Source organism: Burkholderia sp. AU18528 (assembly GCF_002223215.2).
Classification (GTDB): Bacteria; Pseudomonadota; Gammaproteobacteria; order Burkholderiales; family Burkholderiaceae; genus Burkholderia; species Burkholderia semiarida.
The window spans coordinates 561,107-789,031 of the sequence record NZ_NKFC02000005.1 but is presented as its reverse complement, the minus strand read 5'-3'; the positions used below and the strand labels follow the sequence as shown (position 1 = coordinate 789,031).

Here is a 227,925-nt window from a genome sequence, read left to right as displayed (position 1 = left end):
CGGTCGATATCGGATTCGGTGTTGCCGGCGTCAGGCGGCGCGCTGTGCGTCGCCTGCGCCGTCGTCGAGGCCCGTCGCGCCGAAGCGCGCAGGGTAGCGCACGCTAAAGCGCAGGGCCGCATCGTACGGATAAAAATCGGGCAATTCGCCCTGCATCAGCTTGTCCTTGCTCGCCTGCCACAGCGCCGGATCGAAAAAGTCCGCGTGATGCTTCATGAAGACGCTGCGCACGCGCGGGTCGCCGAGCAGGAACGGCCCGTAGGTCTCCGGAAAGATGTCGTGCGGGCCGACGGTATACCACGGTTCGCCGGACAGCTCGTCTTCCTCGTTGCGCGGCGGCGGCACGCGCCGCACGTTGCAGTCGGTCAGGTACTCGATCTCGTCGTAGTCGTAGAACACGACGCGGCCGTGGCGCGTGACGCCGAAGTTCTTGTACAGCATGTCGCCGGGGAAGATGTTCGCCTTCATCAGCTCCTTCACCGCGTTGCCGTATTCCTTCACGCCATGCTCGACGTCCGCGTCGCTGCCGTTCTGCAGGTACAGGTTCAGCGGCGTCATCCGGCGCTCGATGTACAGGTGCTTGATCACGAGCTTGTCGTCCTCGTACTCGAGCAGCGACGGCACTTCCTTCTCGAGTTCACGCACGAGCGCATGATCGAGCCGCGCGAGCGGCAGCGCGACGCTCGAATACTCGAGCGTGTCGGCCATTCGCCCGAGGCGGTCGTGGCGCTTCACGAGCTGGTACTTCTCCATGATCTGCGCGCGCGTCGTTTCCTTCGGCGGCGGGAATTGATCCTTGATGATCTTGAACACGTACGGGAACGACGGCAGCGTGAACACGAGCATCACGAGGCCCTTGATCCCGGGCGCGATGATGAAGCGGTCGCTCGAATGCGACAGATGGTGCAGCAGGTCGCGGTAGAACAGGTTCTTGCCCTGCTTCTGCAGCCCGACCGACGTGTAGATCTCGGCCTTCGGCTTGCCCGGCATGATCGTGCAGAGGAACTCCACGTACGCGGACGGCACGCCCATGTCGACGAGGAAGTACGAATGCGAGAAGCTGAAGATGATCTGCAGCTGCTCGCGGCGCAGCAGCACGGTATCGAGCGCGAGCACGCCCGGGCGCACGTGGCGGATCGGCACCGCGAACGGCAGCACGCGGTCGGCGTTGATGATGCGGCCGACGATGTACGCGCTCTTGTTGCGGAAGAACAGCGACGACAGCACGTGGATCTGGAAATTCGGCGCTTCGTCGAAGTGGCCGAATTCATCGTCGATCGCCTGCATCACGCAGCCGATGTCGCGCGTGAGATCCTCGAACGCCGGCTCGAGCTGGAAATTCGTGACGATGCGCTCGAGCGTGACCGCGAGCCCGTCGGTGCCCGGATAGTACGCGCGGTACGTCGGTTTCGCGGCCGGCTCGTCGTTCTCCAGATACTCGGTCGAGATCGCCGGGCGCACGAAGATGAAATCGTTGCTGAAATACGAGCGGTGCAGGATCTTGCAGCACACCGAATTGAAGAAGGTTTCCGCGCACTCGGGCTGGCGGTGCGACGTGAGCAGGCCGATGTAGTGCAGCTTGATCTGCTGCCAGACTTCGTCGTCGATGTTCTCCGCGTCGTATTCGTCTTCCAGCACCTCGACGCATTCCTTCACGCGATCGTCGTACGACGTGATCCGCTCGCGCGCGAGCCGCTGCAGCCCGTGCCAGTCGCCGCGCTCGAACAGCGTCTTCGCATCGACCGCCGCTTCGCGGAAGATCCGGTAATGGCGATCGAAGTATTCGAGCATCGTCTGCGCGACGTCGAAACCGATCTGCGACGACAGCAGTTTGGGGAAGTGATTCATCGCGTGCAGGCTCGTTCAAGGGGCTGTAAGCACTCGCCATTTTAGCGCCCAAGTCGGCGTTTCAATGATTTTCGCGGTGATGCGCGAATGGTCGTCAATCGGTGTGTTGATCGCCGTTGGGCGCCGTTCGACGCATCTTCGCGTAAAGATACGGGTACGGAACCGATTCTGACACGAACTTTTTTCGGCGCGCCGCCGGGGGCCGGGCACGTGTTTCGCGCGACGGCGATAGAATCGACGCACCGCCCGCCGCACCCTGCCGCCGGCGCGCCTTCGCACCGATAACGACGAGACGCCCCACCGATGAATGCCCTGGAACACCAACTCGACTACCCCTTCGCCGATACGCTGCCCGCCGCGGGCGACACGTTCGAGGTCGCGCCCGGCGTGCGCTGGCTGCGCATGCCGCTGCCGTTCTCGCTCGATCACATCAATCTCTGGCTGCTGCGCGACGAGATCGACGGGCAGGCCGGCTGGACGGTCGTCGATTGCGGGATCGCGTCGGACGCGATCCGCACGCACTGGGAGCAGATCTTCGACACGCAGCTCGACGGCCTGCCCGTGCTGCGCGTGCTCGTCACGCACTGCCACCCCGATCACTTCGGCCTCGCGAACTGGCTGTGCGAAGGCGGCGACAAGGGCCGCTGGAACGTGCGGCTGTGGATGACGCTCGGCGAATACCTGTTCGGCTGCCTGATGGCAGCCGGCAACGGGTCGAACGCGGGCGGCGCGGCCGCCGCCGATCACTTCGCGCGCCACGGGCTGACCGATCCGGCCGCGCTCGACAAGCTGCGCAACCGCCGCAGCTACTACTCGGATCTGGTGCCGGCCGTGCCGCCGCGCTACCGGCGCCTGCGCGAAGGCGACGCGGTGACGATCGGCTCGCGCACGTGGCGCGTCGTCACCGGCTTCGGCCATTCGCCCGAACATTGCGCGCTTCACAGCGAAGCCGACGGCGTGCTGATTTCCGGCGACATGGTGCTGCCGCGCATTTCGACGAACGTGTCGGTGTTCGACCTCGAGCCCGAAGCGAACCCGCTCGCGCTGTACCTGGAATCGCTCGGCCGCTACGAGACGATGTCGCCCGATACGCTCGTGCTGCCGTCGCACGGCAAGCCGTTCCGCGGCGTGCGCACGCGCATCGCGCAACTGCGCGAACACCACGATGCGCGCCTGGCCGAAGTGCGCGTCGCGTGCGCGGAAAAGCCGATGAGCGCGGCCGACATCGTGCCGATCATGTTCCGCCGCCGCGAGCTCGACATCCACCAGATGACGTTCGCGCTCGGCGAGGCGCTCGCGCACCTGAACCTGCTGTGGCTCGCGGGCGAACTCGTGCGCGAGCAGGGTGACGACGGCGTGCTGCGGTTTCGCGCCGCCAGCTGAGCGCGCTTCGTCATCGTTACGCGACGGGTTCGTAACGCCATCCGTCGCGATGCCACTGCATCGTGTGCGTCGGTTCGAGCGCCGCGAGAAACGCGGCGTCGTGCGACGCGACCACGAGCGCGCCCGGGAAACCGGCCAGCGCGGCTTCGATCGCACGCACCGATTCGAGATCGAGGTGATTGGTCGGCTCGTCGAGCAGCAGCAGTTGCGCGGGCGTGCCGCGCCACAACGCGCACGCGAGCGCGGCCTTCAACCGTTCGCCGCCGCTCAGTTGCCGCGCCGGTTGCGTCGCACGTGTCGCGTCGAGCTGCAGCAGCGCGAGACGGCTGCGCAGGTCGCCTTCGGCGAGCGGCGTATCGAGCAGCCCGAGTTGCTCGACGATCGAGCGCTCCGGGTCGAGCAGTGCGAGCCGCTGGTCGAGATACGCGGCGCTCACGTGCGTCGTGCAAGTGCCTGAGCGCGGCGCCAGCTCGCCCGCGAGCATCCTCAGCAACGTCGACTTGCCGCAGCCGTTCGGGCCCGTCAGCGCGATGCGCACGGCGCCGCTGGCCGACCACGTGATCGCGTCGGTGTCGCCCGCGACGCGCCACGGCAGTTGCGCGCGTTCGAGCGTGAACAGCTGGCGGCGCGCGCTGACCTCCGTGCCCGGCAGCGACACCAGTACGGGCGCGTCGGTTTCGACGCGCGCTGCCGCTTCCTGCACGCGCGTGTCGAGCGTCGCCTTGAAGTCGCTCTGATGACGCCGGACCGTCCCCATGATGGCGCGCGCGGCGCCCTTGCGGCGCTGGCGCGCCATCGACGACAGGTTGGCCGCCTTCGCGTCGCGCAGCGACGCGGCCGCATGGCGCTGGATCGTGTCGTGTTCCTGTTCGAGCCTGCGCCGCACGCGCTCGCGCTCGGTGCGCACATGGTCGAGCGCCGCGTGCGCGGCTTCCTGTTGCGCGTCGCGCTGCGCACGGTAGAGCGCGTAGTTGCCGCCGTACGAGCGCGCGCCGTGCGGCGTCAGCTCGACGATGCGCTGCACGCCGGCGAGCAGCGCACGGTCGTGGCTCACGATGACCACGCCGCCGCGCCAGCCGTCGAGCGCCGTGCGCAGCCACGCGCGGCCCGGTGCGTCGAGATGATTGGTCGGTTCGTCGAGCACGAGCAGGCCGGCGCCGGACAGCAGCGCGCCGATCAGCGCGACGCGCGCGAGCTGGCCGCCGCTCAACGTGTGCGCGGGCGTGTCGGCGCGGACATCGTGCAGGCCGGCCGCGTCGAGCGCCGCGCGCAGCCGCTCCGCGAGATCCCAGCGATCGCCGATCAGGTCGAAGTCGTGCGGCCCCGCGTGGCCGTCCGCGAGACGCGCGAGCGCGCCGAGCGGCGCATCGAGCGCGGCGATCTGCGCGACGGATCGCGGGGCGGCCGTGGCGTCGTGGTCGTGCTGCTGCGCGACGTAGACGACCTGCGCATGTCGCTCGACCGTCCCCGCACTCGGCGCGCGGCGGCCCGCGATCAGTTGCGCGAGCACGCTCTTGCCGACGCCGTTGCGGCCGACGATGCCGGTCGGCGTGCGATCGATGGACAGGTCGAGCGAATCGAACAGCGTGACGCCGTCGTCGAAGCGGAAGGAAACGTGATGAAGCGCGACGAGCGCGCCGGTGGGCGTGGCTGCAGCCATAAGCACCTCCAAAAATGCGTGAAGACCTTCGCGCGCGGCGTGCGTGGCACGGGCGGCGAAAACATTTCGGGAAGGCTTAGTTGTTCACTTTGGCTGGCGTCCGGTATGAGGAATGAGCGCGCAGTGTAGCAAGCGCGGCGCGCGGGCCGCAAGCGAGCGGCATGTGCGCCGTCGCTTGCGCGCCACGCGAGGTTACTGCACCGCGACCGTCGCGAAGTTCTGCCGTCCGAACGGACTCACGTGATAGCCGCTCACGTTCGTGCGCGTCAGCGCGGCCGCGGTCGGGTAGCCGAGCGGAATCCACAGCGCCTGGTCGTGGATGATCTTCTGCGCGCTTTCGTACAGCTTCGCGCGCTTGGCCTGGTCGGCGGTCGCCTTGCCGTCGGCGATCAGCTTGTCGAGCTGCGCATCGCAGAAGCGCGCGAAGTTGATGCCCGACTTCACCGCGTTGCAGCTGAACAGCGGCGACAGGTAGTTGTCCGGATCGCCGTTGTCGCCGGCCCAGCCCATGAACAGCATGTCATGCTGGCCGAGCTTCGCCTGCTTGATCAGTTCGCCCCATTCGATCACTTTCACTTCCGCTTTCACGCCGATCTTCGCGAGGTCGGCCTGCAGCAGTTCGGCGCCGGCTTTCGGATTCGGGTTCAGCACGCTGCCGGTCGGGCGCGTCCAGATCGTCGTCGAGAAGCCGTTCGGGAAGCCGGCCTGCGCGAGCAGCTGCTTCGCCTTCGCGGGATCGTACGCATACGGCGCGATGTCCTTCGCGTAGCTCCACGTGTTCGGCGGATACGGATTGTTCGCGGCCGTCGCGGTGTTGTCGAACACGACCTTCAGGTAGGTCGCGCGGTCGAACGCGAGATTCAGCGCCTCGCGCACCTTGTCGTTGTCGAGCGGCTTCTTCTGCGTGTTCAGCGCGACGAACGCGGTCATGAACGCAGGCGTCTGCACGACCTTCAGCGCGCTGTCGCCCTTCGCGGCGAGCACGTCTTGCGGCTTCGGCGACAGCGCGATCTGGCATTCGCCGGCCTTCACCTTCTGCATGCGCACCGATGCATCGGGCGTGATCGCGTAGATCAATCGATCGACCTTCGGCTTCGCGCCCCAGTAGGTCGGGTTCACGTCGTAGCGGATCAGTGCGTCCTTCGTATAGCTCTTCAGCACGAACGGGCCGGTGCCGACCGGCTTCGCGTTCAGGTCGGCCTGCTTGCCGGCCTTGAGCAACTGGTCCGCGTACTCGGCCGAGTAGATCGACGCGAAGCCCATCGTCAGGATCGGCACGAACGTCGCGTTCGGCTCGTTCAGCACGAACTTCACCGTGCTGTCGTCGACCTTCGTCACCGATTTCACGAGCTTCACGAGGCCCATCGACTGCGCATGCGGGAAGCCGCTCGCGCCGGCCACCTTGTGCCACGGATTCGCATCGTCGAGCATCCGCGTGAACGTGAACACGACGTCGTCGGCGTTCAGCGGGCGGCCCGGCTTGAAGTAGTCGGTGGTCTGGAACGCGACGTTCGGGCGCAGGTGGAACGTGTACGTGAGGCCGTCGGCGCTTGCTTCCCATTTGTCCGCGAGCGCGGGCACGACCTTCTTCGCGGCTTCGTCGTAGGACACGAGCGTGTTGAAGATCACGTCGGCCGACGCGTTGGTCGTGACGAGCGAGTTGTACTGCACGACGTCGAAGCCGTCCGGGCTCGATTCCGTGCAGACGGTGAGCGGCTTGGCGGCGGCGAGGCCGGGAGCGGCAAGGGCCGCGGCCACGGCGGCCGCGGCGAATAGCTTGACGTGCATAGGATCTCCCACGTTGCTTGTGTTTTTCGCTGGATGACGGAGGCGGGCGCGGCCCGGCAGCGGGCAGGGCCGGCGCGGCTGGCGAATAGGATACCGTCAAAGCGCGCGACGCGTGGAAAAAGGCGCCGGAACGCGACGAATTGACCGAAAAACGGCTGCGATGGCGACGGAACGGGTGTTGATGCGGCCGTGCGGAGAGGGCGAGCGCGGCGCGGAAGGCGAGGGGCGAGGCGGGCGGCTGCGAATGCGAATGCGAATGCGAATGCGAATGCGAATGCGCGGCGCGAGCGACGGAACGGACAGGATCGCGGCAGCGGTGCGCGGTATGTGGCGCGACACGAAGGTAGAGGCCCGCGCGGATTCGCGCGGTATGGCGAGGCAGACCGGGCCAAGGCCCGACAGCGACCCGGCGAGGCGCTCGCCGGATCCACGGCGCACTTAGTGCGCGCCGGCCTTCGGCTTGCGCGGCGCCTTCTCGAACAGGCGGTCGTACAGCCAGCGCGGCAGCACGTGCAGCACCTTCGCGACGACGCCCATCTGCCACGGAATCACGCGGAACGCGTGCTGCCGGGCGATCGCCCGCGCCGCGCGCGCGGCGAAGCGGTCGGCGTCCATCAGGAACGGCATCCGGTACGGGTTGTGCGCGGTCATCGGCGTGCGAATGTAGCCGGGCGCGATCGTCACGACGCCGACGCCGGCCGGGCGCAACTCGACGCGCAGCGATTCGAGATACTTGATCGCGGCCGATTTCGACGCGCTGTACGCGCCGGAGCCGGGCAGCCCGCGCACGCCGGCGACGCTCGCGACGCCGACCAGCGTGCCGTGGCGCGCGGCCGTCATCGGGCCGACGAACGGCTCGAACGTCGCGACCATCCCGTAGTAGTTGATGTCCATCACGTCGCGGAACGTCGCGAGGTCGCCCTGGCCCGTGACGGCGCCCTGGCTGATGCCCGCGTTCGCGATCACGACGTCGGGGCAGCCGTGCGCGGCGATGAACGACGCGGCGGCGGTGGCCAGCGCATCGGCGTCGCGCACGTCGGCGGAATAGACGGAGATGGACAGCTTCGGGAACCGCCGCGCGAACGCATCGAGTGCATCGGTGCGGCGCGCGACGAGCGCGAGCGTGGCGCCCTGGCGGGCGTATTCCTCGGCCATCGCGAGGCCGAGGCCGCTCGACGCGCCGGTGATGAAGACCTTCAGCGGAGTAGTCATGCCGGCGCGCGGGCGGGGATCAGAGCTTCTTGTCCTGAACCTGCTTCACGAGGAAGTCGAGCACCTGGGCGGTACCCGGGATGCTGTTCGTGTAAGCGGGGCCCGTCTTGTACTTGCCCTGGACGACGACCGTCGGCACGCCGTCGATCGCGTAGTCCTTCAGCAGCTTGGCCGACTGGTTCACCTCGCCCTGCACGCTGAACGAGTTGTACGCGTCCATGAACTTCTTCTTGTCGACGCCCTGCGTGGCCAGGAAGTCGGCCTGCGCCTGCGGCGTCAGCAGGTAGTTCTTCTGCTTGTGGATCGCGTTGAAGATCGCCGGCGTGACCTTCTCGGAAATGCCGAGCGCGGACACCGCGTAGAACAGCTTCGAGTGCGGGAGGAAATCGTCACGGAAGGCGACCGGCACGCGCTTGAAGTCGATGTTGTTGCCCTGCTTCTTCACCCAGGCCTCGATCGTCGGCTCGAATTCGTAGCAGTGCGGGCAGCCGTACCAGAAGAACTCGATCACCTCGACCTTGCCGGCCGGCGCCGACACCGGCTGCGGCGACTTCATCACCTCGAAGTCCTTGCCGGCGGCCGGCGCGGCGGGCGAAGCCTGGGCGAGGCCGGCGGCCAGGCCCAGGGACAGAAGGAGCGTGCTAAGCAGTTTTTTCATGTTGTGAACGTCGAATCGGTTGCTCGGGTTACGGAACGTAACGGGTTCTGCGTGGGCGCGGCCGGGTGGCTTACTGCTTCGTGAAGCGGATCACCGCCGTGTCGACACCTGCATCGGACAGGCGCTGACGGGCCGAGTTCATATCCTCGAACTTCGAGAACGGGCCGACGCGCACGCGGAAATAGGTCACGCCGCTGACGTCGCGCTTCGACACCTTCGACTCGAAGCCCTGGAAGCCGAGGCGCGCACGCTGCTGTTCGGCATCGCCTTCCGTCTTGTACGCGCCGACCTGCAGGAAGTAGCCGGTGTTCGCGTCGTTCGCGGTCGGCGGCTTCGCCGCTGCCGCCGCGGCGGCGGCCGACGACGTCGGCTTCGGCGTGTTCGCGGCCTGCTGCTGTTGCTGCTGCTTTTGCGCGGCGGCCTGCTGCGCCTGCTTCTGCGCGGCGAAGCGCGCGAGGTCGTCCTCGCCGCCTTGCTGCTGTTGTTGCTGCGCCTGTTGCGTCTTCTTCGGCGGCGGCGTGGTGTCGGCCGGCTTCGGTGCGACGGCGACGCCGTTGCCCGACGACGGATTGTTCGACGCGGTGGCGTTGCTCGAGCCGGTGGCGCCGTTCGCGTTGCCCGACGGCGGCACTTCGACGATCTGCGGCTCGGGCAGCAGGCCGCCGCCCTGAGTCTGGTTCGCGGCCTGGCCGGGCGCGGTGTTCGGCGGTGCGGATTGCGCGGCCTGCGGCACCGGCTGGCCGGGCGTCTTGCCCTGCAGCGCGCGGTTCGGGTCGAACTGCTGCGGCTGGCTCGCGCCGTTGTCGGCCTGCGGCGGCGCGACCTTCGACACGAACGGCGACGGCGAACGCGTGATGTAGAGCGCCACCACCACGGCGATCGCGAGGCCGACGATCAGGCCCAGTACGATTCCAAGAAATGTCCCTCCGGCTTGTTTCGATTGCTTCGAAGTTCGGCGTGGTTGTGCCATTGCTTGAGTCACCTGCAAAAAGAATCGTGAGAGGGCTGCGACGGGCGCCCGACGGCGGGCAATCCGACGGCGGGCGTTGCCGCAGCCAGTCGCGGCCCGGTTCGGGCCGCGCGGACATCCTTACATCTTGGCGGGGGCGGACACGCCGAGCACCGTCAGGCCGTTCTCGAGCACCTGCCGGGTCGCGGCGAGCAGCGCGGCGCGCGCATTGCGCGGCGCTTCGTCGTCGACCAGCACGCGCTCCGCATTGTAGAACGAGTGGAATTCGCCAGCGAGATCGCGCAGGTAGAACGCGACCGCGTGCGGCGCCAGCTCGTTCGCCGCGTGCGTGAGCATGTCCGGATACTCGGCCAGCTTCTGCATCAGCGATGCCGCCTGTGCGCTCGTCAACTGCGACAGGTCGGCGCCCGGCAGTTGCGCGACGTCGACGTTGTAGCGCGACTTCAGTTCGTTGAGCACCGAGCAGATCCGCGCATGCGCGTACTGGACGTAATAGACCGGGTTTTCGTCGTTCTGTTTCAGCGCGAGATCGATGTCGAACACGAACTCGGTATCGGCCTTGCGCGAGATCAGGAAGAAGCGCACCGCGTCGCGGCCGCGCGTGATGGTCGCCTCGTCGATCAGGTCGGGGGCCGCTTCCTGGCCCGCCGCCGCGCCGCCCGACCATTCGATCAGGTCGCGCACCGTCACGTAGCTGCCCGCGCGCTTCGAGATCTTCACTTCCTGCCCGTCGCGCATCACGGTGACCATCTTGTGCAGCACATAGTCGGGATAGCCCTTCGGGATCCCGATGTGCAGGCCCTGCAGGCCGGCGCGCACGCGCGCGATCGTGCCGTGGTGGTCCGAACCCTGGATGTTGATCACCTTCGTGAAGCCGCGTTCCCACTTCGTCACGTGGTATGCGACGTCCGGCACGAAGTACGTGTACGTGCCGTCCGACTTGCGCATCACGCGATCCTTGTCGTCGCCTTCGTCGGTCGTGCGCAGCCACAGCGCGCCGTCCTGCTCGTAGGTCATGCCGGCCTTGACCAGCGCGTCGACCGTCTTCTCGACGCGGCCCTCGCTGTACAGCGACGACTCGAGGTAGTACTGGTCGAACTTCACGCCGAACGCCTGCAGGTCCATGTCCTGCTCGCGACGCAGGTACGTGACCGCGAACTTGCGGATCGCGTCGAGATCCTCGACGTCGCCCGCGCCCTTGACCGGCTCGCCGTCCGATGCGGCGACCGTTTCGCCGTTCAGGTAGTCGCGCGCGATGTCGGCGATGTACTCGCCGTTGTACGCGGCTTCCGGCCAGCCCGCGTCGCCCGGCTTCAGGCCGCGGGCGCGCGCCTGCGTCGAGATCGCGAGGTTGCCGATCTGCACGCCGGCGTCGTTGTAGTAGAACTCGCGGTGCACCGCGTAGCCCTGGCTCGCGATCACGTTGGCGAGCACGTCGCCGAGCGCGGCCTGGCGGCCGTGGCCGACGTGCAGCGGGCCGGTCGGGTTGGCCGATACGAATTCGAGCAGCACCCGCTTGCCTTTCTCGCGATCCGACGTGCCGAACGCGCGGCCCTGCTCGAACACGGCGGCGATCACCGCCTGCTTCGCGGCCGCCGACAGGCGCAGGTTGATGAAGCCGGGGCCGGCGATCTCGGCGGCTTCGACGAGGCCTTGCGCGGCCGGCTGCGCGGTGAGCGCGGCGACGATCCGTTCGGCGAGCTGGCGCGGGTTCGTGCCCAGCGGCTTCGCGAGCTGCATCGCGACGTTGCACGCGACGTCGCCGTGCGCGGCGACCTTCGGGCGCTCCAGCGTGATGGTCGGGGCGACGAATGCTGCGTCGGCGCCTTTCAGCGCGTGTGCGACCTGCTTGACGCTATCCGCGAGCAGGGCTTCGAGGGTCTGTTTGTGTGCTGGCAGCATGCTGGTAGAAGGCTTCGTTGGTGGGGGCCGGAAACGCCGGCCCGCCGGCGCGCTTTTTAAGCGCGCGTTTCAGGGATCGCAGAATTTTAACAGGTGCTAATATGCCGCTCAGGCGGCCCGCGTCCGCGAGGCCGGACGCCGGTCTGCCGGCGTTCCCCAACCTCGCCGCGCAGGCACAACAAGATGAAAAGGGAATTGTCATGATTACGTTCAAGAGCAAGGCGGCACAGGATCTCGACGTGCTGAAGGATTTCGCCGTGTATGTGCTGGGTCTCGTCGGCAAGCAGCTGGGCGAGCGCGGTGTCATTACGCACGACGAACTGGACCACGCGATCGCCAAGCTGGAAGGCGCGGTCGCGCAGGCGAAGCAGGAGCGCGCCGAGCACGCCGGCCATTTCCACGAGGACGAAGCCGACCACGCGCACCACGAAGTGCCGCCGAGCCTGGCGCAGCGCGTCGCGCCGTTCCTGACGATGCTGCGCGAAGCGAAGGCTGGCCAAGCCGACGTGCACTGGGGCTTCTGAGCTTCCTTCTTCCTTGCCCGGCGGATCGAACGGTCGGCCAGACAGGAAAAGCCCGCTTTCGAGCGGGCTTTTTATTTTGTCTGATGAAATGGCGACAGGGCAGAAGGCGGGCGCGACGAAATGGGGCGGCAGTGCGGGCCTGCCTTGACCGATAGGTGAAATTCCTTATAATTCAATGCAAGACTATGTGAAAGCGGGTGCGAAAACATAGCGCCGCCCGGGCAACCGGGTCCCACCTGGAGTGGGTATTTCGTCGAAAGACGGAAAGAGAATCCCGCATGCGACGGCTGCCGAAAGGCGGCCGTTGGTTTTTCTACGCCCGGATCTTGCGGCCTTCCAGGCTTGCGCGCAGCAACGTGCGCAACGCGACTTTCCGGGCTTCCCGCTGGCGTCGGGTGAGTCCGCCATCCAGCACGTAGGCCGACTGCACGCGCAGGATGAGCCGGCGTTTCCTGATCCGGTCCTTCGCCACCTCGAAGAACACGGCATACACGCGCTGCGTGCCGTCTGACGCGACCTCTTCCACCGTCACGAAATTGGGCTGCCGTTCATCCGCGACAACGATCCGCCGCGTCGCCAGCCCGACGATCACGCCGCGCAACAGCTGCCGTGACGCGCGATACCGGTCCGCGCAGAGCACACGTGTCTCGCGGCCGTCGTCGTAGATCTCGTCGTCTGGAATGGTGTCGCGGGTCCGCCCGTCTCATTTGAGGCTGCGTGTGAAGCAGTGACAGGAGAACAGGACCAGAACCGTCACGTCGAAGCCGGTTTCCAGATCGCAGGTGAACGTCAACGGGCGCAAGTGGCTCAGGTCCCAGCTTTCGCCGCGATAGCGGGTGGGCGGGAACGGGGTGGCGGCGTCGAGCGGTGTTTCGGTGATCCTGATCTCGAAGGAAGGCATGGCTGGGCGAGTGTCGGGTCGAGAGATTGCAGCGTTGATCGACGAATATTGAGATTAGTTATCCTGAATAAGTGGTGGGGTAGACAACGCGCCCCGAGATCGGGGCGCGTGACGGTAAGTCGCGGCTGCGCGCCGCGGCTCGATTACAACTGCGGCGCGAGCGCGCGGCGTGCGTCGTCGAGCGACAGCGCCATGCGCCGTGCATAGTCCTCGAGCTGATCCTGCCCGATTTTACCGACCGAGAAGTAACGGCTGTCCGGATGCGCGAGGTAGAAGCCCGACACGCTCGCCGCCGGCAGCATCGCCAGCGAGTCGGTCACGCTCATGCCGATCTCGTCCGCGTGCAGCACGTCGAACATGTCGCGCTTCACGAGGTGGTCGGGGCAGGCCGGGTAGCCGGGCGCCGGGCGGATGCCCGCGTATTTCTCGGCGATCAGCGCGTCGTTGTCGAGCGTCTCGCCGCTCGCATAGCCCCACAGCTCGCGCCGCACGCGCGCGTGCATCGCTTCGGCGAACGCTTCCGCGAAGCGGTCGGCGAGCGCCTTGAGCATGATCGCGCTGTAGTCGTCGTGATCGGCTTCGAACTGCTTTTCCTTCACGTCGACGCCGAGGCCGGCCGTCACCGCGAACATCCCGATGTAGTCGGCGACGCCCGATTCCTTCGGCGCGATGAAGTCGGCGAGCGAGCGGTTCGGCCGCATCACGCCGTCGACCACCGGGCGCACGCTCTGCTGGCGCAGGTTGCGCCACGTGAGCAGCACCTCGGAGCGCGACTCGTCGCTGTAGATCTCGATGTCGTCGTCGTTGACGGTGTTCGCCGGCAGCAGCGCGATCACGCCGTTCGCGGTCAGCCAGCGCCCCTGGATCAGGCGCGCGAGCATCGACTTCGCGTCGGAGAACACACGCCGCGCCGATTCGCCGACGATCTCGTCGTTCAGGATCGCCGGGTACGGGCCGGCGAGATCCCAGGTCTGAAAGAACGGGCCCCAGTCGATGTAGTTCGCGAGCTCGTTCAGGTCGTAGTTCCTGAACACGCGGCGGCCGGTGAACTTCGGCTTCACCGGCTGGTAGCCGGCCCAGTCCACCTTGGTCTTGTTCGCGCGCGCCTCGGCGAGCGTGACCATCGGCTGCGCCTTGCGGTTCGCGTGCTGGTCGCGAATGCGTTCGTAGTCGGACTTCAGCTCGTCGAGATACTTCGCCGCGCCTTCGTCGGACAGCAGGTTCGACGCGACCGACACCGAGCGCGACGCATCGGGCACGTAGACGACCGGGCCTTCGTAGTGCGGCGCGATCTTCACGGCCGTGTGCACGCGCGACGTCGTCGCGCCGCCGATCAGCAGCGGAATCTTCTTCACGCGGAAGTAGTCGTCGCGCTGCATTTCGGACGCGACGTACGCCATTTCCTCGAGGCTCGGCGTGATGAGGCCAGACAGCCCGATGATGTCCGCGCCTTCGACCTTCGCCTTCGCGAGGATCTCGTTGCACGGGACCATCACGCCCATGTTGACCACTTCGAAGTTGTTGCACTGGAGCACGACCGACACGATGTTCTTGCCGATGTCGTGCACGTCGCCCTTCACGGTCGCGATCACGATCTTGCCCTTCGCGCGCACGTCGCCGCCCGCTTCCGCGAGCAGGCGCTTTTCTTCCTCGATGAACGGGATCAGGTGCGCGACCGCCTGCTTCATCACGCGCGCCGATTTCACCACCTGCGGCAGGAACATCTTGCCCTGGCCGAACAGGTCGCCGACGACGTTCATCCCGTCCATCAGCGGCCCTTCGATCACGTTGATCGGACGGCCGCCGGCCGCGGCGATCTTCGCGCGCGCTTCTTCGGTGTCCTCGACGATGAAGGTCGTGATGCCGTGCACGAGCGCGTGCGCGAGGCGCTTCTCGACCGGCTGGTTGCGCCATTCGAGGTTCTCTTCCTTCTTCGCGGCGCCGGTCTTGAACTTGTCGGCGATCTCGAGCAGGCGATCGGTGGAATCCGCGCGGCGGTTCAGGATCACGTCCTCGACACGCTCGCGCAGCTCCGCGTCGAGATCGGCGTACACGCCGAGCTGGCCCGCGTTCACGATGCCCATGTCCATCCCGGCCTGGATCGCGTGATACAGGAACACGGTGTGGATCGCCTCGCGCACCGGGTCGTTGCCGCGGAACGAGAACGACACGTTCGACACGCCGCCGCTCACCTTCGCGTACGGCAGGTTCTGCTTGATCCAGCGCGTCGCCTCGATGAAGTCGACCGCGTAGTTGTTGTGCTCCTCGATGCCCGTCGCGACCGCGAAGATGTTCGGGTCGAAGATGATGTCCTCCGGCGGGAAGCCGACTTCGTTCACGAGGAAGTCGTACGAGCGCTTGCAGATCTCGGTCTTGCGCTCGTACGTATCGGCCTGGCCGGTCTCGTCGAACGCCATCACGACCGCGGCCGCGCCGTAGCGGCGGATCAGGTTCGCGTGGTGGCGGAACGCGTCCTCGCCTTCCTTCAGCGAGATCGAGTTCACGATCGCCTTGCCCTGCACGCACTTGAGGCCGGCTTCGATCACGTCCCACTTCGACGAGTCGATCATGATCGGCACGCGCGCGATGTCCGGCTCGGATGCGATCAGATTCAGGAAGCGCACCATCGCCGCCTTCGAATCGAGCATCGCCTCGTCCATGTTGACGTCGATCACCTGCGCGCCGTTCTCGACCTGCTGGCGCGCGACGGCGAGCGCCTCGTCGAACTGGCCGTTGAGGATCATCCGTGCGAACGCCTTCGAGCCGGTGACGTTGGTGCGTTCGCCGACGTTGATGAAGAGCGTCCCGGGCGTGACGTTGAACGGCTCGAGGCCGGCAAGGCGCATCATGTGATCGGTCATGGCGGTGCGAATTTGGTGATGAAGGACGTGGGGCAGGCGGGTCAGGCGTTGTCGCTGTACTGGTTCGGCCAGCGGCGCGGCTTCACGTCGGCGAGCGCCTTCGCGATCTCGGCGATGTGCTCGGGCGTCGTGCCGCAGCAGCCGCCCGCGAGGTTCACGAGCCCGGCCTGCGCGAATTCCTTCAGCAGGCCCGACGTGACGTCGGGCGTTTCGTCGAAACCGGTGTCGCTCATCGGGTTCGGCAGGCCCGCGTTCGGGTAGCACGACACGTAGGTGTCGCACAGCTTCGCGAGCTCGGCGATGTACGGACGCATCAGCGCCGCGCCGAGCGCGCAGTTCAGGCCGAACGTGAGCGGCTTCGCGTGACGCAGCGAATTCCAGAACGCCTCGACGGTCTGGCCCGACAGGATCCGGCCCGACGCATCGGTGACGGTGCCCGAGATCATGATCGGCAGGCGCTCGCCGGTGTCCTCGAACAGCTCGTCGAGCGCGAACAGGGCGGCCTTCGCGTTCAGCGTGTCGAAGATCGTCTCGACGAGGAACAGGTCGACGCCGCCGTCGAGCAGCGCCTTCGCCTGCTGGTAGTACGACGTGCGCAGCTCGTCGAACGTGACGTTGCGGGCGCCCGGATCGTTGACGTCCGGCGAGATGCTGGCCGTCTTCGGCGTCGGCCCGATCGCGCCCGCGACGAAGCGCGGCTTGTCCGGCGTCGCGTATTTCGCGGCCGATTCGCGTGCGAGCTTCGCCGATTCGACGTTCATCTCGACGACGAGATCTTCCATCCCGTAGTCGGCCTGCGCGACGGTCGTCGCGCCGAACGTGTTGGTTTCGACGATGTCGGCGCCGGCCGCGAAGTACTGGTCGTGGATCTCGCGGATGATCTGCGGCTGCGTGAGCGACAGCAGCTCGTTGTTGCCCTTGATGTCGCGCGGGAAATCCTTGAAGCGCTCGCCGCGATACGCGGCCTCGTCGAGCTTGTAGCGCTGGATCATCGTGCCCATCGCGCCGTCGAGGATCAGGATGCGCGATTTGAGCAGCGCGGGCAGGGCGGCGCCGCGCGTGTAGCGCGCGTCGAGCGGGACGGAAGCGGCGAGAGGAGTCGCAGACATGGGCGGAAGACCGGCGAAGACGGAAAACCGTCATTGTAGCCGGTGCGTCAAGCGGTCGCCGCCCTGGCCGCGCCGGCCGGGCGGCCGCCAAATGAAAGCCCCCGCCGGCGAGCCGGACGGGGGCAGGATCGGAGTGCACGCGGCGCCGCGTCGATGCGCGGCGAATGGCCCGGCCGCGTGGCGCGCCGGGCCGCGAGTCGTCAGTGCAGCACGACGGGCATCATCATCAGGCTGTCGAATTGTCCGAGGAATTCGTCGACCTCGTCGAGCGACGGTTCATCCTCGATCAACTGCTTCACGTGCGCGCGGAATCGTTCGGCAAGTTCGCCGTCGATGAAGATCTCGCGCTGCGCGTTCTTGTCGACGATTTCATATCCGCCGGCATTCATCAGGTGATGGCCGGCCTGCGGCGCAAATTCGACGACGCAGTAGTTGGGGCTGTTGTAGATCATTTGCATGGCGGCACTCCTCTTCGCAGTGGCATCTGGCCTTGTTGTCCCCTAGGTGGGGCAAGCCTTGCCGGTTTCAAGGGGCTTGCGCTGCACACCCCGTTCCTCCCGTTCGCGTGGGGTGTATCGGTTAGAAGCCGATGTCTATCAAACGTTTCTCATTGTGAGCCGGTGGACTGAAATAGTTGTTAAAGAGTGTCATCGGCCATTTCCGGGAAAACTGTAATCGGTCGAAATTGCCGATTCGTGCATGTTTTTTACTGTGTGACAACCGAGGAGGCCGGTGGTTGCACGGTTGCAGCGGGCGTGGACGGCGCCGCTTGCGCGGGCGGCGCGGCCGGCACATCGGGCGCCGGTGCGGCGTCGGGCGCGCTCGTTGCGCCGCCGGGCGGTGCTGCATCCGCAGGCACGTCCGGTGCGGCGAGGCGGCCGTGCCACAGCAGCTCGATCTGCGCGCCGTTCGGCTCGGTCTGCACGAGCCGCGCGGGCAGCCAGCCGAGCGACGGCGCGAGCCACATGTCGATGCGGCGCGTGTCGCCGTCGCGGCGCGGCAGGCGCATGAAGTGCCGTGCGGCGATGACGCCGGCCTGCGTCTGCACCTGCTCGTCGCCGATCACGGTGATCGGCCAGGTCTCGCCGCTGTTGTTGTCGATCACGAAGAACTGCTGCGTGACGCCCGGCTTGTAGGCGGAAGGATTGCCGCGCACGAGCCCCGACAACTGCATCAGCATGCTGAAGCGGTCCTGCACGCCATCGGGCAGCGGCGCGTTGTTCGGCGTGCGCGTGAACACGACCTGCCGGATCTCGCGGTTGAAGATCGCGATGTCCTCCGGCCGCTTGCCCCGCTTCTCGACGTAACGGTCGGGCGCGACGCCGAATGCATCGATGCGGCCTTCGCTGCGATAGGCGAACGGGCCGACGAACGGCACGGGCATCGACACCGACAGGTCGTAGGTGTGCCCGTCGGTGCGCCAGCGGATCGTGCCGATCATGTTCTGCATGCCGTTGTAGAACGTGTCGTACTGCAGGTCGCCGGACGGCGGCGCGGCGAACTTCACGCCGCTCGCGGCAGGCCCCGGCGTCGCGGCGCTGGCGCCGGCGGCCGGCGCGGCGTGCGCGCCCGACGCGCCCGGTACGCCGCTCGCGGCGGACGCGGCGGCAGCGGGCGGTTCGCCGTGCTCGGCCGTCTGCGTCGACGTGAGGACCGGTTCGTCCGGCGGCGCGGGTTTCGGCGGGGCCGCCTTCGGCGCGGCGGGTGCGGCCGGACGTTCGACCGGCTTCGACTCTGGCGGCGCAGGCTGGCGTTCGATCGGCCGCGGTTTCAGCAGTTCGATCTGCACGGGGATGTCGGCGGGCGGCGGCGGCGTGAACGATTCGCGGTTGCGCATCAGCCAGAACCCCGCGAGCGCGTGCAGCACCAGCACGGCGACGAGCGCGACGCCCACGCGCAGCCAGCGGCGGGGCGGGGCGTAACTCGGGCGAAGGTCGGCAGGCTGCATGGGCATCGGAACGGGGTCGGGGCGCGTGCGTGACGTCGGGCGCGCGGCGCGCGCCACAGGAATCGGACCGCCGGATGCGCCGCGCGTTCGCGACGCGTGACGTGGGGTGAGCCGGAGGCGTCAGGCGTCGCGTGCGTCGGGACTATAGCCGAGTTCGTAAGACAGTTTCCGCGCGCACGCGCGCAGCGCCGTGTCGATCTCGCCGCCCCACGCGATGTCGAACGAGCCTTCCTGGCCGAGCGCGACGATCGCGAGCGCGAGTTCGCCGACCGCGTCGAACACCGGCATGCAGAACGCGTGGATCGTCGGCAGCAGCATCCCCTCGACGCGCGCGGCCTCGTGCCGGCGCACGTCGGCGAGCACGGCGTCGACTTCGTCGAGCGTGCGCGGGCCGCCGTGGTGCGGCGAGCGGCGCGTATCGGCGAGTTCGCGCTCGAGCATCGCGGCGGTCTTGCTGCGCGGCAGGTACGCGGCGAACAGCAGGCCCGTCGCGGAGCCGAGCAGCGGCATCACGTCGCCGAGCTTCAGCGACGCCTTCGCCGGATGGCTCGATTCCATCCAGTGCACGATCGTCGGCCCCTGGTTGCCCCATACCGCGATGCCGACCGTCTGGTCGAGGCGGTCGCGGAATTCGGTCAGCGCGATCCGCGCGAGCTTCACGCCGTCGACGCGCGCGAGCCGCGCGAGGCCCATCTGCAGCGCGAAGCCGCCGAGCTCGTAGCGGCCCGAGACGGGATCCTGCGACACGACGCCGAGCCGCGAGAAGCTGACCAGGTAGCGGTGCGCCTTCGCCGGGCTCATGCCCGCGCGCTGCGCGAGATCGCGCAGCATCATCGCGCGCGGCTCGCTCGTCAGCACGTCGAGCAGGCGGAAGCCGACCTCGATCGACTGGATGCCGGAACGGACCTTCTCGCCGTGTTCGCCGGACGCGGTGTCGTCGGTATCGGAGTCGGTGAGATCGTCGTCGGGAAGCGGGCTGGCGGGCATGGGCAACGGGTGCGCGAAAATGCGGCAGGAAACGGGGTGAAAACGGCGCGCGCGATCGGGGCGCGCCGCATGGATTCACCATCGTAAAATAGATTCCCTCCATCGTCACTACAACGGCAGATCCTCCCTATGAAACTTGCTTCGCTGAAGGACGGCACGCGCGACGGCCAGCTGATCGTCGTGTCGCGCGACCTGCACACCGCGGCGATCGCCGATGCGGTCGCGCCGACGTTGCAGCGCGTCCTCGACGACTGGGCGTTCTACGCGCCGCAACTGCGCGACCTGTACGACGCACTGAACCACGGCCGCGCGCGCAACGCGTTCGCGTTCGATCCGGCCAACTGCATGGCGCCGCTGCCGCGCGCGTTCCAGTGGGCCGACGGCTCCGCGTACGTGAACCACGTCGAGCTCGTGCGCCGCGCGCGCGGCGCGGAGATGCCGCCCGAGTTCTGGACCGATCCGCTGATGTATCAGGGCGGCAGCGACGATTTCCTGGGGCCGCGCGACGACGTCGTGTGCCCGTCCGAGGAATGGGGCATCGATTTCGAGGCCGAAGTCGCGGTGATCACCGGCGACGTGCCGATGAGCGCGTCGCCCGACGCCGCGCTGAAGGCCGTGCGGCTCGTCACGCTCGCGAACGACGTGTCGCTGCGCAACCTGATTCCGGCCGAACTCGCGAAGGGCTTCGGCTTCTTCCAGAGCAAGCCCGCCACCGCGTTCGCGCCGGTCGCCGTCACGCCGGACGAGCTCGGCGACGAATGGCGCGAGGGCCGCGTGCACCGCCCGATGATCGTCCACTGGAACGGCAAGAAGGTGGGGCAGCCCGATGCGGGCACCGACATGGTGTTCCACTTCGGCCAGCTGATCGCGCACGCGGCGAAGACGCGCAACCTGCGTGCCGGCTCGATCGTCGGCTCCGGTACGGTATCGAACAAGGATGCGAAGCGCGGCTACTGCTGCATCGCCGAGAAGCGCTGCCTCGAGACGATCGAGCACGGCGCGCCGCAGACCGAATTCATGCGTTACGGCGATACCGTGCGCATCGAGATGTTCGATGCGGCCGGCAAGTCGATCTTCGGCGCGATCGAGCAGTCGGTTTCCCCACCCGACGGCGCGGCATAGGCAACGCGGCGGCGGCACCCGGCCTCGGCCCGCGCGCCGGGTTTCGCCCGATGTTTGACCGCGCGGGCTTGGCTACACTCGATTCAAGCGTTCGAGCGCCTCGAACAAGGAGCAGCAGATGGCCGATCTCGCCGCGTACGGCGGTTACGAAGCACTGAAGGTGACGCGCCGCGATCATGGCGTGCTCGATATCGTGATGAGCGGCGAGGGGGCGAACCGCAGCGGCCTCGCGACCGCGAACGCGCGCATGCATCGCGAGCTCGCCGACATCTGGCGCGATGTCGATCGCGATCCCGACACGCGCGTCGCGGTGATCCGCGGCGAAGGCAAGGGCTTTTCGGCGGGCGGCGATCTCGCGCTCGTCGAGGACATGGCGAACGATTTCGACGTGCGCGCCCGCGTGTGGCGCGAGGCGCGCGACCTCGTCTACAACGTGATCAATTGCAGCAAGCCGATCGTGTCGGCGATGCATGGCCCGGCCGTCGGCGCGGGGCTCGTCGCCGGGCTGCTCGCCGACATCTCGATCGCCGCGAAGGATGCGCGCATCATCGACGGCCACACGCGGCTCGGCGTCGCGGCCGGCGACCACGCGGCGATCGTGTGGCCGCTGCTGTGCGGGATGGCGAAGGCGAAGTACTACCTGATGCTGTGCGAGCCCGTGAGCGGCGAGGAGGCCGAACGGATCGGGCTGGTCTCGCTCGCGGTCGAGCCCGCCGACCTGCTGCCGAAGGCGTACGACGTGGCCGAACGGCTCGCGCGCGGTTCGCAGTCGGCGATCCGCTGGACCAAGTACGCGCTGAACAACTGGCTGCGCACGGCCGGGCCGACCTTCGATACGTCGCTCGCGCTCGAATTCGTGGGCTTTTCGGGGCCCGACGTGCAGGAAGGCATCCGCTCGCTGCGCGAGCGGCGCCCGCCCGCGTTTCCCGGCGACGCGCCGTTCTGACGCGCGCGCTATGATCGAATCATGGGCGGCCGCGCGACGCACGGCCGCCTCGCTCCCCCCAGTCAACCAGGATGCCCGTATGACGACCGATGCCTCCGGCGCCAACCCTTTCGCCGGCTTTGCCGGGTTCCAGCCCGCCGACATGATGGACCGGATGTGGGACATGATCCGGATGTCGCCGTTCGGCGGGATGGCGCCCTTTCCGGGCGCCGCGCACGGGCTGCCGCCGTCGCTGTCGAGCATGTCCGACATGATGTCGCCGCTCACGAGCGTCGAGGAGCTCGACAAGCGGATCACCGATCTGCGCGCGGTCGAGCAGTGGCTGAAGCTCAATCTCGGGATGCTGCAGTCCGCGATCCAGGCGCTCGAGGTGCAGCGCGCGACGCTCGCGACGCTGCGCGCGTTCGGCGCGTTCGCGCAGAGCTCGATGTCGGCGGCCGAGGACGCGGCGGTCGCAGCCGCGCAGGCCGCGAAAACCTCGGCGGGCGAGGCCGCGCCCGCACCGGATGCGCCGGAAGGCGACCCCGCGCAGCAGCCGTTCGATCCGGCCGGCTGGTGGAACCTGCTGCAGACGCAATTCAACCAGCTCGCGAGCCTCGCGATGGCGCAGCCGGGCATGCAGCCTGCGGCGCCGGGCGCCGCGTCGCCCGAGCCCGCCGCCGCGCCGGAACCCGCCGCGAAGCCCGCCGCGGCCGCGCCGCGCAAGCCCGCGGCCAAGCGCGCCGCGAAGCCGTCCGGTTCGGCCGCGGCGCGCGCGGCGGCCGCTTCGTCGCCCGAAACGCGTCCGCCGAAGCGCTCGACGTGATGCGGCGCAGGTAGCAGGTCGATCATGCGACTCGCGCTCGTTCTGATGGGAGGCGGCGCGCGCGCCGCATACCAGGTCGGCGTGCTGAAGGCGCTGGCCGAGATCGCGCGCGAGGCCGATCCGCAGCGGCACACGGTGCCGTTCACGGTCGTGTGCGGTTCGTCGGCCGGCGCGATCAACGCGACGTCGATCGCGAGCCACGCGGACGACTTTTCCCATGGCGTGCGGCGCCTGCTCGAATTCTGGGAGCCGTTGCGCGCCGATTACGTGTATCGCACCGACTGGCTCGGCATCGCGGGCGCCGGCGCGCGCTGGCTCGCGACGATGACGTTCGGCTGGGCGGCCCGCCGCTCGCCGCGCGGGCTGCTCGACAACACGCCGCTCGCGCACCTGCTGCAGCGCGAGCTGAGCTTCCACCGGATCGAGCAGATGCTCGAGGCGCGCCTGCTGCACGCGCTCGCGGTCACCGCGCTCAGCTATTCGAGTGGCCGGCACCTCACGTTCTACCAGGCAGCCGAGCCGATCCAGGCGTGGCGGCGCGCGCAGCGCACCGCGCGGCTCGTCGATCTGTCGGCGTCGCACCTGCTCGCGTCGTCGGCCATTCCGTTCGTGTTTCCCGCCGTGCCGCTCGTGCTCGACGGACAGGTCGAGTACTTCGGCGACGGCTCGATCCGGCAGATCGCGCCGCTGTCGCCGGCGATCCACTTCGGCGCGGACCGGATCGTCGTCGTGGGCGCTGCCGACCCGCGGCCCGAGATTCCGGCCGCGAACGGCGCGGGCCGGGCGCGTGGCTACCCGACGCCCGCGCAGATCGGCCAGCAGGTGCTCGCGAGCGTGTTCCTCGACTCGATCGGCTCGGACATCGAACGGATCGAGCACATCAACCGGATGATCGAGCACTTGCCGCACCAGGTCGAGATCGACAGCGGCTGGCGGCACGTCGACGTGCTCGCGATCGCGCCGTCCGAGCGCATCGAGCTGATTGCCGCGAAGCACCTGAAGCAGATGCCGGCGACGATGCGCGGGCTGCTCGGCGCGATCGGCGGCAGCCAGCCGGCCGGCGCGTCGTTCGCCAGCTACCTGCTGTTCGAGGAAGCCTTCACGCGCGAGCTGATCGAGCTCGGCTACCGCGACGGCCGCGCGCAGCGCGAGACGCTCGCCGGCTGGATCGCGCAGGCGGACGGCAGCAGCGCGCCGGCGGCCGGCACGCCGCCCGAAGACGGCCTCGCGACCGACGAAATACGGGTCTGACACGCGCAGGCGCAATGCAAGGTTGCGTTTTCGCGACGGCCGGCCGCGACCGATCGCCGCATCCCGGTTGGCGGCGCGCGACCGGGCCGGCGTCTCGGAAGCGTCATGCACGCGTGCTATCATGGCCGCCGCCGTATACACCATATCGAGCAGCCCGCCGATCCGGCATCCGCACGGGACCTTTCGGGGAACCCGCCTGGGGCAGGGGACGGGCGCGCCAACGAGCCGGCCAGCGCCGGCCCCCCACTCAGGCAAGCGCGGCCGGCTCCGTCCGAACGGAGCGGGTTGCGGCATGCCCAACGGCGGCGACGCGGCCGCCCGGCAGCCGGACGAGGAATCAGCGTCCGGCGGGCCGGTTTCCCGCGTAAAATTAGAGTCTTGGCTGCAAAAAGCGCGCGTGGCGCGCTTGCGCGGCAACAGTCACGTTTAGAGAAGTCGCATTGCGCAGAACAGGGGTGGGACCATCATGAACACCATGCTTTATCCGGAACTTTACAGGTCGCTCGAAGCTGTCCGCTGGGACATGGAGAAGGACATTCCGTGGGACAAGTTCGACGCTTCGCTGCTCACCGACGAGCAGGCGAAGACGATCAAGATGAACGCGATCACCGAATGGTCGGCGCTGCCCGCGACGGAAATGTTCCTGCGCGACAACCAGCACGACAGCGACTTTTCCGCGTTCATGAGCGTGTGGTTCTTCGAGGAGCAGAAGCATTCGCTCGTGCTGATGGAATACCTGCGCCGCTTCAAGCCGGAGCTGGTGCCGATGGAGGAGGAACTGCACGCGGTGCGTTTCCAGTTCGATCCTGCGCCGCCGCTCGAGACGCTGATGCTGCACTTCTGCGGCGAGATCCGTTTGAACCACTGGTACCGCTGCGCGGCCGACTGGCACACCGAGCCCGTCATCAAGCAGATCTACGAAACGATTTCGCGCGACGAGGCGCGTCATGGCGGCGCGTATCTGCGCTACATGAAGAAGGCGCTGAACAACAGCGGCGACGTCGCACGTGCGGCCTTCGCGAAGATCGGCGTGCTGATGGCGTCGGCGCGCCGCACCGAGAAGCCGCTGCACCCGACCAACCTGCACGTGAACCAGGCGCTGTTCCCGCGCGACACCGTGCAATCGCGCCTGCCGGATCCGGAATGGCTCGAGCGCTGGCTCGACGAGCAGATCCGCTTCGACGGCGAGTGGGAGAAGAAGGTGGTCGAGCGGATCCTGCACAACCTGTCGATCCTGTTCGAGCGCACGTTCGCGACCGCGCAGGAGCTGAACCGCTACCGCAAGGAAGTCACCAGCCGCCTGCAGGCCGAAAGCGGCCCGTCGTCGGCCGCGCAGCCGGCCTGAGGCCGGCAGGTGCCGGCGCCGGCGCGCGTCGTGCCCGATTCGCGCCCGGCTCGCGGCCGGTGTCGCGTGTGTTGCGTGAAGCCCGCCCGGCCGGTCCGGCGGGCTTTTTATCTGGCGCTGCCGTCGCGCGCGCCGTGGTTCATTCCGTCCGATCTCCATCATGTCCGCCACCTTCGAACGCAAGCTGATCACCCGTGACGCCCTCGTCGCGCTGCGTGCGTCGCTGCCGTCGCCCGTCGTGTTCACCAACGGCGTGTTCGACATCCTGCATCGCGGTCACGTCACGTATCTCGCCGATGCGAAAGCGCTCGGCGCGTGCCTGATCGTCGGCGTGAACAGCGATGCGTCGGTGCGCATGCTCGGCAAGGGCGACGACCGGCCGATCAACCGCGAAGAGGATCGCGCGGCATTGCTCGCGGCGCTGGAAAGCGTCGACTGGGTCGTGACGTTCGGGGAAAAGACGCCCGTGTCGCTGATCGAGGCCGTCCGTCCGGACATCCTCGTGAAGGGCGGCGATTACGACATGGACGCGCTGCCGGAATCGGCGCTCGTGCGCGGCTGGGGCGGCCGGGCGCTGGCGATTCCGTTCGAGCACGATCGCTCGACCACCGCGTTGCTGAAGAAGGTGCGCGCGCAACAGTCCTGAGCGCGGCGCGGCGCCGTCACGGGGCCGATGCCGCGAGCGGCGCGGTCGTGACGGCCGGCGCCGCGATCGGGCCGCCGACCACGGGCTGGTCGGTCGCGCGCATGAGCGGTGTCACGCGCAATGCGTCGGGCCGCACCTGCCGCGACAGCACGCCGGGTTCGCGCGGGCCGGCCGCCGGCAGCGGCCCGAACACGCCGCGCGCCACCACGAACGCGAGCATGTTGGCGAGAAAGAGAACAGCGATCAGCCAGCGCAGCATCGTCGAAACTCCTTGTCGTCATTGACGTGGTTCACGTCGTTCAGTCGAGCCGGCCGAAGGGCCGGCTTTTTTCATGGTTTCCGTTGACCTGACCGTTCGTGCGGGCCGCAGGCGCGGCACCGCGCGTATTGCATCGTCGGCGTGACGCGGGCCCGCCTGGGCTTGCATCGGCCCGCGCCGCCGCGCGCCGGCACGCGCGCGTCAATCCGGCGCCGTTGCCGGGTCGCCCGCATCGGCTGCGATCAGCGCGAGCCCGGACAGGATCAGCGCGTCATGCCGCGTATGCGCGACCGTCAATGCACGTGCGACGTCGTCTGCCGCACCGCCTGCCAGCACGAGCCGGACGGGCGCCTGCCAGGCATCGGCGAGATCGCGCCATGCGCGTTCGATGAGGCCGGCCTGCGCGTACAGGCAGCCGGCCGACAGCGAGCGCGGCGTATCGACCTGGAACGGCTCGGCCTGCGCGCCCGCGAGCAGGCCGCTTGCGATATCGGTGGTCAGCGTCGGCAACTGCGCGGTGTGCGTGCCGAGCGCGCGCATCATCAGCGCCCAGCCCGGCGCGATCAGCCCGCCCGTGAACCGGCCGTCCGCGCGCAGTGCCTCGAGCGTCGTCGCGGTGCCGAACGTCGCGATCAGCAGATGCTCGCCCGGAAACGCCGCGTGCGCGCCGATCAGGCCGGCCCAGCGGTCGCTGCCGAGCTGTTCGGGCGTCGTATAGCCGTTCGTCACGCCGCATTGCGCGGGCCGCGAGCGGATCGTCGTGCGCGGCAGGCCCGGCCAGCGTGCGTCGAGCAGCGCGTCGATCCGTGCGGCCACGTCGGCGCCCGCGACGTTCGAGATCCAGGCGCCGCGCGGCCTCGGCACGCGCGACCAGTCGGGATCGGCGCCGCCGTCGCGCGTGTGGCCGAACGCGCCCGTGTCGACGAGCGTGCGCCGCGCGTCGGCGAGCGCCCATTTGATCCGGCTGTTGCCGGCGTCGATCAGCAGGTACGGTTCGCTCATTGCGCTTCGCGCAGCGACACGTCGCCGGCCGCGATCGTCTGTACGCCGTTCGGCGTGTCGAGCAGCAACTGGCCGGTCGCGTCGATGCCCGTCGCGATGCCGCGTGCGCGTTCGACGCCCTGTTCGAGCAGCACGACTTCGCGGCCCGCGTATGCGTGCAGCGCGTGCCAGCGCGGCAGGAACGGCGCGAGGCCGTCGGCGCCGAATTGCGCGAGCGCGGGCGTGAGCGCGTTCAGCGACGCGGCGAGCGTATCGGTGAGGTTCGCCGACGCGCACGCGATCGACAGCGCGGCGGGCGGCAGCCCGCTTGCGAGCGTCGCTTCGCGCGCGCGCAGCGCGTCGACCTGCGCGGCCACGGCTTGCGCGCCGCGCACGTTGATGCCGAAGCCGATCACGACGGCGGTGGCGTCGGCGGTGGTCCAGACGGTTTCGATCAGGATCCCGGCGAGCTTGCCGACGATTCGCGGCGCGCCGTCGTCGGCGGCCGTCAGCAGCAGGTCGTTCGGCCATTTGAGCGCGACGCGCATGCGGGCGTCGAGCGGCAGCGTGGCCAGCCCTTCGGCGAGCGCGACGCCGATCGCGATGCTGAGGCCGCCGAGCGCATCGACGGCGCGCGGCACGATGCAGCCGACCGAGCACAGCAGCGCATTGCCGGGCTGCGCGAACCACGGGCGGCCCTGCCGGCCGCGGCCGGCCGTCTGCTCGAACGCGACGCGCACGAGCGGCGCGGGCAACGCGTTCGGGCCGCGCGGCAGCGCCTTGAGCCGGGCCGCGACGTCGGCGTTGGTCGAGCCGGTGGCAGCGACGATGTCGAGCGGCCACGCGCGCGGCGCGGCGTCCAGGTGCGCTTCGAGCCGGTTGCGCGCGATGTGCGCGTCGCCGGATTCGGGCGTGTCGGAGGAGGTGGGGGCGTTCATGGCGCCTATTGTAGCGACAGGGGGCGGTGGGAGTTGGCAAGTGGGCAGGCGTGTGTCGAGGCGCTTGTCCGGATCGTCGCGACAGGTCCGCTCGAATTGCGTCGCCGCCAGGCGAAGGTATCGCGTTCTCACGCGGAAGGGCATCGTCACGATAGGTGAAGTCGCCCGGCTCTTGTTCGTGTTGAAAACATATAGTCGACCCACATTAATTGATTGCGATTTCGAATACGTCTGATTGATTGCCTCGTGCGGATTGGGCATTTTTGATTCCAGCCATTGACGACGAGGAATCCAGATGAGCAACGGGCAAGCGTCACCAGCATTTTCTTTCATGGTTATTTGCCGGCTTGCCGCGCAGAGTGGTCGGCTTGTCGTGGACGGCAAGAAGGCAGTCATCGCGTCGGCAGCGGTTCATTCCGCTACGGACGAGAAGCGTTCGGGCCGGACGTTCCGTGGCTGGCCGGCATGATTCGCTATTTCCTTGCCAAGGGCGACCGGGGCGGTAACGCCGTGATTACGGAAGGGCTGGAGTTCGTCACGTGTTCCAGTCCACCCCCACGTGTACAGATCGCCACGCTTTACATGAAAACCTACTGCGCGGCTTGCAAACAGGAAGGGTTCATCGCGCCGGAAGGTCCGCGTTTGCCGGGTACGGGGCCCAATGGTCGGCAGTGGGCATTGAGTGGCGATGTCAACGTATGCGGATGTAGTCCGCCCCCCGTCTTCTATGCCGAGCGTGGCATGAAGATGATTCTGACGTCACGAGATGCAGCCGGCGCCGAGAAGAAACTGCGAATGGGGGAGATCGACGAAAGAGAAGATACCGCACCACGATCTCGCATTGCTCCCATCTATGACGAACAGGTGCGCGCCTGCATCGGCACTACGCTATCTCAGAATTATCCGTATTTGATAGAAATGGCCGATGGGCGGACGATCGCGGGCCGCGTCGATACCAACGGTCGGTTGCCGCGCATTCATACCGAGATCTCCGGAAGTTACCAAGTATATTGGGGTGAGGATGCGCTTGCCCACGAGGACTGGCCGCCATGCCAAACAGACCGACAACCGTAACAACGAACACGACGCCTGATTCGATCAAGGGTGTGCAACTCAGGGCAGTAACATTCAAGGAACTGTGGGCCGCGTATCCGTCGGGCAATCCTTATAAGAATCCCGCTTATACCAATCAATGCGCCATTCGGTTGAGCGTCGCGCTTCACCGGGTCGGCATAGAAATGAAGTCCTTTTCGTCGAAACTGGTCAAGCCGCTTGGCGGTCAGTCGAGCATCGGGCGTATCCTGTTGAACGGGCGAGCAACTGCCACGCGCGCCAACGAGCTCGGCGAGTGGTTGAGGCTGCAACCATTTGCAGGGCTGGGGAAGGCGGAAAACGTCACCGGCACCAATTGGAGGGATAGGGTCGAAGGACGAACAGGCATCATCATGTTTGACGGCTACTGGACTCGCGAGGGCGAGGCAGATGCAAATGCAAGCGGTGGGCACATTGATCTATGGAATGGCGAAAAACTCACGGGATTCGGTACTGGAATTCGAATCCGCTGGAATATCGTGATTCCTGGATTTTGGTCCGATTTTCGTGTTTCGAAAAGAATCCTGTTTTTTCCGATCAAATGAAACTATTGGGATTTACCATCGGTGCAATTGCCGGCTCCGCCGTGACCACACTCGTTTGTTGGGGTGGGTTGTATTTGTTCGGCGTTTTGATTCTTCACGGAAGGGGCAGTCTGTTCGATACGCACCCGAGAGTCGCCAACCTGTTTTTTTTCGGCTGGTTGGTATCCGTGGCTGTGGTCTCGGTAATCGGCGGCTGGTGTGGTTGCGTCTGGGGGAGAAACCGGGAAGGAAAAATGCGGGAAAGGGATTGAGGTGCGCTCGCCCATGCCCCGCAACCGATTCCGCGTGACGGCGATCGATGAGCGGGGCGTTAGATCATGCGGATGACTCGCGCCACGGCAAGCGCGAGCCGAAGGACTATCGCGTCACGGCAAGCGCGAGCCGAAGGACTATCGCGTCACGGCGCGACGACCGGATGCTTCAGCGCATGCGCGGTCTCGATCCACTGCGCGTGGAATTCGTCCGCGTCGGGCCGAAGCCCGAGTTCGCCGTTGCGATAGGCCATCGCGAGCGTCTGCACGGCTTCCGGTAGCTCGTGCTCGGCGGCCCGGCGATACAGCGCGAGTGCGCGCGCGTCGTCGCGCGGCACGCCGCTGCCGTCGCGGTACGCGTTCGCGAGCATGAAGTCGGCAGCCGGAATGTCCGCGCGCGACGCGACGTCGAACCAGTGCGCGGCCTGCGCCGGGTCGGCCGCGATGCCGTAGCCGCTGCGGTAGATCAGCCCGAGGTAATACGCGGCGGCCGGGTCGCCCTGTTCGGCCGCCGCGCCGAGCAGCGCGCGGGCGCGTGCATAGTCTTTCGGGAAGTCGCCGCTGCCGAGCAGCAATGCCTTGCCGAGCGCGAGCCGCGCGCGCCGCGCAGCCGGCGCGTCGGCCCGGCCGTCGGCCGCCGCCGCCGTTTCCAGCCAGGCGCGCCCCTCGTCGCGCAGCCCCGGTTCGTGCGCATCGACGAGCGCGATGCCGAGCGCCGCCTGCGCGGCGCCCGAGCCGCGGCGCGCGAGCGTGCGCAATTGGGCCAGCGCATGCGGCTCGGCCGCCTGCGTGACCATCGCCTGCCATTCGTCGAGCTGCGCGGCGCTCGGCGCGGGGCCGGCGCCGCGCAGGCCGGCGGCCGCGACGACGGCCGCGACGGTCACGGCCGCCGCCGCGAGCAGCGCGGCCGGCGGGAGTTTCGCGCGCAGCACGCGCCGCGCGGCGGCAGCGAGGCCGGTTTCGGCGGGCCGCATCGTCCGGATCGGTTGCATCGCGTGTCTCATTGCGTGAGGTCGATTTCGTAGGTCGCGAGGTTCTTGCCCGAGCCGTCGTCGGCCGCGACCTGCGTGATGCCGGTCAGGCCGGCCGCCGCCGCGTCGCCGAGGCGGTTCGGCGCGGACGCGAACCGCACGTGCGCGACCGAGCTCGCGAGCTTCGTGAAGCGCCAGCTGCGCTGCGCGCCGTCGGCCGCGCGCGTGATCGCGCCGCGCTTCTTGATGAACGCAATCAGCACGTCGCGGTTCGCGTCGGGCGACGCGAAGATCGTCTTGCTGCCGTCGAGGCCCGGGAAGTTGCCGCCGCCGCTCGCGCGGTAGTTGTTGGTCGCGACGATGAACTGCGCGTTCGGATCGATCGCCGCGCCCTTGTACGTCAGGTTCCTGATCCGGCTGCCGACCGGCTGCGTGACGTCGATTTCATACGCGAGATCGGCCGACGTGAACATGTCGAAGTTGTAGCCGGGGAAGGTGCTGACGAGCGGCTGCACGGTCGCCTGCGTCGGGTCGATCCGGTTGAAGCGCTTCGCGGCCGTCTCGAGCCAGTTCTTCACGTCGGCGCCGCTCACCTTCACCGCGTACACGGTGTTCGGATACAGGTACAGATCGGCCGCGTTGTTGATCGCGAGCGCGCCCGGCGCGACGTCGGTGTAGTCGGTGCCGCCGCCGAAGCCGCTCTTGAACGGCGCGCTGACCGACAGCACCGGCAGCGACGCGTACTGCGGCAGGTTCGCCTGCACGTAGGTCTTCACGTAGTCGGCCTGCGCCTCGTTGACGATCTGGATCGCGCCCGGATCGCCGACGTCCGCGAAGTACGTGTTCATCCGGTAGTCGGTCGAGCCGATCGGCGTCTTCACGTAGTCGATCGTCGCCTGGTGCTCGGCCGCGATCGCGGCCGAGACCGACGGGTCGGCCGCGACGTAGCTCTTGTCGGCGTTCTGGATCGGCCGCGCCTCGACGGTCGTCTGCGACTGGTCGACGGCCCACGTCTTGCCATCGAACTTCAGGCCGAGCTTGATCACGCCGAGGTGCTTGCCCCAGTAGTTGGCCATCACGGTCGGCACGCCGTTGACGGTGCCCTTGACCTTGTCGACGCCCGGCAGGTTGAACTGCGACACGGTGCTGTTCGGGTCCGGGAACACCTGGTGCGAGTGGCCGATCAGCATCGCGTCGATGCCCGGTACCTTCGACAGCCACCAGCTGCCGTTTTCCATCGTCGGCGAGTACGCGGAATTGTCGAGGCCGCCGTGCGAGATCGCGACGACGAGATCGGCGCCCTTCGCGCGCATTTCCGGAATGTACTTCTCGGCCGCTTCCTTCAGCCCGGTCGTGTAGACCTTGCCGTCGAGCCAGCGCTTGTCCCAGTTCATGATCGCGGGCGGCGTGAAGCCGATGATGCCGATCTTCACGGGCGCGCTGACCGTCTTGCCGTCCGGCGTCGTGGCCGTCACCGTGCGCGTCAGGATCGTGTACGGCGCGAACAGCGGCGCGTTGGTCTTCGCGCTGATCACGTTCGCGAGCACCTGCGGGAAATTCGGGCCCGCGCACTTCTTCTGCTGGGCCGGCGCCGGCAGGCCGTCGATCTCGAACGTGTTGCCGGTCACCTGCGACAGGTACGGCAGCCCGTAGTTGAACTCGTGGTTGCCGATCCCGCCGCCGTCGAATTTCGCGGCGTTCATCACCTTGTAGATCGCGAGCGTCTGGTCGCAGCCGACCGGCTTCACGAGCGCCTGGTAGTCCGACAGCGCGGTGCCCTGGATCGTGTCGCCATTGTCGAGCAGCAGCGTGTTCGGGTACTGCTTGCGCGCCTGCGCGATCAGCGTCGCCACGCGCTCGAAGCCGAGCGAATTGTCGGCGGCGAGTTTGAAATAGTCGTACGACAGCACGTTGGTGTGCAGGTCGGTCGTCTCGAGCAGCGCAAGCGTGGCCGTCGTGCCGACGGGCGCCTGGGCCTCGGCCTGCGACGGCGGCGTGGCGGTGACGTCGTCGCCGCCGCAGCCGGCGAGGACGAAGGCGAGGCTGGCGAGCGCGGCGGCGGCCGGCGCGTGGCGGCGGGAAAGCGGGGGGAGACGCATCGGATGTCCTGTTCGGTGTTCTGTTTTATCAAACGCGAGGTACGCACGAATGGCGGCGCGGCGCGCCGACGGCCTGACGTGCGGCGCGTGAGAGTATCGAAAGGAAACGTGACGGAACAATGAAAGGTCGCGATACCGGCCACGGGCCCACGCCCGTTATCGGCATGAACAGGCCCCGCGACGCTCGGCGGCGTCGGGGCAAGACCCGGCCGGCCCCCGCCCCGGCTCCGGCCCGGCGCCCCGGCCGCGCCCCGAGCCCGGTGCCCCGCCCACATCCTCACGTCGCGGCGCCGGGCGGTTCGCTACAATGGCCGCTGTCATCCTTTTGCAAACAACCTGCCCTTGGACTTCGAGACCCCTCCCGGCCTGTCGGTCGACGCCGGCGGCCAGGGCCAGACGGTGCGCCTGACCGGCCAGTGGACCGCGCTCTCGCTCGCGCGCAACCGCGGCGCCGTGGCGCGCCGCATCGCGAGCATCGCCGCCGGGCGCGTCATCGAATGGGATCTGTCCGGCATCGAGCGGCTCGACCACGTCGGCGGCCAGGCGCTGTGGCGCGTGTGGGGCCGCAAGCTGCCGGCGGGCGTCGCGCTGAGCGGCACGCAGCGCACGATCTTCGAGCGCATCGAGCGGCTCGACAGCGCGCGCGAGGCGCCCGAGCGCGTGGTGCGCGTCGATCCCGTCACGCGGCTCGGCCAGGCGATCTTCGCGTTCGGCGAACACCTGCAGGGCGGCATCGCGATGTTCGGCCTCGTGATCCTCGACGCGCTGTCGGTGCTGCGCCGCCCGAAGACGATGCCGTGGAAGGAAACCTCGGCGAACATCTACAGCGCCGGCGCGCAGGCGCTGCCGATCACCGCGCTCGTCGCGTTCCTGATCGGCATCGTGCTCAGCTACCTGTCCGCGCAGCAGCTGCAGATGTTCGGTGCGAACCGCTACATCGTGAACATCCTCGGGCTGTCGGTGATCCGCGAGCTCGGCCCGGTGCTGTCGGCGATCCTCGTCGCGGGCCGCTCGGGCTCCGCGATCACCGCGCAGATCGGCGTGATGCGCGTGACCGAGGAGCTCGACGCGATGCGCGTGATGGGCATCCCGCACGGGCTGCGGCTGATCCTGCCGCGCGTGCTCGCGCTCGGCGTCGCGATGCCGCTGCTCGTGATGTGGACCAACATCATCGCGCTGACGGGCGGCGCGCTCGCCGCGAAGATCGTGCTCGGCATCGACATCAACTATTTCGTGCGTTCGCTGCCGGGCGTCGTGCCGATCGCGAACCTGTACATCGGCGTCGGCAAGGGCGTCGTGTTCGGCATGCTGATCGCGCTGGTCGCGTGCCATTTCGGCTTCCGGATCAAGGCGAACTCGCAGAGCCTCGGCGAAGGCACGACCACGTCGGTCGTGTCGTCGATCACGGTCGTGATCCTCGCCGACGCGGTGTTCGCGATCCTGTTCCAGAACGTGGGGCTCGGATGAACGCATCGAACGAAACGACCGCGCATGCCGCGGCCATCGGCGCCGGTTCGGTCGGCCCCCGGCCGGGCGCAGCCGTCGATGCCGGCGATCTCGTGATCGAGGTGCGCAACCTGACCAAGCGCTACGGGCGCAACATCATTCACCAGAAGCTCGACTTCGACGTGCGGCGCGGCGAGATCGTGTCGATCGTCGGCGGCTCGGGCTCCGGCAAGACGACGCTCGTGCGCCAGATCCTCGGCCTCGAACGGCCGACGTCGGGCACGATCAAGGTGTTCGGCGAGGATACGGCGACGATCGACGACGCAAGCGCGCGGATGATGCGCACGCGCTCGGGGATGCTGTTCCAGCAGGGCGCGCTGTTCTCGTCGATGACGGTGTTCGACAACGTCGCGCAGCCGCTGCGCGAGCTCGGCCGCGTGCCGCCGGATCTGCTGCACGACATCGTGATGCTGAAGCTCGAGATGGTCGGGCTGCCGTGCAAGCACGCGTCGAAGATGCCGGCCGCGCTGTCGGGCGGGATGGTGAAGCGCGTCGGCATCGCGCGCGCGATCGCGCTGGAGCCCGAGCTGCTGTTCCTCGACGAGCCGACGGCCGGCCTCGATCCGCAGGCGTCGGACGAATTCGTCGAGCTGATCGCGACGCTGCACCGCACGCTCGGGCTGACCGTCGTGATGGTGACGCACGACCTCGACACGATGGTCGCGCTGTCGACGCGCGTCGCGGTGCTGGCCGACCGCAAGGTGCTGGTCGCGGCGCCCGTCGAGGAGGCCGCGAACGTCGATCATCCGTTCATCCACGAATATTTCCTGGGGCTGCGCGGGCGCCGCGCATTGCAGGCGCTGCCGCCCGAGCGGCGCGCGAAGCTGCCGAAGGCGGCCCTCGAACCGGCGCTGTCGAGCGTCGAGCTGTAGAAGCAAGGAACCCGCGAATGGAAAACAAATCACATGCGTTCTGGGCCGGCCTGTTCACGATCGCGCTGACGCTCGCGATCGCGGGCACCGTGTTCTGGTTCAACGTCGACCGCACCGTGCGCGTGCCGTACGACCTGCTCGCGCGCACCAACGTGACGGGGCTCTTTCCGGACGCGGCCGTGCGCTTTCGCGGCCTCGACGTCGGCAAGGTGCAGTCGATCGGCTTCGATCGCACGCATCCGGGCCAGATTCGGATCCGCATTCTCGTCGATCACGACGCGCCGATCACGCAGTCGACCTACGGCAGCCTCGGCTTCCAGGGCGTGACCGGCATCGCGTTCGTGCAGTTGGAGGATACGGGGCGCGATCTGTCGCCGCTGCCGTCGTCGCCGAAGGCGATCGCGCAGATCCCGATGCGGCCGAGCCTGTTCGACCAGATCCAGGAACGCGGCGACGTGCTGCTGCGGCAGCTCGAACTGGCCGCGAAGAGCGCGAACGCGCTGATGTCGCCCGAGATGCGCGAGCAGCTGCGTGCGACCGCCGAAAGCCTGCAGCACGCGGCCGACGGCGCCGCGACGCTGACGAAGCAGCTCGGCCCGGCCGTCACCGCGCTGCCGGAGACGATGCACGAGGTGAACCGCGCGATGGCGTCGGCGAACACGCTGCTGCAGCCGAACGGGCCGCTCGTGTCGAACCTGAACAAGGCCGGCACGGCCGCCGAGCAGGTCGGCGTCGCGCTGAACGGCCTCAACGCGCGCGTGCAGTACGACACGCTGCCGCGCTTCAATGCGCTGGCCGACAGCGTCGGCGACGCGTCGCGGCAATTGAAGGACGTCGCCGGTGAACTCGGCCGCAACCCGCGCAGTCTGTTGTTCGGATCGCCCGGCGCGGCGCCCGGGCCGGGCGAAGCGGGCTTCGTCTGGCCGGGTGCGACGGCCGGGCACTGACGCCCATCGAAACCGGAAACCTTACGCAGGAATACGCCATGCCACGAATCCTTGACCGCGCGCTGCGCCCGGCAGCGGCCGCGCTTGCCGCACTGACGCTCGCGGCGGCGGCCGGCTGCGCCGGCAACAGCGCGGTGCTGTCGAACATCCGCTACGACCTGGGGCCTGCGTCGTCGGTGGCGACCACCGGTTCGGGCCCCGCGCTGAAGGTGCTCGACGTCGCCGCGCCCGACGCGCTCGATTCCGACAAGTTCGCGTACCGCCTCGCCTATGCCGATGCGCAGCACGTGGCCGTCTATCGCGACAGCCGCTGGACCGCGCCGCCCGCGCAACTGCTCACGCAGCGCCTGCGCGGCGCGCTGTCGTCGCGCGGCACGGTGCTCGAAGGCGTCGACGGCGTGCGCGCGCCGACCCTCAAGGTCGACCTGAGCGAATTCGAGCAGGTCTTCGACGGGCAGTCGCAAAGCCACGGCGCGGTGACCGCGCGCGCGACGCTCACGCTCGACGGCAAGGTGCTCGGCCAGCGCACGTTCGTCGCGCGCGCGCCGTCGAGCACGCCCGACGCGGCCGGCGGCGCCCGTGCGCTCGCCGCGGCCAGCGACGAACTCGTGTCGCAGATCGCCGCGTGGGTCGGCGTGCAGGCGTACGCGGGCACGCCGTGACGCCCGACGCGCAGCCGCGATTGCATCCGCGATTGCATCCGCAATTGCATCCGCGATGAACGTGCCGGGCACGCATCGCGCGTCGCCGCTCGCGCGGCAGGCGTTTGCCGCTTACGCGGCGCTGATCGTCTATGCGTCGCTGTATCCGTTCGATGGCTGGGTGTCGCTCGGCATCGGTCCGTTCGATTACCTGCTCGCGCCGATGCAGCGCTACGTGACGGCGTTCGACGTGGTCACGAACGTGCTCGGCTATCTGCCGTTCGGCGCGCTCGGCGTGCTGGCGCTGCACCCGCGCTGGCGGGGCGTGGCCGCGACGCTGATCGCGGGCGCGCTCGGCGTGCTGCTGTCTGGCGCGTTGGAAGCGCTGCAGACCTACCTGCCGACGCGCGTCGCATCGAATCTCGATCTCGGCGCCAACGCGCTCGGCGCGCTGCTGGGCGCGGCGCTCGCCGCGCCGGCCACCGGCGCGCTGCTCGACCGCGGCGTGCTGCGCCGGCTGCGCTTCGCGTGGCTCGAGGCCGACGGTTCGACGCCGCTGCTGCTCGCCGCGCTGTGGCCGTTCGCGATCGTGTTTCCGTCGCCGTTCCTGTTCGGCATCGGCGACTGGCCGGCCGCGCTGTGGGAGCGCGCCGACGCGTCGATGCAGGACGCGCTGCTCGCGTGGCTGCCGGCCGCGTGGCACGTCAGCGAATGGCCCGAGCGGGTCGACGGCTGGCTGTCCGATTCCGCGTGGGAAGCCGTGCTCGGCGGGCTGATGCTGTTCGCGGCGCTGGCGATCGCGTCGCTCGCGATGCGCCCGCGCGCGCCGCGCATCCGGCTGCTCGTCGCGCTGGTGGTCGCCACGCTCGTGCTGAAGGCGGCCGCGACGTTCATGCAGTCGGCCACCGGCCTCGTCGTCGTGTGGGCGACGCCCGGCGCGCGGCTCGGCATCGAGCTCGGTTTCGCGGCGGCGCTCGTCGCCTTGCGCGTGCCGGCAACGTGGCGCGCGATGCTCGCGGCGCTCGCGCTCTTGGCCGGCGTCGCGCTCGTGAACCTGCTGCCGGTCAACCCGTTCTTCGACTTCACGCTGTCGGGCTGGCGGCAGGGCCGCTACGTGCACTTCAACAGCCTCGCGCGCTGGCTCGCGTGGATCTGGCCCTACGCGGCGCTGATCTGGCTCGGCCAGCGCGTCGAGCACGCGTGGCTGCCGGCCGCGCTGCGCCGCTGACGCGGCAGCCGGCGGCGGCCGCGCCGCGGGCAGCCGCGTGCGCCGGTCGCTATAATCGTCCGCATCCTCCGTTGCCGCGTCGCGCAACGGCAATTCATCGCCCCTCTTTGCGCACGGCCTCGCGCCGGGCCGCTCGTCATCACCATGGATTCCTACTACCAGCACCACGTCTTCTTCTGCCTGAACCAGCGCGATCCGGGCGCCGAGCGTCCGAGCTGCGCGCAATGCAATGCGCAGACCATGCAGGAATACGCGAAAAAGCGCGTGAAGGAGCTCGGTCTCGCGGGGCCCGGCAAGGTCCGCATCAACAAGGCCGGCTGCCTCGACCGCTGCGAGGAAGGGCCGGTGATGGTCGTGTATCCGGAAGGCACGTGGTACACGTACGTCGACCAGGCCGACATCGACGAGATCGTCGAGTCGCACCTGCGCGACGGCAACGTCGTCGACCGCCTGAAGATCTGAGCGGGCCGGCGCAATGAACGTTCATACGCAGAAATCGCTGATCGCGGGCCCGGTCGGCCAGATCGAAATCGCGGTCGACCTGCCCGACGCCGTGCGCGAGGGCGGCGCCGCGCCGCGCGGCATCGCGCTCGTCGCGCATCCGCATCCGCTGTTCGGCGGCACGATGGACAACAAGGTCGCGCAAACACTGGCGCGCACGCTCGTGCAGCTGAATTACGTCGTCTACCGGTCGAACTTCCGCGGCGTCGGCGCGACCGAAGGCGTGCACGACAACGGCACGGGCGAGGCCGACGACCTGCTCGCGGTGCTCGCGCACATGCGCGCGCAGCCCGCGTATGCGGATCTGCCGCTCGTGCTCGCGGGTTTCTCGTTCGGCACCTTCGTGCTGTCGCACGTCGCGAAGCGCCTGCGCGACGCGGGCGAGACGATCGAGCGGATGGTGTTCGTCGGCACGGCCGCGAGCCGCTGGCAGGTGGCCGACGTGCCCGAGAACACGCTCGTGATCCACGGCGAGACCGACGACACGGTGCCGATCGCGTCGGTGTACGACTGGGCGCGGCCGCAGGAGCTGCCGGTCGTCGTGATTCCCGGCGCCGAGCATTTCCTTCATCGCAAGCTGCACGTGCTGAAGCGCATCATCGTCGACGCGTGGCGCTAGCCCGCATGCGGGCGCCGGCCTGAGCCCGGTGCGTATCACGTACCGGCGCATCCGGTCGGTGCGCACTCCTTGCCGCGCGCAACCTCGCGCGACATCGCGCCGCACCGCGCACTGCCGGCTCAGGGGCGGCGCAACGCGACTTGCACGCCGCCTGCACCCGCCTTTCGCGCGGCTTCGCGCATGCCTGCCCGCTGCATTCCCGTGTCATGCTCTCGCAGCCGATAGCCGGGCGCCTGCCGCCAGGTTCGCGAAAACGCCGTTCGCGGCCACGTATAATGGCCGCTTCCGCGTTGCCCGCGGCCCGGCTGGGCCCATGCGGCGCTCGTTTCGCCGCCTGTCCGCCCGCTCGCGACGGCCGCGAACCGAACGCGCCCGCACGAGTCCAACCGGCGCGTTTCGCGTCGCCCGACGGTGTCGGGCGAGCGCCCGACACGCCCGCCGCCTTGCCGTTCAACCCTGCGCGTTTCGCACCGCACTTTCTGCCATCAGCCTGAATCGATCATGCGTCTGTCTTCCCAAGGCCTCAAGTCCCTCGCTTCCTCCATCGCCTTCGGCACCGCCGCGCGCAACGTCGCGCTCGGCGTGATGCTGCCCGTCGCGCTCGCCTCGACGATCGTCGTCGCCGAGGCGAAGCCGGCCGCCAAGGCCAAGGCCGCGCATGCGGCGCCGGCCGCCGAGCAGTTCACCGGCGCGCCCGCGACCTACATGCCGGGCGCGGTGCCGCCGCCGGGCGTGAACGCGCGCTCGTGGGTGCTCGTCGACGCGACGAGCAACACGGTGCTCGCATCGGGCAATGCGGACGAACGCGTCGAGCCGGCGTCGCTGACGAAGCTGATGACGGCGTACCTCGTGTTCGAGGCGCTCGACAAGAAGAAGATCTCGATGGAGCAGATCGTCACGCCGAGCGAGGCCGTGCGCCGCGTCGGCCGCGACGAGTCGCGCATGTTCATCGAGGCGAACAAGCCGGTGTCCGTGCACGACCTCGTGTACGGGATGATCATCCAGTCGGGCAACGATGCCGCGATCGCGCTGGCCGAACTCGTCGGCGGCAGCGAAGGGCAGTTCGTCACGCTGATGAACGACGAGGCGCAGCGCCTCGGCATGAAGGGCACGCACTTCGCCGACGTGAACGGCATGCCCGACCCGAACCACTACACGACGGCCGGCGACCTCGCGAAGCTGTCCGCCCACCTGATCCGCGATTTTCCGCAGTACTACGGCATCTTCTCGGAGAAGGAATTCAAGTACAACAACATCCGCCAGGGCAACCGCAACCGGCTGCTGTGGCTCGACCCGACGGTCGACGGCCTGAAGACGGGCCACACGCAGGCGGCCGGCTACTGCCTGATCGCATCGGCCAAGCGCGCGATTCCGGGCGTCGACGGCCAGCGCCGCCTCGTGTCGGTGATGATGGGCGAGCAGAAGGAAAGCGACCGCACGCAGGACAGCATGAAGATGCTGAACTACGGCTACAGCGCGTTCGATTCGGTGCGCCTGTTCAAGGGCGGCCAGGCGATCTCGACGCCGCGCATCTACAAGGGCAAGGACAATACCGTGCAGGTCGGCGTGAAGAGCGACCAGTGGGCGACCGTGCCGCGCGGCCTCGGCGACAAGGTCAAGACCGAAGTGGACGTCAACGCGCCGCTGATCGCGCCGCTCGCGCAAGGCCAGCAGGTCGGCACCGTGAAGATCGTCGCCGACGGCAAGACGCTGTCCGAATTCCCGGTCGTCGCGCTGCAGGCCGTGCCGGAAGCGGGTATCTTCGGTCGTATCTGGGACTCGATCCTGCTGATGTTCAGCAAGAAGAAGTAAGCGCGACGGGCCTTTGTTTTCACGACTTCATCCCCATCTGACATAGCCATGAGCCAAGCCGAATTCGAACCGATCGTCTACCTCAGCGTCTCGTCGCAGGAGGAACTGGTGCCGCTGTCCGAAGCCCGTGTGCCGGTGCTCGACCGCGGATTCATCTTCGGCGACGGCGTGTATGAAGTCGTCCCCGTTTATGCGCACGACGGCGCGCACGTGCCGTTCCGGATCGAGCAGCATCTGGACCGGCTCGCGCGCAGCCTGAAGAAGATCGGCATCGACAACCCGCACGACGCGGCGGGCTGGCGCGCGCTGATCGAGCGGCTGGTCGCGGCGAACGCCGAAGGCCTCGGCGACGGCAACGCGCTCGTCTACCTGCAGGTCACGCGCGGCGTCGCGAAGCGCGGCCACGCGTTCCCGGCGAACGCGGTGCCGACCGTGTTCGCGATGACGAGCCCGCTGCGGCTGCCGTCGGAAGAGGAGCGTGCGAGGGGCGTGCGCTGCGTGACGGCCGAGGATCGCCGCTGGCTGCATTGCGACATCAAGTCGATCTCGCTGCTCGGCAACGTATTGATGGCGCAGCATGCGGCCGAACGCGATGCGTTCGAGACGATCCAGCTGCGCGACGACAACGTGACCGAAGGGTCGTCGTCGAACGTGTGGATCGTGAAGAACGGCGAACTGTTCGCGCCGCCGCGCAGCAACAGGATCCTCGAAGGGATCCGCTACGCGCTCGTCGAGCAGTTGGCCGAGGAATGCGGGATCCGGTTCGTCGCGCGCGAGATCAGCGAGGTCGAGCTGCGCTCGGCGGACGAAATCATGATCACGTCGGCCACGAAGGAAATCCTGCCTGTCACGTCGCTCGACGATCTGCCCGTGCAGGGCGGCAAGCCGGGGCCCGTGTTCGCGGCGTTGTACGACGCGTACCAGCGTGCGAAGGCACGCGAGTTTGAACAGTTTGACCTAACCCGGAGAAAGTGATGAGCGAACCGACCAAAACCGTCGAGGTGACCGGCGCGATCGAGACCCGGAAGGAGTCGCTGCTGGAGTTTCCGTGCGATTTCCCGATCAAGATCATGGGCAAGGCGCACCCCGAGTTCAAGGACACGATCTTCAAGGTCGTCGCCGTTCACGACAACGAGATCGACGTGGAGAAGATCGAGGAGCGCGCATCGAGCGGCGGCAATTACACGGGCCTCACGATCACCGTGCGCGCGACGAGCCAGGAACAGCTCGACAACATCTACCGCGCGCTGACCGGCCATCCGATGGTCAAGGTCGTCCTTTAAGCGTCCGTTCCGGCGTGCGGGATCAGCGCAAACGGCCGCTGATCCCTTTCCATCCTCCCTCCAGCGCGCACTCGGCGGGGCATTTCCCCGCCGCGCGCCGCGCGTCCAGCTCGTCGCACAGCCGCTTGAATTCGGCCACTTCCTCGAACAGCCAGGTCCGGAACGCCTGCACGCGCGGCGTGTTCAGCAGCGGCGGCGGACACACGAAAAAATAGTGCCACGGGCTCGGCCCGTCGATGTCGAACAGGCGCACGATGCGCCCGTCGAGCAGGTCGTGCACCGCGAGCGAGCGGCGCACCAGCGCGATGCCCTGGCCCTCGATCGCGGCCAGCAGCAGGTTCGACGAATCCTGGTACAGGATCCCGCGTTTCGGCTCGGTCAACGTATCGAGCCCGGCCGCGTCGAACCACGGCCGCCACAGTTCGTCGTCCGAGCGCAGCAGCGGGTAGTGCACGAGATCGGCGGGCGTCTGCGGCAGCTTGCCGCCGTTCAGCGTCGGCGCGCACGCCGGAAAGAACACCTCCTCGAACAGCGGCTCCACGTGGAGCCCCGGATAGCTGCCGAAGCCGAAGCGGATCGCGAGATCGACGTCGTCGCGCGCGAAATCGGTGAGCGAGTTGGTCGACTGCAGCTCGACGTCGATTTCCGGATGCCGTTCGATGAACGTGCCGATGCGCGGCGTGATGAAGCGCGCGGCGAACGACGACAGCATCGACACCACCAGCCGCCGGTCGCGGTCGCTCGCGCGCACGTCGCGCGTCGCGTCGGCGATCACCATCAGCGCGGTGCGGACCTGCTGCGCGTAGCGCATGCCGGCGTCGGTCAGGCACAGCCGCTTGCCGTTGCGGGTGAAGAGCTGCACGCCGAGCTCCTCCTCGAGCGCGCGCACCTGGTGGCTGACCGCGCCGTGCGTGACGAACAGCTCGTCGGCGGCGCGCGAGAAGTTCTCGTGGCGGGCGGCGGCCTCGAACGCGCGAATCGCGTTCAGCGCCGGGAGCTGGCGGAGGTCCATTTGCTAATTTTCCTCACATCGTCGTGAAAATTGGTCGTTTGGTCGGACGCCTTTGAATGACTACGATTGTAGCCATCGAAGCACTTATTGGCGGAGTCGATCATGCAAGAAATCTCTTCAAGCATCACGTTCGAAATTCCCCCGGGCGAAACCGTGCCGATGAAGGTGCAACGCAGCACGCGGCTGACCGTCCAGTGCGGGCCGGTCTGGGCGACGCGCAGCAACGACGTCGACGACTACTTCCTGGCCGACGGCGAGACGCTCAAGCTGCGCCGCGGCGAACGGCTGTGGCTCAGCGCGGAAGGCCGCCAGGGCGCGTGCGTCGCGTTCTCGGTGTCGCGGCCGCCGCGGGAGGTCGCGCTCGGCGGGCTGACCCGGCTGCGCGAACGCGTGAGCGCGCTGTTCCACGACGGCTGGCGCACCGTCTGACCCTCGTTTCATCCGACGGATACCGGCGATCCGTCCCCCTGCCCAGGCCGGCGAGACCCACGGGTTTTCGGTAAACTACCGCCCATGTCCGTTTCGCCGGTTTCCATCGTGTCCACGCCTGTCGCCGTTTCCGCATCGCCCGCCGGAGCCCCGGATCAGCCGGCCCAGCCGGTCACCGTGCGGTGGCGGGGCCGCGAGGCGTACGAAGCGAGCTTCGACGCGATGCGCGCGTTCACCGACACGCGCACGGCCGACACCGGCGACGAGATCTGGGTGGTCGAGCATCCGCCCGTCTACACGCTCGGCCAGGCCGGCGACCCCGCGCACCTGCTGGTGGCCGACAGCGGTGTGCCGCTCGTGAAGGTCGACCGCGGCGGGCAAATCACCTACCACGGCCCCGGCCAGATCGTCGTCTACCTGCTGCTGGACTTGCGCCGGCGCAAGCTGATGGTGCGCACGCTCGTGACGAAGATCGAGGAGGCCGTGATCGAAACCCTCGCGGCGTATAATCTCGCTTCGGTCCGCAAGGCGGGCGCGCCGGGTATCTACGTGGCATCCGGCGTGCACGAGGGCGCGAAAATCGCCGCGCTCGGCCTGAAGATCCGCAACGGCTGCAGCTATCACGGGCTGAGCCTGAACGTGAAGATGGATCTGCGCCCGTTTCTTGCGATCAATCCGTGCGGCTATGCCGGACTGGAAACCGTCGACATGGCGAGCCTCGAGGTTGCCGCCGACTGGAACGACGTCGCCCACACGCTGGTGGGGCGTCTGATCGCCAACCTCGACGGCGCACCCGCGGCCGCCGACAAGCCGCACGCACTGGAACAATCGAATGACTGACGTTACCGCTTCTCCCGCACCGGCCGATTCGGCCGCGACCCCGGCCTACGATCCGACCGCCAAGCAGAAGGCGCAGGCGAAGACGGCGCGCATTCCGATCAAGGTCATTCCGATCGAGAAGCTGAAGAAGCCCGAGTGGATCCGCGTGAAGGCGGCCACCGGCAGTTCGCGCTTCAACGAGATCAAGACGATCCTGCGCGAGCACAACCTGCACACCGTGTGCGAGGAAGCGAGCTGCCCGAACATCGGCGAATGCTTCGGCAAGGGCACCGCGACGTTCATGATCATGGGCGACAAGTGCACGCGCCGCTGCCCGTTCTGCGACGTCGGCCACGGCCGTCCCGATCCGCTCGACGCGGACGAACCGAAGAACCTCGCGCGCACGATCGCCGCGCTGAAGCTCAAGTACGTGGTGATCACGAGCGTCGACCGCGACGACCTGCGCGACGGCGGCGCCGCCCACTTCGTCGAATGCATCCGCGAAGTGCGCGAGCAGTCGCCCGACACGCGCATCGAGATCCTGACGCCGGATTTCCGCGGCCGTCTCGACCGCGCGATCTCGATCCTGAACGCCGCGCCGCCCGACGTGATGAACCACAACCTCGAAACGGTGCCGCGCCTGTACAAGGAAGCGCGCCCGGGTTCGGACTACGCGCACTCGCTGAAGCTGCTGAAGGACTTCAAGGCGCTGCATCCGGACGTCGCGACGAAGTCGGGCCTGATGGTCGGCCTCGGCGAGACCGAAGAGGAAATCCTGCAGGTGATGCGCGACCTGCGCGCGCACGACGTCGACATGCTGACGATCGGCCAGTACCTGCAGCCGTCCGAGCACCACCTGCCGGTGCGGGCTTACGTGCATCCCGATACGTTCAAGATGTACGAGGAAGAGGCGTACAAGATGGGCTTCACGCACGCGGCCGTCGGCGCGATGGTGCGCTCGAGCTATCACGCCGATCTGCAGGCGCATGGGGCGGGGGTGGTCTGAGCGCCGCGTTCGCGTCCGTCGGCAGAAGTCCCGCAATTCACAAAGCCCGCAGCGATGCGGGCTTTTTCGTTGGCGCGGCGGTTATCCGTGCCTGCGCACGGCAATCGTTACCCGACCGGACGCGCAATCCGGTCGAGCATGAAAAGCAAAGCTGAAACGGCATCGATAGCTTCGCAGGATAAGTTCGCTCCCGCCGCGCGCAAAGCCCGTAAAGTCGGCTCTCCCGCAGCAATGCCCGTATTCCGAAGGAGAGCCGCATGTCCCGTTTCAGCTTCATCCGCCGCGCCGTCGTCGCGCTGACCGCCTTTGCCGCGCTCGGCGCGGCGCACGCCGAATCGCGCGAGGTCGTGATCGCGTACCAGGACATGGTCGTGCCGTGGCGCTACGCGCAGGCGAGCGGTGAAGTCGAAAAGGCGACCGGCTACAAGGTCACGTTCCGCAAGCTCGACAGCGGCGCCGACGTGATCCGCGCGCTCGCGTCGGGCTCCGTGCAGCTCGGCGAAGCCGGGTCGAGCCCGATCGCGGCCGGCCTGTCGCAGGGGCTCGACATCTCGCTGTTCTGGGTGCTCGACAACATCAACGACGCCGAGGCGCTCGTCGCGCGCAACGGCTCGGGCGTCACGAGCATCGCGGCGCTGAAGGGCAAGAAGATCGGAGTGCCGTTCGTGTCGACGTCGCATTTCCATACGCTCGTCGCGCTGCAGGCCGCGGGCGTCAATCCGAACGACGTGAAGATCGTCAATCTGCGCCCGCCCGAAGTCGCGGCCGCATGGACGCGCGGCGACATCGACGCGACCTATATCTGGGATCCGGTGCTCGCGAAGGTCAAGCAGTCGGGCACCGTGCTGACGACGTCCGGCCAGGTGGCGAAAGAAAGTGGCAAGGCGACCTTCGACGGCTTCGTCGTGAGCCGCAAGTTCGCGCGCGAGAACCCCGAGTTCGTCACGCGTTTCGTGAAGGTGCTCGCGGCGGCGGACGCCGACTACCGCGCGCATGCGGCGGCGTGGAAGGTCGGCTCGCCGCAGGTCGCGGCGGTCGCGAAGGTGTCCGGCGCGAACGCGCAGGACGTGCCGGCCAGCCTCGCGCTCTACGCGTTCCCGACGGCGGCCGAGCAGGCATCGCCGACGTGGCTCGGCGGCGGCGCGCAATCGGGCGCCGCGAAGTCGCTCGCGGCCACGGCCACGTTCCTCAAATCGCAAGGCACGATCCAGACGGTGCTCGCCGACTATTCGGTGGGCGTCGATCCGCAGTTCGTGCAGAAGGCCGCGCGCTGAGCGCGGCCGTTCAGCCCACTCGTCGCGGAGCCCTTCGATCATGAGCACGCTGGAAGTCCGTCAGGTATCGGTCGCCTACCCGGGCGAGCGCGGCAGGCCGACGACGCAGGCGCTCGCGCGCGTCGACCTGCGCATCGATGCCGGTGAATTCGTCGTCGCGCTCGGTGCATCCGGGTGCGGAAAGACGACGCTGCTCAACTGCATGGCCGGTTTCGTCGCGCCGACGACGGGCGACGTGCGCGTCGACGGCGTGCCGGTCACGGGCCCCGGCGCCGATCGCGGCGTCGTGTTCCAGAAATACGCGCTGCTGCCGTGGCTCGACGTGCTCGACAACGTCGCGCTCGGGCTGCGCTTCGCGCGCGTGCCGAAGGCCGAGCGCGAAGCGCGGGCGCGCGAGATGCTCGCGCTCGTCGGCCTCGAGCGTCATGCGCATGCTCGCGTGTACGAGCTGTCGGGCGGGATGCAGCAGCGCGTCGGCATCGCGCGTGCGCTCGCGAGCGACCCGCGCGTGCTGCTGATGGACGAGCCGATGGGCGCGCTCGACGCGATGACGCGCGGGACGATGCAGGCGCTCGTGCTCGACGTGTGGGCGCGCACCGGCAAGACGGTGTTCTTCATCACGCACGACGTGGAGGAGGCGTTGTTTCTCGCGACGCGTCTCGTCGTGATGACGCCAGGCCCCGGCCGCATCGCAGAAACCTTCGCGCTGCCGTTCGCTCGGCGTTACGTCGAATCGCGCGATGCGCGCGCGGTGAAGTCGTCGCCGGAATTCATCGGCTGGCGCGAGCGGCTGATCGCGTATCTGCATCGCGACGACGCAGTCGCGGAGCCCGCGTGATGAGCGAGCTCGCGCGACACGGCGTGGCCGTCGGGCGCGGCCGGAACAGCACTTTGCACAGGCAGGACGACATGAGCACGCAGGATTCCTGGGCGGCCGATCGCGCGCCCGCCGATTTCGAAGAACGGGATGCGCGCGCGGCGCAGCGGCGCCACGCGGCGCGTCCTGCACGCCCATCGCACCGCTACCGGTTGCCGGGGCAAGGGAAAACGGCCGCGCTCAGCACGGCGACGATCGCGGCGCTGGCCGTGCTGTGGTGGGTCGCGACGCATCTGCAGTGGCTGCCGCCGCTGTTCCTGCCCGCGCCCGAAGCGGTGTGGACCGCGTTCGTCGACGCGTGGCACGGCCGTATCCAGGGCGGCCTGCCGCTGTCCGACCATCTGTTGTGGAGTGCCGCGCGCGTGTTCGGCGCGTTCGTGCTCGCAACCGCGATCGGCGTGCCGGCCGGCATCCTGATGGGCGTGAGCCGCATCGCGCGCGGCGTGCTCGATCCGCTGCTGGAGTTCTATCGGCCGCTGCCGCCGCTCGCCTATCTGCCGCTCGTCGTGATCTGGTTCGGCATCGACGAGACGGCGAAGCTCGTCGTGATCTTCCTCGCGTGCTTCGCGCCGATCGCGATGGCCGCGCGCGCCGGCGTGCGCGCGGCGACGGTCGAGCAGATCAACGCCGCGTATTCGCTCGGCGGCAGCTTCGCGCAGATCGTGCGCCACGTGGTGCTGCCCGCCGCGCTGCCGGAAATCCTCACCGGGCTGCGGATCGCGATCGGGTTCGGCTGGACGACGCTCGTCGCGGCCGAGATGGTCGCCGCGACGGCCGGGCTCGGGCAGATGGTGCTCAACGCATCGAGCTTCCTGCGCACCGACATCGTCGTGATGGGCATCCTGATCATCGGCGCGATCGCGTGGCTGTTCGATCTCGCGATGCGCTGGGTCGAGCGGCGAGTGGTGCCGTGGAAGGGAAGGGGTTGACGTCATGCAGGCAGCGGCGGCGCACGCGCGTCGCCGCTGCCTGTCGCACTCATTCCCCCATCGCGACCCCTTCCCGCCGAGGATCGGCCCCGCCGAACCACACCGTCTGCCCCTGCACGTTCAACCGCTGGATCCCCTGAATCCCCGAGTTCATCTCGACGACCTTCACGTCGTGCCCGCGGCCCTTCAGCCCGTCGGCGAGCGCGTCCGACACGCGGCCGCGTTCGAGCTGCGTCGGCCCGTTCATCGACCCGAAGTTCGGCAGCGCGATCGCCTGCTGCATCGTCATGCCCCAGTCGAGCACGCCGACCAGCGTCTTCGCGACGTGATTGATGATCGCGGGGCCGCCGGCCGAGCCGACGATCATCGTCACCTGCTTCGTCTTCTTGTCGAACACGAGTTCCGGCGACATCGCCGAGCGCGGCCGCTTGCCGGGCTGCACGCGGTTGGCGACCGGCCGGCCGTTGTCGTTCGATGCGAACGAGAAATCGGTCAACTGGTTGTTCAGCATGAAGCCGCGCACCATCAGCCGCGAGCCGAACGCATCCTCGATGCTGGTCGTCATCGACAGCGCCTGCCCGTAGCGGTCGACGATCGCGATGTCGGACGTCGACGGCAATTCGGGGCTGCGGTCGTCGGCCAGCGCGAGCGTCGCGCCCTGCGGCGTGCCGGCCTGCGCGACGCCCATGCTGGTGTCGCCGATCAGCCGCGCACGCTGCGCGAGATAGGCCTTGTCGGTGAGGCTCGCCCAGTTGCCGCCCGGCAGCGGCACGAAATCGGGATCGGCGACGTAGCGCGCGCGGTCCGCATACGCGAGGCGCCCGGCCTCGCTGAACAGATGCGCGGCGAACGGCGTCGGCTCGTAGCCGACTTCGTTGCGCACCGGCTTCTGCGCGCCGATCTGCTGCCAGTCGGGCATCGCCTCGAGCATGCCGAGCATCTGCGCGATCGCGAGGCCGCCCGACGACGGCGGCGGCATTCCGCACACGACCGAGCGCCGGTAGTCGGCGCACAGCGGCGCACGCACCTTCGCCTGGTAGCGCGCGAGATCCTGCAGCGACAGCAGCCCCGGGTTGCTCGGGTGCTTGCGTACCTTCGCGACGATGTCGCGCGCGATCGCGCCGTTGTAGAACGCGTTCGCGCCGCGGTCGGCGACCTGACGCAGCACGGTCGCGAGCGCCGGGTTCTTCAGCACCGTGCCGGCGGCCTTCGGCGTGCCGTCGGCGTTGTAGAAATAGGCGCGGGCCGCCGGATCGTTCTTCAGGTACCTGTCGTTCGCGATCAGCATCGCCAGGCGCGGGCTGATCGTGAAGCCGCGCTCGGCGAGCCGGATGGCCGGCTGGAACAGCCGCCGCCACGGCAGCTTGCCGTGCGCGCGGTGCGCGGCGTCGAGCATGCGCAGCACGCCCGGCGTGCCGACCGAGCGTCCGCCGACGACGCCTTCGTAGAAACTCATCGGCTGGCCGGTCGGCCCGTAGAAGAGGCGCTCGGTCGCGGCGGCCGGCGCGGTTTCGCGGCCGTCGTACGCCTGCGTCGCCTTGCCGTCGAAGTACAGCATGAACGCGCCGCCGCCGATGCCCGACGATTGCGGCTCGACGAGCGCGAGCACCATCTGCGTCGCGATCGCCGCGTCGATCGCGGTGCCGCCCGCCTTCAGCATGTCGTAGCCGGCCTGCGTCGCGAGCGGGTTCGCGGCCGCGATCATGAAGTGCTGCGAGGTCCAGCCCGGCTTGTCGGTCCAGCCGGACGACAGCTCGGGCGCGTGGAAGCCGGGCAGCGGCACGGCCGCGCCCGATGCGGCGGCGACGGGCACCACCGCGCTGGACGACGGCGCGGACGGGGACGTGCAGCCGGCGCCGAACGTGACGAGCGCGACGGCGGCAGCGAGCGTCCAGGGACGCGAATGCGGACGAATCCGGTCGAACATTGAACCCTCGGCGGCAGTGAATTCGAACGAGACGGCGGCGTTGATGTTGACGTTGAGGTCGGCGCGGGCGCAACGGCGCTGCCCGCCCCGGCGCGCTATTGTCGCCGTGCGCCCGGCGGCTTGTCATCCGACAGGAAACCCTGACGCATCGCGCCGGGCCCGCCCCGGCCGGTCTTTCCGGCCTGTTCGAGGATGAACTCTATGAACGTGGCGGTGGCGCGCGTGTGGTGGCGGTTCGGCATGTACAGCATGTACATGTGCGTGCCGAAGATACTGAGCCGGTATGCGTCGAGCGACGTGACGACGGTGCCGTGCCGCAGGTCGTCCTGCATCACGTAGTCGGGCACGATGCCGACGCCGATCCCCGCGAGGATCGCCTGGCGCAGGAAGAGGAAGTTCTCCGAAATCAGCGTCGGTTCGAGCAGCACCTCGTGGCGCTCGTCGCCGAGATACGCGGCGATCCGCAACTGCCGGCCGAGCACCGTCGCGGTGACGACCGGCGCGGCGGCCAGCGCGCCGAGCGTCGCGGGCATCCCGTGCGCGGCCGCGAACGCGGGCGACGCGCACGCGACGTAGCGCACCGCGCCCATGTCGCGCGCGACGAGGTTCTGCGGCGGCTCCGACATCACGCGGATCGCGATGTCGACTTCGTCGCGCATCAGGTCTTCCACGCGATTCTCGAACACCACGTCGAGCACGATGCCCGGATGCAGCCGCTTGAACGCGAGCAGCCACTCGGACATCACCATCTGCCCATAGCCGCTCGGCACCGACAGCCGCACGCGGCCCTGCAGGTCCTGCCCGAGCGTCGTCACCGATTCCTGCGCGGCCAGCAATTCGTTGCGGATGCGCCGGCCATGCTCGTACAGCTTGAGCCCGATCTCGGTCGGTTCGATGCGCCGCGTCGTGCGCCGCACGAGCTGCTGGCCGATCGAGCGTTCGAGCTGGTTCAGCCGGTAGCTGACGTTCGCCCGGCTCATCTTGAGCCGCTGCGCGGCCTTGCTGAGATTGCCCGCGTCGAGGATCTCGACGAGCAGCGTCAGCGCGTTCAGGTCCATCCGGGGGTCTCCTGATCCGTCCCGCTTAAAGGGCCGAAACAACGGGCCGAAACGGTTCGAAAGCATTCAATGTCAAGTCGGACTTGACAGCTTGTAAAGGCGCGCGGGAATTGTCAATGAATCTCGATCAATCGAGAATCGAGTCATGCCCGGCAACCACGCCGGACCGTTTCCCGCCGCGCGGGACCCCGCTCGCGAACCGGCGTCGCCCGCCGACCCGGCGGCCGGTCCCGCCCGCCCGGCGCACCGCACCCGGAGACACGATGAATTCACCCGCTTCCCCCGAAACATCCGCCACCGCCACCGGCACCGTCACGCGCGAACGGCGCGACAAGGTGCTCGTCGTCACGATCGATCACCCGCCCGTCAACGCGTTGTCCGCCGACGTGCGGCGCGGCCTCGCCGACGCGATCGACGCCGCGCAGGCCGACGACGCGATCCGCGCGGTGCTGATCGTCGGCGCCGGCCGCAACTTCATCGCGGGCGCCGACATCCGCGAATTCGGCAAGCCGCCCGTGCCGCCGTCGCTGCCCGACGTGTGCGAGCGGATCGAATCGGGCGCGAAGCCGGTCGTGGTCGCGCTGCACGGCGCGACGCTCGGCGGCGGCCTCGAGGTCGCGCTGGCCGCGCATTACCGGCTCGCGGTGCCCGGTGCGAAGCTCGGGCTGCCCGAAGTGACGCTCGGCCTGCTGCCCGGCGCGGGCGGCACGCAGCGCGCGCCGCGCCTGATCGGCGCGAAGGCCGCGCTCGACCTGATGCTGACGGGCCGCCATGCGAGCGCCGAGGAAGCGCTCGCGCTCGGCCTCGTCGATCGCATCGCGCACAGCGACGACACGCTCGCCGAAGGGCTCGCCTATGCGCAGGAACTCGTGTCGCTCGGCGCGCCGGTGCGCCGCACGCGCGACGCGCAGGGCCTCGCCGACCGCGCGGCCGCGCAGGCCGCGATCGATGCGGCGCGCGCGGAATTGCCGAAGAAGTCGCGTGGCCTTTTCTCGCCGGCGAAGATCGTCGACGCGGTCGAGGCCGCGCTCACGCAGTCGTTCGACGCGGGGATGAAGCTCGAACGCGGCCTGTTCCTGCAGTGCGTCGACAGCCCGCAGCGCGCGGGCCTCGTTCATGCGTTCTTCGCGGAACGCGAGGCGGCGAAGGCGCCCGAGGCGCGGCACGCGAGCGCACGGCCGGTCGAGCGGATCGGCGTGGTCGGCGGCGGCACGATGGGCGCGGGCATCGCGGTCGCGGCGCTCGACGCCGGGCTGCCGGTGACGATGATCGAGCGCGACGAAGCGTCGCTCGCGCGCGGCCGGGCGCACGTCGAGAAGGTGTACGACGGCCTCGTCGCGAAAGGGCGGATGACGCCGGCCGCGCACGCGGCGCGCCTCGCGCGCTTCAAGGGCAGCACGTCGTACGACGCGCTCGCGCAGGCCGACGTCGTGATCGAGGCCGTATTCGAGGACATGGCCGTGAAGCAGGCGGTGTTCGCCGAACTCGCCCGCGTGTGCAAGCCGGGCGCGGTGCTCGCGACCAACACGTCGTATCTCGACATCGACGCGCTCGCCGCGAGCATCGACCGGCCGGCCGACGTGATCGGCCTGCATTTCTTCTCGCCGGCCAACGTGATGAAGCTGCTCGAGATCGTCGTGCCGGCGCGCGTGAGCGCGGACGTCGTCGCGACCGCGTTCGCGCTGGCCAAGCAACTGAAGAAGACGCCGGTGCGCGCGGGCGTGTGCGACGGCTTCATCGGCAACCGGATCCTCGCCGTCTACCGGACGGCGGCCGACTATCTGATGGAAGACGGCGCGTCGCCGTACCAGATCGATCGCGCGGTGCGCGGGTTCGGCTTCCCGATGGGTCCGTTCCAGGTCGTCGACCTCGCGGGCGGCGACATCGGCTGGGCGACCCGCAAGCGCCGCGCGGCGACGCGCGATCCGAACGCGCGCTACGTGGAGATTTCCGACCGGCTGTGCGAGCGCGGCTGGTTCGGGCAGAAGACCGGCCGCGGCTACTACCTGTATCCGGACGGCGCGCGTGTCGGCACGCCCGACCCGGAAGTCGAGGCGATCGTCGCGGAAGAGCGCGCGAAGAAGGGCGTCACGCCGCGCACGTTCACCGATGAAGCAATCCTGCGCCGCTACCTCGCCGCGATGATCAACGAAGGCGCGAACGTCGTGCACGAGAAGATCGCGCTGCGCCCGCTCGACGTCGACGCGGTGTTCCTGTACGGCTACGGTTTTCCGCGTTACCGCGGCGGCCCGATGCACTACGCGGACACGGTCGGCCTCGCGAACGTGCTTGCCGATATCCGCGCGTTCGCGAAGGAAGATCCGCTGTTCTGGAAGCCGTCGCCGCTGCTCGTCGATCTCGTCGCGCGCGGCGCGGATTTCGCGAGCCTGAACCGCATCGACTGAACGCCCACCGCATCCGCAACGGACCTACGATGAACCTCGATTTCACTCCCGAAGAGGAAGCGTTCCGCACCGAAGTGCAGCGCTTCCTGCAAGCCGAACTGCCCGAGCGCATCGCGCGCAAGGTGAAGGGCGGCCTGCACTTGACGCGCGACGACATGCGCGAATGGCACGCCATCCTCAACGCGCGCGGCTGGCTCGCGAGCCACTGGCCGCGCGAATACGGCGGCCCCGGCTGGAGCGTCGCGCAGAAGTTCCTGTTCGACAACGAATGCGCGCTCGCCGGCGCGCCGCGCATCGTGCCGTTCGGCGTGAACATGCTCGGCCCCGTGCTGATCAAGTACGGCAGCGACGCGCAGAAGCGTCACTGGCTGCCGCGCATTCTCGACGGCACCGACTGGTGGTGCCAGGGCTACTCGGAGCCGGGCGCCGGGTCCGATCTCGCGTCGGTGAAGACCACCGCGGTACGCCACGGCGATCACTACGTCGTGAACGGCCAGAAGACATGGACCACGCTCGGCCACTACGCGAACATGATCTTCTGCCTCGTGCGCACCGCGACCGACGTGCGCAAGCAGGAAGGCATCAGCTTCCTGCTGATCGACATGAACACGCCGGGCGTCGAGGTCCGCCCGATCATCACGCTCGACGGCGAGCACGAGGTGAACGAGGTGTTCTTCACCGACGTGCGCGTGCCGGTGGAGAACCTGGTCGGCGAGGAGAATCGCGGCTGGACCTACGCGAAATACCTGCTCACGTACGAGCGCACCAACATCGCGGGGATCGGCTTCTCGACGGCCGCGCTCGACCGGCTGCGCGCGGTGGCCGCGAAGGTCATGAAGAACGGTCGGCCGCTCGCCGACGATCCGTTCTTCGCGGCGCGCGTCGCACGCGTCGAGATCGAGCTGGAAAACATGCGCACGACCAATCTGCGCGTGCTGGCCGCGGTCGCGGGCGGCGGCGTGCCGGGCGCGGAAAGCTCGATGCTGAAGATTCGCGGCACGCAGATCCGCCAGGAGATCACCGCGCTGATGCGGCGAGCGATGGGGCCGTACGCGCAGCCGTTCGTCGATGAAGCGCTCGATGCCGATTACGACGGCGAACCGGTCGGCCCGGAAGAAGCCGCGAGCGCCGCGCAGCAGTATTTCAACAACCGGAAGCTGTCGATCTTCGGCGGCTCGAACGAGATCCAGAAGAACATCATCGCGAAGATGATGCTCGGGCTGTGACGAGGGACGCGACGATGGATTTCCAGCACACAGAAGACCGCCGGATGCTGGCGGACACGTTGAACCGCTTCATCGCCGAACAGTACGCGTTCCCGGTGCGCGACCGCATCGCGCAGTCGGCCGAAGGCTTCGACCGCGCGATGTGGCGGCGCTTCGCCGAACTCGGTACGGTCGGCGCGCTGTTCGCCGAAGCCGACGGCGGCTTCGGCGGCGCGGGCTTCGACATCGCCGTGGTGTTCGAATGCCTCGGGCGCGGGCTCGTCGTCGAGCCGTTCCTCGGCGCGCTGCTCGCAGGCCGTGCGCTCGCGCTCGCCGGCGGCGATGCGCATCGCGAGCGGCTCGCCGCGCTGATCGACGGCAGCGCGAGCGCCGCGTTCGCGCACGACGAACCGGGCTCGCATTACGAGCTGACGACCGTGCGCACGCGCGCCGAACGTGCGGGCGACGGCTGGGTGCTGACGGGCGCGAAGGGCGTCGTCGACCAGGCCGCGCAGGCGGCGTTCTTCGTCGTCAGCGCGCGCGTGTCGGGGCGCGACGACGATGCGGCCGGCATCGGCCTGTTCGTCGTGCCGGCCGATGCGCCGGGCGTGTCGCTGCGCGATTACAAGAAGATCGACGGCGGCCGCGCGGCCGAAGTGCGCTTCGAGCGCGTCGCGCTGCCGGCCGATGCCGCGCTCGGCGCGCCGGATGCGCTCGGCGGCGAAGCGGGCGCCGAGTTGCTCGAGCGCGTGCTCGGCTACGGGCTGCTCGCGCTGTCGGCGGAAGCGCTCGGCGCGATGGACGTCGCGAAGGCGCACACGCTCGACTACCTGCGCACGCGCAAGCAGTTCGGGATGCCGATCGGCAGCTTCCAGGCGCTGCAGCACCGGATGGCCGATCTGCTACTCGAAGTCGAGCAGGCGCGCTCGGCCGTGATCAACGCGGCCGCGCAGCTCGATGCGCCGCGCGTGGTGCGCGAGCGCGCGCTCGCCGCGGCGAAATACAGCATCGGCCGGATCGGCACGCTCGTCGCGGAGGAAAGCATCCAGCTGCACGGCGGGATCGGGATGACGTGGGAGCTGCCGCTGTCGCATTACGCGAAGCGTCTCGTGATGATCGATCACCAGCTCGGCGACGAGGATCACCACCTCGCGCGCTACATCGCGCTGTCGAAACAATAAGCGGCGAAACGCGAATGGAGGAGACAAGGATGACGAACGACACGCGCGCGCTGCCGCTGGCCGGCGTGAAGGTGCTCGATTTCTCGCGCGTGCTCGCGGGTCCGTGGTGCGCGATGGTGCTCGCCGATTTCGGCGCGGAGGTGATCAAGGTCGAGCATCCGGCGCGCGGCGACGATACGCGCGACTGGGGGCTGCGGATCGGCGACACCGAAACCACCTATTTCAACAGCGTGAACCGCAGCAAGCGGTCGATCTGCGTCGACCTGCAGACGGAAGCCGGCCGGCGCATCGCGCGCGAGCTGGCCGCGCAGGCCGACGTGGTGATCCACAACTTCAAGTGCGGCGGCGCGGAGAAGCTCGGGCTCGGCTACGACGCGTTGGCCGAACTGAATCCGCGGCTCGTGCATTGCGCGATCTCCGGCTACGACCGCTCCGGCCCGGAGGCCGCGCGGCCCGGCTACGACCTCGTCGTGCAGGGCGAGGCCGGGCTGATGGCGCTGAACGGCGAGGCCGGCCAGCCGCCGCTGAAGTTCGGCGTCGCGGCGGTCGACCTGTTCACCGGCATGTATTCGGCGCAGGCGATCCTCGCCGCGTTGTACGAACGCCATGCGACCGGACGCGGGCGGCGCATCGAGATGGCGCTGTTCGACTGCGGGCTGATGATCACCGCGTACTACGGGCTCGACGCGCTGCTGATGGGCGCGGACCCGCCGCGCTACGGCAACGCGCATCCGTCGATCGTGCCGTACGGCGTGTTCGACGCGGCCGACGGCCCGCTCGTGATCACGGTCGGCAACAACACGCAGTTCGCACGCTTTTGCGATGCGATCGAGCGGCCCGATCTCGCGGCGGACGAACGCTACAGGACCAACCTCGGCCGCTCGGAGAATCGCGCCGACCTGCTGCCCGAGATTCGTGGCGAACTCGCGCGCCGGTCGCGCGCGACGCTGCTGGCGGCGCTCGCCGAGGCGGGCATTCCGTGCGGCGAAGTGCTCGGATTGCACGAAGCGCTGACGTCCGAACGCGCGACCCGCGCCGGGCTCGTCACGCGGCAGCCGCATCCGGTCGCGGGCGGCGTCGACGTGCTCGCGCCGCCGTACCGCTTCGACGGCGCGCGGCTGCCGGTGCGCGGCGCGCCGCCGGTGCTCGGCGCGGATACGGAGGCGGTGCTCGGCGGCTGGCTCGGGATGTCGGCGGAGGACGTCGCGCGGCTGCGGGCGGATCGCGTCGTGTAACGCATTGATGTGCCGCCACGGCGCGGGCGGATGCCGATCACGCGCCGATCATCCACAAGACAGCTCTCGCGACGACGAGGCGACTTGCCCTGCGGGGACCTGAGTAGGCGCTGAAGCGCCAACTCAGTTCGTCCGCGAAGCATGGGACCAGAGTAAGTGCTAAAGCACTAACTCTGGTCGACACCGGAGACAACATGGAGCTTTCCGTCATCGAATCGGTCACGGCGCGCCGCGACTACCAGCAACTCGTGCGCGCACGGCGCCGCTTCAGCTTCACGCTCACCGCGCTGATGATCGCCACGTACTACGGCTTCATCCTGCTCGTCGCGCTCGCGCCGCACGTGCTCGCCGCGCCGCTGTACCGCGGCGCGACGACGACGGTCGGGATCGCCGCGGGCGTCGCGATCATCCTGATCGCGATCGGCCTGACCGCGTGCTACGTGCTGCGCGCGAACCGTGCGTTCGACCGCCGCGTCGACGCGATCCTGCAACGTCCGTGACGGAGGCCGACATGCGATTCATTTCGAGCGCGCCCGTCGCGCTGGCCGTTCTCGTTGCCTCCACCGCCCATGCGACCGGCGTCGCCGGCCCGATGCCCGACAAAGTCGAGCTGAACCCGGTCGCGATCGCGATGTTCTTCGCGTTCGTGTTCGCGACGCTCGCGCTCACGCGCTGGGCCGCGCGCCGCACGCGCTCGACGCGCGATTTCTACACCGCCGGCGGCGGCATCACCGGGCTGCAGAACGGGCTCGCGATCGCGGGCGACTACATGTCGGCCGCGTCGTTCCTCGGGCTGTCGGGGATGGTGTTCATGTTCGGCTTCGACGGGCTGATCTACTCGATCGGCTTCCTGGTCGGCTGGCCGTTCGTGATGTTCCTGATCGCCGAGCCGCTGCGCAACCTCGGCAAGTTCACGTTCGTCGACGTCGTCGCGTATCGCTTCGCGCAGCGGCCGATCCGGCTGCTGACGTCCGCGAACGCGCTGACGATCGTCGTGCTGTACCTCGTCGTGCAGATGGTCGGCGCGGGCAAGCTGATCCAGTTGCTGTTCGGGCTGTCGTACGGCACGGCCGAGCTGATCGTCGGCGTGCTGATGGTCGTCTACGTATTCTTCGGCGGAATGACCGCGACCACCTGGGTGCAGGTGATCAAGGCCGTGCTGCTGCTCGCCGGCGCGACGCTGCTCGCGTGGCTCGCGCTCGGCGAATTCGGCTTCAGCATCGACGCGATGTTCCGCCGCGCGGTGGCCGTGCATCCGGGCGCGCTGTCGATCATGGGGCCCGGCAAGCTGATCCGCGATCCGGCCAACGCGCTGTCGCTCGGCATCGCGCTGATGTTCGGCACGGCCGGCTTCCCGCACATCCTGATGCGCTTCTTCACGGTGCCGAACGCGAAGGAGGCGCGCAAGTCGGTGCTGTACGCGACCGGCTTCATCGGCTACTTCTACCTGCTCACCTTCGTGATCGGCTTCTCGGCGATCGTGCTGCTCGCGCAGCATCCGGAGTTCTTCAAGCTCGGCGCGAACGGCACGTTCAACCTGACGCACGACCTGCTCGGCGGCTCGAACATGGTCGCGGTGAAGCTCGCGCAGGCGGTGGGCGGCAACTGGTTCTACGGGTTCATCGCGGCTGTCACGTTCGCGACGATCCTCGCGGTGGTCGCCGGGCTGACGCTCGCCGGTGCGACCACGATCTCGCACGATCTCTATGCGCAGATGTGGGCGCGCGGCAAGCCCGACGAGCGGCTGGAGATGCGCATTTCGCGCGCGGCGACGATCGGGCTGTCGGCCGTCGCGATCGCGCTGTCGATCCTGTTCGAGCACGTGAACGTCGCGTTCATGGTCGGGCTCGTCGCGGCGGTGGCCGCGAGCGCCAATTTCCCGGTGCTCGCGATGTCGATCTTCTGGCGCGGGATGACGACGCGCGGCGCGGTGCTCGGCGGCGGCCTCGGCCTCGTGTCGGCGGTCGCGCTCACGGTGCTGTCGAAGTCGGTGTGGGTCGACGTGCTGCACCACGCGCATGCGGCGGTGTTCCTCGACAATCCGGCGCTCGTGTCGGTGCCGCTCGCGTTCGTCGGGATCGTCGTCGGCTCGCTCGCGGATCGCGGCGAGCGCGCGCGCCGCGAGCGCGACGCGTTCGCGCGGCAGGAGTTCTACGCGCAGACGGGCGTGCTCGCGAGCCGGGCCGTGCAGCACTGATTCGTCCGATGAAACGATGGATCCGTCCGGATCGCCGGACGGATATTTTCCGGAAATCCGGAATACCGGATTTCCTTGCCTGCCGCATTATGAGAAATACAATGAAAACAACGGTTTGAGGGGTTCCGGAAACCTGGCATCGACCTTGCGATATAAAACGCACGGCCATCCCCCGGCCGAACTACTACAGCAAGCAAGGAGACAACCGATGACCAATGCCTTCCTCCCCCTCCGGATGTCCTGAGGCATCGCTTGTTGCGGCACGGCAGCCGCGCGGGCGAATGCCTTCGGGGGGGATTGCCCCCCGTTCTCATTCATCCCTGCGCGCGTGACGCCGTTTCCACCGGCTCATCTACTTCAGCAGGAACCATCGTGAAGAAGAAACCCTTCTACAAAGTGCTCTATGTGCAGGTGATCTTCGCCATCATCGTCGGCGTGATCCTCGGCCACTACTACCCGTCGATCGCCACCGACATGAAACCGCTCGGCGACGGCTTCATCAAGCTGATCAAGATGGTGATCGGCCCGATCATCTTCTGTACGGTCGTCACCGGCATCGCCGGCATGGAGGACATGAAGAAGGTCGGCCGCGTCGGCGGCAAGGCGCTGCTGTACTTCGAGATCGTGTCGACCTTCGCGCTGCTGCTCGGCCTCGCGGCCACGCACCTGCTGCGTCCGGGCGTCGGCTTCAACATCGATCCGGCGACGCTCGACGGCAAGGCCGTCGCGTCGTATGCGGCGAAGGCGCACGGGCAGTCGACGGTCGACTTCCTGATGCACATCATCCCGAACACGATGGTCGATGCGTTCGCGCAGGGTGAAATCCTGCAGATCCTGCTGATCGCGCTGCTGTTCGGCAGCGTGCTCGCGCACCTCGGCGAGCGCGGCAAGGTCGTGACCGACTTCATCGACGGCCTGACGCGCGTGCTGTTCGGCATCGTGCACATCGTCACGAAACTGGCGCCGATCGGCGCGTTCGGCGCGATGGCGTTCACGATCGGCAAGTACGGCGTCGGCTCGCTGGTGCCGCTGCTCAAGCTGATCGGCACGTTCTACCTGACGTCGCTCGTGTTCGTGCTCGTCGTGCTCGGCGCGATCGCGCGCTTCACCGGCTTCTCGATCATCCGCTTCGTGTCGTACATCAAGGAAGAGCTGCTGATCGTGCTCGGCACGAGCTCGTCGGAAGCCGCGCTGCCGCAGCTGATGGAAAAGCTCGAGAAGGCCGGCTGCTCGCGTTCGGTCGTCGGCCTCGTCGTGCCGACCGGCTATTCGTTCAACCTCGACGGCACCAACATCTACATGACGATGGCCGTGCTGTTCATCGCGCAGGCGACCAACATCGAGCTGACGTGGATGCAGCAGCTCACGCTGCTGGCCGTCGCGATGCTCACGTCGAAGGGCGCGAGCGGCGTGACCGGCGCGGGCTTCATCACGCTCGCCGCGACGCTGGCCGTCGTGCCGACGATCCCGCTGTCGGGCATGGTGCTGATCCTCGGCATCGACCGCTTCATGAGCGAATGCCGCGCGCTGACCAACATCGTCGGCAACGGCGTGGCGACCGTCGTCGTGTCGGCATGGGAGAAGGAGCTCGACCGCAACAAGCTGCGCCAGGCGCTGAAGGGCGGCGGCGAAGTCGCGCCGACCGAGACGACGGCCGGCGTCTGACGCGATGAGCGAGCAGGCGGCGGTGCCGCCCGCGGGCGGCGCGCCGCGCGGCGGCCCGGGCATCGATGCGGAGCCCTATGACACAATAGGCGATCCGCATCGTCAGGAAGCCTCGACCGTGACGCGCCGCCTGCTCATCCTCGTCGTGCTCGCCGCCGCGCTCGCCGCGGCGTGCGCGCTGACGTGGACGATCACCTGGCAGCGCGGCGTCGCCGAGCTGCAGCGCAATGCCGCGGTGCGCGTCGATCGCACCACCAACGCGCTCAAGAGCACGCTCGACCGCTACGAATCGCTGCCTTATCTGCTCGGCAGCCATCCGTACGTGCAGGATCTGCTCGCCGAGCCGAAGCGCGGCGACTACACCGCGCGCGTCAACCGCTATCTCGAAGATCTGAACGAGCACGCGCACGCGACCGTCACCTACGTGATCGGCGCGGACGGCCTGTGCGTCGCCGCCAGCAACTGGCGCGCGCCCGACAGCTTCGTCGGGATCGAATACCGTTTCCGCCCGTATTTCGTCGATGCGATGAACGGCCGGGTCGGCCGCTTCTTCGGGATCGGCACGATCTCGCGCGACCCCGGCTACTACATCTCGCAGCCGGTGTGGCGCGACGGCAGGATCGCGGGCGTCGTCGTCGTGAAGCTCAATCTCGAATGGTTCCAGGGCGCCGATGCGTCGGAGCCGCTCGTCGTCGCGGACGATCACGGCGTCGTGTTCCTGTCGTCGGTGCCCGCATGGAAGTACCACACGCTGCGCCCGCTCACGGGGCCCGTCGCCGCGTCGATCTACGAAACGCGCCAGTACGCGCAGCAACCGGTCACGCCGCTGCCGCTGCGCGTCGAGCAGACGCTCGGCGCCGATGCGGAAATCGTGCGCCTCGGCGCCGGCCGGCGCGCGCCGCGCTTTCTCGCCAGCAAGCGCCGGATCGGCGAGCCCGACTGGCTGCTCGTCACGCTCGCGCCGATCGCGCCGATCGATGCCGACGCGCGCAACGCGACGATCGTCACCGGCTTCGGCTTCGTGTCGGTCGCGCTGCTCGCGTTCTACTGGCGGATGCGCCGCGCCCGCGTGCGCGAGATGATCCGTGGCCGCGCGCTGCTGCAGCAGGCGTACGCGGAGCTGAACCGGCGCGTCGAGGAGCGTACGGCCGATTTGTCTGAAGCGAACGAGCAGTTGCAGAAGGAAGTCGGCGACCGGATCCGCGCGGAGCAGGAGCTGCGCGCCGCGCACGACGAACTGATCCAGGCGAGCAAGCTCGCCGCGCTCGGCCAGATGGCGGCCGGCATCACGCATGAACTGAACCAGCCGCTCGCGGCGCTGCGCAGCTTCTCGGACAACACGCGCGTGCTGCTCGATCGCGGCGAGCAGGCCGCCGCGCGCGAGAATCTCGAGGCGATCGCCGCGCTCACCGAGCGGATGGGCAAGATCACCAACCAGTTGAAACTGTTCGTCGGCCGCGCGAAGCCGCGCAACGAGCAGGCGCTCGTCGTGCGTGCGCTGCGCAGCGTGCTGTCGTTGCTCGACGAGCGCCTGCGCGGCGTCGCGCTCACGCTGACGCTGCAGGATGCCACCGTGTCGCCCGCGCGGGATGCGCCGCTCGATCTGGCGCGCGACTATCCCGAACTCGTCGCGCGCTGCGAGGACCTGCGCCTCGAACAGGTGCTGATCAATCTGCTCGGCAACGCGCTCGACGCGGTGGCCGGCGTCGCGGCGCCGGCCATCGAGGTGACGATCGCGGTGTCGGCCGCGACGCTCGCGGTCGAGGTGTGCGACAACGGCTCCGGCATTGCGCCCGATTTGCTGCCGCGCCTGTTCGAGCCGTTCTTCACGACCAAGGAAATGGGGCGCGGGCTCGGGCTCGGCCTCGCGATCTCGTCGTCGATCGCCAGCGACGCGGGCGGCGCGCTGACCGCCCGCAATGCCCCGTCGGGCGGCGCGCTGTTCGTCTTGACGCTGCGGCGCGCCCGCACGCATCATCCGGACTCCGTGTCCGAGCCGGCGGGCTCGCATTAGCCTGGACGGGCGGCAGGATGCAGGCCCGGTCGGCGACGACCGGCATCAACGAGAGCCGCGCGGGCGCCGCGCGGCCTGTCAGGAGCAAGTGACCAAGATGGCCAACCGGCTGCAAGTGATCTATATCGAAGACGATGCGCTCGTGCGCCGGGCGAGCGTGCAGAGCCTTCAACTGGCGGGCTTCGACGTCGCCGGCTTCGAGTCGGCCGAGGCGGCCGAGAAGGCGATCGTCGCGGATACCGCCGGCGCGATCGTGAGCGACATCCGGCTGCCGGGTGCCAGCGGGCTCGACGTGCTCGCGCAGTGCCGCGAGCGCGTGCCCGACGTGCCGGTGATCCTCGTCACCGGGCACGGCGACATCTCGATGGCCGTGCAGGCGATGCGCGACGGCGCGTACGACTTCATCGAGAAGCCGTTCGCGGCCGAGCGCCTGATCGAGACGGTACGCCGCGCGCTCGAGCGCCGCGAGCTCGTGCTCGAGAACCACGCGCTGCGGCGCGAGCTGGCCGGGCAGAACGTCGTCGCGCCGCGCATCATCGGCCGCAGCCCGGCGATCGAGCAGGTGCGCAAGCTGATCGCGAACATCGCGCCGACCGACGCGTCGGTGCTGATCAACGGCGACACGGGCGCCGGCAAGGAGCTGATCGCGCGCAGCCTGCACGAGCTGTCGCCGCGCCGCGACAAGCCGTTCATCGCGGTCAATTGCGGCGCGCTGCCCGAGCCGATGTTCGAGTCGGAGATGTTCGGCTACGAGCCCGGCGCGTTCACCGGCGCGGCGAAGCGGCGCGTCGGCAAGCTCGAATACGCGTCCGGCGGCACGCTGTTCCTCGACGAAATCGAAAGCATGCCGCTCGCGCTGCAGGTGAAGCTCTTGCGCGTGCTGCAGGACGGCGTGCTGGAGCGGCTCGGCTCGAACCAGCCGATCCGCGTGAACTGCCGCGTGGTCGCGGCCGCGAAGGGCGACATGAGCGAGCTCGTCGCGGCCGGCACGTTCCGGCGCGACCTGCTGTACCGGCTCAACGTCGTGACGATCGCGCTGCCGCCGCTCGCCGAGCGCCGCGAGGACATCGTGCCGCTGTTCGAGCACTTCATGCTCGACGCGGCCGTGCGCTACGGGCGGCCCGCGCCGGTGCTGACCGACCGGCAGCGCGCGAGCCTGATGCAGCGCGACTGGCCGGGCAACGTGCGCGAGCTGCGCAACGCGGCCGACCGGTTCGTGCTCGGCGTGGCCGACATGCCGCAGGAAACGGGCGCGGGCGACGCGGCCGACAACGACCAGACGCTGAAGGAGCGCATCGAGCAGTTCGAGCGCGCGGTGATCGCCGAGGCGCTGAACCAGACGGGCGGCGCGGTCGCGGCGACGGCCGACCGGCTGCATGTCGGCAAGGCGACGCTGTACGAGAAGATGAAGCGCTACGGGCTGTCGGCGAAAGGCGAAACCGAGCGCTGAAATGCAAACGGACCGCGGTGCGGTCCGTTTTGCGGAGCAGGGCGCGGTGTGCGGCCCTGCAAGTCCTGCCGTGCGGTGTGCGGCGCTCAGGCCGCGTTGCCGTCGAGCGCCTTCTTGAGCAGCGCGTCGAGTTCCGCGAATTGCGGCGCGCCGACGTAGCGCTTCAGGATCTTGCCGTCCTTGTCGACGACGAAGGTCGTCGGCGTGAGCTGCACGTTGCCGAACTGCTTCGCGACGCTGCCGTCGTCGAGCGCGACCTTGAACGGCAACTGGCGCGTCTGCGCGTAGTTCGCGACGTACATCGGCGGATCGTAGTTCATCGCGACCGCGACGAATTCCAGCCCCTGACCCTTGAAGCGATTGTAGGTATCGACCATCTGCGGCATTTCCTGCATGCAGGTCGCGCAGCTTGTCGCCCAGAAGTTCACGAGATAGACCTTGCCCTTCAGGTCGCCGGCGGTCGAGACCTTCTGGCCCGACAGCAGCGTGAAGGTCGCGTCCGGCACGCTGGACTTGCCGTTGAACGCGAAGAAGCCGGCGACGGCGATCGCCGCGACGACGGCGGCCGCGACGAGGTAGCGCACGGGGCCGGCACTGCGGCGGGTGGAAGGCGTGGTGTTCATCTGGTGCTCTCGGAGTCGATGACGCGGATCGATGCAAACGACGTCGACGAAAAGGACGTCGAAATTCGGCGCTCATTTTAGCGCGAATGCGGCGCGCGCACCGGCGGCGGCCCCGCGTCCCGGTTTTCGGGTTCGGCGGATAATGGCCGTTTTGCCTGCCGCGATCCACGCCATGCCGAAGGAAGTCATCGATTCGTTGCGCCCCCGTTTTCGTCCACTGCGACACTTCGCCGCGCTGGCCTGCCTGAGCGCCGCCCTGGCCGCGTGCTCGCCTTCGTACGACTGGCGCACGCTGCACAACGATGCGGGCTACACGATCGACCTGCCGGCGAAGCCGACCGTCGAGGAGCAGCCGGTGGTGCTCGGCGGCACGTCGATGCCGATGCGGATGCAGGCCGCGCACGTCGACGGCGCGGTATTCGCGGTCGGCACGTTGACGCTGCCCGACGATCGCGACGACACGCGCCGCGCGGCGCTCGAATTTCTGCGCGCCGGGCTGTCGCGCAACCTCGACGGCGCGCCGCGGACGGCGGCGGTGCCGGTGCCGCTCGCGGCCGGCGGCGCGGTGAACGGGGTCGAGCTACGCATCGCCGGCGCAGCCGCCGCCGGAGGCGATCGCGCCCGCAAGACGATCGTCGCGCGGCTCGCCGCGCGCGGCCGGCACGCGTATCAGGCCGTCGTGATCGCCGACGGGCCGCTCGCGCAGGAGCAGCTCGACCAGTTTTTCGGCTCGTTCAAACTCGATTGACGACGGCCGGCGAGGGCGCTCAGACACGCTGCGACAACTGAAAGTTCATTCGCAGCTTTCGACGCTAATCGCCGGATTTTGCGAGGGTTTTTCGACTATCCACAGCGCATGTGGATAACTTTGTTGAAAAGTCGCGCGTATCTCCCGCAAAGCCGCGCCGGACGGCCTTCCGACTCGTTTGGTCGCCCGCTCGCCGTTTGAGAAAAATCAATTAAAACAACGGGATACGAATTCCCTTCGGTAAAGGCCGCGGCGAGCCGCGATCCGGGGCCGGATTCGCGAAATTGTGCATAAGTCAAGTCTTGACAGCCTGATTTTGTCCTCCTCGCGCGCTCACAGCGCCGTCAACGCGCGCCGGTAGCGGATCGCCTCGGCGATCTGCGCGGCCGTCGGCAGCGGGTCGCCGGCCAGGTCGGCGATCGTCCGCGCGACTTTCAGCACGCGGAAATACGCGCGCGCCGACCAGCCGAAGCGCTCGCCGGCCTCGCGCAGCAACCGCTCGCCTTCGTCGGTCGGCCGGCACAGGTCGTCGGTTTCGCGGCCGCTCAGCATGTGATTCGTCTTGCCCTGCCGCTCGAGCTGCAGCGCACGCGCCTGCGCGACGCGGGCGGCCACCGCCGCGCTCGGCTCGCCGGGCGCCGTCGCGCGCGTCGCGAGCTCGGCCGGCGACAGCGCGGGCAGGTCGATCTGGATGTCGATGCGATCGAGCAGCGGCCCCGACAGCTTGCGCAGATAGCGGGCGGCGACGTCCGGCGAGCAGCGGCAGCGCCCGGACGGATCGCCGTGCCAGCCGCACGGGCACGGGTTCATCGCGGCGATCAACTGGCACGCGGCGGGGAAGTCGGCCTGCTGGGCCGCGCGCGAGATCGTGATGCGGCCGGCTTCCAGCGGCTCGCGCAGCATTTCCAGCACGTGCCGGTCGAATTCCGGCAGCTCGTCGAGAAACAGCACGCCGAGGTGCGCGAGCGTGATCTCGCCCGGCTGCGGCGGATTGCGGCCGCCCACCAGCGCGGCGGCGCTCGACGAGTGGTGCGGCGCGCGGAATGGCCGGCGGCGCCACTGCGCGGGCGAGAAGCCAAGCCGGCTCGCGGACAGCAGCGCGGCCGAGGTCAGCGCCTCGTCGTCGGTGAGCGGCGGCAGCAGCCCCGCGAGGCGCGCGGCCAGCATCGACTTGCCGGCCCCGGGCGGCCCGACCATCAGCATGTGATGGCCGCCCGCGGCCGCGACTTCGAGCGCGCGCCGGGCGCCCCGCTGCCCGACGACGTCCGCGAGGTCGGGGGCGGCCGGCGCCGCGAGGCCGTCGAGGCAGGGCGCCGCGACCGGCGCGAGCCGCCCGTCCGGCGCATCGGCGAGGTGCGCGCATAGTGCGGGCAGGTCGCGTGCACCGAATACGGTCACGCCCGGCACGAGCGCGGCCTCGGCGGCGCTGTCGAGCGGCAGATACAGCTCGGGCGGCCGCGATGTTGCGGTGCAATCGCGCGGGCCGGGGAAATCGAGGCCCGGGCCGCCGGCGCTGCCAGCGCCGGATTGTGCCGCGCGCCAGTCCCGCGCGGCGCCGCAGGCCATCGCGAACGCGCCGCGCATCGGCCGCAGCGCGCCCGTCAGCGACAGCTCGCCCGCGAATTCGCGGCCGGCCAGCGCGTCGGCCGGGATCTGGCCGTTCGCGGCAAGGATGCCGAGCGCGATCGGCAGGTCGAAACGGCCCGATTCCTTCGGCAGATCGGCCGGCGCGAGATTGACGGTGATGCGGCGCACCGGGAATTCGAATCCGCAGTTCTGCAGCGCGGCGCGCACGCGCTCGCGGCTTTCGCGGACTTCGAGATCGGGCAGCCCGACGATCGAGAACGACGGCAATCCGTTGGCGAGATGGACTTCGACGGTGACGTCCGGCGCGCGGCCGGAGGCGGGCGCGCGACTGCGCACCACGGCGAGCGACATGGCGAGGCTCCTGCATGACGGGCGGACGACGGCCGTTCGGGGCCGCACGCCGCGGGAATCGGAGAAATCGGTGCGCGCTTGCCGGCGTGGCGCGGGGAAAGAACGAGGTGTTGCGAACGACGAACTGCGAAGAGCGATGGACTGCGAAGAGCGGAGGATGCTGCGAAGAACGATGAACGGCGAAAAGCGGAGGGTACGGCGAAGAACGACGGGGGAGGAAGGTGCGGGCGCAGGCCGCACGTGGCGGCCCGCGCCCGGCCCTCGCGCCGGGTGGGGCGTCAGGCCTGCGGGGCGGCGAGCTTCTGCTCGAGTTCCGCGACGCGCTTTTCGAGTTCCTCGAGGCGCACGCGGGTGCGGGCGAGCACCTGTGCCTGGGTGTCGAATTCCTCGCGCGTGACGAGATCGAGCTTCGAGAAGCCTTGCGACAGCATGGCCTTCACGTTGCGCTCGACGTCCTTGGCCGGCGAGTTTTTCAGCAAATCGCTGACGCGCGATTGCAGGTCGTTGAAAACGTCGCTGGGTTGCTTCATGGTGATTCCCCTTCCTTGCACAAAAAATGTGCATCTTCAGTTGCGTACGTGCCCATGATGCACGCATGACCGGAAATGGTGCGCGCGGGGCGCGAATTCCGGGCATGGCGCCCGCATGGGTGAATGGCCCGGCGTTCCGGGACGTGCGTGCACTCTAGCAACGATCCTTTCGCCGCGCCAGCAAAGCGGCCCATGTTGGCCATTCGGCCGGGCTTCCGCGCCTTACACCACGCGATGTGACCCCGTTCCGAAGCCGTTCGAGACGGTGTTCGGGCCGACATGGCATGCGAGTTGCTGAGAAGAGTCCGTTACAACATTCCAACCAATTCGACGGGACAACCCAGCGAGAGGACTTCATGAAACTCATTACCGCAATCATCAAGCCGTTCAAGCTCGATGAGACGCGCGAGGCGCTGTCGGCGCTTGGCGTCTCGGGCATCACGGTGACGGAGGTGAAAGGGTTCGGGCGCCAGAAGGGGCACACCGAGCTGTACCGCGGCGCCGAATACGTGGTCGATTTCCTGCCGAAGATGAAGATCGAGGCGGCCGTCTCCGACGATCTCGTCGACCAGGCGGTGGAAGCGATCGAGCGGGCGGCGCGCACGGGCAAGATCGGCGACGGCAAGATCTTCGTCACGCCGATCGAACAGGTGATCCGGATTCGCACCGGGGAGACGGGCGCCGACGCGCTGTAACAGAACAGACAAGACAAGCGACAAGAGGAAACCCAAGATGCGCAAACTTCTGATGTCCCTGCTGATGGCAGGCTCGCTGATCGCGGCCGGCGTCGGCTCCGCGCTCGCGGACGACGCGGCGTCCGCCGCGGCTGGTTCCACCGCGGCTGCTTCCGCGCCCGCCGCCACCGCTTCCGACGCATCGGGCGCGGCCGCGCCGGCGGCTTCCGCACCGGCCGCCGACGCATCCGCCGCCGCACCGGCTTCGGGCGCGGCCGACGCATCGGCTGCCGCCGCCGCGTCCGCGCCGGCCGCCCCGGCCGCACCGACGGCCCCGTTCTCGGTCGATTCGTCGAAGATCAGCGCGGGCGACACCGCGTGGATGCTGACGTCCACCGCGCTCGTGCTGTTCATGACGATCCCCGGCCTCGCGCTGTTCTACGCGGGCATGGTCCGCAAGAAGAACGTGCTCGCGACCGTGATGCAGAGCTTCGCGATCACCGCGCTGATCACGGTGCTGTGGACGGTGGTCGGCTACAGCCTCGCGTTCACGCCGGGCAACGGCTTCATCGGCGGCCTGTCGCGCGTGTTCCTGCACGGCATGGCCTACGTGAAGGGCGACAAGGCGACGACGCTGACGGTCAGCCACCTCGCGTCGACGATTCCGGAATCGGTCTACTTCGTCTACCAGATGACGTTCGCGATCATCACGCCGGCGCTGATCTGCGGCGCGTTCGCCGACCGGATGAAGTTCTCGGCGATGCTCGTGTTCATGACGCTCTGGTCGCTGATCGTCTATGTGCCGATCGCGCACATGGTGTGGGAGCCGACCGGCTGGCTGTCGGCCGACGGCGTGCTCGACTTCGCGGGCGGCACGGTGGTGCACATCAACGCCGGTATCGCGGGCCTCGTGTCGTGCCTGGTGCTCGGCAAGCGCGTCGGCTACGGTCGTGAATCGATGGCGCCGCACAACCTGGTGCTGACGATGATCGGCGGCTCGATGCTGTGGGTCGGCTGGTTCGGCTTCAACGCGGGTTCGGCGGTCGCGGCCGACGGCCGTGCCGGCTTCGCGATGCTGACCACGCAAGTCGCGACCGCCTGCGCGGCGCTCGGCTGGATGTTTGCCGAGTGGATCGCGAAGGGCAAGCCGTCGGTGCTCGGCATCGTGTCGGGCGCGGTCGCGGGTCTCGTGGCGATCACGCCGGCAGCCGGCTTCGTCGGCGTGGCGGGCGCGCTCGTGATCGGCATCGCGGCGGGCGTGATCTGCTTCTGGTCGGCCACCTGGCTCAAGTCGAAGCTCGGCTACGACGATTCGCTCGATGCGTTCGGCGTGCACGGCATCGGCGGGATTCTCGGTGCGCTGCTGACCGGGGTATTCGCGGTCAAGGACATCGGCGGTTTCGACGGCAGCCTGCTGCTGCAGGCGAAGGGCGTGCTGATCACGCTGGTCTACAGCGGCGTGCTGAGCTTCGTGCTGCTGAAGCTGATCGACCTGACCATCGGCCTGCGCGTGACCGAAGAGGAAGAGCGCGAAGGTCTCGACGTGATCCTGCACGGCGAGCACGTGGAATAAGTCACACGAATCAACGGCGGGCCGCCGCGACGACGGCGCCCGCTCCGAATGAGCGCAGCGACTTCGGCCCGCCTCACCGGCGGGCTTTTTTTCTCCTGTCACGCGCTGCCGTAGCGGATAACCCTTCACTCTATCGGGTCAATAGCCGAAAACTGCCTCCATAATCCTTGTGAAGCCGGGAACAATCCCCAAATGGGCAGGGCAATTGCTCTACAATCTTCATTCTCCCGCTCGCGAGTGATTCATGGTTCCCCACCTCGTTACCGCGTTGAACGGTCCGCTGCTCGAACTCGAGCAGAAGATCCTCGACGCGACGCCTGCGATCGAACGCTGGTTCAGGCTCGAATGGCAGGAACACACCCCGCCGTTCTATTGTTCGGTGGACCTGCGCAATGCCGGCTTCAAGCTGGCGCCCGTCGATGCGAACCTGTTTCCCGGCGCATTCAACAATCTGCCGTCCGAAGTGCTGCCGCTCGCCGTGCAGGCCGCGATGGCCGCGATCGAGAAGATCTGCCCGGACGCGAAGAATCTGCTCGTGATTCCCGAGTTGCCGACCCGCAACGCGTTCTATCTGGAAAACGTCGCGCGTCTCGCGACGATCATGCGCCAGGCCGGCCTGAACGTGCGCTTCGGCTCGCTCGACCCCGGCATCACCGACATGACGCCGATCACGCTGGCCGACGGCCAGAAGATCGTGCTCGAACCGCTCGAGCGTTCGCAGCGCCGCCTCGGCCTGAAGAATTTCGATCCGTGCTCGATCCTGCTGAACAACGACCTGTCGGCCGGCATCCCGGCCGTGCTGGAAAACCTGCACGAGCAATACCTGCTGCCGCCGCTGCACGCGGGCTGGGCCGTGCGCCGCAAGTCGACGCACTTCGCGTGCTACGACGACGTCGCGAAGAAGTTCGCGAAGATGGTCGGCGTCGATCCGTGGATGGTGAATCCGTATTTCGCGCACGTGGAAGGCGTCGACTGGCAGGCGCATGAAGGCGAGCAGGCGCTCGCCGACGCGATCGACGGCGTGCTGAAGAAGATCGCGCGCAAGTATCGCGAATACGGGATCAGCGAGAAGCCGTACGTCGTCGTGAAGGCCGACGCGGGCACCGCGGGCCGTGGCGTGATGACCGTGCACGACGCGGCCGAGATCGGCCGCATGACGAAGGCCGAGCGCGCGCAGATGGCCGAATCGAAGGCCGGCCTCGCGGTGCGCGACGTGATCGTGCAGGAAGGCGTCTACACGTTCGAGCGCGTCGGCGACGAAGTGGCCGAGCCGGTCGTGTACATGATCGACCGCTACGTGGTCGGCGGCTTCTACCGCACGCACGGCGGCCGCGAGCGCGACCAGAACCTGAACGCGCCCGGCATGCACTACGTGCCGCTCGGCTTCGAGCACACCGCGCTGCCGGATGCAGGCGCCAAGCCGGGCGCCGCGCCGCCGAACCGTTTCTACATGTATGGCGTCGTCGCACGGCTGTCGCTGATCGCGTCGTCGATCGAACTGGAAAAGACCGACCCCGAAGCCATCCAGGTGTAACGGACCTTCGCTACGTACAGGACCCGCATGGACATTCTTTTTATCGCCGACCCGCTCGAGCATTTCAAGATCTACAAGGATTCGACCTACGCGATGATGGCGGAGGCCGCCCGGCGCGGGCATGCGGTGTACGCGTGCGAGCCGCGCCACCTCGCGTGGACGGGCTCGGCGGTCGAGGCCGACGTGCGGCGCATCGCGTTCGTCGGCGAACTGGACGACCTGCATCGCGACACCTGGTTCGACGCGGGCCCGGTCGACGCGCGCCGTCTCGAATCGTTCGGCGCGGTGCTGATGCGCAAGGATCCGCCGTTCGACATGGAATACGTGACGTCGACGTGGCTGCTCGAGCTGGCCGAGCGCGCGGGGGCACGCGTGTTCAACAAGGCGCAGTCGATCCGCGATCACTCGGAGAAGCTCGCGATCGGCGAGTTTCCACAGTTCGTCGCGCCGACGCTCGTCACGCGCGACGCGAAACGGCTGCGCGCGTTCCACGCCGAGCACGGCGACGTGATCCTGAAGCCGCTCGACGGGATGGGCGGGATGGGCGTGTTCCGCGTGAAGCCGGACGGCATGAACCTCGGCTCGATCGTCGAGATGCTGAGCCACGACGGCACGCGCTCGGTGATGGCGCAGAAGTTCATTCCCGAGATCAAGGCCGGCGACAAGCGCATCCTGCTGATCGGCGGCGAGCCGGTGCCGTATTCGCTCGCGCGGATTCCGCAGGGCAGCGAGGTGCGCGGCAATCTCGCCGCGGGCGGCCTCGGCGTCGCGCAGCCGCTGACGGAGCGCGATCGCGAGATCGCCGCGACGCTCGGGCCCGTGCTCGCGTCGCGCGGGCTGCTGCTGGTCGGCCTCGACGCGATCGGCGACTGGCTGACCGAGGTGAACGTCACGAGCCCGACGTGCTTCCGCGAGATCATGGAGCAGACGGGCTTCGACGTCGCCGCGATGTTCATCGACGCGCTGGAGCGTGCGGCCGCGTAGGCCGCCGCCCGTGCAACCCCGGCGGCGGCCGCGCAGGTCCCCCGTCGCCGGAGCCGCTTGACCGGCCTGCTACAATGCCCGCTTGCCCGGTGCCGTAATCGGCGCACCGAAGGCCCGGCGGTCGGGCCGATACTGTTGCAAGGCTGAACATGAAACGTTCCCCACACTCGCTACGCTCATTGCCCCGCCGCGGGGTATCGGCCCGCCAGGGGCGGCCGGGGGCGATCTGACATGGCTGGGATCCTGATCATCGCGCACGCCCCGCTCGCCACCGCGCTGCGCGACTGCATCGCGCATATCTACGGCGGCGTGCCCGCCCGCATCGGCTGCATCGACGTGATGGCCGACAGCGATCCGGCCCAGGTGATGGCGTTTGCGCACGCGGAACTCGCGCGGCTGCGCGAAGACAACGGCGTCGTCGTGCTGACCGACATGTACGGCGCGACGCCCGCGAACATCGCGGGCCAGCTCGCGAAGCTCGACAACGTGCGCGTGCTGGCCGGCGTGAACCTGCCGATGCTCGTGCGGGCCGTCTGCTACCGCACCGTGCCGCTCGACAAGCTGGTCGACAAGGCGCTGTCCGGCGGCGCGAAGGGCGTGCACGAGGTGTCGTCCGGCACGCCGCCGCCGCCGACGGAAACCGGCTGCGGCCAGTGCGCGCCGATTCCGCCCGAACCGCAGCCGCGCACCCCGAGCGAATCGCACTGAGCATCCGTTTTCCGTTTTAGACGACCCGCCGGCGCGCGCCGCCGGCGGTCCCGACCGACCCGACCGAGAATCATGCTTCAACAAGAAACCATCATCGTCAATAAATTGGGGCTCCATGCGCGTGCATCGGCCAAGCTCACGCAACTGGCCGGCAACTTCCAGTCGGAAGTCTGGATGACACGCAACGGGCGCAAGATCAACGCGAAGAGCATCATGGGCGTGATGATGCTGGCGGCCGGTATCGGCAGCACCGTGACGATCGAGACCGAAGGGCCCGACGAGCGGGAAGCGATGGACGCGCTGCTGAAGCTGATCGCCGACAAGTTCGGCGAAGGTCAGTGATCGGCGCGCGCGATCGTTGCCGTTTCGACTGAGAATGCCGCGGGTTTCGCGGCATTTTTTTCGTCGGAAGCATTGATGCGAAATGCGCAATGCTGCGGTGCATGCAGTCAGCAGGGAGTCGCGGAATTTATAATCGCTAACCGGGGTCATAAGCGCATCGCAGCAGTGTGCCGCGGCTTTACTTGTACAGAGGAGGTGCGCGTGTCCTTCACGCTGCATGGCATTCCCGTCTCACGAGGTATCGCGATCGGGCGAGCGTATCTGATCGCGCCGGCGGCGCTCGACGTCGCCCATTACCTGATCGAGGCCAACCAGATCGACGCCGAAGTCGAGCGATTCCGCACGGCGCTCGACGTCGTGCGCCGCGAGCTCGAAGCGCTGCGCGCCGACCTGACCGACGACACCCCGAGCGAAGTCGGCGCTTTCATCGACGTTCACACGATGATCCTGAGCGACGAGATGCTCGTGCAGGAGACCATCGACCTGATCCGCACGCGCCGCTACAACGTCGAATGGGCGCTGACCGAGCAGCTCGAGCTGCTCACGCGCCATTTCGACGACATCGAGGACGAATACCTGCGCGAGCGCAAGGCCGACATCGAGCAGGTGGTCGAGCGCGTGCTGAAGGCGCTCGCCGGTGCGCCGTCGGCGTCACAGGCGCTCGACGGCGCGGCCAGGAATGGCACGAACGAGATGATCGTGGTCGCGCACGACATCGCGCCGGCCGACATGATGCAGTTCAAGACGCAGTCGTTCCAGGCGTTCGTCACCGATCTCGGCGGGCGCACGTCGCACACCGCGATCGTCGCGCGCAGCCTCGGCATTCCGGCCGCGGTCGGCGTCCAGCATGCGAGTGCGCTGATCCGCCAGGACGACCTGATCATCGTCGACGGCGACGCGGGCATCGTGATCGTCGATCCGGCGCCGATCGTCCTCGAGGAATATTCGTACCGCCAGTCCGAGAAGCTGCTGGAGCAACGCAAGCTGCAGCGCCTGAAGTTCTCGCCGACGCAAACGTTGTGCGGCACGAAGATCGACCTGTACGCGAACATCGAGCTGCCCGACGACGCGAAGGCGGCCGTCGAGGCCGGCGCGGTCGGCGTCGGCCTGTTCCGCTCCGAGTTCCTGTTCATGCATCAGAAGGAGATGCCGGAAGAGGAGGAGCAGTTCGCCGCGTACAAGCGGGCCGTCGAGTGGATGAAGGGCATGCCGGTGACGATCCGCACGATCGACGTCGGCGCCGATAAACCGCTCGAGGCGCTCGACGAAGGCTACGAAACGGCGCCGAACCCGGCGCTCGGGCTGCGCGCGATCCGCTGGAGCCTGTCCGAGCCGCAGATGTTCCTCACGCAGTTGCGCGCGATCCTGCGCGCGTCGGCGTTCGGCCAGGTGAAGATCCTGATCCCGATGCTCGCGCACGCGCAGGAAATCGACCAGACGCTCGACCTGATCCGCGAGGCGAAGCGCCAGCTCGACGACGCGGGGCTCGCGTACGATCCGAACGTGCGCATCGGCGCGATGATCGAGATCCCGGCCGCAGCGATCGCGCTGCCGCTGTTCCTGAAGCGCTTCGATTTCCTGTCGATCGGCACGAACGACCTGATCCAGTACACGCTCGCGATCGATCGCGCCGACAACGCGGTCGCGCATCTGTACGATCCGCTGCATCCGGCGGTGCTGCATCTGATCGCGTACACGTTGCGCGAGGCGAAGCGCGCGGGCGTGTCGGTGTCGGTGTGCGGGGAGATGGCGGGCGATCCGGCGCTCACGCGCCTGTTGCTCGGCATGGGGCTGACCGAGTTCTCGATGCATCCGAGCCAGTTGCTCGTCGTGAAGCAGGAGATCCTGCGCGCGCACCTGAAGGCGCTCGAAAAGCCGACGGCCGACGTGCTGGCCGCGTTCGAGCCGGAAGAAGTGCAGGCGGCGCTGCAGCGGCTGTCGGTCGCCGAGCCGCGCGCGGACGCGGCCGCCTAGGCAAGCCCGGGCGCGCTTGGGCGCGCTTGGGCGTTCAGCCGCCGCTGACCGCGAACTGTAGCGAAATGTCACGCATACGCGGTCCGGCGCATGCGTGATGCGCGCGTCAGTGCCGCCCGCCGCACACGGGGCAATCGGCCTGGCGCGCGATTTTCATCGTCGTCCACTCCATCCGCAGCGAATCGAGCATCATCAGCCGCCCGTTGAGCGTCTTGCCGATGCCGCCGATCACGCGCAGCGCCTCGGCCGCCTGCATCGCGCCGATGATCCCGACGGTCGGTGCGAACACGCCCATCGTCGCGCACGCGACTTCCTCGAACGGCTGGTCTTCCGGGAACACGCACGCATAGCAGGGCGCGGCCGCGTCGCGGAAGTCGAACGTGCTGATCTGGCCGTCGAAGCGCAGCGCGGCGCCCGACACGAGCGGCACGCCGTGCGCGACGCACGCACGGTTGATCGCGTGCCGCGTCGCGAAGTTGTCGGTGCAGTCGAGCACGACGCTCGCGTGCGGCACGTGCGCGTCGAGCCATGCATCGTCGACGCGCGCCGCGACCGCGTTCACCTTCACCTCGGGATTCAGTTGCGCCAGCGCGTCGCGTCCCGACTCGACCTTGCTGCGCCCGACCGATGCCGTCACGTGCAGGATCTGCCGCTGCAGGTTCGTGAGGTCGACCGTGTCGGCGTCGACGAGTGTGAGCGTGCCGACCCCCGACGCCGCGAGGTACATCGCGGCGGGCGAGCCGAGGCCGCCCGCGCCGACGACGATCGCATGCGCGTCGAGAAAGCGCTGCTGCGCCTCGATGCCGATTTCGTCGACGAGGATGTGGCGGGAGTAGCGAAGGAGTTGATCGTCGTTCATGGGCAGTCGTGGGCGAGGCGGGCGGACGTTCGTTATTTTAGGCGCGCATGAAAAACGGGCCATCGCGGTCTTCCCGCGATGGCCCGTCGGATGCCGGCCGGCGCTTACTTCGGCGCGGAGGCGGGCTTCGGTGCGGAAGCCGGCTTCGCGGCGCTCGCGCCCGATGCCTTCGCGCTCGCGGCAGCCTTCGCGGCCGGGCTCTTCGTCGTGCTCTCGGCGAGCAGCGACTTCGATTCCTGGACCGGCTTGCCTTCGAGCTTGTTGAGCGCCTGCTGCATCATGAAGTCGTCGGCGCTGCCGAACTCGATCGGCTTGCGATCGCGATCCTTCTGGCGCTGCTCCGGCGTCTTCTTGTCGTTCTGCTCTTCGAGCACGCGCAACTGATCCATCCGGCGCTGCTCGCGCTCTTCCTGTTCCTTCTTCTCGTTCGGATCCTGCGTGTTCGCGAGGTGGTTCGTGTAGTCGACCTCGCGCGTCACGAGCACGTCGTCCGGATCGCCGTCCGCGTACTGATCGACCGGCACGTCCGGCGTGATGCCCTTGTTCTGGATCGAACGGCCGCTCGGCGTGTAGTAGTACGCGGTGGTCAGGCGCAGCGCGGTGTCGGCCGTCATCGGGCGCACCGTCTGCACCGAACCCTTGCCGAACGTCGTCTTGCCCATGATCTGCGCGCGCTTCGAATCCTGCAGCGCACCGGCGACGATTTCCGACGCGGACGCCGAATACGCGTTCGTCAGCACGATCATCGGCACGGTCTTGAAGACGGGCGGCAGGTTCTTCAGCGGATCGCCGTCGAAGGACGGCAGGCGATAGTTGTCGTACGTATCGCGGTAGACCTGCTTCGAATCGGGGATCTGGCCGTTGGTCGACACGACGACCGAGTCGGGCGGCAGGAACGCGCCGGCCACGCCGACCGCGCTCTGCAGCAGGCCGCCGCCGTTGTTGCGCAGGTCGAGGATCAGGCCCTTCAGGTTCGGCTGCTGGCGCGCGATGTCCTGCAGCTTCTGCGCGAGATCGGGCGTCGTGCGCTCCTGGAAGCTCGTGATGCGGATATACGCGTAGCCCGGATCGAGCATCTTCATCTTCACGCTCTGGACCTTGATGATCGCGCGCGTGACCGTGACCGGGAACGTGCGGTCGTCGCTCTTGCGGAAGATCGTCAGCGTGACCTTGGTGCCCGGCTCGCCGCGCATCTGCTTGACGGCCTTGTCGAGCGTCATGCCGCGCACCGGCTTGTCGTTGATGCGCGTGATCAGGTCGCCCGGACGGATGCCGGCGCGGAACGCGGGGGTGTCCTCGATCGGCGAGATCACCTTGACGAGGCCGTCTTCCTGCGAGATCTCGATGCCGAGACCCGCGAAGCGGCCCTTCGTCTGCTCCTGCAGCTCGTCATAGTCGGTCTTGTCGAGGAAAGACGAGTGCGGATCGAGGCTCGACACCATGCCCTTGATCGCGGCCGTCAGCAGCTTCTTGTCGTCGACCGGCTCGACGTACTCGCGCTTGATCTGCCCGAATACTTCCGCGAACAGGCGGAGCTGGTCGAGGGGAAGCGGCGCCGTGGCGGTCTGCTCGGCCGAAGCGGAAACCTGCAGCGTGGCGAATACGCCCGTGGCGAGGCCCGCGGCAATCAGGCCGATGTTCTTCAAATTCATTCGCATAGAGAGTCGGGTGCGGTCGGGAAGCGCGTGGCGGTAGCGGGGATGTAGCGGACAAGTATAACTGTTCGTCCGATAACTCAGTGGAACGGCGCGAAAAGCGCCGCAACGGCCGCTGAGGGCCCGGCAGGGCGCCGCCGGGCGCGCAGCGGAGTTCGAAAGCGGATTCGACCGCGGCAGGGCCGCGAAGGTTCGCGCGGCGTGCGGGCCGCGGCCCGAAGCGCGGACGGACGGCCGCGCCGGGACGCGGGCCGCACGCCGCGACGGGCGTCAGCCCGCCTTGCCCTGCTTCGCGACGGCGGCCTGCGCCTGCGCGATCGCTTCCTGGTCGCCGAGGTAATAGTGCGTGATCGGCTTCAGGTTCTCGTCGAGTTCATACACGAGCGGCACGCCGTTCGGGATGTTCAGGCCGACGATGTCGCTGTCCGAGATGCCGTCGAGGTATTTGATCAGCGCGCGCAGCGAGTTGCCGTGCGCGGCGATCAGCACCTGCTTGCCGGCGCGCACCGCGGGCGCGATCGACTCGTTCCACAGCGGCAGCACGCGCGCGACCGTGTCCTTCAGGCATTCGGTGAGCGGCAGCTGCTCGCGCGGCACCTTCGCGTAGCGCGGGTCGCCGAACGGCGCGCGTTCGTCGGTCGGCTCGAGCGCGGGCGGCGGCGTGTCGTAGCTGCGGCGCCACACGAGCACCTGCTCGTCGCCGAACTTCGCGGCCGTTTCCGCCTTGTTCAGGCCCGACAGCGCGCCGTAGTGGCGCTCGTTCAGGCGCCACGAGTGGACGACCGGCAGGTACATCAGGTCCATCTTGTCCTGCACGTGCCACAGCGTGCGGATCGCGCGCTTGAGCACCGACGTGTACGCGATGTCGAACGTGTAGCCGGCCTCCTTGAGCAATTCGCCGGCCTGGTAGGCTTCGTTGCGACCCTGTTCGGTCAGGTCGACGTCGACCCAGCCGGTGAAGCGGTTTTCCTTGTTCCACGTCGATTCGCCGTGGCGGATGAGAACGAGTTTGTACATGGATCTTGCGGTCGGTAGTGAGAGGGAAGCGGGGCGCGTCGCGCGGCGCCCGGTTCGGGCCCGCCATCGCGCAAGACGGTTATTTTATAATGGCGGGATTGTCCTCATCCGATTTCTCTTTTCCGGCGACATTCCGTGACGTTCTTTACCAATTACACGAACCTGGCCCTTATCGCGATCCTGCTGGTTTCCGGCGGCCTGCTTGCATGGCCGGCGCTGCGCCGCGGCCGCGGCGGCTTGTCGGCCGCGGAGGCGACGCAGCTCATCAATCGTCGCAACGCGGTCGTGATCGACCTGCGCGCCCCGTCCGATTTCGCGGCCGGCCATCTGCCGTCGGCGCGTCAGGTCGCCGCGGGCGAGATCGGCGCGAAAATTGCGCAGGTCGCGAAGAACAAGAGCACCCCGGTGCTGCTCGTCTGCCAGAACGGCCAGCAGTCGCAGAAGGCGGCGCGCGAGGTCGAGGCGGCGGGCTACGCCGAGGTGCACGTGCTCGAAGGCGGCGTGGCCGCCTGGCAGCAGGCCGGGATGCCGGTCGTCAAACAAGGAGTGGCGAAGTGAACAAGGTTTTGATGTACAGCACGCAGGTGTGTCCGTATTGCATGCAGGCCGAGCGCCTGCTGAAGCTGCGCGGCGTCGAGCAGATCGAGAAGGTGCTGATCGATCGCGATCCGGCCCGCCGCGAGGAAATGATGACGCGCACGGGGCGCCGCACGGTCCCGCAGATCTATATCGGCGACACGCACGTCGGCGGTTACGACGATCTGTCGAAGCTCGACCGCGAAGGCGGCCTCGTGCCGCTTCTGCAAGCGGCCTGATTAGGGCAGAATGGCCGCCGGCCGCGCCGCGGCTTGGGCGCGCACGATACATCCGTGGCGGCCGGCGAACAGCCGGGCCGCCCCGTCACCACTTTTAGGGAAACACCATGTCCGACGTCGAAAACCAACCGTTCTTCAACATCCAGCGCGTCTACCTGAAGGATATGTCGCTCGAGCAGCCGAATTCGCCGGCGATCTTCCTCGAGCAGGACATGCCGTCGGTTGAAGTCGAAGTCGACGTCAAGGCCGACCGCCTCGCGGAAAGCGTGTTCGAAGTCATCGTGTCGGGTACCGTCACCGCGAAGGTGAAGGACAAGGTCGCATTCCTGATCGAAGCGAAGCAGGCCGGCATTTTCGACATCCGCAACATTCCGGACGAACAGCTCGACCCGCTCGTCGGCATCGCGTGCCCGACGATCCTGTTCCCGTACCTGCGCTCGAACATCGCCGACGCGATCACGCGTGCCGGCTTCCCGCCGATCCACCTGGCCGAAATCAACTTCCAGGCGCTGTACGAGCAGCGTCTCGCGCAGCTTCAGCAGCAGGCCGGCGCCGCGGCAGGCGCGAACGGTGCGCCGAACGGCACGACGCTGAACTGACGTTTCACTCCGGACCGGTGCTGGGTATGAAAGTAGCCGTTCTCGGCGCCGGTGCCTGGGGCACCGCGCTCGCGGGCCATCTGGCCGCGCGGCACGATACGCTTCTGTGGGCGCGCGACGCCGCGCTCATCGCCGGGCTGCAGGCCCGGCACGAAAATTCCCGCTATCTGGACGGCGTCGCGCTGCCTGATGCGCTGCGCTACGACGCCGATCTCGGCGCCGCGCTCGCGCACGGCGCCGCTCACGACGCGCTGTGCGTGATCGCCGCGCCGGTGGCCGGACTGCGCACGCTGTGCCGCGCGATGCGCGATGCAGGCTGCGTGCCCGCGCACATCGTCTGGGTCTGCAAGGGCTTCGAGGCCGACACGCATCTGCTGCCGCATCAGGTGATCGCGGCCGAGTTGCCCGAACAGCGGAGCAACGGCGTGCTGTCGGGCCCGAGTTTCGCGCGCGAGGTCGGCCAGTCGCTGCCCGTCGCATTGACGGTCGCGAGCGCGTCGGCCGAATGCCGCGAGCGCACGCTCGCCGCGTTCCATCACGGCGCGATGCGGATCTACACGGGCGACGACGTGGTCGGCGTCGAGGTCGGCGGCGCGGTGAAGAACGTGCTGGCGATCGCGACCGGCATTTCCGACGGCCTTGGCCTCGGGCTGAACGCGCGCGCCGCGCTGATCACGCGCGGCCTCGCCGAAATGTCGCGGCTCGGCGTGGCGCTCGGCGGCCGCGCGGAAACCTTCACGGGGCTCACGGGCCTCGGCGACCTGATCCTGACCGCGACGGGCGACCTGTCGCGCAACCGCACGGTCGGCCTGCAACTGGCGGCCGGCCGCACGCTGAACGACATCCTCGGCGCGCTCGGCCACGTGGCCGAAGGCGTGCGCTGCGCGCAGGCCGTGCTGGCGCTCGCGCGCGCGCAGTCGATCGAAATGCCGATCACGGAAGCCGTATGCGGCGTGCTGTTCGACGGCATCGCGCCGCGCGACGCCGTGAGCGGCCTGCTGCGCCGCGACGCGCGCGCCGAATAGGCGCGGTCCGCGTCGCGCGCGACCGGATCGCCCGGCACGGTTGCGCCGGGCGCGCGGCGCCAAAAAGCGGGCTACGCTTGAACGGTCTCCCGCGTTCCGCGAGGTTGTCATGCTGCAGATCCATTCCACCACGCTCGATGCACAGCTCGTCGACATCACGACGCTCGACGTCGATGCGATCGTCAACGCCGCGAACGGCTCGCTGCTCGGCGGGGGCGGCGTCGACGGCGCGATCCACCGCGCGGCCGGCCCCGGCCTGCTCGCCGAGTGCCGCACGCTCGGCGGCTGCGACACCGGCGACGCGAAGCTCACGCGCGGCCACGGGTTGCCGGCGCGCTACGTGATCCACGCGGTCGGGCCCGTCTGGCACGGCGGCGCGCGCGGCGAGGCCGAGCTGCTCGCGTCGTGCTACCGGCGCGCGATCGAGCTGGCCGAAGAAGTGGCCGCGACGTCGATCGCGTTTCCCGCGATCAGTTGCGGCGTCTACCGCTATCCGGCCGAAGCCGCCGTCGACATCGCGGTCGGCACCGTCGCCGAGATGCTCGCGCAGGCGCCGAATCTCGCACGCGTGGTGTTCGCGTGCTTTTCCCCCGACATCTACGACCTGTACCGCGCGCGGCTCGCGCGAACCTGACGGGCTCCGCGCCGCGGATTGCGCCAGCGAGCGTCACGCGCCGCCTTCGAAGCCGGCCTGGCGCCACGCCTCGAACACGACCACCGCGACCGTGTTCGACAGGTTCAGGCTGCGGTTGTCCGGCCGCATCGGCAGCCGCACGCGCTGTTCGTTCGGGAAGCGGTCGAGCAGCTCGGCGGGCAGGCCGCGCGTTTCCGAGCCGAACACGAACCAGTCGCCGGGCAGGAACGCACGATCGTGGAAGCGGCCCGAGCCGCGCGTCGTGAACGCGAACATCCGCGCGGGATCGGGCGTTTCGGCGGCGACGAACGCGTCCCAGTCGCGGTGCACGCGCATCTGCGCATACTCGTGATAGTCGAGGCCGGCGCGACGCATCCGCGCGTCGTCGAGCGGAAAGCCGAGCGGCTCGATCAGGTGCAGGTGCGCGCCGGTGTTCGCGCACAGGCGGATCACGTTGCCGGTGTTCGGCGGAATTTCGGGGGCGACGAGGACGACGTTGAACATGTTTCGGTTTGGCTGGGGCGGCCGGAGCGGCGCAACGCGCGTGCATCCGGCCGGCCGGTTCGTGACGGCCGCGCGCGGGCGGCCGGCCTTTCCATCTAATTAATCCTTGGCGGTGCGCAGCGCAACCAGATTCGTCACGCGCACGGCGCCCGCCGCCTTCAGCGCCTGCGCGGCCGCCGCGAGCGTCGCGCCGGACGTCATCACGTCGTCGACGAGCGCGACGTGGCGGCCGGCGACGCTGCCTGCCACCGCGAACGCCGCCATCACGTTGTCGTGCCGTGCGCGCCGATCGAGCCGCGACTGCGGCGCGGTGTCGGCGACGCGCGCGAGCAGGGCCGCGTCCGCTGGCACGCCGAGCCGGCGCGCGAGCGGACGCGCGATCGCCCACGCCTGGTTGTAGCCGCGCGCGACGAGCCGCCGGTGCGACAGCGGCACCGGCGCGACGAGGTCGAAGCCGCTCGCGCCGCGCGTATCGTCGACCAGCCGTGCGAGGCGGGCCGCGAATTCGCCGCCGAGCGCGAGCCGCGCGTGAAACTTCAGGCCGCGCGCGAGCCCGTCGAGCGGCGCGCGGTAATCGGCGAGCGCGAGCGTCGCATCGAACGGCGGCGGCGCGGTGCGGCACGCGTCGCACCGGTACGCGGCCGCGCGGCCGGTGCCCGCGCGTCCGCCAGCGGGCGATCGTGCCTGCCCGACGCCGAGCGGCAGCGCGCACACGTCGCAGCGCAGCCGCGCTTCATTCCAGTACGCGGCATCGCAGGCACCGCAAATCACGGTGTGTGACAAATTGCCGCACAACGCGCAGCGATTCGGCAACGTGACCGCGGCAACGCGCACGACCAGCGTTCGAACCTGCGACAAAACGACGCGCATCGTGCGCCCGGCGGAACCGCGGACCATCGCAACACTCCTGGCATGCCGCCTCAATGAAGCTTGCGAGGCGAGCGAGTATACTTCGGGCTCTTCGCCAGTGTGCCCGACATGTCCCCAGCTTCGACTTCAACCGGCCGTCCGGCCAATGACGCCAGGCGCCTGCGGCGGATCTTCGACCGCCGTGCCGCCACGTTCGATGCGGTTGCGTTCCTGCCGCGCGAGATCGCGCAGCGGATGAACGAGCGCCTCGAATACATCAAGGTGAGCCCCGCGGCCGTGCTCGATGCGGGCTGCGGCCCGGGCGACGACCTGCCGGCGCTGCGCGCGCGCTTTCCGGAGGCGCCGGTGTTCGGCGTGGACCTGTCCGGCGCGATGCTCGCGCGGGCCGGTCAGCGCGAGGTCGAGCAGACCACCTGGCGCCGCTGGCTGCCGGCCTCGCTCGGCCGGGCGCTGGGCCAGCGCGGCCCGCGCGTCGCGCAGGCCGATTTCGCGGCGCTGCCGTTTCCCGGCGGCGCATTCGACCTGATCTGGTCGAATCTCGCGCTCCACTGGCATTCGCGTCCCGATACCGTCTTCCCCGAATGGCAGCGCGTGCTGCGCGTGAACGGGCTGCTGATGTTCAGCACGCTCGGCCCGGACACGCTGCGCGAGCTGCGCGCCGCCTGCGCGGACGCCGAAGCCGTGCTCGGCATCGCGCCGCCCGCCGCGCGCGTGATCGATTTCGTCGACATGCACGACCTCGGCGACATGCTCGTCGAGAGCGGCTTCGAGATTCCCGTGATGGACCAGGAAGTGCTGACCGTCACGTACAAATCCGCCGATTCCCTGCTGGCCGACGTGCGCCGCTGGGGCGCCTATCCGTTCGCGCGCACGGCGCCGCCGCACGCGGCGCGGCGCTTTCGCGCGGCGCTCGGCGACGCGCTGGACGCGCGCCGGCGCGAGGACGGCACGATCCCGCTGACGTTCGAGGTGATCTACGGCCACGCGTGGAAGGCCGTGCCGCGCACGACCGCCGAAGGGCACGGGATCGTGCGCATCGAGGACATCGGCAAGGGGCGCCCGAAGAATCGATAAAGCGGTAAAGAGGGGTTTTGTTATGTCCGAAATTAGCGGTGCAAAGCGGGGTCGAATTGGCGGCTAAAACGGCCGGAAAGCTTGTCGCGCTTGGCTTGGCGGGCGATAGGCGCTTGCTTGTGGATGCCATTGAACCCGCCTATAATGCGTCAGCTTGTCGTCCCGGGGTCCCCGCAATACGGGCCGGCGAGTCCGATGCAGGCATGCATCGCATGCCATTCGCGTGAGGCGGCGATGGAAGCAGCGAACGTTTTGGCGGAGACGGCGGACAGCGAACCGGTCCTCGAAGACTGGCTCATGAAACGCAACTGTTCGGTGTCGCCGCGCCAGTTCGTGCTGTTTTACGCGTCGCTCGCGGGCTTCTCGCTGGCGATCGCGGCGTTGCTGATGTGGAGAGGGGCCTGGCTCGTCATGCCCTTCACCGGAATCGAGTTGCTGGCGGTGGGTGTCGCATTCGCGATCTATGCTCGCCATGCGGTCGACTACGAGCGCATCAGGCTGTTTCCGCACCGGCTCGTGATCGAGCGGATGGATGCGGAGCGGCTCACGCAGATCGAATTCAACCCGCGCTGGGTGCGGGTCGAGCCGGGTGCGACGCCACGCGATCCGATTCGGCTGGTGTCGCGCGGGCAGACCGTCGTGATCGGGCAGCATCTCGCGCAGTACAAGCGTGCGCAGTTCGCCGACGAGCTGCGTGCGTCGCTCAGGCGCTGCGGCTGACGAGGCGCGGTCAATGGCCGGAACAGGCCGGCGGCTTGCGACGGGGGAGGGTTTGAATGGAAATTTTGGGTAAGGATGCTATGAAAACAATCAAGCGAGCCCTCGCGGGCGTGCTGGCATGCAGCGGATTGCTCTTTGCCGGTGCGGCCCTGGCGGTCGGTGATAGCCCGGGCGGCCCCCGTGTCAACGAGATCAACTTTCAGCCGCCTGTCACGAAGATCGCCGAGGAGCTCTACGATCTCCACACGATGATGCTGATCCTGTGTACGGTGATCTTCGTCGGCGTGTTCGGCGTGATGTTCTATTCGATCTTCGCGCACCGCAAATCCAAGGGCCACAAGGCCGCCAATTTCCATGAAAGCACGACCGTCGAGATCATCTGGACGATCGTGCCGTTCGTCATCGTCGTGCTGATGGCGCTGCCGGCGACGAAGGCCGTCGTCGCGATGAAGGACACGACGAACGCCGATCTCACGATCAAGGTCACCGGCTACCAGTGGAAGTGGGGCTACGACTACGTGAAGGGCCCGGGCGAGGGCATCGGCTTCCTGTCGACGCTGACCACCCCGCGCGACGAAGTGATGGGCAAGAAGCCGATCACCGACACCTATCTGCAGGAAGTCGACAACCCGCTCGTCGTGCCGGTCAACAAGAAGATCCGCATCATCACGACCGCGAACGACGTCGTCCACTCGTGGTACGTGCCCGCGTTCGGCGTGAAGCAGGATGCGATCCCCGGCTTCGTGCGCGACACGTGGTTCAAGGCCGACAAGGTCGGCACGTTCCGCGGTTTCTGTACCGAGCTGTGCGGCAAGGAACACGCGTACATGCCGGTCGTGGTCGAAGTCCTGTCGGACGACGATTACGCGAAGTGGGTCACCGCGCAGAAGGCCAAGCTGGCGAGCGCCGCGGTCGATCCGAACAAGGTCTACACGATGGCCGAACTCGTCGCGCACGGCGAGGAAGTCTACAAGGCGAACTGCGCGGCCTGCCACCAGGTGAACGGCAAGGGCCTCGGCGCATTCCCGGCGATGGACGGCAGCCCGATCGTGAACGGCCCGATCGCCGCGCACGTCGAGCGCGTGCTGCACGGCAAGGGCGCGATGCCGTCGTGGGCGTCGCTGTCGGATCTCGACATCGCTTCGGTCGTCACGTACGAACGCAACTCGTGGGGCAACCACAAGAACGACCTGCTGCAGCCGAAGCAAGTAGCCGACGCACGCAACGGCAAGCTGCCGGAAGACACGGCGGGCGCGGCAGCGGCACCGGCTGAAGCGGCTTCGGCGCCGGCGCAAGCCGCGTCGGGCGCAGAGCAGCCGGCGGCGGCATCGGCCGCGCTGTCGACGATCTACTTCGAAACGGGCAAGAGCGTGTTGCCGGCCGACGCAAAAGCGGCGATCGCCGCCGCGGCCGACTATGCGAAGGCGCATCCGGACGCGAAGCTCGCGCTGTCGGGCTTCACCGACAAGACGGGCTCGGCCGACGCGAACGCCGAACTCGCGAAGCATCGTGCACAAGCCGTGCGCGATGCGCTGAAGGCAGCAGGCGTGGCGGAAGACCACATCATTCTCAAAAAGCCGGAAACGATCACGGGCGGGGCTGACGCGAAGGAAGCCCGGCGTGTCGAGATCGGCCCGGCGGCTTGACGTGTCGCTGAGTTAGTCGACGTATTCGCATTAGGAGATTCTCATGTCTAGCATCGGGCACGACGTAGCCGCGGACCACGCGCACGACGACCACGCGCACGAAGCCCCGCACGGCTGGCGTCGCTGGCTGTTCGCCACCAACCACAAGGACATCGGTACGCTGTACCTGCTGTTCTCGTTCATCATGTTCCTGTCGGGCGGCGTGATGGCGCTCGGCATCCGTGCCGAGCTGTTCGAGCCGGGCCTGCAGATCATGCGTCCGGAGTTCTTCAACGAACTCACGACGATGCACGGCCTGATCATGGTGTTCGGCGCGATCATGCCGGCGTTCGTCGGCTTCGCGAACTGGATGATTCCGCTGCAGATCGGCGCATCCGACATGGCGTTCGCGCGGATGAACAACTTCAGCTTCTGGCTGCTGCCGGTCGCGGCGGTGCTGCTGGTCGGCTCGTTCTTCGCGCCGGGCGGCGCGACGGCCGCCGGCTGGACGCTGTACGCGCCGCTGTCGACGCAGATGGGCCCGGGCATGGACTTCGCGATCTTCGCGGTCCACATCATGGGCGCGTCGTCGATCATGGGCGGGATCAACATCGTCGTGACGATCCTGAACATGCGCGCACCGGGCATGACGCTGATGAAGATGCCGATGTTCGCGTGGACGTGGCTGATCACCGCGTACCTGCTGATCGCCGTGATGCCGGTTCTGGCGGGCGCGATCACGATGGTGCTGTTCGACCGTCACTTCGGCACGTCGTTCTTCAACGCGGCAGGCGGCGGCGACCCGGTGATGTACCAGCACATCTTCTGGTTCTTCGGCCACCCCGAGGTGTACATCATGATTCTGCCGGCGTTCGGGATCGTGTCGCAGGTGATCCCGGCGTTCGCACGCAAGACGCTGTTCGGCTATAGCTCGATGGTGTACGCGACGGCGTCGATCGCGATCCTGTCGTTCATGGTCTGGGCGCACCACATGTTCGCCACGGGCATGCCGGTCACCGGCCAGCTGTTCTTCATGTACGCGACGATGCTGATCGCGGTGCCGACGGGCGTGAAGGTGTTCAACTGGCTCGCGACGATGTGGCGCGGCTCGATGACGTTCGAAACCCCGATGCTGTTCGCGATCGGCTTCCTGTTCGTGTTCACGTTCGGCGGCCTGACGGGCCTGATGCTCGCGATGGCGCCGCTCGACATCCAGTATCACGGCACCTACTTCGTGGTCGCGCACTTCCACTACGTGCTGGTGGCCGGCTCGCTGTTCGCGCTGTTCTCGGGCTGGTACTACTGGGCGCCGAAGTGGACGGGCTGGATGTACAACGAGACGCGCGGCAAGATCCACTTCTGGGCGTCGATGATCTTCTTCAACCTGACGTTCTTCCCGATGCACTTCGTCGGTCTCGCGGGCATGCCGCGCCGCTATGCGGACTACCCGGCGCAGTTCACGGACTTCAACCAGGTGGCGACGATCGGCGCATTCGGCTTCGGCCTCGCGCAGGTGTACTTCCTGTTCGCGGTCGCGCTGCCGGCCTACCGTGGCGGCGGCGAGCTGGAAAAGGCGTCCGACAAGCCGTGGGACGGCGCGACGGGCCTCGAGTGGACGGTGCCGAGCCCGGCTCCGTTCCACACGTTCGAGCAACCGCCGCACGTCGAATAAGTTTTACCGAGCGCTCCGCCGCTGCCTGCCGCGCAGGCAGGCGCGGCGGGCGCGAAACTGAGGTTTCAGCGAAGTTTCAGATGACCCGGAATCCACAAGAAAGACGAACGCCCGAGCAGATCCGCGCGGGCAACAAGCGGCTCGGCCTCACCCTGCTCGTCATCGCCGCCGTTTTTTTCGTGGGTGTCGTGATCAAGCAGTGGTGGCTGTCCACCCACTGATGCAGCAACTGACGCAGTAGCGAGGAAGTCGTCGTATGTCGAAGCCGGAAGAGGGCGCCGTGGATCGCGCGTTCAATCGTTCGATGCTGGTGAAGCTCTTCGTCGTGGCCGGGCTGATGTTCGGTTTCGGCTTCGCGCTGATCCCGATGTATCGGGCGATCTGCCAGATCACCGGCATCAACAACCTGGTGCAGCGCGATGTCAGCGAGCGCGAGGTGAAGAACTCGCAGGTCGACTACAGCCGCACGGTGTCGGTCGAGTTCGATGCGAACGCACGCGGGCCGCTCGGGTTCAAGCCGGAGCACAACAGCCTCGACGTGCACCCGGGCGAACTGACGACGATCGTGTACGACGTGACGAACGGGCAGGGCCGGCCGGTCGTCGCGCAGGCGATTCCGAGCTACGCGCCGAAGCAGGCGACGGAGTTCTTCAAGAAGATCGAGTGCTTTTGCTTCACGCAGCAGACGCTGACCGCGAACGAGTCGCGCAAGATGCCGGTGGTGTTCGTGATCGACCCGAAATTGCCGAAGGACGTGAAGACGATCACGCTGTCGTACACGTTCTTCGAGCTGAATACCCCGGCCACGCCGGCCCCGGCGCAGCGCAGTACGGCGGCGGCGCAGGGTGCGGCGAAGCCGGACGCATGACGAAGGAGACGGGGCGATGACGGAAGCCAAGCGGAGCGGAACGTTCGGTCAGGCGCTGAAAGCGGTGCTGTGGTCGTTCTTCGGGGTGCGTAAGCGGCGCGACCTGGAGGCCGATGCGACACAGCTCAATCCGCTGCACGTGCTGATCGTCGCGTTGATCGCGGCCGGCGTGTTCATCGGCGTGCTGATCCTGATCGTGCGTGCGGTGGTGGGTTGAGGGCGCGGCGTGCACGGCTAGCGGCCAGACAGAATGCAGTGCGCGGCGCCACGGCGCGGCGTGCAGGAACGAGCGGTGGCGGTCTCGCCGCGCAAGAAATAAAGCCGGAGCGGTTTCCGGTACACAAATTGGACTGAAGTGGAGAATCAAGCATGAGCGGTCAAAACCAGACCCCGTACTATTTCGTGCCGCATCCGTCGCAGCATCCGATCAGCGCGGCCATCGGCCTGCTGGTCATGCTCGGCTCGGTAGCGCTGTGGATCAACGGTCACGACTGGGCGCCGTTCACGGCGCTGCTCGGCCTGCTGTGGTTGCTCTTCACGCTGTATCACTGGTTCGGCGACGCGATCGCCGAATCGGAAGGCGGTCATTACGGCAAGAACGTCGACAAGTCGTACCGCTGGAGCATGAGCTGGTTCATCTTCTCGGAAGTCATGTTCTTCGGCGCGTTCTTCGGCGCGCTGTTCTATGCGCGTGAAATCGCGCTGCACCAGCTCGGCAGCCTCGACTACAAGCTGATCTGGCCGGACTTCTCCGCCGTGTGGCCGAACGAAGGCCCCGCCGCGCTCGCCGGTCACTTCAAGACGATGGGCCCGTGGCCGGTCCCGACGCTGAACACCGCGTTCCTGCTGTCGTCGGGCGTGACGCTGACGATCTCGCACCACGCGCTGCGCGACGATCATCGCAAGAAGGCGATCGCATGGCTGGCCGCGACGCTCGTGTTCGGGATCTGCTTCCTGTTCCTGCAGGGCTTCGAGTACTACCACGCGTACAACGAACTGAACCTGACGCTGAACTCCGGCGTGTACGGTTCGACGTTCTTCCTGCTGACCGGCTTCCACGGCTTCCACGTGTTCCTCGGCGGCACGATGCTCGCGGTGGTGCTGGTGCGGATGATCCGCGGCCACTTCAAGCCCGATCATCACTTCGCATTCGAAGGCGCCGCGTGGTACTGGCACTTCGTCGACGTCGTCTGGCTCGGCCTGTACGTCGTCGTCTACTGGCTGTAAATGGAAAAACGGCCCGCGCAGCGATGCGCGGGCCGTTTTCATTGGTGTCGTGGGCGCGGCGGCGAAGCCGCGAGCGACACGGCCCCGGCGCCGCCGCGACTCAGTCAGGCGGCGCTTTTGCTTGGTGGCGCGGCCGTGCGGCTAAATGTCACAGCGGTCACGGCGTGCCACGGCGGCAACGGCATCAACGCCCGATCGGCAGGCCGGTCGAATGGATCCAGCCCATCCAGTTCGCGAACAGGATGAGCAGGAACAGCGACACCGACAGCCCGACGCGGGTGGCGAGCGACCAGACCATGCGTTTCGTGTGGCCGCGGTCGTGCATCATGAAGTAGAGCGCCGAGCCCATGCTGGCAATGATGAGGACGAAGGCGATGGGAACGAGGATGTGCATGACACGAACCGGACGACGGCAATTCGAAAGGAAGAGGATAATTATCGCACTTCGTGTTCGCGGATGTGCCGGGCGGGCCGCACGATGAAGATTCGCTGGCTGCCCGCGCTGCTGATCCTCGTCGTCGTCGCCGTCACGATCCGTCTCGGTTTCTGGCAGCGCGACCGCGCGCACCAGAAGGAAGCGCTGCAGGCGAGCATCGCGCGCTACGAGCAGGCGGCGCCCGTCGACATCGGCGCGCAGCCGGTTCCGCTCGCGTCGATCGAGTTTCATCGCGTGCGGGCAAAGGGCCGTTTCATGCCCGAGCAGGCGGTGTTCCTCGACAATCGGCCGTATAACGACCAGCCGGGCTTTTACGTCGTGATGCCGCTTAAACTCACGGGCGGCGGCGTCGTGCTCGTGAATCGCGGCTGGCTGCCGCGCAACATCGCCGATCGCACGGCGATCGAGCCGTTCGCGACGCCGGCGGGCGACGTCGAGATCGTCGGCATCGCGCGCGCCGACGCGTCGCGCGCGTTCGAGCTCGGCGAAGGCGGGTCGGCCGCGCACCAGAAGATCCGGCAGAACCTCGACGTCGCCGCGTATGCGAAGGAAACCGGGCTGCCGCTGCAGCCGTTCGTGATCCAGCAGACGAGCGACGACGGCGACAAGCTCGTGCGCGACTGGCCGGCGGCGACGACCGGCGTCGAGCGCAATTACGGTTACATGTTTCAGTGGTGGGCGATGGCGGCCGCCGCGCTCGGCTTCGGCCTGTACGCCGCGCGGCGTGCGGCGAAGAAGTCGGCCGGCGCGTGAGCGTCGTGCCAGGACGCGGCGCCGGCGCCGCGGGTTCGTTTCGAGAGGTCTGATTTGTCCATGCAATCTTCCCGTCAGGGTCCGGCCGCCGCGCCGATGTCGCAGGCGGCCCGCAAGCGCGGCCGCTGGATGCTCGTGCTGCTGGGGCTCGTGTGCGCCGCGCCGATGATCGCGTCGTACTTCACCTATTACGTGATCAAGCCGAAGGGCGGATCGACGAACTACGGCACGCTGATCGAGCCGCAGCGCCCGATCCCGACCGATCTGCACGTGACCGACGAAACCGGCAAGACGGTACCGCTGTCGTCGCTGCGCGGCGTCTGGCTGTTCGTGATGACCGACCGCAGCGCGTGCGACGACGCGTGCGCGAAGAAGCTCTATTTCATGCGGCAGATCCGCGTCACGCAGGCGGGCGAGCGGCACCGGATCACGATGGTGTGGCTGCGCGGCGATGCGGGCGCGGTGCCGCAGAAGGTGCTGGACGCGTATCCGGACACGCGCCGGCTCGTCGCCGATCCGGCCGCGGTGGCCGCGTGGCTGCCCGCCGACGCCGGCACGAAGGACAGCGACCACCTCTATCTGGTCGACCCGAACGGCAACCTGATGATGCGTTTCCCGAAAGACCCGAATCCCAGCAAGATCAAGTCGGACGTGACGAAGCTGCTGAAGTGGTCGAGCATCGGTTAAGGCGAGAGAACGAGGCACCATTCCGATGTCGTATCTACTGCAACTCGGCCTGATCGGCCTGTGCATCGCGCTGCTGCCGCTGTCGTACGTGTGGGTGAAGGCCGACGACGACAAGTTCCGCAAGCTCGTGTGGATCACCACGTTCCTGACCCTCGACCTCGTGATGTTCGGCGGCTTCACGCGGCTGACCGATTCGGGCCTCGGCTGCCCCGACTGGCCCGGCTGCTACGGCACGTCGTCGCCGTTCATCGCGCACGCGGCGATCACGGCCGCGCATCAGGCGATGCCGACGGGGCCCGTCAGCATGACGAAGGCGTGGATCGAGATGATCCACCGCTATTTCGCGATGGCGATCGGCGTGCTGATCATCGCGCAGGTGGTGATCGCGTGGGCCGCGCGGCTGCGCCGCCGCCCGCTGCACGTGTCGCCGTGGTGGCCGACGAGCCTGCTGCTGCTGATTCTCGTGCAGGGCGCGTTCGGCGCATGGACGGTCACGATGAAGCTGCAGCCGGTGATCGTCACGATCCACCTGCTGCTCGGCCTGACGCTGCTCGGCACGCTCGGCTGGCTTGCGGCGCGGCAGACGCCGCTGTCGTCGCATGACCCGGAGGCCGGGCGTTACCGCGCGGCCGCGCTCGCGGCGCTCGTGCTGCTCGTCGTGCAGATCGCGCTCGGCGGCTGGGTGAGCACCAATTACGCGGTGCTCGCGTGCACCGACTTCCCGACCTGCAACGGCCAGTGGATTCCGCCGATGGACTTCCAGCACGGCTTCCACCTGTGGCGCGCGCTCGGGATGACGAAGGACGGCGACGCGATCACGCAGGACGCGCTGGTGGCGATCCACTGGACGCACCGCACGTTCGCGTTCGTCGTGGTCGCGTACCTGGTTGCGTTCGCGCTGAAAATGCGCCGCTTCGAGTCGCTGCGGCGGCCCGCGAACGGCGTGCTGCTGGTCGTCCTGCTGCAGTTCGTGACGGGGCTGACCAACATCGTGCTGCAGTGGCCGCTGCCCGTCGCCGTCGCGCACAACGGCGGGGCCGCGATCCTGCTGCTGCTCGTCGTCATGTTAAACTTTCGCATCCTTTCAAGCCGCCCCGGCCGTGTCGCGCAGCCTGCGCGCGACGCCGCCCCGGCGTGACCGCCCCCATGCAAAGCACCCTCTCCCAATCGCCCGGTAGCCGCTTTTCCCAGTACATGGCGCTGACGAAGCCGCGCGTCACGCAGCTCGCGGTGTTCTGCGCGGTGATCGGCATGTTCCTCGCGACGCCGGGCATGGTGCCGTGGCATGTGCTGATCGGCGGCACGGTCGGCATCTGGCTGCTGGCCGGCGCCGCGTTCGCGATCAACTGCCTCGTCGAACAGAAGATCGACGCGATGATGCGCCGCACCGCGTGGCGTCCGTCCGCGCGCGGCGAGATCACGACGCCGCAGATCCTGCTGTTCTCGGCCGTGCTCGGCAGCGTCGGCGCCTGGACGCTCTATACGTTCACGAATCCGCTGACGATGTGGCTGACGATCGCGACGTTCGTCGGCTACGCGGTGGTCTACACGCTGCTGCTCAAGCCGATGACGCCGCAGAACATCGTGATCGGCGGCGCGTCGGGCGCGATGCCGCCGGCGCTCGGCTGGGCCGCCGTCACCGGCGCGGTGCCGGGCGACGCGTGGATCCTCGTGCTGATCATCTTCGTATGGACGCCGCCGCATTTCTGGGTGCTGGCGCTCTATCGCCGCAAGGATTACGAGAACGCCGGGCTGCCGATGCTGCCCGTCACGCACGGCGAGCAGTTCACGCGGCTGCACATCCTGCTGTACACGGTGATCCTGTTCGCGGTCACGATGATGCCGTTCATTTCCGGCATGAGCGGGGCCGTCTACCTGACGAGCGCGGTGCTGCTCGGCGCGGTGTTCCTCGCGTATGCGTGGAAGATCCATCGCGACTATTCGGACGAACTCGCCCGCAAGGCCTTCCGCTACTCGATCGTCTATCTGTCGCTGCTGTTCGTCGCGCTGCTCGTCGATCACTATGCACGCCCGCTGCTCGGCGTGTAACCGCACGGTTTGAACGCAATGCTCCCATCACGGTTCGGGCGCCGCGCGCGCCAAGGCTGGATGCTCGCGTGCGCATTCGCGGCAGCGCTGCTGCTCGCCGGATGCGACAACGCGCCGAAATTCCAGAATCTCGACATCACCGGCAACACGCAGTTCGGCAGCGACTTCTCGCTGCCCGATACGACCGGCAAGGTCCGCACGCTCGCCGACTTCAAGGGCAAGGCCGTCGTGATGTTCTTCGGCTATACGCACTGCCCGGACGTGTGCCCGACCACGATGGCCGAGCTCTCCGAAGCGCTGAAGCAGCTCGGGCCCGATGCCGCGAAGCGCGTGCAGGTGCTGTTCGTCACCGTCGATCCGGAGCGCGACACGCCGGCGCTGCTCGGCCAGTACGTGCCCGCGTTCGATCCGTCGTTCATCGGCCTGCGGCCGGCCGACGAAGCGGCGCTGAAGAAGGTCACGAAGGATTTCCGCGTGTATTACGCGAAGGTGCCCGGCAAGACGCCCGGCAGCTACACGATGGATCACACGGCCGCGAGCTACGTGTTCGACCGCGACGGCAAGCTGCGCCTGTTCGTGCGCGACGGCCAGGGCCCGGCCCCGTGGGTCCACGATCTTAAGCTGCTGGTCGACTGATCGGCAGCCGCCGGACGCCCGGCCCGGCGTTTTGCGTGACGGCCGTTCGCGCCGCCACGCTTTCCCTCTATCTTCGTCGTGTGCATGCGCTCCCGCCGGGCGGCGCGTCGGCATGCGCGCGTATCGCGCCGCAGCCGCGTTACGGCAGCGCCGGCACGTTGAAGCCGGAGGCGGCGCGCGTGATCCGGAATTCCGTCACGCGATAGGTGGCGAGCCCCTCGGTGACGAACGGGTCGGTCTCGAGGATCGCGTCGAGTTCGTCGCGATCGATGCGGGCCGCGAGGATCACGCCGCCTTCGCGCGGCACTTTCGGCCCCGCCGCGATGAAAATGCCCTTGTCGAATTGCGGCTGCAGATACGCGCGGTGGCGTTCGAGCGCGTCGTCGATGCGCTCGAGCGACGCGGTGTAGTGGATGTCGATGACGTACATGGATGGCCCTGGAATGATGCCGGCGCGCCGCGCACCGGCCAGCCGGTCTTTTTAGCACAGCGGATGCGGGCTGTCGCGCCGGCGAGCCGCGTGGCGGGCGGCGGGCGGCTGGTGGCGCTGCCAGTCGAACGCCGGTTCGCCGCGGCCGCGCGTATTCAAGATGTAAGCCTCGTTGCCGTAAATGAAAGAGCAACCGTTTGCGCGCGGCAGGCCGTTCGCGCGCCGGAGGCATCGACATCGACAGAGGCACGCAGATGAGCAGAATGAGTTTGAACCGCAAGCTGTGGCTCGCGCTTGCGCTGGTATGGATCGGTCTTCTGGGCGTCGGCGCATGGAGCGCCTACGAGACGCGCGCGACGATGCTCGCCGAACGCAAGGCGGGCATCGCGAATCTCGTCGATTCGGCGGCGGGCATCGTGAAGGCCTATCACGCGCTCGCGCAGAGCGGCACGCTGCCCGAGGCCGGCGCGAAGCGCGACGCGCTCGCGAGCCTCGCCGCGATGCGCTACGGCGATTCGGGCTACGTGTTCGTGATGGATTCGAAGCCGGTCGTGCTGATGCATCCGACGCTGCCGAAGCTCGTCAACACGCAGGTCGGCGACTATCTCGATCCGGACGGCAAGCCGCTGTTCGTGACGATCCTGAACGCGGCGAAGGCGACCGGCAGCGGATTCGCCGAATATCGCGGGCGGCTGCCGCACAGCGAGACGGCCGTGCCGAAGATCAGCTACGTCACGCGGTTCGCGCCGTGGGACTGGAACATCTCGAGCGGCGTGTTCCTGAAGGACATCGACACCGTCTACTACCGCACGCTGCTCGGCCACCTGGCCGTGGTGTTCGTGATCGGCCTCGTGATCAGCGCGGCGATGCTGGTGATCATCCGCAACGTGCGCGGCAGCCTCGGCGGCGAGCCGGACGAAGCGGCCGCGCTCGCGGCGCGCATCGCGCGGGGCGACCTCACGCAGCCGGTGCCGGTGCGCGCGGGCGACCGTACGAGCATGATGGCCGCGATGCACGACATGCAGGCGCGGCTGCAGGCGACGATCGGCGGGATTCGCCAGTCGGCCGAATCGATCGCGTCGGCGAGCCGCCAGATCTCGGCCGGCAACGACGACCTGTCGCAGCGCACCGAGGAGCAGGCCGCGTCGCTCGAGGAAACGGCCGCGAGCATGGAGCAACTGACCGCGACGGTGAAGCAGAACGCCGACAACGCGCGACAGGCGAGCGGGCTCGCGAACAACGCGTCGGACATCGCGCGCACGGGCAGCGACGTCGTGAACCGCGTGATCGGCACGATGGGCGAGATCGACGACAGCTCGCGCAAGATCGCCGACATCATCGGCGTGATCGAGGGCATCGCGTTCCAGACCAACATCCTCGCGCTGAACGCGGCGGTCGAGGCCGCGCGCGCGGGCGAGCAGGGCCGCGGCTTCGCGGTGGTCGCGGGTGAGGTGCGCTCGCTCGCGCAACGCAGCGCGACGGCCGCGAAGGAGATTCGCGCGCTGATCGTCGATTCGGTCGAGCGCGTGCGCAACGGCTCGGCGCTGGTCGGCCAGGCCGGCACGACGATGGGCGAGATCCTGCAGGCGGTCGCGCGCGTGACCGACATCATGGGCGAGATCGCGGCCGCGTCCGAGGAGCAGGCGAGCGGCATCACGCAGGTCGGCCGCGCGGTCACGCAGATGGACCAGGTGACGCAGCAGAACGCGGCGCTGGTCGAGGAAGCCGCGGCGGCGGCCGCGTCGCTGCAGGAACAGGCCGCGCGGCTGCGCGACGCGGTCGGCGCGTTCCGGGTCGGCAATGCCGGCGGCCCGTCGTCGCAGGGCGGCCGTGGCACGGCCGCCGAACCGGCATTCGGTAGCGCGAAGGCGGGCGACGGGCTGGCGGCGGTGTGACGCATGCCGCGTGAGGGGGATGCGTCGCGGCAGGAACGCAACTAACGGCCGAGTCGTGCAGCGGTCGCCGGCACTGCGCTGGTGCATACCCATATGAGCGGGATGTATTTCACTTCCCGCCGATCCTGTGACACCATTTGCCCCTTCGTGCGAGTCCGGGCATACCCGTATCGCGCCCCATTTCAGTCAAGCAAGAAAGCGAGAAACAGATGAAGCGTCGCAGTCTCCTGAAGGTATTTTCCGTGCTGGCCACCGGCGCCGCGCTGACGCTGTCGGCAGGCGCGCACGCCGAAGACAAGGTGATCAAGGTCGGCACGGTCGCCGGCCCGGATGCGCAAGTGTGGCAAGTCGTGCAGAAGGTCGCGAAGGAGAAGGAAGGCCTGAACGTGAAGGTCATCGAGTTCAACGACTACGTGCAGCCGAACGCGGCGCTCGATTCGGGCGACCTCGACGCGAACAGCTTCCAGCACCAGCCCTACCTCGACAGCCAGGTGAAGCAGCGCGGCTACAAGCTCGTCAGCGCGGGCCTGACCTACATCTCGCCGATCGGCGTGTATTCGAAGAAGTTCAAGTCGCTGAAGGATCTGCCGCAGGGCGCGAAGCTCGCGGTGCCGAACGATCCGTCGAACGAGAACCGCGCGCTGCTGCTGCTGCAGACGCAAGGCGTGATCAAGCTGAAGGCGGGCGCCGGCACGGGCGGCAACAACGCGACGGTGCTCGACATCGCCGAGAACCCGAAGAAGCTGAAGATCTCCGAACTCGACGCCGCGCAACTGCCGCGCGTGCTGTCGGACGTCGACGCGGCCGTGATCAACACGAACTACGCACTGGCTGCGAACCTGCAGCCGACCAAGGACGCGATTGCGCTCGAAGCGCTGACGAGCCCGTACGCGAACCTGATCGCCGTGCGCGCGAAGGACAAGGATCAGCCGTGGGTGAAGAAGCTGGTGAAGGCGTACCAGTCGCCGGAAGTGAAGGAATTCATCAAGAAGCAGTTCAAGGGCTCGATGGTCGCGTCGTTCTGAACGTGATCGGTTGATCGAATGAAGGCCTGCACGTGTGCAGGCCTTTTTTTCGTCGGCGGTGAACCGTGTTTTGTTGCCGTCGCGTAGGCGTTGCTCAAACCCGCTTTCACGCGTTTGATTTGCTACGGGCGAGGCAAGAAAAACGATCTCGAAATTGCACTCGCGTGTCGCCGATAATGAGGTTTTCTAACGGTCTGCCACATTCACATCTATCTTCGGCGCCGTCGTTTGAAGCTAAAACCAGTATGTAGCTTCCGGTACCTGCATCCCGCCGCCATTGTCGCCGGCGAGACGGTGGCCCACTACAATAGAGTGGCAAGGGAGGGAGATAGGCTATGGTAGATCTTGAGAAAAGGGTGATTGAGTTTGTAAGGAAGAAATCTGGATTACCTATTTCATTCGTGGTTGATGAGATAACGGAAGGTACCGATTTGGATCTGGACTTGAGTTTTGATGATTGTGAGGTCGAGGATCTGATGCGGGAGTATTCGGTGAAATTTAATGTTGATTTAAGTGGATTCGATATAAAAAAATATTACCCGGAAGACGATTCCTCATTTTTAGACTTGATCAATCCATTCAAGAAAAAAGTGATCCATCGTGTTCCGGATCTGAATGTTCGAATGCTGATCGCATCGGCAAAAGCGGGACGCTGGCTCTACGACTGACCGCTCACATCTCCCCGCGCCGCGAGCAGATCGACATGATCTGCTGGATCGCGTAGTTGTCGCGCACACCCGGCAGCGACTGCACGACGCATTCGTGAAAGCGCCGTTCGCGCGGCAGCAGCATCGCGTTGTTGCGGTACAGCGCGTCGCACGAGCGCTGGATCAGCTGCGCGGCGGCGCCGTTGCGGCTCTCACGTAGCGCATTGAGCATGCAGTCGTCGTATTGCGCGTTGCCGTCGGTCAGCGCGAAGGCTGCTCCTGGCAGTACCAGCGCAATGGTCGCGCATGCGATTGCACGAATCGTTCGTTTCAAGTCTCCTCCGATGGTGTGGATCGGGTCGGCGGACAGCATAACGTAAAGCGGTCAACGCGGCTGGCGCGTTGCGCCCGAACCGGCGCGCCGGCTTTTCCCCGGTTTCCTCCGACGAAAACCGGTTTCGTACCAGTACTGTGCGACGCGGACGCATTGCCATATACTGTATATCCATACAGTTGTGGGTGGCGTCATGCTCGCATCCTCCATTACTCCCGAATCCCTTCATCCGTCCCTCTGGCGCGGCTCGCAGCTCGCGCGCGGCGGTCCCCGCACGGTCGAAACGGGCTTCGCGCCGCTGTCCGCCGAGTTGCCGGGCGGCGGCTGGCCGGTCGGCGGTCTCGTCGAACTGCTGGCCGCGCAGCCCGGCTGCGGCGAGATGCGGCTGCTCGCGCCCGCGCTCGCCCGCACCGTCAGCGCGCGGCGGCCGCTTGCGCTCGTCGCGCCGCCGCAGGCGCCGCATGCCACCGCGCTCGCCAGTCTCGGCGTGCCGGCCGACGCGCTGCTGTGGCTGCGCGCCGGCAGCCGCACCGATGCGCTGTGGGCCGCCGAGCAGGCGCTCAAGACCGGCTGTTGCGGCGCGCTGCTGCTCTGGCAGGATGCGCGGCCCGATGCGCTGCGGCGTCTGCATCTCGCGGCCGCGCGCACGGGCGACACGCTGTTCGTGATGCTGCGTCCGCTGTCGGTCGCGCGGCAGCCGTCGCCGGCCGTGCTGCGCGTCGCGCTGCATCCGGTGCCGGGCGGCGTATCGCTCGACATCGTCAAGCGTCGCGGGCCCGCGCGCAGCGAGCCGCTCGTGCTCGATTTGCCGTCACCCATCGTGGAGAGCCGCTATGCGCGTCTTGCTCGGCATCCATCTGCCGCGCCTGCCGCTCGACGTGTGCGTCCCGCCGCCGTCTGATGCAGCAGCCGGCGAGGCCAGCGAGGCCGGCTGTGCGGTGCTCGAGCAGGGTGTCGTGCTGATCGCCGATGCGGCCGCGCGCCGGCAGGGCGTACGTGCGGGCATGAAGCGCGGCGGCGTGCTCACGCTCGCACCCGCGACGCAGCTCGTCGAACGCGATCCCGCCCGCGAAGCCGATGCGCTGCGCGCGGTCGCGCTCGCGTTGCTGCGCTTCTCGCCGTGCGTCGCGCTCGACGACGAAGCCACGCTGATCGTCGACGTCGGCCCGAGCCTGCGCCTGTTCGGCGGCCTGCCGTCGCTGTGCCGCCAGGTGCGGGCGACGCTCGCGGCGCTCGGCTATGCGGTGCGCCTGTCCGCCGCGCCGACCGGACGCGGCGCGTGGCTGCTCGCGCGCACGTCGGCGCGCGCCCGCATCCGGCGGCGTGTCGCGCGTCAGGCCTCGCTCGTCCGCACGCTCGACCGGCTGCCCTGTGTGCTGCTGCCCGATGCGCGCCCATATGCGGGCTGGTTCGACGGTCTCGGCTGCCGCACGCTCGCCGATCTGCGCCGCCTGCCGCGCGCGGGGCTGCAGCGGCGCTGCGGTCCCGCGCTGCTGGCCGTGCTCGATCGTGCATACGGTGAAGCGGTCGAGCCGCTTGCGTGGATGGCGGTGCCGCCGGTATTCGACGTGCGGCTCGAATTGGCGGAGCGCGTCGAATACGCGGAAGCCGTGCTGTTCGCCGCGCGGCGGCTCGTCGTGCAGCTATGCGGCTGGCTGGCCGCGCGGCAACTGTCGCTGGCCGCGATGACGTTCGATCTCGAGCACGAGCGCGGCCGTCAGGCCGTGCCGCCGACGCCGCTCGCGCTCGCGTTCGCCGCACCCGTGCGCGACGAGGTGCATTTCATGCGGCTGCTCGGCGAGCGGCTCGCGCGCGTCGAGTTGCCGGCCGCGGTGATCGCGGTGCGGCTGAAGGCCACGCGCGTCGAATCGATCGCGCCGCCGGCCGACGATCTTTTTCCGGAGCCGGGCGGTACGCGGGAAACCCGCGAGCGGTTGCTCGAACTGCTGGTCGCGCGGCTCGGCGCGGACAACGTGCTGCGCGCGGCGCCCGTCGCCGATTACCGGCCCGAGGCCGCGAACCGCTGGCTGCCGCTCGATGCGCAAGCGGGCAAGCCGGCCGCCGGTCCGCCCGCTGCGCCGCCGCGTCCCGCGTGGTTGCTGGCCGAACCGTTGCCGCTGCTGATGCGCGGCGAGCGGCCGGTATTCCATACGCCGCTCCGGATGATGTCGTCGGCCGAGCGAATCGAAGCCGGGTGGTTCGACGGGCAGTTGATCGCACGCGATTACCACGTCGCGCAGGACGAAGAGGGCGCGTGCTACTGGGTATTCAAGGAGCGGACGAGCAGTCAGGCGGCCCCGCGCTGGTTTCTGCACGGTTTGTTCGGGTGAGCGGAGATGGTTGCGGAATTCAGTTTGCTGCCCGATTACGCGGAGTTGTTCTGCCGCTCGAATTTTTCGTTCCTGCATGGCGCGTCGCATGCGGAAGAACTGGTCGAGCGCGCGGCGGAACTCGGCTATCGCGGGATCGCGATCACCGACGAGTGTTCGCTCGCCGGCGCGCCGCGCATGCATGTCGCCGCGAAGGCGAAAGGGCTGCCGCTCGTCGTCGGTTCGTATTTCGACGTCACGCCGGATGAAGTCGCGCCCGGCCACGATCCGGGCCCCGGTGCGTTCGGGCTCGTGCTGCTCGCGCAGAACCGCGACGGGTACGGCAATCTCTCCGAGCTGATTTCATGGCGGCGGATGGCGGCGCCGAAGGGCACTTACACGCTGACGTCGCGGATGCTGTCGGCGCCGCCGGCGGAGTTTGCCCACTTGCGCGGGATGCCCGACTGCTTCGCGATCCTCGTGCCGACGTATCCAGTGCGGGCGGACGTGCTCGATGCGCAGGTCGCCTGGTTTCGCGCGACGTTCGGCGAGCGCGCGCGGCTCGGGCTCGTGCAGTTGCAGCGTGCGCTCGACGGCGCGCAGCGCGACGAGATTCGTGCGGCCGGCAAACGGCGCGGCGTGCGGATCGTCGCGCTCGGCGACGTGACGATGCACCGGCGTTCGTGCAAGGCGTTGCAGGACGTGATGACGGCGATTCGCATCGGCATGCCGGTGGCCGAGTGCGGGTATGCGCTCGCGCCGAATGCGGAGCAGCATCTGCGTGCGCGTGGACGGATAGCGAAGCTGTTTTCGCCGCAAGAGATTGGTGAAACCTGCGCGATGCTCGATGCGTGCGATTTCGATCTCGGCAAGCTGCGCTACGAATATCCCGACGAGATCGTGCCGAAGGGGCTCACGCCGACGCGCTATCTGGAACAGGAAACCCGGGCGGGCGCGGCCGTGCGTTATCCGAACGGCATCCCGGAAAAGGTAGAGAAGCTGATCCGCCATGAACTCGACCTGATTGCGAAGCTGAGTTACGAACCGTTTTTCCTGACCGTCTACGACATCGTCAAATACGCGCGCAGCCAGAATATCCTGTGCCAGGGCCGCGGCTCGGCCGCGAATTCGGTCGTCTGCTATTGCCTCGGCATCACCGAGGTCGATCCCGATCAGAGCACGATGCTGTTCGAGCGCTTCATCAGCGAGAAGCGGGGCGAGCCGCCCGACATCGACGTCGACTTCGAGCATCAGCGTCGGGAAGAGGTGATCCAGCACATCTACGAAAAATACGGGCACGACCGCGCCGCGCTCGCGGCCGCCGTCTCGACGTATCGCCCGCGTGGCGTGCTGCGCGAAACCGGCAAGGCGCTCGGCGTCGATCCGATGCTGGTCGATCGGGTCGCGAAGGGGCATCGCTGGTTCGACGGCAGCCGCGATCTGCTGCAGCAATTCGCGTCGACCGGGCTCGATCCGGCGACGCCCATGATCAAGGCATGGGCCGAACTGGCGGGGCGCTTGCTCAATTTTCCGCGTCACCTGTCGCAGCATTCGGGCGGCTTCGTGATCAGTCGCGGCAAGCTCACGCGGCTCGTGCCGGTCGAGAACGCGGCGATGGACGGGCGGCGCGTGATCCAGTGGGACAAGGACGATCTCGAGGCGCTCGGGCTGATGAAGGTCGACGTGCTCGCGCTCGGCATGCTGTCGGCGCTGCATCGCGCGTTCGACCTGCGCACCGCGTGGCGCGGGCCGCCGGAACCGGACGGCGAACCGTTCACGCTGAAACACATTCCGCAGGATGACAAGGAGACCTACGACATGATCTGCCGTGCCGATACGGTCGGCGTGTTCCAGATCGAATCGCGCGCGCAGATGTCGATGCTGCCGCGGCTGAAGCCGCGCAACTACTACGATCTCGTCGTCCAGGTATCGATCGTGCGGCCCGGCCCGATCCAGGGCGGCGCGGTGCATCCGTACCTGAAGCGGCGCAGGATCGTGGCCGGCGAAGAGGAGGGCGAGGTCACGTATCCGAGCGACGCGCTCAAGGAAGTGCTCGTTCGCACGCTGGGTGTGCCGATCTTCCAGGAGCAGGTCATGCAGATCGCGATCGTCGCCGCGGGTTTTACGCCTGGCGAAGCGGATGACTTGCGTCGCGCGATGGCCGCATGGAAGCGCAAGGGCAATCTCGAGAAATATCAGGACAAGATCATCAGCGGGATGCTCGAACGCAACTACACGCGCGAATTCGCCGAACAGATCTTCGAGCAGATCAAGGGCTTCGGCGAATACGGCTTCCCCGAAAGCCACGCGGCCAGCTTCGCGAAGCTCGCGTACGCGAGCAGCTGGCTCAAATGCCACGAGCCCGCGATCTTTCTCGCCGCGCTGCTGAACAGCCAGCCGATGGGCTTCTATCCGCCGTCGCAACTCGTGCAGGATGCGAAGCGCCATCGCGTGAAGGTGCTGCCGATCGACGTCACGCAAAGCGGCTGGGAGGCGTCGCTCGAAGCGCTGCCCGATCAGCCGCCTCCACATGGCCAACCAGCCGTGCGGCTCGGCCTGTCGCTCGTGCGCGGCCTTGGCGAAGCCGCCGCGCGGCGCATCGAAGCCGCCCGCGCCGCCGGCCCGTTCGACACCGTGAACAGCCTCGCCCGCCGCGCGCAGCTCGAGCGCCGCGATCTCGAAGCGCTCGCCGCCGCGAACGCGCTCGCGACGCTCGCCGGCCATCGCCGCGATGCGTTGTGGCAGGCCGTCGCCGCGGCGCCGGAGCGCGACCTGCTGGCCGCCGCGCCGATCGACGAGGCGGAGCAGCCCGCGCTCGGCGCGCCGTCGGAAGCCGACGACATCCTCGCCGACTATCACACCACCGGCCTCACGCTGAACCGCCACCCGGTCGCGCTGCTACGGCCGGCGCTGCGCGCGCAGCGCCTGTCGTCCGCGGCCGAGTTGCGCGATCGTCCCGACGGCCGGCTCGCGCGCGCGTGCGGGCTCGTGATCGCACGGCAGATGCCGGGCACCGCGAAAGGCGTGATGTTCATGACGCTCGAGGACGAAACGGGCTGCGTGAACGTAATCGTCCGGCCCGAGCTGCTCGCGCGGCAGCGCCGCGAAACGCTCGATTCGCGGCTGCTCGCGGCGGCCGGCGTGTGGCAGGTCGTCAGCGACGTGAGGCACCTCGTCGCGCAGCATTTCGAGGATCTGACGCCGTTGCTCGGCGGGCTGCGCACGTCGAGCCGCGAATTCCACTGACGCTTGCATCGCGCAGGCCTGCTCGGCAGGTGCATACCAGTTGGCCTAACTGGTTCTATTCCGGTCTCATCTTCACGCCCGAAATCTGGTCGAACCGTGCACTCGAACTGTCCCCTTGCATACCACTTCGGGTAAATCCCTATCCCGCACCGCATTGTAAACAAAGGCTTTCCCGCTACTAAAACGCTTGCCGTGCAAGGCTTTCGGCGGTTTCCGCGGCGCTAATACCAGTTCGTTGACTGGTATTATGGTGGTTATATAATGCATTCACTTTCGACGGTCCGAGATCGTTGTCCGACACGCGGAGGCACATGGAAACCGGCTGGGCCGAACTGGCGCCCGATCCCCTCGACGACACGCCGCTCTATCTGCAGCTCGCCCGTAGTCTGGCGAGCGCGATCCACGCCGGCGCGTGGCGGGCCGGCGAGGCGCTGCCGTCGGAGCGGCTGCTGTCGGTGTCGGTCGGCGTATCGCGGATCACCGCGCGTCGTGCGCTCGCGCTGCTGGTCGAGCAGGGCCTGATCAAGCGGGCGCGCGGCGCGGGCAGCTTCATCACGCCGCGCGTCGCCGATCCGCTGTCGCGTCTCGTCGGCTTCACCGCGAAGATGCGGCAGCGCGGCTTCGTGCCCGATTCGGTGTGGCTGTCGCGCACGCTGCGCGCCGCGAGCCGCGACGAGCTCACGCATCTCGGCCTCGCGCCCGGCGCGACGGTGGCGCGGCTCGAACGGCTGCGCCGCGCGGACGGCATCGTGATGGCGGTCGAGCATTCGACGCTGCCGGCCGCGGCGGTGCCCGATCCGCAGGTGCTCGGCGCGTCGCTGTACGAATACCTCGAGGCGCGCGGCATGACCGTGGTGCGAGCGCTGCAGCACTTTCGCGCGGCGAACGCGACGCACGCGATCGCGAAATGGATGGCGGTGAAGCCGGGCTCGGCGCTCCTCGTGATCACGCGCATCGGCTACGGCGTCGACCAGCGCGCGATCGAAGTGACCGAAACGTATTGCCGCGACGACTACTACGACTTCGTCGCCGAACTGAAACGCTGACGCGCGCGACTGCCTGCGCACCTCGCGCGATCGCGATGGAACGCAATCGCGCGCAATGAATCGCAACGAATTGGCCAATCGCGACGCGGATGCCCGCGTCACCCGATCATCAAGAGACACGTCATGCTGACTGGCAACATCCTCACCCCCGACGGCTGGATTCACGGCTCGCTCGATAGCGAGAACGGCCGCATCACCACGCTCGACGGCACGCCCGTCGATCCCGCGACGAACGACGCGCCGTACATCCTGCCCGGCTTCATCGACCTGCACGTGCATGGCGGCGGCGGCGCCGACGTGATGGAAGGCGGCGACGCGATCGAAACGATCGCCCGCACGCATGCGCAATTCGGCACGACGAGCCTGCTCGCGACGACGATGACCGCGCCGCGCGACGAGCTGATGGAGGTCGTCGCGAATCTCGGCACCGTCGCGCGCACGCGCACGCCGGGCGGCGCACGGGTGCTCGGCGTGCATCTCGAGGGGCCGTACATCAACCCCGGCAAGCTCGGCGCGCAGCCCGACGCGGCCGTGTCGGCCGTGCTCGACGAAGTGCTGAAGTACCTGTCGATCGCGCCGATCCGCGTCGTCACGCTCGCGCCGGAAATCGCGGGCCACATCGAGATCATCGGCGAGATGGCCGCGCGCGGCGTGCGCGTGCAGCTCGGCCATTCGCTCGCGACCTACGACGATGCGGTCGCCGCGCTCAAGCACGGCGCGTGCGGCTTCACGCACCTGTTCAACGCGATGTCGCCGCTGCATCACCGCAACCCGGGCCTCGTCGGCGCGGCGCTCGCGCATGCCGAATACGCGGAAATCATTCCCGATCTGCTGCACGTCCATCCGGGCGCGATTCGCGCCGCGCTGCGCGCGATCCCGCGCCTGTACGTCGTGACCGACAGCACGTCCGCCACCGGCATGCCCGACGGCGAGTACCGGCTCGGCAGCCAGCACGTGACGAAATGCCTCGGCGGCGTGCGGCTCGCCGACGGCACGCTCGCCGGCAGCACGCTGACGATGGACCAGGCGCTGCGCAACCTCGTGTCGCTCGGCCTGCCGATCGCCGACGTGTCGAACCGGATGTCGCGCTACGCGGCCGACTACCTCGGCATCGCCGATCGCGGCCGCCTCGCGCTCGGCGCATGGGCCGACCTCGCGGTGTTCGATCGCGACCTGAACCTCACCGCGACCTACGTCGAAGGAGAATCGATTGTCGAATATGCTTAAGGAAGCGCGCGAGTCCGCCCAGGTCGTCGCCGCGCAACTCGCCGACACCGCGCGCGTCGAAGCGCTCGCCGGCCAATTGCTCGATCACCCGCCGGCCGTCGCGCTGACGGTCGCGCGCGGCAGCTCGGATCATGCCGCCAGCTATTTCGCGAGCCTGACGATGAGCCGCCTCGGCGTGCCGGTCGCGTCGCTGCCGATGTCGGTCGCGACGCTGCAGCAGGCGCCGCTGAAGGTGCAGGATCAGCTCGCGATCGCATTCTCCCAGTCGGGCAAGAGCCCCGATCTCGTCAACACGATGGCCGCGCTGCGCGAAGCCGGCGCGCGCACGGTCGCCGCCGTGAACGTGCTGCCGTCGCCGCTCGCCGACGCGTGCGAGCACCAGTTGCCGCTGCTGGCTGGCCCCGAATTGTCGGTCGCGGCGACCAAGAGCTATATCGCGATGCTGTCGGCCTCCGCGCAGATCGTCGCGTACTGGCAGCGCGACGCCGCGCTCGTCACCGCATTGCGCGGCCTGCCCGACGTGCTCGCGCAGGCCGGCCGGCTCGACTGGTCGGCGGCCGTCGCCGCGCTCGCGGGCGTCGAGCGGATGATCGTGATCGGCCGCGGCCTCGGCCTCGCCATTGCGCAGGAAGCCGCGCTGAAGCTGAAGGAAACGTCCGGCATCCAGGCCGAGGCATTCTCGAGCGCCGAAGTCCGTCACGGCCCGATGGAGCTGATCGACCGCGACTATCCGCTGCTCGTGTTCGCGCCGCCCGGGCCGGAACAGGCCGGGCTGCTGCAGCTCGCCGCCGACATGCGCGCACGCGGCGCCGCCGTGCTGCTCGCGGCGCCCGCCGGCACGCCCGACGTAAAGGGCACCGTGCTGCCGCTCGCGCAGTCCGCCCATCCGGCGCTCGACCCGATCGCCGCCATTCTTTCGTTCTACGTGATGGCGGCGGATCTCGCCGTCGCGCGCGGCCGCAATCCCGATACGCCGCGCCACCTGAACAAAGTCACCGAAACGCACTGATAGCCGAGAAAGCCGATGAGACGCGCCGAGGAGTCCCAGTTGAAGAGCCCCACCCACGATCAGATCATCCTGCTCAGCCCGTTGACGGGGCCGATCGTCGCACTGGCCGACGTGCCCGATCCGGTGTTCTCCGGCGGGATGTTCGGCGACGGCATCGGCATCGACCCGCTCGCGGGCCGGCTCGTCGCGCCGTGCGCGGGCGTCGTGTCGCATCTCGCGCGCACCGGCCACGCGGTGACGATCACGACGCCGCAAGGCGCGGAAGTGCTGCTGCACATCGGCATCGACACCGTCGAGCTGAACGGGCAGGGCTTCATCGCGCACGTCGAAGCCGGCGCACGCGTCGAAGCGGGCGCGTTGCTGATCGAGTTCGACCAGGACGCGGTGGCGCGTCACGCGCATTCGCTCGTGTCGGTGATCGCGATCGCGAATTCCGATGCGTTCGAGGTGGTCGACCGCGCGAGCGGTTTCGCGACGGCCGGCGAGACGCCGTTGCTCGTGCTGCGCGGCAAGGGCGAAGCCGCCGCGCAGGCGGCGCAGGCCGGCGCGGCCGCGCACAACGAAGTGCGCCGCGAGATCGTGCTCGCGCAGCCGGGCGGCCTGCATGCGCGGCCGGCCGCGCGGGCGCGCGAAGCCGCGCGCGGGTTCGACGCGAGCGTCGACGTGCTGTTCGACGGCCGCAAGGCGTCGATCGCGAGCGTCGTCGGTCTGCTCGGTCTCGGCGCCGGCGAAGGCGCGACGGTCGAACTGGTCGGCCGCGGCGCGCACGCGCAACAGGCCGTCGATGCGGTCGAGCGCGAGCTGTTGCGCGAGGCGCACGGCGAAGTGGAGGAAAAGCCGGCGCGGCTGAAATCGCCCGCGCCGCAAACCATCGTGCACGCGACCGGCGCGGCGCTCGACCCGAACACGCTCGCCGGCGTGTGCGCGGCGCCCGGCATCGCGGTCGGCACGCTGGTGCGTCTCGACGATGCGGACATCGTGCCGCCCGAACAGGCGGCCGGAACGCCCGCGTCCGAAAGCCGCCGGCTCGACCAGGCGCTGAAGGCGGTCGACGCCGAACTCGCCGAAACGGTTCGCAACGCGTCGGCGCGCGGCGCGGTCGGCGAGGCGGGGATTTTCGCGGTGCATCGCGTGCTGCTGGAAGACCCGACGCTGATCGACGCGGCGCGCGACCTGATCAGCCTCGGCAAGGGTGCCGGCTTCGCGTGGCGCGAGACGATCCGCACGCAGATCGACACGCTGTCGAAGCTCGACGACGCGCTGCTCGCCGAGCGCGCGGCCGACCTGCGCGACATCGAGAAGCGCGTGCTGCGCGCGCTCGGCCACACGAATGGCGCGGCGCGCACGCTACCCGACGAAGCCGTGCTCGCGGCCGACGAATTCACGCCGTCCGACCTGTCGTCGCTCGATCGCGAGCGCGTGACCGCGCTCGTGATGGCGCGCGGCGGCGCGACGTCGCACGCGGCGATCATCGCGCGGCAGCTCGGCATCCCGGCGCTGGTGGCGGTCGGCGATGCGCTGTACACGATTCCGGACGGCACGCAGGTCGTGGTCGATGCGAGCGCGGGCCGGCTCGAACACGCGCCGACCGCGCTCGACGTCGAGCGCGCGCGGCACGAGCGCCAGCGCCTGGACGGCGTGCGCGAGGCGAACCGGCAACAGGCCGGCGTTGCGGCCGCGACCGTCGACGGCCGCGCGATCGAGGTCGCCGCGAACATCGCGACGCTCGACGACGCGAACACCGCGGTCGACAACGGCGCCGATGCGGTCGGCCTGCTGCGCACCGAACTGATGTTCATCCACCGCCAGGCCGCGCCGACCGTCGTCGAGCACCAGCAGAGCTACCAGTCGATCGTCGACGCGCTGCAGGGCCGCACGGCGATCATCCGCACGCTCGACGTCGGCGCGGACAAGGAAGTCGACTACCTGACGCTGCCGCCCGAACCGAACCCGGCGCTCGGGCTGCGCGGCATCCGTCTCGCGCAGGTGCGCCCCGATCTGCTCGACGATCAGTTGCAGGGCCTGCTCGCGGTGAAACCGTTCGGCGCGGTGCGCATCCTGCTGCCGATGGTGACCGACGCGGGCGAACTCGTGCGGCTGAGGAAGCGCATCGACGAATTCGCGCGCGCGCAGGGCCGCACCGAGCCGATCGAGGTGGGCGTGATGATCGAGGTGCCGTCGGCCGCGCTGCTGGCCGACCAGCTCGCGCAGCATGCGGATTTCCTGTCGATCGGCACCAACGACCTCACGCAATACACGCTCGCGATGGATCGCTGCCAGGCCGATCTCGCCGCGCAGTCCGACGGCCTGCATCCGGCCGTGCTGCGCCTGATCGACATCGCGGTGCGCGGCGCCGCGAAGCACGGCAAGTGGGTCGGCGTATGCGGCGCGCTCGGCGGCGATCCGCTCGCGGTGCCGGTCCTGGTGGGCCTCGGCGTGACCGAGCTGTCGGTCGATCCGGTGTCGGTGCCGGGCATCAAGGCGCGTGTGCGCCGTCTCGATTACCAGTTGTGCCGTCAGCGCGCGCAGGATCTGCTCGCGCTCGATTCGGCACAGGCGGTAAGGGCAGCAAGCCGCGAGGTCTGGCCGCTCGACTGAGCGTCGTCGGCGGGCTCGCGGCCCGTTTTACTACGAAAGCAATTAGGTCAACGACGCTTAACGACGAGACATGGATTGGAGGATCGAATGGACGGGAATCCGTTTCTGAAAATACAGGGCCTGGGTCGGGCGCTGATGCTGCCGATCGCGGTATTGCCGGTCGCCGGCATCCTGCTGCGGCTGGGCCAGCCGGACGTGTTCAACATCAAGATGATCGCCGACGCCGGCGGCGCGATCTTCGACAACCTGCCGTTGCTGTTCGCGATCGGCGTGGCGGTCGGCTTCGCGAAGGACAACAACGGCGTGGCGGCGCTCGCGGGCGCAATCGGCTACCTGATCGAAACCGCGATCATGAAGGACATCGATCCCAAGCTGAACATGGGCGTGCTGTCCGGGATCATCGCGGGTGTCGTCGCGGGGCTGCTGTACAACCGCTACAAGGACATCAAGCTGCCGGACTACCTCGCGTTCTTCGGCGGCAAGCGGTTCGTGCCGATCATCACGGGGCTGGTGTGCGTGATATTGGGCATCGCGTTCGGGTACGTGTGGCAGCCGATCCAGCATGCGATCGACGCGGCCGGCCAGTGGCTGACGACGGCGGGCGCGATCGGTGCGTTCGTGTTCGGCTTCCTGAACCGGCTGCTGCTCGTCACCGGCCTGCACCACATCATCAACTCGCTTGCATGGTTCGTGTTCGGCAACTTCACGCCGCCGGCCGGCGGCGAAATCGTGCACGGCGACCTGCACCGCTTCTTCGCGGGCGATCCGACCGCGGGCACCTTCATGGCCGGCTTCTTCCCGATCATGATGTTCGGCCTGCCGGCCGCGTGTCTCGCGATGCTGCACGAAGCGCCGAAGGAGCGCCGCGCGATGGTCGGCGGCCTGCTGTTCTCGATGGCGCTGACGTCGTTCCTGACCGGCGTGACCGAGCCGATCGAATTCAGCTTCATGTTCCTCGCGCCGGTGCTGTACGTGATCCACGCGGTGCTCACCGGGCTGTCGCTCGCGATCTGCCAGATCCTCGGCGTGAAGCTCGGCTTCACGTTCTCGGCCGGCGCGATCGACTACGTGCTGAACTACGGGCTGTCGACGAAGGGCTGGATCGCGATCCCGCTCGGCATCGCGTACGGCGTCGCGTACTACGGGCTGTTCCGCTTCTTCATCCGCAAGTTCAACATGGCCACGCCGGGCCGTGAGCCGGCCTCGGCCGATGCGGCCACGGAATCGTACGCATCGGGCGGCTTCGTCGCGCCGGCCGCGGGCGCGGCTGCAACGGCCGCCGCACCGCGCGCGCAACGCTACATCGCCGCGCTCGGCGGGGCGGCCAACCTGTCGGTCGTCGACGCGTGCACGACGCGCCTGCGCCTGAGCGTCGTCGATCCGGAAAAGGTATCGGAGCCGGAACTGAAGTCGATCGGCGCACGCGGCGTGCTCAAGCGCGGCGGCAACAGCGTGCAGGTGATCATCGGGCCGGAGGCCGACATCATCGCCGACGAGATGCGCGCCGCGATCGGCAGCGGCGCGGCAGCGACGGCGCCGGCCGCCGCCGCGCAGCCCGTCACGGGCGCGGCCGCCGGCCCGCTCGATCCGGAGCCGACGCGCTGGCTCGCGGTATTCGGCGGCGCGACCAACGTCGTGTCGCTCGATGCGGTGGCCACCACGCGCCTGCGCGTGGTCGTGCGCGATCCGTCGGCGGTCGATCGCGAGCGTCTCGGCGCACTCGACGTCGCATGGGTGTCGCTCGACACGTTCCATATCGTCTGCGGCAACGCGGCCGCACGCTATGCCGAACAGCTCGGCGCGCGCCTGCCGCCGTCGGGCGGCGGGGCGGCGGCACAACCGGCGTGAGGCGGTGAAGCCGGCCGGAGCCGCGTGGCGGGTCCGGCCGGGGATGAAACGAAAAACGGCTTGCGACGCGTACGTCGCAAGCCGTTTCTTCTTTGGCGCGGGCAATGCTCGATGCGCGACAGGCGATGCGTGGGCCCGCTTCGCCTGACGCGCCGACTGCCAGGCCGTTCAACCGTTCACGGATTCGTCAGCGTGAAGGTCGGTTTCCGGTAGCCGATGCCGGCCCGGTCGAGCTTCGGCAATTCGCGTTGCGTGAGCAGCGTCGCGAAGCCGGCCCAGTCGCGCTGCAGCGCGGCGATGTCGACGTGGTGCGTGTCGCCGCGCTTGAAGCGCACGCCGGCCGCATACGGCAGCTCCCAGTCGGCCCGGTGCCACGCGCGCTCGGCCAGCGCGAGCAGCCGCGGGTAGGTCATGTATTCGAGGAAGGTGTCGTTGCGCATCACCTCGCCCCACGCCTGGCCCTGCATGCCCTCGATGCGCGGCGCGGGGCCCGTGCCCGTCACCTCGAACGCGTTGCCGTCGCGGTCGCCCATCACCTCGGCGTTCTGCGGCAGATTCTCCGGCGCGAGCGAGAACACCTTGTACTCGTCGGTCGCGTGCGAGCCCCAGTAGTAGCCGCGCTCGCGCGGATTGAGCGTGTACGGGAAGTCGAAGTACAGGTAGTCGGGCAGCGCGAGCACCGTCTGGTAGCCCTTGCCGCTCAGATCGCGCGCGCTGTCCGACGCACCCCAGAAGATCGTGTCCCACAGCGACACCATCACGTGGCGCGTGCTGAAATCCCGCGGCCCGTTCGCATGCTTGATGCCGTCCTGCCACGCGGCCATCGTGCCGATCCCGTTCGCGTCGACCGCCGCGCTCACCTGTTTCGCGAAGCGCGTCGGCAGCTCGTCGATCGACTTGATCTCACCGCGCTGGAGCAGCGCCGTGCACGCGGGCGACCGCGCCCACGGCTTGTCCTGCGCGGCCAGATCGATGCGCCCCTTGTTCGGGTCGGTGCCGTTCAGCGGCTGGAAGCCGCCGCCGAGGAAGATGTTCTTCGCTTCGTCGCCACCGTAGTGCCAGGTCTGCAGCGGCGCCTGCGCGTCCGCGTGCATCGCCGCGATCTCGCGGATCACCTTCGACGCGAAGTTCAGCGCGCCCGGCACGCATGGGTTCAGGTCGCTGCGCCGGTCGTAGAACTGCACCGTCGTCAGGTTCGTCGTGTCCTGCGGGTCGAGCAGCCGATACGCGTTCGCTTCCTGCTCGCGGCCGGCCGCATGCAGCCGCCGGTAGCGCGCCTCCATCGTCACGACGGCAGCCCGTGCGTGCGCGGGCATGTCGATCTCGGGGATGATCTGCACGAAACGCGCGGCCGCGTAGCGCACGAGCGTCACGTAGTCGTCGCGCGTCAGGTAGCCGCCGCCCGAGCGGTTGTCGGGGCCGGAGCCGAGCTGCGGCAGCAGGCAGCGCGTCTCGTCCGGGTCGTGACAGCGGCGCGAGCCGATCTCGGTCAGCTCGGGCAGGCCGGGAATCTCGATGCGCCAGCCCTCGTCGTCGGACAGATGCAGGTGCAGCCGGTTGAGCTTGTACGCGCTCATCTGGTCGATCAGGCGGCGCAGCGTCGCCGGCTGCTTGAAGTTGCGCGCGAGGTCGACGTGCATGCCGCGATGCGTGAAGCGCGGCGCATCCTCGACGAGCATCGCGGGAATCGGGCCGCCGCCGGCCGGCGCGAGCGAGTAGAGCGTCTGCACGCCGTAGTAGAGGCCCGCGCGATCGTAGCCTTCGATCAGCACGCCGCGCGGCCCGATCGCGAGCCGGTAGCCGCCCGGTGTCGCGAGGTCGGCCGGCAGCCGGCGCGGCGCGACGAAGCCGCGAACCGGCACGCGTGCGCCGTCGAGCCCGAGCGTCGTCGCGCGCTCGCGCAGCGCCGCGACTTGCGCGTCCGGCAGGTCCGGCAGCGCGAGTTCGACGCCGCGCAGCTCGAGCGTGCCGGGCAGCGGCAGTTCGCGCTTCACGCTCGGCAGCGCGCGGCCCGGATCGGGCCGTGCGGCCACGGGCGGCGCGTTGCCGGTCGAATTGTTCTGCGCGTCGGCCGGCAGCGATTCGACGTAGCGCAGCTCGTTGTCGGTATCGTTGTAGCGCAGCACGGCCGGCGGCGCGCCGTCGACGACGACATACGGGCGCGGAATCACGTCGCTGTAACGCAGCAGCCAGTATTCGGCGACGAACGGCAACTCGATGCGCTCGCCGGGCGCGAGCCGCACCGAGCCCGGTTGCGGCGTCAGTTCGTACAGGTCGCCGGTGAGCCGTCGCAGCGCGAAGCCCGGGCGGTCGATCCGCAGCAGGCGGCGGATGCTGTGCAGGTAGAGCTTCCAGCCGCCGTCGGCGATCGCCTGGTGGCCGCGGTTCTGCAGGATCAGGCGGCCCGTCGCGCAGGCCGCGCCGTCGGCGCCGAGATCGGCGCAGGGTACGCCCGCGGCGGCCGCATGGTTGTTGTCGACGGCCACGCGCAACGCGAGCCCGTTCGACAGCACCGTCGCGAGGCTGGCTGCTTGCGCGGCGCCGGCGGTCGCGCCGGCGGCGGGCGACGCCGGTACCGCGGCGATCGCGGTGGGGGGCAGCACCGCGAGCAGCAGACCGGCAATGAGGGATGGCAAGGTACGCTTCATTCGAACTCCTGAGAAAAAGAGGGCGTGGCGGCGTCGTGACGCGACGTCGCTGCGATCGGGTCTTTCAGTGGAGCTGCGGGAGATGCCTGCACGCGGGGCGATGCGGCTGCACCGCGCGCATTCGGCACGCGGGAGCGTGCGTTACGGAACGGGAGGCGGGCATGCGTGCCGATCGGATCGGCGCGGCCGCGTGCGCGGATTCATCGGCGGCGCGCGGCAACCGCCGCGGCGACGACGCGGCCGCGGCCGACGGCATGCGTGCGGCCGCACGGGATCGCGACGACGGCGCGCGCCGCGGCACACGGACGTCGACACGGCGCGCACGGGCACGCCACACACGGGATTCGCATGTCTCCCCACCCAGAAGGAATCGGCCTGTCAGCGGCCGTGTCCAACGATCTTATGAAACCTTTTATTGGTATTCAAGTGGTATCAATCTGGCGCTAAATTGGCATCGATGCACGACGCCTGCCCGCGCGCGGCCAGGACGAAAAAAAACCTCGCGTGAAGCGAGGTTCTTTCCCTTCCGGGCGGTGGCGGCGCGCGATCGGCGCGCGCGTCACGCGTCAGTGCGCCGGTGCGCCTGTGCGTCAGTCGCGGCGTGCCCGCACGGGCGCTTCCTGCGTCTTCTGCCGCGCTTCGAGCCACATCGCGTTGACGATGCCGAACGACAGCGCGACGCCGATACCGAGAATCCAGCTGAAATACCACATGGTCCGACTCCTTGCGAAACGGTGGAACGGCGGGCGAGGCGCCCGCGCGCCCCGACCCGGTTCAATGCATCAATACATCGAGTGCTTGTTCTCTTCGAGCGTCTGGTGCGTGACCTTCCCGCGCATCACGCGATACACCCAGCTCGTGTAGATCAGCACGATCGGCAGGAACACGATCACCGCGAACAGCATCACCTGCAGCGTCATGTGGCTCGACGTCGAATCCCACACGGTCAGGCTGCTGCGCGGGTCGAGCGACGACGGCATGATGAACGGGAACATCGAGAAGCCCGCGGTCAGGATCACGCCGGCGATCATCAGGCCGGTGCAGAAGAACGCCGTCTTTTCCTGCTTCGAGCCGGCGAGCAGCAGCGCGAGCACGCCGCCCGCGATCCCGACGACCGGCGCCGCGATCATCCACGGATAGTCGCCGTAGTTCGCGAGCCACAGGCCCGAACCGGCGGCGACGTCCTTGAGCAGCGGGTTCGCGACGGTGTCGGTCGGCGCGGCGTGGGTGATGTGGAAGCCGCCGATGTAGGAGGCCACCAGCACGCCGGCCAGCACGAACAGCACGACCGCGAGGAACGACGCCACGCGCAGCGCGATCGACGCACGGCGCGCGATCGCGCCGTCGGTCTTCATCTTGATGAACGCCGCGCCGTGCGCGACGAGCATCGTGAGGCTGACGAGCCCGCACAGCAGCGCGAACGGGTTCAGCAGCGCCCAGAAGCCGCCGTAGTAGGTCACGCGCAGGTCGCTGTCGAACTTGAACGGCACGCCCTGCAGCAGGTTGCCGAACGCGACGCCGAACACGAGCGCCGGCACGAAGCCGCCGGCGAACAGGCCCCAGTCCCAGCCCGCGCGCCAGCGCGGGTCCGGCCGCTTGCTGCGGTAGTCGAAGCCCACCGGCCGGAAGAACAGCGCGAACAGCACGAGCAGCATCGCGAAGTAGAAGCCGGAGAACGACGCCGCGTAGACGAGCGGCCAGGCCGCGAACATCGCGCCGCCGGCCGTGATCAGCCACACCTGGTTGCCTTCCCACGTCGCGCCGACCGTGTTGACGATGATGCGGCGCTCCTCGTCGGTCTTGCCGAGGAACGGCAGCAGCGCGGTCGCGCCCATGTCGAAGCCGTCGGTGACGGCGAAGCCGATCAGCAGCACGCCGACGAGCACCCACCAGATCAGCTTGAGAGTTGCATAGTCCATAGCGATTCCTTGTTCGGTTGCGAGGGCGTGTTCAAACCGCGGCCCGCTCGCCGGCAGCGGCGAGTTCGTGGTGATAGCGGCCGGTATGCAGCGACGACGGGCCGAGGCGCGCGTACTTGAACATCAGCTTGATCTCGATGACGAACAGCGCGGTGTAGAACAGGATGAAGCCGGCGAGACTCAGGTACAGGTCGCTCGGCTGCAGGCTCGACGCGGACAGGTGCGTCGGCAGCACGCCGGCGATCGTCCACGGCTGGCGGCCGAGCTCGGCGACGATCCAGCCGAATTCGATCGCGATCCACGGCAGCGGGATCGCCCACACCGCGTAGCGCAGGAACCAGCGGCGGTTGTCCTGCAGCAGTTGCCGGCGCGCGCAGAACCAGAACGCGGCAACGAACGTCGCGACGAACAGGAAGCCGAGGAACACCATGATCCGGAACGAGAAGAACACCGGCGCGACGGGCGGGATCGTCTTCTTCGCGGCGGCCTTGATCTGCTCGGGCGTCGCGTCGGTCACGTTCGGCGTGAACTGCTTGAGCATCAGCCCGTAGCCGAGATACTGCTTGTGCTGGTCGAACAGCGCGCGCGTCGCGTCGCTCGTGTCGCCCTGCTTGATCTTCTGCAGCGCACCGTACGCGATCATCCCGCTCTGGATGTGCTCCTCGCTGTGCTTCGCGAGGTCGCGCAGGCCGATCACGGGTTCGTCGATCGAGCGCGTCGCGATCAGGCCGAGCGCGTACGGGATCTTGATCGCGTAGTCGGTGCGCTGTTCCTCCTGGTTCGGGATGCCGATCAGCGTGAACGACGCGGGCGCCGGTTGCGTTTCCCATTCGGATTCGATCGCGGCGAGCTTCATCTTCTGCACTTCGCCGGTCGTGTAGCCCGATTCGTCGCCGAGCACGATCACGCACAGCGTGGCCGCGAGGCCGAAGCCGGCCGCGACCGCGAACGAGCGCAGCGCGAAGTCGACGTCGCGCTTCTTCAGCAGGTACCACGACGACACGCCGAGCACGAACATCGCCGCCGACACGTAGCCGGCCGACACGGTATGCACGAACTTCACCTGCGCGACCGGGTTGAACAGCACGTCGAACAGGCTCGTCATCTCCATGCGCATCGTCTGGTAGTTGAATTCGGCACCGACCGGGTTGTTCATCCAGCCGTTCGCGACGAGGATCCACAACGCGGACAGGTTCGAGCCCAGCGCGACGAGGAACGTGACGATCAGGTGCTTGACCTTCGACAGGCGGTTCCAGCCGAAGAAGAACAGGCCGACGAACGTCGATTCGAGGAAGAACGCCATCAGGCCTTCGACCGCGAGCGGCACGCCGAAGATGTCGCCGACGTAGTGCGAGTAGTACGACCAGTTCGTGCCGAACTGGAATTCGAGCGTGATGCCGGTCGTCACGCCCATCGCGAAGTTGATCCCGAACAGCTTGCCCCAGAACTGCGTCATGTCCTTGTACACCTGTTTGCCGGTCATCACGTAGACGGCTTCCATGATGACGAGCAGCCAGGACAGGCCGAGCGTCAGCGGCACGAACAGGAAGTGGTAGAGCGCCGTGATGCCGAACTGCAGACGCGACAGATCGACGACTTCGCTACTTATCATGGTGGTCTCCCTCGGTGGGTGCAGGCGCCGGCACCGAGAGCAGCTTCTCGGCCACGGCGGCAGGCGGCAACGACATGTGCTCGGCCTGCGGATGATTGAAGAATGCGTATTTGAGCGACATCAGGAGGATCAGCTTGACGATCAGCACCAGGGTGATGTCGCGGGCGAGGGTCGGTCCGCGTGCCCATGCGGCGATGCGCGCGCGCCAGCCGATCGGGCCGGCCGGCCGCGAGGGCGGCGCAGGCTCTTTATTGATCGAGATCAAGGCGATTATCCTGAATCGATTTACGACGGATTGGGGGCGACTTTACGTCGGATTGATGACGGCCGTGAAGCTGTTTTAATCCTTTTGCGCCTGACGTGCCAATTTTAAAAGGACTGCTTTCCGATGCCGAGTGCTGCGCTGCGGCAGACCGTCGCGAAACAGGGGTTAAAAATTGAGGTGGATCAAGGTTATGCGGATGAGCGCTGCAAATAGCGCAATACTGGATGAATCAGTTCAATTAACGGGGTGGGAAACGGGGCGTGAAACGCGCTGAAAAGCGCGTCAAAAGCAGCGGAAAACGGACGAAAAAAAACCGCTGCCGGTCGGGCAGCGGTTTCGATGCAGTGCTCTGAATCGCCGGGATTTACGCGTATTCGGCGAGGGCCGTGCGCATCTTTTTCATCGCGCTGGCTTCGATCTGGCGGATGCGTTCCGCCGACACGCCGAATTCGGCGGCGAGATCGTGCAGCGTCGAGCCGCCCGAGCCGTCGTCGTCCACCTGCAGCCAGCGCGCCTCGATGATGCGGCGGCTGCGCGCGTCGAGCGCGTCGAGCGCTTGCGCGATGCCGTCCGTCTGCAGCATGTCGCGCTGACGCGCGGCGAGCACGGCGGTCGGCTCGTTGTGCGAGTCGGCCAGATAGGCGATCGGCGCGTACGACTCCTCGCCGTCGTCGACCTGCCCTTCGAGCGCGATGTCGCCGCCCGACAGGCGCGTTTCCATCTCGGTGACTTCCTCGCGCTTGACGTTGAGCTCCTGCGCGAGGCCGTCGATTTCCTCGGGCGTCATCGCCTGCATGCTCTTCTTGTGGCTGCGCAGGTTGAAGAACAGCTTGCGCTGCGCCTTCGTCGTCGCGACCTTCACCATGCGCCAGTTGCGCAGGATGTACTCGTGGATCTCGGCCTTGATCCAGTGAATCGCATACGACACCAGGCGCACGTTTTGCGCCGGGTCGAACCGCTTCACGGCTTTCATCAGGCCGATGTTGCCTTCCTGGATCAGGTCGCCGTGCGGCAGGCCGTAGCCGAGGTAGTTGCGCGCGATCGACACGACGAGACGCAGGTGCGACAGCACGAGCCGGCGCGCCGCGTCCAGGTTGTTGTCCTCGCGGAATTCGGTTGCGTACCGGCGTTCCTCTTCGGCGGTCAGCAGCGGAATGCGATTGACGGCCTGGATGTACGCGTCGATGTTGCCGAGCTGGCCGGGCAACATCGATTGGGCTGCGAGCGCCAGCGAGCCTGCCGATTCGGCCTTGGCCGGCGTCGGGCGCAGGGTGTTCGGGAGGGTCAGGGCGTTGCTCACTAAAAACTCCTTTGGAATCAGGGGCAAACCCCCGGTCTCGGTTGAGATTCCGGAGGCCATCTTAGCACTCCCGCAAGATGAGTGCTAATTCCTTAGAGGCCAGGGGGGCATCCAAGTTCCCTGTTTTCTATCGAATCAGTCGAGCCGATAGTCTATTCTGCGACAAGGCCTCCGCCGCGAAGTTCCGTAAGCCGTTGTTTCTGATGGGAATCGGGAGACGATTTCGATTTTTGTCGTTTTGGAAGCAAACAATTTCGCTTCGTGATGCCGATCCGAAAAGTCCTTTACCATACCATTCAGTTCGCTCGGGCCGGGCCGTCGCGGCAGGCTCCATTCAACCCACAAAGTTGGAGTGTCAGATGAACAATAAGAAGAACCGTCGGCCCCGCGGCCGGGTGGTGCTGCACGCGACGCTGGCGGCGTCTCTCCTGGGCGGATCGGGTGCGGCTTTCGCGGATCGCTGGGGAATCCAGGCGGGCGGCGGATTTTCCGATCGCCACGGGATCGACAAGGCCGATCTCGGCGTGGTCTGGGATCCGGGCTGGAACTGGTGGGAAATCGGCGGCTGGCACTTCGCGTTCGTGATGGAAGGCCATGTCGGCTACTGGCACACCGGCGGCAACGTGCACGCCAACATCGGTGAATTCGGCGCGACGCCGATGTTCCGTTTCATCAAGAGCGCGGGCCAGGTTCGCCCGTTCGTCGAGGCCGGCGCCGGCATCCGGTTCCTTACGCATCCGACGATCTCGAACAATCTGTCGCTGTCGACATCGTTCCAGTTCGCGGACGTCGTCGGCGTCGGCGCGCAGTTCGGCCAACGGCAACAGTATCAGGTTGGTTACCGTTTCCAACATGTGTCTAACGCGGGTATCAAAGAGCCGAATCCTGGTATAAATTTCCACCAGTTCTACCTGCAGTACAACTTCTGATCCGCACGCCGGCGCACGGCGGGCGCGTTGCCGAGGAGTCAGGCGATGGCGAAGGTGGTCGATGCGATCCGCGCGCTCGAGCGCGATCGGTTCCGGGCGATGGTCGACGGGGACGGCGAGGCGCTCGACGCGCAATTGTCGGACAAGGTGTTCTTCGTGCACACCAACGGCAAACGCGAAACGAAGCAGCAGTTCATCGACGCCATCGTCGCCGGCCGCCGCCGCTATCGTCAGATCGAGGTCCAGTCGCAGGACCTGCTGCCCGTCGGCGATGCCACCTGCGTCGTGACCGGGCGCGCGTTGATCGAGATGGAAACGAACAATGGCGGCCTCGTGTTTCCGATCGCGTACACGGCCGTGCACATGCACGAGCACGGGCAGTGGCGGCTGCTCGCGTGGCAGGCGACGCGGTGCGCGACCGAAACATGAGCGCGGGTGGCGCCCCCGGGTAGTGTCCCTTTTCATGCCTCGACCGAAGCGGCCTTCTGAGCCGCTTTTTGCTGCCTCGTGCGGCGCGGATCGCGCGGCGCACGGGCGGTCACGCACCGCTCGCTGACATTCAACCCTGCATCGAAGCCCGGCGCTCAGGCCGCCGCGCGGCGATCCGCGCAGTGCCATGCCGAGCGGTTGATCGCGCTGACGAGCGCATCGAGCGCCGCGCTCGCCGCATCGGCGTGCACGCCGACGCCGTGCCGCAGCGGCGCGTCGCCGACCCGGCAGCCGACCGATACCGCGATCCGGCCGTCCGCGGCGCGCACGTGTTCGCACGACGCAATGTCGACGGCGGCGCCGGCGGCCGTCGCAAAGGCCGCGGCGAAATGTCGCACGGTGTCGTCGGGCGTCGCGTCGGCGGCGGGCGCCGCCGCGATCTCGCGGTTCCGCCAGCGCGCGCCGCTGCCGTGGCGTGCGGCCGGGCCGTCGGTTTCGAGGAATTCGCGTGCGAACAGCGCGCAGATCGCGTCGCCCGTCACTTCCTCGCCCGACGCGTCGGCGAGCGTCTGCACCGCCTGGCTGAATTCGATCTGCACGCGGCGCGTCGGCGTGAAGCCCATCCCGCGTTCGAGCAGGAACGTCGCGCCGCCCTTGCCGGACTGGCTGTTCACGCGGATCACCGCGTCGTAGCTGCGGCCGAGATCGGCCGGGTCGATCGGCAGGTACGGCACTTCCCAGACCGCGTCGGCGCGCTGCTGCGCGAAGCCCTTGCGGATCGCGTCCTGGTGCGAGCCCGAAAACGCGGTGAACACGAGGTCGCCCGCGTACGGGTGGCGCGGATGCACCGGAATCTGGTTGCAGCGCTCGACGACGCGGCGCACCGCGTCGATGTCGGAGAAATCGAGGCCCGGGTCGATGCCTTGCGTGTAGAGGTTCAACGCGAGCGTGACGAGATCGACGTTGCCGGTGCGCTCGCCGTTGCCGAACAGGCAGCCCTCGATGCGGTCGGCGCCCGCGAGCAGCGCGAGTTCGGCCGCCGCGACCGCCGTGCCGCGATCGTTGTGCGGATGCACGGAGAGCACGATGCTGTCGCGATACGCGAGGTTGCGGTCCATCCATTCGATCTGGTCGGCGAACACGTTCGGGGTCGCGGCTTCGACGGTGGCCGGCAGGTTGACGATCATCTTGTGGTCGCGGGTCGGACGCCACGTCTGCGCGACCGCGTCGCAGATCTCGCGCGCGAACGTCAGCTCGGTCATGCTGAAGGTTTCCGGCGAGTACTGGAACGTCCAGTGCGTATCGGGGCGCGCGGCGGCGTGTTCCTTGATGATGCGCGTGCCGTCGATCGCGAGCGCCTTCACGTCGTCCTTCGACATCCCGAACACGATGCGGCGGAACGACGGGCAGACCGCGTTGTACAGGTGCACGATCGCGCGCGGCACGCCTTCGAGCGCGTCGAACGTGCGCGCGATCAGGTCTTCGCGCGACTGCACGAGCACCTCGATCGTCACGTCGTCGGGAATCCGCTTGTCGTCGATCAGCTTGCGGACGAAATCGAAGTCGGTTTGCGACGCCGACGGAAAGCCGACTTCGATTTCCTTGAATCCGATCGCGACCAGCATCTCGAAGAACTCGAGCTTCTGCTCGATGCTCATCGGCTCGATCAGCGACTGGTTGCCGTCGCGCAGGTCGGTGCTCATCCACACGGGCGCGCGCTCGATGGTGCGGGCCGGCCAGCGGCGGCCATTGAGGCGGACGGGCTCGAACGGACGGTACTTGTCTTGCGGATTGCGCATCATCTTCTGGACCTCGGGTCTCAAGTCGCGAGCGAAGACGGGCGGCATGGGCGATGGTTGGCGCTGCCTCGCACCCCCGGCGCGCGATGGCGCCATGGATGCGGATGATCTTCGCGAATCGGCCGACGGATGGACGGACGAAGGCTGACGACTTCGGGTTGTAAAAACTGCGAGAGGGGTACGGCGAGGAACTGCTGGGAGGACCGTGCGGACAGCACACGGCGCTACGACAGCCTTAGGCTAGTCGTAGCGATAGCGGCCGCGCTAGGCGGCCGGAGGTAATTCGGAGGGTGTTCGGAAAGGAACGCATGACGCCAACTCTATGCCAGGATGCGCTCCCGTGTCAAATATCGGGATAACGGGGCGGGCGCCGCCGCGCCGTCAGCGCGCGACGCGGGCGATCCGCACGATCGTCGCGACCTGCCGCGCGACCGTGTCGGGCACCGGCACCTCGCCGCGCAGCACGGCGTCCGTCCACGCGGCCGTGGTGGCCGCATCGCGCGACTCGGGCAGCGCGACGGGCGGCGCGTCGGTCGACGAACGCTCGGCGTCGATCAGCGTGTCGCACACGCCGTCGTGCAGCCAGTCGACCTGCACCTGGCGCCGCGTGTCGGCCACCGCTTCGCCTTCTGTGCCGCGCGCGAGCAGCGCACCGCCGAGCGCGGCGTCCGGATGATCGCGGAACAGCTGCGCGAGGCTGTCGCGGTACGGCGGGTGCGTGTAGTTGACGAGCCGCAGCCCGGCCGGCGCGAACGGCTGCAGAATCTTCACGAGCGTATGCGTCGAGTTGCGCACGCCGAGCACGCTGCGCATCGACAGCAGGTGCGCGATGCGCGGCGCGAGCACGTCGATCGGCGCGAATGCGACGCGGCGTTCGGCGAGCGTGTCCTCGATCGCATCGTGCGACGTCGACGGCGCGAGCGACAGCGCCGAGAAGATCTCCGCGCTCGTCACGCGGCCCGGATCGCGCTCCACCCCATGCACGAGCACCGGCACGCCTTCGCGCGCGAGCAGCAACGCGAGCAGCGGCACGAGGTTCGGCTGCTTGCGCGCGCCGTTGTAGCTCGGGATCGACACCGGGCGGAACGCGGCGTCCTGCACGTGCACGGGCTCGAACGACGCCTGCGCGGCGGCGAGCATCGCGGCCAGCTCGTCGGCGGATTCGCCTTTCAGCCGATAGGCGATCAGGATCGCGCCGAGTTCGAGGTCCGACACGCGCGCATCGAGCATCGCGCGATAGAGCTCGAACGTGTCCTCGGCGGACAGGGCGCGCGCGCCGTTCGGGCCGCGGCCGATTTCCTTGATGAAGCGGGCGCAAGGGAACGGGGCGGCGGGATCGTGGGAAGCGGTCATCGGAACGTGGGGCGGGCGGCCGGCGTGGGGCCGCGCGGTGAGCGGTGAGGAATGCCCCGAGTATCGCACGGGCGCGGCCGCGCATCGCGCCGCGCTACACTCTGGTTCCCGGTGCCGCGCGCACCGGCTGCGCCGCGCCCGTGCCGCCGCCGGCCGAATACGACCAAAAGCGAGACATCCCATGAAGCTCTACAGCTATTTCCGCAGTTCCGCGTCGTACCGCGTGCGGATCGCCCTGAACCTGAAGCAGTTGCCGTTCGACTATGCGCCCGTGCACATGCTGCGCGACGGCGGCGAGCAACTGAAGGACGCGTACCGCGCGCTGAATCCGGATGCGGTCGTGCCGACGCTGATCGACGGCGACGCGACGCTGCAGCAGTCGCTCGCGATCATCGAATATCTCGACGAAACCCATCCCGAGCCCGCGCTGCTGCCGAAGCGGCCGGTCGATCGCGCGTACGTGCGCGCGGTCGCGCTGCAGATCGCGTGCGAGATTCATCCGCTCAACAACCTGCGCGTGCTGAAGTACCTGAAGCACACGCTGAAGGTGTCCGAGGACGCAAAGAACGCGTGGTACCGGCACTGGATCGAGGCGGGCTTCGACACGCTGGAGACGCGTCTCGCGAACGATCCGCGCACCGGCAAGCTGTGCTTCGGCGACACGCCGACGCTCGCCGACGTGTGCCTCGTGCCGCAGGTGTTCAACGCGAACCGCTTCTCGATCGATACGACGCGTTTCCCGACGATCCAGCGAATCGTCGACCATGCGGCGACGATCGATGCGTTCAAGGCCGCCGAGCCGGGTGTGCAGCCCGACGCGGAATGAGCGCGACCGCATGAAAAAGGGCGCCCGAAGGCGCCCCGCGCGAGGCGAGCCGGCGGCGGTCAGCCGAGCAGCGCGTCCGCGAATTCCACCGCGCTGAACGGCTGCAGGTCCTCGACCTTTTCGCCGACGCCGATGAAGTAGACGGGCACCGGCCGTTGCCGCGCGATCGCGGCGAGAATCCCGCCCTTCGCGGTGCCGTCGAGCTTCGTGACGATCAGGCCGGTCAGGCCCAGCGCGTCGTCGAACGCCTTCACCTGCGTGAGCGCGTTCTGGCCGGTGTTCGCGTCGATCACCAGCAGCACCTCGTGCGGCGCGCCGTCGTGCGCCTTCGCGATCACGCGCTTCACCTTCTTCAGCTCTTCCATCAGGTGCAGCTGCGTCGGCAGGCGGCCGGCCGTGTCGGCCATCATCACGTCGATCTTGCGCGCGCGCGCGGCGCTGACCGCGTCGAAGATCACCGCGGCCGGATCGCCGCTTTCCTGCTGCACGACCGTTACGTTGTTGCGCTCGCCCCAGACGGCCAGCTGCTCGCGCGCGGCCGCGCGGAACGTGTCGCCGGCGGCCAGCAGCACCGACTGGTCGAAGCTCTGCAGATGCTTCGCGAGCTTGCCGATACTGGTCGTCTTGCCCGCGCCGTTCACGCCGGCGATCATCATCACGAGCGGCTGCGCGCGGCCGAGCATCAGCGATTTCTCGAGCGGCGCCAGCAGCTCGACGAGCAGGTCGTGCAGCGCATCCTTCACCTGCTGCGGATCCGTCAGCCGGCCCGCGCGCACCTTCTCGCGCAGCGCGCCGAGCAGGTATTCGGTCGCGTCGACGCCCGCGTCCGACATCAGCAGCGCGGTTTCGAGCTCCTCGTACAGGTCCTCGTCGATCTTCGTGTTGACGAAGACGCCGGTGATGCTCGAGCCCGTCTTCGCGAGCCCCGTTTTCAGGCGCGCGAGCCACGACTTCTTCGCGGAGGCGTCCTGCTGCGGCGGCGGGACGATCTCGACCGTCTCGACGACTTCGTCGCGGCCGTCGTTGGTCGGGGTGACTGTCATCACGACGGCCGGCGCGGCCGGTTGGGCGCTCGCCTGCGGCGGCTCGGCCGCGGGTGGCGCGTCGGCGTCGGACGCTTCGTCCGCTTGCTGCGCGTCGGCCGATTGCGATTCCGCCGGATTGGGCTCCTGCGTTTTCTTGAATCGTTTGAAGAAACTGAACATGGTCTGGCGTCGGGAAGAGGACGGGCCGCCGCCGGGGGCGGGGGCGCCGGACGGGCCGTTCTGCGTTCGCGTGGGCGCGGCGCTCGGCGGCCGAAACCGTGCATTTTATCAGTGCGGCGTGGCGCTCGCGTCAGCGCGCGTCGCCGCTGTGGTAACGTGCGCCTGTTTGGCGGCGCGCGGCTGCGCGCGTCCGGTCCCTCCGTTGTCGATATTCCCGAATGTCCCGTTCCTCTTCCGGCCGCTCAGCGGCCCCTTCCGGCCGCGGCAAGCCGCACACGATCCGCATCATCGGCGGCGACTGGAAACGCACGCCGCTCGCGGTGCTCGATCTCGATGGCCTGCGCCCGACGCCCGATCGCGTACGCGAGACGCTGTTCAACTGGCTCGGCCAGGATCTCGAAGGCTGGCGCTGCCTCGACCTGTTCGCGGGCACCGGCGCGCTCGGCTTCGAGGCCGCGTCGCGCGGCGCGGCGAGCGTCGTGATGGTCGAGCGCCATCCGCGCGCGGCGCACCAACTGCGTGCGATCAAGGACAAGCTCGGCGCCCGTTCGGTCGAGATCGCCGAAGCCGATGCGCTGCGGCTCGCGGCCGGGCTCACGCCGGGCGCGTTCGACGTCGTGTTCCTCGATCCGCCGTTCGACGACCTGGTCGCGCTCGAGCGCGCGATCGCGCTGGCGGCACCGCTCGTCGCGGCGGACGGCGCGCTGTACGTCGAAACGGGGGCGGAACTCGATCCGGCCGCGCACGACGCGCTGGCTGGCTGGCAGGTGGTGAAGCGCGGCAAGGCCGGGGCGGTTCACTATCATTTGCTGCGGCGCGAAAATGATGAATAATGCGCGTTCCATACGAGGCGGCGCGCCGCAAAGGCGACGCATGCCCATCTCGGCAGCGGCGCGTGCATCGCACGGCTGCCATCCCGTTTGCGTGATGACAGGAGGAGCGACATGGTAGTCGCCGTGTATCCCGGTACGTTCGATCCGCTGACGCGCGGGCACGAAGACCTCGTGCGGCGCGCGTCGAGCATTTTTGATACGCTGGTGGTGGGCGTTGCCGACAGCCGCGCGAAGAAGCCGTTTTTCTCGCTCGAAGAACGTCTGACGATTGCGAACGAGGTGCTCGGCCATTACCCGAACGTGAAGGTGATGAGTTTCACGGGCCTCCTGAAGGATTTCGTCCGCGTCAACAATGCGCGCGTGATCGTGCGCGGGCTGCGCGCCGTGTCCGATTTCGAGTATGAGTTCCAGATGGCGGGGATGAACCGCTATCTGCTGCCCGACGTCGAGACGATGTTCATGACGCCGTCCGACCAGTACCAGTTCATCTCGGGAACGATCGTGCGTGAAATCGCGCAATTGGGCGGCGATGTCAGCAAATTCGTGTTTCCGTCCGTCGAGAAATGGTTGACCGAGAAAGTCGCCGCGATGGGAGGCCCCGCCGCGTGACGCGGCGTCGGCCGGTTTCGTTGCGAGGCCGGCCGACGGCCTGAAGAAGTGAGATCAGTATGGCTTTGATGATTACCGACGAGTGCATCAATTGCGACGTGTGCGAGCCCGAGTGCCCGAACGGCGCGATTTCGATGGGCCCGGACATCTACGTGATCGACCCGAACAAGTGCACCGAGTGCGTCGGCCATTTCGACGAACCGCAGTGTCAGCAGGTGTGCCCGGTCGAATGCATTCCGCGCGATCCGCAGCATGACGAATCGCACGCGCAATTGATGGAGAAGTATCACGCGTTGATCGCCGTGAAGGGCGACGACGCATCGTGATTCTGCGCTGACGCGCGCGCCTCGATTGGCCCGCGCGCCGCGCTTTCGGATCGGCGCCGCCCGGCGCCGATCTTTCCGTGTCAGGCCAGCAGTTCGCGCAACGCCGCGACGAGTGCATCGCATTCGGCATCGGTGCCGACGGTGATGCGCAAGTGCTGGTCGATCCGCGGCAGCCGGAAGTGCCGCACGAAAATTTCCCGTTCCTTCAGCTTCGCCGCGATCGTGCCCGCATCGTGCGCGGGATGGCGCGCGAACACGAAATTCGCGGCCGACGGCACGATCTCGAAGCCGAGTGCGCCGAGCGCATGCGTGAGCCGCGCGCGGCTGTCGATCACGCGCCGGCAGGTGGCGTTGAAATGATCGGTGTCTTCATACGCGGCCTGTGCGGCGACCTGCGCGAGCCGGTCGAGCGGGTACGAGTTGAAGCTGTCCTTCACGCGGTTCAGCGCGTCGATCAGCGCCGCATCGCCGAACGCGAAGCCGACGCGCATGCCCGCGAGCGAGCGCGCCTTCGACGTCGTATGCACGACGAGCAGGTTCGGATGACGGTCGATCAGCGTAATCGCCGACTGCGCGCCGAAATCGACGTACGCTTCGTCGATCACGACGACCGACGACGGATTCGCGGCCGCGATCCGCTCGACGTCCGCGAACGGCAGCGCGCGCCCGGTCGGCGCGTTCGGGTTCGGAAACAGCACGCCGCCGGCGTCGTCGAGATAATCGTCGACGCGGATCGAGAAATCGTCCGCGAGCGGCACGACCGTGGTCTCGACGCCGTACAGGCGCGCGTAGGTCGGGTAGAAGCTGTACGTGATGTCGGGAAAGCGCAGCGGCCGGTCGTGCTTGAGCAGCGCCTGGAACGCATGCGCGAGCACCTCGTCGGAGCCGTTGCCGACGAACACCTGTCCGGGCTGGATGCGGTGATGGGCCGCGACCGTCTCGCGCAGCGCGCGCGCGACCGGATCCGGATAGCGGCGCAGCGTGTCGCCGGTGTCGCCGAGTTCGCGTGCGATCGCCGCGACGACGCGCGGCGACGGCGGATAGGGATTCTCGTTGGTGTTCAGCTTGACGGGGTGCGCGAGCGCGGGCTGTTCGCCCGGCACGTAAGGCACGAGTTGCTGAACGACGTCGCTCCAGTAACGGCTCACCGCTTGGCTCCTGTCGGGCAAAAACGTCCAGATTACCGCATGTGCGCGTCGCGGTGGGGCGGGCGAGGCCGCCCGGTTGCGCGGGACGGCCGATGCACCGGGCCGGTGCGGCGGGCGATCAGTTGCGATGCAGTTGCATCGTCGCGCGGTCGAGTTCGCCCTTGACGACCATCGGCATCACGGCGAGCGCGCGTTCGATCGATGCGTCGATCACGTCCTGTTCCTCGCGGCGCGGCGGCTTCAGCACGAAGTTCGCGACGTCGGGCTTCGCGCCGGCGCGCGCACTTTCCGGAATCAGGTCGCGCGGATGGCCGATGCCGATCCGCAACCGCCAGTATTGCTGCGACGACAGATGCGCGGTGATGTCCTTCAGCCCGTTGTGGCCGCCGCTGCCGCCGCCGAGCTTCAGCTTCACGGTGCCGGGCGGCAGATCGAGCTCGTCGTGCGCGACGAGGATCTGGTCGGGCAGGATCTTGAAGAATTGCGCGAGCGCGACGACCGACTGGCCGGAGCGGTTCATGTAGGTCTGCGGCTCGAGCAGATGGACTTCCTCGCCGTGCAGGCGCGCTTTCGCGTAGAAGCCGTGGAAGCGGCGTTCGTCGCGCAGCGTCGTGCCGGCTTCGCGGGCGAGCTGGTCGACCAGCCAGAAACCGGCGTTGTGGCGCGTCGCGGTGTATTCCGCCCCGGGATTGCCGAGGCCGACGATCAGTTTGATCATGACGTTTCGAAGGCGGCGGCGGCCGCCTGGGCGCAGAAAAAGAAAAACCCGCCGGGCAAGCCGCGGCGGGTTGCGTCGACCGTTTCGCGAAACGGATCGATGGGGCGCAGGCAGCCGCTCAGGCAGCCGGCGTTTCGCCTTCTGCTGCGTCCGACACGGCACCAGCCGGGATCGTCGCCGACGCGACAACCGGGTTTTCCGCGTCGACGTGCGCGACCAGCGTCACGCCCTTCGGCAGTGCGATGTCCTTCGCGTGCAGCGACTGACCGGCTTCGATCTTCGACAGGTCGACTTCGAGGAACTCCGGCAGGGCAGCCGGCAGGCACTCGACTTCGATTTCCGTCGCGACGTGCGAAACGACCGCGCTCGACAGCTTGACGGCCGGGCTGACTTCAGCGTTCAGGAAGTGCAGCGGCACCTTCGTGTGCAGCTTCTTCTTCGCGTCGACGCGCTGGAAGTCCACGTGCAGCACCAGTTGCTTGAACGGGTGGTATTGCACGTCGCGCAGCAGAACCTGTTGCGACTGGCCGGCCACTTCGAGATCGAGGATCGACGAGTGGAAAGCTTCCTTCTTCAGGGCGTGCCACAGGGCGTTGTGATCGAGTTCGATCTTTTGCGGGGCGGCTTCGCCACCGTAAACGATACCCGTGGTCTTACCGGCGTTGCGCAGGCGGCGGCTCGCACCCGTACCTTGCTGTTGGCGCTCGAAAGCGACGACTTTCATGTGATTCTCCAATGGCTGCCCGCGACCAGGCAGTAAAACGGGGCCATCAAATGGCGGCCCCCGATGAAACGGCCGGGGTTTCGTCTATCCCGTCCGATTGTGCAAAAAGCGAAGCGTTGCCGCTTCGCTTTCCGCGCATGCTTTGTTGCGTCGATTCGCGATCAGGATTCCGCGAACAGCGACATCACCGAATCGCCGCGGCGAATCCGCGAGAACGTCTCGGCCAGCAGGCTCGCGCTCGTCAGCGAGCGGATCTTCGAGCACGCCAGCGATTCGGCCGACAGCGGGATCGTATCGGTGACGACCAGCTCGTCGAGTGCCGATGCGGCGATGCGGTCCGCGGCGCCGCCCGACAGCACCGGGTGCGTCGCGTAGGCGAACACCTGCTTCGCACCGCGGTCCTTCAGCACTTGCGCGGCCTTGCAGAGCGTGCCGGCCGTATCGACCATGTCGTCCATGATCACGCAGGTGCGGCCTTCGACTTCACCGATGATGTTCATCACTTCGGCGACGTTCGCCTTCGGGCGACGCTTGTCGATGATCGCGAGATCGCAGTTGAGCTGCTTCGCGAGCGCCCGGGCACGCACCACGCCGCCGACGTCCGGCGACACGACGAGCAGATCCGAGTAGTTCTGCTTGCGCAGGTCGCCCAGCAGGATCGGCGTCGCGTAGATGTTGTCGACCGGGATGTCGAAGAAGCCTTGAATCTGGTCGGCGTGCAGATCCATCGTGATGATCCGCTCGACGCCGGCGATTTCCAGCATGTTCGCGACGACCTTCGCCGAGATCGCGACGCGCGCCGAACGCGGGCGGCGATCCTGACGGGCATAGCCGAAGTAGGGGATGGCAGCGGTGATCCGGCCGGCGGATGCGCGCTTGAGCGCATCGACCATGATCATCAGTTCCATCAGGTTGTCGTTCGCCGGTGCGCACGTGGATTGCAGGACGAAGACATCCTTGCCGCGCACGTTTTCCTGGATCTCGACCTGGATCTCGCCGTCGGAGAAACGGCTGACCATTGCTTTGCCGAGGGGAATACCAAGGATACTGACGACTTCCTGGGCGAGCGCGGGATTCGCGTTGCCAGTAAAGACCATCAGGCCATCATGGCTGTGGCTGCTCATCGTGCACCTGCTTCAGGCTTGGGCGGGAAATGCGGGAAAATTTTTGGCAGGGGAGGAAGGACTCGAACCCTCGCATGCCGGAATCAAAATCCGGTGCCTTGACCAACTTGGCGACTCCCCTACACTTAACTGATAACTTCACCGAACATGTGTAGGCCGTTCGGCAAAGTAAAACTTCATGACGCGAAAGCGAAGAGCGGATGCTCGTTCAGGCTCTCGGCAACTGCGCCATTCCAACTGGCGGGCAGTTTGGCTTTCGCCGCTTCTGCCTCGTGCTTGCTGTGAAACGCTGCAAACACGCTTGCTCCGGAGCCGGTCATCCTCGCGGGGGTCACATCATACAACCATTTGACCACCTGCGCAACTTCCGCGTACTTCCTTGTTACAACTTCCTGCATATCGTTCCGGCCGAAGCTATCTGGCCATCCCGCATCGCTGGTTTGCTGTGCAAGAAAGTCAGCAATTGTGACGGGCTTCGTATCTCTTGTCAACAACTCATCTGAAAATATTTCAGCGGTCGGGACATGAACGCGTGGCGTCACAACCAGGAACCAGCGAGTCGGCAATTCTACCTCAGCTAATTCTTCTCCGATACCCTCCGCGAACGCATTTTTTCCGAAAATAAAAAACGGGACGTCGGCGCCGAGTTTGACCGCGAGCGACTGGAGTTCCGCGCGCGGCAGATCCAGTTGCCACAGGCGGTTCAGCGCGAGCAGCGTCGTCGCCGCGTCGGAGCTGCCGCCGCCGAGGCCGGCGCCCATCGGCAGGATCTTGTCGATCTCGATGTCGACGCCGTGCGCCGCGCCCGTATGCGCTTTCAGCAGATTGGCCGCGCGCACGACGAGATCGCTTTCCTCGGGCACGCCGGGCACGTCGGTGACGCGTGCGACGCGGCCGTCGTCGCGGCGCGTGAAGTGCAGCGTGTCGCCCCAGTTCAGCAGCTGGAATACGCTCTGCAGATCGTGATAGCCGTTCGGACGGCGGCCGGTGATGTGCAGGAACAGGTTGAGTTTCGCGGGCGCCAGGCAGTTGCGCAGCGAGCGGGTCGAATCGGTCATGCGGGTATCGAGGCTTAAGCGCGCGTGCTCACTGATCGAGCACGAGCTTGATGTCGAGCGGCGGCGTCGCGCGCACGAGGTTGACGCGTTTGACGCCCGTGGCCGGGGCATCCGCGTAGGCAAGGTAGTCGATCGTCCAGCCGTCCTGGCGGAGCTGCTTGATGCGCGCGCCGTCGGCCGGGTCGCGCACCGTTTCCGCGGGCGTCGCCGGGGCGGCGGTCGGCAGCAGCCAGTAGCGCAGGCCCGCGAGCGGCAGCTCGAAGCCGAGCGCTTTCTGCATCAGGTCGCCGACGTCCGGCGCATATTGGGTCGGGCGGTTCGGCAATTCGAGCGACGCCGCGCGCGGCGTCGATTTCACGACCGCGAGCGTCTGGCCGAGCGGGCTGCGCAGTTCGAGCGACACGTCGTCGCCGTGCTCCTGCCAGTCGAAGTTGCCGTACACGTTCTGCGGGTTGCCGAGACGATCGTCGTACCGCACCGCGAAGCGGCCGTGGTACGCATGGGTCGCCGCCGTCTGCAGCGCGGCGCCCGTCGGCGCGTTGGCCGACGGCGGCGTGCTCGCGCAGCCGGCGAGCGCGAGCGCCGCGCCGGCCGCGGCCAGCGTGCGCTGCGCGCGCGAGGGCAGGGAAAACATCGGGAACATCCGCATCAAAGGTCGTTGATCTGCAGGCGTTTCAGCGTCTGCACGAGCGTTTCGTTGTCGGGTTCGAGCTTCCGCGCGGCGCGCCACGCGTTGCGCGCGTCGTCCTGCGCGCCGCTCTTCCACAGCACTTCGCCGAGATGCGCGCCGATTTCGGCGTTCGGCTGCAGTTCGTATGCGCGCTGCAGCACCTTCGTCGCGCCGGCCGTGTCGCCCATCCGGTACTTCACCCAGCCGAGGCTGTCCATGATGTATGCGTCGTTCGGCGCGAGCGACATCGCCTTGTCGATCAGCTTGCTGGCCTCGGGCAGGCGCTGGTTGCGGTCGGCGAGCGAATAGCCGAGCGCGTTGTAGGCCTGCGGGTTGTCGGGCTGCGTACGGATCAGCTCGCGCAACTGCTTTTCCATCATCGCGTAGTGGCCCGTCTTTTCGGCCGCCATCGCGTAGTCGTAGCGCAGGTCGGGATCGTCCGGGAAGTCCTGGACGGCCTGTCCGAGCCGCGCTTCCGCTTCCGGATAGCGCTTCGCGGTGAACAGGATCGACGCATCGGTGCGCGCCACCACGGCCGCGTCGCGCGGATCCGTGATCGGCAGATTGTCGAGCACCTTGCGCGCCTCGTCGGTCTTGCCCTGTTTCTGCAGCAGTTGCGCGCGCGTGATCTGCGCGGGCAGGTAATGCTGGCTCGTCTGGTCGACCTTGTCGAGCCATTGCGACGCCTGCGCGTCGTTGTTCTGGTCGATCGCGATCTGCGCGAGGTAGATGTAGCCCTGGCCGACGTCGAGGTTCGGCTGCTTGTCGCCGAGCTGCACGTACTGCTTCAGGTAGCCGGTCGCCTCGTCGAGTTTCTTCTGCTGGATCTTGATCAGCGCGAGCGCCATCAGCGGCGTCGGATCCTTCGCGTCGAGCTTGCGCATCGTCTCGAACTGCTTCTGCGCGTCGTCGAGGCGGTCGTCGGCGAGATAGAGCTGCGACAGCGCGAGCCGTGCGTCGCGCGACTTTGGATTCTGCTGAACATACTTCTCGAACGACGCGATGCCCGCCGCGCGTTCCGCCGGCCCCATCTGCGACAGCATCAGCGCAGCCGGCAGGTAGTCGGGACGGATCTGCAGCGCCTGCTTCAGCGACTGCGCGGCGCCGTCCTTGTCGTCGACCGCGAGCTGCTGGCGTGCGATCGCGAGCTGCGCCTCGGGGCGGCTCAGGTCGTTCTTCAGCATGTCCTTCAGCACCGCGAGGCCGCCGACGCGGTCGGGGCCGCGCACGAGCAGCGCCTGCAGCGCGAGGATCGCCGGGCCGCGCGTCTCGCCGGTCGCGCGGGCCAGCTCGCGCGCGAGCATCGGCTGCGCGTCGGCCGGCTTGCCGGCGAGCACCAGCAGCGCGGCGTCGACCTGCGACGCGCGGTTCGAATCCGGCGCGTACTGACGCCACAGATTCGCGGCGGACAGCGCGTCGGCCGGGCTCTGCGCGCCGAGCGCGATTTCGGTCGCGCGCTGCGCCATGCGCGGATCGCGCGTGTCGCGGGCAAGCGCGAGGTAGGTCTGGTAGGCCGGCGCCGGCTGGTTGCGCTGGAGCGCGACCTCGGCGGCGAGCACCTGGTAGACGATCTGGCTCGTCAGCGGCACGCCGGGGAGATTCTTCTGCTCGTCCGGCATCACATGCTCGAACGCACCCTGCGGCTGCGCGTCGTCCGATGCCGGATCCTGCGCGTGGGCCGGGAAGGCGGTGAGGGTCCAGGCGGCAAACAGCGCGGCGCCGAGTGCACGACGGACCGGGAAGGCGCGCGCGCCGCGCACGGCGGCGGGGCGCTTCTGAAGCAGCTTCGAGGGCAGAGTCATGGAAATCCGTTCGATGTTTCAACCGATTGTAACGCGCTCGCTACAATACACGCACGATCGTGATAGGGTCCGCTTGCCTGTGGAATCCCCATGCGAATGCCCGAAATCGCGCGCCTCGCGTGCTGCCGGGCGGGCGATTTCGGGCATTCCCGTGTTTCATTCGGGGGAGTCGCGAGAGCGGCCGCTCGCGCGGCGGCGCATGCGCGTTCCCCATGCAAGCAGACCGTAGCCTCAGACCCGCAAAACATGCCAGAGTTGCCAGAAGTCGAAGTCACGCGCCGGGGCATCGAGCCCTTTGTCGCGGGCCGCCGCGTCGAGCGTGTCGACGTCCGTACCGCGATGCTGCGCTGGCCCGTGCCGGCGGGGCTCGCCGAGCAGTTGCGCGCGCGCGAGGTGCTCGCCGTCGAGCGCCGCGGCAAGTACCTGCTGTTCGAAGTCGATGCCGGCTGGTTCATCGTCCATCTCGGGATGACCGGCACGCTGCGTGTGCTGCCCGCGGCCGGCGTGCCGGTCGCCGCGAAGCACGACCACATCGACTGGATCTTCGACGAGTTCGTGCTGCGGTTTCGCGATCCGCGCCGTTTCGGCGCCGTGTTGTGGCACCCGCGCGAAGCAGGCGACGTGCATGCGCATCCGCTCCTCGCGAGCCTCGGCGTCGAGCCGTTCTCGCCGGCGTTCACCGGCGCGCTGCTGCACACGCGCACGCGCGGCCGCACGGTATCGGTCAAGCAGGCGCTGCTCGCGGGCGACATGGTCGTCGGCGTCGGGAACATCTATGCGTCGGAGAGCCTGTTTCGCGCCGGCATCCGGCCGACGACGGCCGCCGGCAAGGTTTCGCTGGCGCGCTACGAGCGGCTGGCCGACGCGGTGCGCGCGACGCTCGCCGACGCGATCGAGCGCGGCGGCAGCACGTTGCGCGACTTCGTCGGCAGCAACGGCGAAAGCGGCTACTTCCAGCTCGACTGCTTCGTCTATGATCGTGCGGGCCAGCCGTGCCGCGTCTGCGGCGCGTCGGTTCGCCAGATCGTGCAGGGCCAGCGGTCGACCTATTTCTGCCCGACGTGCCAGCGTTGAAACCCTTTTCCACGATCAGACAACTTGAAGCCGCCCCGCATCGCCCCCGCTCCGTTCCCCGTCACGCCGCTGCACCGCACGTTCGCCACGCGTCTCGTCGCGTGGCAGCGCGAGCATGGCCGCCATGACCTGCCGTGGCAGAACACCCGCGATCCGTACCGGATCTGGCTGTCGGAAATCATGCTGCAGCAGACCCAGGTGTCGACCGTCATTCCGTATTACACGCGCTTTCTCGACCGCTACCCCGACGTCGCCGCGCTCGCGGCCGCGCCGAGCGATGACGTGATGGCGTTGTGGGCGGGGCTCGGCTACTACTCGCGCGCGCGCAACCTGCACCGCTGCGCGCAGGTCGTCGTCGCCGAGCACGGCGGCGCGTTTCCGGCGACGCCCGACGCACTGGCCGAACTGCCCGGCATCGGCCGCTCGACGGCCGCCGCGATCGCGTCGTTTGCATACGGCGCGCGCGCGACGATCCTCGACGGCAACGTGAAGCGCGTGCTCGCGCGGGTATTCGGCGTCGAGGGCTTTCCGGGCGAGAAGCGTGTCGAGAACGACATGTGGGCGCTCGCCGAATCGCTGCTGCCCGATGCCGCGAACGCGGCCGACGTGAGCGCGTATACGCAGGGGCTGATGGATCTGGGCGCGACGCTGTGCGTGCGCGGCAAGCCCGACTGCGCGCGCTGCCCGTTCGCGGGCGACTGCGTCGCGCAATCGACCGGCCGCCAGCGCGAACTGCCGGCCGCGCGGCCGAAGAAGGCCGTGCCGACGCGCAAGACCTGGATGCTCGTGCTGCGCGACGGCGACGCCGTGCTGCTGGAGCGACGGCCGCCAACCGGTATCTGGGGCGGGCTGTGGAGCCTGCCGCAAGCGGACGGCGATGCCGCGCTGGCCGATCTCGCGCGCGGCTTCGGCGGCGGCGGCACGGTGCCGCTCGCGCCGCTCACGCACACGTTCACGCATTTCCGGCTCGAGATCGAGCCGCGGCTGAGCGATCTGGCGGACGGCGGCGGCCTGCCGTCGCAGGCGCGGGACGCGGACACCGCGTGGGTGCCGCTGAGCCGGCTCGACGCGTACGGCGTGCCGGCGCCCGTGCGCAAGCTGCTCGACGCGCTGAGCGGGCCGCTGCTGTAACGAGCGGGAAGGGCGCGGCGCGTGCCGCGTGGGGGAAGGCGCCGGGTGGCCGCGCGCAGGAGAGGTTTTCGGGCGGGCGCGACGCGCGACGCGTGATGCGCGACGGAGCGGGCGCGGGCGTTACAGCCAGCCGTGCCGGTCGAGCACGTGGTGCACGGCGTCGATGCGCGCGCCGACGTCCGGAAACTCCATCAGCTTCTGCCGCGCGCGCAGGTCGAGCGGCAGCAGTTCCGCGAGACGGTTCGATACCCAGCTCGGATCGTCGAGGCGGAACGGTTCGCCGAACGGCATTTTCTCCGGATCGGACTTCTTCAGCGCGTCGATGATGCGCTCGAGCACCTCGGCGCACGAGCCGAACTGCGCGAGCGCCTGTTCGCCTTCGAGCGGGATGTCGTCGGGCAGCGGCTCCGCGATGCCGACCAGCAGCCCGTTGCCTTCGACGCGATACGACAGCAGCTCGAAACGCTGCGTGCCGACCGCCTGCAGATACAGCATCCCGAATTCGCCGGTATCGCACTCGGTGATGCGCGCCATGCAGCCGATGGTCTCGGGCACCGACACCGCGCCGTCCTGCGCGACTTCGGGCCCGCTCTTGAGCAGGCACACGCCGAACGGTGCGTCGTCGCGCAGGCAGGCGCGCGACATGTCGAGATAGCGCGCCTCGAACACCTTGAGCGGGAGCAGCCCTCCCGGAAACAGCACCGTGTGCAGCGGAAACAGCGGCAGGTCGATCAGGGTGGTCGATAGGGAGGACATGGCGCGCGGGCGTGGGGGCGGGTGTCGCTAGGGTCGGTCGACCTCGGAGACGAGCCGCGACGACGCGTCGACATCCACTGGCGCGTCACGATGCCGCACGATCACGTTCGCCTCGCGCGCCAGGCGCGCGGCGAGCGTTTCCGCGATGAACACCGAGCGATGCTGGCCGCCCGTGCAGCCGATGGCCACGGTCAGGTAGCTGCGGTTGTCATCGCGGAAGTGCGGCAGCCATTTCATCAGGAACGCATGGATGTCGTCGATCATCTGGTGGACGATCGGCAGTGCGTCGAGAAAGGCGATGACCGGCTGGTCGAGCCCGGTGAGCGGGCGCAACTCGTGGTCGTAGTACGGATTCGGCAGCGCGCGCACGTCGAACATCAGGTCGGCGTCGAGCGGCACGCCGCGCTTGAAGCCGAACGATTCGAACATCACCATCAGGTCGTTGTTCTTCTGCTCGATGAAGCGCTTGACCCAGGTGCGCAGCGCGTTCGCGCGCAGCGTGCTGGTATCGATCTGATGGCCGAATTCGGCGAGCGGCGCGACGAGCTCGCGCTCGCGCTCGATCGCTTCCTCGAGCGACGACAGCAGGCCGACGTCGGCATCGTGCGACCGCGAGCCGGACAGCGGATGGCGGCGACGCGTTTCGGAGAAGCGCTGGATCAGCGCCTGGGTGCTCGCGTTGAGGAACAGCACGCGCACGTCGTGCTCGCGGGACAGCTCGCGGATCAGGCCGGGCATTTCATCGAGCGACGCGCTCGAGCGCGCGTCGATCGCGACCGCGAGCCGGCGCTGGCCGTCCTGCGCAAGGTAGCGGGCGAGTTCGGGGAGCACGTGCGGCGGCAGGTTGTCGACGCAGTAATAGCCTGCGTCCTCGAGCGCGTTCAGCGCGACGGACTTGCCTGAGCCGGAGATGCCGGTGATGAGGACGATGCGCATGGGAGCAGAGAATCCTGACGTTTCATCATAGCACCGGCTCGACGCGTCGGCGTTGCGCGGCCGGCGCGTGCGGGTTACACCAGTTTGCCGGGGAACTGACTGTCGGGATCTTGCATCGCGAGTCGTTGCCGATCCATGAAATCGCGCAACGTGTCGATTCCGCGCAACTGCAGGATCGTGTTCCGGACGGCCGCCTCGACGAGCACCGCGAGGTTGCGGCCGGCCGCGACCTGGATCGTGACCTTGCTGATCGGCAAGCCGAGCACGTCGACGGTCTGGCTTTCGAGCGGCAGGCGCTGGAATTCGCCGTCGGGGCGCCGCACGAGCTGGACGATCAGCTTCAGCTTCATTTTCCGCCGCACCGCGGTTTCACCGAAGATCGTCTTGATGTCGAGCAGGCCGAGGCCGCGCACTTCGAGCAGGTTCTGCAGCAGCGGCGGGCAGCGCCCTTCGACGAAATCGGGGCCAAGACGGACGAAATCGACCGCGTCGTCGGCGACGAGGCCGTGGCCGCGGCTGATCAGCTCGAGGCCGAGCTCGCTCTTGCCGAGGCCCGAATCGCCGGTCAGCAGCACGCCCATCCCGAGGATGTCGAGGAACACGCCGTGCAGCGTCGCGCGCGGCGCGAGAATGCGCGACATGTAGAGCCGCAGGCTGTCGATCACCGCGGCGGCCGACATCGGCGTCGTGAACAGCGGCGTGGACGAGCGCGTGCAGCGCAGCACCAGTTCGGGCGGTGCCGCCGCGCCGCCGGCGACGACGAGGAACGGCGGCTCGAGCGCGATCAGCTCGGCCATGTGGCGCGAGCGGTCTTCGTCGGTCTGGCGCTGGTAGTAGTCGATTTCGGCTTCGCCGAGCACCTGGATCCGGTTCGGGTGGATCAGGTTCAGGTGGCCGACGAGGTCGGCGCTCGATGTCGCGTTGCCGACCGTGTCGGCCGAAAAGCCGCGTTCCCAGCCTTCATGCCCCGTCAGCCAGCTCAGTTTCAGCGTGGCTGCGTTGTCGTCGAAGATGCTCTGGGCGTTGATGCTGGACGTATCCATGACTCTCGTCACTCCAATGGGCCGGTGCGGGCGCGCGGCGACGGACGTCGCCATGCCGGGCCGGCGCCGGGCGGCCCTGGACGGCGACATGCGCCGCCTCGTACGGGGAAATATTCCGCCCGGAACAACTCAAGGTTGCCACTGAGTGAGCAGGCGATGCAACTCGGCGATATCCGTTTCGTTGTGCAGACGCTCGCGCGCGTCGCGATCGGACAGCAGTTGCGCGATCTCCGACAGGATCTCGAGGTGCTGCTGCGTGGCTTGCTCGGGGACGAGCAGGAAGATCAGGAGGCTGACCGGCTGGCCGTCGGGCGCTTCGAACGGAATCGCATCGGCGAGGCGGACGAACGCGGCGAGCGGATGCTTGAGGCCCTTGATGCGGCCGTGCGGAATCGCGACACCTTCGCCGAGCCCGGTCGAACCGAGGCGCTCGCGCGCGAACAGGTTGTCCGTGACGGTGCTGCGGCCGATGCCGTTCTGATTCTCGAACATCAGCCCGGCTTGTTCGAAGACGCGTTTCTTGCTGGTGACCGAGAGGTCGATGACGACGTTCTCTATGGGCAGGATTTTGGCTAGGCGATTCATGTTGGCAGGCGATTGGGCGGCCTGGGGTCTCCTTGCGGTGGCGGACTGATTTTCCATGTTCGGCGATATCAAGGCATGTGGCATGGCAACCTGCAACGCCGCTACCGCATCCAACACCCCCCGGCGATAACCGGGACATTATAGAGCACAGCCGCGCGCGTGGCGCAGCACGGTCGGACCGGTTGCACCTGCGCTCGGAGTGGCAAAAAAAACGCCCGGCGAACCGGGCGGCGTGCGTGTTGCGGTGACGATCACTGCGGCGGCAGTTCGATCTGGTCGATCGACGGTTGAAGCTTGATCGGGTCGTGCGCGTGCGTTTGCAGGCGCTCCATGTGCTTGACGACCTGGCGATCCAGCTTGTCGATCAGCAGATCGATCGCGGCGTACAGGTTGCCGTTCGCGCTTTCGACGAAGATGTCCTTGCCCTTCAGGTGCAGGTTGATTTCCGCGCGCTGCTGCTTGTCCTTTTCCTTGTGGTTGTCGACCGAGAGGATCACAGTGCCATCGATCACCTGATCGCTATGCCGTAGCACCCGGTCCAGCTTGGTGATCACGTATTCGCGAATTGCAGGCGTGACTTCGAGATGATGTCCACTGATCTTCAGGTTCATAGTGCTTCTCCAAGCGAGTGACCACCCGGCCGCATCGAGGCGGCGCTCCGGTCGACTTGCCCGTGCCGCACGAAGGCGGCGTATCGCGGACAGGTCGCCCGGCCTGTTCCCCGTGTGCGCGGTGGTCGGGACACGCCTGCCACCGGGCAGGCAGCAGGCTTAAAGAGACTTGCGCAGATTCACTGCCGGGATCTTGAGGGCTTCGCGATATTTCGCAACCGTGCGGCGCGCGACCACGAACCCCTGTTCTGCCAGCAGCTCGGCAATGCGGCTGTCCGAAAGTGGCGATTTTGGGTCTTCAGCTCCTATCAGTTGCTTGATGAGGGCTCGGATGGCGGTCGACGAGGCGGCGCCACCGGTGTCGGTCGAGACGTGAGATCCGAAGAAGTACTTAAATTCAAGCGTCCCGAACGGGGTCAGCATGTACTTCCCGGTTGTCACACGGCTGACAGTCGACTCGTGTAGGCCCAGCGTATCAGCTATTTCCCGCAAAACCAAGGGGCGCATGGCAATTTCACCGTGCGCGAAGAAATTCTTCTGACGCTCGACAATAGCCTGCGCGACACGCAGGATCGTGTCGAAACGCTGCTGGATGTTCTTGATCAGCCAGCGCGCTTCCTGGAGCTGCTGTTTCAACGATCCGGCCGACGGGTCGCCGCGGCTGTTGCGCAGGATGTTCGCGTACAGGTTGTTGATCCGCAGGCGCGGCACGACCTCCGGATTGAGCTCCGCGAGCCAGCCTTGGCCGGCCTTCTTCACGATGATGTCGGGCACGACGTAGTCGGCCTCGGCCTTCCCGTATGCGGCGCCGGGGAACGGCTCCAGCGAGCGGATCAGCGCGTGCGCGTCGCGCAGCGCGTCGTCGGTCGCCTTCAGGTGCTTGCGCAACCGTGTGAAGTCGCGTGCGGCGAGCAGTTCGAGATGCTGCGACACGATCTCGAGCGCGAGCGTGCGCGTGGGGGACGGATCGAGACGCAGCAACTGCAGCTTCAGGCATTCGGAGGCCGAGCGCGCGCCGACGCCGGCCGGGTCGAAGCTGTGCAGTAGCGCGAGCGCCGCGTTCAGTTCGTCGCAGTCGATTTCCAGCTCGGGCGGCAGATCGGCGAGCACTTCGTCGAGCGTGGCGGTCAGGTAGCCGTCGTCGTCGAGCGATTCGATCAGGAACATCACGAGCGCGCGATCGCGCGGGCCGGCCTGCGTGACGCGCAACTGCGCGGACAGGTGGTCGCGCAGCGACGTCGCGGCTTCCTGCACCTGCAGCGGCGGCAGATCGTCGTCGTCGGACGCGCCGCTCGAGCGGCCGTATTCGTCGAGATTCCACTGCGGGCCGTCGCTGCCGTCGCCGGACGCATAGCCGTCGTATTCGTCGGCGCCTGCCGGCTCGTCGCGTTCCGCGCGATCGCTGGACGTACTGGTGCCGTTGGCCGCGGCGGGTTCGGTGTTCGATGCGGGGGGCGTCTGCGCGATCAGCGATCCGTCCGCGGCGACGCGCAGCGGGCTCGCGATCCATTCGTCGTCGTTCTCGAGCAGCGGGTTCTGCGCGACGGCCATCGCGACTTCCTGCTGCAATTCGAGCGTCGACAACTGCAGGAGCCGGATCGACTGCTGCAGCTGGGGCGTCAGCGCAAGATGTTGCGACAGGCGGAGTTGAAGGCTGGCTTTCATGGCAAGGAGGGAGTCATACCGGCAGTTTGCCACGACCCAGGCGCGTTGAGCCATCCGCGATTACGCGTGGCGCGCCGCCCGGCCGCGGGCATGCCCGCGGGCGTGGATGCAAAGCGGGGCGCAGCCCCGCGCGGCGCTGCCGGGCGGGGTGCAGCCAGCCACGAGGAGGACGTTACATGCGGAAGTGCTCGCCGAGGTACACGCGGCGCACGCTTTCGTTTTCGATGATTTCGCTCGGCGCGCCGGCGGCCAGCACCGAACCGTCGCTGATGATGTAAGCGTGGTCGCAGATGCCGAGCGTTTCGCGGACGTTGTGGTCCGTGATCAGCACGCCGATGTTGCGCTGTTTCAGGAACTTGACGATCTTCTGGATCTCGAGCACGGCGATCGGGTCGACGCCGGCGAACGGTTCGTCGAGCAGGATGAAGCTCGGGTTGGTCGCGAGCGCGCGCGCGATTTCGACGCGGCGCCGTTCGCCGCCCGACAGCGACAGCGCGGGGTTCTCGCGCAGGTGGCCGATCTGCAGCTCGTCGAGCAGCGCTTCGGTGCGCGCCGAGATCGCATCCTTCGACAGCCGCTTGCCGTCCTCGCCGTGCTGCAGCTCGAGCACCGCGCGGATGTTTTCCTCGACGGTCAGCTTGCGGAACACGGACGCTTCCTGCGGCAGGTACGACAGGCCGAGCGACGCGCGCTTGTGGATCGGCAGCAGGCCGATCGAGCTGCCGTTCAGCGAGATTTCGCCCGCGTCCGTCGGCACGAGGCCGACGATCATGTAGAACGACGTGGTCTTGCCGGCGCCGTTCGGGCCGAGCAGGCCGACGACCTCGCCGCTCTTCACGTCGAGCGACACGTCCTTGACGACCGTGCGCGAGCCGTAGCGCTTCTTCAGGTTGCGGACGACGAGCGAGCTCGTGGTGCCGGCCGGCTGGCGGTTGGGGAGCGCGTTCATTGGCCCGGCGCCCCCTGGATCGTGGTCGACGGCGACAGCTTGGCCGGCGCCCCGTTCAGCGGCGCGGGGCCGCCGTTCTTCGGCGACAGCATCGCGCGCACGCGGCCGTTCGGGTTGCCCGGCGCGGCGACGTCCTTGCCGCCCTTCGCGGTGTAGAAGTCGCGCTGGCCGTCGTACGTGATCACGCTGCCGTGCACGGTGTCGGCGACCGTCGACGTGCCCTGCAGGCGGCGCACGGTCGCGGCGGTGGTCAGCGTGGTCAGGTCCTGCTTGCCGTCGTAGTCGATGCGCTCGGCGTCGCCGTCGATGTACTCGTCGAGGCCTTCGCGCTTCTGGCGGAACGTCGCGTGCTTCTTGCCGCTGCCGAACGACGTCGCGTACTGATAGCCTTCCGGATCCTGGCGCACTTCGACGCGATCGCCCTTGATGATGATCGTGCCCTTCGTGATCACGACGTTGCCGGTCGCGACCGTGACCTGCTTCAGATCGTCATAGGTCAGGTTGTCGGCCTCGACGTTGATCGGCTTGTTCTGGTCGGCCTTCTCGGCATGGGCGAGCGGCGCCAGCCCGACGAGCGGGAGCGCCACGAGCGTCGCGGCGAGCGCGGCGCGGACGGCGCGCGCAGCGCCGCCGGAAATCTGTCGAGGGAACGGTTCGTTCATGCAGTCACGTGAGGGATGCGTCACTTGGGTTGACCTTTCGAGCCGCCGGACGTGTCCGCCGCGGCGATCGTGCCGCGCACGTTGCCGTAAAGCTCGATGACCCGGGTGACGTTGTTGTACTTCATGCCGTCGGTCGCGTTGACGAGCGACAGGCCGCGCTGAAGTTTAACCGGCTTTTCGGTCTGGATCACATCGTCATTGACGAAGATCCGGAAATGCTGGGAATCGGCCTGCATCTGCGGATCGCCGCCGCCGGCCGCGCGCAGGATGCGCGCGTCGTCGTACAAGTCGACGATCGACACGTCGCCGTTGACGGTGCCGCGCTTCGCGGTGGTCGTCACGACCGGCTTGCCGGGCTGGAACGCGCGCATGGCCGGATCGGTCAGGTCGCTGCTTTCGGTATCTTCGTAATGGACCAGCTTCGCGGCCGTCAGCCGGTACTGGGTCGTGCCGGACTGGTCGAGCTCGGTGACCGAGAAGTTGTCCGCGAAATAGTCGGGCGTGTGGCGCTTCGGCTGCGCGGCGCCCTCGCCGGGCGGCGGCAGCGTGGCCTGCAGCAGCCACCACGTGACGCCCGCGAGTGCGGCGACCGCGGCGAGGGGCAGCATCTGGGTCCAGCGGAAATGCGTGCTCATCGGTCAGGCTCCGCAGGCGGCGGCGAGCAGCGCGTCGTAGCGGCGCTGCGCGCGCAGGACCGCGTCGCAGACTTCGCGCACGGCGCCGTGGCCGCCACGGGCCTCGGCGACCCAGTGCGCGCGGGCGATCACCTCGGGGTGCGCGTTCGCCGGGGCCGCGGCGAAGCCGCAGCGCAGCATCACCGGCAGGTCGGGCCAGTCGTCGCCCATGTAGCCGCATGCGTCGGCCGTCAGGCCGAGCGATGCGATCAGGTCGGCGAACACGGCGAGCTTGTTCTCGACGCCCTGGAACAGGTGCGCGATCTTCATTTCCTTCGCGCGCGCCGCGACGATGTCCGAGCGGCGGCCCGTGATGATCGCGGTCGCGATGCCGGCCTCGCCGAGCAGCTTCACGCCGTGGCCGTCGAGCGAATTGAACGACTTCATCGTGTCGCCGGCCGCGGTAAACAGCAGGCCGCCGTCGGTCAGCACGCCGTCGACGTCGAAAATCATCAGCTTCACGCGGCTCGCGCGTTCGGCCGCAGTCAGCGCTGCGCTCATCAGATCACCTTCTTCGAAAACAGGTCGTGCATGTTCAGCGCGCCGATCAGCGCGCCGTCGGCATCGACGACCAGCATCTGGTTGATCCGGTGGCGCTCCATCAGTTCAACGGCCTCGACCGCCAGGTGATCCGGCGCGATCGTGCGCGGCTCGCGCGTCATGACTTCGGTGATCGGCAGCGTGCGGAAATCGCCGTCGCGCGCGAGCACGCGGCGCAGGTCGCCGTCCGTGAAGATGCCGGCGACCTTGCCGTCGGCGTCGACCACGGCCGTCATGCCGAGGCGCTTCGCGGTGATCTGGAACAGCGCGTCCGACAGCGTCGCGTCGAGCCCGACGGCCGGGACGTCGTCGCCCGAGCGCATCACGTCGCGCACGTAGGTGAGCAGGCGCCGGCCGAGCGCGCCGCCCGGATGCGAGCGCGCGAAATCTTCCGAGCCGAAGCCGCGCGCGTCGAGCACGGCGACGGCGAGCGCGTCGCCGAGCGCGAGCGCGGCGGTCGTGCTCGCGGTGGGCGCGAGGTTCAGCGGGCACGCTTCCTTCGAGACCGCGGCGTTCAGGTTCACGTCGGCGAGCGTGCCGAGGCTCGACTCCGCACGGCCCGTGATCGCGATCAGCTTCGCGCCGATCCGCTTCACGAGCGGCAGGATCGCGACGAGTTCTTCCGATTCGCCAGAATAGGAGATGCCGATGAAGACGTCGTCGGAGGTGACCATCCCGAGGTCGCCGTGGCTGGCCTCGGCAGGGTGGACGAAGAAGGCCGGCGTGCCGGTGCTGGCCAGCGTGGCCGCGATCTTGCGGGCGATATGCCCCGATTTGCCGATGCCCGAGACCACGACGCGGCCGCGGCAGCCGAGCAGCAGCGCCACGGCCTGGACGAAGCCGCCGTCGAGCTGGTCGCGCAGCGCGCGCACGGCGTCCGCCTCGATGTCGAGCACGTCGCGGGCGAGCGCGAGCGCCCGGTCATCATTGATTTTCGCTATCATGCGCGGAGTATAGCAAAGGCGTTTGTTCGCCGCGCCGCGCCTTCGGACTCGTCCGATGTCGCGTGTCCACCGCCACCACCCGCGCCCGCATTGCCGTGGCCCCGACGAACGAGGACGCTTCGCCCGTGATTTCCCCGCTCGAAATGACCCTGCTGCTGCTGCTGGCCTCGGTGGTGGGCGTCGTCGTATTCCGCTCGTTGAACCTGCCGCCGATGCTCGGCTACCTGACCGTCGGCATCCTGGTCGGCCCGCACGCGTTCGGCGTCGCGGCGGATCTCGAACGGGCCGAGCATCTCGCGGAGTTCGGCGTGGTGTTCCTGATGTTCTCGATCGGCCTCGAATTCTCGCTGGCGAAGCTGAGGGCGATGCAGCGGCTCGTGTTCGGGCTCGGCCTGCTGCAGGTCGTCGCGACGCTCCTGCTCGCGCTCGTGCTGGGCGCGCTGTTCGAGCACTGGGTGCACATCACGTGGCAGGGCAGCATCGCGCTCGGCGGCGCGCTCGCGATGTCGTCGACGGCGATCGTGTCGAAGATGCTCGCCGAGCGGCTCGAGATCGAGACGGAGCACGGCCGCAACATCTTCGGCGTGCTGCTGTTCCAGGATCTCGCGGTCGTGCCGCTGCTGATCGTGATCGCCGCGTTCGGCGCCGAATCGTCGAAGGATCTCGCGCTCACGCTCGGCTTCGCGGCGGTCAAGATCGTGATCGCGCTCGCGCTGCTGCTGGTCATCGGCCAGCGCTTCATGACGCGCTGGCTCAACGTGGTCGCGCGGCGCCGCTCGCAGGAGCTGTTCGTGCTGAACCTGCTGCTCGTCACGCTCGGCGCGGCGTTCATCACCGACCGCTTCGGGCTGTCGCTCGCGCTCGGCGCGTTCATCGCCGGGATGCTCATTTCCGAGACGCCGTTCCGCCATCAGGTGGAGGAAGACATCAAGCCGTTTCGCGACGTGCTGCTCGGGCTGTTCTTCGTGACGACGGGGATGCTGCTCGATCCACGCGTGATCTGGGAGCATCCGTTGATCGTGCTCGGCTTCTTCGTCGGGCAGATCCTGTTCAAGGCGACGATGATCGCCGGGCTCGCGCGGCTGTTCGGCGCGACGCCGGGCGTCGCGATGCGCACGGGCATCGGCCTCGCGCAGGCCGGCGAATTCGGCTTCGTGCTGCTGAACCTGATCCTCGACCGGCATCTCGTCGACTCGACGCTGCTGCAGGCGATCCTCGCGTCGATGCTGCTGTCGATGCTCGCCGCGCCGTTCCTGATCCAGAACGCCGACCGCATCGTGATGCGGCTGTCGTCGACCGAATGGATGCAGCAGTCGCTGCAGATGACGCGGATCGCGACGCAAAGCCTCAAGCAGCGCGGCCACGTGATCATCTGCGGCTACGGCCGCGCGGGCCAGAACCTCGCGCGCATGCTCGAGCAGGAAGGCATTTCGTACGTCGCGCTCGACCTCGACCCCGATCGCGTGAGCGCGGCCGCGACGGCCGGCGAATCGGTCGTGTTCGGCGACGCGGCGCGCCGCGAGTCGCTGCTCGCGGCCGGTATCCACCGGGCGGCGGCCGTCGCGATCACCTACGCGAACACGCCGTCCGCGCTGCGCGTGCTGCATCACGTGCACGAGCTGGAGCCGACGCTGCCGGCGATCGTGCGCACCGTCGACGATGCCGATCTCGAAAAGCTGCTGGCGGCCGGCGCGACCGAGGTGATTCCGGAGATCGTCGAGGGCAGCCTGATGCTCGCGTCGCACACGCTGGTGCTGGTCGGCGTGCCGATGCGCAAGGTCGTGCGGCGCGTCGAGGAGATGCGCGACGAGCGCTACAGCCTGCTGCGCGGCTATTTCCGCGGCGCCGACGACGCGGACGACGACGATCACGAGCAGGTGCGGCTACAATCGGTGCCGGTCGATGCGCGCGCGGACGCGGTCGGGCGGTCGCTGGAAGAACTCGGGCTGTACGCGCTCGGGCTCGAGGTCACGGCGATCCGCCGCCACGGCATCCGCGGCGTCGAACCCGATCCGCAGACCAAGCTGCGCGCGAGCGACATCGTGGTGCTGCGCGGGCTGCCCGAGGCGCTCGCGCTCGCGGAGGAGCGGTTGTCGCGCCATCGGCGCGATCCGCCGGCCGCGGCTGCGTGAGCCGCGATTCGCAACCTGACCCGTATTGATCAGAAACGGTGCCCGATCTTCGCGCACCGTTTTTTTCGGAGAGTTTCATGCCGCATTCGTCGCCGGGCGCACCGCTCGATCCGGTCGCCTTCATCCACAGCCAGATCCGCACGGTGCCGGACTGGCCGCAGCCGGGTGTGCAGTTCCGCGACATCACGACGCTGCTGCAGAGCCCGAAGGCGCTGCGCATCCTCGTCGACCTGTTCGTCGAACGCTATGTCGACGCGAAGCTCGACTACGTCGCGGGCCTCGACGCGCGCGGCTTCATCATCGCGCCGATCGTCGCGTACGAGCTGAGCGTCGGTTTCGTGCCGATCCGCAAGGTCGGCAAGCTGCCGTACAAGACGCGTTCGGAATCGTACGACCTCGAATACGGCAGCGCGACGGTCGAGATCCACGAAGATGCGTGCCGCCCCGGCGACCGCGTGATCATCATGGACGACCTGATCGCGACCGGCGGCACGATGATGGCGGGGCGCAACCTGCTGCAGCGGCTCGGCGCGGTGGTCGTCGAAGGTGCGTCGATCATCGATCTGCCCGATCTCGGCGGCTCGGCGCTGCTGCGCAACGCCGGGTTGCCCGTCTATACCGTTACCGAATTCTCCGGCCACTGAACGCCGGTCCGTCGGGGCCTGCCACCCCGGTTTGCGCTGGTTCGCGCCTGGTTCACCTTCCGCAGCGAGGTTCACGATGCCCAACTTCATGCTGTTTCTCGCCACGTCGATCGCGATCACGTTCGCGCCGGGTCCCGACAACCTGCAGGTGCTCGCACGCGGCATCTCGCAGGGCCGCGCGGCCGGCTTCGTCGCCGCGCTCGGCTTCACGGCGGGGATCCTGTTCCACACGACGCTCGCGGCGCTCGGCGTCGCGGCCGTGCTGCGTTCGTCGCCGGTCGCGTTCCAGATCCTGAAGCTCGCGGGCGCCGCGTACCTCGTGTGGATCGGCATCAAGGCGCTGCGCAGCCAGGGCCTCGCGAACGCGCATGCGCGCCCGCCGCAGCCGCTCGGCACGATCTTCCGGCAGAGCGTGATCGGCAACCTGATGAACCCGAAGGTCACGCTGTTCTTCGTCGTGTTCCTGCCGCAGTTCGTCGATCCGCACGGCGCGCAGGGCGTGACGCTGCAGATGTTCGAGCTCGGCGCGCTGTTCATGCTGCAGACGGCCGCGGTCTTCTCGCTGTTCGGCGTCGGCGCGGGCATGATCGGCGCATGGCTGAAGCGCCGCCCGAAGGCCGGCGTGTGGCTCGACCGGATCGCCGGCGCGACGTTCATCGCGATCGGCATCCGCGTCGCGCTGAAGGATTGAGCGCGATGACGTTTCCGTGCATCGCGGCCGCGCGCCGCTTCGATCCGGCCGCGCACCTGCGTTTCGAGATCGCCGGCCAGGCGGTGGGCTGGGTGCGCCGCCAGGACGTCGCGAAGCTCGCGCGCTGGCCCGACGTGTTCGAGCTGACCGGCGAGCGCGTCGTGCTGTCGGCGCGCTACGATTCGGTCGATGCGCGCAGCATGGCGCTGGCCGGCGCGATCGGCGCGCTCGCGGCGGAAGGCGCGATTCCCGGCTGGCGCGACGAGATCTACGCGATCCGCAACCGCTTCGACGATCCGCCGCTCGCGTACATCGAGCGCGCGGCGTCGCGCTTCTTCGGCACGCAGACCTATGCGGTGCACGTGAACGGCATCGTAGAATATGCGGTTACGCCCGGCGAGCCCGCCGCGGCCGCGCCGAAGATGTGGCTCGGCCGCCGCAGCGAGACGAAGGCCACCGACCCCGGCATGCTCGACAACGTCGTCGCGGGGGGGATCGGCTGGGGGCTGGGCGTTCACGAGACGCTCGCGAAGGAGTGCTGGGAAGAAGCCGGGATTCCGCCCGACCTGGCGGCGCGCGCGATCGCGGGCCGCACGGTGCAGGTGCTGAACTCGCTGCCGGAAGGCACGCAGTCGGAACTGATCTTCGTGTACGACCTGCCGCTGCCGCACGACTTCGCGCCGCGCAACCAGGACGGCGAAGTGGCCGAGCACCTGCTGGCCGACGTGCCCGAGGTGATCGGCTGGCTGCGCGAAGGCCGCGCGACGATGGATGCGAGCCTCGCGACGCTCGATACGCTGCTGCGCCACCGCTGGCTTGCGGCGGCCGACGCAGCCGGCATCGACGCGCTGTTCGTGCCGGGCGCATGACGCGCGCCGCGCGCGGCCTGGCGGCGCGAACGGGCAATTTGACGAATACGGAAACAATGGGAGTCGCGGTCATGCCGACCGATCACAGCTTTATCTTGAAACTGTCGTGCCCCGACCGGCACGGCATCGTCCATGCGGTCTCGGGCTTCCTGTTCGAGCGCAGCAACAACATCCTCGATTCCGCGCAGTTCGGCGACAGCCGCACCGGCGAGTTCTTCATGCGCGTGCACTTCGAGCAGGACGGCGGCGGCGTGGATGCCGCGTCGGCGCTCGACACGCTTCGCAACGAATTCGCGCCGCTCGCCGAGCAGTTCTCGATGCGCTGGGAGCTGCACGATGCGGCCGTGAAGCCGCGCGTCGTGATCATGGTGTCGAAGATCGGCCACTGCCTGAACGACCTGCTGTTCCGCTATCGCACCGGCCAGTTGCCGATCGAGATCCCGGCGATCGTGTCGAACCACAAGGAGTTCTACCAGCTCGCCGCGAGCTACAACATTCCGTTCCATCACTTCCCGCTCGTCGGCGGTTCGTCCGATGCCGCGAAGGCCGCGCAGGAAGCACGCGTGCTGGAAGTGATCGACGAGCACCAGGCCGATCTCGTCGTGCTCGCGCGCTACATGCAGATCCTGTCGCCGAACATGTGCGAGCAGCTCGCCGGCCGCGCGATCAACATCCATCATTCGTTCCTGCCGAGCTTCAAGGGCGCGAAGCCTTACTACCAGGCATTCGACCGCGGCGTGAAGCTGATCGGCGCGACCGCGCACTACGTGACGACCGATCTCGACGAAGGCCCGATCATCGAGCAGGAAGTCGAGCGCGTCGACCACAGCATGACGCCCGACCAGCTGACCGCGATCGGCCGCGACGTCGAGTGCGTGACGCTCGCGCGGGCGGTGAAGTGGCACGTCGAGCACCGGATCGTGCTGAACGGGACGAAGACGGTCGTGTTCCGCTGATCCGTCGGCCGCGGAAGGCTGGCTCCACAAGCGAAAACGCCGCGCCCTTCACGGGGCGCGGCGTTTTCGTTTGCCGTTGGCGAGCGGGCGGCGTCAGATCAGCCGCAGCAGGTACAGCTCGCGTTTCAGGTACGCGTAGAAGATCGGTGCGGCGATCACGCCCGGCAGCCCGAACGCGGCTTCCATGATCAGCATCGCAAGCAGCAGCTCCCACGCGCGCGACTCGATCTGGCCGCCGATGATCTTCGCGTTCAGGAAGTATTCGAGCTTGTGGATGACCACGAGAAACGCGAGCGACGCGATCGCGGTGCCCATGCTGACCGACAGCGACACCGCGACGATCAGCGTATTCGAGATCAGATTGCCGATCACCGGCAGCAGGCCGACGATGAACGTGATGAGCACGAGGGTCTTCGACAGCGGCAGCCGCTGGTGGAAGATCGGCAGCGCGACGAGCAGGTAGATGCCGGTGAAGGCCGCATTGATCGCCGAGATCTTGATCTGCGCGAACACGATCCGGCGGAACGCGTCGGCGAAGCGCGACACGCGCGTGACGAGCGCGGTCGATAGCGGCCGGCGCACCTTGCCCTGCTCGACGCCGATCGCGATCATCGCGCCGATGATCATCCCGAACAGCACGTGGCCGAAGCCGCGCGCGACGCTCTTGCCGCTTTGCTGGAGCTGGTCCATGTGCGAATGCATGAGCACGGCCGCCTTCGTCTTCATCTGTTCGACGTCGACCGGCAGCAGGTTCGCGATCCAGGCCGGCGTGCGCGCGCGGGTTTGCTCGACGATCTGCATCAGCTGGCCGAGCAGGCTCTGCAGGTTCGGCACCGTGTGCTCGAAATGCTCGATGATGCCGAGCGTCAGGCCGGTGAGCGCGCCGACGATCGCGATCGACAGCAGCACGACGGCGACCCAGCGCGCGCGCATGCTGGTGGTATGGCGTTCGATCACGGGCGCGATCGTGTGGATCAGCTGATAGACGAGCAGGCCGGCCAGCATCCCGCCGAGCAGCCGCAGCTCGAGGACGAGCCACATCATGACGAGCGCGAAGAGATAGCTGCCGATCTCGAGTGCCGACAGTTTCGGCAGGCTCAAGTCGCTGGTCAGCCGCACGCTGCGCAGGTGCGGCTCGCGGTTCTGCGTGTCGCGCGACTCTTGTTGCTTCTCCATCGTGGATTCCTGTCGTCCGTGTGTCGTGCCGCGGAGCGCGCGGCAGAGCGCGGGCCGCCCGGCGCCGCACCGGATTGGTGCGGATGGCGAACCTTACGACCGTAAAGTATAGCTGCCATTATGGTCCGCAAACGGGCCGTTTGGCGCGTGGTGTAAACGCAGAAGGGAAAACGAGGGGGCGCGCGGCCGGGCGGCCGCGCGCGGGAACGGCGGAACGGGGCGTCAGCCGGCCGCGACCTTGCGGGTGGGACGCTTCAGCAGCGGCGCGAGGTACTTGCCGGTGAAGCTCGCCTTCGTCTTCGCGACCTGCTCGGGCGTGCCTTGCGCGATGATCTGGCCGCCGCCGGCGCCGCCTTCGGGGCCGAGGTCGATCACCCAGTCGGCCGTCTTGATCACGTCGAGGTTGTGCTCGATGATCACGACCGTGTTGCCCTGGTCGCGCAGCCGGTGAATCACTTCCAGCAGCAGCGCGATGTCGTGGAAGTGCAGGCCGGTGGTCGGTTCGTCGAGGATGTACAGCGTGCGGCCGGTGTCGCGCTTCGACAGCTCCAGCGACAGCTTCACGCGCTGCGCCTCGCCGCCCGACAGCGTCGTGGCCGACTGGCCGAGACGGATGTAGCCGAGGCCGACGTCGAGCAGCGTCTTCAGCTTGCGCGCGATGACCGGCACCGCGCTGAAGAACTCGTACGCGTGCTCGACCGTCATGTCGAGCACTTCGCTGATGTTCTTGCCCTTGTACTGCACTTCGAGCGTTTCGCGGTTGTAGCGCTTGCCGTGGCACACGTCGCACGGCACGTAGACGTCCGGCAAAAAGTGCATCTCGACCTTCAGCACGCCGTCGCCCTGGCACGATTCGCAGCGGCCGCCCTTCACGTTGAACGAGAAGCGGCCGGGATCGTAGCCGCGCTCCTTCGACGTCGGCACGCCCGAGAACAGCTCGCGGATCGGCGTGAACAGACCCGTATACGTGGCCGGGTTCGAGCGCGGCGTGCGGCCGATCGGCGACTGGTCGACGTTGATCACCTTGTCGAAGTGCTCGAGGCCCTCGATCGCCTCGTGCGGCGCCGGCTCGGCGGCCGAGCCGTACAGGTGGCGCGCGACCGCGTGATACAGCGTGTCGTTGATCAGCGTCGACTTGCCGGAGCCCGATACGCCGGTGATGCAGGTCAGGAGGCCGACCGGCAGATCGAGATCGACGTGCTTCAGGTTGTTGCCGTGCGCGTCGACGATGCGCAGCATCCGCTCCGGATCGGGCGCGAGCCGCTCGTCCGGGTACTCGATCACGCGCTTGCCGACGAGGTACTGGCCCGTCAGCGACTGCGGGTTCGACTGCACCTGCTTCGGCGTGCCTTCGGCGACCACCACGCCGCCGTGCTCGCCGGCGCCGGGGCCCATGTCGACGACGTAGTCGGCCGTGCGGATCATGTCCTCGTCGTGCTCGACGACGATCACCGAGTTGCCGAGGTCGCGCAGATGCTTGAGCGTCGCGATCAGGCGGTCGTTGTCGCGCTGGTGCAGGCCGATCGACGGCTCGTCGAGCACGTACATCACGCCGGTCAGGCCCGAGCCGATCTGCGATGCGAGCCGGATGCGCTGCGCCTCGCCGCCCGACAAGGTCTCGGCGCTGCGCTCGAGCGACAGGTAGTCGAGCCCGACGTTGTTCAGGAACGTCAGGCGCGCGACGATTTCCTTGATCACCTTGTCGGCGATCTCGCGCTTCGCGCCGTCGAGCGTCAGCCCGTCGAAATAGCCGAGCGCGTCGCGCAACGGCCAGCCGCTGATCTCATAGATGCCGCGTGCATGGTCGCCGGTGCCGATCCGCACGTGGCGCGCCTCGCGGCGCAGGCGCGTGCCGTCGCACGACGGGCACGGCTGGTTGTTCTGGTACTTCGACAGCTCTTCGCGCACCGCGACCGAATCGGTCTCGCGGTAGCGGCGCTCGAGGTTCGGGATGATCCCTTCGAACACGTGCTCGCGGATCGTCGTGCGGCCGCGCTCGTTGATGTACGAGAACGGGATCGTCTGCTTGCCCGAGCCGAACAGCAGCACCTTGCGGATCTTTTCGGGGAGATCCTCGAACGCGGCGTCGATGTCGAATTCGTAGAACGCCGCGAGGCTCTGCAGCATCTGGAAGTAGAACTGGTTGCGGCGGTCCCAGCCCTTCACCGCGCCGGCGGCAAGCGACAGCGACGGGTGCGCGACGACCCGCTTCGGGTCGAAGAACGTGATCTGGCCGAGGCCGTCGCATTCCGGGCACGCGCCCATCGGGTTGTTGAACGAGAACAGGCGCGGCTCGAGCTCCTGCAGCGAGTACGAGCAGATCGGGCACGCGAACTTCGAGCTGAACAGGTGCTCCTTGTCGGTATCCATCTCGAGCGCGATCGCGCGGCCGTCGGCGAGGCGCAGCGCGGTTTCGAACGATTCGGCGAGCCGCTGCTTCATGTCCGGGCGCACCTTCAGGCGATCGACGACGACGTCGATCGTGTGCTTGTCGTTCTTCTTCAGCTTCGGCAGCGACTCGACCTCGTAGATCTTCGCGGCGCCTTCGTTCGCGGCGCCGCCGCCCGAGCGCACGCGAAAGCGCACGAAGCCCTGCGCCTGCATGTCCTCGAACAGCTCGACATGCTCGCCCTTGCGATCCGCGACGACGGGCGCGAGGATCATCAGCTTGGTTTCCTCGGGCAGCGCGAGCGCCGCGTCGACCATCTGCGACACGCTCTGCGCCTCGAGCGGGATGTCGTGATCGGGGCAGTACGGCGTGCCGACACGTGCGTACAAAAGTCGCAGGTAGTCGTGGATTTCCGTGACCGTGCCGACGGTCGAACGCGGGTTGTGGGACGTCGCCTTCTGCTCGATCGAGATCGCCGGCGACAGCCCCTCGATCAGGTCGACGTCGGGTTTCTCCATCAGCTGCAGGAACTGGCGGGCATAGGCGGACAGGCTCTCGACGTAGCGGCGCTGGCCCTCGGCATAAAGGGTGTCGAACGCGAGCGACGACTTGCCCGACCCGGACAACCCGGTAATCACGACCAGCTTGTGGCGCGGCAGGTCGAGATTGACGTTTTTCAGGTTGTGGGTGCGTGCCCCACGGATACGGATCTGTTCCATGAACCTGGCGAAAATGGAGGAAACCAAACCTGCTACTATAACGGCTTTTCGAGACCGTCGTTTACGGTCCCCAGCCCTTGCGGCAGGTGGCAGCAAAGCGACACCTGCGCCGGGGAAAGCGGTCGCGCCGCACGGTTCCGGGCGGCCCGCAGGCCATCCGCATCCGGCCCCGACGTGTCGCCCGAAAGGCCGCCAGGCCGCCGGCCCTGATCTTCCGCCGCCCGCTGCCGGGCGGACATTCCGATCATTCGAAATTCATTCCCGATGTCCAATCCGTCTGCCACGTCTTCCCGCATGACTGCGCCCGAACTGCGCGCGACCACGTCGCTCGCGGCGATTTTCGCGTTGCGCATGCTCGGCCTGTTCATGATCATGCCGGTGTTTTCGGTCTACGCGAAAACCATCCCGGGCGGCGACAACGTGCTGCTCGTCGGGATCGCGCTCGGGGCCTACGGCGTCACGCAGTCGCTGTTCTACATCTTCTACGGCTGGGCGTCCGACAAGTTCGGCCGCAAGCCGGTGATCGCCGCGGGTCTCGTGATCTTCGCGCTCGGCAGCTTCGTCGCCGCGTTCGCGCACGACATCACGTGGATCATCGTCGGCCGCGTGATCCAGGGCATGGGCGCCGTGTCGTCGGCGGTGCTCGCGTTCATCGCCGACCTGACCTCCGAGCAGAACCGCACGAAGGCGATGGCGATGGTCGGCGGCTCGATCGGCGTGTCGTTCGCGGTCGCGATCGTCGGCGCGCCGATCGTGTTCCACTGGGTCGGGATGAGCGGGCTGTTCGCGATCGTCGGCGTGCTGTCGATCCTCGCGATCGGCGTCGTGCTGTGGATCGTGCCCGATGCGGCGAAGCCCGTGCACGTGCCCGCGCCGTTCGCCGAGGTGCTGCACAACGTCGAGCTGCTGCGCCTGAACTTCGGCGTGCTGGTGCTGCATGCGACGCAGACGGCGCTGTTCCTCGTCGTGCCGCGCCTGCTGGTCGACGGCGGGCTGCCGGTCGCCGCGCACTGGAAGGTGTACCTGCCGGTGATGGGGCTCGCGTTCGTGATGATGGTGCCGGCGATCATCGTCGCGGAAAAACGGGGCAAGATGAAGCCGGTGCTGCTCGGCGGCATTCTGGCTATCCTGATCGGTCAATTGCTGCTGGGCAGCGCGCCGCATACCATCCTGATTGTGGCGGCGATCCTTTTCGTCTACTTCCTCGGGTTCAACATCCTGGAAGCGTCGCAGCCGTCGCTCGTGTCGAAGCTCGCGCCGGGTTCGCGCAAGGGCGCGGCCACGGGCGTCTACAACACCACGCAGTCGATCGGGCTCGCGCTCGGCGGCATCGTGGGCGGCTGGCTGCTGAAGCACGGCGGCGCGAACACCGTGTTCTACACGTGTTCGGGGCTCGTGGCCGCGTGGCTTATAATCGCGGCCAACATGAAAGCGCCGCCGCGCAAGGCCGGAACCTGATTGTCGGGTAGGCGCCGGCGGCGTTCGCCGGCTCCCCCGGCGGGCTGCTCCGACGGCTGTCGCGGCGGCCCGGCATCGAATTTACTGGAGAAACACATGGCATCCGTCAACAAGGTCATCCTCGTCGGCAACCTCGGCGCCGATCCTGAAGTCCGTTACCTGCCGAGCGGCGACGCGGTTGCGAACATCCGCCTCGCGACGACCGACCGCTACAAGGACAAGGCAAGCGGCGATTTCAAGGAAATGACCGAGTGGCATCGCGTCGCGTTCTTCGGCCGTCTGGCGGAAATCGTCAGCGAATACCTGAAGAAGGGGTCGTCGGTCTATATCGAAGGCCGCATCCGCACGCGCAAGTGGCAGGGCCAGGACGGCCAGGACCGTTACTCGACCGAAATCGTCGCCGAACAGATGCAGATGCTCGGCGGCCGCGGCGGTTCGGGCGGCGGCGGTGGCGGCGGTGACGAAGGCGGTTATGGCGGCGGCTACGGCGGTGGCGGCGGCGGTCGCGGCGAGCAGATGGAGCGTGGCGGTGGCGGCGGCGGTCGTGCCGGCGGCGCGGCGCGCGGCGGGGCAAGTGGCGGCGGCCAGAGCCGTCCGAGCGCGCCGGCAGGCGGCGGCTTCGACGAGATGGACGACGATATTCCGTTCTGAGATCTCGCAACCAAACGCTGTAAAGATCGACCCCGCCTTTTGGCGGGGTTTTTTTTAGCCTTTTTAGCCCATGGCGGATCAAATCTGATTCGATTTTCTGCGACGATTTTTATTTTGCTTCGGGACCCTTCGCCTCGAATGGCGGCGGCAGGTAGCGCTTTCGCGCTGGGCCACGTCTCCGGCTGATCAATTGTCCGGACGGCCTGTACGCGGTCCGCATTCCTTCGCTTTCGCATGCCCGATCGACGCTAGAGGACCTTGTTGCGCCAGTATCGTTAGGACACCGGCTGATTCCGACCGCCGGGGCGGAGATGTCGGTGATGGAATCGGGCGGCGGGAGTCGACAAGAAAGCCGAATGATGTGTAGTTTTTTCGGGGAGTATTAGGAATTTATCGAAGGATTTCGTTTTTCTAAAAATAAATCGTACTTGTATTATTTATCTCGATAGGACTGAAAATTATGATTCGGTAGCGAATGCAAATGGTGGTTTACCGAATTGATAATGGATCGTTACGGCCGAGGTTTCTGGTACTTTCTTGCGACCCGGCATCCAGGCGTCACGCATCATCGAGACGCACGCCCAGCGGCGGCGCGCGCGCCCGTTGCCGGCCTCGGCGGCGGTGTTCCATACGCGCTGGGCTGTTGCGCGGCGATGGGGCTGTTCCTGCCCGGTATCGCGTTTTCGCAGTTGCCGAACGCGGGCCAGTCGATGCGCGAAATCGAATCCGTGCGCCCGGCGCTCCCGGCCGCGTCCGCGCCCGAGTTGAGCATCGAGCGTACGGAGCAGGCCGCACCCGCGCCTGAGGGCGTCGATGCGGGGCCGCGCGTGACGGTCCGCGCGTTCGCGATCGGCGGCAACCGGGTGTTCACGTCGGCGCAGCTCGAGCCGCTCCTCCAGGACCTGACCGGGCGGGAGCTGAGTTTTGGCGAACTGCAGGCGGCGGCGGCTCGCATCACTTCCTACTACCGCGAGCATGGCTACGTGCTCGCGCGCGCCTATCTGCCGCGTCAGGACATCGACGACGGCGTCGTCCGGATCGACGTGCTGGAAGGCCGCTACGATCGGATCGAACTCCATAACCGCTCGCGCGTGCTGGACGGCGTGGTGCGCCAGCCGCTGTCCGCACTGCGTCCGGGCGAGGCGGTGCGCGGTGTCGATCTGGCGCGCAGCCTGCTGCTCGTCGGCGACCTGCCCGGCGTCGACGCCAAGGGCACGTTGCGCTCGGGGCGCACGCAGGGCTCGACCGATCTGGTGATCGACGCCGATCCCGGGCCGATCGCGACGGGAACGCTGGAGGCGGACAACTACGGCAACCTGTCGACGGGGCGCTACCGGCTTACCGGCAGCGTCGCGGTCAACTCGCCGCTGCGCATCGGCGATCGGCTCACGTTGCGCGGCATGGGAAGCGACACGCTGCAGCGCTATTACAGCGCGTCGTACCAGTTGCCCGTCGGGCCGTGGTCGACGCGCGTCGGCGTCGGCTACTCGAATCTGCATTCGAAGGTCGGCGAAGGCTTCGAGGAACTCGATCTTCACAGTCGCGCCAACATCCAGAGCGCATTTGTCGTTCAGCCGCTGCTGCGCGGCCGCGCGTTCAACCTGAACGCGCAACTCCAATACGAGAACAAGAACCTTCACGACGACTATCGCGCGTTCCAGATACAGGACGACAAGAACGTCGGTCTATGGACTTTCACGCTGAGCGGCAACGGCGACGACGCATTGCTCGGCGGCGGCACCACCGCCTTCTCCGTGTCGGCCGGCGCGGGCCGCCTGCGCACGGCCGACGTGCTTGGCGCGCAGGGGTTCGTCAAGACGCGCGGCACCTTCAAGAAACTCGGCGTCAGCGTGATGCGCCTGCAGGCGCTCGGCTCGCGCTTCCAGTTCTACACACAGTTCAGCGGCCAGCTGTCGTCGGGCAATCTCGACGCGTCCGAGCAGTTCAGCCTCGGCGGCCCGTACGGCGTGCGCGCCTACACGCTCGGCTCGGGCAGCGGCGATCAGGGGTGGCAGGCGAGCGCGGAATTGCGGTATGCGGTGGCGCCCGGCTGGCGGGTCAGCACGTTCGTCGACGCCGGCCGGGTCGGCATCAACAAGCATCGCGTGTTCAAGGACACCAACATCATCCGCATGCAGGCCGCGGGGTTCGGCGCGGGCTGGTACGGGAAGGGGCATCAAGTCACGGTGGCGGCCGCCTGGCCGTTCGCCTCAAGCGAAGGGCTGGCGTCGTCCGCCGGCTCGCCGCGAATCTGGTTTCAGGCGACTCAGTATTTCTGAGCGTCTGGACGAGCGCCTGCATGACGCAGGGTTTGGCAGTCAATACAACAAGGAAACCAAAGATGAACAAGGCTTATGCATTGGTCTGGAATCAAGCGAACGGATGCTGGAGCGTGGCGGGCGAGAACGCGCGTCGGCGCGGCAAGGCGGGCGGCCGCCGGGTAATCGCGGCGGCCGTGTCGCTGCTAGGCTTCGCGGCGTCGAGCGCATATGCGCTGCCCACGGGCGCCGAGATCGTGTCGGGCAAGGGGGACTTCGCGACGTCGGCCGACAACAAGACGATGTCGATCAACCAGCATACGGACAAGCTGATCACGAACTGGCAGGACTTCAGCGTCGCCGGCGGCGAGCGCGTGTCGTTCAATCAGCCGACGAGCCAGTCGCTGGCGCTGAACCGGGTGGTCGGTGCGAACGGCAGCAACATCGAAGGCCGCATCGATGCGAACGGCAAGGTGTTCCTGGTGAACCCGAACGGGGTGCTGTTCGGATCGGGCGCGCAAGTGAACGTCGGTGGCCTCGTGGCGTCGACGCGCGACATCTCCGACAAGGATTTCCTGAACGGCAACTTCCGCTTCACCGGTAAGTCGGCAGGCCAGGTGGTGAACCAGGGCACGATCACGGCGGCGGACGGCGGCGGTGTCGCGCTGCTGGGCGCGCAGGTGACGAACAACGGCGTGATCCGGGCGCAGATGGGCACGGTCGCGCTGGGCGCGGGCAATGACGTGAAGGTGAACTTCGACGGCAGCAAGCTGCTGAGCCTCGAGGTGAACGGCGCGGCGGTGGACGCGCTGGTGAGCAACGGCGGCCTGCTGAAGGCCGACGGCGGCCAGGTGCTGATGTCGGCACGGTCGGCGAACAGCCTGCTGGGCACGGTGGTGAACAACAGCGGGACGATCGAGGCGAAGGGGCTGAACAACGTCGCGGGCCGGATCACGCTGGACGGTGGCGACGGCGCGGTGCACGTGGCCGGGACGCTGGACGCGAGCACGCTGGCGGGCGCGGAAGGCCACGGCGCCGTGGTGACGAAGGGTGCCGCGGTGCGCGTGGCGGACACGACGACGGTCGACACGCGCGGGCACGATGGTGTGGCGGGCAAGTGGACGATCGAGTCGGCGAATGCCGGCGTTGGTCGGAGCGCCGCGTCGCGCGCGCTCGTGATCGGCGGCCAGCAGGTCGGCGGTTCGGGCGGTTCGGATGCCGCGATCGGCGCGGATACGCTGGCGCGCAATCTCGGCACGACCAACGTCGAACTCGCTCGCACGACCGGCACGCTGAAGGTGGACGCGCCGGTTACCTGGAGTAGCGACAACGGGCTGACGCTGACGTCGCGTCAAGGCGACGTGGAACTGCACGGGCCGGTGACGGCGACGGGCGACGACGCGGGCGTCACGGTGAACGCGGCGAAGCAGATCCGCGTGAACGACAAGCTGACGCTCGATGGCCGCAACGCGAAGCTGGAGCTGAATCCGGGTAGCGGTCTCGCGGTGAACGGCGACGGCGTCGTCACGCTGTCGGGTGCGAATGCGTCGTACCGTTCGAACGGCGACGCGTATCGCGTGATCAACAGCGTCGATCAACTGCGTTCGATCGACAACGACCTGTCGGGCCGCTACGTGCTCGGCAGCGCAATCGACGGCGGTGGGCGCCAGTTCCGGAGCATCGGCAACGACCGCACGTTCTTCGGCAAGTTCGACGGCCTGGGCAACACGATCAGCAACGTATCGGTGTACGGCACCGGCCCGTTCATCGGCCTGTTCTCGGTGAACGCCGGCTACATCGGCAACCTGAAGCTCGCGTCGGTGAACGTGACGGGCGCGCGATCGTACACGGGCAACGGGCCGGCGATGATCGGCAGCCTGGCGGGCGTGAATACGGACACCGGCGTCATCTCCAACGTGAAGGCGACGAACGTGGTCGTGAACGGCGGGACGTCGCGCATGCAGGTGCTGGGCGGTCTCGTCGGCACGAACCTGGGCGGCGACATCGATCGGTCGTCGGTCACCGGGCGCATTGCAGGCAGCTGGGCCACGTTGTCGATGGGCGGTCTCGTCGGCGAAAACTACACGATCGCGGGCCGTCCGGACAAGCTCGGCACGATCAGCAACAGCTCGGCCGATACGACCATTTCGGGCGGGATCGCGGATCAGAGCTGGTTCTACGGCGGCGTGGGCGGTCTGGCCGGCATCAACCGCGGCGGCGTGATCTCGAATTCGAGCAGCACGGGAAGCATCACGCTGGCGCAGACCAATGCGAAGGTGGGCGGTCTGGTCGGCGTGAACAGCGTGAACGGTGACGTCGGCACGGGTGCGATCCAGAATTCGTCGTCGAGCGTCAACGTTGCCGTCAGCGGCCGTAACAGCAGCATCGGTGGCCTGGTGGGCGACAACGACGTCGGCACGAGCATCGCGAACTCGTCGGCGAGCGGCACCGTCCGCGGCGCCGGTAATTCCGCGATCGGTGGTCTCATCGGCGTGAACCGCGGTTCGCTCTCGAATGTGTCGGCGAGCGGCGCGGTCAACGGCACCGCGTCCGGTTCCACGATCGGCGGCCTCATCGGCCGGCATCTTCTCGGCACGGTCGCCAATGGAACGGCGACGGGCAATGTCTCGGGCGTCGGCTCGGCCGCGATCGGCGGTCTCGTTGGCGTGAACGAAAGCGTCCTCACGAACGGGACGGCAACGGGCGACGTGACCGACAAGTCGGCTGCGCTTATCGGTGGCCTCGTGGGTCAAAACAAGGGGCAAATCACGGTGGGGATCGCCCGCGGCGACGTCACCAGCGGCGGAGCCAGCCATGTCGGTGGTCTGGTCGGCAATAACGACAAGGGCACGATTTCCGGTTCGGATGCGTACGGCCAGGTGACGGGCGGCGCTTTCAGCCTCGCGGGCGGCCTCGTTGGCGTCAACACCGGCGCCATCAGCGGGTCCCAGGCGAAGGGTTACGTGAGCGCTGACATGAAGAGCACCGTAGGCGGCCTCGTCGGCATGAACGGCGGCACCATCGCAAATAGCAAGGCGTCAGGCAAGGTGGTGGCGGGCGCTTCGGCGAGCGTCGGCGGTCTGGTCGGCAAGAACGCGAACGGTGACATTTCGAACAGCAAGGCGATCGGCGTGGTGGAGGGCGGCAACTCCGCTTACGCCGGCGGCCTGGTCGGCCACAACGACGGTCGAGTGTCGAACTCGGAAGCGTCCGGCGCGGTGACTGCCGGCACGAGTAGCGCCGTAGGCGGTCTCGTCGGAATGGGCAATGTGGCGGGTAGCGTTGCGAATAGCAAGGCGACAGGCGACGTGACGGGCGGCGATTATGCGAGCGTCGGCGGTCTGGTCGGCACTAACGGCCAACTCGTGTCGAGCTCGGAATCGTCGGGTACGGTGAGCGGCGGTAGGGGTGCGCGTCTCGGCGGTCTCGTCGGCTATAACGTGGCCACGGTGAAGGGCTCGACGACGAGCAGCCGCATCAACTATGTGTCCGGGTATGACCAGGCTTACGGTGGTCTGGCGGGCTTGAACTACGGACATATCGAGTCGAGCGTGGCAACCGGCGCGGCAGCCGCGGTGCAACAGATCGGTGCTGGCCGTCGCGTCATCGCGTCCCGGTAAGCGCACCGGTCTCGATGCGGGGGGCGGGCTTTTCGCCAGCCACCCGCGAAGCTGACCGTCGCTTGTCGTAGTCACTGAAGGCGGGGCATCGGAGTGATCCGGTGCCTCGCCTTCGTCGTTCATCGGCGCGACTCAATCGGGCCGGCGTGGCCGCGTGCCCGCCCGTCTGTGTGGGTCGTGCAACCATCGGGGACGGCTGGCAGCGGATGCGTCCGCGGCGGGCGCACATCGATGCACGCAGGGGGCTCGGCGATTCGCCGCACGATCCCGATGCACGTCGCGATACGGCAGCCAACCTGTCTCGGGTATGCTGGTGTCTTCCGTTGGCTTCGATCGAGAGGGGACTATGCGGCGTGTCGTGTTCAACCAGAAGGGCGGCGTGGGCAAATCGACGATCGTCTGCAACCTGGCGGCGATCAGCGCGAGCGAAGGGTTGCGCACGCTCGTCATCGATCTCGATGCGCAGGCGAACTCGACGCGCTACCTGCTCGGCGACGCCGCGGCCGATGCGCAACCGGGCGTCGCCGGCTTCTTCGAAACCGCGCTGACCTTCAACTTCCGTCCGATCGACGTCGCGTCGTTCATCCACGCGACCCCGTTCGACGGGCTCGACGTGATGCCCGCGCATCCGGATCTCGACACGCTGCACGGCAAGCTCGAATCGCGCTACAAGATCTACAAGCTGCGCGACGCGCTGAACGAGCTCGACATGTACGACGCCGTATACATCGACACGCCGCCCGCGCTGAATTTCTATACGCGCTCGGCGCTGATCGCGGTCGAGCGCTGCCTGATCCCGTTTGACTGCGACGATTTCTCGCGCCGCGCGCTGTACACGCTGCTCGAGAACGTGAAGGAAATCCAGCAGGACCACAACGCGGCGCTCGAGGTGGAAGGGATTGTCATCAACCAGTTCCAGCCGCGCGCGAGCCTGCCGCAACGGCTGGTCGACGAGCTCGTCGACGAAGGGCTGCCGGTGCTCGCGTCGCGGCTGTCCGCATCGGTGAAGATCCGCGAATCGCATCAGCAGTCGAGGCCGGTGATCCATCTCGAGCCGACGCACAAGCTCGCGCAGGAGTTCCGCGCGCTGCATCGCGAACTGGCCGGCTGATCTCGCGCGCGACCGCACCGACCGAGGCCGCTTCGAGCGGCCTTGTTTTTTTGTCGCGACCGGCAATTCGTCCGATTATTGATTTCGTCATTAATAATCAAGAAAACGATTTCACAAGAAATCCACAAAAAATATGACATAAATGGGTGCTCCATTTTCAATGGTGCCCGGTTTTCTAATAAGCGGAATAATGAATTGGCAAATATTGCGCCACGTCATGATGCGCTGTGCTGCAAAAGGTAAAAAAGCGTCGCCGGCCGGTGAGGGGCACTGTCTTGTCTGAGATTTCGGCGTGCCCGCAGCTTCGGCGGACGGTTCAAAGGGTAATAAGGGTTTACACCTATTATTAATGCCATTTAATTGACAATTAATCGATCTAGAATGACTTCCTTCTACCGCCCGTTCCCAAACAGGTGACGGGTTTCAATAAGGAAGCGGTTGTTTACCCGAGCTTCCATTTTTCTTTACGTCGTCTCTCGCATAGCCAACAGGAGCGTGCCCGATGTCCGTATTTGCCCCCGAAAAACTCACCGCCGATTATCAGTCCGGTATCGCCGCGTGGTTTGCAATCGCCCGTCCGGCGATCCACGGTTTCGAGGCTGTCGTCGAACTCAACCTGCAAGCGGCCCGGACGGCGCTCGAGGACTACGAGGACAAGCTGAAGAACGCGTTCACCGGCAGCAACCCGGCCGCGGGCTTCGCGCAGCAGGTCGCCGCGCCGCAGGAAGCGGCCGGCAAGGTCGCGTCGTACGGCCGCCATCTGTTCGAGATCGCGGTGTCGACGCAGTCCGAATGGGCGAAGGTCGCCCAGGCGCAGTACGAGCAGAACGACAAGCGCCTGAAGGACGTGCTCGGCGAGCTGTCGAAGCATGCGCCGGCCGGCTCGGCGCCGGTGGTGGCCGCGCTGAATTCGGCGCTGTCCGCGGCGAGCGCCGCGGCCGACTCCGTGCGTGAAGCCACGGGGCAGGCGATCGAAGCGGCGAAGAGCGGCTTCGATGTGGTCAGCGAAACGGCCACGCGCGGCGCGAAGCAGACGGCGGCCGCCGCACGCAAGGACGCAGCGGCCGCGCGCGAATCGGCTGCGTGACGGCCCGAACGGGCCCGAACGAGCACGAACGCGCATGAATGCGTGTCGCGCGCAGGCGCGACACGATTGATTGGCGCCGGCGCCGCGTGTGCCACGCGGGGCTGGCGAGCTTCGGCTCGCCGCAAGACGCCCGTGCACGGTTGCCCGTGTCACGGTGCGAACGGATGTCGCCCGCCGTATGGCGTACGGCGGCGTGTGGCCGCGATCGCGCCGGATGGCCCGACACGCGTCATCGCCGTGTACAGCACGCCTCGAGCGGGCGTCAGAACGACACACTGATTTCGATGCAGGAACTGAACATGACGGACGTAGTGATCGTATCGGCCGCGCGGACCGCGGTCGGCAAATTCGGCGGCTCGCTGGCGAAGGTGGCCGCGCCTGAACTGGGCGCGACGGTGATCCGCGCGGTGCTGGAGCGTGCGGGCGTGAAGCCCGAGCAGGTCAGCGAAGTGATCATGGGCCAGGTGCTGACGGCCGGCTCCGGGCAGAACCCGGCGCGGCAGTCGCTGATCAAGGCGGGGTTGCCGAGCGCCGTGCCGGGCATGACGATCAACAAGGTGTGCGGCTCGGGCCTGAAGGCCGTGATGCTGGCGGCGAACGCGATCGTCGCGGGCGACGCGGACATCGTGATCGCGGGCGGCCAGGAGAACATGAGCGCGGCGCCGCACGTGCTGCCGGGCTCGCGCGACGGCTTCCGGATGGGCGACGCGAAGCTGGTCGACACGATGATCGTCGACGGCCTGTGGGACGTGTACAACCAGTACCACATGGGCATCACGGCGGAGAACGTCGCGAAGGAATACGGGATCACGCGCGAGGAGCAGGACGCGTTCGCGGCGCTGTCGCAGAACAAGGCGGAAGCCGCGCAGAAGGCCGGGCGCTTCGACGACGAGATCGTGCCGGTGTCGATCCCGCAACGCAAGGGCGAGCCGCTGCAGTTCGCGACCGACGAGTTCGTGCGTCACGGCGTGACGGCGGAATCGCTGGCCGGGCTGAAGCCGGCGTTCGCGAAGGACGGCTCGGTGACGGCGGCAAACGCGTCGGGGCTGAACGACGGCGCGGCGGCCGTGCTGGTGATGTCGGCGCAGAAGGCGGCGGCGCTGGGCCTGACGCCGCTGGCGCGGATCAAGGCGTACGCGAACGCGGGCGTGGATCCGAGCGTGATGGGCATGGGTCCGGTGCCGGCCTCGCGCCGGTGCTTGGAGCGCGCGGGTTGGACGCCGGGCGACCTGGACCTGATGGAGATCAACGAGGCGTTCGCGGCGCAGGCGCTGGCGGTGCACAAGCAGATGGGCTGGGACACGTCGAAGGTGAACGTGAACGGCGGGGCGATCGCGATCGGCCACCCGATCGGCGCGTCGGGCTGCCGGATCCTGGTGACGCTGCTGCACGAGATGGCCAAGCGCGATGCGAAGCGCGGGCTGGCGTCGCTGTGCATCGGCGGCGGGATGGGCGTCGCGCTCGCGGTCGAGCGTGTCTGAGCAGTGATTGACGGTACGGTTCGCTTGCGGCGCGCGCCAGCGCCGCGGGTGAGCCGCGCGGGTTTCGCGCAAGACGGGAAATCGACAATAAGCGCGAGGTACCGATGCGTGCCGCGCCCGCGACGCGGGGCGGCCGTGCATCGAAGCGGTGGGGCGGCAGCAGGTGCGATGCCGTCGCCCCGCCTTTCATCGATTACTTTTTTGTCGGTAATTCATAGTATGACTAAGCGAATCGCAGTTGTGACAGGTGGGATGGGCGGTCTCGGCGAAGCGGTCAGCATCCGGTTGAACGACGCGGGCCACCGGGTCGTCGTCACGTATTCGCCGAACAACGCCGGCGCGGACCGCTGGCTGACCGAGATGCATGCGGCCGGTCGCACGTTCCTTGCGTACCCGGTGGACGTGGCCGATCACGACTCGTGCCGGGAATGCATCGAGACGATCGTGCGGGACGTCGGCCCGGTCGACATTCTCGTGAACAACGCGGGCATCACGCGCGACATGACGCTGCGCAAGCTCGACAAGGTCAACTGGGACGCGGTGATCCGCACGAACCTCGACTCCGTGTTCAACATGACGAAGCCGGTCTGCGACGGCATGGTCGAGCGCGGCTGGGGCCGCATCGTCAACATCTCGTCGGTGAACGGCTCGAAGGGTTCGGTCGGCCAGACCAACTACGCGGCCGCGAAGGCCGGCATGCACGGCTTCACGAAATCGCTCGCGCTCGAGGTCGCGCGCAAGGGCGTGACGGTGAACACGGTGTCGCCGGGCTACCTCGCGACGAAGATGGTCACCGCGATCCCGCAGGACATCCTCGACGCGAAGATCCTCCCGCAGATTCCGGTGGGTCGGCTCGGCAAGCCCGAGGAAGTCGCGGCGCTGGTGGCGTACCTGTGCTCGGAGGAGGCCGGCTTCGTGACGGGCTCCAACATCGCGATCAACGGCGGTCAGCACATGCACTGACGCGCGGCGGCCCGCACGGCATTCGCGCGCGTGGGGGCAGCGTTGCGCGCCATCCCGTGCCGGAGCGACGGCAGGCGCGCCGCTTCGGCCTCGCATTCCGGAGGACGCATGGGCGACACCTGGATGGGACTCGTGATCGGCGGCACGGCACTGGCCGTCGCGCTGACGATGGCGATTTCGCTCTACCGGCTCGAGCGGCGCCGCGCGCGGCTGTTGCGGAATTTCGATCATCGCGATTGCGGGCTCGCAGCGTACGGCAAGTGCTTCGCGCGCAGGCCGGCCAGGCCGCTGCGCCGCGCACGTTGGCCGTCGCGCCGACGCGTTGCGATCGATGATCGATGAGCGGTCGATCGGCGGTCACGTCCCGCGCGCATGCCGTCCGCGACGCGTGGGCGCGGGATCAGTCGTTCCTTTCGCCCTTCCCGGCCGATTCGCCCGAGTCGTTCTTGTGGAAGATCCGCTTCGTCGTGCGCTTGGTGGCTTCCCAGCCTTCGCGCGACGCATGGGCGACGCCGTGCCCGACCGCCTTCGCGGCGCTCGCGGTCGCGTGGCCGAAGCTGCGCGCCGCTTCGCCGGTCTTGTGCGCGGCTTCCTTCGAATCGCGCTTGATGTCCTGCTTCACTTCCGACAGGTCCGCGTGGGCGAGCGGGCTGAGCAGCGCCAGAACGAGCGCGGCGCCAATGAACTGACGAACTTTCACGACCGGGTTCCTTGAGGTGGGCCTCGTCATCGAGGTTTCGGGTTGCCGGCAGGCGCCGGTTGAAACGCGCCGGCGGCCGATGCGTCGAGCATCACCGCCGCGCGGCCGGACAGCAGCACGCGCTCGCCGCAGCGCAGCGCGAAGCCGTATAGCACCGAGCGGCCGTCGCCGCTCACGCGTTGCGCGTCCACGGTGAGCGGCTGCGCGAAGATGTCGAGCCGGTCGACGAACGCGTCGACGTTGCGCACGCTCGCGAGATAGCCGGCGCGCGGGCGTGCATCGTGCGCACCGAGCAGCGCGCCGTGCACGGCCATCGCCTGCGCCGCGTATTCGATGCCGCAGACCGACGCGAGCCGCCCGTACGCGCGCAGCGGGTTGCGCGGATCGCGGTGGCTCGTCGCGGTGCAGCGGATGCGTTCGGCATCCCACGCATCGACCGAATCGAGCACGCACATCGCGCCGGCGTGCGGAATGTGCGCGGCAATCCACGCGTGGTCGAGCGGCGGGGCCGGTGCGGCGTTTGCGTTCATCGCGCGCGCTCCGCGAAGGTCCCGGGCATCGCGACGTCGACCTGCACGCGCGTATCGTCCAGATAGTCGAGCACGACGCGCGTCGTACGTTGCGTGGCGAGCGCCTCGAGCAGCGGCAGCACGCGTGCGGCCGGATTGCCGGTGCGCAGTGCGTCGAGCCCGGCGTGCGCGAGCGCGGTCGCGGGTGCGTCGGTGAGTTGGACGTCGATACGGGCGAGCGCGCGCTCGCTGGCTTCCGGCGCCAACACGAGCGCGACGCCGAACGCGTCGCCGATCGGCCGCACCGCGCGCAGCGGTTCCGGATAGTCGGTGTCGTACGCGATCAGCAGGCTCGGCACGCGATCGACGACGATCTGGCACAGGCTTTCGAGCAGGCCGGCGGCAAAGCTGCCGTCGTGCGCGCACAGCACGTTCGACGTCGCCATCGCGCGGGTCGCGATGCTCCAGTAGCCGGCCGGCGCGTTGTGCACCGAGTTGTGGAAGCGGGTCGGCGACAACTGGCGATCGTCGCCGGCCAGCGTTTCGCAGATCGCGTGGCAGTTCTGGCCGTCGCCGCCGGATGCGCTGAACACGGTCGCGAGCGTCGCGGCGTCGCGGCCGCTCGCGGCCACCGCTTCGTGGCCGACCGCGAGCGCGGCGCGCACGACGGGGCCCGTGCGACGCCGCTCGGCCGACGGCAGGCCGGCGGGCGGCGGCAACTCGGTGCGGGCAGGCACGTAGGGCGCGCGGCCCGCGAGCACGTCGGCCGCGTGCGGCCAGCCGTTCAATCCCGGGCCGACGAGGCCGATGCTTTCGATGAAGGCGGTGAGCGTCATGGCGGGCCTCAACGGCGGTCGTGATCGGTGCGGCCGAGGATCAGGCTGCAGTTCGTGCCGCCGAAGCCGAACGAATTGGAGAGGACGGCGCGCACGCGCGTGTCGCGGCTCGCGAGCACGTAATCGGCGACGAGCGCCGGGTCGGGCTGCGTCGTGTTGACGCCGGCCGGCACGAATTGCTCGCGCAGCGCGAGCGCGGCGACGATCGCTTCCAGCGCGCCGGCCGCGCCGAGCGTGTGGCCGGTCGCGCCCTTCGTCGAGCTGCACGGCGTGCGCGCGAACAGCGCGCCGACCGCGCGGCTTTCCGCTGCGTCGTTGCTCGGCGTCGCGGTGCCGTGCACGTTAACGTAATCGATATCGTGTGCGCCGAGGCCGGCGGACGCGAGCGCCTGTTCGATCGCGGCGCGCGCGCCGAGCCCTTCCGGATGCGGCGACGACATATGGTGCGCGTCGCTCGATTCGCCGATGCCGAGCAGCAGGATCGCGTCGCCGTCGAGCGCGGCAGGCGGGGCCGGGGCGCGTTCGACGAGCGCGAACGCGGCGGCCTCGCCGATCGAGATGCCGTCGCGCGCGACGTCGAACGGCCGGCACGGCTGGCTCGACAGCAGTTCCAGCGAATTGAAGCCGTACAGCGTGGTCAGGCACAGCGAATCGACGCCGCCGACGACGGCCGCGTCGATCAGCCCGGCCTCGATCATGCGGCGCGCGGAGCCGAACACCTTCGCGCCCGACGAGCACGCGGACGAGATCGCCATTGCCGGCCCGCGCAGCGCGAAATACGCGCGCACGAACGCGGCCGGCGAATACGGGTTGTGCGTGTGCGCATAGCGGAAGTCGGCCGGCAGCGCGCCGCTCGTCGGGTTACGGCGCCGGTACGCGCGTTCGGTTTCGAGGATGCCGGCCGTGCTCGTGCCGACGAACACGCCCACGCGTGCGGCGCCGTAGCGCGCGACCGCCGCCGCGACGCGCGCATCGAAGCCGTCCTGCGTCAGGCCGAGTTGCGCGAGGCGGTTGTTGCGGCACTCGAAGTCGGCGAGATCGGCGCGTACGGGCCGCGCATCGACGCCGTCCACCGCGCCGATCCACGTGTCGAGATCCGCACGCTCGAAGTTGCACGGCACGAGCCCGCCGCGGGCGTGGCGCAGTGCATCGAGGGTCGCGTCGAGGCCGCGGCCGATGCAGCTGGTGGCGGTGAAGTGCGAGAGCAGGAGAGGGTTCACGAGAGTCGCATCCGGTGGCCGGAACGGGCGCTGCCGCAGGGCTGGCACGCGCGCCGTTCGAGGTCAGATCTTATCAAACGGGGGTGCCGGAACGCCCGGCTGGCCGGGCGGTTCGGGCGCGAGCGCCGCGCGCAAGGTGGTCCAGTGCAGTTGCGCGTTGGCGGCTGCGCGCAGCACCGCGGGCAGCACGTCGAGCACGACCGGTTCGCCGCGCGCATCGCGTGCCGCGTGGCCGTCGTGCACGAGCAGGATGTCGCGCGCATCGAGCCCGTGCAGCAGGCGGCGCGTGACGGTCGCGGCGTCGCGCGCACGCGTGTCGAAGCCGCGCCGCGTCCAGCTCGCGAGTTGCAGGCCGAATTCGCACAGCACGGGTTCGAGAAACGGATTGCGCAGGCCGGCCGGCGCGCGAAAGAACAGCGGGCGCGTGCCGGCGACGTCGGTCAGCGTCTGCTGCGCGGCGGCGATTTCGCGCCGCAGCGCAGCCGGCCCCGACAGCGAGAACGTATGGCGGTGCCGCTGGCTGTGGTTCTCCACCGCATGGCCGCGCGCGACGATCGCCTCGATCCACCGCGGATGACGGCGTGCGAGATCGCCGATGCAGAAGAACGTCGCGCGCGCGTCGTAACGGTCGAGCAGGTCGAGCACGCGCGGCGTGACGTCCGGGTCCGGGCCGTCGTCGATCGTCAGCGCGATGCGGCGGCCCGCGCCGGCCGGCAGGCGCGTCCAGTTCGGACCGAGCAGCGTGCTGCGCGGCCACAGGCCGGCCGCGGTCAGCGCGAGATGCGACGCGACCACGCCGCCGACGGCCCACGGCCACGCGGCCGGTTGCGCGATCATGGCGGCGGCCGCGCCCGCGTGCAGCGCGGCGGCGCCCGCGATCAGCGGCGTCGGCTTCCAACGGCGTGCGTCGCCGGTATCGCGCGGGGGGATAAAAGGCGGCACGTTCATGCGCGGCCTCCTTGCTGGTGATTGCCGACCGCCGCCGCGGCGCGCGGCGCGAGAATCGCCGCGAACGCGAGCGCGAGTATCGCGCCGGGGCCGACGGTCAGCCCGAACGTTTCGAGCAGCGGCACGCGCGACAGCGCGAGCAGCCCGAAGCCGGCGACCGTCGCGAGGTTCGCGATCAGCAGCGACACCAGCGTGTACGGCGTGACGGGCTGCGCGTCGCCGCGCCGGCAGAAGAACAGCGCGTAGTTCGAGCCGACCGCGACGATCAGCAGCATCCCGACGAGGTGCAGGATCGTCAGTTGCACGCCGGCGAGCGCGAAACCGGCCGTCACGACCAGCACGGCCGCGACGAGCGGGGCGAGCGCGCGCGCGGCGAGCCGGGGCGAGCGCAGCGCGATCAGCAGCAGCACGGCGATCGCGGCGAATCCCGCGAGCGACAGCCGGATGTCTTCGTGCACGTAGCTCACGTACAGCCGATCGGCTTCGGCCTTCATGTCGACGAACAGCGCATCGGGCACGCCCGCGCGCGCGACGGCGGCGCGAATCCGCGCGGCGTCGACGCTCGGCGCCGGCTGCGCGGTGCGCGCGGCGTCCGGCGCACGCAGCGGCAGCATCGCGCTCCAGCGGCCGTCGCGTTCGGTCAGCAGCGCGTCGACGGCGAGCGCCATCGACGTGCCGCGCAGGTCCGCGCGCGCCAGCAGCGGCGCGCGACGCGCGGCGTCGACGTCGGCGACGAACGGCGCGAACAGGTCGGGTTTCACCGAGATCGGCTGGTTCGCGACGGCAACGCGCATCCGTTCGGCGAGTACGTTCGCATCCGGCAGGCTCGCCTGGCGTGCGCGCTGCGCGGCGTCGCTCGGCAGGTAGCGTGCGGGGTTGTCGAAACCGCCGAGCGTGCCGCGGTCGACGAGCGGCTGCAATTGTGCGGCCACTTTTTCCGCGCGTTCGAGTGCGGCCTGTTCGGTCGGCGCGGCAATCACGACGAGGTAGCGCACGTCGGGCGCGCCGACGTCGGCGCGCAGCCGTGCGTCGAGCGCCTGCGCCTGTGCCGGCACGGGGCTGAGCGCGGCGAGCTCGCGGCTCCACAGGCCGTCGCGATGCAGCGCGAGCGTCGCGCACGCGGCAACCACGAGTACCGCGAGTGGCCAGCGCAGCCGCGGCGCGGCGTCGGCCGCGCGCGCGAGCATGGCGCCGACGCGCGATACGTCGCGAATCGCGACATGCTCGCCGCGCAGGTGCGGCAGCACGAAGCGCGTGACGAGCGCGGCGGCCGTCAGCCCGACGATCGAATAGAGCCCGAGTTGCACGAGGCCCGGGAATCCGGAGAACAGCATCGACGCGAACCCGCACACCGACGTCAGCACGCCGAGCCGGATCGTCGGCCAGTACGCGGCGACCCACGCGCGCGTCGCGTTGGCCGGGTGCGCGGCGCCGCGCGTGCCGACCGATGCCGATTGCACGAACAGGTAGATCGAATAGTCGACGGCTTCGCCGATCAGCGTCGTGCCGAACCCGAGCGTCAGCCCGTGGACCGTGCCGAACGCGGCGCTGACCGCCGCGACTCCGGCCGCGACGCCCGTCAGCACCGGCAGCAAGCCGAGCGCGAGCGTGCGCGGCGAACGGTAGAGCGTGAGCAGCAGCGCGACGATCAGCACGACGCTCGCCGTCGACAGCCGCTCGACGTCGTGCCGGATCGTGTCGCGCGTGTCGACCGAGAACACGCCGGGGCCCGTCATCGCGAGCGTCGCCGCGTTCGCGTTCGGCACGGCCCGCGTCGCGGCCGCAAACGCGCGGCGCACGGCGTCGATCGCGCGGGCCTGCGCGTCGGTATCGGAGCCGGCGGCGGCCGTCTGCACGACCAGCACCGCGCGCGTGCCGTCGCGCGACGCCCACACGCCGTCGCGGCTCGCGGGCTCGGCCGCGCCGTCGAGGCCGTCGACGAGCGCGGCGACTTCGCCGGTCGGATCGCGCGGCAGCATCGCCTTCGCGACGAGGCCGGCCGACGAACTCAGCAGGTCGAGGCTGTCGCCGAGCGCCTGGTGCAGGCCGTCGGCGCTGAAGCGCCGCGGCGTGACGGCCGGGCTCAGCAGATAGCGGTGATCGAAGATGAACTGCCGGTCGCGCGCGTCGTTCGCGGCTTCGCCGTTGTGAACGGCCGCGAACCGCGGATCGGCGCGCAGCGTGCCGGCGACGCGCCGCGACAGCGCGGCGCGCGTGGCCGCATCGCCGCCGTCGATCGCGACGAGGATCAGGCGCGACACGATGCCGTCGCGCAACTGGTCGACGAGCACGCGCTGCCCGGCGCTCGGCGCGTTCGGCAGGAACGCGGACAGGTCGGCCGTGAAGTGCGCGCGCCCGATCGCGACGCCGCACGCGACGAGCGCGAGCAGCCACACGAGCACCGCGCGCTGCCGCCATGCGGGCACGCGGGGGGCGACGGGGGAGGGGCGCATGCGATCGTCCATCAGTTCGCGTTCGCCGCGGCGGGTTGCAGGCGCATCACCGAACGATCGCCGTCGGCCTGCCGGATCGTGACGCTGCGCAACGTGTCGCGCGTGCCGTCGAGCGTGATCGTGCTGACGACCTTCAGCATCCGCGAGTCGAGCGGCGTGAGCGTCATCGTCCAGTCGTCGCCGCGCCCGGACAGCGCGACCTTGTACACCCGTTCGAGCGCGAAGCGGTTGCCGGCGAGCGTCGCGCGGATGCTGTCGATGAACGCGCCGAGCTCCGGATAGCGCGCGAGCGCGAGCGTGTACTTGCGGTCGTTGCGCTCGACGGTGAGCATGTCGCCGTCGACGACGAGGTGCTCGGGCTTCGGGCTCAGCGTGTGCTTTTCCAGATGATCGGGCGCGACGAACACCAGTTCACCCGACGATTCGACCGGCTGCGTGGCGATCGACAGGTGCTTCGTCTCGGTGAAGGTCGCGCGGCCCGACTTGTGCTGCGCGAGCGTCGACATCAGCCGGTCGAGAGTCCAGGCCGAACCGGTATCGGACGCGTGCGCAGGCACGGCCAGCGCGATCGCGGCGGTGCTGGCGGCGAGCACGCGCGCGGTGCACGCGGCCACGGGCAACGAGAACGGGAACAGGCGGCGGCGAGCGGCGGTCATGCGTCGGAATCCCTCGTGGCGGGCAGGTCGACGCCGGCGCGCACCGGCTCGCGGCGCGCGGGCGCGGCGTCGCCTTGCCAGAAATCGAAATAGTTGAACCAGTTGTACGGCGCCGCGCGGCAGTACCTGTCGAGCAGCGCGACGTAGCGCGCGAGCGCCGCGTCGACCGCCGCCGCGCGCGTATCGCGCCGCACGTCGGAAAAATCGGCGAGCGTCTCGAAGTGCACGTCGTAGCGGTTGCCATCGCGATAGAGGCCCGTCATGAAGATCACCGGGCGCTTGAGCATCGCGGCCATGTAAAGCGGGCCGAGCGGGAACGCGGCCGGCGCGCCGAGCAGCGGCAGGCGCCGCAGCGACGCGGCCGCGTCGTCGAGCAGCGTGCGGTCGGCGAGCATGCCGACCATGCAGTTCGCGTCGAGGCGCTCGCGCACCTTCAGCATCGAGTCGACCTGCCCGAGCGGAATCACTTCCGGCTGCGCGGCCGGGTTCACCGCCGCGAGCGTCGCGTTGATCTTGCGCGCGTTCTGCTCGTACATCGTGACCACCACGCGCAGGTCCGGGCGCGTGCGGCCGATCGCGCGCACGACCTCGAAGCTGCCGAGGTGCGCGCCCATCAGGAACGCGCCCCGTCCGCCCGCGAGCGCAGCGTCGACGAGCGTTTCGCCGTGCAGCCGGATGTCGAACAGGTCGAAGCGCCCGTTCATCAGGTACACGCGATCGTGGATCGTCGCCGCGAACGTGAACACGTGCCGGTACACGTCGCGCCAGCGCACGGGGCGGCCGAGCACGCGACGCAGGTAGTCGCGCGACGCCGCGCACGCGGCCGGCGAGAACAGCACGAAATACGTCGCGATCAGGTGCAGCACGATGCGCGCGCGCCGCCGGCCGAAGCGCAGCGAGATCCACGTCATCGCGCGCAGCAAGCCCGCGTTGCTGCGCTCCTGACGCTCGGCCCACGCGGTGCGCTTCATGGCTGCGCGCCATCCCGCGCGGCCGTTGGCGCGGACAGCACGCCGGTCGCGACCTCGCGCGACCCGGCGCGCACCGTGAAGCGGATCGCGCCGCCGGCCGCGGCGTCGTACGCGAGATCGAGCGGTTCGCCGGGCGCGACCGGGCTCAGGAATTTCGCGGCGCCGAGCCGCCACGCGTGCAGCGGACGGTTCAGCGCCGCGCCGATCGCATGGATCGCGTGATCGAGCAGCACGACGCCCGGCACGACCGGATGGCCGGGAAAGTGGCCGGGCAGTGCGGGATGGTCGGCGGCAATCGTGAACGCGAGCGAGGGCGACGGCGTGCCGGCCGGGTCGCCCTCGGCCGGCGTACCCACCGTCGTGGCCGTCGCGGCCGCGGCGCGCGCATGGTGCGCGACGAGCGCGGCCAGCACGTCGCGCGGCAGCTTGCCCGTTTCGTTGCGCGGCAGCGCATCGACGAACACGAGCGGGCGCGGCATGAACGCGGGGTCGATTCGCTCGCGCAGCGCGCGTTGCAGATCGGCGGCCGCGAGCGTCGGCGCGACGACCAGCGCGACGAGCCGCGTGACCGGTTCGAGCGCCGTGTCGCCACGCGCGGGCGCGGCTTCGTCGGGCATGAAGAACACGCCGTCGACCACTTGGGGGATCGCGTTGAGCTGATGATTTAGATATGCGAGCGACGTGCGCTTGCCGGCGATGTTGACGAGGTCGGCCTTGCGGCCGTGCAGCAGGAACCGGCCGTCGCCGAGCAGCTCGAGCGCATCGCCCATCGGCACGGGCGCCTCGACGTGTCCGCCCGATACCCAGACCGTCGGCCCGCTGTCGTCGCCGGCCGAATCGTCGCGTGCGTCGCGCGCGTCGAGCCGGATACCCGGGAACGGGTCCCACGCCGCGCCTTGCGACGTGCGACGGGTCGCGATCTGGCCGGTCTCGGTGCTGCCGTAGATCTCGACGAGCGGCGCGTCGAGCGCGGCCTCGGCTTCGCACGCGAGCTTTTCCGACAGCGGCGCGGTGGCCGACAGCACCAGCGCCGCGCGCGGCAGCGCATGGCCGGCCGACAGCAGCGCACGCAGGTGGATCGGCGACGTGACGAGCACGCGCGGCTGCGGGATCGCGTCGAGCTCGTCGCGAATGTCGCCCGGGTAGAACGGCTGGCGATTGCTGAACGCGAGGCCGCCGATCAGCGCGAGCAGCACCGTCGACTCGAAGCCGTACATGTGCTGCGCGGGCACCGTGCCGATCAGCGTGGCCGCGGGGCCGTCGAGCAGCCCGAGGCGCTCGGCCGCCGCGCGCACGCAGCCGACCAGGAAGCCCCAGGTCTTGCGGTGCGGCACCGGCGCGCCGGTCGAGCCGGACGTGAACACGTAGGCCATGATCCGCGCCGCGTCGATCTGCGGCACGGCGAACGGCGCATCGCCCGTGCATTCGCCGGGCGCGGCGTCGGGATACGCGAAGCGCGGCAGGTCGATCGCGCAGTCGGGCGCATCGTGCAGGCAGAACGCGTCGGGCGCGAACGACGCGAGCTGGCGGACCATTTCGGGCGTATGCGTCGACGGCAGCAGGCTGATCCTGCCGGCGACGAGCGCCGCGCACAGGCTGACCGCGAAGCGATAGCGGTCGCGGCACACGTTGAACACGTGGCCGCCGGCGGGCAGCGCGGCGGCCACGCGCGCGACGTCGGCGACGAAGGCGCGCACGGTGACGGGCGAGCCGTCGCGCCAGGCGATCGTCTGGTCGGGCGAGGCATGGAATACCAGCGGGTGAGTCGGCATAAATCGGTCAAGACGGGAACGAAGGCCGGCGCGGCCGTGAAGCCGCGCCGGTCATGAATTCATCGCGAGGCCTGCGACGCGTGGGTCGACGCGCGATACGCGCGCACCGCGTCGATCATCCGCGGCCGTGGCTCGTGCGGCAGCGCGAAACGCCGGCATGCATGCTCGGCGGCGAACATCACGGCGACGAGCGGCAGCGACAGGTAGTTCGCGAACGTCGACCACGTGACGATCGGCGCGGTCGCGAACAGCAGCGTCGACACGGCGGCGGTCGCGACGAAGAACAGCATCCACGCGAGCGTGATCCGCCGCGTGTAGCGCGCGACGGCCGGCGTGACGGCGCCGTGGATCATCGCCGCGAAGCGCGTGCACAGCGGCACCTGGCCGGCCATGAGCGTGCGGCCGAACAGCAGCGCCATCGCCACGTTGAAGCTCGCGTGTTCCAGATACAGGCCCCATTCGAAGTGCCGCGCGAGCGGCGCGCGCGCGGCCCACAGCGCGGCGGCGGCCAGCAGCCATGCCGGCACGAGCCATGCGCGCCGCGGCGAGCGCAGCGCCGTGCCCAGCGCGAGCAGCAGCGGCGGCACGAGCGCCATCGCGAGGCCGAAGCCGTGCGCGCCGGGTGTCGCGCTCGCGTAGTGCGCGCCCACCTGGTAGGCGGCCACGGCGCCGGCCGCCGCAATGCCGCGCACGACGGGCAGCAGCCGCCTCATCGGCGGCCTCCGCGCGCGCCGGGTGTGCACCGGCCGGCGGCCGGATGGCGGCGGCGGACGGGCGGGCGAACCGGAACGGGGCACAAGAGCGGACGCGGCATGACTGGAGACATCGGGTGGATCGTCGGCGGACGCGCGGTCGGGCCGTCAAACATCATATGAATGGCGGCTCGGACGCGGGTCCGGGCCGGTGGTCGGGCACGCTCATTTTAGGGCCGCGGCAGCGCCGGTTCGGGGCGGCCGCGACCGGCTTTTGTAACCGATTGTATGGCGCGGGACGAATGGTTTCGCGGGGTCGGTGCATTTCCATCCAAAGCGGCTCAAGCGTCTCGTGCATTCGCGGCCGAAACGGGCCGCGGCGGCGGCTCGCCAGTCTTGTAACCATTCGCGGTATACGCCCCGATACCCTTCGTCTAGAATCCGCGTAACTTTTACAAACGATCCCCAAACGACGCAGGCGGGGAAGCCGGCAGAGGCCGGAGGGACGGAGATTCGCACGCGCCGGGCGTGCACGATGGTTGCCGTTTCCGGGCGCCTCCCGCTGCCATGGGCCGCCTGCACGCACGCATGATGAACGCACTGGAACAAGAGCTCGCCACGCTGATCATCGGCGAACTGAATCTCGAAGACGTCTCGCTCGATACAGTGACGGCCGACACGCCGCTGTATGGCGAAGGTTTCGGGCTCGACTCCATCGACATTCTGGAAATCGCGCTGCTGATTTCGAAGCAATACGGCTTCGAGCTGCGCTCGGACAATCCGGACAACCAAAAGATCTTTGCGACGCTCGGCGCGCTGGCGGCGTACGTCGCCGCGCATCGCACGAAGTGACGGTGTCGCGCAGCGGCGTAGCGCAGCGCGCGGCGCAACGATGAAGACGGCACGCGGCGGCGCTCGGCGGACGATGCGCGGCCGCGTCGATCGAGGTGAAAACGCGATGAACGGAGCCATTCGATGCGGGCGCTCGTGACGGGCGGCAGCGGCGCGCTCGGGCAGGCGATCTGCACGGCGCTCGCGCAGGCCGGCCATGAAGTGTGGGTGCATGCGAACCGCCATCTCGCGCACGCGCAGGCGGTCGCGCAGCAGATCGTCGCGGCCGGCGGCGCCGCGCACGCGATCGCGTTCGACGTGACCGACGCCGACGCGACGCTTGCCGCGCTGAAGCCGTTCATCGACGAGGCACCGGTGCAGATTCTCGTCAACAACGCGGGCATCCACGACGACGCGCCGATGGCCGGCATGTCGCGCCAGCAGTGGCGCAGCGTGATCGACGTGACGCTCAACGGCTTTTTCAACGTCACGCAGCCGCTGCTGCTGCCGATGATCCGCACGCGGCACGGACGGATCGTCAACATCGCATCGGTGGCCGGCGTGACCGGCAATCGCGGGCAGGCCAACTACGCGGCCGCGAAGGCGGGGCTGATCGGCGCGACGAAGTCGCTGTCGCTGGAGCTCGCGTCGCGCGGCATCACCGTGAATGCGGTGGCGCCCGGGATCATCGCATCGCCGATGGCCGAACAGGCGTTTCCCGCCGAACGCATCAGGCAGCTCGTGCCCGCGCAGCGCGCGGGCCGGCCCGACGAAGTCGCGGCGATGGTCGCGTATCTGGTATCCGACGCCGCGGCCTATGTGACGGGGCAGGTGTTGTCCGTCAACGGCGGGCTCGCATGACGCGGCGTGTCGCGTTGGCCTGACCGCATTGGCCTGATGTAACGCACCGCAGTGCGGGGCCGCGTCGTCGTTCGGCCTGCGCCCCCATAGTGAGGAAATCGAAGTGTCCGTGCAACCAGTCGACGCCGAACGGCACCCGTGTTCGCCGTCCCCCGCCGCCCCGCCGTTCGCGCACGGCGGCGACCGCGCGCTGCGGCTCGTCCAGATGAGCGATGCGCGGCTCGTCGCGCTGCTGCACGATGCGCGCGGCCGTGGCGACGCACTCGATCGCGTGTTTCCCGGCGCGCTGGGCGCGGTATGCATCGGCGCGGCGGGCACACCGGACGAATCGCGCGCGCAGGCGCTGGCGCGGATGCTGACCGATGTTGCGCCCGGCTTGCCGGTCGCGCCGGTGCAGATGGCGCTGCTCGGCGCCGAAGTCGCGCCGGGCGATGCCGTCTGCGAACTCTGGCAATGCGACGCGCACGACCTGCGCAGCGAACGGCGCGGTGCGCTGCACTACCGCTACAGCGAAGCGGCTGGGCTCGTGTTCGGCAGCCTCGTCGTGCACGAGACGGACGCGGCGTACGACGCGCCGCGCGACGGCGGCACGCCACTCGAACGCGCGACGTTCGATGCGTACCGCGCGCTGTTCGGCCTGCTCGATACGCTCGGCATGCCGCATCCGCTGCGGATCTGGAACACGGTGCCGGCGATCAATGCGGTGCAGTTCGGGATCGAGCGCTATCGTCAGTTCAATATCGGCCGTCAGCACGCGTTCGATGCGTGCCGGCGCGCATTGACGGGCGGCGTGCCGGCCGCATGCGCGCTCGGCTCGGTCGTGCCGGTCGCGGGCGATGCGCCGCCGGCCGCGCCGCTCGCGATTCATTTCCTCGCGAGCCGTACGCCGGCCGATGCCGTCGAGAATCCGCGCCAGGTCAGCGCGTATCACTATCCGGCGCAGTACGGCCCGCGTGCGCCGACGTTCGCACGCGCCGCCGCATTGGCCGATGGCGATGCGGCGCCGGTGCTGTTCGTATCGGGCACCGCGAGCATCGTCGGGCATCGCACCGTGCATCGCGGCGACGTCGTCGCGCAGACGCGCGAGACGGTCGCGAATCTCGCGGCGGTGCTCGAGCAGGCCGCGCGGCAGGGGCACGGCCCATACTCGCTCGCCGACCTCGGCTATCGCGTCTACGTGCGCGACGCCGGCGACACCGCGGCGCTGACCGAGATCGACCGCGTGCTGCGCGATGCGGCCGGTTCTCACGTGCGGCCGCTGTTCGTGCATGCGCACGTGTGTCGCGACGATCTGCTGGTCGAGATCGAGGCCAGCGCCGGTCATGCGATGGAGTGGCTGCCATGAAGCGCGAGAGCCTCGCGATCCGGCAACCGGCCCGGCATGCAACCGAGGTCGACGACGCGTGCGAGCGTTCGTCGGCAAGTCATACACTTTTGTCAGGATCCCCGTCTACGTCATCGGCTGTTCCCATGTCCAGGCTGCACGCGTCGTCCACTCATCTCGTCCTGATTCCGAGCTACAACCCGGGCGCCAAGGTCGACACGACCGTGCGCAATGCGCGCGCGCAGTGGAACCCGGTGTGGGTCGTCGTCGACGGCAGCACCGACGGCAGCGCCGAACGGCTGCAGGCGATGGCCGAGCGCGATCCCGGCTTGCGCGTGATCGTGCTGCCGGAGAATCGCGGCAAGGGCGCCGCGGTGCTCGCGGGCCTCGACGCGGCCGCCGCGAGCGGCTTCACGCACGTGTTGACGATGGATTCCGACGGCCAGCATCCGGCGGACCTGATTCCCGCTTTCATGGCGGCATCGCAGGCCGCGCCCGACGCGATGGTGCTCGGCGTGCCGAAGTTCGACGCGAGCGCGCCGCAGTTGCGCGTGCAGGGGCGCCGGCTGTCGAACGCGTGGGCCGACCTCGAGACGCTTTGGGCCGGCATCGGCGATTCGCTGTACGGCTTTCGCGTGTATCCGGTCGCGCCGCTGGCGGCGATCATGCGGCGCCAGCCGTGGATGCGCGGCTTCGACTTCGATCCCGAAGCGGCCGTGCGGCTGTGCTGGGCCGGCGTGCGTCCGATCCGCATCGACGCGCCGGTGCGCTATTTCGGCCGGCACGAAGGCGGCGTGTCGCACTTTCACTACGGTCGCGACAACGCGCTGCTCGCATGGATGCACTTGCGTCTTTTCACCGGCTTTGCAGTGCGGCTGCCGATGCTGGTCGCCCGCCGCCTGACGCGCCGCCGCCGCCAGACGGCCTGAGCGACACCGTTTCCGGCTTCCGTTGCGGCCGTCGCCCGAGCGCGACGATTGCGGCGCTTTTTGTCGTCAATTCGGTCATGATTTGACACTTATTTTCAATCTACCGAGTAATAGACATGTCATGTGATGTAAACATCTGGTAATTTTCCGCCGGATTATGCAAAATCGCCGCTCCCAAATACAACTATCGAGGGATTCCGGGATGCAACTCAAGAAAGCGGTGGCGGCGTGTGGCGTGGCGTTTCTGTTGAGCGCGTGCGGTGGGGTACAGAACCTTGACGCGAACAGCCTGACGTCGGCGGGGACCAACCTGTACAAGGCGGCGACGCTGTCGGACAGCGACATCGCCGCGCTGTCGAACGAGTCGTGCAAAGCGAGCGACGCCGAATCGAAGATCGCGCCGCCGAACAGCGCGTACGCGAAGCGCCTGACGAAGGTGATGAAGGGCTTCGGCGACATGACGCTGAACGGCCAGAAGATCAACTCCAAGGTCTACCTGACCAAGGACGTCAACGCGTGGGCGATGGGCAATGGCTGCGTGCGCGTGTACAGCGGCCTGATGGACATGATGAACGACGACGAGCTGCGCGGCGTGATCGGCCATGAAATGGGCCACGTCGCACTCGGCCACTCGAAGAAGGCGATGCAGACGGCGTATGCGGTGAGCGCGGCGCGTACCGCGGCCGGCGCGGCTTCGCCGGGCGTGGCGGCGCTGACCAGCTCGCAGCTCGGCGACATCACCGAGAAGTTCATCAACGCGCAGTTCTCGCAGTCGCAGGAAAGCGCGGCCGACGATTACTCGTTCGACCTGATGAAGCAGAAGAACATGAGCCAGAAGGGCCTGGTCACCGCGTTCCAGAAGCTCGCGAAGCTCGACGGCGGCCAGAGCTCGATGATGAGCTCGCACCCGTCTTCGTCGAGCCGTGCGCAGCACATCGAGGATCGCATCGCGAAAGGTAGCTGATTCCGCAGCCGATCGCGCGGCGGATCGCCGGCCGTCCGCGCCGGCGATCGGCAAGCGACATGAAAAACCCCACGCTCGTTGGTCGGGCGTGGGGTTTTGTTTTTTCGGCGTGCCTGCCGTCGCTTATGCGCTCGAAACCGCGCACGCGAACGGCGACGCGGCCGTCGCAGCCGCGACCGACGCGAAGCTGCACGAGGCGATCGCGCTCGCGTCGCGCAACACGATGTGCGTGCATCGACATACGGGCGTGGCGCGCATGCTGCGCGAGCACATCGGATCGACATGGCCGGGATGACGATGGAGGACGAGCAGGCACCCGGGTTGCTGTCATTGCGGCACCCGGTCGTGTGCGGGGCGATTCGCACGCGCCGGCTCCAAGAGACGCGCACCCGCGATGCAGACCATATCGACTACGTACGCAGCCATTTCGAACCGAGCGATGTACCGCGAGATGGGTTGGAGCAACGGCGCGGCATGCTCGGCCCGCCCAATTGACCGGTTCGTCGGGCGCCCACTAGAATCGATCGGGACCGCCTGTCAGCCGCGCGCCGCGGCAATGACGTGCCCATTGATCCGACTGTCGAGGAAGCTTCCGTGCTCACGTCCTTGATCCGGCGCGCACCGGCCGCGCTGCCGTGGCGCGCCGCATGCCGCCAGGCCCGCGCGCTGATCGTCTGTGCGCTGCTGCCGCTCGCCGCCTGCGCGACGCATCCGCCTGCCACTTCGCTCGATCGCCCCGTCTCCCACGCGTTGCCGGCCGCTACCGCGACGCCGTTGCGCGATGCGCTGGCCGCGCCGGAGGCCGCGCATCCGGGGCAGTCGGGCTTCCGGCTGCTGGCCGACGGCGCCACCGCGTTGCAGATGCGCATCGCGCTCGCGCGTGCGGCGACGAAGACGCTCGACATGCAGTACTACATCGCGACCGAGGATACGACCGGCAAGCTGCTGCTCGGCGCGGCGCTGTACGCGGCCGATCGCGGCGTGCGCGTGCGGATGCTGGTCGACGACCTGAACTTCGACGATATCGACCGCGTGATGGCCGCGCTGAATACGCATTCGAACATCGAGATCCGCGTGTTCAACCCGTTCGGCGCATCGCAGCGCGGCATGGTCGAGCGTACGGCCAACTTCTTCACGCGGATCGACAGCTTCACGCGGCGGATGCACAACAAGGCGATGATCGCGGACAACCAGCTCGCGATCGTCGGCGGCCGCAATCTCGGCGACGAATACTTCAGTGCGAGCCCGACGCTGCAGTTCCGCGATCTCGACGTGCTGGCGGCCGGCCCCGTGACGCACGACATCTCGACGAGCTTCGACGAGTACTGGGCGAGCGCGAGCAGCTATCCGCTGCGCGTGCTCAATCATCAGACCTTCGATCCGAAGGATCTCGACGCGATGCGCGACGAACTGCGCGACCACTGGCGCAAGAATGCCGATCCGTACAACGCGAAGCCGCTGAACGCGACGCCGCTCGCGCGGCAGATCGCGCGCGACGAACTCGAACTCGTATGGGCGCCGGCCGAATTCAAGGTCGATGCACCGACCAAGGTCGCGCGGCCGACCGGCACGTACGTGAGCCCGCCGATGCAGCGCCTGGCCGAGCTCACGCGCGGCGCGCGCAAGGAATTCCTCGCGTTCTCGCCGTACTTCGTGCCGCACGACGCCGGCGTGAAGATCCTCGGCGACACGGCCGCGCGCGGCGTGCGCGTCGCGATCGTCACGAATTCGCTCGCGGCGACCGACGCGGTCGCGGTGCAGGCCGGCTATGCGCCGTATCGCGTGCCGTTGCTGCGGCGCGGCGTCGAGCTGTACGAATTCAAGTCGCAGCCGGATCAGCAGCCGGCGCGGCTGTTCGGCTCGCGCTCGCGTGCGAGCCTGCACGCGAAGGCATACGTGATCGACCGGCAGATTCTCGTGATCGGCTCGCTGAATCTCGACCCGCGTTCCGCGTACCTGAACACCGAGCTCGCGCTCGTGATCCACAGCCCGGTGCTCGCGCAGCAGGCCGCGGCGATTTTCGCGCGCGTGACGCAGCCGGACGAAAGCTATCGCGTCACGCTCGCGAAGGGGGCCGACGGCAGCCCGCCCGCGCTCGAATGGACGGGCACCGAGGGCGGCCGGACCACCACCTATCACGTCGACCCGCATGCGGGGCTGCTGCGCAACGTGATGACGGGCATCTTCACGCTGCTGCCGGTCGACGATCAGTTGTAAGGGCGGAAACGGCTCCGGCAAAACCCGCGATACCGGCGCGCGGGGAAAGATGATATGGTTGTGCGCGCAACGATATGTGAATCGTGAAGGGCGCCGGACCGCTCGCGCAATGCGGGCCGGAACGGTGCCGAACGACGTGCCGCCGCACGTGCGGGATCCGCACCCTGCGCGGCGCCGGCAGACGATGGACGACGCGCACCGCCACGCTGCGCGCCCCGCGCAACCGGAGTTCCCCATGCAACGTGTACCGAACCAGCCGTTCACGCGCCCCGCGCGCTTTTCCGAAGCCGAATGGCAGGCGCGGGTGCAGCTCGCGGCTGCTTACCGCATCTTCGACCACCTCGGCTGGACCGAGCTCATCTACAACCATATCTCGCTGCGCGTGCCGGGCGAGGACGGGCATTTCCTGATCAATCCGTTCGGGCTCCATTACCGCGAGGTGTGCGCATCGAACCTCGTGAAGATCGACATCGACGGCAACGTGATCGGTCATTCCGACTGGCCGATCAATCCGGCCGGGTTCACGTTCCACAGTGCGATCCATGCGGCGCTCCCCGATGCGCACTGCGTGATGCACGTGCACACGACGCCGACGATGGCCGTGTGCTGTTCGCGCGACGGGCTGTCGTTCTCGAATTTCTATGCCGCGCAGTTGTACGGGAAGGTCGCGTATCACGACTTCGAAGGCATCACCGTGCATCTCGAGGAGGGGCGGCGCATCGTCGACAGCGCGCTCGGGCGGCCCGTGCTGCTGCTGCGCAACCACGGGCCCGTGACGATCGGCGCGACGCTCGCGCAGACGTTTTCGCTGATGTGGCTGCTCAACCGGGCGTGCGAGGTGCAGATCGCGACGCATGCGATCGGCGATGCACTGCCGATTGCGCCGCCCGTGCTCGAAGGGTGCGTGCGCGATTCGCTGAATTTCGATCCGAAGCATGGCGCGGGGCAGGACGCGTTCGACGCGCTGCAGCGCATCGTCGACCGGATCGATCCGGGCTATCGCGCGTGACGCGGGCGGCGCGCCCGGCGAGTGCGCCCGCCTAGAACCGGTAGCCGAGGCCGGCCTGGATCACGTCGGTGTCGCGGTCGTAGCGCGTGACCACGCGGTTCCACGTGACGCGCGCGAGCCAGCGCTCGGAGATCCGGTAACTGGCCGAGATCGACACGATGCCGGAGAGGCGGCCGTCGCCGGGGCCAGGCTGCCCTTCGCGGTTGCGCTGGTTGACGGTGAAATAGGCGCCGGCGCCGGCCGCCAGCGTGACCTTGTCGTTCAGGAACGCGCGCGTGAGCCACAGCTGGGAGGCGACGCCGTTGCGGCGGACCGCCTGCTTCGCGCCTTCGTACATCCACGTCGCGGTCCAGTCGATCGAACGCGTCAGGCCGCGCCGGTATTCGAGGCTGCCGCCGAGTGTCGACGGCGACGAGCGGCTGTTGAGAATCGTCTCGCCGAGCATCGCCGTGATTTCGTTGTGCGTGACCCGGCTCGCGCGCGGCAGCGCGGTGTCGCGGGGGCCCGGCGTGTCGGGCGCATCGAGCTGGTAGCCGACACCGAACATTACCGCCGTCGTGTCGGGCCCGCCGAACACCTGCGCGCGGTTGACCTGAAGCTGGGCCATCCAGCGGTGCGACGTGTAGTACGCGGCGCGCACGCTCATCAACACGCCCCAGCCATGCGTATTCGAGTAACCGCGGCCTTCGGCGGCCGGCACCGTGTCGAAGTAGCGATACGGGCCCGCGCCGGCCGACAGCACCAGCCGGCGGCGATCGAGCGGCATGCGGCCCCAGAACTGCACGGCCTGGCCATCGCGGTGGTGATTCGGGATGTGCCCTTCGTTGTACCACGTGAAGCCGAGCGCGGTATGCGGGCTCAAGCCTTCCTGGTAATCGAACGCCCACGAATACGTGCGTTGGCCGCCGCCCCACAGCGGGCCGGTGAACAGCGAGAATTCCTGCGCGTCGGCGGGCGCGCCGTAGAGGGCGGCGGCGGAGCAGAGTCCCACCAGCAGCGGGCGGGCGCGGACGGGGCGGGTCGGGCGGGGCAGCGGGAGACGGGCCGGCACGGTCAACTTTCCAGTCACGACAACACGCGATCATTTTCCTGCGCGGGAAAACACGTGTCGACCCGGGTTCGCGCAATACCGTATTACACGTATCGTGACAACATGCGGGGTACGCGGTCGGGTCCCGGCACGCGTCGGCATGCGTTTCGATCGCGGCGTTCGCGAGATGAAAAACGATTCGTCATGCTTCTTATTCCGGAAAGAGACGTTCGTGTGCGGCATGTCGCGTGCCGGTCGATACACGCAAAAAAACGCGGCCGGGGGGCCGCGTGAATACTCGCAGACTCCTTCGGACGAAGGAAACAAGCAACTGTGAAACGAAGTGTAGCGAAAGGCCGTGTCGCGATTCAGGGGGCCTGCTGCAAAGGTCTCTTCCAGGTTTCGGCAGGCTGCCCGGATTGACCGCAATCGACTACCATCGCAACTGGCGCCCCCGTCCTGGTGGCGTCCACGTCGTACAAGGAGAATCCATGCTCAAGCTGCGTTTGCTCCAGGTCGCGTTGTTCGCGGGCGTGCTGGCCGCTGGCGGCGCCGCTGCCGAAACGGTGCGCCTGTCCGCCAGTCTGCAGCCGTCGAGCGAAGTGCCGCCGACGGCGACCAAGGGCTCGGGCGCCGTCGCCGCCACCTACGACACGGCCACCCGCATGCTGCAGTGGACGGTCACCTACGAACACCTCACGGGGCCGGCCACGGCCGCGCATTTCCACGGGCCCGCGCCGGTCGGCCAGAACGCCGGCGTGCAGGTGCCGATTCCGAAGGACGAGCTGACGAGCCCGATCAAGGGTTCAAAGGAACTCACCGACGCGCAGGTCACCGACCTGATGAGTGGCAAGTGGTACTTCAACATTCATACGAAGGAACACCCGTCCGGCGAGATCCGCGGCCAGGTGATGCCGGCGAACTGAGCGCAGGCGTTTGAGGTAGAGGCACCTGTCGAGCGACGCGCGCACGTTCGCACGTACCATCGTCACATTGCGATGACGGAGTGCGTCCGATGAGTTGGCAAAGCAAGTTCGCCTGCTGGCTGCTGCGCTGGCAGTTTCGTCCCGAAACCACGCGCGAGGTGCTCGACCCCGCGCGTGCCCGGCGCTTTACCGACCTGCGGATGATCGTGCCGCGCCGCCCGCCGTCGGGCTACCGGCTGCGCCCGTGCTACGGCGCCGGCGACGCGCCGCTGCGCGGCGAATGGCTCGAGCGCACCGACACCGCCGCGGGCCGCGGGCCCGGCCGCACGCTGCTGTATTTCCACGGCGGCGGCTACTACTTCTGTTCGACGAAGACGCACCGGCCGCTGGTGTTCGGGCTGACGAAGCGCGCGGGTGTGCGCGCGTTCTCGCTCGACTATCGGCTCGCACCGGAAAACCGCTTCCCGGCCGCCCTCGACGATGCGCTCGCCGCATACCGGCAATTGCTGGCGCTCGGCACGCCGCCCGGGTCGATCGTGCTCGGCGGCGATTCGGCGGGCGGCGGCCTCGCGCTCGCGACGCTCGTCGCGCTGCGCGATCGCGGCGAGCCGCTGCCGGCCGGCGCGATCCTGTTCTCGCCGTGGACGGATCTGGCCGGCACCGGCGACACGATGCGCAGCAACGACGGCCGCGACCCGATGTTCGCGGCCGCGGCGCTGCCGAAGGCCGCGAAGCTGTATCTGGGCGACACGCCGGCGACGCATCCGTACGCATCGCCGCTCCACGCCGATTTCACCGGCTTGCCGCCGCTGTACATCCAGGTCGGCAGCACCGAGGTGCTGCTCGACGATTCGCGCCGCGTCGCCGAGAAGGCGAAGGCGGCCGGCGTGGCGGTGGAGATCGAGGTGTGGCCCGACATGCCGCACGTGTGGCAGCTGTATGCGCCGATGGTGCCGGAGGCGCGCGACGCGCTCGACCGCGCGGCCGCGTTCCTGCGCCGCGTCGCGCTCGAGCGCGCGGCTCAGCGCGCGGGCGAGGCGTCGATCGCCTGATAGGCGGCCTGGACGGCCACCGGGCCGTATTTCCGTTCGAGCCGGCGCACGGTGAAGTGGCCGTGCGCCATCTGCTGGAAGTGGTCGATGAACAGCGTGTTGACGGTCGCGCCGAGCACGGCGCCGATCGCCGGGATCGACTTCGCGGCCATCTGCTCGGTCACCTGCACCGAGAAGCGCGAGGCCACCGTCTGCACGAGCTTGAACACGGCCGCCGAGCTGTGCGCGGCGATGCCTTTGGCCGTGATGTCCGACGACGCCTTCGAGATCGCCTGCGCGAGCGCGCCGCGCAGCACGAAATAGCCGAGATCGGCGTCCTCCTCCTGCTTGTCCGGGTGGCCGCCCATCCCGAGCACGGCGAGGCACTGCAGCTGCGTATCGACCGACGTCAGGTCCTCCCCCTCGCTGCGCGCGATGTCGCACACCGAGCGGAAGATCAGCGTGGTCGTCACCGGCAGCTCGACCGGCAGCGCGAGAAAGCCGAACGCGCCGCCCGCCGCGCCGGTCGTCGCGACCGCGAGCTTGTGCAGCAGGTTGCTGGGCTTGTCGGGCTCGGCGTCCGGCGCCTGCGGCTTGCCGAGCGTTCGCAGCGCGATGTTCAGGCATTTGCGCAGCGCGAGCTGCGTCGCATCGTTGATCTTGCCGGTCGCGAAGTCCGGCAGCCGCGCGATCATCTTCTCGACCGGCGCGCCGAGCACGCCCGTCAGCTTCATCGTCAGCGACGGGCTTTCCAGCACCTGCTTCGCGCGCCGCAGCGCGTCCCGGTCCTCCGGCGACAGCGTCGTCGCGGGGTTGATTGAAATCGGTTCCATCTTTCTCCTTGGCCTGAACGGGCCCTGAACCATCGCCAGCCTAGATTACTCCGGCATGCTAGAATTTTGAGATTATTTGACCCGGCAAAAGTTGCATCGACAAAAAATGGCCGTCCATACTGCCGCCCACCATTCGAGCGGGCAAGTCCTGCCGTTCCGCGAATCGCTGCTCGCGATGATCGGGATCTCGTTCGTCACCATGCTGGTCGCGCTGGACCAGACGGTCGTCGGCACCGCGCTGCCGACCATCGTCGCCGAACTGCGCGGCTTCGACCTGTACGCGTGGGTCGCGACCTCGTACCTGCTCAGCTCCGTGATTACCGTGCCGATCTTCGGCAGGCTCGGCGATTACTATGGCCGCAAGCCGTTCGTGATCGCGTCGATCGTCGTGTTCACCGGCGCGTCCGTGCTCTGCGGGATGGCCAACGACATGCTGACCCTCGTGCTTGCGCGCGGGTTGCAGGGCATCGGCGGCGGGATGCTGGTCGGCACCGCGTTCGCATGCATTCCCGATCTGTTTCCCGATTCCGTCGTGCGGCTGCGCTGGCAGGTGCTGATGAGCTCAGCGTTCGGCATCGCGAATGCGGTCGGGCCGTCGCTGGGCGGGTTCCTGACCCAATCGTTCGGCTGGCGCTCGGTGTTCTACGTGAACCTGCCGATCGGCATCCTGTCGCTGTTCTTCGTGTGGCGCTACCTGCCGCACCTGCGCCACGTCGAGCACGATCGCAAGATGCGGCTCGACTGGCCCGGCGCGCTCCTGATCGCGCTGTCGCTCGGCGCGCTGCAACTGTTCGTCGAATGGCTGCCGAAGTACGGCGTCATGAGCTGGGCGTCGTTGCTGCTCGTCGTCGCGGTCGCGGCGGGCGCCGGCTTGTGGCACTGGGAGAAGCGCTGCGCGCAGCCGATCCTGCCGTTCGACATGTTCGCCAACCGCGCGCTGTCCGCGCTGTTCGTGCTCGCGATCCTCGCCGGTTTCTCGATGTTCTCGCTGCTGTTCTACGCGCCGCTGCTGTTCCAGGGCGGCTTCGGGATGTCGCCGAAGGAGGCGGGGCTCGTGATCACGCCGCTCGTCGTGTTCATCACGATCGGCAGCATCATGAACGGCCGCGTCATCACGCGCATCCGCAACCCGAACGCGATGCTGCACGTCGGCTTCGTGCTGTTCGCGGCCGCCTGCGCGGGCGTCGTCGTGGCGACCCACGCGACGCCGGCCTGGATGCTGATGGCGCTGATGGTCGCGGGCGGCATCGGGCTCGGCTTCGTGCTGCCGAACCTCACCGTGTTCGCGCAGCAGACGGCCGGCCGCGAGCATCTCGGCATCGCGACGGCGCTGCTGCAGTCGCTGCGCATGGTCGGCGGGATGCTCGGCACCGCGCTCACGGGCACGCTCGTCAACCAGATGTATTCGGGCGGCGTGCGCAGCGCGCTGTCGGCCGACCACGCGATGCAGTGGCACGCGCGGCTCGCCGATCCGCAGATCCTGATCGATCGCGCGGCGCAGGGCGGTCTCGTCGCGGAGTTGACGCGTGCCGGGCATAATGGCGCGCTGCTGCTGGAAGCGGCCCGCGAATCGCTGGTCGGTGCGATCCACCTCGGTGTCGCGATGGCGGCCGTCGTCGCCGTGGTGTCGGTGTGGCAGTGCCGTCGCGTGCCGCCGATCGCGCTGCGGCGCAAGATCGAACCGCACGTCGCGGCCGATTGATCGATTGAACGAACAGAACTGAGCGCATGGAAGAACAGGACCGCGTCGCGATCTTGCAGCAATTCGGACGCACGTATCGTGCGTTCATGACCGCATTCGAAACGCACGTCGGGCAGCCGATGCCGCGCTGGCGCATCATGGTCGCGCTGCACACGATGGACGGGCATGCGTCGCAGAAGAAGCTCGTCGAGGTGCTGCGCATCGATCCGGGCGCGCTCACGCGCCAGTTGAAGTCGCTCGACGCGCTCGGCTGGATCGAGCGCGCGTCCGATGCACGCGACAACCGCGTGACCAACGTCACGCTGACCGCCGACGGCCGCGCCGCGTTCGAAGCGTGCCTGCCGCGCCGCAAGGCGTTCATCGACCAGACGATGGCGCAATTGCCGGACGACGTGCTGACCGCGCTGTCGGGCGCGCTGGCGATGCTGGAGTCGCGGATCGCGGACGTCGGCTCGACGCCGGCGCCGCACTGAAGGGCAGGCCGCGACGGGGCGCCCCCCGTCGGCCGGTCGTGGCCGACGCGGCCGAGCGCACGTACGCACCCGCTGCCGGCCGGCGTTTCACTTCACATCATTTCGATTCATTCCCGCGTCGTTCACAGCTCGATGCGCGTGCCCAGCAACGCGAGGAACTGCGCGAGCCAGGCCGGATGCGCGGGCCACGCGGGCGCGGTGACGAACGGTGCGTCGGTCACGGCCGCGTCGACCGGGATGTCCGCGTATTCGCCGCCCGCGAGCTTCACCTCCGGCGCGCAGGCCGGGTACGCCGAAATGCGCTTGCCGCGGATCACGTCGGCGGCCGCGAGCAGTTGCGCCGCGTGGCAGATCGCCGCGATCGGCTTGCCGGCTTCGGCGAACTCGCGCACGAGCGAGATCACCTTCGGATCGAGCCGCAGATATTCGGGCGCACGGCCGCCCGCGATCGCGAGCGCGTCGTAGCGCGCCGCATCGACGTCGTCGAACGCCGCATTCAGCGTGAAGTTGTGGCCGGGCTTCTCGGTGTAGGTCTGGTCGCCCTCGAAATCGTGGATCGCGGTCTTGATCTTGTCGCCCGCGCGCTTGCCCGGGCAGACTGCGTCGACGTGATGGCCGACGGCCTGCAGCGCCTGGAACGGCACCATCGTTTCGTAGTCTTCGGCGAAATCGCCGGTCAGGAACAGGATCTTCTTCGCGGCCATGGCTTTCTCCAGAGAAGCAGCGTTGAAGGCCCGATCGCGCCGTGCATGACGGCCGCGACGGGCCCGAGGGCGAAAGCGCAGTGTACTCCGGCAGATTGAAGCGCGCGTGACGGCCGCCCCGCGCGAGCGGCAGGGCGGCATCGCGCGCCGCATGCGTCAGAAGAAGGTTTCGACGACTTCCGTCACGCGGAACTGCGGATCGAGCACGAGCACCTGGCGCCACTTGTCGAACGTCAGGCACGGGTGCGAGATGTCGAACGCGACCATGTCGCCGACCTTCACGTCCGCGCCCGGCGGGATCTGCAGGTACGCGTGCTGGTCCATCATCCCGGTGACGGCCCAGCCTTCGGCGGCGGCGACGTCGCGCGGCGCGGTGTCGCGGCCCGGGCGGAAGTGGCGCGCCGGCTCGGGCAGGCCCGCGTCGAACGCCGCATCGCGCTTGCCGAGCGCGACGATCGCACGATTGGCCTCCGGCACCGACTGCACGTACGCCCACAGCTGCAGCGCCGGCAGCAGCCCTTCGCCCATCGAGCGGGCGATCGGGTTGCGCGCGAACACGTCGGTCTGCGCCTTCTTGTAGATGCCGACGTCGTGCGTCAGGTAGCAGCCCGGACGCAGCACGACTTCCGCGAAGCCCGCATCGGACGCCTTCCTGAATTCTTCGGCGACCACGTCGTACCACGCCGAACCGGCGCCGGACAGGATCGCGGGCGTGCGCGCGAAGCGGCCGGCTTCGGCCAGCTCGCGCGTGAGCGCGACCGCCTGCTGCAGGAACGCGCGGATCTCGCCTTCCTCCTTCAGCACGCCTTCATAGAGCTCGATGCCGGCCAGCTTCAGCGTGTCCGGATAGCGGGCGATCGCGGCGAGCACGGCCTCGCGCTGCGCGGCATCGCGCACGCCCGCGCGGCCGCCCGGCACGCCGAGCTCGATCAGCACGTTCAGCGATTTTTTCGCGTCGCCGAAGAAGCGGCCGAGCTGGTCGACGCTCTCCGCGGAATCGACGAGACAGAAGAATTCGAAATCGGGATCGGACAGCAGCCCCGCGATGATCGTCATGTTCTGGCGGCCGACCAGCTGGTTCGCGAGCAGCACGCGCCGCACGCCGCCGTGATACGCGGCCTGCGTCTGGTGCGCGGTCGCGAGCGTGATGCCCCACGCGCCGGCGTCGAGCTGGCGGCGGAACAGTTGCGGCGCCATCGTCGTCTTGCCGTGCGGCGCGAACTTGACGCCGTATTTCTGCACGAACGCCTGCATCCAGTTCAGGTTGTGCTCGACGCGATCCTCGTAAAGCACGGCGGCCGGCAGGCTGACGTCTTCCGCGAGCAGGTTCCATTCGAGCCGGCCGGCGTCGCCGAGCGGCACGCTCGCGCTCGGCAGATTGCCCAGGCCCTTGCCGAACGGATCGATCGTCGCTTCCTGATAGTTTGTAACTTTCATGTCATCCCGCTCCATCATCACTATGCATTGCACTGAAGTTGACATGCAGATGGTACAGAAAGTAGCATCGGCGCGGTGATGTTATTTAATAACATCCCGCTTCACCCCTTTTCCGCCGATGAATACGCCCGCTTCCCCGTCCGCTTCGCCCGCGGCCGAGCCGCATCCGGCTCAGGCCGCTCCGCCGGTCCTCGACATCGTCGCGCGGATCGCCGAATGCGCGCCCGAGCTGCGCGAAGCCGAGCGCAAGGTCGCCGCGTTCATCCTCGCCGATCTGGCGCGTGCCGCGCATGCGAGCATCGGCGCGCTCGCGCGCGACGCGGAGGTCAGCGTCGCCACGGTCACGCGTTTCGCGAAGGCCGTCGGCTGCCGCGACGTGCGCGAGCTGAAGGTGCTCGTCGCGCAGGCGGCGGCCGTCGGCCAGCGCTTCCTGGTGCCGTCCGACGACGCGCCGGCCGACGACACGAACCCCGCGTCGATCGTCTACGACGAGATCCGCGTGGCGCTCGCGCACAACCACCAGCTGCTGCGCAACACGTCGTTCGACGCGGCGGCCGATCTGCTGGCCGGCGCGAAGATGACCTACGTGTACGGGCAGGGCGGCGGCTCGACCGCGCTCGCCGACGAGCTGCGCTTCCGGCTCGTGCGCTTCGGCCGGCCGGTCGCGAGCTACCAGGACAGCCTGCTGCAGCGGATGGTGGCCGCGACGCTGTCGGGCGACACCGTCGTCGTCGCGTTGTCGGTGAGCGGACGCGTGCCCGAGCTGCTCGAGAGCTGCCGGCTCGCGAAGCGTTACGGCGCGAAGCTGATCGCGCTCACCGCGCCGGCGTCGCCGCTCGCGAAGCTCGCCGACCACCTGATCCCCGTCGTCGCATTCGAAACCGATTTCATTTACAAGCCTTCGACATCGCGCTACGCGATGATGATGGCGATCGACGTGCTCGTCACCGGCGTCGCATTGCGGCTCGGCGATGCGGGCCGGGAATCGCTGCGCCGTATCAAGCACGCGCTCGACGCGCACCGCGGCGGCGGAGACCGTCAACCGGTAGGAGACTGACCATGCATTCGCACCCCGAAGCCGCCGATACGCTGATCGTCGGCGCGCAGTTGTACGACGGCACCGGCGCGCCGCCCGTCACGCGCGACGTCGCGATCCGCAACGGCCTGATCGCGGCGATCGGCAACCTGTCGAACTGGCTCGCCGAGAACGTCGTCGACGCGAACGGCCGCGCGCTCGCGCCGGGTTTCGTCGACGTGCACACGCACGACGACACACACGTGATCCGCGCGCCGCAGATGATCCCGAAGATCTCGCAGGGCGTGACGACCGTGATCGTCGGCAACTGCGGGATCAGCGCATCGCCTGTGACGCTCGCGGGCGACCCGCCCGATCCGATGAACCTGCTCGGCGAGCGCGGCGCGTTCCAGTATCCGACCTTCGCCGCCTACGTCGCGGCCGTGAACGACGCGCGCCCGGCCGTGAACGTCGCGGCGCTCGTCGGCCATACGGCGCTGCGCAACAACCAGATGGACCGCCTCGACCGCGCGGCGACCGACGGCGAGATCGCCGGCATGCGCGCGCAGCTCGAGGAGGCGCTCGCGAACGGTGCGCTCGGCCTGTCGTCGGGCCTTGCGTACGGCTCGGCGTTCGCGGCGCCGACCGAGGAAGTGATGGCGCTCGCCGAACCGCTCGCCCAAGCCGGCGCGCTGTATACGACGCACATGCGCACCGAGTTCGACGCGATCCTCGACGCGATGGAAGAGGCGTACCAGGTCGGCCGTCATGCACGCGTGCCGGTCGTGATCTCGCACCTGAAGTGCGCGGGCCCGTCGAACTGGGGGCGCAGCACCGAGGTGCTCGCGTCGCTCGAAGGCGCGCGCCGCTACCAGCCGGTCGGCTGCGACTGCTATCCGTACAGCCGCAGCTCGTCGACGCTCGACCTGAAGCAGGTGACGGGCGACATCGACATCACGATCACGTGGTCGGAACCGCATCCGGAAGTCGCGGGCAAGCTGCTGAAGGCGATCGCGGCCGACTGGGGCGTGACCGAGCAGGAGGCCGCGCAGCGCATTCGCCCGGCCGGCGCCGTGTACCACAACATGTCCGAGGACGACGTGCGCCGGATCCTGTCGCATCCGGCGACGATGGTCGGCTCCGACGGCCTGCCGAACGATCCGCTGCCGCATCCGCGGCTGTGGGGCGCGTTCCCGCGCGTGCTCGGCCACTACGTGCGCGACACCAGCCTGCTGCCGCTCGAGGAGGCGATCCGCAAGATGACGTCGCTGTCCGCGCGCCGCTTCGGGCTCGCTCGGCGCGGCGAGGTGCACGTCGGCTATCACGCCGATCTCGTGCTGTTCGATCCGGCGAGCGTGATCGACGCCGCGACGTTCGAGAAGCCGCAGCAGCCCGCGCACGGGATCGACGCCGTGTGGGTGAACGGCGTGCTGACTTACGAAAACGGCCAGCCGACCGGCGAGCGCGCCGGCGGTTTCGTCGCGCGCGGCGAACGCGTGTCGGCCAGTGCCGATGCGGCGTTCTGAACGCGCGCATTCCGATCTTCCGCGCGCCGCAGCAGCCGGCGCGCGTACCCGCAACCGTGCGTTGCATGGGCAGGAGCAGGCGCTGAAGCGCCGGCTCCGGCCGACAACACGAGGAGTGAAACGATGAAGCGATATGGCGTAGGCGAAGCGAAGGGGACCGGCGGCCAGGTGATGCCGTTCGCGCGGGCGGTCGAGGCCGATGGCTGGCTGTACGTGTCGGGCCAGACGCCGATGGTGAACGGCGAGGTCGTCGAAGGCGGGATCGTCACGCAGTCGAAGCAGGCGATCGAGAACGTGATCGCGATCCTGAAGGAAGCCGGCTACGGCCTTGAGCACGTCGTGCGCTGCGGCGTGTGGCTCGACGACGCGCGCGATTTCGCGTCGTTCAACAAGGTGTTCGTGTCGTACTTCGGCGAGAACCCGCCGGCACGCGCGTGCGTGCAATCGAGCATGGTGATCGACTGCAAGGTCGAGGTCGACTGCATCGCGTACAAGCCGCCGGTGAAGTAACGCGCGAGGGTGGAAGCTGTACGACAAGGCCGGTGCATGGACGTGCACCGGCCTTGTTGCATTTGGCACTGAATTTTTACACTTTGAATAGAATCCTGTCGATGAGAGCGCGAGACGATAGGTCCGTCTGGCGGGTGACAACAGTGATGGACGCGTAATTGGCAACGGGCATCATGAAATTCGAACGAGCAGACTAAGTGGATTGCTGGGTATGGTCGTCTTCCCGATCAACGATTTCGTGAAGTCGCCCCATGACCAGCAATACATACCGCTACGGCGTTCATTCGGATCTCACACCCGCCGAGCTTTTCTTTTTCGTCGCTGTAGAAGAGACGTGTGCACGGACGGGCCGGGATCGACGATGTCGAAGCTGTGATCCTGATTCTGGCGGGCTGGCCGGTATTGCCGACGCGGCAGAAATTCGGCGGCGCGACGAAAGGAACGTCCGTCGCATCCGTGATGGCTCGATCGATTTTCCGCCACCAGTTGAACAGGAAGGTTTTACCAACCGTGACGCTGCAGAGTATCAAGTCGTTTCGGATCATCCTGACCCGAAAGCTCAGCGTGTTCGTCGGACGTGCCGTGCCTGGCGTGGGTTGGGCGCTGCTTGCGCGTGACGTGTTCGCGATCGTTCACGGAACGATCTCCCGGTACAACGGCCTCGTCAAAAACGAGGACAGGGTGTTTTGATGCAAAACGTGAGTTGGGACGAGATCGAAGCTTTTGTGAGGTCGGAGGTGGGGCTCGGTCCATCGAAGCCGCTCGCTGCTCATACCCGGCTCTGGGAAGACTTGGGTCAAACCGGCGACGAAGCCAATGACTTCATGTGGCGCTTTTTTGAGCGGTTTGCCGTCGATACCGGCGACTTCGATTTCCATCGATATTTTTTGATGGAAGGCGAGGGGTTGCTCTATTCGCTGTTTCGGCGATGGGTGCTTCGAAAACCGCACCACCTCGAGCGTGAACCAATTACGCTCGCGATGCTGCATCGTGCGGCGGTCGGGAGGAAATGGGATGCCGAGCGATTGGTCGAAGTGCAGCGAAAGGCAGGATGAACGTGCCAGCCGTAGATGATGCTGAAATGAACATGAGTGATCAGCGGCAAGGTCGCGGCGACATGGCCATCCCATTGCTGATGGGCGAATGGGCCGTGCTGATGGAAACGATCCGCTTGCGACTCGACCAGATCGAGTGCATGGATCCGGATTCGCTCGATGAGGATGCGCTCGCAGATCGGTACGGAGACCAGGAAACGCTCACACGTTTGCTGGCCCATATCGAGAGCAACTTTGCACGCACCTTCGGCGGTTTGCCGGCGCAGCCGAAATGACGGTCGCATTGGGCACTCGCGGAAGCGCCACGCAGCGGCGAGCAAGCGTGCAATGGTGATGCGGATCGCAATTCTGATGTTGCTGCTCGTGCTCGACCGCACTGCCGTTGCGAGCACGTTGTCCGACAAGACGCCGCTGCGAGGAGTAGTGCCTCATGTTGCGCCGAGGTCTGTCGAAATCGTCAGCAACGGGGCGTGGTCGGCCGACATCAGCGGAGGCGCAACCGCGGATATGTGCCGCCAGTTCATTCTTCGGCAGACGGATGTCAGCGCGTTTTTCAAGCGTGCGAACCGCGTAACGGAACGGGCGTACAGTCATGACTTGGATGCCGCGAGTTGCTATGCCGAAGGCGAAGCGCGTCTAGCGGGTGGTGGCGCGGCGAAATGGAGGATAGACCAGGCAAGGCGAGGCTTCATTTCCATGCACGATGGTCGAACAATCTACCTGTATTGTCCGAAGTGCCGGGCCGCCATGTTCGCGCCGAATTAGAGAGACGCACCCTTCCGCAAGCAGGGAGGGTTGGCGGACCGCAAGATGCCGCCAACAGACTCATTTACTGCCGCGCCGTCCGCGCGTTATCGGGCATCGGCTGGTTGTAATTCGTGCGGAACGGGTTGATGTCGAGCCCGCCGCGCCGCGTATACCGTGCATACACCGCCAGCTTCACCGGTTTGCACGCATGCAGGATGTCGAGGAAGATCCGCTCGACGCACTGTTCGTGAAAGCCCGTGTGATTGCGGAACGAGATGATGTAGCGCAGCAGGCCCGCATGGTCGATCTGCGGCCCCACGTAATGAATCTGCACGCTGCCCCAGTCCGGCTGCCCCGTGACCGGGCAGTTCGAGCGCAGCAGGTCGGACACGAGCGTCTCCTCGACCGGCGCCTCGTTCTCGCCGTCGGCCGCCGACAGCAGCGACGGATCGGGTTCGTACACGTCGGTGTCGAGGTCGAGCCGGTCGAGCGACAGCCCGTCGAGCTCGTCCATCTCGAGCTTGCCGAAATCGTGCGGCGACACCAGCTGCACCGACACGCTCGCGCCGCACGCGGCCGACACGTCGCGCTTGAGCACGTCGCGCACCGCGTCGACCGAGTCGAACTTGGATTGCGCGAACGAGCCGAGATACAGCTTGAACGACTTCGATTCGACGATGTTCGGCGATTCGGCCGGCACGTAGAACGTCGCGATCGCGAGCTGCGGCTTGCCGCGCGCGTTGAGCCACGACAGTTCGTATGCGTTCCAGATGTCGGTGCCGAAGAATGGCAGCGCCGACGTGATGCCGAGCTGCTCGCGCGCGCCGGCGCGCGGGATCGGGAACAGCAGCGACGCATCGTACTGCGCCGCGTAGACGGTGGCCTTGCCGAGCGGGGAATGTTCGGGATTCATTGCACGAAGCCTTTACGACAGGAAGAGGCGGTAAGCCGGGTTGGCGCTCTCTTCGACGTACGGATAGCCGAGCGCCGCGAGGAAGCGTTCGAATTCGGCGCGATCGGCCGGCGGCACCTGCAGCCCGACGAGGATCGAGCTGTAGTCCGCGCCCTGGTTGCGGTAGTGGAACAGGCTGATGTTCCAGTCCGGCGCCATCGACGACAGGAACTTCATCAGCGCGCCCGGCCGTTCCGGGAATTCGAAGCGGAACAGGCGCTCGTCGAGCGCGAGCGGCGAGCGGCCGCCGACCATGTAGCGGATGTGTTCCTTCGACAGCTCGTCGTGCGTCAGGTCGACGCTGTTGAAGCCGTGCGACTCGAAGTTCGCGGCGATCTCCGCCGATTCGCCGCGGCGCTTGATCTGCACGCCGACGAAGATGTGCGCGGACTGCGCATCGGCGATCCGGTAGTTGAACTCGGTGACGTTGCGATCGCCGACGAGCGAGCAGAAGCGCTTGAAGCTGCCGCGCTCCTCGGGGATCGTGACCGCGAACACGGCCTCGCGCGCCTCGCCGACCTCGGCGCGCTCGGCGACGAAGCGCATCCGGTCGAAGTTCATGTTCGCGCCGGACGTGACCGCGACGAGCGTCTGGTTCTCGATGCCTTCGCGTTCCGCGTACAGCTTCGCGCCCGCGACCGCGAGCGCGCCGGACGGCTCGAGCACGCTGCGCGTGTCCTGGAACACGTCCTTGATCGCCGCGCACAGCGCGTCGGTGTTGACCGTCACGACGCCGTCGAGGAATTCGCGGCACAGCCGGAAGGTTTCCTCGCCGACGAGCTTCACCGCGGTGCCGTCCGCGAACAGGCCGACCTCGCTCAGCTCGATGCGCTCGCCCGCGTCCAGCGACTGCGCCATCGCGCACGAATCCTCGGCCTGCACGCCGATCACCTTGATCTCGGGGCGCACCGCCTTCACGTACGCGGCGACGCCGGACGCGAGCCCGCCGCCGCCGATCGGCACGAAGATCGCGTGGATCGGGCCCTGGTGCTGGCGCAGGATTTCCATCGCGATCGTGCCCTGGCCGGCGATCACGTACGGATCGTCGAACGGGTGGACGAACGTGAGGTCGCGCTCCTGCTGGACCTTGACCGCGTGCGCGTACGCATCGCTGTACGATTCGCCCGCCTGGATCACCTCGACGCTCGGGCCGCCGTGCGCGCGCACCGCATCGACCTTCACCTGCGGCGTCGTGACCGGCACGACGATCACGGCCTTGATGCCCATCCGCGCCGCCGAGAACGCGACGCCCTGCGCGTGGTTGCCGGCCGACGCGGTAATCACGCCGCGCGCGAGCGCGTCGGCCGGAATGTGCGCCATCTTGTTGTACGCGCCGCGCAGCTTGAACGAGAACACCGGCTGGTTGTCCTCGCGCTTCAGGTAAACGGCGTTGCGCAGCCGGGTCGACAGATTGCGGGCCGGTTCGAGTTCCGTCTCGATCGCGACGTCGTAGACGCGCGCGGTGAGGATTTTCTTCAGGTAATCGTGGGATGCCATGGGCGCTCGCGTGCAGTGCGGATGCAGACGGTAAAGGGTCAATGATAGCGCCAAGGGTCCGCCCGCACGCAAGCGGCATGCCGGGCGGGCGGTCGTGGGCGATGACGTGCGCATACGGGCGGGCCCCGCGCGCCGCTTTTTACCGGTTTAACCGCATGGTTACCGACCGGACGGACGGCGAATGGTCGCACGAAATCGTGCCGAACCCCGCCCGGCGCGGCTCGCGGCGATAGCCCCACGACCTGTCCGGCGTGTCACGGGCGGCGCGATCATGGGTTAGAATTCCGTTTTGAATCAAGGATTCGGAAGATGCAGAGGCACCCTCGGATCGCACCGTTGAAGCCGACGCCGCGCGCAGCCAGCCCCGCGGCCGAACGGCATGCGCGCCGCGCGCGATCGTGCTGATGGTCCCGAGTGCCGCCAGGCCCTGTCGCCGGCCAGGAGGGGCGAGTCGCCCGCTCCGGCCCCATGAAGGACAGCCGCGCGCCTGGTAACAGAACAGATTTCCCCAAGATTGCGCCCACGCGCTTGCCGACGCCCGTGCACGGGATATCGGCCCTCCGAGTCGTCCGAACATGAACGCACCACAAGTTTTCGATCCGCATGGCGCGGCCGCCGCCGTCGCCGCCGACCCCGCGCCCCGCTTGCGCGAGATCCCCTACAACTACACGTCCTTCTCGGATCGCGAGATCGTGATCCGCCTGCTCGGCGAAGAGGCGTGGTCGGTGCTCGACGAACTGCGTGCGGAACGCCGCACGGGCCGTTCCGCACGGATGCTGTACGAAGTGCTCGGCGACATCTGGGTCGTGCGTCGCAACCCGTACTTGCAGGACGACCTGCTCGACAACCCGAAGCGCCGCGCGCTGCTGATCGAGGCGCTGAACCACCGCCTGACCGAAATCGGCAAGCGCCGTAGCGCCGATCTCACCGAGCACCGCGACGCCGCCGGCCGCGAACGCGCATCGCGCGTCGAGATGCTGGAAGCGGCGGCGCAGCGCGCGGTCAACGAGTTCGCCGACGAATTCGACAAGATGGCCGAGCTGCGTCGCCGCGCGACCAAGGCGCTCGGCCGCTGCACGCAGAAGGACAACATCCGCTTCGACGGGCTGTCGCGCGTGTCGCACGTGACCGACGCGACCGACTGGCGCGTCGAATACCCGTTCGTCGTGCTGACGCCCGACACCGAAGCCGAGATCGCCGCGCTGATCAAGGCGTGCTTCGAGCTCGGCCTGACCGTGATCCCGCGCGGCGGCGGCACCGGCTACACGGGCGGCGCGGTGCCGCTCACGCCGTTCTCCGCGGTGATCAACACCGAGAAGCTCGAGCAGCTCGGCGCGGTCGAGCTCACCGAGCTGCCGGGCGTCGCGCACAAGGTGCCGACGATCTTCTCCGGCGCGGGCGTCGTCACGCGCCGCGTGACCGAAGCGGCGGAAGCGGCCGGCTACGTGTTCGCGGTCGATCCGACCTCGCTCGACGCATCGTGCATCGGCGGCAACGTCGCGATGAACGCGGGCGGCAAGAAGGCCGTGCTGTGGGGCACCGCGCTCGACAACCTGGCGTGGTGGCGGATGGTCGACCCGGACGGCAACTGGCTCGAAGTCACGCGCCACGAGCACAATCAGGGCAAGATCCACGACATCGCGGTCGCGCGCTTCGAGCTGAAGTGGTTCGACGGCGCGTACGCGCCGGGCGAGAAGCTGCTGAAGACCGAGATGCTCGAGATCGAAGGCCGGCGCTTTCGCAAGGAAGGGCTCGGCAAGGACGTCACCGACAAGTTCCTCGCCGGCCTGCCGGGCGTGCAGAAGGAAGGCTGCGACGGGCTGATCACGTCCGCGCGCTGGGTGCTGCACAAGATGCCCGCGCACACGCGCACCGTCTGCCTCGAATTCTTCGGCCAGGCGCGCGAGGCGATCCCGAGCATCGTCGAGATCAAGGACTACCTGTTCGAGACGTCGAAGCAGGGCGGCGCGATCCTCGCGGGCCTCGAGCACCTCGACGAGCGCTACCTGCGCGCGGTCGGCTACGCGACCAAGAGCAAGCGCAATGCGTTCCCGAAGATGGTGCTGATCGGCGACATCGTCGGCGACGACGCCGACGCGGTCGCGCACGCGACGTCCGAAGTGATCCGGATGGCGAACGGCAAGAGCGGCGAAGGCTTCGTCGCGGTCAGCGCGGAGGCGCGCAAGCGCTTCTGGCTGGACCGCAGCCGCACGGCGGCGATCGCGAAGCACACGAACGCGTTCAAGATCAACGAGGACGTCGTGATCCCGCTGAACCGGATGGGCGAGTACACCGACGGCATCGAGCGGATCAACATCGAGCTGTCGCTGAAGAACAAGCTGCAGCTGGTCGACGCGCTCGAGGCGTTCTTCCGTGGCGGCAACCTGCCGCTCGGCAAGACCGACGACGCGAACGAGATCCCGAGCGCGGAACTGCTGGAAGACCGCGTGCAGCAGGCGCTGGAGCTGCTCAGGCGCGTGCGCGCACGCTGGGAATTCGTGCGCGACCGGCTCGACCAGCCGCTGCGCGAGGCGCAGCACTACCTGGTGCAGCTCGGCTACGAGGCGCTCGCCGAGAAGTTCGCCGACCGCGCGGACGAGCAGCCGGGCGCGACCGTGTTCCACGTCACGCAGGACCGCACGGTGCGCATCTCGTGGAAGCAGGAGATCCGCGCGGAACTGCGCGCGATCTTCAACGGCGGCGCGTTCAAGCCGATCCTCGACGAAGCGCAGGCGATCCACAAGCGCGTGCTGCGCGCGCGCGTGTTCGTCGCGCTGCACATGCACGCGGGCGACGGCAACGTGCACACGAACATCCCGGTCAACTCCGACAACTACGAGATGCTGCAGGACGCGCACGCGGCCGTCGCGCGGATCATGACGCTCGCGCGCTCGCTCGACGGCGTGATTTCCGGCGAGCACGGGATCGGCATCACGAAGCTCGAGTTCCTGACCGAGGACGAGATCGCCGAATTCCGCGCGTACAAGCAGCGCGTGGACCCGAACGGCCGCTTCAACAAGGGCAAGCTGCTCGAGGGCGCCGATCTGCGCAACGCGTACACGCCGAGCTTCGGGCTGATGGGCTACGAGTCGCTGATCATGCAGCAGTCCGACATCGGCGCGATCGCCGATTCGGTGAAGGACTGCCTGCGCTGCGGCAAGTGCAAGCCGGTGTGCGCGACGCACGTGCCGCGCGCGAACCTGCTGTACAGCCCGCGCAACAAGATCCTCGCGACGTCGCTGCTGGTCGAGGCGTTCCTGTACGAGGAGCAGACGCGCCGCGGCGTGTCGATCAAGCACTGGGACGAGTTCAACGACGTGGCCGACCACTGCACGGTGTGCCACAAGTGCGCGACGCCGTGCCCGGTGAAGATCGACTTCGGCGACGTGACGATGAACATGCGCAACCTGTTGCGCAAGATGGGCAAGAAGAAGTTCAACGCGGGCAACGCGGCGGGCATGTTCTTCCTGAACGCGACCAATCCGCAGACGATCAACGTCGCGCGCGGCGTGATGATGGGGGTGGGCTACAAGGTGCAGCGCTTCGCGAACGACATGCTCAAGAAGGTCGTGACGAAGCAGACGCAGCATCCGCCGGCGACGACGGGCAAGCCGCCGGCGGTCGAGCAGGTGATCCACTTCGTGAACAAGAAGATGCCGGGCAACCTGCCGAAGAAGACGGCGCGCGCGCTGCTGGACATCGAGGACAACAAGATCGTGCCGATCATCCGCAACCCGAAATCGACGACCGTCGATTCGGAAGCGGTGTTCTACTTCCCGGGCTGCGGCTCCGAGCGGCTGTTCTCGCAGGTGGGGCTGGCGACGCAGGCGATGCTGTGGGAGGCGGGCGTGCAGACGGTGCTGCCGCCGGGCTATCTGTGCTGCGGCTATCCGCAGCGCGGCTCGGGCCAGTACGACAAGGCCGAGAAGATCGTGACGGACAACCGCGTGCTGTTCCACCGGGTGGCGAACACGCTGAACTACCTGGACATCAAGACGGTGGTGGTGTCGTGCGGCACGTGCTACGACCAGCTCGCGGGCTACGAATTCGACAAGATCTTCCCGGGCTGCCGGATCATCGACATCCACGAGTTCCTGCTGGAGAAGGGGATGAAGCTCGACGGCGTGACGGGCACGCGCTACATGTACCACGACCCGTGCCACACGCCGATCAAGACGATGGACCCGGTGAAGCTGGTCAACGAGCTGATGGGTTCGGAGAAGGACGGCTACAAGATCGAGAAGAACGATCGCTGCTGCGGCGAATCGGGCACGCTGGCGGTCACGCGGCCGGACATCTCGACGCAGGTGCGCTTCCGCAAGGAAGAGGAGATCCGCAAGGGCGCGGCGAAGCTGCGTGCCATTCCGGTGGTGGCGGGCGACGCGGCGGCGCCGGCGGCAGTGGCCGCGGCCGGCCCGGACGTGAAGATCCTGACGAGCTGCCCGTCGTGCCTGCAGGGGCTGTCGCGCTACGGCGAGGACGCGAATCTCGAAGCGGACTACATCGTGGTCGAGATCGCGCGCCAGGTGCTCGGCGAGAACTGGATGGCCGATTATGTCGCACGGGCCAACCATGGCGGCATCGAGCGCGTGCTGGTCTAATGCGGGCATGACGACCGCCCGGCCGGGCGACGGATGAGAGCGGGCGCCGGCGCTGATGCGCCGGCGCCCGTCCACATGGGAGCGACGATGGAATGCGTGTTTTGCCGTGAAGACGGCGGCGAGGTGCTCTGGCAGGACGATGCGCTGCGCGTCGTGCTCGCGACGGGCGAGCACGACTACCCGGGCTTCTGCCGGGTGATCTGGGGCGCGCACGTCGCCGAGTTCTCCGATCTCGGCGAGTCGGAGCGGGCACACTTGATGCGCGTGGTCTACGCGGTCGAGCGGGCCGTGCGCCGCGTGATGCAGCCGAACAAGGTGAATCTCGCGAGCCTCGGCAACATGGTGCCGCACGTGCACTGGCACGTGATTCCGCGTTTTTCCAACGATGCCCATTTTCCGCAGCCCGTATGGGCGCCGCGCCAGCGCAGCGTGTCCGAGGCGCTGCTGCGCTCGCGCGCGGCGCAGGCCTCGCTGCTGCACAATGCGGTGCGCGAGGAAATTCAACGCATGATCGATTCGAGGCAGCCATGAGCGGTTTGACTTCCACGACGCCGATTCCGTCCGGCGTCGTCGTGCACGCGGTGTCGCGCGTGCTCGAATTGCAGTATCCGAACGGCGAGAGTTACCGGATTCCGTTCGAGCTGATGCGCGTGTATTCGCCGTCGGCCGAGGTGCGCGGCCACGGGCCCGGCCAGGAGACGTTGCAGACCGGCAAGCGCGAAGTGACGATCACCGCGCTCGAAGGCGTCGGCAACTACGCGCTGCAGCCGACGTTCTCCGACGGCCATTCGACCGGCATCTACTCGTGGGATCTGCTGTATGAACTGGCGACGCAGCAGGACGCGCTGTGGCGCGACTATTTCGACAAACTGAAGGCGGCGGGCGTCGAGCGCGACGCGCCGATGCAGGCGGCCGGCGCGCCGCACGGCCGCTGCCACTGAAATCGACGGCGCCCGCTCGGCGCCGTCTTGCCATTTACTGAGGATCAACGCGATGAGCAAAACCCACTTCGGCTTCGAAAGCGTCGAGGAAAACGAAAAAGCGAAGAAAGTGGCGGGCGTGTTTCATTCGGTCGCGAGCAACTACGATCTGATGAACGACCTGATGTCGGCGGGCATGCACCGCGCGTGGAAGGCGTTCACGATCGCGCAGGCGAACGTGCGCCCCGGCTTCAAGGTGCTCGACATCGCGGCCGGCACCGGCGACCTGACCAAGTCGTTCGCGAAGGCGGCCGGGCCGACGGGCGAGGTCTGGCATACCGACATCAACGAATCGATGCTGCGCGTCGGCCGCGACCGGCTGCTCGACAAGGGCATCGTGACGCCGTCGCTGTTGTGCGACGCCGAGAAAATTCCCTTTCCGGACAACTACTTCGATGTGGTGACGGTCGCGTTCGGGCTGCGCAACATGACGCACAAGGACGCCGCGCTCGCCGAGATGCGCCGCGTGACGAAGCCCGGCGGCCGCGTGATGGTGCTGGAATTCTCGAAAGTCTGGGATCCGCTGAAAAAAGCGTACGATCTGTATTCTTTCAAAGTATTACCGTGGCTTGGCGACAAGTTCGCGAAAGATGCTGAAAGTTATCGGTATCTTGCTGAATCTATCCGGATGCACCCCGATCAGGACACGCTGAAGACGATGATGGAACAAGCGGGCCTCGATGCCGTCAAATATTACAATTTGTCAGGTGGCGTGGTAGCTTTACACATGGGAGCCAAGTACTAAGGGGCTCTTCCCATACATTTGTCTTACATCTGGAGAAACTGATGTTCGAATCGCGTTCGTTGTTCAACCGTGGCAAGCCGTCGAAGCCGTGGGCTCGACGGGTCGGCACCCTGCTGATGGTCGGCCTGCTCACGGCCGGCACGTTCGCATCGCTCGACGCTGAGGCCAAGCGCATGGGCGGCGGGCGCAGCATCGGCCGCCAGAATTCCACCGTCACGCAGCGTCAGGCCACGCCGCCCGCGCAGCAGCCGATGCAGCAAGCGGCGCCGTCGCAGGCGCAGCGTACGAACCCGGCCGCGCCCACGCCGGCCGCGCAACCCAACCGCTCGCGCTGGCTCGGGCCGATCGCCGGCCTCGCGGCCGGTCTCGGCATCGCGGCGCTGCTGTCGCACTTTGGCCTCGGCGGCGCGTTCGCGAGCATGATGGCGAACGTCATCGTGATCGCGTTGCTCGCGATGGTCGGCATCTGGCTGATCCGCAAGTTCATGAACCGCCGTCGCCCGCAGGAGCCGGCGTATTCGCTCGGCGGCGCGTCGTCGTCGTCGGGCGGCTACGCGCAAAGCCCGTCGTTCCAGCAGGGCAACACCGGCAGCAACTATGCAGGTAGCGGCAGCAGCTATGCGAACGAAGCGCAGAGCGTGTTCGGCGGCGGTGCGGCGGCGGCCGGTGCGGCAGGCGCGATGGCGGCTGCGCCGCTGCAGGTGCCGGCCGGCTTCGATACCGAAGCGTTCCTGCGCAGCGCGAAGGTGTACTTCGTGCGCCTGCAGGCCGCGTGGGACCAGGGCAACCTGGCCGACATCCGCGAGTTCACGACGCCCGAAATGTTCGCCGAGATCAAGATCGACCTCGATTCGCGCGGCACCGACGCGAACCAGACCGACGTCGTGCAGCTCGACGCCGAACTGGTCGCGATCGAGGATCGCGGCATCGAGCAGTCGGCGAGCGTACGCTTCCACGGCCTGATCCGCGAATCGGCGAATACGTCGGCCGCGCCGTTCGACGAGGTGTGGAACCTGTCGAAGTCGGGCAGTCAGGGCTGGCTGCTCGCGGGTATCCAGCAGATCAACACGCACTGAGCGTGACCGGCGGCCCGCGCCGCCGGGCATCCGGGCGACGGCCGCCGCACTGCGACCGCTTGCCGCCCGGGTGTACGGTCGGGCACGGTCTGCCGCCGATCCGACGTTACAATAGAAACCCGCGTGGGCGCCCGGCCTGCGCGGGTTTTTTCTTTCCCAGCCCGATGACCTTTGCCGCCAAGCCTTTTGCTGCTGCCGTCAATCACCTGCTCGCGCGCGAATCGTGGGCGCGCGACCGCCTGATTCCCTATGCGGGCAAGACTGCCCGGATCGACGTGCCTCCCGTCACGCTCACGCTGCTCGTGCAGCCCGACGGTTATCTGTCGGCCGTCGACGCGCACGATGCGCAACAGGTCGACGTGTCGATCGCGCTTGCCGGCGACACGGTCGCCGCGTTCCTGCAGGGCGGCCAGGCGGCCGTGATGAAGCACGTGAAGATCGAGGGCGACGCGGAATTCGCGACGCAGATCGCGAAGCTGGCCGAGCATCTGCGCTGGGAACCTGAGGAAGATCTCGCGAAGCTGGTCGGCGACGCGGCGGCGTACCGGATCGCGACGTTCGTGCGCGACGCCGGCGCGCGCGTGCGCCGCACCGGCCGCAACGTGCTCGATTCCGTCGCCGAATACTGGCTCGACGAGAACCCGCAAGTCGTCCGGCGCACGTCGCTCGGCGGTTTCGACGCGGAACTGGCGCGCGCGCGCGATGCGCTCGCGCGGGTCGAAAAGCGGGTCGAGCGACTCGAACAAAAAATCGGCGCGCGCACGGGTTCCGGCCCGCGCGGCGCGCACTGAGGGCCGCAGGGCATGCGCATTTTCCGTTTCATCAAGATTGTCTACACCGTCATCCGCTTTGGCCTCGACGAAGTGATGCTGTCCCGGATCGACGACCGGCGCGTGAAGCTGCTGCTGCGGATCACGACGATCGGCCGCCGCTATTCCGATCCGCCCGCCGTACGGCTGCGTCACGCGCTCGAAAGCCTCGGCCCGATCTTCGTGAAGTTCGGCCAGGTGCTGTCGACGCGCCGCGACCTGCTGTCGGTCGATTTCGCGAACGAACTCGCGAAGCTGCAGGACCAGGTGCCGCCGTTCGATTCGGCCGTCGCGATCGCGATCATCGAGAAATCGCTCGGCGCGCCGGTCGACGAGCTGTTCGACGAATTCGAGCGCGAGCCGATCGCGAGCGCATCGATCGCACAGGTGCATTTCGCGAAGCTGAAGCAGGGCGCGCATGCGGGCAAGGCGGTCGCCGTCAAGGTGCTGCGCCCGAACATGCTGCCGGTGATCGATTCCGACCTCGCGCTGATGCGCGACATCGCGACGTGGACCGAGCGCATGTGGGCCGACGGCCGACGCCTGAAGCCGCGCGAGGTCGTCGCCGAATTCGACAAGTACCTGCACGACGAGCTCGACCTGATGCGCGAGGCCGCGAACGGCAGCCAGCTGCGCCGCAACTTCGCGGGCCTCGACCTGCTGCTCGTGCCGGAGATGTTCTGGGATTTCTCGACGTCGCAGGTGCTCGTGATGGAGCGCATGACCGGCGTGCCGATCAGCCAGGTCGAGACGCTGCGCTCGGCGGGCGTCGACATCAAGAAGCTCGCGCGCGAAGGCGTCGAGATCTTCTTCACGCAGGTGTTCCGCGACGGCTTCTTCCATGCGGACATGCACCCCGGCAACATCCAGGTGAGCCTCGATCCGAACACGTTCGGCCGCTATATCGCGCTCGATTTCGGGATCGTCGGCGCGCTGTCCGATTTCGACAAGAACTACCTCGCGCAGAACTTCCTCGCGTTCTTCAAGCGCGACTACCACCGCGTCGCGACGCTGCACCTCGAATCGGGCTGGGTGCCGCCCGAGACGCGCGTCGAGGAGCTCGAAAGCGCGATTCGCGCGGTGTGCGAGCCGTATTTCGACCGCGCGCTGAAGGACATTTCGCTCGGCCAGGTGCTGATGCGCCTGTTCTCGACGTCGCGCCGCTTCAACGTCGAGATCCAGCCGCAGCTCGTGCTGCTGCAGAAGACGATGCTGAACGTGGAAGGGCTCGGCCGCTCGCTCGACCCCGAACTCGATCTGTGGAAGACCGCGAAGCCGTATCTCGAGCGCTGGATGACCGAGCAGATCGGCCTGCGCGGCTGGTACGAGCGGTTCAAGGTCGAGGCGCCGCAGTGGAGCAAGACGCTGCCGCAGCTGCCGCGCCTGATCCACCATGCGATGGCCGCGCGCCACGACGCGCCGCGCGCCGCGAGCGAGGAGCTGATGCGCCAGATCCTCGTCGAGCAGAAACGGACGAACCGGCTGATGCAGGCGTTGCTGATCTTCGGCCTGGCCGTCGGCGTCGGCGCGCTCGTCGCGCGCGTGCTGCTCGCGCTCGCGTACGGCGCCTGATCGAAAGGAGCGCGGCGATGTCCGATCCGAAGCAACCGGCCGCACCGTCGGCCGCCGATTTCGCGACGCGCGACCCGGGCAGCGCGTCGTTCTGGAACGAGCGCTTCGAGCGCGGCGTGACGCCGTGGGAATTCGGTGGCGTGCCGGCCGGCTTTCGCGTGTTCGCGCGGCGGCTCGAGCCGTGCGCGGTGCTGATCCCCGGCTGCGGCAGCGCGCAGGAGGCCGGATGGCTCGCGCAGGCCGGCTGGCCGGTGCGTGCGATCGATTTCGCCGCGCAGGCGGTCGCTGCCGCGAAGGCGCAGCTCGGCGCGCATGCGGACGTCGTCGAGCAGGCGGATTTTTTCCAGTACCGGCCGCCGTTCGACGTGCAGTGGGTGTACGAGCGAGCGTTTCTGTGCGCGTTGCCGCCGGCCATGCGCGCCGACTATGCGGCGCGGATGGCCGAGCTGCTGCCCGCGGGCGGCTTGCTGGCCGGTTATTTCTTCCTGGTGGCGAAGCCGAAGGGGCCGCCGTTCGGCATCGAGCGTGCGGAGCTCGACGCGCTGCTCGCGCCGCACTTCGAACGGGTGGAGGATTTGCCGGTGACCGATTCGCTGGCCGTGTTCGACGGGCACGAGCGCTGGCTCACGTGGCGCCGCCGCTGATGCGCCGGCGTCTCGGCCATTGCCGGAGCACGCCCGGGTTTCGGCTATAATTCAAGGTTTTGCAAGCCGTTTCCAGTTTCCGCGGGAAAAATATCATGCCGATCTACGCCTATCGATGCGAAGCGTGCGGTTTCGCGAAGGACGTGCTCCAGAAGATGAGCGACGCGCCGCTGTCGCAATGCCCTGAATGCGGGAAGGATGCTTTTCGCAAACAGGTGACTGCCGCCGGGTTCCAGCTCAAGGGCTCGGGGTGGTATGTCACCGATTTCCGCGGTGGCTCGGGCGGCACCAGCGCACCGGCGGCGACGTCGGGCGACGCGGCGCCGGCAGCCTCCGGGGCGCAAGCCGCACCCGCCGCGGCCGCGCCGGCCGCGGCGAGCAGTTCAAGCAGCACCACGACGACGAGCGCCGCGCCGGCACCGGCCGCGACGCCCGCCGCCGGCAGTTGACCGTCGCGGCCCGGCCGGGTCGCGACCAACCCGCGCCGCCGGCGCGGTTCATTGACGGCAGATGATGAAAAAGACGACCCTGAAAACGGTGTTCCTGACCGGCTTGCTGGTTCTCGTCCCGCTCGCGATCACGCTGTGGGTGCTCGGCCTCATCATCGGCACGATGGATCAGACGCTGCTCCTGCTGCCCGAATCGTGGCAGCCCGAGCGGATGCTCGGCTTCCATCTGCCGGGGATCGGCGCGGTGCTGACGCTCGCGTTCATCTTCGTGGTCGGGCTGGCCACGCAGAACTTCATCGGCCAGAAGCTCGTCACGTGGTGGAACGCGGTCGTGCGCCACATCCCGGTCGTCGGGCCGATCTACACGAGCGTCAAGCAGGTATCGGACACGCTGCTGTCGAGCAGCGGCAACGCGTTCCGCAAGGCGCTGCTGATCGAATACCCGCGCCGCGGCTCGTATACGATCGCGTTTCTGACCGGCGTGCCCGGCGGCGACGTGGTCAACCATCTGACGGAAGAGTACGTGAGCGTGTACGTGCCCACGACGCCGAACCCGACATCCGGCTTCTTCCTGATGCTGCCGAAGAGCGAAGTCATCGAACTCGACATGTCGGTCGATGCCGCGCTCAAGTACATCGTCTCGATGGGCGTCGTGGCGCCTTCGGCGCCGGTTCCGGCGCCCGCCCGCCGTCCCGTCGAGCCGCCGCTGTAAGTAAAGAATCATCGCCCGGGCCGCGCGTTGCGGCGCCCGTTGATCAAACCGAACGAAAGCAAACATCATGTCGATGCGTACTGAATACTGCGGTCTCGTGACCGAACACCTGCTGGGCCAAACCGTGTCGCTGTGCGGCTGGGTGCAGCGCCGCCGCGATCACGGCGGTGTGATCTTCATCGACCTGCGCGATCGTGAAGGCCTCGTGCAGGTGGTGTGCGACCCGGATCGCGCCGAGATGTTCGCGACCGCCGAAGGCGTGCGCAACGAGTTCTGCGTGCAGATCAAGGGCCTCGTGCGCAACCGTCCGGAAGGCACGGTCAACGCCGGCCTGAAGAGCGGCAAGATCGAAGTGCTGTGCCACGAGCTGAACGTGCTGAACGCGTCGGTCACGCCGCCGTTCCAGCTCGACGACGACAACCTGTCGGAAACGACGCGCCTCACGCACCGCGTGCTCGACCTGCGCCGCCCGCAGATGCAGCACAACCTGCGCCTGCGCTACCGCGTCGCGATCGAGGCACGCAAGTATCTCGACGAACAGGGCTTCATCGACATCGAAACGCCGATGCTGACGAAGAGCACGCCGGAAGGCGCGCGCGACTATCTCGTGCCGTCGCGCGTGAACGCGGGCCAGTTCTTCGCGCTGCCGCAGTCGCCGCAGCTGTTCAAGCAGCTGCTGATGGTTGCGAACTTCGACCGTTACTACCAGATCACCAAGTGCTTCCGCGACGAGGATCTGCGCGCCGACCGCCAGCCGGAATTCACGCAGATCGACTGTGAAACGTCGTTCCTCGGCGAGCAGGAAATCCGCGACCTGTTCGAGGACATGATCCGTCACATCTTCAAGACGACGATCGACGTCGAGCTCGACGCGAAATTCCCGGTGATGCCGTACTCGGAAGCGATGGCGCGTTTCGGCTCGGACAAGCCGGACCTGCGCGTGCAGCTCGAATTCACCGAGCTGACCGACGCGATGAAGGACGTCGACTTCAAGGTGTTCAGCACGCCGGCCAACGCGAAGGACGGCCGGGTCGCGGCGCTGCGCGTGCCGAAGGGCGGCGAGCTGTCGCGCGGCGACATCGACGGCTACACGGAATTCGTGCGTATCTACGGCGCGAAGGGCCTCGCGTGGATCAAGGTCAACGAGAAGGCGAAGGGCCGCGACGGCCTGCAAAGCCCGATCGTCAAGAACCTGCACGACGCATCGATCGCGGCGATCCTCGAGCGCACCGGCGCTGAAGACGGCGACATCATCTTCTTCGCGGCCGACCGCGCGAAGGTCGTCAACGACAGCCTGGGCGCGCTGCGCCTGAAGATCGGCCATTCGGAATTCGGCAAGGCGAACGGTCTCGTCCAGGCCGGCTGGAAGCCGCTGTGGGTCGTCGACTTCCCGATGTTCGAATATGACGACGAAGACGCGCGCTACGTCGCCGCGCACCATCCGTTCACGAGCCCGAAGGACGAGCACCTCGAGTACCTCGAGACCGATCCGGGCCGCTGCCTCGCGAAGGCGTACGACATGGTGCTGAACGGCTGGGAAATCGGCGGCGGCTCGGTGCGTATCCACCGCGAGGAAGTGCAGAGCAAGGTGTTCCGCGCGCTGAAGATCGGCGCGGAAGAAGCGCAGGCGAAGTTCGGCTTCCTGCTGGACGCGCTGCAGTACGGCGCGCCGCCGCACGGCGGTATCGCGTTCGGTCTCGACCGCATCGTCACGATGATGGCCGGCGCCGATTCGATCCGCGACGTGATCGCGTTCCCGAAGACCCAGCGTGCGCAGGACCTGCTCACGCAGGCGCCGAGCCCGGTCGACGAGCGTCAGCTGCGCGAGCTGCACATCCGTCTGCGTCAGCCGGAGCAGCCGAAGGCGTAACGCGCTTTCGCCCCCTCTGTCGTGTGTGCGGTCACGCCCACACGACACCCATGAAAAAGGCGCGGTGCGCCTTTTTCATTTTTTGCGGTACAGTCGCAGCACTTGCCGCACGTTCGGGGCACAGGGCCGACGCACGGCCCCGTGCCGCATGAAACCAAGATGACGAAGCCGCCGAAAATCCCTGAATCCGTTCTCGTCGTGATCTACACGCCCGACCTCGACGTGCTCGTGATCAAGCGTGCCGACCAGCCCGATTTCTGGCAATCGGTCACCGGCTCGAAGGACGCGCTCGACGAGCCGCTCGCGCTCACCGCCGCGCGCGAAGTAGCCGAGGAAACCGGCATCGCGGTCGGCACGCCCGACGTGCCGGCCAGCGCGCTCGTCGACTGGCATCACCGGATCGAATACACGATCTATCCGCAATACCTGCACCGCTATGCGCCGGGCGTCACGCGCAACGTCGAGCACTGGTTCGGGCTGTGCGTGCCGCATCGCGTCGACGTGACGCTGTCGCCGCGCGAGCACGTCGACCACGCGTGGCTGCCGTTCCGCGAGGCGGCCGCGCGCTGTTTCTCGCCGTCGAACGCCGAGGCGATCCTGCAATTGCCCGTACGCGTGGCGCTCGCGCGGGCGCCGCACGGCTCGTCCGCATGAATGCGGAAACCCGCAAGCGCTTCGCGCAATTGCGGCAGATGTTCCTGCAGGAGCGCGGCTCCGCGTCGCGGCTCGCGTTTACGGCCGGCAACACCGTGCGGCTGTGCGAAACCGGCGGCGAATTCTTCCAGGCACTGATCGATCGGATCGATGCCGCCCGCGAGCAGGTGATGCTCGAAACCTACATCTTCTGCGACGACGCGGCCGGCCGGCCGGTGTCGGACGCGCTGATCCGCGCGGTGCAGCGCGGCGTGCGCGTGCGCGTGATCACCGACGGTATCGGCACCGCCCGCCTGCCGCTGTTCGACACGTGGGCCGAGGCCGGTGTCGAGCACTGCATCTACAACCGCTACCTGTTCGGCCGCTTCGGCTTCTCGCGCACGCACCGCAAGCTCGCGGTGGTCGATCACGCGGTCGCGTTCTGCGGCGGCATCAACATCGTCGACGACTACACGCAGGGCAGCGCGACGCTGCCGTTCCCGCGCTGGGATTTCGCGGTCGAGATGGCCGGGCCCGCGGTGTCCGACGTGCGCGCCGCGTTCGAGCTGCAGTGGCACCGGATCCAGTTCGGCCACAAGCCGTACGCGCAGTACGCGGCCGGGCTGCACGGCGGCGAAGCGTTCCCGGACATGTTCCGGCGCTGGATGCGCAGCCACCGGTGGATCAAGGCCGGCGCGCTGCGGGTCGTGACGGAGCCGAGCGTGGCGTTCGTCGCGCGCGACAACGTCGTGAATCGCCGCGCGATCGAGAAGGCGTATCTCGCGGCGATCGGCCAGGCGCGCCAGCGGATCCTGCTCGCGAATCCGTACTTCATGCCGGGCCGTAAGCTGCGCCGCGCGCTGACGGGCGCGGCCCGCCGCGGCGTCGACGTGCAGGTGCTGATCGGCCGCAAGGAGTTCACGGCGCTCGATACGGCCGTGCCGTTCCTGTATCACTCGCTGTTGCGCGCGGGCGTGCGCGTCGCCGAATACGACAAGACGATCCTGCACGGCAAGGTCGCCGTGATCGACGACAACTGGGCGACGGTCGGCTCGTCGAATCTGGACGCGCTGAGCCTGATGCTGAACAATGAAGCGAACGTCGTGCTGGTGCGCTACGATGCAGTCACGAACCAGTTGCGCGACGCGATCGCCACCGCGTTCGCCGAAGGGCGCGAGATCGACGCCGCGCACTACGCCGCGCGCCCGCGCATCGAGCGGCTGCTGAACTGGCTGGCGTACAACACGTACCGCCTCCTGATGAAGGCGCTGACGGTCGGCGGTTACGACTGACGCAGACTAAGCATTCACTTCAAAAATCCGTCCGCACGTTCGTGCGGAAAAGCCGCTCCGGTCCCGCCGGAATCGCGCAAAATAGCGGCTCGGTTAGACACCGGTTTCTAATAATTTCCTTGTTTCGCGAGCGGCCGCACTCAATAATAGTACGGCCGTTCGATTTTATTCGAACCCCCGAACGGTTACAGAAATAGCTATGCGAAAAGGCGAACAGACGCGTGCCGCGATACTCGAAGCTGCTTTGGACCTCGCCAGCCGTGACGGGCTGGAGGGGCTGACGATCGGCCTGCTGGCCGAGCGCATGCAGATGAGCAAGAGCGGCGTGTTCGCGCACTTCGGATCGCGCGAGGACCTGCAGGTCGAGGTCGTGCGCGAGTACCACCATCGTTTCGAGAACGAGGTGTTCTTTCCGAGCCTGCGCGAGGCGCGCGGTCTGCCGCGTCTTCGGGCGATGCTGGCGCGCTGGATGGAGAAGCGCATCCAGGAGGTGACGACCGGGTGCATCTACATCAGCGGCGCGGTGGAGTACGACGACCGGCCGGACAGCCCCGTGCGCGAACAGTTGATCGCGAGCGTGACCGCCTGGCGTGCCGCGTTGCTGCGCGCCATTTCGCAGGCGATGGAAGAAGGGCATCTGCGCGCGGACACGGATCCGGAATTGATGCTCTTCGAGTTGTACAGCTTCACGCTCGGCCTGCATCACGACGCACGCTTCCTGCATTCGCCGGACGCCGTGCGCCTCACGTGGGCCGCGCTGGAAAAGACGATTGTTTCGTATCAGAGCGAGAGCCGTTAGCGGCGCGTGACCCGCCCGCCAGGAGCTCGAGCCGTTTGCCCACCTTTGGAGAGAGTCATGGGACAGTACGCCGCGCCGCTGCGCGACATGCAATTCGTGTTGCACGAGCTTCTGAACGTCGAAGCCGAAGTCAAGCAAATGCCCAAGCATGCGGACCTCGACGCCGACACGATCAACCAGGTCCTCGAGGAAGCGGGCAAGTTCTGCTCCGAGGTACTGTTCCCGCTGAACCAGGTCGGTGACCGCGAAGGCTGCACGTATGAAGGCGACGGCGTCGTGAAGACCCCGACCGGCTTCAAGGAGGCCTACCGGCAATACGTCGAAGCCGGCTGGCCGGCGCTCGGCTGCGATCCGGACTACGGCGGCCAGGGCCTGCCCGCGTTCGTGAACAACGCACTCTACGAAATGCTGAACTCGGCGAACCAGGCCTGGACGATGTATCCGGGCCTGTCGCACGGCGCGTACGAATGCCTGCACGCGCACGGCGCGCCGGAACTGCAGCAGCAATACCTGCCGAAGCTCGTGTCGGGCGAATGGACCGGCACGATGTGCCTGACCGAGCCGCACTGCGGCACCGATCTCGGCATCCTGCGCACCAAGGCCGAACCGAACGGCGACGGCTCGTACTCGATCAGCGGCACGAAGATCTTCATCTCGAGCGGCGAGCACGACATGTCGAAGAACATCGTCCACCTCGTGCTCGCGCGCCTGCCGGACGCGCCGCAAGGCACGAAGGGGATCTCGCTGTTCATCGTGCCGAAGTTCATTCCGGACGCTTCGGGCGAGCCGGGCGAGCGCAACGGCATCAAGTGCGGCTCGATCGAGCACAAGATGGGCATCCACGGCAACTCGACGTGCGTGATGAACCTCGACGGTGCGAAGGGCTGGATGGTCGGCGAGCCGAACAAGGGCTTGAACGCGATGTTCGTGATGATGAATGCCGCGCGTCTGGGTGTCGGCATGCAGGGCCTCGGCCTCACGGAAGTCGCGTACCAGAACTCGCTGACGTACGCGAAGGAACGCCTGCAGATGCGTTCGCTGACCGGCCCGAAGGCACCGGACAAGCCGGCCGACCCGATCATCGTGCACCCGGACGTGCGCCGCATGCTGCTCACGCAGAAGGCCTACGCGGAAGGCGCGCGCGCATTCACGTACTGGTCCGCGCTGCAGATCGACAAGGAGCTGTCGCACGCCGACGAAGCGGTGCGCAAGGAAGCGGCCGACCTCGTCGCGCTGCTCACGCCGATCATCAAGGCGTTCCTGACCGACAACGCGTTCGAGTGCACGAACCATGCGATGCAGATCTACGGCGGCCACGGCTTCATCTCCGAGTGGGGCATGGAGCAGTACGTGCGCGACGCGCGGATCAACATGATCTACGAAGGCACGAACTCGATCCAGTCGCTCGACCTGCTGGGCCGCAAGGTGCTCGGCGACATGGGCGCGAAGCTGAAGAAGTTCGGCAAGCTCGTGACCGAATTCGCGGAAGCCGAAGGCGTGAAGCCGGAGATGGCCGAGTTCATCAACCCGCTCGCCGACATCGGTGAAAAGGTGCAGAAGCTGACGATGGAAATCGGCATGAAGGCGATGCAGAACCCGGACGAAGTCGGCGCCGCGGCCGTGCCGTACCTGCGCACCGTCGGCCACCTGGTGTTCTCGTACTTCTGGGCGCGCATGGCGCGCATCGCCCTCGACAACGAAGCGTCGGGCGATCCGTTCTACAAGTCGAAGCTCGCCACCGCCCGCTTCTACTTCGCGCGCCTGCTGCCCGAAACGGCATCGACGATCCGCGCCGCGCGCGCCGGTTCGAAGACGCTGATGGAAGTCGACGAATCGCTGTTCTGATCCAAGTCCGGGCGGTGCGCGCCGCGCGCCGCCCGAACGCAACGGTTCTGGTACTCACTTCGCCGTGCAGCCCCCATATTCCGCGCTGCACGACACTATCCGGAGACATCCCGTGAGCAATTTCCTGATTCGCAAGGTCGCCGTGCTGGGCGCCGGCGTGATGGGCGCGCAGATCGCCGCGCACCTCGTCAACGCGCGCGTGCCGGTGCTGCTGTTCGACCTGCCGGCCAAGGAAGGCCCGAAAAACGCGATCGCGCTGAAGGCGATCGAGAACCTGAAGAAGCTGTCGCCCGCGCCGTTCGGCGTGAAGGACGACGCGAAGTATCTCGAAGCGGCGAACTACGAGGACGACATCGCGAAGCTCGCCGAATGCGACGTCGTGATCGAGGCGATCGCCGAGCGGATGGACTGGAAGCACGACCTGTACAAGAAGGTCGCACCGCACATCGCCTCGCACGCGATCTTCGCGACCAACACGTCGGGCCTGTCGATCACGAAGCTGTCCGAAGGCTTCTCGGACGAGCTGAAGGCGCGCTTCTGCGGCGTGCATTTCTTCAACCCGCCGCGCTACATGCACCTCGTCGAGCTGATCCCGACCGCGCATACGCGGCCGGAAATCCTCGACCAGCTCGAAACGTTCCTGACGAGCGTCGTCGGCAAGGGCGTCGTGCGCGCGAAGGACACGCCGAACTTCATCGCGAACCGCGTCGGCATCTTCTCGATCCTCGCGGTGATCACCGAGGCCGCGAAGTTCGGCCTGCGCTTCGACGAAGTCGACGACCTGACGGGCAGCCGCCTCGGCCGCGCGAAGTCGGCGACGTTCCGCACCGCGGACGTGGTCGGCCTCGACACGATGGCGCACGTGATCAAGACGATGCAGGACAAGCTCGCCGACGATCCGTTCTTCCCGGTCTACCAGACGCCCGCCGTGCTCGCCGAGCTGGTGAAGCAGGGCGCGCTCGGCCAGAAGACGGGCGGCGGGTTCTACAAGAAGGAAGGCAAGGCGATCAAGGTGCTCGACGCGAAGACGGGCACCTACGTCGACTCGGGCGCGAAGGCGGACGAAACGGTCGGCCGCATCCTGAAGCGTCCGCCGGCGGAACGCCTGAAGCTGCTGCGCGAGACGAACCATCCGCACGCGCAGTTCCTGTGGTCGATCTTCCGCGACGTGTTCCACTACATCGGCGTGCATCTCGAATCGATCGCCGACAACGCGCGCGACGTCGACCTCGCGATCCGCTGGGGCTTCGGCTGGAACGAAGGCCCGTTCGAAGGCTGGCAGGCCGCCGGCTGGAAGCAGGTCGCCGAATGGGTGCAGGAAGACATCGCGGCCGGCAAGGCGCTCGCGAACGTGCCGCTGCCGTCGTGGGTACTCGAAGGCCCGGTCGCCGAGAAGGGCGGCGTGCACACGGCAGAAGGCTCGTGGGCGCCGGCCGCCAAGCGTTTCGTGCCGCGTTCGGACCTGGCCGTGTACGACAAGCAGGTGTTCCGTGCGCCGCTCGTCGGCGAAGCCGGCGCAGACCCGAAGACGTACGGCAAGACGCTGTTCGAAACCGACGCGGTGCGCGCGTGGGTCGACGACCGTGCCGGCGAGGACGACGTCGTGATCGTGTCGTTCAAGTCGAAGATGAACACGATCGGACCGAGCGTGATCGACGGCCTCGTGCAGGCGATCGAACTCGCGGAGAAGGACTACAAGGGCGTGGTGATCTGGCAGCCGACGTCGCTGAAGCTCGGCACGCCGGGCGGCCCGTTCTCGGCCGGCGCGAACCTCGAGGAGGCGATGCCCGCGTTCATGATGGGCGGCGCGAAGGGCATCGAGCCGTTCGTGAAGAAGTTCCAGGAAGGCATGCTGCGCGTGAAGTACGCGAACGTGCCGGTCGTCGCGGCCGTGTCGGGCATCGCGCTCGGCGGCGGGTGCGAACTGATGCTGCACAGCGCGAAGCGCGTCGTGCACGTCGAGAGCTACATCGGCCTCGTCGAAGTGGGCGTCGGCCTCGTGCCGGCCGGCGGCGGCCTGAAGGAAGCGGCGCTGCGCGCAGCGGAAGCCGCGACGGCCGCGAACGCGACCACCGACATCCTGAAGTTCGTCACGAAGTCGTTCGAGAACGCGGCGATGGCGAAGGTGTCGTCGTCCGCGCACGACGCGCGTGCGATGGGCTACGTGAAGCCGTCCGACACGATCGTCTTCAACGTGTTCGAACTGCTCGACACCGCGAAGAAGGAAGCGCGTGCGCTGGCCGCCACCGGCTACCGCGCGCCGCTGCGCGCGAAGGACGTGCCGGTCGCGGGCCGCTCGGCGATCGCGACGATCAAGGCATCGCTCGTCAACATGCGTGACGGCCGCTTCATCAGCGACCACGACTACCTGATCGCGAGCCGCATCGCCGAAGCCGTGTGCGGCGGCGACGTCGAAGCCGGCAGCCTCGTCGACGAAGAATGGCTGCTCGCGCTCGAGCGTCGCGCGTTCGTCGAGCTGCTGGGCACGCAGAAGACGCAGGAACGGATCATGGGCATGTTGCAGACCGGCAAGCCGGTGCGTAACTGAGCGAGCAGACAAGGAGTCTGAAATGAGCAAACAACTGCAAGACGCATACATCGTCGCCGCCAGCCGCACCCCGATTGGCAAGGCCCCGCGCGGTGTCTTCAAGAACACGCGCCCCGACGAACTCCTGGTTCACGCGATCAAGTCGGCGGTCGCTCAGGTGCCCGGCCTCGACACGAAGGTGATCGAGGACGCGATCATCGGCTGCGCGATTCCGGAAGCAGAGCAGGGCCTGAACGTCGCGCGCATGGGCGCGCTGCTGGCGGGCCTGCCGCAGACGGTCGGCGGCGTGACGGTCAACCGCTTCTGCGCGTCGGGCATCACCGCGCTGGCGATGGCGGCCGACCGCATCCGCGTCGGCGAATCGGACGCGATCTTCGCGGGCGGCTGCGAATCGATGAGCATGGTGCCGATGATGGGCAACAAGCCGTCGATGTCGCCGCACATCTTCGATCGCAGCGAAGACTTCGGCATCGCGTACGGGATGGGCCTGACGGCCGAGCGCGTCGCCGAGCAGTGGAAGGTGAGCCGCGAGGACCAGGACGCGTTCTCGGTCGAGTCGCACCGCAAGGCGCTCGCCGCGCAGCAGGCCGGCGAGTTCGGCGACGAAATCGCCGCGTACACGATCACCGAGCGTTTCCCGAACCTCGCGACCGGCGAAGTCGACGTGAAGACGCGCGAGATCAAGCTCGACGAAGGTCCGCGCGCGGATACGTCGCTCGAAGGCCTCGCGAAGCTGCGCACGGTGTTCGCGAACAAGGGCTCGGTCACGGCCGGCAACAGCTCGCAGACGTCGGACGGCGCGGGCGCGCTGCTCGTCGTGTCGGAGAAGGTGCTCAAGGCATTCAACCTGACGCCGCTCGCGCGCTTCGTGAGCTTCGCGGTGCGCGGCGTGCCGCCGGAAATCATGGGTATCGGTCCGAAGGAAGCGATTCCGGCCGCGCTGAAGGCCGCCGGCCTGAAACAGGACGATCTCGACTGGATCGAACTGAACGAAGCGTTCGCCGCGCAATCGCTGGCGGTGATGCGCGACCTCGGCCTCGATCCGTCGAAGGTCAACCCGATGGGCGGCGCGATCGCACTGGGCCACCCGCTCGGCGCGACCGGCGCGATCCGCGCGGCGACCGTCGTGCACGGCCTGCGCCGCCGCAACCTGAAGTACGGGATGGTCACGATGTGCGTCGGCACCGGCATGGGCGCCGCGGGCATCATCGAGCGCCTGTAAGCGAGGCGCGGATAAAAGCGACGACGGTGCGCGGGCCACGAGCTCGCGCACCGTTTTTTCATTCCGGTAGAGACAGTCAAAGGAGACGGTTGTGGCCGACATTCAAGTGGAACGCGCCGACGGCGTGATGACGATCACGATCGCACGCCCGGCGAAGAAGAATGCGCTGACGGCGGCGATGTACCAGACGATGGCCGACGCGCTCGCCGACGCGCAGGAAGACAAGGCGACGCGCGTGATCCTGCTGCGCGGCAGCGACGGCAATTTCAGCGCGGGCAATGATCTCGAGGATTTCCTGAAATCGCCGCCGAAGGACGACACCGCCTCGGTGTTCCAGTTCCTGGCGCGGATCAGCAGCGCGAGCAAGCCGATCGTGGCAGCGGTGCCGGGCATTGCGGTCGGCGTCGGCGTGACGATGCTGCTGCACTGCGATCTGGTCTACGCGGCCGACACCGCGACGTTCTCGCTGCCTTTCGTGCAGCTCGGGCTGTGCCCGGAAGCCGCGTCGAGCGCGCTGCTGCCGCGCCTGGCCGGCCATCAGGTCGCCGCCGAGAAGCTGCTGCTGGGCGAGGCGTTCGACGCGCTGGAAGCGCACCGGATCGGCATCGTCAACCGCGTGCTGCCGGCGGCGGAGCTCGACGCATTCGCGGCGAAGCAGGCGGCGA

General features: G+C 67.9%; 208 protein-coding genes, 1 tRNA gene and 2 pseudogenes (1 of these 211 running past the window's edge). 131 read left to right on the top strand and 80 right to left on the bottom strand.

What is annotated here, in order from left to right:
- Positions 1-30: 30 nt before the first annotated feature.
- On the bottom strand, positions 31-1,848 hold the full coding sequence (gene aceK, locus CFB52_RS15300; protein ID WP_059641340.1) for a bifunctional isocitrate dehydrogenase kinase/phosphatase: 1,818 nt from the start codon (positions 1,846-1,848) through the stop codon (positions 31-33).
- A 303-nt stretch (positions 1,849-2,151) separates the two neighbouring features.
- Here aceK and CFB52_RS15290 point away from each other — a divergent pair, with 303 nt between their 5' ends.
- Positions 2,152-3,231: an MBL fold metallo-hydrolase gene (locus CFB52_RS15290; protein ID WP_099316868.1), complete on the top strand. Its 1,080-nt coding sequence runs from the start codon at positions 2,152-2,154 to the stop codon at positions 3,229-3,231.
- 16 nt (positions 3,232-3,247) lie between these two features.
- Here the strand turns inward: CFB52_RS15290 and CFB52_RS15285 are convergent, their stop codons facing one another.
- From CFB52_RS15285 to argS, 6 genes are all read right to left on the bottom strand, one after another.
- Complete coding sequence (locus tag CFB52_RS15285) at positions 3,248-4,891, bottom strand: ABC-F family ATP-binding cassette domain-containing protein (RefSeq protein WP_099316867.1); 1,644 nt, start codon at positions 4,889-4,891, stop codon at positions 3,248-3,250.
- 192 nt (positions 4,892-5,083) lie between these two features.
- Positions 5,084-6,679, bottom strand: coding sequence for an ABC transporter substrate-binding protein (locus CFB52_RS15280; RefSeq protein WP_059585391.1), 1,596 nt, complete (start codon positions 6,677-6,679; stop codon positions 5,084-5,086).
- A gap of 438 nt (positions 6,680-7,117) precedes the next feature.
- Positions 7,118-7,891 carry an SDR family oxidoreductase gene (locus tag CFB52_RS15275; protein ID WP_059585389.1) on the bottom strand — a complete coding sequence of 258 codons (774 nt, stop codon included), beginning with the start codon at positions 7,889-7,891 and terminating at the stop codon, positions 7,118-7,120.
- A gap of 19 nt (positions 7,892-7,910) precedes the next feature.
- Entirely contained in the window at positions 7,911-8,549 is a 639-nt protein-coding gene (locus CFB52_RS15270; protein ID WP_011694426.1) for a thiol:disulfide interchange protein DsbA/DsbL, read from the bottom strand.
- Positions 8,550-8,619: 70 nt separating this feature from the next.
- Positions 8,620-9,519, bottom strand: a complete 900-nt coding sequence (locus CFB52_RS15265; protein WP_060966594.1) for an SPOR domain-containing protein — start codon at positions 9,517-9,519, stop codon at positions 8,620-8,622.
- A gap of 120 nt (positions 9,520-9,639) precedes the next feature.
- Positions 9,640-11,421, bottom strand: coding sequence for an arginine--tRNA ligase (gene argS / locus CFB52_RS15260; protein WP_059585387.1), 1,782 nt, complete (start codon positions 11,419-11,421; stop codon positions 9,640-9,642).
- 200 nt (positions 11,422-11,621) lie between these two features.
- Here argS and CFB52_RS15255 point away from each other — a divergent pair, with 200 nt between their 5' ends.
- A complete protein-coding gene (locus tag CFB52_RS15255; RefSeq protein WP_006489103.1) occupies positions 11,622-11,945 on the top strand; it encodes a DUF1840 domain-containing protein in 324 nt (107 codons plus the stop codon).
- A 313-nt stretch (positions 11,946-12,258) separates the two neighbouring features.
- Here CFB52_RS15255 and CFB52_RS35080 read toward each other — a convergent pair whose 3' ends face one another.
- The 7 genes from CFB52_RS35080 to CFB52_RS15220 all read right to left on the bottom strand — a co-directional run bounded on the left by CFB52_RS35080 (position 12,259) and on the right by CFB52_RS15220 (position 19,751).
- Positions 12,259-12,585, bottom strand: coding sequence for a hypothetical protein (locus tag CFB52_RS35080; protein ID WP_257220310.1), 327 nt, complete (start codon positions 12,583-12,585; stop codon positions 12,259-12,261).
- 63 nt (positions 12,586-12,648) lie between these two features.
- Positions 12,649-12,846, bottom strand: coding sequence for a hypothetical protein (locus CFB52_RS35075; protein WP_226225937.1), 198 nt, complete (start codon positions 12,844-12,846; stop codon positions 12,649-12,651).
- Positions 12,847-12,989: 143 nt separating this feature from the next.
- Complete coding sequence (gene metH / locus CFB52_RS15245; protein WP_180278214.1) at positions 12,990-15,707, bottom strand: methionine synthase; 2,718 nt, start codon at positions 15,705-15,707, stop codon at positions 12,990-12,992.
- 41 nt (positions 15,708-15,748) lie between these two features.
- Positions 15,749-16,816, bottom strand: a complete 1,068-nt coding sequence (locus CFB52_RS15240; RefSeq protein WP_099316866.1) for a homocysteine S-methyltransferase family protein — start codon at positions 16,814-16,816, stop codon at positions 15,749-15,751.
- A gap of 200 nt (positions 16,817-17,016) precedes the next feature.
- Complete coding sequence (locus tag CFB52_RS15235; RefSeq protein WP_006477667.1) at positions 17,017-17,274, bottom strand: DUF3567 domain-containing protein; 258 nt, start codon at positions 17,272-17,274, stop codon at positions 17,017-17,019.
- A 248-nt stretch (positions 17,275-17,522) separates the two neighbouring features.
- Positions 17,523-18,770 carry a DUF3108 domain-containing protein gene (locus CFB52_RS15225; protein ID WP_059585409.1) on the bottom strand — a complete coding sequence of 416 codons (1,248 nt, stop codon included), beginning with the start codon at positions 18,768-18,770 and terminating at the stop codon, positions 17,523-17,525.
- A gap of 114 nt (positions 18,771-18,884) precedes the next feature.
- The gene (locus tag CFB52_RS15220; RefSeq protein WP_059585384.1) at positions 18,885-19,751 is read right to left on the bottom strand and encodes an IclR family transcriptional regulator; all 867 of its coding nucleotides are present in this window, start codon (positions 19,749-19,751) and stop codon (positions 18,885-18,887) included.
- 129 nt (positions 19,752-19,880) lie between these two features.
- Here CFB52_RS15220 and CFB52_RS15215 point away from each other — a divergent pair, with 129 nt between their 5' ends.
- The 6 genes from CFB52_RS15215 (at position 19,881) to rfaE2 (ending at position 25,866) form a co-directional block, all read left to right on the top strand.
- Positions 19,881-20,873: a fumarylacetoacetate hydrolase family protein gene (locus CFB52_RS15215; RefSeq protein ID WP_059585383.1), complete on the top strand. Its 993-nt coding sequence runs from the start codon at positions 19,881-19,883 to the stop codon at positions 20,871-20,873.
- Between the two features lie 118 nt (positions 20,874-20,991).
- On the top strand, positions 20,992-21,819 hold the full coding sequence (locus tag CFB52_RS15210) for an enoyl-CoA hydratase/isomerase family protein (RefSeq protein WP_099316865.1): 828 nt from the start codon (positions 20,992-20,994) through the stop codon (positions 21,817-21,819).
- Positions 21,820-21,898: 79 nt separating this feature from the next.
- Complete coding sequence (locus tag CFB52_RS15205; RefSeq protein WP_099316864.1) at positions 21,899-22,624, top strand: PhaM family polyhydroxyalkanoate granule multifunctional regulatory protein; 726 nt, start codon at positions 21,899-21,901, stop codon at positions 22,622-22,624.
- Positions 22,625-22,648: 24 nt separating this feature from the next.
- Entirely contained in the window at positions 22,649-23,875 is a 1,227-nt protein-coding gene (locus tag CFB52_RS15200; RefSeq protein ID WP_059585380.1) for a patatin-like phospholipase family protein, read from the top strand.
- Positions 23,876-24,341: 466 nt separating this feature from the next.
- The gene (locus CFB52_RS15190; RefSeq protein ID WP_099316863.1) at positions 24,342-25,220 is read left to right on the top strand and encodes a ferritin; all 879 of its coding nucleotides are present in this window, start codon (positions 24,342-24,344) and stop codon (positions 25,218-25,220) included.
- 160 nt (positions 25,221-25,380) lie between these two features.
- The gene (gene rfaE2 / locus CFB52_RS15185) at positions 25,381-25,866 is read left to right on the top strand and encodes a D-glycero-beta-D-manno-heptose 1-phosphate adenylyltransferase (RefSeq protein WP_012329309.1); all 486 of its coding nucleotides are present in this window, start codon (positions 25,381-25,383) and stop codon (positions 25,864-25,866) included.
- 16 nt (positions 25,867-25,882) lie between these two features.
- Here the strand turns inward: rfaE2 and CFB52_RS15180 are convergent, their stop codons facing one another.
- The 3 genes from CFB52_RS15180 to CFB52_RS15170 form a co-directional block, all read right to left on the bottom strand.
- The gene (locus tag CFB52_RS15180) at positions 25,883-26,125 is read right to left on the bottom strand and encodes a hypothetical protein (RefSeq protein ID WP_059575981.1); all 243 of its coding nucleotides are present in this window, start codon (positions 26,123-26,125) and stop codon (positions 25,883-25,885) included.
- 201 nt (positions 26,126-26,326) lie between these two features.
- Complete coding sequence (locus tag CFB52_RS15175; RefSeq protein WP_059575983.1) at positions 26,327-27,127, bottom strand: type III pantothenate kinase; 801 nt, start codon at positions 27,125-27,127, stop codon at positions 26,327-26,329.
- Complete coding sequence (locus tag CFB52_RS15170; protein WP_059575984.1) at positions 27,124-28,044, bottom strand: biotin--[acetyl-CoA-carboxylase] ligase; 921 nt, start codon at positions 28,042-28,044, stop codon at positions 27,124-27,126. The genes CFB52_RS15175 and CFB52_RS15170 overlap by 4 nt, the downstream gene beginning before the upstream one ends.
- A 276-nt stretch (positions 28,045-28,320) precedes the next feature.
- On the opposite strand from CFB52_RS15170, the gene CFB52_RS35070 reads away from it, so the two are divergent.
- Together CFB52_RS35070 and CFB52_RS15160 are read left to right on the top strand one after the other, a co-directional pair.
- Entirely contained in the window at positions 28,321-29,118 is a 798-nt protein-coding gene (locus CFB52_RS35070) for a hypothetical protein (protein WP_257220309.1), read from the top strand.
- Positions 29,094-29,681 (top strand): type VI secretion system amidase effector protein Tae4, encoded by a 588-nt coding sequence (locus CFB52_RS15160; RefSeq protein ID WP_081066517.1) that lies wholly within the window; start codon positions 29,094-29,096, stop codon positions 29,679-29,681. Before CFB52_RS35070 ends, CFB52_RS15160 begins: the two co-directional genes overlap by 25 nt.
- 397 nt (positions 29,682-30,078) lie before the next feature.
- Here the strand turns inward: CFB52_RS15160 and CFB52_RS15155 are convergent, their stop codons facing one another.
- Together CFB52_RS15155 and CFB52_RS15150 are read right to left on the bottom strand one after the other, a co-directional pair.
- On the bottom strand, positions 30,079-30,924 hold the full coding sequence (locus tag CFB52_RS15155) for a tetratricopeptide repeat protein (RefSeq protein WP_099316862.1): 846 nt from the start codon (positions 30,922-30,924) through the stop codon (positions 30,079-30,081).
- A gap of 8 nt (positions 30,925-30,932) precedes the next feature.
- On the bottom strand, positions 30,933-33,002 hold the full coding sequence (locus CFB52_RS15150) for a bifunctional 2',3'-cyclic-nucleotide 2'-phosphodiesterase/3'-nucleotidase (RefSeq protein WP_099316861.1): 2,070 nt from the start codon (positions 33,000-33,002) through the stop codon (positions 30,933-30,935).
- A gap of 342 nt (positions 33,003-33,344) precedes the next feature.
- Between CFB52_RS15150 and CFB52_RS15145 the strand changes: the two genes are divergently transcribed.
- The 10 genes from CFB52_RS15145 (at position 33,345) to CFB52_RS15100 (ending at position 42,411) form a co-directional block, all read left to right on the top strand.
- Positions 33,345-34,469, top strand: coding sequence for an ABC transporter permease (locus CFB52_RS15145; protein WP_099316860.1), 1,125 nt, complete (start codon positions 33,345-33,347; stop codon positions 34,467-34,469).
- On the top strand, positions 34,466-35,380 hold the full coding sequence (locus CFB52_RS15140) for an ABC transporter ATP-binding protein (RefSeq protein ID WP_099316859.1): 915 nt from the start codon (positions 34,466-34,468) through the stop codon (positions 35,378-35,380). The genes CFB52_RS15145 and CFB52_RS15140 overlap by 4 nt, the downstream gene beginning before the upstream one ends.
- A gap of 17 nt (positions 35,381-35,397) precedes the next feature.
- Entirely contained in the window at positions 35,398-36,327 is a 930-nt protein-coding gene (locus CFB52_RS15135) for an MlaD family protein (RefSeq protein WP_059575996.1), read from the top strand.
- Between the two features lie 38 nt (positions 36,328-36,365).
- Entirely contained in the window at positions 36,366-36,989 is a 624-nt protein-coding gene (locus tag CFB52_RS15130) for an ABC-type transport auxiliary lipoprotein family protein (protein WP_059642764.1), read from the top strand.
- A 55-nt stretch (positions 36,990-37,044) separates the two neighbouring features.
- A complete protein-coding gene (locus CFB52_RS15125; RefSeq protein ID WP_099316858.1) occupies positions 37,045-38,196 on the top strand; it encodes a VanZ family protein in 1,152 nt (383 codons plus the stop codon).
- Positions 38,197-38,340: 144 nt separating this feature from the next.
- Positions 38,341-38,658, top strand: coding sequence for a ferredoxin (locus tag CFB52_RS15120; RefSeq protein WP_050018157.1), 318 nt, complete (start codon positions 38,341-38,343; stop codon positions 38,656-38,658).
- Between the two features lie 13 nt (positions 38,659-38,671).
- A complete protein-coding gene (locus CFB52_RS15115) occupies positions 38,672-39,316 on the top strand; it encodes an alpha/beta hydrolase (protein WP_012329296.1) in 645 nt (214 codons plus the stop codon).
- Positions 39,317-39,817: 501 nt separating this feature from the next.
- The gene (locus tag CFB52_RS15110) at positions 39,818-41,128 is read left to right on the top strand and encodes a D-alanyl-D-alanine carboxypeptidase family protein (protein WP_099316857.1); all 1,311 of its coding nucleotides are present in this window, start codon (positions 39,818-39,820) and stop codon (positions 41,126-41,128) included.
- 48 nt (positions 41,129-41,176) lie between these two features.
- Positions 41,177-42,103: a D-amino acid aminotransferase gene (locus CFB52_RS15105; protein ID WP_099316856.1), complete on the top strand. Its 927-nt coding sequence runs from the start codon at positions 41,177-41,179 to the stop codon at positions 42,101-42,103.
- Positions 42,103-42,411: a YbeD family protein gene (locus CFB52_RS15100; RefSeq protein ID WP_011546305.1), complete on the top strand. Its 309-nt coding sequence runs from the start codon at positions 42,103-42,105 to the stop codon at positions 42,409-42,411. Before CFB52_RS15105 ends, CFB52_RS15100 begins: the two co-directional genes overlap by 1 nt.
- Positions 42,412-42,433: 22 nt before the next feature.
- On the opposite strand, the gene CFB52_RS15095 is transcribed toward CFB52_RS15100, so the two are convergent.
- Positions 42,434-43,423 (bottom strand): transcriptional regulator GcvA, encoded by a 990-nt coding sequence (locus CFB52_RS15095; protein ID WP_059576008.1) that lies wholly within the window; start codon positions 43,421-43,423, stop codon positions 42,434-42,436.
- A gap of 102 nt (positions 43,424-43,525) precedes the next feature.
- On the opposite strand from CFB52_RS15095, the gene CFB52_RS15090 reads away from it, so the two are divergent.
- The 6 genes from CFB52_RS15090 to CFB52_RS15065 all read left to right on the top strand — a co-directional run bounded on the left by CFB52_RS15090 (position 43,526) and on the right by CFB52_RS15065 (position 48,757).
- Complete coding sequence (locus CFB52_RS15090) at positions 43,526-43,852, top strand: DUF2917 domain-containing protein (RefSeq protein WP_059576155.1); 327 nt, start codon at positions 43,526-43,528, stop codon at positions 43,850-43,852.
- A gap of 84 nt (positions 43,853-43,936) precedes the next feature.
- Positions 43,937-44,692 carry a lipoyl(octanoyl) transferase LipB gene (gene lipB / locus CFB52_RS15085; RefSeq protein WP_059576011.1) on the top strand — a complete coding sequence of 252 codons (756 nt, stop codon included), beginning with the start codon at positions 43,937-43,939 and terminating at the stop codon, positions 44,690-44,692.
- Positions 44,685-45,677, top strand: coding sequence for a lipoyl synthase (gene lipA / locus CFB52_RS15080; protein WP_059576014.1), 993 nt, complete (start codon positions 44,685-44,687; stop codon positions 45,675-45,677). Before lipB ends, lipA begins: the two co-directional genes overlap by 8 nt.
- 257 nt (positions 45,678-45,934) lie before the next feature.
- Positions 45,935-46,951 carry a taurine ABC transporter substrate-binding protein gene (gene tauA / locus CFB52_RS15075; protein ID WP_059576016.1) on the top strand — a complete coding sequence of 339 codons (1,017 nt, stop codon included), beginning with the start codon at positions 45,935-45,937 and terminating at the stop codon, positions 46,949-46,951.
- Positions 46,952-46,991: 40 nt separating this feature from the next.
- Positions 46,992-47,789, top strand: coding sequence for a taurine ABC transporter ATP-binding protein (locus CFB52_RS15070; RefSeq protein ID WP_059576019.1), 798 nt, complete (start codon positions 46,992-46,994; stop codon positions 47,787-47,789).
- A complete protein-coding gene (locus CFB52_RS15065; protein WP_060312449.1) occupies positions 47,789-48,757 on the top strand; it encodes an ABC transporter permease subunit in 969 nt (322 codons plus the stop codon). Before CFB52_RS15070 ends, CFB52_RS15065 begins: the two co-directional genes overlap by 1 nt.
- Before the next feature lie 49 nt (positions 48,758-48,806).
- Here CFB52_RS15065 and ggt read toward each other — a convergent pair whose 3' ends face one another.
- Both ggt and CFB52_RS15055 read right to left on the bottom strand, forming a co-directional pair.
- Entirely contained in the window at positions 48,807-50,684 is a 1,878-nt protein-coding gene (gene ggt / locus CFB52_RS15060; protein WP_099316855.1) for a gamma-glutamyltransferase, read from the bottom strand.
- A gap of 95 nt (positions 50,685-50,779) precedes the next feature.
- Complete coding sequence (locus CFB52_RS15055) at positions 50,780-51,742, bottom strand: LysR family transcriptional regulator (RefSeq protein WP_059576029.1); 963 nt, start codon at positions 51,740-51,742, stop codon at positions 50,780-50,782.
- A 263-nt stretch (positions 51,743-52,005) separates the two neighbouring features.
- On the opposite strand from CFB52_RS15055, the gene CFB52_RS15050 reads away from it, so the two are divergent.
- From CFB52_RS15050 to CFB52_RS15010, 9 genes are all read left to right on the top strand, one after another.
- Positions 52,006-54,147: a 3-hydroxyacyl-CoA dehydrogenase NAD-binding domain-containing protein gene (locus CFB52_RS15050; RefSeq protein WP_059576032.1), complete on the top strand. Its 2,142-nt coding sequence runs from the start codon at positions 52,006-52,008 to the stop codon at positions 54,145-54,147.
- 29 nt (positions 54,148-54,176) lie between these two features.
- Positions 54,177-55,373 carry an acyl-CoA dehydrogenase family protein gene (locus tag CFB52_RS15045; RefSeq protein ID WP_059576035.1) on the top strand — a complete coding sequence of 399 codons (1,197 nt, stop codon included), beginning with the start codon at positions 54,177-54,179 and terminating at the stop codon, positions 55,371-55,373.
- A 14-nt stretch (positions 55,374-55,387) separates the two neighbouring features.
- Complete coding sequence (locus CFB52_RS15040; RefSeq protein WP_060009021.1) at positions 55,388-56,533, top strand: acyl-CoA dehydrogenase family protein; 1,146 nt, start codon at positions 55,388-55,390, stop codon at positions 56,531-56,533.
- Positions 56,534-56,562: 29 nt separating this feature from the next.
- Positions 56,563-57,768: a CaiB/BaiF CoA-transferase family protein gene (locus CFB52_RS15035; RefSeq protein WP_060966608.1), complete on the top strand. Its 1,206-nt coding sequence runs from the start codon at positions 56,563-56,565 to the stop codon at positions 57,766-57,768.
- A gap of 194 nt (positions 57,769-57,962) precedes the next feature.
- Complete coding sequence (locus CFB52_RS15030) at positions 57,963-58,268, top strand: DUF485 domain-containing protein (protein WP_059576041.1); 306 nt, start codon at positions 57,963-57,965, stop codon at positions 58,266-58,268.
- 11 nt (positions 58,269-58,279) lie between these two features.
- Entirely contained in the window at positions 58,280-59,965 is a 1,686-nt protein-coding gene (locus CFB52_RS15025) for a cation acetate symporter (protein WP_099316972.1), read from the top strand.
- 372 nt (positions 59,966-60,337) lie between these two features.
- On the top strand, positions 60,338-61,630 hold the full coding sequence (locus CFB52_RS15020; RefSeq protein ID WP_059576044.1) for a dicarboxylate/amino acid:cation symporter: 1,293 nt from the start codon (positions 60,338-60,340) through the stop codon (positions 61,628-61,630).
- Positions 61,631-61,634: 4 nt separating this feature from the next.
- Positions 61,635-63,644: an ATP-binding protein gene (locus tag CFB52_RS15015; RefSeq protein ID WP_099316854.1), complete on the top strand. Its 2,010-nt coding sequence runs from the start codon at positions 61,635-61,637 to the stop codon at positions 63,642-63,644.
- A gap of 97 nt (positions 63,645-63,741) precedes the next feature.
- Entirely contained in the window at positions 63,742-65,094 is a 1,353-nt protein-coding gene (locus CFB52_RS15010; RefSeq protein ID WP_059576050.1) for a sigma-54 dependent transcriptional regulator, read from the top strand.
- Between the two features lie 86 nt (positions 65,095-65,180).
- Here CFB52_RS15010 and CFB52_RS15005 read toward each other — a convergent pair whose 3' ends face one another.
- Entirely contained in the window at positions 65,181-65,717 is a 537-nt protein-coding gene (locus tag CFB52_RS15005; RefSeq protein WP_059576053.1) for a peroxiredoxin, read from the bottom strand.
- Positions 65,718-65,889: 172 nt separating this feature from the next.
- Here CFB52_RS15005 and CFB52_RS15000 point away from each other — a divergent pair, with 172 nt between their 5' ends.
- The gene (locus CFB52_RS15000) at positions 65,890-66,465 is read left to right on the top strand and encodes a hypothetical protein (RefSeq protein ID WP_059576056.1); all 576 of its coding nucleotides are present in this window, start codon (positions 65,890-65,892) and stop codon (positions 66,463-66,465) included.
- Positions 66,466-66,798: 333 nt separating this feature from the next.
- Here the strand turns inward: CFB52_RS15000 and CFB52_RS14990 are convergent, their stop codons facing one another.
- Together CFB52_RS14990 and CFB52_RS14985 are read right to left on the bottom strand one after the other, a co-directional pair.
- The gene (locus CFB52_RS14990) at positions 66,799-68,403 is read right to left on the bottom strand and encodes a YifB family Mg chelatase-like AAA ATPase (RefSeq protein ID WP_089465178.1); all 1,605 of its coding nucleotides are present in this window, start codon (positions 68,401-68,403) and stop codon (positions 66,799-66,801) included.
- A gap of 278 nt (positions 68,404-68,681) precedes the next feature.
- Positions 68,682-68,933: an accessory factor UbiK family protein gene (locus CFB52_RS14985; protein WP_006489451.1), complete on the bottom strand. Its 252-nt coding sequence runs from the start codon at positions 68,931-68,933 to the stop codon at positions 68,682-68,684.
- A 356-nt stretch (positions 68,934-69,289) separates the two neighbouring features.
- On the opposite strand from CFB52_RS14985, the gene CFB52_RS14980 reads away from it, so the two are divergent.
- From CFB52_RS14980 to ptsP (CFB52_RS14950), 7 genes are all read left to right on the top strand, one after another.
- On the top strand, positions 69,290-69,628 hold the full coding sequence (locus CFB52_RS14980; protein WP_006398175.1) for a P-II family nitrogen regulator: 339 nt from the start codon (positions 69,290-69,292) through the stop codon (positions 69,626-69,628).
- A gap of 37 nt (positions 69,629-69,665) precedes the next feature.
- Complete coding sequence (locus CFB52_RS14975; protein WP_060312471.1) at positions 69,666-71,180, top strand: ammonium transporter; 1,515 nt, start codon at positions 69,666-69,668, stop codon at positions 71,178-71,180.
- Between the two features lie 244 nt (positions 71,181-71,424).
- Positions 71,425-72,714: a glutamate--cysteine ligase gene (gshA, locus tag CFB52_RS14970; RefSeq protein ID WP_059576095.1), complete on the top strand. Its 1,290-nt coding sequence runs from the start codon at positions 71,425-71,427 to the stop codon at positions 72,712-72,714.
- A 27-nt stretch (positions 72,715-72,741) separates the two neighbouring features.
- On the top strand, positions 72,742-73,698 hold the full coding sequence (gene gshB / locus CFB52_RS14965; RefSeq protein WP_059642711.1) for a glutathione synthase: 957 nt from the start codon (positions 72,742-72,744) through the stop codon (positions 73,696-73,698).
- 231 nt (positions 73,699-73,929) lie between these two features.
- Positions 73,930-74,406 carry a PTS sugar transporter subunit IIA gene (locus tag CFB52_RS14960; RefSeq protein ID WP_059576100.1) on the top strand — a complete coding sequence of 159 codons (477 nt, stop codon included), beginning with the start codon at positions 73,930-73,932 and terminating at the stop codon, positions 74,404-74,406.
- Between the two features lie 72 nt (positions 74,407-74,478).
- Entirely contained in the window at positions 74,479-74,748 is a 270-nt protein-coding gene (locus tag CFB52_RS14955; protein ID WP_099316853.1) for an HPr family phosphocarrier protein, read from the top strand.
- A gap of 201 nt (positions 74,749-74,949) precedes the next feature.
- Positions 74,950-76,722 carry a phosphoenolpyruvate--protein phosphotransferase gene (ptsP, locus tag CFB52_RS14950; RefSeq protein WP_060312566.1) on the top strand — a complete coding sequence of 591 codons (1,773 nt, stop codon included), beginning with the start codon at positions 74,950-74,952 and terminating at the stop codon, positions 76,720-76,722.
- Positions 76,723-76,828: 106 nt separating this feature from the next.
- Here the strand turns inward: ptsP (CFB52_RS14950) and CFB52_RS14945 are convergent, their stop codons facing one another.
- From CFB52_RS14945 to gpmA, 3 genes are all read right to left on the bottom strand, one after another.
- On the bottom strand, positions 76,829-77,581 hold the full coding sequence (locus CFB52_RS14945; protein WP_060966614.1) for a molybdopterin-synthase adenylyltransferase MoeB: 753 nt from the start codon (positions 77,579-77,581) through the stop codon (positions 76,829-76,831).
- A 104-nt stretch (positions 77,582-77,685) separates the two neighbouring features.
- A complete protein-coding gene (locus CFB52_RS14940) occupies positions 77,686-79,239 on the bottom strand; it encodes a S41 family peptidase (protein WP_060966615.1) in 1,554 nt (517 codons plus the stop codon).
- A gap of 267 nt (positions 79,240-79,506) precedes the next feature.
- Complete coding sequence (gene gpmA, locus CFB52_RS14935; protein ID WP_060966616.1) at positions 79,507-80,253, bottom strand: 2,3-diphosphoglycerate-dependent phosphoglycerate mutase; 747 nt, start codon at positions 80,251-80,253, stop codon at positions 79,507-79,509.
- Between the two features lie 135 nt (positions 80,254-80,388).
- Here gpmA and CFB52_RS14930 point away from each other — a divergent pair, with 135 nt between their 5' ends.
- From CFB52_RS14930 to CFB52_RS14910, 5 genes are all read left to right on the top strand, one after another.
- On the top strand, positions 80,389-80,811 hold the full coding sequence (locus tag CFB52_RS14930; protein ID WP_040142128.1) for a rhodanese-like domain-containing protein: 423 nt from the start codon (positions 80,389-80,391) through the stop codon (positions 80,809-80,811).
- Positions 80,808-81,068, top strand: a complete 261-nt coding sequence (gene grxC, locus CFB52_RS14925; RefSeq protein ID WP_006477722.1) for a glutaredoxin 3 — start codon at positions 80,808-80,810, stop codon at positions 81,066-81,068. Before CFB52_RS14930 ends, grxC begins: the two co-directional genes overlap by 4 nt.
- A gap of 107 nt (positions 81,069-81,175) precedes the next feature.
- Positions 81,176-81,667 carry a protein-export chaperone SecB gene (secB, locus tag CFB52_RS14920; RefSeq protein WP_059576108.1) on the top strand — a complete coding sequence of 164 codons (492 nt, stop codon included), beginning with the start codon at positions 81,176-81,178 and terminating at the stop codon, positions 81,665-81,667.
- Positions 81,668-81,693: 26 nt separating this feature from the next.
- A complete protein-coding gene (locus CFB52_RS14915; RefSeq protein WP_099316852.1) occupies positions 81,694-82,692 on the top strand; it encodes an NAD(P)H-dependent glycerol-3-phosphate dehydrogenase in 999 nt (332 codons plus the stop codon).
- Positions 82,693-82,801: 109 nt separating this feature from the next.
- On the top strand, positions 82,802-83,326 hold the full coding sequence (locus tag CFB52_RS14910) for an O-acetyl-ADP-ribose deacetylase (RefSeq protein WP_059642699.1): 525 nt from the start codon (positions 82,802-82,804) through the stop codon (positions 83,324-83,326).
- Positions 83,327-83,359: 33 nt separating this feature from the next.
- Here CFB52_RS14910 and trmL read toward each other — a convergent pair whose 3' ends face one another.
- Together trmL and CFB52_RS14900 are read right to left on the bottom strand one after the other, a co-directional pair.
- On the bottom strand, positions 83,360-83,830 hold the full coding sequence (gene trmL / locus CFB52_RS14905) for a tRNA (uridine(34)/cytosine(34)/5-carboxymethylaminomethyluridine(34)-2'-O)-methyltransferase TrmL (protein ID WP_099316851.1): 471 nt from the start codon (positions 83,828-83,830) through the stop codon (positions 83,360-83,362).
- A gap of 99 nt (positions 83,831-83,929) precedes the next feature.
- Entirely contained in the window at positions 83,930-84,727 is a 798-nt protein-coding gene (locus CFB52_RS14900) for a ComF family protein (protein WP_099316850.1), read from the bottom strand.
- Positions 84,728-84,808: 81 nt separating this feature from the next.
- Between CFB52_RS14900 and CFB52_RS14895 the strand changes: the two genes are divergently transcribed.
- The 8 genes from CFB52_RS14895 (at position 84,809) to CFB52_RS14860 (ending at position 91,886) form a co-directional block, all read left to right on the top strand.
- Positions 84,809-85,774, top strand: a complete 966-nt coding sequence (locus CFB52_RS14895) for a methyltransferase domain-containing protein (protein ID WP_099316849.1) — start codon at positions 84,809-84,811, stop codon at positions 85,772-85,774.
- A 195-nt stretch (positions 85,775-85,969) separates the two neighbouring features.
- Positions 85,970-86,494, top strand: coding sequence for a DUF2244 domain-containing protein (locus CFB52_RS14890; protein ID WP_059576125.1), 525 nt, complete (start codon positions 85,970-85,972; stop codon positions 86,492-86,494).
- A gap of 56 nt (positions 86,495-86,550) precedes the next feature.
- Positions 86,551-88,140 (top strand): cytochrome c oxidase subunit II, encoded by a 1,590-nt coding sequence (coxB, locus tag CFB52_RS14885; RefSeq protein ID WP_099316848.1) that lies wholly within the window; start codon positions 86,551-86,553, stop codon positions 88,138-88,140.
- Positions 88,141-88,183: 43 nt separating this feature from the next.
- Positions 88,184-89,791, top strand: a complete 1,608-nt coding sequence (ctaD, locus tag CFB52_RS14880) for a cytochrome c oxidase subunit I (protein ID WP_006477731.1) — start codon at positions 88,184-88,186, stop codon at positions 89,789-89,791.
- An 80-nt stretch (positions 89,792-89,871) separates the two neighbouring features.
- Positions 89,872-90,012 carry a cytochrome oxidase small assembly protein gene (locus tag CFB52_RS34625; RefSeq protein ID WP_006486385.1) on the top strand — a complete coding sequence of 47 codons (141 nt, stop codon included), beginning with the start codon at positions 89,872-89,874 and terminating at the stop codon, positions 90,010-90,012.
- Between the two features lie 35 nt (positions 90,013-90,047).
- Positions 90,048-90,659, top strand: a complete 612-nt coding sequence (locus CFB52_RS14870) for a cytochrome c oxidase assembly protein (RefSeq protein ID WP_034208453.1) — start codon at positions 90,048-90,050, stop codon at positions 90,657-90,659.
- 16 nt (positions 90,660-90,675) lie between these two features.
- Complete coding sequence (locus tag CFB52_RS14865) at positions 90,676-90,876, top strand: DUF2970 domain-containing protein (protein ID WP_059576130.1); 201 nt, start codon at positions 90,676-90,678, stop codon at positions 90,874-90,876.
- 152 nt (positions 90,877-91,028) lie between these two features.
- On the top strand, positions 91,029-91,886 hold the full coding sequence (locus tag CFB52_RS14860) for a cytochrome c oxidase subunit 3 (RefSeq protein WP_006486364.1): 858 nt from the start codon (positions 91,029-91,031) through the stop codon (positions 91,884-91,886).
- A 184-nt stretch (positions 91,887-92,070) separates the two neighbouring features.
- On the opposite strand, the gene CFB52_RS14855 is transcribed toward CFB52_RS14860, so the two are convergent.
- Entirely contained in the window at positions 92,071-92,280 is a 210-nt protein-coding gene (locus CFB52_RS14855; RefSeq protein WP_006477735.1) for a twin transmembrane helix small protein, read from the bottom strand.
- 84 nt (positions 92,281-92,364) lie between these two features.
- Between CFB52_RS14855 and CFB52_RS14850 the strand changes: the two genes are divergently transcribed.
- The 5 genes from CFB52_RS14850 to CFB52_RS14830 are packed head-to-tail and all read left to right on the top strand — an operon-like array spanning position 92,365 to position 96,447.
- A complete protein-coding gene (locus tag CFB52_RS14850) occupies positions 92,365-93,075 on the top strand; it encodes an SURF1 family protein (RefSeq protein ID WP_059642790.1) in 711 nt (236 codons plus the stop codon).
- 60 nt (positions 93,076-93,135) lie between these two features.
- Entirely contained in the window at positions 93,136-93,762 is a 627-nt protein-coding gene (locus tag CFB52_RS14845; protein WP_099316846.1) for a cytochrome C oxidase subunit I, read from the top strand.
- A gap of 25 nt (positions 93,763-93,787) precedes the next feature.
- Entirely contained in the window at positions 93,788-94,900 is a 1,113-nt protein-coding gene (locus CFB52_RS14840) for a heme A synthase (protein ID WP_099316845.1), read from the top strand.
- A gap of 8 nt (positions 94,901-94,908) precedes the next feature.
- A complete protein-coding gene (gene cyoE, locus CFB52_RS14835) occupies positions 94,909-95,811 on the top strand; it encodes a heme o synthase (protein ID WP_059576139.1) in 903 nt (300 codons plus the stop codon).
- 18 nt (positions 95,812-95,829) lie between these two features.
- The gene (locus tag CFB52_RS14830; protein ID WP_059576142.1) at positions 95,830-96,447 is read left to right on the top strand and encodes an SCO family protein; all 618 of its coding nucleotides are present in this window, start codon (positions 95,830-95,832) and stop codon (positions 96,445-96,447) included.
- A gap of 139 nt (positions 96,448-96,586) precedes the next feature.
- Here the strand turns inward: CFB52_RS14830 and CFB52_RS14825 are convergent, their stop codons facing one another.
- Complete coding sequence (locus tag CFB52_RS14825) at positions 96,587-96,877, bottom strand: YciI family protein (protein ID WP_006477740.1); 291 nt, start codon at positions 96,875-96,877, stop codon at positions 96,587-96,589.
- 254 nt (positions 96,878-97,131) lie between these two features.
- Between CFB52_RS14825 and CFB52_RS14820 the strand changes: the two genes are divergently transcribed.
- The 3 genes from CFB52_RS14820 (at position 97,132) to CFB52_RS14810 (ending at position 100,465) form a co-directional block, all read left to right on the top strand.
- Positions 97,132-98,772 (top strand): methyl-accepting chemotaxis protein, encoded by a 1,641-nt coding sequence (locus tag CFB52_RS14820; RefSeq protein WP_099316844.1) that lies wholly within the window; start codon positions 97,132-97,134, stop codon positions 98,770-98,772.
- A 209-nt stretch (positions 98,773-98,981) separates the two neighbouring features.
- Entirely contained in the window at positions 98,982-99,797 is an 816-nt protein-coding gene (locus CFB52_RS14815; protein ID WP_059576148.1) for a MetQ/NlpA family ABC transporter substrate-binding protein, read from the top strand.
- A 335-nt stretch (positions 99,798-100,132) separates the two neighbouring features.
- Complete coding sequence (locus CFB52_RS14810) at positions 100,133-100,465, top strand: DUF1493 family protein (protein WP_099316843.1); 333 nt, start codon at positions 100,133-100,135, stop codon at positions 100,463-100,465.
- Positions 100,466-100,469: 4 nt separating this feature from the next.
- Here CFB52_RS14810 and CFB52_RS14805 read toward each other — a convergent pair whose 3' ends face one another.
- Complete coding sequence (locus CFB52_RS14805; RefSeq protein ID WP_099316971.1) at positions 100,470-100,778, bottom strand: VF_A0006 family four-cysteine protein; 309 nt, start codon at positions 100,776-100,778, stop codon at positions 100,470-100,472.
- A gap of 193 nt (positions 100,779-100,971) precedes the next feature.
- On the opposite strand from CFB52_RS14805, the gene imuA reads away from it, so the two are divergent.
- From imuA to nagE, 8 genes are all read left to right on the top strand, one after another.
- Positions 100,972-101,679, top strand: a complete 708-nt coding sequence (gene imuA, locus CFB52_RS14800) for a translesion DNA synthesis-associated protein ImuA (RefSeq protein ID WP_060966623.1) — start codon at positions 100,972-100,974, stop codon at positions 101,677-101,679.
- Positions 101,612-103,108, top strand: a complete 1,497-nt coding sequence (locus CFB52_RS14795) for a DNA polymerase Y family protein (protein ID WP_099316842.1) — start codon at positions 101,612-101,614, stop codon at positions 103,106-103,108. The genes imuA and CFB52_RS14795 overlap by 68 nt, the downstream gene beginning before the upstream one ends.
- A gap of 6 nt (positions 103,109-103,114) precedes the next feature.
- Positions 103,115-106,333, top strand: coding sequence for an error-prone DNA polymerase (locus CFB52_RS14790; protein WP_099316841.1), 3,219 nt, complete (start codon positions 103,115-103,117; stop codon positions 106,331-106,333).
- A gap of 311 nt (positions 106,334-106,644) precedes the next feature.
- Positions 106,645-107,379 (top strand): GntR family transcriptional regulator, encoded by a 735-nt coding sequence (locus CFB52_RS14785; protein WP_099316840.1) that lies wholly within the window; start codon positions 106,645-106,647, stop codon positions 107,377-107,379.
- A gap of 123 nt (positions 107,380-107,502) precedes the next feature.
- Entirely contained in the window at positions 107,503-108,606 is a 1,104-nt protein-coding gene (gene nagA / locus CFB52_RS14780; protein ID WP_099316839.1) for an N-acetylglucosamine-6-phosphate deacetylase, read from the top strand.
- The gene (locus CFB52_RS14775; RefSeq protein WP_099316838.1) at positions 108,599-109,615 is read left to right on the top strand and encodes an SIS domain-containing protein; all 1,017 of its coding nucleotides are present in this window, start codon (positions 108,599-108,601) and stop codon (positions 109,613-109,615) included. The genes nagA and CFB52_RS14775 overlap by 8 nt, the downstream gene beginning before the upstream one ends.
- Before the next feature lie 15 nt (positions 109,616-109,630).
- Complete coding sequence (gene ptsP, locus CFB52_RS14770; protein WP_099316837.1) at positions 109,631-112,213, top strand: phosphoenolpyruvate--protein phosphotransferase; 2,583 nt, start codon at positions 109,631-109,633, stop codon at positions 112,211-112,213.
- 87 nt (positions 112,214-112,300) lie between these two features.
- Entirely contained in the window at positions 112,301-114,061 is a 1,761-nt protein-coding gene (gene nagE / locus CFB52_RS14765) for an N-acetylglucosamine-specific PTS transporter subunit IIBC (protein ID WP_180278213.1), read from the top strand.
- Positions 114,062-114,237: 176 nt separating this feature from the next.
- On the opposite strand, the gene CFB52_RS14760 is transcribed toward nagE, so the two are convergent.
- The 7 genes from CFB52_RS14760 to rpoH form a co-directional block, all read right to left on the bottom strand.
- Entirely contained in the window at positions 114,238-116,709 is a 2,472-nt protein-coding gene (locus tag CFB52_RS14760; protein WP_099316835.1) for a family 20 glycosylhydrolase, read from the bottom strand.
- A gap of 590 nt (positions 116,710-117,299) precedes the next feature.
- Positions 117,300-117,422: a cytochrome bd-I oxidase subunit CydX gene (cydX, locus tag CFB52_RS14750; protein ID WP_006477761.1), complete on the bottom strand. Its 123-nt coding sequence runs from the start codon at positions 117,420-117,422 to the stop codon at positions 117,300-117,302.
- Between the two features lie 69 nt (positions 117,423-117,491).
- On the bottom strand, positions 117,492-118,628 hold the full coding sequence (cydB, locus tag CFB52_RS14745) for a cytochrome d ubiquinol oxidase subunit II (RefSeq protein WP_059575617.1): 1,137 nt from the start codon (positions 118,626-118,628) through the stop codon (positions 117,492-117,494).
- Positions 118,629-118,659: 31 nt separating this feature from the next.
- A complete protein-coding gene (locus tag CFB52_RS14740) occupies positions 118,660-120,240 on the bottom strand; it encodes a cytochrome ubiquinol oxidase subunit I (RefSeq protein ID WP_059575619.1) in 1,581 nt (526 codons plus the stop codon).
- Positions 120,230-120,511: a cytochrome oxidase putative small subunit CydP gene (gene cydP, locus CFB52_RS14735; protein WP_179231750.1), complete on the bottom strand. Its 282-nt coding sequence runs from the start codon at positions 120,509-120,511 to the stop codon at positions 120,230-120,232. The genes CFB52_RS14740 and cydP overlap by 11 nt, the downstream gene beginning before the upstream one ends.
- A gap of 159 nt (positions 120,512-120,670) precedes the next feature.
- Positions 120,671-120,724 (bottom strand): hypothetical protein, encoded by a 54-nt coding sequence (locus tag CFB52_RS35375; RefSeq protein ID WP_144029744.1) that lies wholly within the window; start codon positions 120,722-120,724, stop codon positions 120,671-120,673.
- Positions 120,725-120,869: 145 nt separating this feature from the next.
- On the bottom strand, positions 120,870-121,805 hold the full coding sequence (rpoH, locus tag CFB52_RS14730) for an RNA polymerase sigma factor RpoH (protein WP_059575622.1): 936 nt from the start codon (positions 121,803-121,805) through the stop codon (positions 120,870-120,872).
- 359 nt (positions 121,806-122,164) lie between these two features.
- On the opposite strand from rpoH, the gene CFB52_RS14725 reads away from it, so the two are divergent.
- Together CFB52_RS14725 and CFB52_RS14720 are read left to right on the top strand one after the other, a co-directional pair.
- A complete protein-coding gene (locus CFB52_RS14725; protein ID WP_099316834.1) occupies positions 122,165-122,734 on the top strand; it encodes an acyloxyacyl hydrolase in 570 nt (189 codons plus the stop codon).
- A 45-nt stretch (positions 122,735-122,779) separates the two neighbouring features.
- Positions 122,780-123,163: a nuclear transport factor 2 family protein gene (locus CFB52_RS14720; RefSeq protein ID WP_099316833.1), complete on the top strand. Its 384-nt coding sequence runs from the start codon at positions 122,780-122,782 to the stop codon at positions 123,161-123,163.
- A 155-nt stretch (positions 123,164-123,318) separates the two neighbouring features.
- On the opposite strand, the gene leuA is transcribed toward CFB52_RS14720, so the two are convergent.
- Positions 123,319-124,965 (bottom strand): 2-isopropylmalate synthase, encoded by a 1,647-nt coding sequence (leuA, locus tag CFB52_RS14715; RefSeq protein WP_060009002.1) that lies wholly within the window; start codon positions 124,963-124,965, stop codon positions 123,319-123,321.
- 378 nt (positions 124,966-125,343) lie between these two features.
- Positions 125,344-126,315 carry a DNA-binding protein YbiB gene (gene ybiB, locus CFB52_RS14710; protein WP_060312535.1) on the bottom strand — a complete coding sequence of 324 codons (972 nt, stop codon included), beginning with the start codon at positions 126,313-126,315 and terminating at the stop codon, positions 125,344-125,346.
- Positions 126,316-126,496: 181 nt separating this feature from the next.
- Between ybiB and maiA the strand changes: the two genes are divergently transcribed.
- On the top strand, positions 126,497-127,141 hold the full coding sequence (maiA, locus tag CFB52_RS14705) for a maleylacetoacetate isomerase (protein WP_099316832.1): 645 nt from the start codon (positions 126,497-126,499) through the stop codon (positions 127,139-127,141).
- A 59-nt stretch (positions 127,142-127,200) separates the two neighbouring features.
- Here maiA and ftsY read toward each other — a convergent pair whose 3' ends face one another.
- Positions 127,201-128,346: a signal recognition particle-docking protein FtsY gene (ftsY, locus tag CFB52_RS14700; RefSeq protein WP_099316831.1), complete on the bottom strand. Its 1,146-nt coding sequence runs from the start codon at positions 128,344-128,346 to the stop codon at positions 127,201-127,203.
- Positions 128,347-128,564: 218 nt separating this feature from the next.
- Here ftsY and rsmD point away from each other — a divergent pair, with 218 nt between their 5' ends.
- The 3 genes from rsmD to CFB52_RS14685 all read left to right on the top strand — a co-directional run bounded on the left by rsmD (position 128,565) and on the right by CFB52_RS14685 (position 130,114).
- Positions 128,565-129,179, top strand: coding sequence for a 16S rRNA (guanine(966)-N(2))-methyltransferase RsmD (rsmD, locus tag CFB52_RS14695; RefSeq protein WP_099316830.1), 615 nt, complete (start codon positions 128,565-128,567; stop codon positions 129,177-129,179).
- A gap of 111 nt (positions 129,180-129,290) precedes the next feature.
- Complete coding sequence (coaD, locus tag CFB52_RS14690; RefSeq protein ID WP_014895999.1) at positions 129,291-129,788, top strand: pantetheine-phosphate adenylyltransferase; 498 nt, start codon at positions 129,291-129,293, stop codon at positions 129,786-129,788.
- 59 nt (positions 129,789-129,847) lie between these two features.
- A complete protein-coding gene (locus CFB52_RS14685; protein WP_006477774.1) occupies positions 129,848-130,114 on the top strand; it encodes a YfhL family 4Fe-4S dicluster ferredoxin in 267 nt (88 codons plus the stop codon).
- 80 nt (positions 130,115-130,194) lie between these two features.
- Here the strand turns inward: CFB52_RS14685 and hisC are convergent, their stop codons facing one another.
- From hisC to CFB52_RS14645, 8 genes are all read right to left on the bottom strand, one after another.
- Positions 130,195-131,262, bottom strand: coding sequence for a histidinol-phosphate transaminase (gene hisC / locus CFB52_RS14680; protein ID WP_099316829.1), 1,068 nt, complete (start codon positions 131,260-131,262; stop codon positions 130,195-130,197).
- 118 nt (positions 131,263-131,380) lie between these two features.
- Positions 131,381-131,980: an aminoacyl-tRNA hydrolase gene (gene pth / locus CFB52_RS14675; RefSeq protein ID WP_060009005.1), complete on the bottom strand. Its 600-nt coding sequence runs from the start codon at positions 131,978-131,980 to the stop codon at positions 131,381-131,383.
- A 118-nt stretch (positions 131,981-132,098) separates the two neighbouring features.
- Complete coding sequence (locus CFB52_RS14670) at positions 132,099-132,704, bottom strand: 50S ribosomal protein L25/general stress protein Ctc (RefSeq protein WP_059575641.1); 606 nt, start codon at positions 132,702-132,704, stop codon at positions 132,099-132,101.
- A gap of 161 nt (positions 132,705-132,865) precedes the next feature.
- A complete protein-coding gene (locus CFB52_RS14665; protein ID WP_059575643.1) occupies positions 132,866-133,828 on the bottom strand; it encodes a ribose-phosphate pyrophosphokinase in 963 nt (320 codons plus the stop codon).
- 44 nt (positions 133,829-133,872) lie between these two features.
- A tRNA-Gln gene (locus CFB52_RS14660) sits at positions 133,873-133,949 on the bottom strand.
- A gap of 55 nt (positions 133,950-134,004) precedes the next feature.
- Complete coding sequence (gene ispE, locus CFB52_RS14655) at positions 134,005-134,886, bottom strand: 4-(cytidine 5'-diphospho)-2-C-methyl-D-erythritol kinase (RefSeq protein WP_059575646.1); 882 nt, start codon at positions 134,884-134,886, stop codon at positions 134,005-134,007.
- A 28-nt stretch (positions 134,887-134,914) separates the two neighbouring features.
- Positions 134,915-135,535, bottom strand: coding sequence for a lipoprotein insertase outer membrane protein LolB (gene lolB, locus CFB52_RS14650; protein WP_089465157.1), 621 nt, complete (start codon positions 135,533-135,535; stop codon positions 134,915-134,917).
- Complete coding sequence (locus CFB52_RS14645) at positions 135,535-137,358, bottom strand: tetratricopeptide repeat protein (RefSeq protein ID WP_099316828.1); 1,824 nt, start codon at positions 137,356-137,358, stop codon at positions 135,535-135,537. The genes lolB and CFB52_RS14645 overlap by 1 nt, the downstream gene beginning before the upstream one ends.
- A gap of 246 nt (positions 137,359-137,604) precedes the next feature.
- Between CFB52_RS14645 and mutM the strand changes: the two genes are divergently transcribed.
- Entirely contained in the window at positions 137,605-138,432 is an 828-nt protein-coding gene (mutM, locus tag CFB52_RS14635) for a bifunctional DNA-formamidopyrimidine glycosylase/DNA-(apurinic or apyrimidinic site) lyase (protein ID WP_099316826.1), read from the top strand.
- Positions 138,433-138,456: 24 nt separating this feature from the next.
- Entirely contained in the window at positions 138,457-139,563 is a 1,107-nt protein-coding gene (mutY, locus tag CFB52_RS14630; RefSeq protein WP_059575653.1) for an A/G-specific adenine glycosylase, read from the top strand.
- Between the two features lie 120 nt (positions 139,564-139,683).
- Here the strand turns inward: mutY and CFB52_RS14625 are convergent, their stop codons facing one another.
- The 11 genes from CFB52_RS14625 to kdsD form a co-directional block, all read right to left on the bottom strand.
- Complete coding sequence (locus CFB52_RS14625) at positions 139,684-140,319, bottom strand: LON peptidase substrate-binding domain-containing protein (protein WP_011546241.1); 636 nt, start codon at positions 140,317-140,319, stop codon at positions 139,684-139,686.
- Between the two features lie 27 nt (positions 140,320-140,346).
- Entirely contained in the window at positions 140,347-141,255 is a 909-nt protein-coding gene (gene rapZ, locus CFB52_RS14620; protein ID WP_059575656.1) for an RNase adapter RapZ, read from the bottom strand.
- A gap of 74 nt (positions 141,256-141,329) precedes the next feature.
- Positions 141,330-142,298 (bottom strand): HPr(Ser) kinase/phosphatase, encoded by a 969-nt coding sequence (gene hprK, locus CFB52_RS14615; RefSeq protein WP_006483133.1) that lies wholly within the window; start codon positions 142,296-142,298, stop codon positions 141,330-141,332.
- A gap of 129 nt (positions 142,299-142,427) precedes the next feature.
- The gene (locus CFB52_RS14610; RefSeq protein WP_373680949.1) at positions 142,428-142,940 is read right to left on the bottom strand and encodes a PTS sugar transporter subunit IIA; all 513 of its coding nucleotides are present in this window, start codon (positions 142,938-142,940) and stop codon (positions 142,428-142,430) included.
- 194 nt (positions 142,941-143,134) lie between these two features.
- The gene (gene hpf, locus CFB52_RS14605) at positions 143,135-143,494 is read right to left on the bottom strand and encodes a ribosome hibernation-promoting factor, HPF/YfiA family (RefSeq protein ID WP_006477786.1); all 360 of its coding nucleotides are present in this window, start codon (positions 143,492-143,494) and stop codon (positions 143,135-143,137) included.
- A gap of 159 nt (positions 143,495-143,653) precedes the next feature.
- The gene (locus CFB52_RS14600; protein WP_059642617.1) at positions 143,654-145,159 is read right to left on the bottom strand and encodes an RNA polymerase factor sigma-54; all 1,506 of its coding nucleotides are present in this window, start codon (positions 145,157-145,159) and stop codon (positions 143,654-143,656) included.
- 172 nt (positions 145,160-145,331) lie between these two features.
- Positions 145,332-146,108: an LPS export ABC transporter ATP-binding protein gene (lptB, locus tag CFB52_RS14595; protein ID WP_059575659.1), complete on the bottom strand. Its 777-nt coding sequence runs from the start codon at positions 146,106-146,108 to the stop codon at positions 145,332-145,334.
- Entirely contained in the window at positions 146,105-146,770 is a 666-nt protein-coding gene (gene lptA, locus CFB52_RS14590; protein ID WP_006483139.1) for a lipopolysaccharide transport periplasmic protein LptA, read from the bottom strand. Before lptA ends, lptB begins: the two co-directional genes overlap by 4 nt.
- A 20-nt stretch (positions 146,771-146,790) precedes the next feature.
- Entirely contained in the window at positions 146,791-147,405 is a 615-nt protein-coding gene (gene lptC / locus CFB52_RS14585) for an LPS export ABC transporter periplasmic protein LptC (protein ID WP_059506659.1), read from the bottom strand.
- A 3-nt stretch (positions 147,406-147,408) separates the two neighbouring features.
- Positions 147,409-147,945, bottom strand: a complete 537-nt coding sequence (locus tag CFB52_RS14580) for an HAD family hydrolase (protein ID WP_059575662.1) — start codon at positions 147,943-147,945, stop codon at positions 147,409-147,411.
- Positions 147,945-148,928, bottom strand: a complete 984-nt coding sequence (gene kdsD / locus CFB52_RS14575) for an arabinose 5-phosphate isomerase KdsD (RefSeq protein ID WP_059575664.1) — start codon at positions 148,926-148,928, stop codon at positions 147,945-147,947. The genes CFB52_RS14580 and kdsD overlap by 1 nt, the downstream gene beginning before the upstream one ends.
- 125 nt (positions 148,929-149,053) lie before the next feature.
- Between kdsD and CFB52_RS14570 the strand changes: the two genes are divergently transcribed.
- From CFB52_RS14570 to purU, 5 genes are all read left to right on the top strand, one after another.
- Positions 149,054-151,060, top strand: coding sequence for a monovalent cation:proton antiporter family protein (locus CFB52_RS14570; RefSeq protein ID WP_059575688.1), 2,007 nt, complete (start codon positions 149,054-149,056; stop codon positions 151,058-151,060).
- 77 nt (positions 151,061-151,137) lie between these two features.
- A complete protein-coding gene (locus CFB52_RS14565; RefSeq protein ID WP_059575666.1) occupies positions 151,138-151,704 on the top strand; it encodes an adenine phosphoribosyltransferase in 567 nt (188 codons plus the stop codon).
- A 76-nt stretch (positions 151,705-151,780) separates the two neighbouring features.
- The gene (locus CFB52_RS14560) at positions 151,781-152,395 is read left to right on the top strand and encodes a LysE family translocator (protein WP_059575668.1); all 615 of its coding nucleotides are present in this window, start codon (positions 151,781-151,783) and stop codon (positions 152,393-152,395) included.
- A gap of 5 nt (positions 152,396-152,400) precedes the next feature.
- Positions 152,401-153,264, top strand: coding sequence for an NUDIX hydrolase family protein (locus tag CFB52_RS14555; protein ID WP_059575692.1), 864 nt, complete (start codon positions 152,401-152,403; stop codon positions 153,262-153,264).
- Between the two features lie 71 nt (positions 153,265-153,335).
- Positions 153,336-154,220: a formyltetrahydrofolate deformylase gene (gene purU / locus CFB52_RS14550; protein WP_059575690.1), complete on the top strand. Its 885-nt coding sequence runs from the start codon at positions 153,336-153,338 to the stop codon at positions 154,218-154,220.
- Between the two features lie 93 nt (positions 154,221-154,313).
- Here the strand turns inward: purU and CFB52_RS14545 are convergent, their stop codons facing one another.
- The gene (locus CFB52_RS14545; RefSeq protein ID WP_059575670.1) at positions 154,314-155,396 is read right to left on the bottom strand and encodes an AI-2E family transporter; all 1,083 of its coding nucleotides are present in this window, start codon (positions 155,394-155,396) and stop codon (positions 154,314-154,316) included.
- A gap of 222 nt (positions 155,397-155,618) precedes the next feature.
- Complete coding sequence (uvrA, locus tag CFB52_RS14540) at positions 155,619-158,504, bottom strand: excinuclease ABC subunit UvrA (RefSeq protein ID WP_059642614.1); 2,886 nt, start codon at positions 158,502-158,504, stop codon at positions 155,619-155,621.
- A 264-nt stretch (positions 158,505-158,768) separates the two neighbouring features.
- Between uvrA and CFB52_RS14530 the strand changes: the two genes are divergently transcribed.
- From CFB52_RS14530 to CFB52_RS14490, 9 genes are all read left to right on the top strand, one after another.
- Positions 158,769-159,962 (top strand): MFS transporter, encoded by a 1,194-nt coding sequence (locus tag CFB52_RS14530; protein WP_059575675.1) that lies wholly within the window; start codon positions 158,769-158,771, stop codon positions 159,960-159,962.
- A 96-nt stretch (positions 159,963-160,058) separates the two neighbouring features.
- Entirely contained in the window at positions 160,059-160,613 is a 555-nt protein-coding gene (locus CFB52_RS14525; RefSeq protein ID WP_059575676.1) for a single-stranded DNA-binding protein, read from the top strand.
- A gap of 653 nt (positions 160,614-161,266) precedes the next feature.
- A complete protein-coding gene (locus CFB52_RS14520) occupies positions 161,267-162,892 on the top strand; it encodes a ShlB/FhaC/HecB family hemolysin secretion/activation protein (RefSeq protein ID WP_059575679.1) in 1,626 nt (541 codons plus the stop codon).
- A 62-nt stretch (positions 162,893-162,954) separates the two neighbouring features.
- Positions 162,955-166,491, top strand: a complete 3,537-nt coding sequence (locus CFB52_RS14515) for a GLUG motif-containing protein (protein WP_059575681.1) — start codon at positions 162,955-162,957, stop codon at positions 166,489-166,491.
- 346 nt (positions 166,492-166,837) lie between these two features.
- Complete coding sequence (locus tag CFB52_RS14510; protein ID WP_059575683.1) at positions 166,838-167,602, top strand: ParA family protein; 765 nt, start codon at positions 166,838-166,840, stop codon at positions 167,600-167,602.
- Positions 167,603-168,104: 502 nt separating this feature from the next.
- Positions 168,105-168,689, top strand: a complete 585-nt coding sequence (gene phaP, locus CFB52_RS14505) for a TIGR01841 family phasin (protein ID WP_059575684.1) — start codon at positions 168,105-168,107, stop codon at positions 168,687-168,689.
- A 299-nt stretch (positions 168,690-168,988) separates the two neighbouring features.
- Entirely contained in the window at positions 168,989-170,170 is a 1,182-nt protein-coding gene (locus tag CFB52_RS14500) for an acetyl-CoA C-acetyltransferase (RefSeq protein WP_060966968.1), read from the top strand.
- Positions 170,171-170,389: 219 nt separating this feature from the next.
- Positions 170,390-171,133: an acetoacetyl-CoA reductase gene (phbB, locus tag CFB52_RS14495; RefSeq protein ID WP_059580714.1), complete on the top strand. Its 744-nt coding sequence runs from the start codon at positions 170,390-170,392 to the stop codon at positions 171,131-171,133.
- A gap of 108 nt (positions 171,134-171,241) precedes the next feature.
- A complete protein-coding gene (locus tag CFB52_RS14490; protein WP_060318007.1) occupies positions 171,242-171,475 on the top strand; it encodes a hypothetical protein in 234 nt (77 codons plus the stop codon).
- 58 nt (positions 171,476-171,533) lie between these two features.
- Here CFB52_RS14490 and CFB52_RS14485 read toward each other — a convergent pair whose 3' ends face one another.
- The 10 genes from CFB52_RS14485 to CFB52_RS14440 all read right to left on the bottom strand — a co-directional run bounded on the left by CFB52_RS14485 (position 171,534) and on the right by CFB52_RS14440 (position 181,911).
- On the bottom strand, positions 171,534-171,863 hold the full coding sequence (locus CFB52_RS14485; RefSeq protein ID WP_059580721.1) for a hypothetical protein: 330 nt from the start codon (positions 171,861-171,863) through the stop codon (positions 171,534-171,536).
- Positions 171,860-172,363 carry a hotdog family protein gene (locus tag CFB52_RS14480; RefSeq protein WP_059580724.1) on the bottom strand — a complete coding sequence of 168 codons (504 nt, stop codon included), beginning with the start codon at positions 172,361-172,363 and terminating at the stop codon, positions 171,860-171,862. Before CFB52_RS14480 ends, CFB52_RS14485 begins: the two co-directional genes overlap by 4 nt.
- Entirely contained in the window at positions 172,360-173,178 is an 819-nt protein-coding gene (locus CFB52_RS14475) for a beta-ketoacyl synthase chain length factor (protein WP_060010923.1), read from the bottom strand. The genes CFB52_RS14480 and CFB52_RS14475 overlap by 4 nt, the downstream gene beginning before the upstream one ends.
- A gap of 8 nt (positions 173,179-173,186) precedes the next feature.
- Positions 173,187-174,398 carry a beta-ketoacyl-[acyl-carrier-protein] synthase family protein gene (locus CFB52_RS14470; RefSeq protein ID WP_099316825.1) on the bottom strand — a complete coding sequence of 404 codons (1,212 nt, stop codon included), beginning with the start codon at positions 174,396-174,398 and terminating at the stop codon, positions 173,187-173,189.
- Positions 174,399-174,461: 63 nt separating this feature from the next.
- A complete protein-coding gene (locus CFB52_RS14465) occupies positions 174,462-175,346 on the bottom strand; it encodes a polysaccharide deacetylase family protein (protein WP_059580731.1) in 885 nt (294 codons plus the stop codon).
- Complete coding sequence (locus tag CFB52_RS14460) at positions 175,343-177,811, bottom strand: MMPL family transporter (protein WP_099316824.1); 2,469 nt, start codon at positions 177,809-177,811, stop codon at positions 175,343-175,345. Before CFB52_RS14460 ends, CFB52_RS14465 begins: the two co-directional genes overlap by 4 nt.
- Positions 177,811-178,455, bottom strand: a complete 645-nt coding sequence (locus CFB52_RS14455) for an outer membrane lipoprotein carrier protein LolA (protein WP_099316823.1) — start codon at positions 178,453-178,455, stop codon at positions 177,811-177,813. The genes CFB52_RS14460 and CFB52_RS14455 overlap by 1 nt, the downstream gene beginning before the upstream one ends.
- A complete protein-coding gene (locus CFB52_RS14450; protein WP_099316822.1) occupies positions 178,452-179,426 on the bottom strand; it encodes an acyl-CoA synthetase in 975 nt (324 codons plus the stop codon). Before CFB52_RS14450 ends, CFB52_RS14455 begins: the two co-directional genes overlap by 4 nt.
- Positions 179,423-181,198 carry an acyl-CoA synthetase family protein gene (locus CFB52_RS14445; protein WP_099316821.1) on the bottom strand — a complete coding sequence of 592 codons (1,776 nt, stop codon included), beginning with the start codon at positions 181,196-181,198 and terminating at the stop codon, positions 179,423-179,425. The genes CFB52_RS14450 and CFB52_RS14445 overlap by 4 nt, the downstream gene beginning before the upstream one ends.
- Before the next feature lie 59 nt (positions 181,199-181,257).
- Positions 181,258-181,911, bottom strand: coding sequence for a hypothetical protein (locus tag CFB52_RS14440; RefSeq protein WP_099316820.1), 654 nt, complete (start codon positions 181,909-181,911; stop codon positions 181,258-181,260).
- A 546-nt stretch (positions 181,912-182,457) separates the two neighbouring features.
- Between CFB52_RS14440 and CFB52_RS14430 the strand changes: the two genes are divergently transcribed.
- The 8 genes and pseudogenes from CFB52_RS14430 (at position 182,458) to CFB52_RS14390 (ending at position 190,025) form a co-directional block, all read left to right on the top strand.
- Positions 182,458-182,742 (top strand): phosphopantetheine-binding protein, encoded by a 285-nt coding sequence (locus CFB52_RS14430; RefSeq protein WP_081066508.1) that lies wholly within the window; start codon positions 182,458-182,460, stop codon positions 182,740-182,742.
- A 123-nt stretch (positions 182,743-182,865) separates the two neighbouring features.
- A complete protein-coding gene (gene fabG, locus CFB52_RS14425; RefSeq protein WP_059580749.1) occupies positions 182,866-183,582 on the top strand; it encodes a 3-oxoacyl-ACP reductase FabG in 717 nt (238 codons plus the stop codon).
- 103 nt (positions 183,583-183,685) lie between these two features.
- A complete protein-coding gene (locus CFB52_RS14420) occupies positions 183,686-184,927 on the top strand; it encodes an endoribonuclease L-PSP (protein ID WP_099316819.1) in 1,242 nt (413 codons plus the stop codon).
- Between the two features lie 125 nt (positions 184,928-185,052).
- On the top strand, positions 185,053-185,835 hold the full coding sequence (locus CFB52_RS14415) for a glycosyltransferase family 2 protein (protein WP_060317973.1): 783 nt from the start codon (positions 185,053-185,055) through the stop codon (positions 185,833-185,835).
- 202 nt (positions 185,836-186,037) lie between these two features.
- The gene (locus CFB52_RS14410) at positions 186,038-186,799 is read left to right on the top strand and encodes a M48 family metalloprotease (protein WP_059580758.1); all 762 of its coding nucleotides are present in this window, start codon (positions 186,038-186,040) and stop codon (positions 186,797-186,799) included.
- A 130-nt stretch (positions 186,800-186,929) separates the two neighbouring features.
- Positions 186,930-187,294 (top strand): annotated as a pseudogene (locus CFB52_RS35065) (hypothetical protein); the annotation flags it as partial.
- Positions 187,295-187,393: 99 nt separating this feature from the next.
- Positions 187,394-189,016, top strand: coding sequence for a phospholipase D family protein (locus CFB52_RS14395; RefSeq protein WP_099316817.1), 1,623 nt, complete (start codon positions 187,394-187,396; stop codon positions 189,014-189,016).
- A 235-nt stretch (positions 189,017-189,251) separates the two neighbouring features.
- The gene (locus tag CFB52_RS14390) at positions 189,252-190,025 is read left to right on the top strand and encodes a class II aldolase/adducin family protein (RefSeq protein ID WP_059580812.1); all 774 of its coding nucleotides are present in this window, start codon (positions 189,252-189,254) and stop codon (positions 190,023-190,025) included.
- Between the two features lie 31 nt (positions 190,026-190,056).
- Here the strand turns inward: CFB52_RS14390 and CFB52_RS14385 are convergent, their stop codons facing one another.
- The gene (locus tag CFB52_RS14385; RefSeq protein WP_099316968.1) at positions 190,057-191,058 is read right to left on the bottom strand and encodes a hypothetical protein; all 1,002 of its coding nucleotides are present in this window, start codon (positions 191,056-191,058) and stop codon (positions 190,057-190,059) included.
- 488 nt (positions 191,059-191,546) lie between these two features.
- Between CFB52_RS14385 and CFB52_RS14380 the strand changes: the two genes are divergently transcribed.
- Entirely contained in the window at positions 191,547-191,981 is a 435-nt protein-coding gene (locus tag CFB52_RS14380) for a CHRD domain-containing protein (RefSeq protein WP_060966662.1), read from the top strand.
- 89 nt (positions 191,982-192,070) lie between these two features.
- Complete coding sequence (locus CFB52_RS14375; RefSeq protein ID WP_099316816.1) at positions 192,071-193,033, top strand: alpha/beta hydrolase; 963 nt, start codon at positions 192,071-192,073, stop codon at positions 193,031-193,033.
- On the opposite strand, the gene CFB52_RS14370 is transcribed toward CFB52_RS14375, so the two are convergent.
- A complete protein-coding gene (locus CFB52_RS14370) occupies positions 193,003-193,845 on the bottom strand; it encodes an EcsC family protein (protein WP_059580773.1) in 843 nt (280 codons plus the stop codon). The two genes, CFB52_RS14375 and CFB52_RS14370, sit on opposite strands and share 31 nt — an antisense overlap.
- 106 nt (positions 193,846-193,951) lie before the next feature.
- Between CFB52_RS14370 and CFB52_RS14365 the strand changes: the two genes are divergently transcribed.
- Both CFB52_RS14365 and CFB52_RS14360 read left to right on the top strand, forming a co-directional pair.
- On the top strand, positions 193,952-195,547 hold the full coding sequence (locus CFB52_RS14365; protein ID WP_059580775.1) for an MDR family MFS transporter: 1,596 nt from the start codon (positions 193,952-193,954) through the stop codon (positions 195,545-195,547).
- Positions 195,548-195,573: 26 nt separating this feature from the next.
- Positions 195,574-196,020: a MarR family winged helix-turn-helix transcriptional regulator gene (locus tag CFB52_RS14360; protein WP_059580779.1), complete on the top strand. Its 447-nt coding sequence runs from the start codon at positions 195,574-195,576 to the stop codon at positions 196,018-196,020.
- A gap of 122 nt (positions 196,021-196,142) precedes the next feature.
- Here CFB52_RS14360 and CFB52_RS14355 read toward each other — a convergent pair whose 3' ends face one another.
- Entirely contained in the window at positions 196,143-196,724 is a 582-nt protein-coding gene (locus CFB52_RS14355) for a DJ-1/PfpI family protein (RefSeq protein WP_006477826.1), read from the bottom strand.
- Positions 196,725-196,880: 156 nt separating this feature from the next.
- Positions 196,881-198,161 carry an amino acid deaminase gene (locus CFB52_RS14350; protein WP_099316815.1) on the bottom strand — a complete coding sequence of 427 codons (1,281 nt, stop codon included), beginning with the start codon at positions 198,159-198,161 and terminating at the stop codon, positions 196,881-196,883.
- Between the two features lie 118 nt (positions 198,162-198,279).
- Between CFB52_RS14350 and CFB52_RS14345 the strand changes: the two genes are divergently transcribed.
- From CFB52_RS14345 to CFB52_RS14315, 7 genes and pseudogenes are all read left to right on the top strand, one after another.
- Positions 198,280-199,218, top strand: coding sequence for a MurR/RpiR family transcriptional regulator (locus tag CFB52_RS14345; RefSeq protein ID WP_099316814.1), 939 nt, complete (start codon positions 198,280-198,282; stop codon positions 199,216-199,218).
- A gap of 2 nt (positions 199,219-199,220) precedes the next feature.
- The gene (locus tag CFB52_RS14340) at positions 199,221-200,702 is read left to right on the top strand and encodes an amidohydrolase family protein (protein WP_089465134.1); all 1,482 of its coding nucleotides are present in this window, start codon (positions 199,221-199,223) and stop codon (positions 200,700-200,702) included.
- A gap of 123 nt (positions 200,703-200,825) precedes the next feature.
- Entirely contained in the window at positions 200,826-201,212 is a 387-nt protein-coding gene (locus tag CFB52_RS14335) for a RidA family protein (RefSeq protein ID WP_059580793.1), read from the top strand.
- 251 nt (positions 201,213-201,463) lie between these two features.
- Positions 201,464-201,902, top strand: a pseudogene (locus CFB52_RS14330) (STM2901 family protein).
- Positions 201,902-202,267, top strand: a complete 366-nt coding sequence (locus tag CFB52_RS14325) for a DUF1493 family protein (protein WP_099316813.1) — start codon at positions 201,902-201,904, stop codon at positions 202,265-202,267. Before CFB52_RS14330 ends, CFB52_RS14325 begins: the two are co-directional and overlap by 1 nt.
- Entirely contained in the window at positions 202,264-202,542 is a 279-nt protein-coding gene (locus tag CFB52_RS14320) for a hypothetical protein (protein ID WP_099316812.1), read from the top strand. Before CFB52_RS14325 ends, CFB52_RS14320 begins: the two co-directional genes overlap by 4 nt.
- 52 nt (positions 202,543-202,594) lie before the next feature.
- Positions 202,595-203,032: a hypothetical protein gene (locus CFB52_RS14315; RefSeq protein ID WP_099316811.1), complete on the top strand. Its 438-nt coding sequence runs from the start codon at positions 202,595-202,597 to the stop codon at positions 203,030-203,032.
- Positions 203,033-203,096: 64 nt separating this feature from the next.
- On the opposite strand, the gene queF is transcribed toward CFB52_RS14315, so the two are convergent.
- Positions 203,097-203,927, bottom strand: coding sequence for an NADPH-dependent 7-cyano-7-deazaguanine reductase QueF (queF, locus tag CFB52_RS14310; RefSeq protein WP_059580804.1), 831 nt, complete (start codon positions 203,925-203,927; stop codon positions 203,097-203,099).
- A gap of 12 nt (positions 203,928-203,939) precedes the next feature.
- Positions 203,940-205,463, bottom strand: coding sequence for a threonine ammonia-lyase, biosynthetic (ilvA, locus tag CFB52_RS14305; RefSeq protein ID WP_059580806.1), 1,524 nt, complete (start codon positions 205,461-205,463; stop codon positions 203,940-203,942).
- A 575-nt stretch (positions 205,464-206,038) separates the two neighbouring features.
- On the opposite strand from ilvA, the gene CFB52_RS14295 reads away from it, so the two are divergent.
- The 18 genes from CFB52_RS14295 to CFB52_RS14210 form a co-directional block, all read left to right on the top strand.
- Positions 206,039-210,064 carry a DUF3683 domain-containing protein gene (locus CFB52_RS14295; RefSeq protein WP_099316810.1) on the top strand — a complete coding sequence of 1,342 codons (4,026 nt, stop codon included), beginning with the start codon at positions 206,039-206,041 and terminating at the stop codon, positions 210,062-210,064.
- 87 nt (positions 210,065-210,151) lie between these two features.
- Positions 210,152-210,595, top strand: a complete 444-nt coding sequence (locus CFB52_RS14290; protein ID WP_060966669.1) for an HIT family protein — start codon at positions 210,152-210,154, stop codon at positions 210,593-210,595.
- Positions 210,592-211,005 (top strand): gamma-butyrobetaine hydroxylase-like domain-containing protein, encoded by a 414-nt coding sequence (locus CFB52_RS14285; RefSeq protein ID WP_099316809.1) that lies wholly within the window; start codon positions 210,592-210,594, stop codon positions 211,003-211,005. The genes CFB52_RS14290 and CFB52_RS14285 overlap by 4 nt, the downstream gene beginning before the upstream one ends.
- A 52-nt stretch (positions 211,006-211,057) precedes the next feature.
- Entirely contained in the window at positions 211,058-211,789 is a 732-nt protein-coding gene (gene ubiE, locus CFB52_RS14280) for a bifunctional demethylmenaquinone methyltransferase/2-methoxy-6-polyprenyl-1,4-benzoquinol methylase UbiE (RefSeq protein WP_059578778.1), read from the top strand.
- A 41-nt stretch (positions 211,790-211,830) separates the two neighbouring features.
- On the top strand, positions 211,831-212,865 hold the full coding sequence (locus CFB52_RS14275) for a Tim44 domain-containing protein (protein WP_099316808.1): 1,035 nt from the start codon (positions 211,831-211,833) through the stop codon (positions 212,863-212,865).
- A 164-nt stretch (positions 212,866-213,029) separates the two neighbouring features.
- On the top strand, positions 213,030-213,656 hold the full coding sequence (locus CFB52_RS14270; RefSeq protein ID WP_060966671.1) for an SCP2 domain-containing protein: 627 nt from the start codon (positions 213,030-213,032) through the stop codon (positions 213,654-213,656).
- Positions 213,657-213,668: 12 nt separating this feature from the next.
- Positions 213,669-215,246: a ubiquinone biosynthesis regulatory protein kinase UbiB gene (ubiB, locus tag CFB52_RS14265; RefSeq protein ID WP_059578770.1), complete on the top strand. Its 1,578-nt coding sequence runs from the start codon at positions 213,669-213,671 to the stop codon at positions 215,244-215,246.
- A gap of 17 nt (positions 215,247-215,263) precedes the next feature.
- Positions 215,264-215,890 (top strand): methyltransferase domain-containing protein, encoded by a 627-nt coding sequence (locus CFB52_RS14260; RefSeq protein ID WP_099316807.1) that lies wholly within the window; start codon positions 215,264-215,266, stop codon positions 215,888-215,890.
- 95 nt (positions 215,891-215,985) lie between these two features.
- Positions 215,986-216,339 carry an FmdB family zinc ribbon protein gene (locus CFB52_RS14255; RefSeq protein WP_099316806.1) on the top strand — a complete coding sequence of 118 codons (354 nt, stop codon included), beginning with the start codon at positions 215,986-215,988 and terminating at the stop codon, positions 216,337-216,339.
- A gap of 61 nt (positions 216,340-216,400) precedes the next feature.
- On the top strand, positions 216,401-217,051 hold the full coding sequence (locus tag CFB52_RS14250; protein WP_059578762.1) for a DUF502 domain-containing protein: 651 nt from the start codon (positions 216,401-216,403) through the stop codon (positions 217,049-217,051).
- 67 nt (positions 217,052-217,118) lie between these two features.
- Positions 217,119-218,921 (top strand): aspartate--tRNA ligase, encoded by a 1,803-nt coding sequence (aspS, locus tag CFB52_RS14245; protein ID WP_006485737.1) that lies wholly within the window; start codon positions 217,119-217,121, stop codon positions 218,919-218,921.
- Between the two features lie 159 nt (positions 218,922-219,080).
- Entirely contained in the window at positions 219,081-219,575 is a 495-nt protein-coding gene (nudB, locus tag CFB52_RS14240; RefSeq protein ID WP_059578816.1) for a dihydroneopterin triphosphate diphosphatase, read from the top strand.
- Positions 219,572-220,846 carry a cardiolipin synthase ClsB gene (gene clsB, locus CFB52_RS14235; RefSeq protein ID WP_060314944.1) on the top strand — a complete coding sequence of 425 codons (1,275 nt, stop codon included), beginning with the start codon at positions 219,572-219,574 and terminating at the stop codon, positions 220,844-220,846. Before nudB ends, clsB begins: the two co-directional genes overlap by 4 nt.
- 199 nt (positions 220,847-221,045) lie before the next feature.
- Complete coding sequence (locus CFB52_RS14230) at positions 221,046-221,645, top strand: TetR/AcrR family transcriptional regulator (protein ID WP_059578757.1); 600 nt, start codon at positions 221,046-221,048, stop codon at positions 221,643-221,645.
- A 57-nt stretch (positions 221,646-221,702) separates the two neighbouring features.
- Positions 221,703-223,490 carry an acyl-CoA dehydrogenase C-terminal domain-containing protein gene (locus CFB52_RS14225; RefSeq protein WP_059578755.1) on the top strand — a complete coding sequence of 596 codons (1,788 nt, stop codon included), beginning with the start codon at positions 221,703-221,705 and terminating at the stop codon, positions 223,488-223,490.
- A gap of 112 nt (positions 223,491-223,602) precedes the next feature.
- On the top strand, positions 223,603-226,038 hold the full coding sequence (locus tag CFB52_RS14220) for a 3-hydroxyacyl-CoA dehydrogenase/enoyl-CoA hydratase family protein (RefSeq protein WP_099316805.1): 2,436 nt from the start codon (positions 223,603-223,605) through the stop codon (positions 226,036-226,038).
- A gap of 22 nt (positions 226,039-226,060) precedes the next feature.
- Positions 226,061-227,260, top strand: a complete 1,200-nt coding sequence (locus tag CFB52_RS14215; protein ID WP_060314956.1) for an acetyl-CoA C-acyltransferase — start codon at positions 226,061-226,063, stop codon at positions 227,258-227,260.
- Positions 227,261-227,351: 91 nt separating this feature from the next.
- On the top strand, positions 227,352-227,925 hold the 5' portion of the coding sequence (locus tag CFB52_RS14210) for an enoyl-CoA hydratase (RefSeq protein WP_099316804.1). 194 nt of this gene lie beyond the right edge of the window; only the first 574 of its 768 coding nucleotides appear in the window; its start codon is at positions 227,352-227,354; its stop codon lies off the right edge, out of view.

Bases quoted from the DNA above. Each gene is read 5' to 3' on its own strand.
- aceK (WP_059641340.1), bottom strand. From the start codon at position 1,848: ATGAATCACTTCCCCAAACTGCTGTCGTCGCAGATCGGTTTCGACGTC.
- CFB52_RS15290 (WP_099316868.1), top strand. From the start codon at position 2,152: ATGAATGCCCTGGAACACCAACTCGACTACCCCTTCGCCGATACGCTG.
- CFB52_RS15285 (WP_099316867.1), bottom strand. From the start codon at position 4,891: ATGGCTGCAGCCACGCCCACCGGCGCGCTCGTCGCGCTTCATCACGTT.
- CFB52_RS15280 (WP_059585391.1), bottom strand. From the start codon at position 6,679: ATGCACGTCAAGCTATTCGCCGCGGCCGCCGTGGCCGCGGCCCTTGCC.
- CFB52_RS15275 (WP_059585389.1), bottom strand. From the start codon at position 7,891: ATGACTACTCCGCTGAAGGTCTTCATCACCGGCGCGTCGAGCGGCCTC.
- CFB52_RS15270 (WP_011694426.1), bottom strand. From the start codon at position 8,549: ATGAAAAAACTGCTTAGCACGCTCCTTCTGTCCCTGGGCCTGGCCGCC.
- CFB52_RS15265 (WP_060966594.1), bottom strand. From the start codon at position 9,519: ATGGCACAACCACGCCGAACTTCGAAGCAATCGAAACAAGCCGGAGGG.
- argS (WP_059585387.1), bottom strand. From the start codon at position 11,421: ATGCTGCCAGCACACAAACAGACCCTCGAAGCCCTGCTCGCGGATAGC.
- CFB52_RS15255 (WP_006489103.1), top strand. From the start codon at position 11,622: ATGATTACGTTCAAGAGCAAGGCGGCACAGGATCTCGACGTGCTGAAG.
- CFB52_RS35075 (WP_226225937.1), bottom strand. From the start codon at position 12,846: ATGCCTTCCTTCGAGATCAGGATCACCGAAACACCGCTCGACGCCGCC.
- metH (WP_180278214.1), bottom strand. From the start codon at position 15,707: ATGACCGATCACATGATGCGCCTTGCCGGCCTCGAGCCGTTCAACGTC.
- CFB52_RS15240 (WP_099316866.1), bottom strand. From the start codon at position 16,816: ATGTCTGCGACTCCTCTCGCCGCTTCCGTCCCGCTCGACGCGCGCTAC.
- CFB52_RS15235 (WP_006477667.1), bottom strand. From the start codon at position 17,274: ATGCAAATGATCTACAACAGCCCCAACTACTGCGTCGTCGAATTTGCG.
- CFB52_RS15225 (WP_059585409.1), bottom strand. From the start codon at position 18,770: ATGCCCATGCAGCCTGCCGACCTTCGCCCGAGTTACGCCCCGCCCCGC.
- CFB52_RS15220 (WP_059585384.1), bottom strand. From the start codon at position 19,751: ATGCCCGCCAGCCCGCTTCCCGACGACGATCTCACCGACTCCGATACC.
- CFB52_RS15215 (WP_059585383.1), top strand. From the start codon at position 19,881: ATGAAACTTGCTTCGCTGAAGGACGGCACGCGCGACGGCCAGCTGATC.
- CFB52_RS15210 (WP_099316865.1), top strand. From the start codon at position 20,992: ATGGCCGATCTCGCCGCGTACGGCGGTTACGAAGCACTGAAGGTGACG.
- CFB52_RS15205 (WP_099316864.1), top strand. From the start codon at position 21,899: ATGACGACCGATGCCTCCGGCGCCAACCCTTTCGCCGGCTTTGCCGGG.
- CFB52_RS15200 (WP_059585380.1), top strand. From the start codon at position 22,649: ATGCGACTCGCGCTCGTTCTGATGGGAGGCGGCGCGCGCGCCGCATAC.
- CFB52_RS15190 (WP_099316863.1), top strand. From the start codon at position 24,342: ATGAACACCATGCTTTATCCGGAACTTTACAGGTCGCTCGAAGCTGTC.
- rfaE2 (WP_012329309.1), top strand. From the start codon at position 25,381: ATGTCCGCCACCTTCGAACGCAAGCTGATCACCCGTGACGCCCTCGTC.
- CFB52_RS15180 (WP_059575981.1), bottom strand. From the start codon at position 26,125: ATGCTGCGCTGGCTGATCGCTGTTCTCTTTCTCGCCAACATGCTCGCG.
- CFB52_RS15175 (WP_059575983.1), bottom strand. From the start codon at position 27,127: ATGAGCGAACCGTACCTGCTGATCGACGCCGGCAACAGCCGGATCAAA.
- CFB52_RS15170 (WP_059575984.1), bottom strand. From the start codon at position 28,044: ATGAACGCCCCCACCTCCTCCGACACGCCCGAATCCGGCGACGCGCAC.
- CFB52_RS15160 (WP_081066517.1), top strand. From the start codon at position 29,094: ATGCCAAACAGACCGACAACCGTAACAACGAACACGACGCCTGATTCG.
- CFB52_RS15155 (WP_099316862.1), bottom strand. From the start codon at position 30,924: ATGCAACCGATCCGGACGATGCGGCCCGCCGAAACCGGCCTCGCTGCC.
- CFB52_RS15150 (WP_099316861.1), bottom strand. From the start codon at position 33,002: ATGCGTCTCCCCCCGCTTTCCCGCCGCCACGCGCCGGCCGCCGCCGCG.
- CFB52_RS15140 (WP_099316859.1), top strand. From the start codon at position 34,466: ATGAACGCATCGAACGAAACGACCGCGCATGCCGCGGCCATCGGCGCC.
- CFB52_RS15135 (WP_059575996.1), top strand. From the start codon at position 35,398: ATGGAAAACAAATCACATGCGTTCTGGGCCGGCCTGTTCACGATCGCG.
- CFB52_RS15130 (WP_059642764.1), top strand. From the start codon at position 36,366: ATGCCACGAATCCTTGACCGCGCGCTGCGCCCGGCAGCGGCCGCGCTT.
- CFB52_RS15125 (WP_099316858.1), top strand. From the start codon at position 37,045: ATGAACGTGCCGGGCACGCATCGCGCGTCGCCGCTCGCGCGGCAGGCG.
- CFB52_RS15120 (WP_050018157.1), top strand. From the start codon at position 38,341: ATGGATTCCTACTACCAGCACCACGTCTTCTTCTGCCTGAACCAGCGC.
- CFB52_RS15115 (WP_012329296.1), top strand. From the start codon at position 38,672: ATGAACGTTCATACGCAGAAATCGCTGATCGCGGGCCCGGTCGGCCAG.
- CFB52_RS15110 (WP_099316857.1), top strand. From the start codon at position 39,818: ATGCGTCTGTCTTCCCAAGGCCTCAAGTCCCTCGCTTCCTCCATCGCC.
- CFB52_RS15105 (WP_099316856.1), top strand. From the start codon at position 41,177: ATGAGCCAAGCCGAATTCGAACCGATCGTCTACCTCAGCGTCTCGTCG.
- CFB52_RS15100 (WP_011546305.1), top strand. From the start codon at position 42,103: ATGAGCGAACCGACCAAAACCGTCGAGGTGACCGGCGCGATCGAGACC.
- CFB52_RS15095 (WP_059576008.1), bottom strand. From the start codon at position 43,423: ATGGACCTCCGCCAGCTCCCGGCGCTGAACGCGATTCGCGCGTTCGAG.
- CFB52_RS15090 (WP_059576155.1), top strand. From the start codon at position 43,526: ATGCAAGAAATCTCTTCAAGCATCACGTTCGAAATTCCCCCGGGCGAA.
- lipB (WP_059576011.1), top strand. From the start codon at position 43,937: ATGTCCGTTTCGCCGGTTTCCATCGTGTCCACGCCTGTCGCCGTTTCC.
- lipA (WP_059576014.1), top strand. From the start codon at position 44,685: ATGACTGACGTTACCGCTTCTCCCGCACCGGCCGATTCGGCCGCGACC.
- tauA (WP_059576016.1), top strand. From the start codon at position 45,935: ATGTCCCGTTTCAGCTTCATCCGCCGCGCCGTCGTCGCGCTGACCGCC.
- CFB52_RS15070 (WP_059576019.1), top strand. From the start codon at position 46,992: ATGAGCACGCTGGAAGTCCGTCAGGTATCGGTCGCCTACCCGGGCGAG.
- CFB52_RS15065 (WP_060312449.1), top strand. From the start codon at position 47,789: ATGAGCGAGCTCGCGCGACACGGCGTGGCCGTCGGGCGCGGCCGGAAC.
- ggt (WP_099316855.1), bottom strand. From the start codon at position 50,684: ATGTTCGACCGGATTCGTCCGCATTCGCGTCCCTGGACGCTCGCTGCC.
- CFB52_RS15055 (WP_059576029.1), bottom strand. From the start codon at position 51,742: ATGGACCTGAACGCGCTGACGCTGCTCGTCGAGATCCTCGACGCGGGC.
- CFB52_RS15050 (WP_059576032.1), top strand. From the start codon at position 52,006: ATGAATTCACCCGCTTCCCCCGAAACATCCGCCACCGCCACCGGCACC.
- CFB52_RS15045 (WP_059576035.1), top strand. From the start codon at position 54,177: ATGAACCTCGATTTCACTCCCGAAGAGGAAGCGTTCCGCACCGAAGTG.
- CFB52_RS15040 (WP_060009021.1), top strand. From the start codon at position 55,388: ATGGATTTCCAGCACACAGAAGACCGCCGGATGCTGGCGGACACGTTG.
- CFB52_RS15035 (WP_060966608.1), top strand. From the start codon at position 56,563: ATGACGAACGACACGCGCGCGCTGCCGCTGGCCGGCGTGAAGGTGCTC.
- CFB52_RS15030 (WP_059576041.1), top strand. From the start codon at position 57,963: ATGGAGCTTTCCGTCATCGAATCGGTCACGGCGCGCCGCGACTACCAG.
- CFB52_RS15025 (WP_099316972.1), top strand. From the start codon at position 58,280: ATGCGATTCATTTCGAGCGCGCCCGTCGCGCTGGCCGTTCTCGTTGCC.
- CFB52_RS15015 (WP_099316854.1), top strand. From the start codon at position 61,635: ATGAGCGAGCAGGCGGCGGTGCCGCCCGCGGGCGGCGCGCCGCGCGGC.
- CFB52_RS15010 (WP_059576050.1), top strand. From the start codon at position 63,742: ATGGCCAACCGGCTGCAAGTGATCTATATCGAAGACGATGCGCTCGTG.
- CFB52_RS15005 (WP_059576053.1), bottom strand. From the start codon at position 65,717: ATGAACACCACGCCTTCCACCCGCCGCAGTGCCGGCCCCGTGCGCTAC.
- CFB52_RS15000 (WP_059576056.1), top strand. From the start codon at position 65,890: ATGCCGAAGGAAGTCATCGATTCGTTGCGCCCCCGTTTTCGTCCACTG.
- CFB52_RS14990 (WP_089465178.1), bottom strand. From the start codon at position 68,403: ATGTCGCTCGCCGTGGTGCGCAGTCGCGCGCCCGCCTCCGGCCGCGCG.
- CFB52_RS14985 (WP_006489451.1), bottom strand. From the start codon at position 68,933: ATGAAGCAACCCAGCGACGTTTTCAACGACCTGCAATCGCGCGTCAGC.
- CFB52_RS14980 (WP_006398175.1), top strand. From the start codon at position 69,290: ATGAAACTCATTACCGCAATCATCAAGCCGTTCAAGCTCGATGAGACG.
- CFB52_RS14975 (WP_060312471.1), top strand. From the start codon at position 69,666: ATGCGCAAACTTCTGATGTCCCTGCTGATGGCAGGCTCGCTGATCGCG.
- gshA (WP_059576095.1), top strand. From the start codon at position 71,425: ATGGTTCCCCACCTCGTTACCGCGTTGAACGGTCCGCTGCTCGAACTC.
- gshB (WP_059642711.1), top strand. From the start codon at position 72,742: ATGGACATTCTTTTTATCGCCGACCCGCTCGAGCATTTCAAGATCTAC.
- CFB52_RS14960 (WP_059576100.1), top strand. From the start codon at position 73,930: ATGGCTGGGATCCTGATCATCGCGCACGCCCCGCTCGCCACCGCGCTG.
- CFB52_RS14955 (WP_099316853.1), top strand. From the start codon at position 74,479: ATGCTTCAACAAGAAACCATCATCGTCAATAAATTGGGGCTCCATGCG.
- CFB52_RS14945 (WP_060966614.1), bottom strand. From the start codon at position 77,581: ATGAACGACGATCAACTCCTTCGCTACTCCCGCCACATCCTCGTCGAC.
- CFB52_RS14940 (WP_060966615.1), bottom strand. From the start codon at position 79,239: ATGCGAATGAATTTGAAGAACATCGGCCTGATTGCCGCGGGCCTCGCC.
- gpmA (WP_060966616.1), bottom strand. From the start codon at position 80,253: ATGTACAAACTCGTTCTCATCCGCCACGGCGAATCGACGTGGAACAAG.
- secB (WP_059576108.1), top strand. From the start codon at position 81,176: ATGTCCGACGTCGAAAACCAACCGTTCTTCAACATCCAGCGCGTCTAC.
- CFB52_RS14915 (WP_099316852.1), top strand. From the start codon at position 81,694: ATGAAAGTAGCCGTTCTCGGCGCCGGTGCCTGGGGCACCGCGCTCGCG.
- CFB52_RS14910 (WP_059642699.1), top strand. From the start codon at position 82,802: ATGCTGCAGATCCATTCCACCACGCTCGATGCACAGCTCGTCGACATC.
- trmL (WP_099316851.1), bottom strand. From the start codon at position 83,830: ATGTTCAACGTCGTCCTCGTCGCCCCCGAAATTCCGCCGAACACCGGC.
- CFB52_RS14900 (WP_099316850.1), bottom strand. From the start codon at position 84,727: ATGGTCCGCGGTTCCGCCGGGCGCACGATGCGCGTCGTTTTGTCGCAG.
- CFB52_RS14895 (WP_099316849.1), top strand. From the start codon at position 84,809: ATGTCCCCAGCTTCGACTTCAACCGGCCGTCCGGCCAATGACGCCAGG.
- CFB52_RS14890 (WP_059576125.1), top strand. From the start codon at position 85,970: ATGCAGGCATGCATCGCATGCCATTCGCGTGAGGCGGCGATGGAAGCA.
- coxB (WP_099316848.1), top strand. From the start codon at position 86,551: ATGGAAATTTTGGGTAAGGATGCTATGAAAACAATCAAGCGAGCCCTC.
- ctaD (WP_006477731.1), top strand. From the start codon at position 88,184: ATGTCTAGCATCGGGCACGACGTAGCCGCGGACCACGCGCACGACGAC.
- CFB52_RS34625 (WP_006486385.1), top strand. From the start codon at position 89,872: ATGACCCGGAATCCACAAGAAAGACGAACGCCCGAGCAGATCCGCGCG.
- CFB52_RS14870 (WP_034208453.1), top strand. From the start codon at position 90,048: ATGTCGAAGCCGGAAGAGGGCGCCGTGGATCGCGCGTTCAATCGTTCG.
- CFB52_RS14865 (WP_059576130.1), top strand. From the start codon at position 90,676: ATGACGGAAGCCAAGCGGAGCGGAACGTTCGGTCAGGCGCTGAAAGCG.
- CFB52_RS14860 (WP_006486364.1), top strand. From the start codon at position 91,029: ATGAGCGGTCAAAACCAGACCCCGTACTATTTCGTGCCGCATCCGTCG.
- CFB52_RS14855 (WP_006477735.1), bottom strand. From the start codon at position 92,280: ATGCACATCCTCGTTCCCATCGCCTTCGTCCTCATCATTGCCAGCATG.
- CFB52_RS14850 (WP_059642790.1), top strand. From the start codon at position 92,365: ATGAAGATTCGCTGGCTGCCCGCGCTGCTGATCCTCGTCGTCGTCGCC.
- CFB52_RS14845 (WP_099316846.1), top strand. From the start codon at position 93,136: ATGCAATCTTCCCGTCAGGGTCCGGCCGCCGCGCCGATGTCGCAGGCG.
- CFB52_RS14840 (WP_099316845.1), top strand. From the start codon at position 93,788: ATGTCGTATCTACTGCAACTCGGCCTGATCGGCCTGTGCATCGCGCTG.
- cyoE (WP_059576139.1), top strand. From the start codon at position 94,909: ATGCAAAGCACCCTCTCCCAATCGCCCGGTAGCCGCTTTTCCCAGTAC.
- CFB52_RS14830 (WP_059576142.1), top strand. From the start codon at position 95,830: ATGCTCCCATCACGGTTCGGGCGCCGCGCGCGCCAAGGCTGGATGCTC.
- CFB52_RS14825 (WP_006477740.1), bottom strand. From the start codon at position 96,877: ATGTACGTCATCGACATCCACTACACCGCGTCGCTCGAGCGCATCGAC.
- CFB52_RS14820 (WP_099316844.1), top strand. From the start codon at position 97,132: ATGAGCAGAATGAGTTTGAACCGCAAGCTGTGGCTCGCGCTTGCGCTG.
- CFB52_RS14815 (WP_059576148.1), top strand. From the start codon at position 98,982: ATGAAGCGTCGCAGTCTCCTGAAGGTATTTTCCGTGCTGGCCACCGGC.
- CFB52_RS14810 (WP_099316843.1), top strand. From the start codon at position 100,133: ATGGTAGATCTTGAGAAAAGGGTGATTGAGTTTGTAAGGAAGAAATCT.
- imuA (WP_060966623.1), top strand. From the start codon at position 100,972: ATGCTCGCATCCTCCATTACTCCCGAATCCCTTCATCCGTCCCTCTGG.
- CFB52_RS14795 (WP_099316842.1), top strand. From the start codon at position 101,612: ATGCGCGTCTTGCTCGGCATCCATCTGCCGCGCCTGCCGCTCGACGTG.
- CFB52_RS14790 (WP_099316841.1), top strand. From the start codon at position 103,115: ATGGTTGCGGAATTCAGTTTGCTGCCCGATTACGCGGAGTTGTTCTGC.
- CFB52_RS14785 (WP_099316840.1), top strand. From the start codon at position 106,645: ATGGAAACCGGCTGGGCCGAACTGGCGCCCGATCCCCTCGACGACACG.
- nagA (WP_099316839.1), top strand. From the start codon at position 107,503: ATGCTGACTGGCAACATCCTCACCCCCGACGGCTGGATTCACGGCTCG.
- CFB52_RS14775 (WP_099316838.1), top strand. From the start codon at position 108,599: ATGCTTAAGGAAGCGCGCGAGTCCGCCCAGGTCGTCGCCGCGCAACTC.
- ptsP (WP_099316837.1), top strand. From the start codon at position 109,631: ATGAGACGCGCCGAGGAGTCCCAGTTGAAGAGCCCCACCCACGATCAG.
- nagE (WP_180278213.1), top strand. From the start codon at position 112,301: ATGGACGGGAATCCGTTTCTGAAAATACAGGGCCTGGGTCGGGCGCTG.
- CFB52_RS14760 (WP_099316835.1), bottom strand. From the start codon at position 116,709: ATGAAGCGTACCTTGCCATCCCTCATTGCCGGTCTGCTGCTCGCGGTG.
- cydX (WP_006477761.1), bottom strand. From the start codon at position 117,422: ATGTGGTATTTCAGCTGGATTCTCGGTATCGGCGTCGCGCTGTCGTTC.
- cydB (WP_059575617.1), bottom strand. From the start codon at position 118,628: ATGGACTATGCAACTCTCAAGCTGATCTGGTGGGTGCTCGTCGGCGTG.
- CFB52_RS14740 (WP_059575619.1), bottom strand. From the start codon at position 120,240: ATGATAAGTAGCGAAGTCGTCGATCTGTCGCGTCTGCAGTTCGGCATC.
- CFB52_RS14725 (WP_099316834.1), top strand. From the start codon at position 122,165: ATGAACAATAAGAAGAACCGTCGGCCCCGCGGCCGGGTGGTGCTGCAC.
- CFB52_RS14720 (WP_099316833.1), top strand. From the start codon at position 122,780: ATGGCGAAGGTGGTCGATGCGATCCGCGCGCTCGAGCGCGATCGGTTC.
- leuA (WP_060009002.1), bottom strand. From the start codon at position 124,965: ATGATGCGCAATCCGCAAGACAAGTACCGTCCGTTCGAGCCCGTCCGC.
- ybiB (WP_060312535.1), bottom strand. From the start codon at position 126,315: ATGACCGCTTCCCACGATCCCGCCGCCCCGTTCCCTTGCGCCCGCTTC.
- maiA (WP_099316832.1), top strand. From the start codon at position 126,497: ATGAAGCTCTACAGCTATTTCCGCAGTTCCGCGTCGTACCGCGTGCGG.
- ftsY (WP_099316831.1), bottom strand. From the start codon at position 128,346: ATGTTCAGTTTCTTCAAACGATTCAAGAAAACGCAGGAGCCCAATCCG.
- rsmD (WP_099316830.1), top strand. From the start codon at position 128,565: ATGTCCCGTTCCTCTTCCGGCCGCTCAGCGGCCCCTTCCGGCCGCGGC.
- coaD (WP_014895999.1), top strand. From the start codon at position 129,291: ATGGTAGTCGCCGTGTATCCCGGTACGTTCGATCCGCTGACGCGCGGG.
- CFB52_RS14685 (WP_006477774.1), top strand. From the start codon at position 129,848: ATGGCTTTGATGATTACCGACGAGTGCATCAATTGCGACGTGTGCGAG.
- pth (WP_060009005.1), bottom strand. From the start codon at position 131,980: ATGATCAAACTGATCGTCGGCCTCGGCAATCCCGGGGCGGAATACACC.
- CFB52_RS14670 (WP_059575641.1), bottom strand. From the start codon at position 132,704: ATGAAAGTCGTCGCTTTCGAGCGCCAACAGCAAGGTACGGGTGCGAGC.
- CFB52_RS14665 (WP_059575643.1), bottom strand. From the start codon at position 133,828: ATGAGCAGCCACAGCCATGATGGCCTGATGGTCTTTACTGGCAACGCG.
- ispE (WP_059575646.1), bottom strand. From the start codon at position 134,886: ATGACCGATTCGACCCGCTCGCTGCGCAACTGCCTGGCGCCCGCGAAA.
- lolB (WP_089465157.1), bottom strand. From the start codon at position 135,535: ATGCGGATGTTCCCGATGTTTTCCCTGCCCTCGCGCGCGCAGCGCACG.
- CFB52_RS14645 (WP_099316828.1), bottom strand. From the start codon at position 137,358: ATGACTCTGCCCTCGAAGCTGCTTCAGAAGCGCCCCGCCGCCGTGCGC.
- mutM (WP_099316826.1), top strand. From the start codon at position 137,605: ATGCCAGAGTTGCCAGAAGTCGAAGTCACGCGCCGGGGCATCGAGCCC.
- CFB52_RS14625 (WP_011546241.1), bottom strand. From the start codon at position 140,319: ATGTCCTCCCTATCGACCACCCTGATCGACCTGCCGCTGTTTCCGCTG.
- rapZ (WP_059575656.1), bottom strand. From the start codon at position 141,255: ATGCGCATCGTCCTCATCACCGGCATCTCCGGCTCAGGCAAGTCCGTC.
- hprK (WP_006483133.1), bottom strand. From the start codon at position 142,298: ATGGATACGTCCAGCATCAACGCCCAGAGCATCTTCGACGACAACGCA.
- CFB52_RS14610 (WP_373680949.1), bottom strand. From the start codon at position 142,940: ATGGAAAATCAGTCCGCCACCGCAAGGAGACCCCAGGCCGCCCAATCG.
- hpf (WP_006477786.1), bottom strand. From the start codon at position 143,494: ATGAACCTGAAGATCAGTGGACATCATCTCGAAGTCACGCCTGCAATT.
- CFB52_RS14600 (WP_059642617.1), bottom strand. From the start codon at position 145,159: ATGAAAGCCAGCCTTCAACTCCGCCTGTCGCAACATCTTGCGCTGACG.
- lptB (WP_059575659.1), bottom strand. From the start codon at position 146,108: ATGAACGCGCTCCCCAACCGCCAGCCGGCCGGCACCACGAGCTCGCTC.
- lptA (WP_006483139.1), bottom strand. From the start codon at position 146,770: ATGAACGAACCGTTCCCTCGACAGATTTCCGGCGGCGCTGCGCGCGCC.
- lptC (WP_059506659.1), bottom strand. From the start codon at position 147,405: ATGAGCACGCATTTCCGCTGGACCCAGATGCTGCCCCTCGCCGCGGTC.
- CFB52_RS14580 (WP_059575662.1), bottom strand. From the start codon at position 147,945: ATGAGCGCAGCGCTGACTGCGGCCGAACGCGCGAGCCGCGTGAAGCTG.
- kdsD (WP_059575664.1), bottom strand. From the start codon at position 148,928: ATGATAGCGAAAATCAATGATGACCGGGCGCTCGCGCTCGCCCGCGAC.
- CFB52_RS14565 (WP_059575666.1), top strand. From the start codon at position 151,138: ATGCCGCATTCGTCGCCGGGCGCACCGCTCGATCCGGTCGCCTTCATC.
- CFB52_RS14560 (WP_059575668.1), top strand. From the start codon at position 151,781: ATGCCCAACTTCATGCTGTTTCTCGCCACGTCGATCGCGATCACGTTC.
- CFB52_RS14555 (WP_059575692.1), top strand. From the start codon at position 152,401: ATGACGTTTCCGTGCATCGCGGCCGCGCGCCGCTTCGATCCGGCCGCG.
- purU (WP_059575690.1), top strand. From the start codon at position 153,336: ATGCCGACCGATCACAGCTTTATCTTGAAACTGTCGTGCCCCGACCGG.
- CFB52_RS14545 (WP_059575670.1), bottom strand. From the start codon at position 155,396: ATGGAGAAGCAACAAGAGTCGCGCGACACGCAGAACCGCGAGCCGCAC.
- uvrA (WP_059642614.1), bottom strand. From the start codon at position 158,504: ATGGAACAGATCCGTATCCGTGGGGCACGCACCCACAACCTGAAAAAC.
- CFB52_RS14530 (WP_059575675.1), top strand. From the start codon at position 158,769: ATGTCCAATCCGTCTGCCACGTCTTCCCGCATGACTGCGCCCGAACTG.
- CFB52_RS14525 (WP_059575676.1), top strand. From the start codon at position 160,059: ATGGCATCCGTCAACAAGGTCATCCTCGTCGGCAACCTCGGCGCCGAT.
- CFB52_RS14520 (WP_059575679.1), top strand. From the start codon at position 161,267: ATGGGGCTGTTCCTGCCCGGTATCGCGTTTTCGCAGTTGCCGAACGCG.
- CFB52_RS14515 (WP_059575681.1), top strand. From the start codon at position 162,955: ATGAACAAGGCTTATGCATTGGTCTGGAATCAAGCGAACGGATGCTGG.
- CFB52_RS14510 (WP_059575683.1), top strand. From the start codon at position 166,838: ATGCGGCGTGTCGTGTTCAACCAGAAGGGCGGCGTGGGCAAATCGACG.
- phaP (WP_059575684.1), top strand. From the start codon at position 168,105: ATGTCCGTATTTGCCCCCGAAAAACTCACCGCCGATTATCAGTCCGGT.
- CFB52_RS14500 (WP_060966968.1), top strand. From the start codon at position 168,989: ATGACGGACGTAGTGATCGTATCGGCCGCGCGGACCGCGGTCGGCAAA.
- phbB (WP_059580714.1), top strand. From the start codon at position 170,390: ATGACTAAGCGAATCGCAGTTGTGACAGGTGGGATGGGCGGTCTCGGC.
- CFB52_RS14490 (WP_060318007.1), top strand. From the start codon at position 171,242: ATGGGCGACACCTGGATGGGACTCGTGATCGGCGGCACGGCACTGGCC.
- CFB52_RS14485 (WP_059580721.1), bottom strand. From the start codon at position 171,863: ATGACGAGGCCCACCTCAAGGAACCCGGTCGTGAAAGTTCGTCAGTTC.
- CFB52_RS14480 (WP_059580724.1), bottom strand. From the start codon at position 172,363: ATGAACGCAAACGCCGCACCGGCCCCGCCGCTCGACCACGCGTGGATT.
- CFB52_RS14475 (WP_060010923.1), bottom strand. From the start codon at position 173,178: ATGACGCTCACCGCCTTCATCGAAAGCATCGGCCTCGTCGGCCCGGGA.
- CFB52_RS14465 (WP_059580731.1), bottom strand. From the start codon at position 175,346: ATGAACGTGCCGCCTTTTATCCCCCCGCGCGATACCGGCGACGCACGC.
- CFB52_RS14460 (WP_099316824.1), bottom strand. From the start codon at position 177,811: ATGGACGATCGCATGCGCCCCTCCCCCGTCGCCCCCCGCGTGCCCGCA.
- CFB52_RS14455 (WP_099316823.1), bottom strand. From the start codon at position 178,455: ATGACCGCCGCTCGCCGCCGCCTGTTCCCGTTCTCGTTGCCCGTGGCC.
- CFB52_RS14450 (WP_099316822.1), bottom strand. From the start codon at position 179,426: ATGAAGCGCACCGCGTGGGCCGAGCGTCAGGAGCGCAGCAACGCGGGC.
- CFB52_RS14445 (WP_099316821.1), bottom strand. From the start codon at position 181,198: ATGCCGACTCACCCGCTGGTATTCCATGCCTCGCCCGACCAGACGATC.
- CFB52_RS14440 (WP_099316820.1), bottom strand. From the start codon at position 181,911: ATGAGGCGGCTGCTGCCCGTCGTGCGCGGCATTGCGGCGGCCGGCGCC.
- CFB52_RS14430 (WP_081066508.1), top strand. From the start codon at position 182,458: ATGGGCCGCCTGCACGCACGCATGATGAACGCACTGGAACAAGAGCTC.
- fabG (WP_059580749.1), top strand. From the start codon at position 182,866: ATGCGGGCGCTCGTGACGGGCGGCAGCGGCGCGCTCGGGCAGGCGATC.
- CFB52_RS14415 (WP_060317973.1), top strand. From the start codon at position 185,053: ATGTCCAGGCTGCACGCGTCGTCCACTCATCTCGTCCTGATTCCGAGC.
- CFB52_RS14410 (WP_059580758.1), top strand. From the start codon at position 186,038: ATGCAACTCAAGAAAGCGGTGGCGGCGTGTGGCGTGGCGTTTCTGTTG.
- CFB52_RS14390 (WP_059580812.1), top strand. From the start codon at position 189,252: ATGCAACGTGTACCGAACCAGCCGTTCACGCGCCCCGCGCGCTTTTCC.
- CFB52_RS14380 (WP_060966662.1), top strand. From the start codon at position 191,547: ATGCTCAAGCTGCGTTTGCTCCAGGTCGCGTTGTTCGCGGGCGTGCTG.
- CFB52_RS14375 (WP_099316816.1), top strand. From the start codon at position 192,071: ATGAGTTGGCAAAGCAAGTTCGCCTGCTGGCTGCTGCGCTGGCAGTTT.
- CFB52_RS14370 (WP_059580773.1), bottom strand. From the start codon at position 193,845: ATGGAACCGATTTCAATCAACCCCGCGACGACGCTGTCGCCGGAGGAC.
- CFB52_RS14365 (WP_059580775.1), top strand. From the start codon at position 193,952: ATGGCCGTCCATACTGCCGCCCACCATTCGAGCGGGCAAGTCCTGCCG.
- CFB52_RS14360 (WP_059580779.1), top strand. From the start codon at position 195,574: ATGGAAGAACAGGACCGCGTCGCGATCTTGCAGCAATTCGGACGCACG.
- CFB52_RS14355 (WP_006477826.1), bottom strand. From the start codon at position 196,724: ATGGCCGCGAAGAAGATCCTGTTCCTGACCGGCGATTTCGCCGAAGAC.
- CFB52_RS14350 (WP_099316815.1), bottom strand. From the start codon at position 198,161: ATGAAAGTTACAAACTATCAGGAAGCGACGATCGATCCGTTCGGCAAG.
- CFB52_RS14345 (WP_099316814.1), top strand. From the start codon at position 198,280: ATGAATACGCCCGCTTCCCCGTCCGCTTCGCCCGCGGCCGAGCCGCAT.
- CFB52_RS14340 (WP_089465134.1), top strand. From the start codon at position 199,221: ATGCATTCGCACCCCGAAGCCGCCGATACGCTGATCGTCGGCGCGCAG.
- CFB52_RS14335 (WP_059580793.1), top strand. From the start codon at position 200,826: ATGAAGCGATATGGCGTAGGCGAAGCGAAGGGGACCGGCGGCCAGGTG.
- CFB52_RS14325 (WP_099316813.1), top strand. From the start codon at position 201,902: ATGCAAAACGTGAGTTGGGACGAGATCGAAGCTTTTGTGAGGTCGGAG.
- CFB52_RS14320 (WP_099316812.1), top strand. From the start codon at position 202,264: ATGAACGTGCCAGCCGTAGATGATGCTGAAATGAACATGAGTGATCAG.
- CFB52_RS14315 (WP_099316811.1), top strand. From the start codon at position 202,595: ATGGTGATGCGGATCGCAATTCTGATGTTGCTGCTCGTGCTCGACCGC.
- queF (WP_059580804.1), bottom strand. From the start codon at position 203,927: ATGAATCCCGAACATTCCCCGCTCGGCAAGGCCACCGTCTACGCGGCG.
- ilvA (WP_059580806.1), bottom strand. From the start codon at position 205,463: ATGGCATCCCACGATTACCTGAAGAAAATCCTCACCGCGCGCGTCTAC.
- CFB52_RS14295 (WP_099316810.1), top strand. From the start codon at position 206,039: ATGAACGCACCACAAGTTTTCGATCCGCATGGCGCGGCCGCCGCCGTC.
- CFB52_RS14290 (WP_060966669.1), top strand. From the start codon at position 210,152: ATGGAATGCGTGTTTTGCCGTGAAGACGGCGGCGAGGTGCTCTGGCAG.
- CFB52_RS14285 (WP_099316809.1), top strand. From the start codon at position 210,592: ATGAGCGGTTTGACTTCCACGACGCCGATTCCGTCCGGCGTCGTCGTG.
- ubiE (WP_059578778.1), top strand. From the start codon at position 211,058: ATGAGCAAAACCCACTTCGGCTTCGAAAGCGTCGAGGAAAACGAAAAA.
- CFB52_RS14275 (WP_099316808.1), top strand. From the start codon at position 211,831: ATGTTCGAATCGCGTTCGTTGTTCAACCGTGGCAAGCCGTCGAAGCCG.
- CFB52_RS14270 (WP_060966671.1), top strand. From the start codon at position 213,030: ATGACCTTTGCCGCCAAGCCTTTTGCTGCTGCCGTCAATCACCTGCTC.
- ubiB (WP_059578770.1), top strand. From the start codon at position 213,669: ATGCGCATTTTCCGTTTCATCAAGATTGTCTACACCGTCATCCGCTTT.
- CFB52_RS14260 (WP_099316807.1), top strand. From the start codon at position 215,264: ATGTCCGATCCGAAGCAACCGGCCGCACCGTCGGCCGCCGATTTCGCG.
- CFB52_RS14255 (WP_099316806.1), top strand. From the start codon at position 215,986: ATGCCGATCTACGCCTATCGATGCGAAGCGTGCGGTTTCGCGAAGGAC.
- CFB52_RS14250 (WP_059578762.1), top strand. From the start codon at position 216,401: ATGATGAAAAAGACGACCCTGAAAACGGTGTTCCTGACCGGCTTGCTG.
- aspS (WP_006485737.1), top strand. From the start codon at position 217,119: ATGTCGATGCGTACTGAATACTGCGGTCTCGTGACCGAACACCTGCTG.
- nudB (WP_059578816.1), top strand. From the start codon at position 219,081: ATGACGAAGCCGCCGAAAATCCCTGAATCCGTTCTCGTCGTGATCTAC.
- clsB (WP_060314944.1), top strand. From the start codon at position 219,572: ATGAATGCGGAAACCCGCAAGCGCTTCGCGCAATTGCGGCAGATGTTC.
- CFB52_RS14230 (WP_059578757.1), top strand. From the start codon at position 221,046: ATGCGAAAAGGCGAACAGACGCGTGCCGCGATACTCGAAGCTGCTTTG.
- CFB52_RS14225 (WP_059578755.1), top strand. From the start codon at position 221,703: ATGGGACAGTACGCCGCGCCGCTGCGCGACATGCAATTCGTGTTGCAC.
- CFB52_RS14215 (WP_060314956.1), top strand. From the start codon at position 226,061: ATGAGCAAACAACTGCAAGACGCATACATCGTCGCCGCCAGCCGCACC.